216 protein-coding genes and 3 pseudogenes (1 of these 219 running past the window's edge) are annotated in these 225005 nt (G+C 62.4%); 106 read left to right on the top strand and 113 right to left on the bottom strand.

Annotation, left to right across the window (positions count from 1 at the left end; all coding sequences use genetic code 11):
- Nucleotides 1-1121, top strand: partial view of a class I adenylate-forming enzyme family protein gene (locus AC1Q6C_RS09360; protein ID WP_492666545.1) — the 3' portion only. It extends 385 nt beyond the left edge of the window; only the last 1121 of its 1506 coding nucleotides appear in the window; its start codon lies beyond the left edge, outside the window; the stop codon is at nucleotides 1119-1121.
- Between the two features lie 10 nt (nucleotides 1122-1131).
- Nucleotides 1132-2823 carry an acyl-CoA dehydrogenase family protein gene (locus tag AC1Q6C_RS09355; RefSeq protein WP_492666544.1) on the top strand — a complete coding sequence of 564 codons (1692 nt, stop codon included), beginning with the start codon at nucleotides 1132-1134 and terminating at the stop codon, nucleotides 2821-2823.
- Here AC1Q6C_RS09355 and AC1Q6C_RS09350 read toward each other — a convergent pair.
- Nucleotides 2820-3698, bottom strand: a complete 879-nt coding sequence (locus AC1Q6C_RS09350) for a LysR family transcriptional regulator (protein ID WP_492666543.1) — start codon at nucleotides 3696-3698, stop codon at nucleotides 2820-2822. The genes AC1Q6C_RS09355 and AC1Q6C_RS09350 overlap by 4 nt on opposite strands.
- Nucleotides 3699-3844: 146 nt before the next feature.
- On the opposite strand from AC1Q6C_RS09350, the gene AC1Q6C_RS09345 reads away from it, so the two are divergent.
- From AC1Q6C_RS09345 to AC1Q6C_RS09335, 3 genes are read left to right on the top strand one after another with little or no spacing between them, the layout of a single operon-like run.
- Nucleotides 3845-5221: an MFS transporter gene (locus AC1Q6C_RS09345; protein ID WP_492666542.1), complete on the top strand. Its 1377-nt coding sequence runs from the start codon at nucleotides 3845-3847 to the stop codon at nucleotides 5219-5221.
- Nucleotides 5221-6936 carry an acyl-CoA dehydrogenase family protein gene (locus AC1Q6C_RS09340; protein WP_073513543.1) on the top strand — a complete coding sequence of 572 codons (1716 nt, stop codon included), beginning with the start codon at nucleotides 5221-5223 and terminating at the stop codon, nucleotides 6934-6936. Before AC1Q6C_RS09345 ends, AC1Q6C_RS09340 begins: the two co-directional genes overlap by 1 nt.
- Nucleotides 6933-8162: a CaiB/BaiF CoA transferase family protein gene (locus AC1Q6C_RS09335; RefSeq protein WP_065351658.1), complete on the top strand. Its 1230-nt coding sequence runs from the start codon at nucleotides 6933-6935 to the stop codon at nucleotides 8160-8162. The genes AC1Q6C_RS09340 and AC1Q6C_RS09335 overlap by 4 nt, the downstream gene beginning before the upstream one ends.
- Here the strand turns inward: AC1Q6C_RS09335 and AC1Q6C_RS09330 are convergent.
- From AC1Q6C_RS09330 to AC1Q6C_RS09300, 7 genes are all read right to left on the bottom strand, one after another.
- Nucleotides 8084-8878 carry an LLM class F420-dependent oxidoreductase gene (locus tag AC1Q6C_RS09330; protein WP_030537640.1) on the bottom strand — a complete coding sequence of 265 codons (795 nt, stop codon included), beginning with the start codon at nucleotides 8876-8878 and terminating at the stop codon, nucleotides 8084-8086. The two genes, AC1Q6C_RS09335 and AC1Q6C_RS09330, sit on opposite strands and share 79 nt — an antisense overlap.
- Before the next feature lie 89 nt (nucleotides 8879-8967).
- Nucleotides 8968-9693 carry an ABC transporter ATP-binding protein gene (locus AC1Q6C_RS09325; protein ID WP_003946013.1) on the bottom strand — a complete coding sequence of 242 codons (726 nt, stop codon included), beginning with the start codon at nucleotides 9691-9693 and terminating at the stop codon, nucleotides 8968-8970.
- Nucleotides 9690-10544 carry an ABC transporter permease gene (locus AC1Q6C_RS09320; RefSeq protein WP_210377859.1) on the bottom strand — a complete coding sequence of 285 codons (855 nt, stop codon included), beginning with the start codon at nucleotides 10542-10544 and terminating at the stop codon, nucleotides 9690-9692. The genes AC1Q6C_RS09325 and AC1Q6C_RS09320 overlap by 4 nt, the downstream gene beginning before the upstream one ends.
- Nucleotides 10541-11542 (bottom strand): ABC transporter substrate-binding protein, encoded by a 1002-nt coding sequence (locus AC1Q6C_RS09315; protein ID WP_054831701.1) that lies wholly within the window; start codon nucleotides 11540-11542, stop codon nucleotides 10541-10543. Before AC1Q6C_RS09315 ends, AC1Q6C_RS09320 begins: the two co-directional genes overlap by 4 nt.
- Nucleotides 11539-11892 carry a 4Fe-4S dicluster domain-containing protein gene (locus AC1Q6C_RS09310; RefSeq protein ID WP_003946006.1) on the bottom strand — a complete coding sequence of 118 codons (354 nt, stop codon included), beginning with the start codon at nucleotides 11890-11892 and terminating at the stop codon, nucleotides 11539-11541. The genes AC1Q6C_RS09315 and AC1Q6C_RS09310 overlap by 4 nt, the downstream gene beginning before the upstream one ends.
- Nucleotides 11889-13565, bottom strand: coding sequence for an FAD-binding protein (locus tag AC1Q6C_RS09305; protein ID WP_210377858.1), 1677 nt, complete (start codon nucleotides 13563-13565; stop codon nucleotides 11889-11891). Before AC1Q6C_RS09305 ends, AC1Q6C_RS09310 begins: the two co-directional genes overlap by 4 nt.
- 56 nt (nucleotides 13566-13621) lie before the next feature.
- Nucleotides 13622-14323: a Clp protease N-terminal domain-containing protein gene (locus AC1Q6C_RS09300; RefSeq protein ID WP_003946017.1), complete on the bottom strand. Its 702-nt coding sequence runs from the start codon at nucleotides 14321-14323 to the stop codon at nucleotides 13622-13624.
- Between the two features lie 227 nt (nucleotides 14324-14550).
- Here AC1Q6C_RS09300 and AC1Q6C_RS09295 point away from each other — a divergent pair, with 227 nt between their 5' ends.
- Both AC1Q6C_RS09295 and AC1Q6C_RS09290 read left to right on the top strand, forming a co-directional pair.
- Nucleotides 14551-15159 carry a ClpP family protease gene (locus AC1Q6C_RS09295; RefSeq protein WP_058039333.1) on the top strand — a complete coding sequence of 203 codons (609 nt, stop codon included), beginning with the start codon at nucleotides 14551-14553 and terminating at the stop codon, nucleotides 15157-15159.
- A 4-nt stretch (nucleotides 15160-15163) separates the two neighbouring features.
- On the top strand, nucleotides 15164-15751 hold the full coding sequence (locus AC1Q6C_RS09290; protein WP_003945993.1) for an ATP-dependent Clp protease proteolytic subunit: 588 nt from the start codon (nucleotides 15164-15166) through the stop codon (nucleotides 15749-15751).
- Here AC1Q6C_RS09290 and AC1Q6C_RS09285 read toward each other — a convergent pair whose 3' ends face one another.
- The 3 genes from AC1Q6C_RS09285 to AC1Q6C_RS09275 are packed head-to-tail and all read right to left on the bottom strand — an operon-like array spanning nucleotide 15752 to nucleotide 17497.
- Nucleotides 15752-16120, bottom strand: a complete 369-nt coding sequence (locus tag AC1Q6C_RS09285) for a helix-turn-helix domain-containing protein (protein ID WP_118605725.1) — start codon at nucleotides 16118-16120, stop codon at nucleotides 15752-15754.
- A gap of 58 nt (nucleotides 16121-16178) precedes the next feature.
- Entirely contained in the window at nucleotides 16179-16676 is a 498-nt protein-coding gene (locus AC1Q6C_RS09280) for a TIGR04338 family metallohydrolase (RefSeq protein ID WP_118605728.1), read from the bottom strand.
- A complete protein-coding gene (locus AC1Q6C_RS09275; protein ID WP_030537724.1) occupies nucleotides 16673-17497 on the bottom strand; it encodes a DUF2786 domain-containing protein in 825 nt (274 codons plus the stop codon). The genes AC1Q6C_RS09280 and AC1Q6C_RS09275 overlap by 4 nt, the downstream gene beginning before the upstream one ends.
- Before the next feature lie 114 nt (nucleotides 17498-17611).
- Between AC1Q6C_RS09275 and AC1Q6C_RS09270 the strand changes: the two genes are divergently transcribed.
- The 6 genes from AC1Q6C_RS09270 to AC1Q6C_RS09245 all read left to right on the top strand — a co-directional run bounded on the left by AC1Q6C_RS09270 (nucleotide 17612) and on the right by AC1Q6C_RS09245 (nucleotide 24708).
- Complete coding sequence (locus AC1Q6C_RS09270) at nucleotides 17612-18685, top strand: ABC transporter ATP-binding protein (RefSeq protein ID WP_003946073.1); 1074 nt, start codon at nucleotides 17612-17614, stop codon at nucleotides 18683-18685.
- Nucleotides 18686-18855: 170 nt separating this feature from the next.
- On the top strand, nucleotides 18856-20145 hold the full coding sequence (locus AC1Q6C_RS09265; protein ID WP_007735225.1) for an ABC transporter substrate-binding protein: 1290 nt from the start codon (nucleotides 18856-18858) through the stop codon (nucleotides 20143-20145).
- A 20-nt stretch (nucleotides 20146-20165) separates the two neighbouring features.
- Complete coding sequence (locus tag AC1Q6C_RS09260) at nucleotides 20166-21341, top strand: carbohydrate ABC transporter permease (RefSeq protein ID WP_007735224.1); 1176 nt, start codon at nucleotides 20166-20168, stop codon at nucleotides 21339-21341.
- Complete coding sequence (locus AC1Q6C_RS09255) at nucleotides 21338-22174, top strand: carbohydrate ABC transporter permease (RefSeq protein WP_003946046.1); 837 nt, start codon at nucleotides 21338-21340, stop codon at nucleotides 22172-22174. Before AC1Q6C_RS09260 ends, AC1Q6C_RS09255 begins: the two co-directional genes overlap by 4 nt.
- 22 nt (nucleotides 22175-22196) lie before the next feature.
- Complete coding sequence (locus tag AC1Q6C_RS09250) at nucleotides 22197-22406, top strand: hypothetical protein (RefSeq protein ID WP_019746112.1); 210 nt, start codon at nucleotides 22197-22199, stop codon at nucleotides 22404-22406.
- A 112-nt stretch (nucleotides 22407-22518) separates the two neighbouring features.
- Complete coding sequence (locus tag AC1Q6C_RS09245) at nucleotides 22519-24708, top strand: transglycosylase domain-containing protein (protein ID WP_158171299.1); 2190 nt, start codon at nucleotides 22519-22521, stop codon at nucleotides 24706-24708.
- 24 nt (nucleotides 24709-24732) lie between these two features.
- Here the strand turns inward: AC1Q6C_RS09245 and AC1Q6C_RS09240 are convergent, their stop codons facing one another.
- On the bottom strand, nucleotides 24733-26031 hold the full coding sequence (locus AC1Q6C_RS09240) for a T3SS (YopN, CesT) and YbjN peptide-binding chaperone 1 (RefSeq protein WP_118605734.1): 1299 nt from the start codon (nucleotides 26029-26031) through the stop codon (nucleotides 24733-24735).
- 140 nt (nucleotides 26032-26171) lie between these two features.
- Nucleotides 26172-27230, bottom strand: coding sequence for an SDR family oxidoreductase (locus AC1Q6C_RS09235; RefSeq protein ID WP_492666541.1), 1059 nt, complete (start codon nucleotides 27228-27230; stop codon nucleotides 26172-26174).
- 91 nt (nucleotides 27231-27321) lie between these two features.
- Here AC1Q6C_RS09235 and AC1Q6C_RS09230 point away from each other — a divergent pair, with 91 nt between their 5' ends.
- Complete coding sequence (locus AC1Q6C_RS09230; protein ID WP_007735219.1) at nucleotides 27322-27633, top strand: ArsR/SmtB family transcription factor; 312 nt, start codon at nucleotides 27322-27324, stop codon at nucleotides 27631-27633.
- Nucleotides 27634-27783: 150 nt separating this feature from the next.
- Nucleotides 27784-29175 carry an amidase gene (locus tag AC1Q6C_RS09225; protein WP_492666540.1) on the top strand — a complete coding sequence of 464 codons (1392 nt, stop codon included), beginning with the start codon at nucleotides 27784-27786 and terminating at the stop codon, nucleotides 29173-29175.
- Here the strand turns inward: AC1Q6C_RS09225 and AC1Q6C_RS09220 are convergent.
- Nucleotides 29167-29898 (bottom strand): oxygen-binding di-iron domain-containing protein, encoded by a 732-nt coding sequence (locus AC1Q6C_RS09220; protein ID WP_064689030.1) that lies wholly within the window; start codon nucleotides 29896-29898, stop codon nucleotides 29167-29169. The two genes, AC1Q6C_RS09225 and AC1Q6C_RS09220, sit on opposite strands and share 9 nt — an antisense overlap.
- A 115-nt stretch (nucleotides 29899-30013) precedes the next feature.
- Here AC1Q6C_RS09220 and AC1Q6C_RS09215 point away from each other — a divergent pair, with 115 nt between their 5' ends.
- The gene (locus tag AC1Q6C_RS09215) at nucleotides 30014-30559 is read left to right on the top strand and encodes an ATP-binding protein (protein WP_492666539.1); all 546 of its coding nucleotides are present in this window, start codon (nucleotides 30014-30016) and stop codon (nucleotides 30557-30559) included.
- Here AC1Q6C_RS09215 and AC1Q6C_RS09210 read toward each other — a convergent pair.
- The 3 genes from AC1Q6C_RS09210 to AC1Q6C_RS09200 are packed head-to-tail and all read right to left on the bottom strand — an operon-like array spanning nucleotide 30527 to nucleotide 33073.
- Complete coding sequence (locus AC1Q6C_RS09210; RefSeq protein ID WP_219468321.1) at nucleotides 30527-31186, bottom strand: enoyl-CoA hydratase-related protein; 660 nt, start codon at nucleotides 31184-31186, stop codon at nucleotides 30527-30529. The genes AC1Q6C_RS09215 and AC1Q6C_RS09210 overlap by 33 nt on opposite strands.
- On the bottom strand, nucleotides 31183-31842 hold the full coding sequence (locus AC1Q6C_RS09205) for a TetR/AcrR family transcriptional regulator (RefSeq protein ID WP_003946066.1): 660 nt from the start codon (nucleotides 31840-31842) through the stop codon (nucleotides 31183-31185). The genes AC1Q6C_RS09210 and AC1Q6C_RS09205 overlap by 4 nt, the downstream gene beginning before the upstream one ends.
- 43 nt (nucleotides 31843-31885) lie before the next feature.
- The gene (locus tag AC1Q6C_RS09200) at nucleotides 31886-33073 is read right to left on the bottom strand and encodes a CaiB/BaiF CoA transferase family protein (protein ID WP_003946016.1); all 1188 of its coding nucleotides are present in this window, start codon (nucleotides 33071-33073) and stop codon (nucleotides 31886-31888) included.
- Nucleotides 33074-33355: 282 nt separating this feature from the next.
- Between AC1Q6C_RS09200 and AC1Q6C_RS09195 the strand changes: the two genes are divergently transcribed.
- The 3 genes from AC1Q6C_RS09195 to AC1Q6C_RS09185 all read left to right on the top strand — a co-directional run bounded on the left by AC1Q6C_RS09195 (nucleotide 33356) and on the right by AC1Q6C_RS09185 (nucleotide 37799).
- Nucleotides 33356-34471: an XdhC family protein gene (locus tag AC1Q6C_RS09195; RefSeq protein WP_054187262.1), complete on the top strand. Its 1116-nt coding sequence runs from the start codon at nucleotides 33356-33358 to the stop codon at nucleotides 34469-34471.
- A 102-nt stretch (nucleotides 34472-34573) separates the two neighbouring features.
- Nucleotides 34574-36217, top strand: coding sequence for a PucR family transcriptional regulator (locus tag AC1Q6C_RS09190; RefSeq protein ID WP_003945987.1), 1644 nt, complete (start codon nucleotides 34574-34576; stop codon nucleotides 36215-36217).
- A 148-nt stretch (nucleotides 36218-36365) separates the two neighbouring features.
- Nucleotides 36366-37799 (top strand): uracil-xanthine permease family protein, encoded by a 1434-nt coding sequence (locus tag AC1Q6C_RS09185; RefSeq protein WP_064075502.1) that lies wholly within the window; start codon nucleotides 36366-36368, stop codon nucleotides 37797-37799.
- 87 nt (nucleotides 37800-37886) lie between these two features.
- Here the strand turns inward: AC1Q6C_RS09185 and AC1Q6C_RS09180 are convergent, their stop codons facing one another.
- From AC1Q6C_RS09180 to upp, 4 genes are all read right to left on the bottom strand, one after another.
- The gene (locus AC1Q6C_RS09180) at nucleotides 37887-39398 is read right to left on the bottom strand and encodes a carboxyl transferase domain-containing protein (RefSeq protein ID WP_492666538.1); all 1512 of its coding nucleotides are present in this window, start codon (nucleotides 39396-39398) and stop codon (nucleotides 37887-37889) included.
- Nucleotides 39395-40621, bottom strand: coding sequence for a CaiB/BaiF CoA transferase family protein (locus AC1Q6C_RS09175; RefSeq protein WP_007735210.1), 1227 nt, complete (start codon nucleotides 40619-40621; stop codon nucleotides 39395-39397). The genes AC1Q6C_RS09180 and AC1Q6C_RS09175 overlap by 4 nt, the downstream gene beginning before the upstream one ends.
- Nucleotides 40622-40910: 289 nt before the next feature.
- On the bottom strand, nucleotides 40911-42608 hold the full coding sequence (locus AC1Q6C_RS09170) for a PucR family transcriptional regulator (RefSeq protein WP_003946020.1): 1698 nt from the start codon (nucleotides 42606-42608) through the stop codon (nucleotides 40911-40913).
- Between the two features lie 92 nt (nucleotides 42609-42700).
- Complete coding sequence (gene upp, locus AC1Q6C_RS09165; RefSeq protein ID WP_007735207.1) at nucleotides 42701-43324, bottom strand: uracil phosphoribosyltransferase; 624 nt, start codon at nucleotides 43322-43324, stop codon at nucleotides 42701-42703.
- Between the two features lie 223 nt (nucleotides 43325-43547).
- On the opposite strand from upp, the gene bar reads away from it, so the two are divergent.
- The 11 genes from bar to AC1Q6C_RS09110 all read left to right on the top strand — a co-directional run bounded on the left by bar (nucleotide 43548) and on the right by AC1Q6C_RS09110 (nucleotide 59252).
- Complete coding sequence (gene bar, locus AC1Q6C_RS09160) at nucleotides 43548-44657, top strand: barbiturase (protein ID WP_007735206.1); 1110 nt, start codon at nucleotides 43548-43550, stop codon at nucleotides 44655-44657.
- A gap of 125 nt (nucleotides 44658-44782) precedes the next feature.
- Nucleotides 44783-46261, top strand: coding sequence for an amidase (locus AC1Q6C_RS09155; protein ID WP_007735205.1), 1479 nt, complete (start codon nucleotides 44783-44785; stop codon nucleotides 46259-46261).
- A 40-nt stretch (nucleotides 46262-46301) separates the two neighbouring features.
- A complete protein-coding gene (locus tag AC1Q6C_RS09150) occupies nucleotides 46302-47525 on the top strand; it encodes an aminotransferase family protein (RefSeq protein ID WP_261256158.1) in 1224 nt (407 codons plus the stop codon).
- Nucleotides 47526-47817: 292 nt separating this feature from the next.
- The gene (locus AC1Q6C_RS09145; RefSeq protein WP_211921793.1) at nucleotides 47818-49257 is read left to right on the top strand and encodes a uracil-xanthine permease family protein; all 1440 of its coding nucleotides are present in this window, start codon (nucleotides 47818-47820) and stop codon (nucleotides 49255-49257) included.
- 89 nt (nucleotides 49258-49346) lie between these two features.
- Nucleotides 49347-50249: an FAD binding domain-containing protein gene (locus AC1Q6C_RS09140; RefSeq protein ID WP_042448023.1), complete on the top strand. Its 903-nt coding sequence runs from the start codon at nucleotides 49347-49349 to the stop codon at nucleotides 50247-50249.
- A gap of 2 nt (nucleotides 50250-50251) precedes the next feature.
- Nucleotides 50252-50896, top strand: coding sequence for a (2Fe-2S)-binding protein (locus AC1Q6C_RS09135; protein WP_003946048.1), 645 nt, complete (start codon nucleotides 50252-50254; stop codon nucleotides 50894-50896).
- Nucleotides 50893-53415 carry an aerobic carbon-monoxide dehydrogenase large subunit gene (gene cutA, locus AC1Q6C_RS09130; RefSeq protein ID WP_065456445.1) on the top strand — a complete coding sequence of 841 codons (2523 nt, stop codon included), beginning with the start codon at nucleotides 50893-50895 and terminating at the stop codon, nucleotides 53413-53415. The genes AC1Q6C_RS09135 and cutA overlap by 4 nt, the downstream gene beginning before the upstream one ends.
- On the top strand, nucleotides 53412-54083 hold the full coding sequence (locus AC1Q6C_RS09125; RefSeq protein ID WP_007735490.1) for an SRPBCC family protein: 672 nt from the start codon (nucleotides 53412-53414) through the stop codon (nucleotides 54081-54083). The genes cutA and AC1Q6C_RS09125 overlap by 4 nt, the downstream gene beginning before the upstream one ends.
- 281 nt (nucleotides 54084-54364) lie before the next feature.
- Nucleotides 54365-56464 (top strand): hydantoinase/oxoprolinase family protein, encoded by a 2100-nt coding sequence (locus AC1Q6C_RS09120; RefSeq protein ID WP_007735491.1) that lies wholly within the window; start codon nucleotides 54365-54367, stop codon nucleotides 56462-56464.
- Nucleotides 56464-58404, top strand: a complete 1941-nt coding sequence (locus tag AC1Q6C_RS09115; protein ID WP_065456446.1) for a hydantoinase B/oxoprolinase family protein — start codon at nucleotides 56464-56466, stop codon at nucleotides 58402-58404. The genes AC1Q6C_RS09120 and AC1Q6C_RS09115 overlap by 1 nt, the downstream gene beginning before the upstream one ends.
- Before the next feature lie 14 nt (nucleotides 58405-58418).
- Entirely contained in the window at nucleotides 58419-59252 is an 834-nt protein-coding gene (locus tag AC1Q6C_RS09110) for an NmrA family NAD(P)-binding protein (RefSeq protein WP_003945973.1), read from the top strand.
- Between the two features lie 6 nt (nucleotides 59253-59258).
- On the opposite strand, the gene AC1Q6C_RS09105 is transcribed toward AC1Q6C_RS09110, so the two are convergent.
- Genes AC1Q6C_RS09105 through AC1Q6C_RS09085 form a run of 5 tightly spaced genes read right to left on the bottom strand, consistent with a single transcriptional unit; the run spans nucleotide 59259 to nucleotide 63683 of the window.
- Nucleotides 59259-60269: a YdcF family protein gene (locus AC1Q6C_RS09105; protein WP_050656900.1), complete on the bottom strand. Its 1011-nt coding sequence runs from the start codon at nucleotides 60267-60269 to the stop codon at nucleotides 59259-59261.
- 22 nt (nucleotides 60270-60291) lie between these two features.
- On the bottom strand, nucleotides 60292-61101 hold the full coding sequence (locus AC1Q6C_RS09100) for an ABC transporter ATP-binding protein (RefSeq protein ID WP_054831935.1): 810 nt from the start codon (nucleotides 61099-61101) through the stop codon (nucleotides 60292-60294).
- Nucleotides 61101-61883: an ABC transporter permease gene (locus AC1Q6C_RS09095; protein WP_492666644.1), complete on the bottom strand. Its 783-nt coding sequence runs from the start codon at nucleotides 61881-61883 to the stop codon at nucleotides 61101-61103. Before AC1Q6C_RS09095 ends, AC1Q6C_RS09100 begins: the two co-directional genes overlap by 1 nt.
- Nucleotides 61884-61885: 2 nt before the next feature.
- A complete protein-coding gene (locus AC1Q6C_RS09090) occupies nucleotides 61886-62668 on the bottom strand; it encodes an ABC transporter permease (RefSeq protein ID WP_020971398.1) in 783 nt (260 codons plus the stop codon).
- Nucleotides 62669-62678: 10 nt separating this feature from the next.
- Nucleotides 62679-63683, bottom strand: a complete 1005-nt coding sequence (locus AC1Q6C_RS09085; protein WP_136471095.1) for an ABC transporter substrate-binding protein — start codon at nucleotides 63681-63683, stop codon at nucleotides 62679-62681.
- A gap of 195 nt (nucleotides 63684-63878) precedes the next feature.
- Here AC1Q6C_RS09085 and AC1Q6C_RS09080 point away from each other — a divergent pair, with 195 nt between their 5' ends.
- From AC1Q6C_RS09080 to AC1Q6C_RS09070, 3 genes are read left to right on the top strand one after another with little or no spacing between them, the layout of a single operon-like run.
- On the top strand, nucleotides 63879-64661 hold the full coding sequence (locus AC1Q6C_RS09080; RefSeq protein WP_003946023.1) for an IclR family transcriptional regulator: 783 nt from the start codon (nucleotides 63879-63881) through the stop codon (nucleotides 64659-64661).
- Entirely contained in the window at nucleotides 64658-65470 is an 813-nt protein-coding gene (locus AC1Q6C_RS09075) for an alpha/beta fold hydrolase (protein ID WP_050656903.1), read from the top strand. Before AC1Q6C_RS09080 ends, AC1Q6C_RS09075 begins: the two co-directional genes overlap by 4 nt.
- Nucleotides 65471-65512: 42 nt before the next feature.
- Nucleotides 65513-65899, top strand: coding sequence for a RidA family protein (locus AC1Q6C_RS09070; RefSeq protein WP_003946047.1), 387 nt, complete (start codon nucleotides 65513-65515; stop codon nucleotides 65897-65899).
- A 13-nt stretch (nucleotides 65900-65912) separates the two neighbouring features.
- Here the strand turns inward: AC1Q6C_RS09070 and AC1Q6C_RS09065 are convergent, their stop codons facing one another.
- The 9 genes from AC1Q6C_RS09065 to AC1Q6C_RS09025 all read right to left on the bottom strand — a co-directional run bounded on the left by AC1Q6C_RS09065 (nucleotide 65913) and on the right by AC1Q6C_RS09025 (nucleotide 75125).
- Nucleotides 65913-67163, bottom strand: a complete 1251-nt coding sequence (locus tag AC1Q6C_RS09065) for a reverse transcriptase family protein (protein WP_081377614.1) — start codon at nucleotides 67161-67163, stop codon at nucleotides 65913-65915.
- A 240-nt stretch (nucleotides 67164-67403) separates the two neighbouring features.
- The gene (locus tag AC1Q6C_RS09060) at nucleotides 67404-68345 is read right to left on the bottom strand and encodes an ABC transporter substrate-binding protein (RefSeq protein WP_003946000.1); all 942 of its coding nucleotides are present in this window, start codon (nucleotides 68343-68345) and stop codon (nucleotides 67404-67406) included.
- A gap of 41 nt (nucleotides 68346-68386) precedes the next feature.
- Nucleotides 68387-69094 (bottom strand): class II aldolase/adducin family protein, encoded by a 708-nt coding sequence (locus tag AC1Q6C_RS09055; protein ID WP_042448033.1) that lies wholly within the window; start codon nucleotides 69092-69094, stop codon nucleotides 68387-68389.
- Nucleotides 69091-70245, bottom strand: coding sequence for an LLM class flavin-dependent oxidoreductase (locus AC1Q6C_RS09050; RefSeq protein ID WP_050656906.1), 1155 nt, complete (start codon nucleotides 70243-70245; stop codon nucleotides 69091-69093). The genes AC1Q6C_RS09055 and AC1Q6C_RS09050 overlap by 4 nt, the downstream gene beginning before the upstream one ends.
- Nucleotides 70242-71351 carry an LLM class flavin-dependent oxidoreductase gene (locus AC1Q6C_RS09045; protein WP_118605752.1) on the bottom strand — a complete coding sequence of 370 codons (1110 nt, stop codon included), beginning with the start codon at nucleotides 71349-71351 and terminating at the stop codon, nucleotides 70242-70244. The genes AC1Q6C_RS09050 and AC1Q6C_RS09045 overlap by 4 nt, the downstream gene beginning before the upstream one ends.
- The gene (locus tag AC1Q6C_RS09040) at nucleotides 71348-72388 is read right to left on the bottom strand and encodes an ABC transporter substrate-binding protein (protein ID WP_118605755.1); all 1041 of its coding nucleotides are present in this window, start codon (nucleotides 72386-72388) and stop codon (nucleotides 71348-71350) included. Before AC1Q6C_RS09040 ends, AC1Q6C_RS09045 begins: the two co-directional genes overlap by 4 nt.
- Nucleotides 72372-73214: an ABC transporter ATP-binding protein gene (locus AC1Q6C_RS09035; RefSeq protein ID WP_118606044.1), complete on the bottom strand. Its 843-nt coding sequence runs from the start codon at nucleotides 73212-73214 to the stop codon at nucleotides 72372-72374. The genes AC1Q6C_RS09040 and AC1Q6C_RS09035 overlap by 17 nt, the downstream gene beginning before the upstream one ends.
- Entirely contained in the window at nucleotides 73211-74068 is an 858-nt protein-coding gene (locus AC1Q6C_RS09030; protein WP_003946011.1) for an ABC transporter permease, read from the bottom strand. Before AC1Q6C_RS09030 ends, AC1Q6C_RS09035 begins: the two co-directional genes overlap by 4 nt.
- Nucleotides 74069-74072: 4 nt before the next feature.
- Nucleotides 74073-75125, bottom strand: coding sequence for an NrtA/SsuA/CpmA family ABC transporter substrate-binding protein (locus AC1Q6C_RS09025; RefSeq protein WP_058039347.1), 1053 nt, complete (start codon nucleotides 75123-75125; stop codon nucleotides 74073-74075).
- Nucleotides 75126-75372: 247 nt separating this feature from the next.
- On the opposite strand from AC1Q6C_RS09025, the gene AC1Q6C_RS09020 reads away from it, so the two are divergent.
- The 4 genes from AC1Q6C_RS09020 (at nucleotide 75373) to AC1Q6C_RS09005 (ending at nucleotide 78820) form a co-directional block, all read left to right on the top strand.
- Nucleotides 75373-76122 (top strand): IclR family transcriptional regulator, encoded by a 750-nt coding sequence (locus AC1Q6C_RS09020; RefSeq protein WP_030537941.1) that lies wholly within the window; start codon nucleotides 75373-75375, stop codon nucleotides 76120-76122.
- 118 nt (nucleotides 76123-76240) lie between these two features.
- Nucleotides 76241-76711: an NfeD family protein gene (locus tag AC1Q6C_RS09015; protein ID WP_007735511.1), complete on the top strand. Its 471-nt coding sequence runs from the start codon at nucleotides 76241-76243 to the stop codon at nucleotides 76709-76711.
- A complete protein-coding gene (locus tag AC1Q6C_RS09010; protein WP_050656912.1) occupies nucleotides 76708-77523 on the top strand; it encodes a slipin family protein in 816 nt (271 codons plus the stop codon). Before AC1Q6C_RS09015 ends, AC1Q6C_RS09010 begins: the two co-directional genes overlap by 4 nt.
- 58 nt (nucleotides 77524-77581) lie before the next feature.
- Nucleotides 77582-78820 (top strand): HNH endonuclease signature motif containing protein, encoded by a 1239-nt coding sequence (locus AC1Q6C_RS09005; protein WP_118605758.1) that lies wholly within the window; start codon nucleotides 77582-77584, stop codon nucleotides 78818-78820.
- A 65-nt stretch (nucleotides 78821-78885) separates the two neighbouring features.
- On the opposite strand, the gene AC1Q6C_RS09000 is transcribed toward AC1Q6C_RS09005, so the two are convergent.
- A complete protein-coding gene (locus AC1Q6C_RS09000) occupies nucleotides 78886-79593 on the bottom strand; it encodes a pyridoxamine 5'-phosphate oxidase family protein (RefSeq protein ID WP_083058516.1) in 708 nt (235 codons plus the stop codon).
- A gap of 97 nt (nucleotides 79594-79690) precedes the next feature.
- Here AC1Q6C_RS09000 and pdxR point away from each other — a divergent pair, with 97 nt between their 5' ends.
- Nucleotides 79691-81076 carry a MocR-like pyridoxine biosynthesis transcription factor PdxR gene (pdxR, locus tag AC1Q6C_RS08995; RefSeq protein ID WP_118605761.1) on the top strand — a complete coding sequence of 462 codons (1386 nt, stop codon included), beginning with the start codon at nucleotides 79691-79693 and terminating at the stop codon, nucleotides 81074-81076.
- Nucleotides 81077-81135: 59 nt separating this feature from the next.
- A complete protein-coding gene (locus tag AC1Q6C_RS08990) occupies nucleotides 81136-83253 on the top strand; it encodes an oxidoreductase (RefSeq protein WP_064073501.1) in 2118 nt (705 codons plus the stop codon).
- Nucleotides 83254-83260: 7 nt separating this feature from the next.
- Here AC1Q6C_RS08990 and AC1Q6C_RS08985 read toward each other — a convergent pair whose 3' ends face one another.
- From AC1Q6C_RS08985 to AC1Q6C_RS08960, 6 genes are all read right to left on the bottom strand, one after another.
- Nucleotides 83261-84319: an isopenicillin N synthase family dioxygenase gene (locus tag AC1Q6C_RS08985; RefSeq protein ID WP_019746062.1), complete on the bottom strand. Its 1059-nt coding sequence runs from the start codon at nucleotides 84317-84319 to the stop codon at nucleotides 83261-83263.
- Between the two features lie 143 nt (nucleotides 84320-84462).
- Nucleotides 84463-85566: an inositol-3-phosphate synthase gene (locus AC1Q6C_RS08980; RefSeq protein ID WP_003945979.1), complete on the bottom strand. Its 1104-nt coding sequence runs from the start codon at nucleotides 85564-85566 to the stop codon at nucleotides 84463-84465.
- On the bottom strand, nucleotides 85559-86122 hold the full coding sequence (locus AC1Q6C_RS08975; RefSeq protein ID WP_003946014.1) for a PadR family transcriptional regulator: 564 nt from the start codon (nucleotides 86120-86122) through the stop codon (nucleotides 85559-85561). Before AC1Q6C_RS08975 ends, AC1Q6C_RS08980 begins: the two co-directional genes overlap by 8 nt.
- Before the next feature lie 116 nt (nucleotides 86123-86238).
- A complete protein-coding gene (locus AC1Q6C_RS08970; protein WP_492666537.1) occupies nucleotides 86239-87009 on the bottom strand; it encodes a DUF1707 SHOCT-like domain-containing protein in 771 nt (256 codons plus the stop codon).
- Between the two features lie 9 nt (nucleotides 87010-87018).
- On the bottom strand, nucleotides 87019-87840 hold the full coding sequence (locus AC1Q6C_RS08965; RefSeq protein ID WP_118605770.1) for a DUF1707 SHOCT-like domain-containing protein: 822 nt from the start codon (nucleotides 87838-87840) through the stop codon (nucleotides 87019-87021).
- A 9-nt stretch (nucleotides 87841-87849) separates the two neighbouring features.
- The gene (locus AC1Q6C_RS08960; protein ID WP_118605773.1) at nucleotides 87850-88689 is read right to left on the bottom strand and encodes a DUF1707 SHOCT-like domain-containing protein; all 840 of its coding nucleotides are present in this window, start codon (nucleotides 88687-88689) and stop codon (nucleotides 87850-87852) included.
- A 128-nt stretch (nucleotides 88690-88817) separates the two neighbouring features.
- Between AC1Q6C_RS08960 and AC1Q6C_RS08955 the strand changes: the two genes are divergently transcribed.
- The 3 genes from AC1Q6C_RS08955 (at nucleotide 88818) to AC1Q6C_RS08945 (ending at nucleotide 93564) form a co-directional block, all read left to right on the top strand.
- Nucleotides 88818-89237 (top strand): DUF5318 family protein, encoded by a 420-nt coding sequence (locus tag AC1Q6C_RS08955; protein ID WP_042448217.1) that lies wholly within the window; start codon nucleotides 88818-88820, stop codon nucleotides 89235-89237.
- Between the two features lie 562 nt (nucleotides 89238-89799).
- Nucleotides 89800-91947 carry a transglycosylase domain-containing protein gene (locus AC1Q6C_RS08950; protein ID WP_007735524.1) on the top strand — a complete coding sequence of 716 codons (2148 nt, stop codon included), beginning with the start codon at nucleotides 89800-89802 and terminating at the stop codon, nucleotides 91945-91947.
- Between the two features lie 39 nt (nucleotides 91948-91986).
- On the top strand, nucleotides 91987-93564 hold the full coding sequence (locus tag AC1Q6C_RS08945) for a glycosyltransferase family 87 protein (protein WP_492666536.1): 1578 nt from the start codon (nucleotides 91987-91989) through the stop codon (nucleotides 93562-93564).
- Between the two features lie 2 nt (nucleotides 93565-93566).
- On the opposite strand, the gene AC1Q6C_RS08940 is transcribed toward AC1Q6C_RS08945, so the two are convergent.
- The gene (locus AC1Q6C_RS08940) at nucleotides 93567-93866 is read right to left on the bottom strand and encodes a helix-turn-helix transcriptional regulator (RefSeq protein WP_003941253.1); all 300 of its coding nucleotides are present in this window, start codon (nucleotides 93864-93866) and stop codon (nucleotides 93567-93569) included.
- Nucleotides 93867-94052: 186 nt separating this feature from the next.
- Here AC1Q6C_RS08940 and AC1Q6C_RS08935 point away from each other — a divergent pair, with 186 nt between their 5' ends.
- Nucleotides 94053-97895 (top strand): nSTAND1 domain-containing NTPase, encoded by a 3843-nt coding sequence (locus AC1Q6C_RS08935; protein ID WP_492666535.1) that lies wholly within the window; start codon nucleotides 94053-94055, stop codon nucleotides 97893-97895.
- 6 nt (nucleotides 97896-97901) lie between these two features.
- Here the strand turns inward: AC1Q6C_RS08935 and AC1Q6C_RS08930 are convergent, their stop codons facing one another.
- Genes AC1Q6C_RS08930 through AC1Q6C_RS08920 form a run of 3 tightly spaced genes read right to left on the bottom strand, consistent with a single transcriptional unit; the run spans nucleotide 97902 to nucleotide 100666 of the window.
- Nucleotides 97902-98681, bottom strand: a complete 780-nt coding sequence (locus tag AC1Q6C_RS08930) for a DUF4190 domain-containing protein (protein ID WP_064689049.1) — start codon at nucleotides 98679-98681, stop codon at nucleotides 97902-97904.
- A gap of 45 nt (nucleotides 98682-98726) precedes the next feature.
- Entirely contained in the window at nucleotides 98727-99311 is a 585-nt protein-coding gene (locus AC1Q6C_RS08925; protein ID WP_030537128.1) for a GNAT family N-acetyltransferase, read from the bottom strand.
- Nucleotides 99311-100666, bottom strand: coding sequence for a glycosyltransferase family 87 protein (locus AC1Q6C_RS08920; RefSeq protein WP_007735530.1), 1356 nt, complete (start codon nucleotides 100664-100666; stop codon nucleotides 99311-99313). The genes AC1Q6C_RS08925 and AC1Q6C_RS08920 overlap by 1 nt, the downstream gene beginning before the upstream one ends.
- Nucleotides 100667-100876: 210 nt before the next feature.
- Between AC1Q6C_RS08920 and rpsF the strand changes: the two genes are divergently transcribed.
- From rpsF to dnaB, 5 genes are all read left to right on the top strand, one after another.
- The gene (rpsF, locus tag AC1Q6C_RS08915) at nucleotides 100877-101164 is read left to right on the top strand and encodes a 30S ribosomal protein S6 (RefSeq protein WP_003941237.1); all 288 of its coding nucleotides are present in this window, start codon (nucleotides 100877-100879) and stop codon (nucleotides 101162-101164) included.
- Nucleotides 101165-101228: 64 nt separating this feature from the next.
- On the top strand, nucleotides 101229-101753 hold the full coding sequence (locus AC1Q6C_RS08910) for a single-stranded DNA-binding protein (RefSeq protein WP_003941248.1): 525 nt from the start codon (nucleotides 101229-101231) through the stop codon (nucleotides 101751-101753).
- Between the two features lie 39 nt (nucleotides 101754-101792).
- The gene (rpsR, locus tag AC1Q6C_RS08905; RefSeq protein ID WP_003941245.1) at nucleotides 101793-102035 is read left to right on the top strand and encodes a 30S ribosomal protein S18; all 243 of its coding nucleotides are present in this window, start codon (nucleotides 101793-101795) and stop codon (nucleotides 102033-102035) included.
- Between the two features lie 18 nt (nucleotides 102036-102053).
- Nucleotides 102054-102509 (top strand): 50S ribosomal protein L9, encoded by a 456-nt coding sequence (rplI, locus tag AC1Q6C_RS08900; protein WP_007735531.1) that lies wholly within the window; start codon nucleotides 102054-102056, stop codon nucleotides 102507-102509.
- 508 nt (nucleotides 102510-103017) lie between these two features.
- The gene (dnaB, locus tag AC1Q6C_RS08895; RefSeq protein ID WP_019746049.1) at nucleotides 103018-104424 is read left to right on the top strand and encodes a replicative DNA helicase; all 1407 of its coding nucleotides are present in this window, start codon (nucleotides 103018-103020) and stop codon (nucleotides 104422-104424) included.
- A gap of 98 nt (nucleotides 104425-104522) precedes the next feature.
- On the opposite strand, the gene AC1Q6C_RS08890 is transcribed toward dnaB, so the two are convergent.
- The 14 genes from AC1Q6C_RS08890 to AC1Q6C_RS08825 form a co-directional block, all read right to left on the bottom strand.
- Entirely contained in the window at nucleotides 104523-104984 is a 462-nt protein-coding gene (locus AC1Q6C_RS08890; protein ID WP_007735542.1) for a hypothetical protein, read from the bottom strand.
- A 52-nt stretch (nucleotides 104985-105036) separates the two neighbouring features.
- Nucleotides 105037-105498 (bottom strand): Hsp20/alpha crystallin family protein, encoded by a 462-nt coding sequence (locus tag AC1Q6C_RS08885; RefSeq protein WP_042448063.1) that lies wholly within the window; start codon nucleotides 105496-105498, stop codon nucleotides 105037-105039.
- A gap of 1254 nt (nucleotides 105499-106752) precedes the next feature.
- Nucleotides 106753-107193 carry a DUF1931 family protein gene (locus AC1Q6C_RS08880; protein WP_024487875.1) on the bottom strand — a complete coding sequence of 147 codons (441 nt, stop codon included), beginning with the start codon at nucleotides 107191-107193 and terminating at the stop codon, nucleotides 106753-106755.
- A 13-nt stretch (nucleotides 107194-107206) separates the two neighbouring features.
- Entirely contained in the window at nucleotides 107207-108934 is a 1728-nt protein-coding gene (locus AC1Q6C_RS08875; RefSeq protein ID WP_492666534.1) for an FAD-dependent oxidoreductase, read from the bottom strand.
- Nucleotides 108912-109178 carry a UBP-type zinc finger domain-containing protein gene (locus AC1Q6C_RS08870; RefSeq protein ID WP_007735548.1) on the bottom strand — a complete coding sequence of 89 codons (267 nt, stop codon included), beginning with the start codon at nucleotides 109176-109178 and terminating at the stop codon, nucleotides 108912-108914. The genes AC1Q6C_RS08875 and AC1Q6C_RS08870 overlap by 23 nt, the downstream gene beginning before the upstream one ends.
- The gene (gene trxA, locus AC1Q6C_RS08865) at nucleotides 109175-109627 is read right to left on the bottom strand and encodes a thioredoxin (protein ID WP_007735549.1); all 453 of its coding nucleotides are present in this window, start codon (nucleotides 109625-109627) and stop codon (nucleotides 109175-109177) included. The genes AC1Q6C_RS08870 and trxA overlap by 4 nt, the downstream gene beginning before the upstream one ends.
- Before the next feature lie 16 nt (nucleotides 109628-109643).
- Complete coding sequence (clpB, locus tag AC1Q6C_RS08860) at nucleotides 109644-112277, bottom strand: ATP-dependent chaperone ClpB (RefSeq protein WP_020971359.1); 2634 nt, start codon at nucleotides 112275-112277, stop codon at nucleotides 109644-109646.
- Nucleotides 112259-112588, bottom strand: coding sequence for a chaperone modulator CbpM (locus AC1Q6C_RS08855; RefSeq protein ID WP_447000936.1), 330 nt, complete (start codon nucleotides 112586-112588; stop codon nucleotides 112259-112261). Before AC1Q6C_RS08855 ends, clpB begins: the two co-directional genes overlap by 19 nt.
- Nucleotides 112585-113490 carry a J domain-containing protein gene (locus AC1Q6C_RS08850; protein WP_269576630.1) on the bottom strand — a complete coding sequence of 302 codons (906 nt, stop codon included), beginning with the start codon at nucleotides 113488-113490 and terminating at the stop codon, nucleotides 112585-112587. The genes AC1Q6C_RS08855 and AC1Q6C_RS08850 overlap by 4 nt, the downstream gene beginning before the upstream one ends.
- A 6-nt stretch (nucleotides 113491-113496) precedes the next feature.
- A complete protein-coding gene (locus AC1Q6C_RS08845) occupies nucleotides 113497-114021 on the bottom strand; it encodes a nucleotide exchange factor GrpE (protein ID WP_007735553.1) in 525 nt (174 codons plus the stop codon).
- Between the two features lie 8 nt (nucleotides 114022-114029).
- Nucleotides 114030-115904, bottom strand: a complete 1875-nt coding sequence (gene dnaK, locus AC1Q6C_RS08840) for a molecular chaperone DnaK (protein WP_007735554.1) — start codon at nucleotides 115902-115904, stop codon at nucleotides 114030-114032.
- A gap of 1053 nt (nucleotides 115905-116957) precedes the next feature.
- A complete protein-coding gene (locus AC1Q6C_RS08835) occupies nucleotides 116958-117371 on the bottom strand; it encodes a GlcG/HbpS family heme-binding protein (RefSeq protein ID WP_042448083.1) in 414 nt (137 codons plus the stop codon).
- The gene (locus tag AC1Q6C_RS08830; RefSeq protein ID WP_372454409.1) at nucleotides 117368-117556 is read right to left on the bottom strand and encodes a type 1 glutamine amidotransferase family protein; all 189 of its coding nucleotides are present in this window, start codon (nucleotides 117554-117556) and stop codon (nucleotides 117368-117370) included. The genes AC1Q6C_RS08835 and AC1Q6C_RS08830 overlap by 4 nt, the downstream gene beginning before the upstream one ends.
- A 28-nt stretch (nucleotides 117557-117584) precedes the next feature.
- Nucleotides 117585-118724, bottom strand: a complete 1140-nt coding sequence (locus tag AC1Q6C_RS08825) for a glutathione-independent formaldehyde dehydrogenase (RefSeq protein WP_024487877.1) — start codon at nucleotides 118722-118724, stop codon at nucleotides 117585-117587.
- Between the two features lie 349 nt (nucleotides 118725-119073).
- On the opposite strand from AC1Q6C_RS08825, the gene AC1Q6C_RS08820 reads away from it, so the two are divergent.
- Nucleotides 119074-119370, top strand: coding sequence for a putative quinol monooxygenase (locus AC1Q6C_RS08820; protein ID WP_042448086.1), 297 nt, complete (start codon nucleotides 119074-119076; stop codon nucleotides 119368-119370).
- 1935 nt (nucleotides 119371-121305) lie between these two features.
- Here the strand turns inward: AC1Q6C_RS08820 and AC1Q6C_RS08815 are convergent.
- The 8 genes from AC1Q6C_RS08815 to AC1Q6C_RS08780 form a co-directional block, all read right to left on the bottom strand.
- Entirely contained in the window at nucleotides 121306-121833 is a 528-nt protein-coding gene (locus AC1Q6C_RS08815) for an AAA family ATPase (RefSeq protein ID WP_042922064.1), read from the bottom strand.
- Between the two features lie 365 nt (nucleotides 121834-122198).
- Entirely contained in the window at nucleotides 122199-122393 is a 195-nt protein-coding gene (locus AC1Q6C_RS08810; RefSeq protein WP_193594744.1) for a hypothetical protein, read from the bottom strand.
- Nucleotides 122394-122584: 191 nt separating this feature from the next.
- Nucleotides 122585-123013: a limonene-1,2-epoxide hydrolase family protein gene (locus tag AC1Q6C_RS08805; protein ID WP_241199075.1), complete on the bottom strand. Its 429-nt coding sequence runs from the start codon at nucleotides 123011-123013 to the stop codon at nucleotides 122585-122587.
- 8 nt (nucleotides 123014-123021) lie between these two features.
- Complete coding sequence (locus tag AC1Q6C_RS08800) at nucleotides 123022-124158, bottom strand: PDR/VanB family oxidoreductase (protein WP_125052408.1); 1137 nt, start codon at nucleotides 124156-124158, stop codon at nucleotides 123022-123024.
- Nucleotides 124155-125060: a metal-dependent hydrolase gene (locus tag AC1Q6C_RS08795; protein WP_228401502.1), complete on the bottom strand. Its 906-nt coding sequence runs from the start codon at nucleotides 125058-125060 to the stop codon at nucleotides 124155-124157. The genes AC1Q6C_RS08800 and AC1Q6C_RS08795 overlap by 4 nt, the downstream gene beginning before the upstream one ends.
- 78 nt (nucleotides 125061-125138) lie before the next feature.
- Nucleotides 125139-125792 (bottom strand): TetR/AcrR family transcriptional regulator, encoded by a 654-nt coding sequence (locus AC1Q6C_RS08790; protein WP_161120474.1) that lies wholly within the window; start codon nucleotides 125790-125792, stop codon nucleotides 125139-125141.
- Nucleotides 125793-125832: 40 nt separating this feature from the next.
- Nucleotides 125833-127023, bottom strand: a complete 1191-nt coding sequence (locus tag AC1Q6C_RS08785) for a CaiB/BaiF CoA transferase family protein (protein ID WP_064445147.1) — start codon at nucleotides 127021-127023, stop codon at nucleotides 125833-125835.
- A 2-nt stretch (nucleotides 127024-127025) separates the two neighbouring features.
- On the bottom strand, nucleotides 127026-128975 hold the full coding sequence (locus AC1Q6C_RS08780; protein WP_064445148.1) for a flavin-containing monooxygenase: 1950 nt from the start codon (nucleotides 128973-128975) through the stop codon (nucleotides 127026-127028).
- A 192-nt stretch (nucleotides 128976-129167) separates the two neighbouring features.
- On the opposite strand from AC1Q6C_RS08780, the gene AC1Q6C_RS08775 reads away from it, so the two are divergent.
- Complete coding sequence (locus tag AC1Q6C_RS08775; protein WP_039973508.1) at nucleotides 129168-130775, top strand: class I adenylate-forming enzyme family protein; 1608 nt, start codon at nucleotides 129168-129170, stop codon at nucleotides 130773-130775.
- Entirely contained in the window at nucleotides 130762-131442 is a 681-nt protein-coding gene (locus tag AC1Q6C_RS08770) for a TetR/AcrR family transcriptional regulator (protein ID WP_007735574.1), read from the top strand. Before AC1Q6C_RS08775 ends, AC1Q6C_RS08770 begins: the two co-directional genes overlap by 14 nt.
- 79 nt (nucleotides 131443-131521) lie before the next feature.
- Here the strand turns inward: AC1Q6C_RS08770 and AC1Q6C_RS08765 are convergent, their stop codons facing one another.
- Nucleotides 131522-132691 carry an iron-containing alcohol dehydrogenase gene (locus tag AC1Q6C_RS08765; protein ID WP_024487884.1) on the bottom strand — a complete coding sequence of 390 codons (1170 nt, stop codon included), beginning with the start codon at nucleotides 132689-132691 and terminating at the stop codon, nucleotides 131522-131524.
- A gap of 1249 nt (nucleotides 132692-133940) precedes the next feature.
- Nucleotides 133941-134570 carry a TetR/AcrR family transcriptional regulator gene (locus AC1Q6C_RS08760; RefSeq protein WP_193594748.1) on the bottom strand — a complete coding sequence of 210 codons (630 nt, stop codon included), beginning with the start codon at nucleotides 134568-134570 and terminating at the stop codon, nucleotides 133941-133943.
- Nucleotides 134571-134704: 134 nt separating this feature from the next.
- On the opposite strand from AC1Q6C_RS08760, the gene AC1Q6C_RS08755 reads away from it, so the two are divergent.
- Nucleotides 134705-135565 (top strand): haloalkane dehalogenase, encoded by an 861-nt coding sequence (locus AC1Q6C_RS08755; RefSeq protein WP_030537148.1) that lies wholly within the window; start codon nucleotides 134705-134707, stop codon nucleotides 135563-135565.
- A 142-nt stretch (nucleotides 135566-135707) separates the two neighbouring features.
- On the opposite strand, the gene AC1Q6C_RS08750 is transcribed toward AC1Q6C_RS08755, so the two are convergent.
- Nucleotides 135708-136346 carry a hypothetical protein gene (locus tag AC1Q6C_RS08750; protein WP_051720894.1) on the bottom strand — a complete coding sequence of 213 codons (639 nt, stop codon included), beginning with the start codon at nucleotides 136344-136346 and terminating at the stop codon, nucleotides 135708-135710.
- A 281-nt stretch (nucleotides 136347-136627) separates the two neighbouring features.
- Between AC1Q6C_RS08750 and AC1Q6C_RS08745 the strand changes: the two genes are divergently transcribed.
- Nucleotides 136628-136912 (top strand): hypothetical protein, encoded by a 285-nt coding sequence (locus tag AC1Q6C_RS08745; protein ID WP_030537150.1) that lies wholly within the window; start codon nucleotides 136628-136630, stop codon nucleotides 136910-136912.
- Nucleotides 136913-136996: 84 nt separating this feature from the next.
- Here the strand turns inward: AC1Q6C_RS08745 and AC1Q6C_RS08740 are convergent, their stop codons facing one another.
- The 6 genes from AC1Q6C_RS08740 to AC1Q6C_RS08715 form a co-directional block, all read right to left on the bottom strand.
- A complete protein-coding gene (locus AC1Q6C_RS08740; protein ID WP_492666533.1) occupies nucleotides 136997-137980 on the bottom strand; it encodes an NAD(P)H-dependent flavin oxidoreductase in 984 nt (327 codons plus the stop codon).
- An 80-nt stretch (nucleotides 137981-138060) separates the two neighbouring features.
- On the bottom strand, nucleotides 138061-139197 hold the full coding sequence (locus AC1Q6C_RS08735; protein ID WP_218747986.1) for a CaiB/BaiF CoA transferase family protein: 1137 nt from the start codon (nucleotides 139195-139197) through the stop codon (nucleotides 138061-138063).
- Nucleotides 139194-140291, bottom strand: coding sequence for a hypothetical protein (locus tag AC1Q6C_RS08730; RefSeq protein WP_218747985.1), 1098 nt, complete (start codon nucleotides 140289-140291; stop codon nucleotides 139194-139196). Before AC1Q6C_RS08730 ends, AC1Q6C_RS08735 begins: the two co-directional genes overlap by 4 nt.
- Before the next feature lie 52 nt (nucleotides 140292-140343).
- A complete protein-coding gene (locus tag AC1Q6C_RS08725) occupies nucleotides 140344-141300 on the bottom strand; it encodes an ABC transporter substrate-binding protein (RefSeq protein ID WP_210377844.1) in 957 nt (318 codons plus the stop codon).
- Nucleotides 141301-141390: 90 nt separating this feature from the next.
- Complete coding sequence (locus AC1Q6C_RS08720; RefSeq protein WP_256931619.1) at nucleotides 141391-142164, bottom strand: ABC transporter ATP-binding protein; 774 nt, start codon at nucleotides 142162-142164, stop codon at nucleotides 141391-141393.
- Between the two features lie 11 nt (nucleotides 142165-142175).
- The gene (locus tag AC1Q6C_RS08715) at nucleotides 142176-143048 is read right to left on the bottom strand and encodes an ABC transporter permease (RefSeq protein WP_007735586.1); all 873 of its coding nucleotides are present in this window, start codon (nucleotides 143046-143048) and stop codon (nucleotides 142176-142178) included.
- A gap of 233 nt (nucleotides 143049-143281) precedes the next feature.
- Here AC1Q6C_RS08715 and AC1Q6C_RS08710 point away from each other — a divergent pair, with 233 nt between their 5' ends.
- From AC1Q6C_RS08710 to AC1Q6C_RS08700, 3 genes are all read left to right on the top strand, one after another.
- Nucleotides 143282-144172 carry a LysR family transcriptional regulator gene (locus AC1Q6C_RS08710; protein WP_007735587.1) on the top strand — a complete coding sequence of 297 codons (891 nt, stop codon included), beginning with the start codon at nucleotides 143282-143284 and terminating at the stop codon, nucleotides 144170-144172.
- Nucleotides 144169-145095, top strand: a complete 927-nt coding sequence (locus AC1Q6C_RS08705; RefSeq protein ID WP_042922962.1) for a LysR family transcriptional regulator — start codon at nucleotides 144169-144171, stop codon at nucleotides 145093-145095. The genes AC1Q6C_RS08710 and AC1Q6C_RS08705 overlap by 4 nt, the downstream gene beginning before the upstream one ends.
- A gap of 186 nt (nucleotides 145096-145281) precedes the next feature.
- Nucleotides 145282-146142 carry an alpha/beta hydrolase family protein gene (locus AC1Q6C_RS08700; protein ID WP_007735589.1) on the top strand — a complete coding sequence of 287 codons (861 nt, stop codon included), beginning with the start codon at nucleotides 145282-145284 and terminating at the stop codon, nucleotides 146140-146142.
- Between the two features lie 63 nt (nucleotides 146143-146205).
- On the opposite strand, the gene AC1Q6C_RS08695 is transcribed toward AC1Q6C_RS08700, so the two are convergent.
- Complete coding sequence (locus tag AC1Q6C_RS08695) at nucleotides 146206-146694, bottom strand: hypothetical protein (protein WP_007735590.1); 489 nt, start codon at nucleotides 146692-146694, stop codon at nucleotides 146206-146208.
- Nucleotides 146695-146761: 67 nt separating this feature from the next.
- Nucleotides 146762-147661, bottom strand: coding sequence for a LysR family transcriptional regulator (locus AC1Q6C_RS08690; RefSeq protein WP_007735591.1), 900 nt, complete (start codon nucleotides 147659-147661; stop codon nucleotides 146762-146764).
- A gap of 119 nt (nucleotides 147662-147780) precedes the next feature.
- Here AC1Q6C_RS08690 and AC1Q6C_RS08685 point away from each other — a divergent pair, with 119 nt between their 5' ends.
- From AC1Q6C_RS08685 to AC1Q6C_RS08665, 5 genes are all read left to right on the top strand, one after another.
- The gene (locus tag AC1Q6C_RS08685) at nucleotides 147781-149007 is read left to right on the top strand and encodes an MFS transporter (RefSeq protein WP_492666532.1); all 1227 of its coding nucleotides are present in this window, start codon (nucleotides 147781-147783) and stop codon (nucleotides 149005-149007) included.
- Between the two features lie 39 nt (nucleotides 149008-149046).
- Nucleotides 149047-150507: an amidase gene (locus AC1Q6C_RS08680; RefSeq protein WP_492666531.1), complete on the top strand. Its 1461-nt coding sequence runs from the start codon at nucleotides 149047-149049 to the stop codon at nucleotides 150505-150507.
- 54 nt (nucleotides 150508-150561) lie between these two features.
- Nucleotides 150562-151080, top strand: a complete 519-nt coding sequence (locus tag AC1Q6C_RS08675) for a MarR family winged helix-turn-helix transcriptional regulator (protein ID WP_003943230.1) — start codon at nucleotides 150562-150564, stop codon at nucleotides 151078-151080.
- A gap of 109 nt (nucleotides 151081-151189) precedes the next feature.
- Entirely contained in the window at nucleotides 151190-151702 is a 513-nt protein-coding gene (locus AC1Q6C_RS08670) for a hypothetical protein (RefSeq protein ID WP_492666530.1), read from the top strand.
- 10 nt (nucleotides 151703-151712) lie between these two features.
- Entirely contained in the window at nucleotides 151713-152624 is a 912-nt protein-coding gene (locus AC1Q6C_RS08665) for an NmrA family NAD(P)-binding protein (protein WP_228232326.1), read from the top strand.
- Between the two features lie 42 nt (nucleotides 152625-152666).
- On the opposite strand, the gene AC1Q6C_RS08660 is transcribed toward AC1Q6C_RS08665, so the two are convergent.
- Nucleotides 152667-152912 (bottom strand): DUF3253 domain-containing protein, encoded by a 246-nt coding sequence (locus AC1Q6C_RS08660; protein ID WP_050654941.1) that lies wholly within the window; start codon nucleotides 152910-152912, stop codon nucleotides 152667-152669.
- Nucleotides 152913-153020: 108 nt separating this feature from the next.
- Between AC1Q6C_RS08660 and AC1Q6C_RS08655 the strand changes: the two are divergent.
- Both AC1Q6C_RS08655 and AC1Q6C_RS08650 read left to right on the top strand, forming a co-directional pair.
- A pseudogene (locus AC1Q6C_RS08655) lies at nucleotides 153021-153646 on the top strand (class I SAM-dependent methyltransferase).
- 128 nt (nucleotides 153647-153774) lie between these two features.
- Nucleotides 153775-154239 (top strand): hypothetical protein, encoded by a 465-nt coding sequence (locus AC1Q6C_RS08650; protein ID WP_042922950.1) that lies wholly within the window; start codon nucleotides 153775-153777, stop codon nucleotides 154237-154239.
- A gap of 21 nt (nucleotides 154240-154260) precedes the next feature.
- Here the strand turns inward: AC1Q6C_RS08650 and AC1Q6C_RS08645 are convergent, their stop codons facing one another.
- From AC1Q6C_RS08645 to AC1Q6C_RS08635, 3 genes are all read right to left on the bottom strand, one after another.
- Nucleotides 154261-154698: an SRPBCC family protein gene (locus AC1Q6C_RS08645; RefSeq protein ID WP_046379623.1), complete on the bottom strand. Its 438-nt coding sequence runs from the start codon at nucleotides 154696-154698 to the stop codon at nucleotides 154261-154263.
- A 96-nt stretch (nucleotides 154699-154794) separates the two neighbouring features.
- On the bottom strand, nucleotides 154795-155481 hold the full coding sequence (locus tag AC1Q6C_RS08640; RefSeq protein WP_054831539.1) for a hypothetical protein: 687 nt from the start codon (nucleotides 155479-155481) through the stop codon (nucleotides 154795-154797).
- Nucleotides 155478-156398, bottom strand: a complete 921-nt coding sequence (locus AC1Q6C_RS08635) for a LysR family transcriptional regulator (protein WP_492666529.1) — start codon at nucleotides 156396-156398, stop codon at nucleotides 155478-155480. The genes AC1Q6C_RS08640 and AC1Q6C_RS08635 overlap by 4 nt, the downstream gene beginning before the upstream one ends.
- A gap of 95 nt (nucleotides 156399-156493) precedes the next feature.
- Here AC1Q6C_RS08635 and AC1Q6C_RS08630 point away from each other — a divergent pair, with 95 nt between their 5' ends.
- The 3 genes from AC1Q6C_RS08630 to AC1Q6C_RS08620 are packed head-to-tail and all read left to right on the top strand — an operon-like array spanning nucleotide 156494 to nucleotide 159471.
- Nucleotides 156494-157696: a YbfB/YjiJ family MFS transporter gene (locus AC1Q6C_RS08630; RefSeq protein WP_287483277.1), complete on the top strand. Its 1203-nt coding sequence runs from the start codon at nucleotides 156494-156496 to the stop codon at nucleotides 157694-157696.
- A gap of 45 nt (nucleotides 157697-157741) precedes the next feature.
- Complete coding sequence (locus AC1Q6C_RS08625; protein ID WP_054188334.1) at nucleotides 157742-158770, top strand: NAD(P)H-dependent flavin oxidoreductase; 1029 nt, start codon at nucleotides 157742-157744, stop codon at nucleotides 158768-158770.
- Nucleotides 158767-159471: a hypothetical protein gene (locus tag AC1Q6C_RS08620; RefSeq protein WP_492666528.1), complete on the top strand. Its 705-nt coding sequence runs from the start codon at nucleotides 158767-158769 to the stop codon at nucleotides 159469-159471. The genes AC1Q6C_RS08625 and AC1Q6C_RS08620 overlap by 4 nt, the downstream gene beginning before the upstream one ends.
- Nucleotides 159472-159526: 55 nt before the next feature.
- On the opposite strand, the gene AC1Q6C_RS08615 is transcribed toward AC1Q6C_RS08620, so the two are convergent.
- Together AC1Q6C_RS08615 and AC1Q6C_RS08610 are read right to left on the bottom strand one after the other, a co-directional pair.
- The gene (locus tag AC1Q6C_RS08615) at nucleotides 159527-161362 is read right to left on the bottom strand and encodes an acyl-CoA dehydrogenase (protein WP_447000927.1); all 1836 of its coding nucleotides are present in this window, start codon (nucleotides 161360-161362) and stop codon (nucleotides 159527-159529) included.
- Between the two features lie 397 nt (nucleotides 161363-161759).
- Entirely contained in the window at nucleotides 161760-162782 is a 1023-nt protein-coding gene (locus tag AC1Q6C_RS08610) for a zinc-dependent alcohol dehydrogenase family protein (protein WP_030537173.1), read from the bottom strand.
- A gap of 134 nt (nucleotides 162783-162916) precedes the next feature.
- Between AC1Q6C_RS08610 and AC1Q6C_RS08605 the strand changes: the two genes are divergently transcribed.
- Nucleotides 162917-163813, top strand: coding sequence for a helix-turn-helix transcriptional regulator (locus AC1Q6C_RS08605; RefSeq protein ID WP_029256657.1), 897 nt, complete (start codon nucleotides 162917-162919; stop codon nucleotides 163811-163813).
- Nucleotides 163814-163840: 27 nt separating this feature from the next.
- Here AC1Q6C_RS08605 and AC1Q6C_RS08600 read toward each other — a convergent pair whose 3' ends face one another.
- The gene (locus tag AC1Q6C_RS08600) at nucleotides 163841-165049 is read right to left on the bottom strand and encodes an MFS transporter (protein WP_064443531.1); all 1209 of its coding nucleotides are present in this window, start codon (nucleotides 165047-165049) and stop codon (nucleotides 163841-163843) included.
- A 178-nt stretch (nucleotides 165050-165227) separates the two neighbouring features.
- Between AC1Q6C_RS08600 and AC1Q6C_RS08595 the strand changes: the two genes are divergently transcribed.
- Nucleotides 165228-166313, top strand: coding sequence for a PQQ-dependent sugar dehydrogenase (locus AC1Q6C_RS08595; RefSeq protein ID WP_492666527.1), 1086 nt, complete (start codon nucleotides 165228-165230; stop codon nucleotides 166311-166313).
- 109 nt (nucleotides 166314-166422) lie between these two features.
- Complete coding sequence (locus AC1Q6C_RS08590; protein ID WP_492666526.1) at nucleotides 166423-166827, top strand: DUF4259 domain-containing protein; 405 nt, start codon at nucleotides 166423-166425, stop codon at nucleotides 166825-166827.
- 25 nt (nucleotides 166828-166852) lie between these two features.
- On the opposite strand, the gene AC1Q6C_RS08585 is transcribed toward AC1Q6C_RS08590, so the two are convergent.
- Nucleotides 166853-167536: an SDR family oxidoreductase gene (locus tag AC1Q6C_RS08585; RefSeq protein ID WP_007735616.1), complete on the bottom strand. Its 684-nt coding sequence runs from the start codon at nucleotides 167534-167536 to the stop codon at nucleotides 166853-166855.
- 77 nt (nucleotides 167537-167613) lie between these two features.
- On the opposite strand from AC1Q6C_RS08585, the gene AC1Q6C_RS08580 reads away from it, so the two are divergent.
- On the top strand, nucleotides 167614-168222 hold the full coding sequence (locus AC1Q6C_RS08580; protein ID WP_211097547.1) for a TetR/AcrR family transcriptional regulator: 609 nt from the start codon (nucleotides 167614-167616) through the stop codon (nucleotides 168220-168222).
- A gap of 94 nt (nucleotides 168223-168316) precedes the next feature.
- Here AC1Q6C_RS08580 and AC1Q6C_RS08575 read toward each other — a convergent pair whose 3' ends face one another.
- The gene (locus AC1Q6C_RS08575) at nucleotides 168317-169282 is read right to left on the bottom strand and encodes a DUF8129 domain-containing protein (protein WP_492666525.1); all 966 of its coding nucleotides are present in this window, start codon (nucleotides 169280-169282) and stop codon (nucleotides 168317-168319) included.
- Nucleotides 169283-169565: 283 nt separating this feature from the next.
- Between AC1Q6C_RS08575 and AC1Q6C_RS08570 the strand changes: the two genes are divergently transcribed.
- Nucleotides 169566-170462, top strand: a complete 897-nt coding sequence (locus tag AC1Q6C_RS08570; RefSeq protein WP_007735622.1) for an SDR family oxidoreductase — start codon at nucleotides 169566-169568, stop codon at nucleotides 170460-170462.
- Between the two features lie 39 nt (nucleotides 170463-170501).
- Here the strand turns inward: AC1Q6C_RS08570 and AC1Q6C_RS08565 are convergent, their stop codons facing one another.
- On the bottom strand, nucleotides 170502-171128 hold the full coding sequence (locus tag AC1Q6C_RS08565; protein WP_030537447.1) for an FMN-binding negative transcriptional regulator: 627 nt from the start codon (nucleotides 171126-171128) through the stop codon (nucleotides 170502-170504).
- A gap of 79 nt (nucleotides 171129-171207) precedes the next feature.
- Between AC1Q6C_RS08565 and AC1Q6C_RS08560 the strand changes: the two genes are divergently transcribed.
- Nucleotides 171208-172542 carry an aminotransferase class I/II-fold pyridoxal phosphate-dependent enzyme gene (locus AC1Q6C_RS08560; protein ID WP_223257969.1) on the top strand — a complete coding sequence of 445 codons (1335 nt, stop codon included), beginning with the start codon at nucleotides 171208-171210 and terminating at the stop codon, nucleotides 172540-172542.
- 108 nt (nucleotides 172543-172650) lie between these two features.
- Nucleotides 172651-173355 (top strand): SDR family NAD(P)-dependent oxidoreductase, encoded by a 705-nt coding sequence (locus AC1Q6C_RS08555; RefSeq protein ID WP_042448150.1) that lies wholly within the window; start codon nucleotides 172651-172653, stop codon nucleotides 173353-173355.
- A 50-nt stretch (nucleotides 173356-173405) separates the two neighbouring features.
- On the opposite strand, the gene AC1Q6C_RS08550 is transcribed toward AC1Q6C_RS08555, so the two are convergent.
- Both AC1Q6C_RS08550 and AC1Q6C_RS08545 read right to left on the bottom strand, forming a co-directional pair.
- Nucleotides 173406-173774 (bottom strand): hypothetical protein, encoded by a 369-nt coding sequence (locus tag AC1Q6C_RS08550; RefSeq protein ID WP_007735659.1) that lies wholly within the window; start codon nucleotides 173772-173774, stop codon nucleotides 173406-173408.
- 25 nt (nucleotides 173775-173799) lie between these two features.
- Complete coding sequence (locus AC1Q6C_RS08545; RefSeq protein WP_042922927.1) at nucleotides 173800-175146, bottom strand: APC family permease; 1347 nt, start codon at nucleotides 175144-175146, stop codon at nucleotides 173800-173802.
- 146 nt (nucleotides 175147-175292) lie between these two features.
- Here AC1Q6C_RS08545 and AC1Q6C_RS08540 point away from each other — a divergent pair, with 146 nt between their 5' ends.
- Both AC1Q6C_RS08540 and AC1Q6C_RS08535 read left to right on the top strand, forming a co-directional pair.
- Nucleotides 175293-175964, top strand: coding sequence for a DNA alkylation repair protein (locus AC1Q6C_RS08540; protein ID WP_492666524.1), 672 nt, complete (start codon nucleotides 175293-175295; stop codon nucleotides 175962-175964).
- Between the two features lie 99 nt (nucleotides 175965-176063).
- Nucleotides 176064-177179, top strand: a complete 1116-nt coding sequence (locus tag AC1Q6C_RS08535) for an ABC transporter substrate-binding protein (RefSeq protein ID WP_492666523.1) — start codon at nucleotides 176064-176066, stop codon at nucleotides 177177-177179.
- Nucleotides 177180-177188: 9 nt separating this feature from the next.
- On the opposite strand, the gene AC1Q6C_RS08530 is transcribed toward AC1Q6C_RS08535, so the two are convergent.
- Nucleotides 177189-178133: a GlxA family transcriptional regulator gene (locus AC1Q6C_RS08530; protein WP_492666522.1), complete on the bottom strand. Its 945-nt coding sequence runs from the start codon at nucleotides 178131-178133 to the stop codon at nucleotides 177189-177191.
- 205 nt (nucleotides 178134-178338) lie between these two features.
- Here AC1Q6C_RS08530 and AC1Q6C_RS08525 point away from each other — a divergent pair, with 205 nt between their 5' ends.
- The 4 genes from AC1Q6C_RS08525 (at nucleotide 178339) to AC1Q6C_RS08510 (ending at nucleotide 181314) form a co-directional block, all read left to right on the top strand.
- Nucleotides 178339-179013: a DJ-1/PfpI family protein gene (locus tag AC1Q6C_RS08525; protein WP_007735669.1), complete on the top strand. Its 675-nt coding sequence runs from the start codon at nucleotides 178339-178341 to the stop codon at nucleotides 179011-179013.
- Nucleotides 179014-179047: 34 nt separating this feature from the next.
- Entirely contained in the window at nucleotides 179048-179518 is a 471-nt protein-coding gene (locus AC1Q6C_RS08520) for a DUF2269 family protein (protein ID WP_492666521.1), read from the top strand.
- Between the two features lie 82 nt (nucleotides 179519-179600).
- On the top strand, nucleotides 179601-180266 hold the full coding sequence (locus tag AC1Q6C_RS08515) for a HEAT repeat domain-containing protein (RefSeq protein ID WP_179090777.1): 666 nt from the start codon (nucleotides 179601-179603) through the stop codon (nucleotides 180264-180266).
- 13 nt (nucleotides 180267-180279) lie between these two features.
- A complete protein-coding gene (locus AC1Q6C_RS08510) occupies nucleotides 180280-181314 on the top strand; it encodes a HEAT repeat domain-containing protein (protein WP_042922925.1) in 1035 nt (344 codons plus the stop codon).
- Between the two features lie 44 nt (nucleotides 181315-181358).
- Here the strand turns inward: AC1Q6C_RS08510 and AC1Q6C_RS08505 are convergent, their stop codons facing one another.
- Nucleotides 181359-181730 carry an SdpI family protein gene (locus AC1Q6C_RS08505; protein WP_064443539.1) on the bottom strand — a complete coding sequence of 124 codons (372 nt, stop codon included), beginning with the start codon at nucleotides 181728-181730 and terminating at the stop codon, nucleotides 181359-181361.
- Between the two features lie 375 nt (nucleotides 181731-182105).
- Here AC1Q6C_RS08505 and AC1Q6C_RS08500 point away from each other — a divergent pair, with 375 nt between their 5' ends.
- Together AC1Q6C_RS08500 and AC1Q6C_RS08495 are read left to right on the top strand one after the other, a co-directional pair.
- A complete protein-coding gene (locus tag AC1Q6C_RS08500; RefSeq protein WP_081377509.1) occupies nucleotides 182106-182582 on the top strand; it encodes a hypothetical protein in 477 nt (158 codons plus the stop codon).
- Nucleotides 182583-182715: 133 nt separating this feature from the next.
- Entirely contained in the window at nucleotides 182716-183210 is a 495-nt protein-coding gene (locus AC1Q6C_RS08495; RefSeq protein ID WP_064113542.1) for a DinB family protein, read from the top strand.
- A 62-nt stretch (nucleotides 183211-183272) separates the two neighbouring features.
- Here the strand turns inward: AC1Q6C_RS08495 and AC1Q6C_RS08490 are convergent, their stop codons facing one another.
- From AC1Q6C_RS08490 to AC1Q6C_RS08470, 5 genes are all read right to left on the bottom strand, one after another.
- Nucleotides 183273-183734: a DUF6389 family protein gene (locus AC1Q6C_RS08490; protein ID WP_492666520.1), complete on the bottom strand. Its 462-nt coding sequence runs from the start codon at nucleotides 183732-183734 to the stop codon at nucleotides 183273-183275.
- 19 nt (nucleotides 183735-183753) lie between these two features.
- Nucleotides 183754-184470: an NUDIX domain-containing protein gene (locus AC1Q6C_RS08485; protein ID WP_315873406.1), complete on the bottom strand. Its 717-nt coding sequence runs from the start codon at nucleotides 184468-184470 to the stop codon at nucleotides 183754-183756.
- Between the two features lie 159 nt (nucleotides 184471-184629).
- Complete coding sequence (dmpG, locus tag AC1Q6C_RS08480) at nucleotides 184630-185658, bottom strand: 4-hydroxy-2-oxovalerate aldolase (protein ID WP_020909650.1); 1029 nt, start codon at nucleotides 185656-185658, stop codon at nucleotides 184630-184632.
- A complete protein-coding gene (locus AC1Q6C_RS08475) occupies nucleotides 185655-186599 on the bottom strand; it encodes an acetaldehyde dehydrogenase (acetylating) (protein ID WP_003943168.1) in 945 nt (314 codons plus the stop codon). The genes dmpG and AC1Q6C_RS08475 overlap by 4 nt, the downstream gene beginning before the upstream one ends.
- Nucleotides 186596-187423: a 2-keto-4-pentenoate hydratase gene (locus tag AC1Q6C_RS08470; protein ID WP_007735684.1), complete on the bottom strand. Its 828-nt coding sequence runs from the start codon at nucleotides 187421-187423 to the stop codon at nucleotides 186596-186598. Before AC1Q6C_RS08470 ends, AC1Q6C_RS08475 begins: the two co-directional genes overlap by 4 nt.
- 69 nt (nucleotides 187424-187492) lie before the next feature.
- Between AC1Q6C_RS08470 and AC1Q6C_RS08465 the strand changes: the two genes are divergently transcribed.
- The gene (locus AC1Q6C_RS08465; protein WP_003942865.1) at nucleotides 187493-188254 is read left to right on the top strand and encodes an IclR family transcriptional regulator; all 762 of its coding nucleotides are present in this window, start codon (nucleotides 187493-187495) and stop codon (nucleotides 188252-188254) included.
- Here AC1Q6C_RS08465 and helR read toward each other — a convergent pair.
- Nucleotides 188216-190438: an RNA polymerase recycling motor ATPase HelR gene (gene helR / locus AC1Q6C_RS08460; protein ID WP_492651203.1), complete on the bottom strand. Its 2223-nt coding sequence runs from the start codon at nucleotides 190436-190438 to the stop codon at nucleotides 188216-188218. The genes AC1Q6C_RS08465 and helR overlap by 39 nt on opposite strands.
- Before the next feature lie 282 nt (nucleotides 190439-190720).
- Between helR and AC1Q6C_RS08455 the strand changes: the two genes are divergently transcribed.
- From AC1Q6C_RS08455 to AC1Q6C_RS08440, 4 genes are all read left to right on the top strand, one after another.
- The gene (locus tag AC1Q6C_RS08455; protein ID WP_225320190.1) at nucleotides 190721-191185 is read left to right on the top strand and encodes a hypothetical protein; all 465 of its coding nucleotides are present in this window, start codon (nucleotides 190721-190723) and stop codon (nucleotides 191183-191185) included.
- A 302-nt stretch (nucleotides 191186-191487) separates the two neighbouring features.
- Nucleotides 191488-191724 carry a microaggregate-binding protein 1 gene (gene mbp1 / locus AC1Q6C_RS08450; RefSeq protein ID WP_003943084.1) on the top strand — a complete coding sequence of 79 codons (237 nt, stop codon included), beginning with the start codon at nucleotides 191488-191490 and terminating at the stop codon, nucleotides 191722-191724.
- Nucleotides 191725-191866: 142 nt separating this feature from the next.
- Nucleotides 191867-194035 (top strand): catalase, encoded by a 2169-nt coding sequence (locus tag AC1Q6C_RS08445; RefSeq protein WP_003943216.1) that lies wholly within the window; start codon nucleotides 191867-191869, stop codon nucleotides 194033-194035.
- A gap of 87 nt (nucleotides 194036-194122) precedes the next feature.
- Nucleotides 194123-194392, top strand: a complete 270-nt coding sequence (locus AC1Q6C_RS08440) for a DUF7218 family protein (RefSeq protein WP_003943161.1) — start codon at nucleotides 194123-194125, stop codon at nucleotides 194390-194392.
- Nucleotides 194393-194449: 57 nt separating this feature from the next.
- Here the strand turns inward: AC1Q6C_RS08440 and AC1Q6C_RS08435 are convergent, their stop codons facing one another.
- Complete coding sequence (locus AC1Q6C_RS08435; RefSeq protein WP_007735689.1) at nucleotides 194450-194755, bottom strand: hypothetical protein; 306 nt, start codon at nucleotides 194753-194755, stop codon at nucleotides 194450-194452.
- Nucleotides 194756-194914: 159 nt separating this feature from the next.
- Here AC1Q6C_RS08435 and AC1Q6C_RS08430 point away from each other — a divergent pair, with 159 nt between their 5' ends.
- Nucleotides 194915-196063, top strand: a complete 1149-nt coding sequence (locus tag AC1Q6C_RS08430; RefSeq protein ID WP_051649630.1) for a glutamate--cysteine ligase 2 — start codon at nucleotides 194915-194917, stop codon at nucleotides 196061-196063.
- A 77-nt stretch (nucleotides 196064-196140) separates the two neighbouring features.
- Nucleotides 196141-196668, top strand: coding sequence for a CinA family protein (locus AC1Q6C_RS08425; protein ID WP_158170736.1), 528 nt, complete (start codon nucleotides 196141-196143; stop codon nucleotides 196666-196668).
- Nucleotides 196669-196966: 298 nt separating this feature from the next.
- On the opposite strand, the gene AC1Q6C_RS08420 is transcribed toward AC1Q6C_RS08425, so the two are convergent.
- Both AC1Q6C_RS08420 and AC1Q6C_RS08415 read right to left on the bottom strand, forming a co-directional pair.
- Nucleotides 196967-197665 (bottom strand): PHP domain-containing protein, encoded by a 699-nt coding sequence (locus tag AC1Q6C_RS08420; RefSeq protein ID WP_252194662.1) that lies wholly within the window; start codon nucleotides 197663-197665, stop codon nucleotides 196967-196969.
- Nucleotides 197666-197725: 60 nt separating this feature from the next.
- Nucleotides 197726-198424, bottom strand: a complete 699-nt coding sequence (locus AC1Q6C_RS08415; RefSeq protein WP_225320187.1) for a TetR/AcrR family transcriptional regulator — start codon at nucleotides 198422-198424, stop codon at nucleotides 197726-197728.
- A 219-nt stretch (nucleotides 198425-198643) separates the two neighbouring features.
- Between AC1Q6C_RS08415 and AC1Q6C_RS08410 the strand changes: the two genes are divergently transcribed.
- Genes AC1Q6C_RS08410 through AC1Q6C_RS08400 form a run of 3 tightly spaced genes read left to right on the top strand, consistent with a single transcriptional unit; the run spans nucleotide 198644 to nucleotide 202145 of the window.
- Nucleotides 198644-200014 carry an MFS transporter gene (locus AC1Q6C_RS08410; protein ID WP_007735697.1) on the top strand — a complete coding sequence of 457 codons (1371 nt, stop codon included), beginning with the start codon at nucleotides 198644-198646 and terminating at the stop codon, nucleotides 200012-200014.
- A 14-nt stretch (nucleotides 200015-200028) separates the two neighbouring features.
- Entirely contained in the window at nucleotides 200029-200493 is a 465-nt protein-coding gene (locus AC1Q6C_RS08405; RefSeq protein ID WP_003943225.1) for a MaoC family dehydratase, read from the top strand.
- Between the two features lie 14 nt (nucleotides 200494-200507).
- On the top strand, nucleotides 200508-202145 hold the full coding sequence (locus AC1Q6C_RS08400) for an AMP-binding protein (RefSeq protein ID WP_492666643.1): 1638 nt from the start codon (nucleotides 200508-200510) through the stop codon (nucleotides 202143-202145).
- Nucleotides 202146-202152: 7 nt separating this feature from the next.
- Here AC1Q6C_RS08400 and AC1Q6C_RS08395 read toward each other — a convergent pair whose 3' ends face one another.
- The 3 genes from AC1Q6C_RS08395 to AC1Q6C_RS08385 form a co-directional block, all read right to left on the bottom strand.
- Nucleotides 202153-202515, bottom strand: a complete 363-nt coding sequence (locus tag AC1Q6C_RS08395; protein ID WP_225320185.1) for a hypothetical protein — start codon at nucleotides 202513-202515, stop codon at nucleotides 202153-202155.
- Between the two features lie 88 nt (nucleotides 202516-202603).
- Nucleotides 202604-203041: a hypothetical protein gene (locus AC1Q6C_RS08390; protein WP_030537423.1), complete on the bottom strand. Its 438-nt coding sequence runs from the start codon at nucleotides 203039-203041 to the stop codon at nucleotides 202604-202606.
- Nucleotides 203038-203763: a TetR/AcrR family transcriptional regulator gene (locus tag AC1Q6C_RS08385; protein ID WP_007735703.1), complete on the bottom strand. Its 726-nt coding sequence runs from the start codon at nucleotides 203761-203763 to the stop codon at nucleotides 203038-203040. Before AC1Q6C_RS08385 ends, AC1Q6C_RS08390 begins: the two co-directional genes overlap by 4 nt.
- A 100-nt stretch (nucleotides 203764-203863) precedes the next feature.
- Here AC1Q6C_RS08385 and AC1Q6C_RS08380 point away from each other — a divergent pair, with 100 nt between their 5' ends.
- The gene (locus AC1Q6C_RS08380; RefSeq protein WP_003943112.1) at nucleotides 203864-204241 is read left to right on the top strand and encodes a VOC family protein; all 378 of its coding nucleotides are present in this window, start codon (nucleotides 203864-203866) and stop codon (nucleotides 204239-204241) included.
- Here AC1Q6C_RS08380 and AC1Q6C_RS08375 read toward each other — a convergent pair.
- Nucleotides 204229-205845, bottom strand: a complete 1617-nt coding sequence (locus tag AC1Q6C_RS08375) for a helix-turn-helix domain-containing protein (RefSeq protein ID WP_492666519.1) — start codon at nucleotides 205843-205845, stop codon at nucleotides 204229-204231. The two genes, AC1Q6C_RS08380 and AC1Q6C_RS08375, sit on opposite strands and share 13 nt — an antisense overlap.
- 105 nt (nucleotides 205846-205950) lie before the next feature.
- Here AC1Q6C_RS08375 and fepB point away from each other — a divergent pair, with 105 nt between their 5' ends.
- From fepB to AC1Q6C_RS08350, 5 genes are read left to right on the top strand one after another with little or no spacing between them, the layout of a single operon-like run.
- On the top strand, nucleotides 205951-206964 hold the full coding sequence (fepB, locus tag AC1Q6C_RS08370; RefSeq protein ID WP_492666518.1) for a Fe2+-enterobactin ABC transporter substrate-binding protein: 1014 nt from the start codon (nucleotides 205951-205953) through the stop codon (nucleotides 206962-206964).
- A gap of 4 nt (nucleotides 206965-206968) precedes the next feature.
- Complete coding sequence (locus tag AC1Q6C_RS08365) at nucleotides 206969-208015, top strand: FecCD family ABC transporter permease (RefSeq protein WP_492666517.1); 1047 nt, start codon at nucleotides 206969-206971, stop codon at nucleotides 208013-208015.
- Nucleotides 208012-209067, top strand: coding sequence for a FecCD family ABC transporter permease (locus AC1Q6C_RS08360; protein WP_083471228.1), 1056 nt, complete (start codon nucleotides 208012-208014; stop codon nucleotides 209065-209067). Before AC1Q6C_RS08365 ends, AC1Q6C_RS08360 begins: the two co-directional genes overlap by 4 nt.
- A 25-nt stretch (nucleotides 209068-209092) precedes the next feature.
- Nucleotides 209093-209917, top strand: coding sequence for an ABC transporter ATP-binding protein (locus tag AC1Q6C_RS08355; RefSeq protein WP_208690085.1), 825 nt, complete (start codon nucleotides 209093-209095; stop codon nucleotides 209915-209917).
- A gap of 21 nt (nucleotides 209918-209938) precedes the next feature.
- Nucleotides 209939-210781 carry a siderophore-interacting protein gene (locus tag AC1Q6C_RS08350; protein WP_208690086.1) on the top strand — a complete coding sequence of 281 codons (843 nt, stop codon included), beginning with the start codon at nucleotides 209939-209941 and terminating at the stop codon, nucleotides 210779-210781.
- 5 nt (nucleotides 210782-210786) lie between these two features.
- Here AC1Q6C_RS08350 and AC1Q6C_RS08345 read toward each other — a convergent pair whose 3' ends face one another.
- Genes AC1Q6C_RS08345 through AC1Q6C_RS08335 form a run of 3 tightly spaced genes read right to left on the bottom strand, consistent with a single transcriptional unit; the run spans nucleotide 210787 to nucleotide 214042 of the window.
- A complete protein-coding gene (locus AC1Q6C_RS08345) occupies nucleotides 210787-211980 on the bottom strand; it encodes a winged helix DNA-binding domain-containing protein (protein ID WP_125052350.1) in 1194 nt (397 codons plus the stop codon).
- Complete coding sequence (locus tag AC1Q6C_RS08340; protein ID WP_058226800.1) at nucleotides 211980-212621, bottom strand: histidine phosphatase family protein; 642 nt, start codon at nucleotides 212619-212621, stop codon at nucleotides 211980-211982. Before AC1Q6C_RS08340 ends, AC1Q6C_RS08345 begins: the two co-directional genes overlap by 1 nt.
- A gap of 14 nt (nucleotides 212622-212635) precedes the next feature.
- Nucleotides 212636-214042 carry an FAD-binding oxidoreductase gene (locus tag AC1Q6C_RS08335; protein ID WP_030537410.1) on the bottom strand — a complete coding sequence of 469 codons (1407 nt, stop codon included), beginning with the start codon at nucleotides 214040-214042 and terminating at the stop codon, nucleotides 212636-212638.
- A 140-nt stretch (nucleotides 214043-214182) separates the two neighbouring features.
- Between AC1Q6C_RS08335 and AC1Q6C_RS08330 the strand changes: the two genes are divergently transcribed.
- A complete protein-coding gene (locus AC1Q6C_RS08330) occupies nucleotides 214183-215082 on the top strand; it encodes a LysR family transcriptional regulator (protein ID WP_058226801.1) in 900 nt (299 codons plus the stop codon).
- 22 nt (nucleotides 215083-215104) lie between these two features.
- Here the strand turns inward: AC1Q6C_RS08330 and AC1Q6C_RS08325 are convergent, their stop codons facing one another.
- Nucleotides 215105-216184, bottom strand: coding sequence for a helix-turn-helix domain-containing protein (locus AC1Q6C_RS08325; protein WP_223304474.1), 1080 nt, complete (start codon nucleotides 216182-216184; stop codon nucleotides 215105-215107).
- Between the two features lie 9 nt (nucleotides 216185-216193).
- Nucleotides 216194-217165, bottom strand: a complete 972-nt coding sequence (locus AC1Q6C_RS08320; RefSeq protein WP_030537407.1) for an alpha/beta hydrolase — start codon at nucleotides 217163-217165, stop codon at nucleotides 216194-216196.
- 93 nt (nucleotides 217166-217258) lie between these two features.
- On the opposite strand from AC1Q6C_RS08320, the gene AC1Q6C_RS08315 reads away from it, so the two are divergent.
- From AC1Q6C_RS08315 to AC1Q6C_RS08305, 3 genes are all read left to right on the top strand, one after another.
- Entirely contained in the window at nucleotides 217259-217852 is a 594-nt protein-coding gene (locus AC1Q6C_RS08315; RefSeq protein ID WP_161120498.1) for a hypothetical protein, read from the top strand.
- Nucleotides 217853-218013: 161 nt separating this feature from the next.
- Nucleotides 218014-218442 carry a YciI family protein gene (locus AC1Q6C_RS08310; RefSeq protein WP_007735729.1) on the top strand — a complete coding sequence of 143 codons (429 nt, stop codon included), beginning with the start codon at nucleotides 218014-218016 and terminating at the stop codon, nucleotides 218440-218442.
- 3 nt (nucleotides 218443-218445) lie between these two features.
- On the top strand, nucleotides 218446-219720 hold the full coding sequence (locus tag AC1Q6C_RS08305) for an RNA polymerase sigma factor (protein WP_283377112.1): 1275 nt from the start codon (nucleotides 218446-218448) through the stop codon (nucleotides 219718-219720).
- Nucleotides 219721-219750: 30 nt separating this feature from the next.
- Here the strand turns inward: AC1Q6C_RS08305 and AC1Q6C_RS08300 are convergent, their stop codons facing one another.
- Complete coding sequence (locus AC1Q6C_RS08300; protein WP_283377113.1) at nucleotides 219751-220164, bottom strand: hypothetical protein; 414 nt, start codon at nucleotides 220162-220164, stop codon at nucleotides 219751-219753.
- Between the two features lie 154 nt (nucleotides 220165-220318).
- Here AC1Q6C_RS08300 and AC1Q6C_RS08295 point away from each other — a divergent pair, with 154 nt between their 5' ends.
- From AC1Q6C_RS08295 to AC1Q6C_RS08280, 4 genes are all read left to right on the top strand, one after another.
- Complete coding sequence (locus tag AC1Q6C_RS08295) at nucleotides 220319-220489, top strand: hypothetical protein (RefSeq protein ID WP_007735738.1); 171 nt, start codon at nucleotides 220319-220321, stop codon at nucleotides 220487-220489.
- Nucleotides 220490-220547: 58 nt separating this feature from the next.
- The gene (locus AC1Q6C_RS08290; protein WP_007735740.1) at nucleotides 220548-221240 is read left to right on the top strand and encodes a TetR/AcrR family transcriptional regulator; all 693 of its coding nucleotides are present in this window, start codon (nucleotides 220548-220550) and stop codon (nucleotides 221238-221240) included.
- 145 nt (nucleotides 221241-221385) lie between these two features.
- Entirely contained in the window at nucleotides 221386-222819 is a 1434-nt protein-coding gene (locus tag AC1Q6C_RS08285) for a lipase family protein (RefSeq protein ID WP_283377115.1), read from the top strand.
- A gap of 139 nt (nucleotides 222820-222958) precedes the next feature.
- The gene (locus AC1Q6C_RS08280; RefSeq protein ID WP_492666516.1) at nucleotides 222959-223657 is read left to right on the top strand and encodes a type 1 glutamine amidotransferase domain-containing protein; all 699 of its coding nucleotides are present in this window, start codon (nucleotides 222959-222961) and stop codon (nucleotides 223655-223657) included.
- Nucleotides 223658-223738: 81 nt separating this feature from the next.
- On the opposite strand, the pseudogene AC1Q6C_RS08275 reads toward AC1Q6C_RS08280, so the two are convergent.
- A pseudogene (locus AC1Q6C_RS08275) lies at nucleotides 223739-224437 on the bottom strand (HNH endonuclease signature motif containing protein); the annotation flags it as partial.
- 133 nt (nucleotides 224438-224570) lie between these two features.
- On the opposite strand from AC1Q6C_RS08275, the pseudogene AC1Q6C_RS08270 reads away from it, so the two are divergent.
- Nucleotides 224571-225005: pseudogene (locus tag AC1Q6C_RS08270) on the top strand (IS21 family transposase); the annotation flags it as partial.

The following is a 225005-nucleotide window of genomic DNA, read 5'->3' as shown; positions in this document are numbered from 1 at the left end:
ACGGTTTCGACTTCTTCGACGACGCCATCACCCGCCAGGACGGCGTTGACGGTATCGACATCGACGAGAACGATCCGGCCGAAATCCTCTACACCTCGGGGACTACCGGCTCGCCCAAGGGCTGCGTCCACAGCCACCGCAACGTCGTCGGTGTTGCCGTCACCGCGGCCGTCGCCGTGTCGACGACTCGGGACGAGCGACTGCTCATGGCCGTCCCGATCTGGCACGCTTCCCCGCTCAACAACTGGTTCATGTCCACGCTCTACATGGGCGGAACCGTCGTGCTGCTGCGCGAGTACCATCCCGTCAAATTCCTGGAAACAGTTCAGGAACAACGCATTACCCTCTGCTTCGGCCCGCCGGTCATCTACACCACTGCACTCAACCTCGTGCCGAACTTTGCCGACTACAACCTCGGAAGCGTTCGTGCGTGGTTGTACGGCGGGGGACCGATCGGCGCGGATGTCGCTCGGCGACTGGTGGAGTCGTACGGCACCACCGAATTCCGGCAGGTCTACGGCATGACCGAGACCGGGCCAGTGGGCACCGTGCTGTACCCCGAAGAGCAGTTGAGCAAGGCGGGCTCGATCGGCCGCGTCGCGCTGGCCGGCGTCGACCTGCGCCTGGTTGCCGATGACGGCACCGACGCGGAGCCCGATCAGATCGGTGAGATCTGGCTGCGCGCCGACACCGTCATGCAGGGGTACCTCGACGACCCCGCTGCCACGAAGGCTGCATTTGCCGACGGCGGTTGGTATCGCACCGGCGATCTGGCGCGCAAGGATGCGGACGGCTACCTCTTCATCGTCGACCGCGCGAAGGACATGATCATCACGGGCGGCGAGAACGTCTACTCCAAGGAGGTCGAGGACGTGATCTCCGGCCACCCGGACGTCGTCGACGTCGCCGTTGTCGGAAAACCCAACGAAGAATGGGGCGAGACCGTCGTCGCGCACGTCGTCTGGCGTGAACCGGATGTCATCAGCGCCGACGACATCAAGGACTACCTCTCGGACAAGTTGGCGCGCTACAAGATTCCGCGTGAAGTGGTGTTCGCGACGATTCTTCCGCGTACACCGACCGGCAAGATCCAGAAGCACCTCATCCGCGCAGCGAGCTGAAAGGCCTGTCATGACTGATATTTCCGAGAAGACCGTCACCCACCCGGCTCCGCATCGCACCCATGCAGTGCTCAACCAGTCGGTACCGCGCACGGACGTCAACGAGTTCCTGCTCGATACGGTCCTGGCCGAAGGCGTCGCGCGTCACGACGCCGATTGGGCCACCAGTGAACTCACCGATATCGGTGAACTGGTCGGCAGTGCCGGGTTCCAGCACGACGCCGAGCTGGCCAACACGGTGATCCCCGAATTGAAGACCTTCGATCGCTGGGGAAACCGCATCGACGAGGTCGAATACCATCCGTCGTATCACCGGATCATCTCTGCCGCCGTTGCGCACGGTGCTCACACCTCTGCCTGGGCTGACCCCAAGCCGGGTGCCAACGTGGCTCGGGCCGCGGCATTCATGCTGTTCTCCCAGGTCGAACCGGGCCACGCGTGCCCGATCTCCATGACGCACGCTGTGATCCCCTCGCTCGAGCTGCAACCGGACGTGGCCGCTCTCTGGACGCCGCGAGCCCTTTCTCGCAGCTACACCCCCGAGTTGGACGCTCCCGGAAAGGCATCCGCGATCTTCGGAATGTCGATGACGGAGAAGCAGGGTGGCTCCGACGTGCGAGCCAACACGACCATCGCCAAGCCTGCCGGACGTGGCGGCCCGGGTGCGGACTACCTCCTCACCGGACACAAGTGGTTCTGCTCCGCGCCGATGTCCGACGCCTTCCTGGTTCTCGCTCAGGCCGATGGTGCTGCCGGCGAGGGACTTTCCTGCTTCCTTCTCCCCCGCATCCTGCCCGACGGCACACGCAACGTCTTCCGTATCCAGCGTCTGAAGAACAAGCTGGGCAACAAGTCCAACGCGTCGTCCGAGATCGAACTCGACGGCACCGTCGGCACCATGATCGGCGAACCGGGTCGTGGCGTGCGGACCATCATCGAAATGGTGTCCCAGACGCGACTCGACTGCATCCTCGGCAGCACGGCAGGTATGCGTCAGTCGGTGGCCGAAGCGGTGTGGCATGCACGGCACCGCAGCGCTTTCGGTGCCGTCCTGGCAGATCAGCCCGCAATGACGTCGGTGCTCGCCGATCTGGCTCTCGAATCCGAAGCCGCGACCATCACCGCACTGCGATTGGCTCGTGCGCAGGACGAGGACGCGAATGAGCAGGAAAAGGCGTTCCGCCGACTCGCGACGGCTGTTGCGAAGTACTGGATCTGCAAGCGCGGCCCGCACCACTCCTACGAAGCCCTCGAGTGCCTGGGCGGCAACGGTTACACCGAGGACTTCCCGCTTGCCCGTCGCTACCGTGAGCAGCCCGTCATGGCCGTGTGGGAGGGGTCGGGCAACGTCATCGCGCTCGACGTCCTGCGCGCGATGACCCGTGAACCCGACTCCGTTGCCGCCTTCGACCACGAGATCAACCTCGCCCGCGGCAACAACCCGGTCCTCGATCAGCACCTCGATCGGGTACGACGCCAACTCGGTGAGCTCGCCACGATGGCACCTGCCGACGCTCAACTCCGCGCTCGGACCGTCGTCGAGGCTATGGCGTTGGCACTGCAGGCTTCGCTCATGGTGCGCCACTCCCCGGCCGCCTCGTCCGATGCGTTCATTGCCGCTCGCCTCGGCGCCGACCGTGGTCACGAGTACGGAACTCTGCCTGTGGGAACAGATTTCGCCGGAATTCTCGCGAGAGCCTAAGGCTGTTCCCTCAGTACCCTGGTGACGGTGTGTACTGCCGGCGTCGGATTGTTCGGTCGCCATGCCATCGCGATTTTCAGCGTGGGCGTGGCCCCGGCGATCGGCAGGTACACGACCCCGTCCATGGACAGATGCGCCGTCGACTCCACGACGACGGCGATCCCGACCCCCGCTCCGACCATGGCCAACAGGCTGTACGGATCGGGGGCTTCGTGCGCGACGGTGGGCGTGAAACCTGCTGTGGCGCAAACGGACAACGTCGCATCGCGGACCACCGAGCCGTGCTCGGCGGGATACATCACGAATCGCTCGGTTGCCAGGTCTTCCGGTGACACCGAGTCCCGGGTACTGAGGTGATGCCTGGCAGGAACCGCGACCATCAAGGTTTCCTCCCGCACCGTGTGAGTCTCGAATCCGCGCGGAATGGGCAGGCCGACTATGCCCATGTCCAGTGCTCCGCGTCGGAGAGCGTCGAGCACCTCACCCGAGTACATCTGCGGCCGTAGTTCCAGTTCGATTCCCGGATGGGAGTCGGCCAAGGACCGTGTGAGGGCCGACAGGACGGTGTAGCCGCCTGTTCCGCCGAAACCCACTGTGACACGGCCCGTCTCGCCAGTCGACGCGGCCGATGCGATTTCTCTTACCACGGCGATCTGCGCTTCGATGATCCGTGCGGGCGTGACCAAGGCTTCGCCGGCGGCTGTCAGTTGCACTGATCTGGTGGTCCGGACGAACAGGTCGGTGCCCAGTTCACGCTCGAGAGCCCGAATGGTCTGGCTGAGCGGGGACTGCCCGATGTGGAGTCGCTCGGCGGCCCGGCCGAAATGAAGTTCGTCGGCGACTGCGAGAAACGCGCGCAGTTGACGCAGTTCCACGTCGCTCCTCCCGGGTTTCATTATGTGGTTCTCCCACATAAATAAGTCGAACTAAGTCTTGGACTCTACATGGATTTCGGACGATAGTGATTCACGCCTCACATTGCATCCCTTGGTGATGCCCGACGCGAGAATCAGGGAGAACCGTGGATCAACACCCAGGTCAAGACACCAATCCGCCTGAATGCAACACCAAACAGGCACGCAAGGCCGGAATCACGGCGTTTGTCGGAACGACTATCGAGTGGTTCGACTTCTACATCTACGGAACCGCATCCGCCTTGGTGCTCGGCCCGCTGTTCTTCCCTGATGCGTCGCCGGCGGTGGGAACACTCGCAGCCTTCGCGACTTTTGCCGTGGGATTCGTGGCGCGTCCGGTCGGCGGAGTGGTGTTCGGTCATTTCGGAGACAAGTTCGGTCGCAAGAACGCCGTGATCATCACCCTCGCGCTCATGGGGTTGGGAACCGTCGGTGTCGGCCTCCTCCCTACGTACTCCCAGATCGGGATCTGGGCACCGATACTGCTTGTGGCACTGCGTGTTCTCCAGGGCATTGCCATGGGCGGCGAATGGGGTGGCGCCGTATTGATCGCCACCGAGTTCGCTCCCCCGAAGAAAAAGGTGCTCTACGGCGCGTTTGCGCAGCAGGGTTCACCGGTCGGCAACCTGCTCGCGACGCTGGCCTTCCTCGGCCTGACGTTGATGTCGGATTCCGTGTTCGAGTCGTGGGGTTGGCGTCTGCCGTTCCTCGGATCCGCAGCTTTGGTGATCGTCGCTCTCTACATCCGGTTGCACATCTCCGAGACACCCGAGATGAAGAAGGCTGTTGCGGCACAGGAGCGTACACGGATGCCGCTGGTCGAAGTGTTGCGGTCGCATCCCGTCGAACTTGCTCTCGGCGTCGGCGCTGTGGTTGCCGGTGTTGCCATCACGTACGTCAAGACAACCTTTGCGCTCTCTTGGGCGACAACGGATCTCGGCTTCGAGCGTAGTGACTTCCTCCTCGTGATCACCGTGGCACTGGTAGCCCAGGCGCTCGTACAGCCTTTCGGTGCTGTGCTGGCCACGCGGATCGATCCGTCGAAAGCGGTCCGTTGGATGCTGCTTCCGGAGATCGTGCTCCTACCACTGATGTTCGTGCTGGTTCAGACGGGCTCCGTGCCCTTGGCGATTCTGGGGATGGTCCTCGCGACGGCGCCTCACGCAATGTATTACGCCGCGTTGGCCGGCATCCTGGCGCAGGTTTTCCCCACCAATGTTCGGTATACCGGCATCTCTCTGTCGTACCAATTGTCGACCGCCGTATTTGCCGGAACGGCCCCGATGGTCAGCCAGTATCTGCTGACGCGAACCAACTCGATCTGGCCGGTCGTAGCTCTAGGGCTCGTGTATGTCGTTCTCTCCCTTGTCTGTATGACTGCTTTGTTGCGCAGGAGTGCGCTGCATGCGCAAGCGCCCGGGCCGGAGTCGACGAGCTCCTCGAACATGACCGATGCTTCCACCCTGAAAGGCGTTGACCACTGATGAACTTTGCACACACCGACCCCGCTCTGACAGCGGTAGTGGACAGATGGACCGCCGGGGCGGACCGAGAGACGTTGAACGGATTGCTCGACCGACTGGGCCGAGATGCCGCCGGCCGTTTGTCCGAGCTTGCCGACATCGCAGACAAGAACCCGCCGGTGCTGCAGCAATTCGACAAGGCCGGTGACCGCGTCGACCGGATTTCCTATCACCCGGCCTACCTGGAACTGTGCCGGGCGGCGTACAACGAGTACGGCCTGTCCGCCATGTCGCACCGAAAAGGGTTGCACGGATGGGACTCCGTGCATCCGCCACTCGCGAAGTATCTCGCGTCGTACATCTTCGTGCAGGCAGAGTTCGGGCTGGCCTGCCCGGTGTCGATGACAGATGCTGCTGCGCGGACCCTGCGTATGTTCGGTGATCCGGCCGTGTTCTCGCCCTGGATCGACGCGTTGACGTCGACGGACCCCGGGCAGGCGAAGACGGGTGCGATGTTCATGACCGAGATTCAGGCAGGCACCGACATCGCCTGCACCGAAACACGCGCCGAGCGCGACGGTGACGGATGGGTTCTGACGGGCAAGAAGTGGTTCGCCTCCAACCCGGATGCCGATGTGATCATCACCCTCGCAAGATTCCCGGGCGGACAGGATGGTTCGACGCGTGGAGTCGGAATGTTCATGGTGCCCAAGACCTTGGGATCCGGCGAGCGCAACAACCTCACGATCGATCGTCTCAAGGACAAGCTGGGTACGCGTTCCATGCCGAGCGGCGAGGTGACGCTGAACCGCGCGCACGCACTCCAGGTCGGCGAACTCGATCGAGGATTCCGCCAGATGGCGGAGATGGTCAACACGTCTCGCCTGTCCAATGCGATGCGTTCGAGCGCTCTCATGCGCCGAGCAGTCCGCGAAGCCGTCGAACATTCGAAGAGTCGAGTCGTGTTCGGTAAGAAGCTCTTCGACCAGCCGCTGATGCGGGCGACGCTTCTTCCCCTTGCACTCGATGCCGAGGCTTCGCTGGCCCTGGTCGCGTACAGCGCACAGTGTCTTCAGGCAGCAGACGGCGGCGACGAACAGGCGCGCGCACTGATCAGGGTGCTGACACCGATCGCCAAACACTTTGTCTGCAAACGCGCGCGGGTGGTCACCGGCGAGGCCATGGAGGTGCGCGGAGGAAACGGCTACATCGAGGAATGGGCCAACGCGCGACTAGTGCGGGATGCCCACTTGGGCTCGATCTGGGAGGGCTCGAGCAATGTCATTGCGCTGGACGTACTTCGGTGCCTACGCAAGTTCAACTCGCACCGCACGGTCGCGGAAGCGATGACGGACATCTTGTCCACCGTCGGACCGGATTGCGAAGCCGGGGCCGGAGTTCTGTTGCGGCGCTGGGAGGAACTGGTAGAGGAAGGAGATCGTCTGATCTCCGGATCTGACGATGCCGCCCAGGCCGCCAGCGCAAAGTATGCCGACGAGCTCGCTCGTGCCGTCATGGCGACCCTGCTTTTCGATCTTGCGGATCACGGCATCCGACACGGTAATGGGTACCGGTCACTGCTGGTGGCGAATTCCTACCTGGCCGGTCTTGTGGGGAAGGTGCCGTCGGCTGCGCTCGGCAATCTCGACGTGATCACCGACGGCGGTGACGTCGAGGTGGATAATGCACGTGACGTCGTAGCCGAGTTCCTCTCTGTAGCAGGTGGTCATCGGTGAACTCTCCAACAGGCCCCACACCCCTCGCCGGTGTCCGTGTTCTGGATCTGTCGAAGATCCTTGCCGGGCCGTACGCAACCATGTCGCTTGCCGATCTCGGTGCCGACGTCACCAAGATCGAACACCCTGAAGGCGGCGACCCCACGCGTTCGTGGGGGCCTCCCTTCGTCGGGGTAGATGCCGCCTACTACCTCGCGATCAACCGCGGTAAGAAGTCGGTCACGATCGACCTCAAGTCCACCGAAGGGCAGGAGATCATCCACCGCATGCTCGAAGAGACCGATGTAGTCGTGGAGAACTTCAAGCCGGGGAGCGGATTACAGAAGATATTCGACTACCAGGCACTGTCCGAGCGATACCCGCATCTGATCACCCTGCACATCTCTGCCTTCGGTGAAGAAGGACCGCTGCGCGACGAACCGGGGTACGACATGATCGCGCAGGCCGCGGGTGGGCTCATGTCGCTCACCGGTGAACAGGGTGGTGCTCCGATGAAATCCGGGTTTGCGTTGGGAGACTTGGGCGCAGCGCTTTTCGGACTGGTCGGTGTCCTGGCCGCGTTGGTCGAACGAGGCCGGACCGGACGCGGACAGTACGTGACCACGTCGCTGTACGAGTGCCAACTCGCGATGCACGTGAACTGGGCGACCAGTTACTTCGCCACCGGTGAGCGCCCGACTGCGTTGGGCTCCGGTCATCCGAATCTTGCTCCGTATCAAGCATTTCCTGCCAGCGACGGGTACTTCGTCGTCGCTGTCGGCAACGACGCGATGTGGGCGTCGCTGTGCGAGGCCATCGGAAGGAGTGAACTGGTCACCGATCCGCGTTTTGCCCACAACCGCGACAGGGTGGAGAACCGCGAGAGTCTGGAACGAGAACTCACCAGCGCCTTCGCATCGGAGACCGTCGAACACTGGTGCGCTCTTCTCGCCGAACGCGCCGTACCGGTCTCACCGATCCGGCATCTCGACGAGATCTACTCCGATCCCCACACCGCCGCGCTCGGCATGGTCGGAACCGTCGACCATCCGACGCTCGGACCGTTGAAGCAAGTGGCCTTTCCGGTCAACTTCTCCGGCCAGAGGCCACGTCTGACGTCGGCGCCGCCCGTTCTCGGCGCCGACAACGACGAAGTCCTTGGTACCGCTCAGGCCAGCCCGCTCAACGCAGGCGGCGTGTTGTCGTCGCGCCAACCGATGGCCTCGGCAAGCGTCGTGAGGTCGTAGTCCGGTCCGCTGACGCCGACGGTGAAGAGTGAGACACCGTCGGCGACCAGGTCGGCTGCATTTTCGAGCCCAGGCCACGGAACCGAGTGCTCTACTTCCAGCGGGTTCCGGCCCACGTCGGCGCAGTGGTCGGAGAGGATGTCTGACTTGCGCAGGTGTGTCTCACGGTCGCCGAAGCTGTGCCAGACGTCGGCGTACTCGGCGACCAAGCGCAGGGTCTTCTTCTCGCCGCCACCGCCGATGAGGACCGGGATGTTGCGCGTCGGCGGCGGGTTGCCCTTCGCCAGGCGGCCCGTGATGCGGGGGAGGTATTCGCCAAGCAGTTTCAGCCGTGAACCGGGAGTGCCGAAGTCGTATCCGAACTGGTCGTAGTCCTTCTCGAACCAGCCGGCACCGATACCGAGGATCAGGCGCCCACCGCTGATGTGGTCGACGGTTCGCGCCATGTCGGCGAGTAGATCCGGATTGCGGTAGCCACCACCGGTGACCAGGGCGCCGATTTCGACGCGTTCGGTCTGCTCGGCCCAGGCGCCGAGCATGGTCCAGCATTCGAAGTGGGCGCCGTCGGGATCGCCGGTCAACGGGTAGAAGTGGTCCCAGTTGAAGACGATGTCCACCCCGGCGTCCTCGGACCGCAAGACGGCGTCGCGTATCAACCCGTAATCGGGTGCGTGCTGGGGTTGGAGTTGAACACCGATGCGTACCGGACGAGTCATGCCACGCTCCTGACGAGAGGAATGGTTGTCTTCTCCCATCATGGCCGGGTGTGCGCGGTACCGCTACCGCCGCAGGGTCGGCGAAACGATCACGCGCCGACAGCTTCGTGTACTCCCAACTCTTCGAGGAGTCGAGTGCGCAGCGCGGCGTATCCCGGCTGTGAGGGACTGCGCGGCTTCACGAACGACACGGTCTCGAGAATGCTGACCCGGCCGTCTCGCAGCACCGCAATACGATCGGCCAACAGGATTGCCTCGTCGATGTCGTGAGTCACCAGAAGGACCGCGGGGCGATGTTTGCGGCACAGCTCCGCAACCAATGCCTGCATGCGGAGACGCGTAAGCGCATCGAGTGCAGCAAAAGGTTCGTCCAGCAGAAGAAGCCGCGGGTTACGTACCAGTGCTCGTGCCAGGGCCACGCGCTGGGCTTCACCACCGGACAGGGTCGTGGGCCAAGCACGTTCACGCCCGGCGAGCGACACTTCTGCCAGCGCGGCCGCGGCCGCTTCGCGGTTCTTCCGGGTGGAGCGTTGTCCGAGGATGACGTTGTCCTGGACTCGCTTCGACGCAATCAAACGAGGCTCTTGGAAGACGACGGTCCGGGCTTCCGGTGCACGGACCTCACCGGCATCGAAATCCTCGAGTCCTGCAAGGATCCGCAGAAAGGTCGTCTTGCCGCTACCACTGGCTCCGAGAAGTGCCACGAACTCCCCCGGTCTCACGTCGAGTGAGAAACCGTCCAGAATTGTCCGATCGCCGAAGGTCTTCACGACGTCGACAGCATGGACACCCGAATCCGTATGTTGGACGGTCATGCGCTCTTCCCCCACTGCTTGTAGGGCATCAGGATTCGCTCGATACCCCGAACGAGGAGGTCGACCGACAACCCCCAGATTGCGTAGATGATGACGACGACCACGAGGACGTCGGTCTGGAAGTATTGCTGCGCAGAAGTCATGAGAAATCCCAGACCCTTTGGTGCATTACTTAATTCGGCGACGATGAGTGCGAGAAGTGACACCGACAACGAGACCCTCAATCCGACGAGCACCGAAGGAATCATTTCCGGCAGAATCACCTGACGAATCAGTCCGAGACCCCGTAGTCCGAACACACGTCCGGCCTCGATGACCTTGCGGTCTACATTGCGGACTCCACTGTGAGTGTTGATGTACAGCGGAAACAGTGCTGCGGCCGCGATGATGATGATTTTGGGACGCTCGTCTATGCCGAACCACAGAATCAACAGCGGTGTGATCGCAAGAAACGGGATCGTGCGGAGCATCTGGAGCGTGGGGTCCACAAGCTTGTCGGCGAGAGCGAACAATCCTGACGCAATACCGAGCGAGAGTCCGAGGGCACCGCCGATGGTAAACCCGATGGCTACCCGCGCAAGTGAGACCGAAAGGTTCTCCCACAGAACACCAGTCGTCACGAGTTCGACAAACGCCGACCACACGGACCAGGGAGACGGGAAGACCTTTTCGTCGATTCGGCCCGTCGCTGATCCGAGTGCCCACACGGTGACTAATGCGACCGGAACACTCGCGCGAAGCGCAGTATCGGAGAGCCGGCTTCGTCGACGCTTGGCAGTGCGAGGCGCGATTCTGTCTGCATCCGAGCCTGCCGCTGCCGCTGCAGGTAACTGGGGTGCCTCGACGCTCACGAGACAGCCCAGGTCGTGACGTCGAATGCGTTGGGGGCCTTTCCGGACTTGACCAAGAAGTCGAGAGTCGAACGGACGGTGTTCAATCCGTCAGGGTCGACAGGCTCACTCTGAAAGTTCCAAAGCGTTGCTTCCTTGACAACGTCCACCGGTGATCCCGTTGCGTCGAAAACGAACTGTGCGTAGGCGTCGTGATCGGCATCGATCGCCTTGTCGCCTGCTTGAATGACTTCCCAAACAGCCTTGCCCAGATCGGGATTCGAGTTCAGCGTATCCCGCGACGTCAGCGCCACGCTGGTCGCGAGGAGATCCGGGTCGTCGACGCTGGCCTTGGACAGGACAGGAAAGTCGATTTGTTTCCTCCAGATGCCGGCTGTCGTGGCCGGAAGGGGCACGGCGTCGATGTCACCACGTTGCAGAGCGGGGAGTGCATCGGCAAAGAGCAGATTGACCAACTCCACCTTGTCCGCGACACCGGCTCGTTCGAGGACCGCCCGGCCGTACTTGTCGAAGTTCGACCCGAACTGCAGTCCTACCTTCTTGCCTGCCAAGTCTTCGATCTTGGATACTCCGCCCTCACGGCCGAGGAACCAGATATCCGACGACGGTTTGTCGATCACGAGGGCCGGCACGTCGATTCCGCTGGCCTTGGCCTGAACCGCGGGGGTATCCCCGATCAATCCCACCTGCACGTCACCGGTCTGCAGCGCCTGCACCACCGGAGGGCCGTTGTTGAAGCCCACGAAGGCTTTGTACTCGAAGCCGTACTTCTCGAGGATGGGTTGCGCCAGGCCTTCGTGCACGGCGTACCCGAACGAGGTGGTGTCGGTAGGACTCTTGCCTGCAGCCCCGTTCCAGGGCGCCCCGACCGTCAGTGGGACAAGGTCTTTCGAACTGCTGTCGGAAGCCGCGGAGGTGGACGAGCATGCCGCTGTCGTCGCGAAAAGCGCAATTGTGAGTAGGGCTGTCAAGCCTTTGGCGCGAGATCGGGTTTTCATGGTGTTCTCCTGGCGTTCTGGGCGAGCTGGTGATAGTCGGCTGTGGATTGGGTCGGACGAGGGGACGATTTGCGCCATCCGACCCGTTCGCGGTACATCCCGAGCAGGTTCTGCCCGATCAGATGCTCCTCGTCGCGTAGTTCGGAGTCCTGAGGCTCAGGAGTACGCGACGGTGAGACGAAGATGGCGTCGGCGGGGCAGTACGCCTCACACTGGAAACATGTCTGACAGTCCGAATGCCGCGCGATCGCGGGTGGTGAATCCGCTACGGCTTCGAAGACGTTCATCGGACAGATGCGGACGCAGATGTCACACGTCGTGCACCGGTCGATGCTGATCAACTCGATCATGATGCACTTCCCTGCTGAGCCAATGCACTGCCGACGCGGGGCAACTCGGTATCGGGGGCAACCCAGATGTCGTTCAAGCCGCCACTGAGCAAGCGATGGGTTTGGTCCACGTCGGTGGCGGGAAAGTCGATGCGAGTATGCATGCCGCGAGTTTCGGTCCGTACCAAGGCCGAACGAACCGCCCAGCGGCTCATCGCGAGCATCCCGGCCGCTTCGCGTTGCGCGATAGCCTCTGTTCCGGCGGTTGTGTGGTCGAGGTCGCGAGATGCGCTCTCCCAGAGACGATCAAGTCGAGTAGCCGAATCGATCAACCCGCCGTTGCTTCGGAACACGGACTTGTCGATCGGGAGCATCTCGGACTGAATGGCGCGAACAGAGCCGCGTACGTCGTCGAAACCTCGATCTCTCACACCGAGCGTTCCTGACGATCGAGTGTCGGATAGGTCTGTCGCTCTTCGGCTATCGGAGAAGGACGCGGCTGCTCGTCCCGCCCAGGTGCCGGTCGCAATGGCCCACGACAGGTTGGGGCCACCCGCTCCGGTGGCTGCGCCGACGATGCGATCCCGTGCGGCGATGTCTCCAGCGGCGTAGAGTCCGGAAACTCCGGTGGACGCGTCATGGTCGAGGATATGTATCCCACCGGTGCCTCGGACCGTTCCTTCTTGAACCCAGTCCATCGGGAAGCGTTCGTTGAACGGATCGACCCCCAACTTGTCCGTGACCATGAAGAAATTGGGCATGGCGGCTCGCAATGCCGGTTGCACTTCCTCGCCGAACTGTGTGAACTGTGCGGTGATCGTGCCCCTCAGCGATGCGCCGAGAAGCTCTGCGCGGCTTTGATGTAAATCGTGATAGTGAATCGGTTCACCGAGATGATCCCAGTACGAGGCAGTGACGAAGAATCCATTCTTGTCCATGCTGGTTCCGAACGGCACCATTCCGTAGAAATTGGAGAACTCCATGCTCGAGAGGTGCGCGCCCACCTCCGCGGCCATCAGATGCCCGTCTCCGGTATTGACGTCTCCGCCGAGGGAATGGCTCTTCCACGTCGTTCCGCCGGTTGCCAGGATCACCGCACCGGCATCGACACGCCACGGCCGTTTCACTTGGCGCTGGTAACCCGTTGCACCGGACACCGTCCCACCGGCATCTACGAGAAGTTCCAGTGCCGGACTGTGATCGAGTACGAGTACACCGGACTTCTTCACCTTCCCCCGAAGGAATCGAAGGTAGTCCGGAGCTGCACCGGAGAACGATCGCTCACCGGGGCGGGCGCCGAAAAGTGTTCCGGAACCGCGCGGCTTCGTACTGGGTTTGTAACCCCATTCGGGAATGAGAGCGGTTCGCGCCCAAGCCTCGTCGAGTACCGCTTCAGTCCAGATGCGATCGGTGATGTATCCACCTGAGCGTTCACGCTTCGAAATCTCCTCGTCGCGGCGCTCGGCCACCGGCGGCACGAGCCAATGGCCGACTCCTGCAGTGGCGGCGACTCCGCTGGCACCGACATAGCCTTTGTCCACCAACGTGACGGCCGCGCCGGATTCGGCGGCGGCGACGGCCGCCCACGTAGCGGCCGGACCCCCGCCGACGACGAGGACGTCAGTCGACACGAGAAGGTTTTCGACGTCGTCAGTGGCCACGTGCCCGCGAAAACGTGGGAGTGAGCGCGCCATGACAGCGCACCTCCGATCTGGAATGCGTTGGGAGAGAGAAGTACGAGATGTTCGCTCTAGCTACACGACGGTGAGAGGGAGGCCTCGAGGCGTTCGAGTCGGTCGGTGATCTTTGCCAATTCCGTGAGGATTCCGGCTTGCCCGGCCGGTGCGTACCGATTGGCGTGTGCAACGCCGACCTCGATCAACCCCAAGGCTTGATGGGTGGTTACTTGGAAGAAACCGAGCTGATCCAAGACTTCCGCCGCGTATCCCGTTGTCGCGTTGGCCAACGCCCACACAAGATTTGCTCCGTTGACGATGGAATTGCCGACGAGTTGCGCGTCGGTCACAGCCGCTTCGAGGATGGCTCTCGCCTCGGGGCCGAACGTCACGTCGTTGTCGTCGAGTGGGGTACCGTCGGGCACCACAAGGTCGAGAGTCTTCTGGATCGACGTCCGTGTCAGGCCGAGGTGGTCGAGGCCTCGCAATATCAGGTTCTCTTCCTCGTCTAGCAGCGCCTGCAACAAGTGTTCGGAATCGACTGTCCGTGAGCCTTTTCCAGCAGCTGCCGCGGGTGCCAGAGAAATTACCGACGCAAGATGTGGGCTGAAGGGTAGATCGGTGTCGATATGCTCGGTGATACGCACGGCAGAATCAGGAATTTCGCGATCGAGTGTTCCGCGGAGTGCCATCTGGCAGATTGCCGAGACAGGCAGTCCGCGTGCGCGTACAGCAGCAGCGAGGTCATCCGGGAGATAGATGTTGACCTTCGGCATCGATTCTTCCTCTTCTACCTGATCTCGACCGCTTGACCTGCACTGATGTGCATAACCCCATATAACCCCCACGGATGGTGTCGGGCAATCGTCGGTGCCGTTGTTCCGGCAGGAAAGCCCAGTTCAGGGGTTTGGTTCAGGCTGGTCCGAATCTGGTCGCGTGCGCACGGTCTGCCCACAGCAGACAAGCGGGGCCGCGGCACTGCCGCGCCGGTAGGAATGGATTCATGACTACTGAAGCTCCCACCGATACCGGCTACCGTGACCTGTTGACAGACAGGCTCTTCCGACAGCGAACCATTCTGCTCACCGGCGAGGTCAACGACGCCATGGCCGAACGTGTGTGTTCGGAACTGGTGCTCCTCGCCACCACCGACCCCAAGCGCGACGTCGTGCTCTACATCAATTCACCTGGCGGATCGGTGTTTGCCGGCCTGGCCATCTACGACACGATGAAGCTCATCCCCAATGACGTCGTGACGGTCGCGATGGGCTTCGCGGCCAGCATGGGCCAGGTGCTCCTCTGCTCCGGCACCCACGGCAAGCGAATCAGCCTGGCGCACAGCCGCATCATGATGCACCAACCTTCGGCAGGTATCGGTGGCACTGCGGTGGACATTGCGATCCAGGCCGAGAGCCTCGAGCTGATGAAGCGTCAATCGCAGGAAATCCTCGCCGTCGAAACGGGCCGGACCGTCGAAGAGATCGAGACCGACAGCGATCGGGATCGCTGGTTCACCGCCGAGCAGGCGCGCGAGTACGGAATCGTCGACCGCGTCGTTACGTCCTTCGCCGAGATCGCACCGCAAGCCACCTTCCCCAAGATCGGATTGTGACGTCATGTCCCAGTACACGATTCCCAGCGTCATCGAGCGAACACCAACGGGTGAGCGATCTTTCGACATCTTCAGCAGGCTGCTCAACGAACGCATCGTCTTTCTCGGCACAGAGATCGACGACGGCGTTGCCAACGTCGTGATGGCTCAGATGCTGCATCTGCAAGCCGACAACCCGGATCGCGAAATCGGTTTGTACATAAACTCTCCCGGCGGTTCCACCACGGCGATGCTCGCGATCTACGACACCATGCAGTTCTTGAAGCCGACGATTTCGACGTACTGCATGGGTCAAGCGGCTTCGGCTGCTGCGGTGCTTCTCGCCGCCGGCACTCCGGGCCATCGGCATGTTCTCGCCCATTCGCGGGTGCTGCTGCATCAACCGTCGACGCAAGGTAGCGGCACCATCTCGGACCTCGCACTTCAAGCAGCCGAGATCCTGAGAATCCGGGAGCAGACCGAGGCGATTCTGAGTAAGCACACCGGTCAGAGCGTCGAGCGATTGCGTAAGGACACCGATCGCGACAGGATCTTCACTGCCGACGACGCAATTTCCTACGGGCTGGCCGACACCCTCATCGAAGGGAACTGACTAGGCCGCCATCAGGACGGGACCCGAGATCGGTGAGGGAGAGTGCCCGAAGGTGAGGGAGTTGAGTGCAACGATCCTGTTGCCCGCTCGGAACAGTAGATGCTCGAGCGGCATCCCGAGCGCTTCGCAGATTGCGCGCAGAATTTCCGACGACGGTTCCTTCTTGCCCCGTTCGATCTCGGAGAGGTATTGCTTCGACATCCCGACCTTTGCGGCTACGTCGTCGAGAGTTCGGTCCTGATCGCATCGAACCTCCCGCAGCACTCGTCCGTAGGCTTCACGAATCAGCGGGGGTTTGCGCACGGCAACAGTCGGATCGGGGAGTTCCGACTCACCCTTGACCAGGACCAGTCTGCGCGGCGCATCCATAGGCCGAGTATTCCAGCCGACCGGTACGGACACCACCGGGTTCGCCGAGGGCTGACATCTAGTCCGTTCGAACACCACCGGCAAGGAACATCGCTCGAAGAACGAAGGCCGCCTCGGGCCCGATGATCTCGCCGACAAGGCTCGTGTAGCGGTCGACGAACTTGGGCCCGTGGGAAGCCTCGTCGGAGGCGGGGTCGCCGAGGTGGTGCGCAAGTTCGTGCAAGACAACGAATTCGCGTAGCGCCCACCGGCCGTCACGGTCGTCCGGGACGGCGATGACGTCGTTCGAGTAGTGAGCGGCGGCATTGCCGCCGCGGGAGCGTACGGACACCGGAATGGTTGCGCGAGTCCAGGTCTCCCGTACCCAATTCAGCCCGAGTAGCTGATCGCAGTACGCCTGGACCGACTCCACGGAACCGAATTTGCGCTCGACCGGCAAGGTGATGGTGGAACCCATGACCTCGACGCTCCGAAGTCCGCGCTGGTCGGCGCGATCGAACATGGTGCGCACCAACGTCTCTGCCTCGTAGACGGCGCTCCGCTGCGTATCCCTCACGAGTCGAGCTGCCCGCGCACCCCGCCGATCTCCGGAAGGTTCCCCAGACGTGCGGAGCGCGCAGCCCGATCACCCGCTCGTCGAGCATGCGAGGAATGCCCGGCGCTTGCGCGGCCGCCGCCCCGCCACGTCCCACGCGCTTTGGAGTTGGACGAGTAGTAGTCCTTCAGCTCGATTTCCTTGTTACGCAGCACGAGTGCGGTTTCGGAAGACGACGTGGCAGATTCTGCGATCGCGGTCTTCTCCGTCTCCTGCTTCGTCTCGGCCAACCGAGCGCCGATGCGGGACGCGTACGCCATCTGGAAGTTCAGGCGCGCCGTCACTCCGGCGACCGGCTTGCGGACCTGCGTGCTGACGCGTCGTCGTCCACGAGTTTCGACGACGGTCCGCACGGACGTTTCGCCGCGGTACGCCCCGGAACGCACGTACGCGTCGGAGTCACGCACCATCTGGAAGAGCAGGCTCGAATACAGGGCCTCGCACACGTCGATGTCGCCGGCGAAGCCGTAGGCGTAGATGACGGCCGACGTCTGCGCGATGTCGCATTGCACGTCGTTGGCAGCGGCGATGGCGATGAACAACTGGGCGTACGTTCGCAGTCCGCGCTTGCCCGGTTCGCCGATGGTGATGAGCCGTTGAGTGGGCGTCGCACGCTTTTCCGAAGACGCGGTGTGCGCACGCGCGACCGCCAGGTCGATCGCGGAACTGGTGGCCAACCGCTGAGCGGCAGCCATGAAGGCTTCACCTTCGTGTGGATTGTCGGTGGACTCCGCTTGGCGAAGCAGCGCACCGATGCGGGTCAGCATCTTCTCCGAACTCACCGTGAAAGACTACGCTCGCGCGCCGACACGGACGTTTATGCTGCTAGCGCACACGCTCACCCTCGACTTGGATCGTCCGGCACGTTCCTGCCGGTAGAAGGGATCAACCCCGTCATGGCTTCAGTGACTTTCGAGAGCACCACCTGCCTGTTCCCCGGATCGAACACTCCGGCAGTGGACAAGCTCGACCTCGAGATCGAGGACGGCGAGTTCCTCGTCCTCGTCGGACCCTCCGGCTGCGGAAAGTCGACCACCCTGCGCATGCTCGCCGGGCTCGAAGACGTCCACAGCGGACGCATCCTCATCGGCGACCGCGACGTCACCGGTCAGGAGCCGAAAGAGCGCGACATCGCGATGGTCTTCCAGAACTACGCGCTGTACCCGCACATGTCGGTGGCCGAGAACATGGGTTTTGCGCTCAAGCTCGCCGGAACCAACAAGACGGAGATCCGCGCCCGCGTCGAAGAGGTCGCGAAGATGCTCGATCTCGAGCCGTACCTCGATCGCAAGCCCAAAGCGCTGTCCGGTGGCCAGCGTCAGCGAGTGGCGATGGGCCGCGCCATCGTCCGCCAGCCGCAGGTCTTCCTGATGGACGAGCCGCTCTCGAACCTCGACGCAAAACTCCGTGTGCAGACACGTACGCAGATCGCTCAGCTGCAACGACGCCTCGCGACGACGATGGTTTACGTGACCCACGACCAGGTCGAGGCCATGACGATGGGTGACCGCGTCGCCGTCCTCGAAAAGGGAATCCTGCAGCAGTGCGCCTCGCCGCGCGAGCTGTACAACAAGCCGAAGAACGTCTTCGTCGCCGGCTTCATGGGTTCACCCGCGATGAACCTCTTCACCCTCCCCGTCGTCGACGGCGGCGTCGCATTCGGTGACGGGATCGTTCCGGTTCCGCGCGAGACGATGAACGGCGTCGTCGAAACCGAGGTTGTTCTGGGTATTCGCCCCGAGCACCTCGAGATCGCCGCCGAAGGCCTGCCGATGGAGGTCGACGTCGTCGAGGAACTGGGCTCGGACGCCTACGTCTACGGCCGGACCACGATCGGCGGACGGTTGCAGCAGATCGTCTCGCGTGGTGACTGGCGCAATCCGCCGCAGAAGGGCGAGCGCGTCAACCTGCGCGTCGACCCCGAGAAGGTGCACATTTTTGCCACCACCGACGGGCGTCGCCTGGGTTAGGTGGACCTGTCAAACGACACATGACCGATTCAGGTTCGGCGTAATACCCACAAGTAGGGGTGTCTCGTGCCACAGTAGGGGCCGATGCCGGGAGCCGGCACTCATGGCGCATGCCGTGAGCAGGCTCTCGGTGACCGTCTATTTGTCATACACATACGGGGAGCGAATCCATGGTTCTGAACTCGAAGGCGATGCGCCGCGCTGCAATTGCAGCCACGGCAGCGTCCATGCTGGTACTGGCAGGCTGTTCGTCCGATTCGGACAAGGACAGCGGAACCAGCACCACGGCCGCATCCGGGGGATCGTCCTCGAGCGAAGGCCGCGGACCCATCACGATCGTCGAGGGGCAGGATGCCCTGAACGAGGCGCTCGAAAACATCATCTCCGACTGGAATGCCGAGCATCCGGACGAGAAGGTCACGCTCAAGCCGCTGGCGAAGGAAGCCAACGCGCAGGTCGACGACATCACCCAGCGCATGCAGGCCAAGAGCGACGAGTACGACCTCATCGGCGTCGACGTCGTCAACACCGCCCAGTTCGCCGCAAACGGTTGGCTGCTGCCGCTCGAGGGTGACCTCGCGATCGACGAGTCCGGCCTCCTGCCGTCGACCGTCGCTTCGGGCACCTACAACGGCAAGCTCTACGCAGCGCCGAAGAACACCAACGCAGCGTTCCTGTACTACCGCAAGGACCTCGTCGAGAAGGCCCCCACCACGTGGGCCGAGCTCAAGGAAAACTGCCCGAAGGCTGTCGAAGCCGGCATCTCCTGCTACATCGGTCAGTTCAAGAACTACGAGGGCCTGACGGTCAACACCACCGAGATCACCAACGCCTTCGACGGACCGTGGGTCGGCCCGGACGGACTCACCCCGGCCATCGACGACAAGACGAAGGCAGGCGTTCAGTCGATCGTCGACAACTTCGCCGACAACACGATCCCGCAGGAAGCGCTGACCTACTCCGAGGGCGAGTCGCAGACCGCGTTCGGCGACGGCAAGGCACTCTTCATGCGTACGTGGTCCGGCTTCTCGGTCGACGGTGAGAAGACCTCGGTTGCCGGCAAGTACGGCTACACCGTTCTTCCGGGTGTCGACGGACCGGGCGCTTCGACCGTCGGCGGCTACAACGTCGGCATCAGCGCGTACTCGGACGCACCCGCCACGGCTCGTGACTTCCTCGAGTTCATGCAGACCAAGAAGTCGCAGACGTACTTCACCGAGGTCGGCGGCGCACCCGTCCTCTCGGCTGTCTACGACGATCCGGCAGTGCTCGCTCAGTTCCCGTACTTCGCGACCCTGAAGGAAGCACTCGCCACCGCTCAGCCGCGCCCCGTCACGCCGTACTACACGCAGGTGTCGAAGTCGATCTCCGACAACACCTACGCTGCTATTCGCGGCGAGAAGACCGTCGAGCAGGCTTTGGCGGACACCAAGGCCGGCATCGAAACCGCCGGTAACTGATCTACCAGGAGCAATAAGCAATGGCAGAACCGCAGGATCCTTCCGCGGCTGTGCCTACCAACCCCACGGTCGGGGCCGGTTCAACCGGTCCCGACCGTTCGGGCGTTGGTGGGAGACACCGTGCACCGGAACCGCTAGAAGAGCCGTCGGCATCCGAGGCAGCAGGGACATCCCTGACCAAGGTTCTGCCTGACCTTGCAGCTACTCCACCCCCGCCGACCTCGCCCCCGCCTGCGTCGGCGGACAAGCCGAAGAAGCGTCGACGAGTTCCGGTGTGGGCGTTCGTCGCACCGTCGCTGATCGTTCTCGCCGTCATCATTCTGTATCCGCTCGGACGAGCGATCTGGATGTCGATGCACAGCGACGGCAAGAAGCTCGATCCCGAGACCGGCATGTTCGTCACCGGTCAGTTCACGTGGTTCGACAACTACAAGAACTGGATCACCCAGTCCTGCAACACCGCCAACGGCTCGATTCCCTGCCCGCCCGGCACACTCGGATCGCAGTTCTGGCAGTCGATCGGAAATACGTTCGGCTTCACCGTCGTCACCGTCCTGCTCGAGACGGTGATCGGTCTGTCGATGGCGTTGATCATGGCCAAGACGTTCCGCGGACGCGGTTTGCTCCGCGCTTCCGTGCTGATTCCCTGGGCCATCCCCACCGCCGTCACCGCGAAGCTCTGGTTCTTCATCTTCGCCAACGACGGCATTGCCAACAAGATCCTCGGCACCAACATCCTGTGGACGGCGGACCCCTGGCCGGCGCGATTCGCGATCGTCGTCGCCGACGTCTGGAAGACCGCGCCGTTCATGGCGTTGCTGATCCTCGCGGGTCTTCAGATGATTCCCGCCGACGTCTACGAGGCCGCCAAGGTCGACGGTGCGACGGCGTGGCAGCGGTTCCGCATGATCACGCTTCCGCTGGTCAAGCCCGCACTCATGGTGGCGGTGCTCTTCCGCACGATGGACGCGCTGCGCATGTACGACCTGCCCGCGATCATGATGGGATCCAATCCCGCCACCTCCACCATCTCGGTTCTGGTGGTCGATCAGATGCGCGTCGGCGCCAATTCGGCGTCGGCACTGTCCACCATCACGTTCCTCATCATCTTCGCTGTGGCCTTCATCCTGGTCCGATTCCTCGGAGCCAATGCGGTCAGCACGCAGGAAAAGCAGCGGAAGGGGGAGCCGGTATGAACAAGGCACTACGCGGCAAGATCGGCACCTACATCGGCGTCGTACTGATCATCGTGTGGGGACTCGCTCCCTGCTACTGGATGATCGTGACGGCGCTGCGCGACCCCGCGGACACGTTCTCGACGTCGCTGTGGCCCACCAATCTCACGCTGTCCAACTTCACCGCGGCGCTCGATCCCGATGCCAAGGTGAACTTCACCCGTGCACTGATGAACAGCCTCATCATCGCGGGCGCGACCACGCTGATCGCCTTGGTCATCGGCGTGTTCACGGCGTACGCGCTCTCGCGTTTCGATTTCCGTGGCAAATACTTCGTCACCGGAATCATCCTCGGCGCGTCCATGTTTCCGGTCGTCGCCCTCGTGACCCCGCTGTTCCAGTTGTTCACCGACATCGGCTGGATCGGCAGCTACAAAGCGCTGATCATCCCGAACATCTCGTTCGTGCTGCCGCTGACGGTCTACACGCTGACGTCGTTCTTCTCCGAACTTCCGTGGGAGCTCGAGGAGGCGGCGCGTATCGACGGCGCCACCCGTGGCCAGGCCTTCCGTCTGATCATGCTTCCGCTCGCCGCGCCGGCACTGTTCACCACCGCGATCCTCGCCTTCATCGCAACGGTCAACGAGTACCTGCTCTCGCTCCAACTCTCGAGTGACAAGACCGCACCCGTCACCGTGGCGATGGCCAAGTTCTCCGGAACGGACCCATTCGTCACGCCGTACACCTCGATCATGGCCGGCGGAACCCTCGTGATGGTCCCGCTGGTCATCATGGTTCTCATCTTCCAGCGACGCATCATCGCCGGTCTGACCGCAGGCGGCGTCAAGTCGTGATGCGCGCTTGCGCACGGTTTCGATGAGGCGGGCTTCGCGCGCCCAGCGTATGGAGCTGATTGCCGGCTTCATCTCGGTCTTCGCCCTCATGGCGTTGATCGGCGCTGTGGTCGCGATCGTCAAGGGAGACCCCGGCGTGATGCCGTCTTTGGTGCTGCTCGGTTGCGTCGTCGCTCTCGGGCTGGCGTTCCGCGGATATCGGAACGCGGTCCGAGCAGAACGTCGCGAGTAGCCAGCCCGGTAGGGTGACATTTCGGTATCGCAGTTGCCGGGAGTTATCTGATCGAGATATCACCCTGGTGGAATGGTGCCGGTAAGTCCGGATCCACGACCGGGAGTGTTGAGTGAGTCCATCGAACAGATCGAGTGCGACGGGTGGCGATCAGTCGTCGGCGCGATCGGGCAAGTCGGCTAATTCGCCCCGGTCGAACAAGTCGGCCAAGCCCGCGAAAAAGCAGCGCTCGAAGTGGCGGTTCGTCCGGCGGACCATCTACGTGCTCGTGCTCCTGATGGTCATCGTGCCCGCGTCGGTTTTTGCTGTCGCGTACAGCCGGACCGACGTCCCGCGCCCCTCTGACATGCAGACCAATCAGGTGTCCACCATCTACATGGCCGACGGCACGACCGTGCTCGGCAAGGTAGTGCCGGCGGAGGGAAACCGCACCGAGGTCGCGTTGTCGGCCATCCCGATTCACGTCCGCGATTCGGTGCTCTCGGCGGAGGATCGTAACTTCTACACCAACCCCGGGTTCTCGATCTCCGGATTTGCTCGCGCTGCCCGCGACAACGTGATGGGCAAGGAAAGCGCCGGCGGTGGCTCGACGATCACTCAGCAATACGTGAAGAACGTCTTGGTCGGTGACAAGCGCAGTATCGACAGGAAGCTGCGTGAGCTCGTCATCTCCGCCAAGATGGCGCGCGAATGGTCCAAGGACGACATTCTTGCCGCGTATCTCAACACCATCTACTTCGGTCGCGGTGCGTACGGCATCGCCGCCGCGTCGAACGCGTACTTCGACAAGCCGGTCAGTGAGCTGAGTGTCGAGGAAGGCGCAGTTCTCGCGTCCGTCATCCAGAGCCCGTCGTTCCTGGACCCCGAGACCAATCTGTCCGCGCTGCAAGCGCGCTGGGACTACGTTCTCAACGGCATGGTGGAACTGGGCAGCCTGACCAAGACGGATCGCGACGCGATGCAGTTCCCGGTCGTCGCCCCCGCCAATCGGCCGACCGATCTGAACCAGGCGCCAGGACCCGAAGGCCACATCAAGACCCAGGTACTCAAGGAACTGGCCGAGGCCGGTATCAGCGATCAGACGCTGAACACCGCTGGTCTGCAGATCACGACGACCATCGACCCGGTTGCGCAGGAAGCTGCGCTGAACGCCGTCAGGCGGAATCTCGAGGGCGAGCCGGAAGACCTGCGGACCGCAGTAGTGTCCATCGACCCCAAGACCGGTGGCGTCGACGCCTATTACGGCGGTGACGACGGAGCCGGCTTCGACTACGCCCAGGCGCCGCTGCAGACCGGTTCAGCGTTCAAGGTCTTCGGTCTGGTCGCAGCATTGATGGAAGACATTCCGCTGTCCGCACGGTTCGACAGTTCACCGCTCACGATCAACGGCGTGACCATCGGAAACGTCGGCGGCGAATCCTGTGGTCGATGCACCATCGCCGAGGCACTCAAGCGTTCGCTGAACACCAGCTTCTACCGGTTGATGCTCTCGATGGAGAACGGTCCCCAGAAGATCGCCGACGCCGCCCACCTGGCCGGCATCCCCGAGCACATTCCCGGACTCGACTACCCGACGCTCACACAGGAGGGTGGTCCGCCGGAGAACGGAATCGTGCTCGGCCAGTATCAGTCTCGCGTTATCGACATGGCGTCCGCTTACGCGACGCTCGCCAATTCCGGTGTGTACCAGCAGCCGCACTTCATCCAGAAGGTCGTGACGGCCGAAGGTGAAGTCCTGCTCGATCGCCCGGTCTCTCCCGGTGAGCGTCGTCTCGATGCTGCCGTTGCCGACAACGTCACGCAGGCAATGCTCCCGATCGCGTCGTACTCGAACGGTCACGCGCTTGCCGGTGGACGCCCGTCTGCAGCCAAGACCGGTACCGCGCAGTTGGGTGACACGGGCCAGAACAAGGATGCGTGGATGGTCGGTTACACGCCGTCGCTGTCCACCGCGGTGTGGATCGGAACTTCCGACGCTCAGGCCATCACCAACTCCTACGGTGGTTTGATCTACGGCTCCGGAGTGCCTGCGGACATCTGGAAGAGCACGATGGACGGCGCGCTGAAGGGATCCGACTGGGAGAGCTTCCCGTGGCCGGACCCCATCGGCGGGCAGGCCGGCGTTCCCGCGAACTCCGGTGTGACCTCGGGGGACGGGACGGGCACGCCCACGACGGGCGCGGTCGCTCCCCCGGCGCCCATCGAGGTGCCCGGCCTACCGCCGATCGAAGTGCCGCCGCTCCCCCAGTTGCCGCGTCAGATCGAGATCCTGCCGGGCATCGTCATCCCACTACCGGGCTGACAAGCAGCGCTCGATTTCCGGTTCTCAGGCCTGATCGTCGAAGAGACCGAGTTGGGTGGGCGCTGCATCTTTGGCGGGCAGTACGACGACGCGCAGTCCGCGCCTGAGGTTGCGGATCGCGTGCGTCCACGCGCGCTTCTCGCCCGCACACAGGTCGGTGTCGTCGTCCTTGCGGCGGATGGACTCGGTCAACGCCTCGTGCCAGGCAGTCTCCTGCTCCTGGCTGATCCGCAGGTAGTCGAGAATGGTGTCGCGGTCGTGCTCACAGATCACGGCAACCTCTTCGGCGCTGAGCTCGCCCGTTCCGTCTGCGTCGAGTTCGAGGAGCGCCATGAGAGCCGGCGGAAATTCGTGGCACTCGTGTGACTCGTATTCGGCACCGGGATCTTCGTGCTCGGAGGCCATGCCGTCGTTGAAGGCGGTGTCTCCGGTTGCGCGGATGGGTTGCCCGCCCAGTTCTTCGGCGAGTTCGTCGGATGCTTCGGCCAGTTCGGCGAACGAGCGCAGAGCCCGCAGCAGGTGCTCGGCGACGAAGGGTGCGCCGTCCACGCGGACCACGCCCAGCACACTCTGCTCGACGAGAATGAGCTTGATGGTCGGCCATTGCCGATTGAGCTGAGCAAGAATTACAGCAGCGTTCTCGAGGTTCTCCACCGAATGCACGACCCGCGAGAACACCTCTACGTACTCGTCGTCCTCGAGGACACGAACATAGGTGACCTGCTCACCGCGGACCAGCGGGATATCGCCGTCGTCGTCACGCTTGGGCGGATGACCGAGAAGGCGCTCGACGGCCCCGTCGACCAGGATCCGCAGCATGTCGCCCGAACCCGAGGGAGCGTGAGACGGCGTCGTGGCGAACGCCGGCGTCGACTCGCGCCCACTGGTGCTGGCACGCAGGAACGACGGGTGCGCAATGCTCCACATTTCACGGAAGACGCGCAACACCTTTGTCACCAGTTCCTCGGGACGAGCGCGGTCGACGTCGATGTAGAAGGACATGGACCCATTGCCCTCGGGTACGTGCTCGCACAGATCGGGAGCGTTGAACCCCATGTCGAGCAGCGCTGAATGGTCTTCCGGTTCGAGCATCCGCAGTGGATGCAGAAACCTGTTGGAAGGAACTTCACAGCGCACGGAGGTCTGGTTCCATGCGAAGAACTGGATGCACGCGGGTGCGTCGGCCAGTTCGTCCATGCTGTCGTAATGCGACTCCACCACGAGGGTGTCGTCGTCCTCCATCACGGAGATGTAGCGAGCGAGATGAGTCTCGAAAGTAGTCCAGGCACTCAGGATTTCCAGATCGAAAGTATTGTCCGACATCGTCGCTCCTCTGGTCCGGGGGGCGCATGGGGCCCTACCGACGACTCGCCGAAACCCCTGCTTTTCAAACCCCGCCTACGACGTTAGTCGTGGGGTCCGACAGTGACAGTGTTCGTAGGATCCGAGTGACCGTGTTTCAGTCAGGGGATTATCTTCCGAGCCTGCAGATTGGCGAAGATGTCGAGGAACATCGCTTCGGTGTCGACGTGGCGGTGAAATCCGAACCGCCGAGCTTTCGATCCGTCAGCGAAAAAGTCGTAGTCCCATCCGAATACGAAGTCACCGAACCCCCAGGACGAGACATCGGAATACGGGGTCCGAGCAAGTTGGTGTTCCTCGACGAGTTCATCGCACACCGACTCCTTGTCCGCCATTGCGACATCGAGGGACATCGGGAGCGGAGGTGCGACGTCCATGTCGAAGAAGGCTGCGATCTTCGGCCACATCTCCTGCCAGCGGAACAGGTCGCCGTTGTTGATGTTGAACGCCTGATTTGCGCACTCGGGGTTGGTCGCGGCCCAGACCGTCGCTTCGGCCAGGAGTCCGGCGTCGGTCATCTCGATCAAGCTGGTGTACGCGCCGGGTTTGCCGGGGAATCGGAGTGGGACACCCAGTTTCTTCGAGATGGTCGCGTAGACGGCGATGACCATCGCGAGGTTCATCGGGTTACCCAGTGCGAATCCGGAGACGACCGAGGGTCTGATCGCCGACCATGTCCACGACTTGCCGAGCTGCCTGCGTTCGAGGAACTGCTGTTGGTCGACGTTGAACTCGGGTGGCATGTGCGGTGGATCGCTCTCGCGGGCCGGAGTTTTGAACGGTCCGAGGTGTGCCCCGTAAACCTTGTAGCCCTGCATCAGGCTGACGTGCTCGAGTCCGCCCGCAACGGGCTCGATGGCGTCGAGAGTGTTGACCAGCATCGCCAAGTTGGGCGGAACCAGCTCGGCCCATGTCGGGCGGTCTTGATAGGCGGCGTAGAAGACGTGAGTGACGTCGCCCAGTCCGCTCAGTGCCGCTGCAGTCCGGTAAGGATCGAGCAGGTCGACTGCGATGTGTTCGACCCGGTCGGTGTCCGTACCGCCTCGCCGCGAGAGTCCGATGATCTTCCATTCTCCGGTCGACTCGAGGTGATCGATCAAGTTCCCACCGATCACGCCTCGGGCTCCGACCACGAGTGCCACTTTGTCGTGCTGCACCATTTCAGCCTCCCATTGGTATATCGCGATGTTGCGATATAGGGAGTGAACCACACATATCGGCATTTCGCGATCTAGCGGTATGCTCACGAACATGGAAGACGCAACAACCGAGTGGGAAACGGCGTTCAAGGCGCTGGCCAACCCGATGCGTGTGCAAATCCTGCAGTGGTTGAAAGACCCCGGGAGCTTTCCCCCTCAGCTCGAGCCTGCCGAGGAGGTCGGAGTGTGCCTCAAGCACATTCAAGCGAGGGCGAAGGTGTCGCAATCGACGGCGTCTCAGTACATGGCCGCACTCCAGGCCGCGGATTTGGTGACCACCACACGAATTGGCCAGTGGAGGCACTACAAACGAAACGAGCAACAGATCGAGAAGCTTGCAGCATTCATCAGGCAGGGTTTGTAGATACCAGCACCTGACCGATCCCTCGGGAGCTGCCAACGTTGTGGCAAAACCTCACATCGCCGGAGCCGTCGGTATGTGCATTGTGGTCGTTTCTCGGTTCACTCGCTGTCCTTAGGCTCGGCAGAGGGTACTGGCAAGGAGAGGCGTGCGATGAGTCGTGAGAGCTGGGTGGGCCGTGATGCCCGATCCATCGCCGAAGCCGTGCGGTCGGGTCAGGCGTCGGCGCGGACCGTCGTCGAAGACCACCTTGCACGGGTCGACGAATGCAATGACGAACTCAACGCACTGGTCACCGTGTGCGCCGAGGAGGCTCGCACGGCCGCGGATGCCCTGGACGAGCGACGCCTTCTCGGTGAGACACTCGGCCCCCTTGCCGGGGTTCCGTTCACGGTCAAGGACCTGATCGCCACTGCCGGCGTGCGCACCACTGCCGGTTCTCGCACTCTGGCGGACAACGTCCCGGCCGTCGACGCCCCGGCCGTCGCGGCATTCAAGGCTGCCGGTGCGATTCTGATCGGCAAGACCAACACCCCGGAATTCGGCGCGTGCGGCCTGACTCGAAACGAACTGTTCGGAACCACGGCCAGTCCGGTGCGACCGGACGGCGTCGTCCGGTCCCCCGGCGGGTCGAGTGGCGGTGAGTCCGCGTCGGTTGCTGCCGGGATGAGCGTGCTCGGACTCGGTACGGATTTTGGTGGCTCGGTGCGTTGGCCCGCCCACTGCACCGGCCTCACTTCGGTTCGCCCGACGCTCGGACGTGTCGATCCGGAAGGTCAGTATCCAGGCGTGCTTTCGGATGGACGGGTACTCGCCAACCCTGCGACGATGCACGGCACGATCCAGACCATCGGCCCACTGGCCCGCAACCTCGGTGATGCGGCGCTTGCGTTGCGCGTCCTGTCGATGCCGCATTTCTCGTGGAGCGAGCCTGATTCGGTCGACGTCGACGACCTCGACATCCGCTGGGCCACCGGCGAGGGAACGATTCCCGTCGACGAAGAAATCCGGTCAGCGGTTCGGACGGTGGCGATCAGCCTGGACGCGAGCGAGTACGACGGTCTGGCCCTGTCGCGGGCCAACGCGCTTTTCGGTGCGTTGCGATCGGTCGAGACCCACGCGGACATCTACTCTCTCGCAGCAGGTTCAGCGCACGCTTTCGACGCGGACATCACCGCCATGCTTGCGGCAGGCCGTGATCGCAGTTCCGCCGAGGTGGAAGCGCTGTGGGCGGATCGCGCGGTGTTGATCAGCGAATTCCTCGGCGAGATGGGAGACGCACTGATCCTGCCGGTTGCGTCGGTGCTCGCTCCGCCGCTCGGTGTGGAGAGCTTCGAGGTGGACGGTCGCAAACTCACATGGATGGATGCGCTCGCGAGTTGCCGGGCGATCAGTGTGCTCGGCCTTCCGTCGGTCGTGGTTCCGGTAGGACTCTCCCGCAACGGTTTACCGATCGGGGTGCAGGTGGTGGCGAGACCGTTCCGCGAGCACGTTGCGCTGTCCGTGGCGGCGCGAATCACGTCGAAGGCGCAAGCTCTAGTCTGACTTCCATTTTTCGGTTTCGGCTGCGAAACGTGATGCGTACGAGTCGGCAAGGTCGTGAAGAGTGGTGACGCAATCGCCGTAGTACGTCGGTGCATGCATGGTCGCCAGAATCCGCGGCTCGAGGTCGGCCAGGGCGCGGATCGTGGGTTCGAGATCCGGGGTGAGGCAGGTGGCGTGGCCCAAGTCCTCGGCTTCCAAAGCGGGACCGACGATTTCGTGCTCGGTGGTCGCGGGGTGGTGCCCGAACGCAGTGAAGAGATCTCCGCAGAACAGCGTCGACGTCGTCTCCTCGAACATCAGACCCGCGTCCCAACCGTGTGGGACGTGTGGGGTGTCGATGTGCCGGACTCGGCGGCTGCCGGTTTCGAGTACGTCGCCGTCCTGCAAGGGAAGTGGCGCCCGATCGGCCAGATCGTTGACCTGGACGAAGCACCCCATCGCACCGTGTGCAACTTGCGCTTCGGGGGCCGCCGCAAGCCAGGAGTTCATGGACCCGCATTCGTCGGCCTCGACGTGACCGAACGTGATCCATTTCAGACGGTCGATGTCGATCAGCGTGGAGAGTGCGTCGGAAGCCGAGGTGAACAACGCTCGCTGCCCGGTGTGGAAGAGCAAGGGTTCCTCGCCGTCGACGAGAAACTGGTTCATCGTGAGGTTCGCTTCGTCCACGAAGGTCGACAGTCGGTAGATGTCCGGCGCGATTTCGGTGATCGTGGTGGTCATCGCTGTGCTCCGATCAGGCCTGTTGTACACGTCAATCTGTCTTCTCCAGCCTTCTCGCCGCCCCGCGCCTGCACAAGGTTCTGGACGTGCTTACGGCTCTGCCATAGTGGAGGACGTGTTCGTACTGCTGCTGACAGGCCCGCCGGGCGCGGGGAAGAGTTCCGTGCTGGCCGCGCTTCACGATCGACTCGGCGAGGCCGGGGTGAGCAACGCGATGATCGAGGTGGACGAACTCGAGCGATGCTACCCGCCGCTGGGAACCGAGCGGGCAATCGCACACGTCGGGATGTTGTGCGCGTCGTACCGGGAAGCGGGGTACGAACTCCTGTTCCTCACGGCGACCGTCGAAGACGACGACTACGGGCGCGCCCTGCTGGCCGCGACCGGCGCCGAGGGGCACCTGCTGGCGCGCCTCGAGGCCGATCCGGATACATTGCGTACCAGAATCATCGAGCGTGAACCGACCGGCTGGGCCGGGTTGGACGAGTTGGTGGAGGCGTCACAACTGCTGGCCGGTTCGATGCCGACGCTCAGTGGAGTCGACGTGGTTCTGAGCACCGAAGGCCGCGATCCCGAAAGTGTTGCCGACGATCTGGAAGCGGCTCTGCGAGAACACAGTCCGTCGCTTCTAGCCGTCGGTGTTCAGAGCGGTGACCACTGAAGCGAACATCGTCGACTTGATTGCCCCCAGTGTGCCCGCATTCTTCGGGCCGATCGGTGCAACCATTTCGATGGCCTTGGCGGTCAAAGCGTCGACGGATGCGGTGAAGTCCACCAAACCGGCTGCGAATGCGTCACTTCCGCCGTATCGCCGCCCCGTGGTCATGGCGACGATTGCCGACGCCGGGCTGAGCTTGGCCTGGATGAGAGCTGCCATTCCTTCGGTGAAGGGGATGTTGATGTCCACCTCCGGGAAGCAGTAGTAGCCGCGATCATCGCGCATGACGCGGTAATCGTGCGCGATGCCGAGCATGGCGCCGGCTCCGAAGGCGTGGCCGTTGATCGCCGCGACGGTGGGCATCGGGAACGTCAGCATCCGAGCGAACAGCGACTGCACCTGCTGCACATACCACTTCGCCTTGTCGCCGTTCGCGCCCAGCCAGCCGAGGTCGAGTCCGTTGGAGTAGAACTTGCCCGTCGCCGTGGTGACCAGGGCATGTGCGCTTTCGCTCAAAGCCTGGTCGAGTAGCTTGTCGACGGAATCGAGCCACTCCGGCGAGAATCGATTCTCGTCCTCGCCGAGATCGAGAACGGCGATCTTGTCTTCGAAGCGCAGAGTTGCGGTCATGATTGGCCTTTCCTGTTGCGTGGCTTGGGCAGTGGTGGGTCGAGATGCAGAACCGCTCGAACGGCGGCATCCAACCGCGCGCGTGCTGCGGCGTCGGGGACTCGCCAACCGTCGGCGCGTTTGGCGGGATGAATGAGTAATCCGGTAGGCAGGCCGACAACACAGGCCTCGATTGCCTCGACGGCTCGGCCGTCCTTGCGGCCCCAGAGCGCGGTCGACAACCGGATGAACAACTCGACCAGAGACCGGTCGAGTTGTGTGAGTTGCTCGGCGATGTCGGCAGGGACGTCGGTGCCGAGCAGTTCGTCGCGCTGGATCGTCAACAGCAGCAACGCGGATTGTGGGTAGTCGAGCGCGAAGACAGCCGGAACTTCGGCGGCCGCGACGACGGCGGAAACCGCCGAAGTCGGCGACGGGTCCGCGAGAGCGTCGTCCACTCTCGATTGTTGAAGCGCGAGAAATCGTCGCGCAGCACGCAGCCACGCGCTACCGACCAGTCCACTGCGAGAGCCGAATGCGTGATAGATCGCCCCGTTGGATACACCGGTGGCGTCGGAGACTGCCCGGACCGTGACAGCGCTCGGTCCGGCAGTGGCGGCAAGTTTTTCGGCAGCGTCGAGCAGGGTGTCGAGGTCGTGGACGCGTGGCCGAGGCATGAACGCACAGTAACAGAGCGTCTGCTCTGTTACTAGGCTGCGGTCAGATCACCGAATTTGCGCGAAGATCCTCGATCTCCTCCGGACGCAGGCCGAAGTCGGTGAGTACGTCGTCGGCGTCACCGCCGAGAGTCATGGGTGGCGCATTCCTGACGGGAAGAGTCTTGCCGTCCACCCAGAACGGTCCGCGGACAACGGGAATCGACGTTCCGTCGGCGCTCTGGGTCTGCTCGACCATCTGCAATGCCTCGACCTGCGGGTCGGAGAACACCTGATCGATCGAATGGATCGGGCCGCAGGGGATTCCGGCACCGCGGATCTCGGAGATCCATTGCGCCGCGCCCTTCGTGGTCAGTAGGTCCTCGAGTTCTTTGGTCAGTTGGTCTCGGTGCGCCAAACGTTCTTTACCCGTGGCATATTCGGTACGGAAGGCGAGCTCGGGGTCACCGAGTACCGAGCACAGTGCGATCCAGTGCTTGTCCGAGCCGGTGGCAATGTTGATCGGGAAGTCGGCAGTGTCGAAAGCGCCGTACGGCGTGATCGTCGGGTGCGTATTGCCGTTCGGCGTCGAAACCCGCCCGGTGCTCAGGTAGTCCTGCGCCTGGAAGGTCATGATCGAGATCGCGGATTCCAGCAACGAGGTCTGCACGCGGTGCCCACGACCGTCGCGTCCGCGCGAAGCCAGTGCCGCCGTGATTCCCAGTGCCGCGTAGATGCCCGAGACCGTGTCGATGATGGGGATACCGACCCGCATCGGGGTCTGTTCCCCGGCACCGGTGACCGACATCAGCCCGGACATGCCCTGGGCCACCTGATCGAGTCCGGGCGCGAACTGGTCAGGGCCCACCGGGCCGAAACCACTGATGCTCATCACGACGAGCCCGGGATTCTCCTGCTCGAGCGAGTCGGGATCGAGCCCCATGTCGGCCAGTACTCCCGGACGGAAGTTCTCGACCAGCACATCCGCGTCGAGGGCCAGGCTGCGAAGCAGTTTCCGCCCGCGGTCACTGCGCATGTCGATGGCGATCGACCGTTTGCCGCGGTTCACGGAAGCGAAGTAGAGGCTTCGATCGCCGTCGAACGGCGGCCACTGACGCGAACTGTCGCCGGAGCCACGGGTTTCGACCTTGACCACGTCGGCGCCGAAATCCGAGAGTAGTGACGTGCACAGAGGCCCCGCGAGAGCACGGGTGAGGTCGAGAACTTTGATACCGCTGAGCAATTGGTCCATGGGGGAAACCTCGGTTCTGTGGTGTGCAACGTCGCCCACTCGATCCGTCGCACCATCTGCGTGAATTGCCGCTGCAGTGATCGTCGGAGAGGGGAAGAATGAAGGTCAGGCCTGCTTTCGGCTGGGCTCGGTGACAACACTGGTCGAGAGCGCAAGGTGATGCGACGGCGACATTGCACAACTGCAGGGCCCGGATTTAGGCGCATTGTGTGACAGGCAGGATTGCGGTGGGCCGATACCGTGAACTCTCTACGGACGGCGATGCAAGCGAGAGGCGAGGCGATGCGCGACATTTCCACTCAGCTGGCGCAGTGGCACGCCCGCGGCGAGGATTTTGCACTGGCGACGGTTGTCCGTACCTGGCGATCCTCACCGCGCATGCCCGGTGCTTCGATGGCCGTCTCACGCTCCGGCGAGGTGGTCGGCAGCGTCTCGGGTGGGTGTATCGAGAGTGCACTGTACGAGATCGCCCAGGAGGTTCTCGCCGACGGCACCAGTCGCGTCGAGGTCTTCAGCGTCTCCGACGACGACGCCATCGGAGTAGGGCTGACCTGCGGCGGAACCATCGAAGTGTTCGTCCAGGCCGTCGGAGCCGATTTCGTCGAGTTCGGTCAGGTTTGTGAACGGATCGAGGCCGATACGCCCGTCGTCGTGGTCACCGAAGTGCGTCCGGGAGCACCGGCACGGCACCTCGTCGTCGAGCACGGCCGACGCAGCGGAGATCTGGATGCCACGGAGGACGAGGTGTCCATCCTGCTGCGCACGATGGACACCGGTGAGTCCGTCGCTTTTGTCGCGCCGGCGGGAACTCTCATCGATTCGCAGCACGACCTGCTGGTCGAGATCTTCGCGCCACTACCGCGGATGTACGTGTTCGGGGCCATCGACTTCGCGGCCTCGATGTGTACGTTGGGCGCCTTTGCGGGTTATCGCGTGACCGTCGTGGACGCACGGCCGGTCTTCGCGACACGGGCGCGCTTCCCCGACGCCCACGATCTGGTCGTCATGTGGCCACACAAGTTCCTCGAAACCGCACCGATCGACAACAAAACCGTCCTGGCCGTGCTCACGCACGACGAGAAGTTCGACATCCCCCTGCTCGAGATCGCGCTGCGTTCGCCGGCTGCGTACGTCGGCGCGATGGGAAGTCGTGCGACGCATGAGCGTCGGGTGGCGCTGTTGAAGGAGCGAGGCGTCACCGACGTCGAGTTGGGGCGTCTGCACTCACCGATCGGGTTGGATCTCGGCGCGAGGACACCGGAGGAGACTGCAGTGTCGATCCTCGCCGAGATGACCAAGACCCTGCGCAATGCCTCCGGTTTGGAACTGCGGGATCTGCAGGGGCCGATCCACCCGCCACCTCAGGAGAATCCGACCGCCCTGCATCGAACGGCCTGAGTCGACTGCGCTGAATTCGGACATCTTGTGTTCGGTGGGGATAGGATCGTTTCTTTCGTGAACCATCTTCCGTGATCCGAATGAAATCGAGGTGCCTGCCAAGTGGCAAACCCGGCCGTACCGGCATCCGAGGTGAATGCTGTTCTCTCCGAACTTCTTCGAACCCCGCTCCTTCCTGGTGTTCGAAAGGTCGCCGGCGGCTGCGAAGACCCGACGGTAGCCCGGGTGGGATTCATGGCGGTTCCGGACATCGGACCGTGGCTGCGGCACGGACAGTTGCTGATCACCACGCCGGAAACCCTCGCCAGGGTCACCGAAACCTTCAAAGCATTTGTCGGACGGTTGTCGACGCGAGGTGTTGCGGCACTTGCCGTCCAATTCGGCGCAGACGGGGACACTCTCGCGCCGGAGCTGGTCGACGCGGCCGAAAGCGCCGGCTTCCCGCTCCTGGTTTTTCACGGTGCGTGCGATCACCCCGCGGCGAGAGACCGTGAGCAGACGGAGTCGGCCCAGATCGACGCCATGTTCGGGGCCGAGCGCTTGCGACGGCTGCTGGTCGACGTCGTGATGGGCGGCGGCGGCCTCCCACAATTGACCGAGGTCATCGCACGGGAGATGAAGGGCGCCGCCCTGATCACCACCTCGGACGGACGCGAGATCTGCCGCGCCGGGGATGCCGCGGAGCGCAAGCATCTGTCTGCCTGTCCCGCCGTCGATTCCACCGGTCGTCTGCGGACCGACACCGTCGAGGGCGGGTTGGGTCTGCACGAGTTCGACGGTCAATTCATCGCGGTGTCCGCGATTTCCGCCAATCACATCGACCATGGGCGTCTCGCGTTGTTCACCGGTGAGCGCGTGATGACGAGTTACGACCAGTACCTGGTCGAGCGAGCGGCGTCGGTGTGCGCGTTGGTCATCACCCGTGAGCAGGCCGTTGCGTCGGTGGAAGAACGCCATCGCGCCAACTTCGTTCACGACCTGCTCCTCGGCCGGGCCGGGGACCACGATCACGTTGTCTCCCACGCCAAGACGTTCGGTTGGGACTTCGATCGCCCGCTGGTGATCGTCTCGATCGAGCCGGACCCGATCGACGAACCGGCCTCTGCGGCGCCCGCTCGGCTGCCCGTCGTCGATCGCCAGGCGATGGCGTTCTCCGGGGCGATCGCCCACCGCGATCCCGGTGCGGCGGTGACCGCGCTGACGGGCGAGACGGTGATCGTCATGGGCGTCGGCACCGACACGATGGCATTGGTGCGGGACCTCGTCACGGTCGTTCGCGGTGAAGGTGGCGGCGGGAGAAGGCCGTTCAGTGTCGGGGTGTCCCGGCCGACAGCGGCGATCGACGCCGTCCCCGCGCTCTACAGTCAGGCGCGCACCGCACTGACCGTCGGACGCCGGATCTCCGGTCCGTGGACGGTGACTCAGTTCGACGATCTCGGTGTGTACAGACTGCTCAGTCTGGTCGAGGACGAAAACGAGCTGGAGACGTTCGCGCGGGAGACACTGCGGGAACTGACGGAGGAAACTGCCGAAGCGCAGGACATGCGCAAGACATTGGAAGTCTTGCTCGCGACCAACATCAACATCGCCGAGACAGCGCGCAAGCTCCACTTCCATTACAACACACTGCGTTACAGGGTCGTTAAGCTGGAGAAAATGCTGGGACCCTTCACGGCGCAACCCGAGCTACGGCTGGATCTGTCTCTAGCACTGAAGATAACCGCGATGCGCGGCATCAATCACTAATATTGCCAATCCGGGTCCGTGGGTTCTGGCAGATTGTCATCACGTCGATACCCCTGCGCTGTAATAGCGTTTCACTCCAGTCACGGTGTTTTGTGAGCTGGAGCACACTCAGCGTTCGGACACCTTCCTCTGCACGAAAGGTCCCATCATGCCGATTTGGACGTTGCACGGAGATGGAAAGAACATCAGACCGGGTGAAGTGGTCGCTCCCGGCGAGCGGCTCAGCTGGGGAAGAACCATCGGGCTGGGCAGCCAGCACGTGGTGTCGATGTTCGGCGCGACGTTCGTCTTCCCGATCATCATGGGGCTCAATCCTCAACTTGCCGTGATGATGTCGGGCTTTTGTACGCTCTTCTTCCTGCTGGTGGTCAAGGGACGCATTCCCAGCTACCTCGGTACGTCGGCGGCCTTTGTCGGCGGTATCGCCGCCATTCGTGCCCAAGGCGGAACATCCGCAGAGGTGACCGGCGCGATCCTGGTGTCCGGACTGGTCCTGGCAGCCATCGGTATCGCGATCCACTTCCTCGGTGGCCGGGTCGTATTCAAGGTTCTTCCCCCGGTGGTGACCGGCGCAGTGGTGATGCTGATCGGATTCAACCTGGCACCCGTCGTCGCGGGGCTGTACTGGCCGCAGGACCAGTGGGTGGCCCTGATCGTCATGGTGGCCCTGATCGTCATGAGTATCGCGCTACGCGGCTTCATGGCGCGCATCGCCATCTTCCTGGCGCTGATCTTCGGCTACGTCCTCTCCTGGATCCTCGACCGGGTCTCGGGCACGATCACCTCGTACGACGCAGGCACCGGTCAGATCACCGAGCACTTCCGCGTCAACTGGGATTCGGTGCAGTCGGCGTCGTGGTTCGGGCTTCCTCCGTTCTCGGACGAGGCCAACGGAATCGTCGGCATCCACGCTCCGTCGTTCAGCCTCACGTTCATCATCCTGGTCCTTCCGGGTGTCATCGCGTTGATCGCGGAGAACGCGGGCCACGTCAAGGCCGTGGCCGAGATGACCGGGGACGACCTCGACCCGTACATGGGACGTGCGCTCGCCGGTGACGGTTTCGCCACCGCTATCGCCAGCAGCGTCGGCGGTTCGCCCACCACGACATACGCCGAGAACATCGGTGTCATGGCAGCGACCCGTGTGTACTCCACCGCCGCCTACGCGGTTGCCGGCATCGTCGCCATGATGCTCGGCTTCTCCCCCAAGTTCGGTGCCGTCATCTCGGCGACGCCCGGCGGTGTTCTCGGCGGAATCACCGTGGTGCTCTACGGCATGATCGGCCTTCTCGGCGCCAAGATCTGGAAGGAGAACGGCGTCGACTTCGGCAATCCGCTCAACCTCATGCCGATCGCGGCCGGTCTGATCATCGGTATCGGCGACACGGCCCTGAAGTTCAGTGACACGTTCTCGCTCAGCGGTATCGCGCTCGGCACCATCGTCGTGATCGGGATGTACCACCTGTGCCAGTTCATCGGTTCGAAGAACCCGGAGCTGAATGCGAAGAATCCGGAACCGAACAAGCCGGATTCGAAGACTCCCGGCGGCGATCGGGAGGAACCCGCCAAGCAACTCACGTGACGCTTGGCTGAGTGTGCTCGATCGACGAAGGCCGGACATCCTCCGCGGAGGATGTCCGGCCTTTCCGGTGTTCTGGGTACTGATCGATCAGACGGAGGTACTGGCTTCGACCAGGCCGATACGGTCGATGCGTTCGGTGCGGGTGTTGAGCCGTTCAGTCGCATCGGTAGCACTGAGCACGCTCAGCTCGTAGTGCAGTACCGCTCCGACGCGAGTGCAGAAGGCGGCGGATTCGTCCGCGGCATCGGGAAATTCGGGGATGACCCGATCGACGATGCCGCCCGCGAGCAGATCGAAGGACCTGATCCCTTGACTGGCTGCCATGTCCGGCGCGTGCGTGACGTCGTGGAACATGATCGCGCTCGCACCTTCGGGAGGTAAGGGCGAGAGCCAACCGTGGCGGGCCGCCAGCACTCGATCGGCCGGAATCAGTGCCAGGGCGCCGCCGCCCGTGCCCTGCCCGAGCAGGAGGGAAATGGTGGGGACCTCGAGTGAAATCATGTCGGCTATGCACCGAGCGATCTCGCCCGCCAGTCCGCCTTCTTCGGCCTCCTTCGACAGTGCCGCGCCCGCTGTGTCGATGATCGTCACCAACGGCAGGTCGAGTTCTGCGGCCAGCCGCATACCTCGCCGAGCCTCCCGCAGAGCGCCGGGGCCGAGTGGGGAGTGAGCAGTCTGTCCGCGCCGGTCCTGTCCGAGAAGGACGCAGGGCATGTCGCCGAAGCGGACGAGTGCGAGCATGATGCCGGGATCGTTCTCGCCTTGGCCGGTTCCGTTGAGCGGGAGCATGTCCGAAGCGGAATTGAGCAGCACTTCACGAATCCCAGGTCGGTCTTCGCGTCGGGATGCGACGACGGATTCCCAGGCTGACGTATCGGGTGGGCAATCGTACGAGCACGGGTCACTGGGCAGTAGGTGCCCACGATGCGCCCCGGTGATGATGCGCAATGCGCGTTCGACGATTTCGGCGAGCTGGTCTGGCGGCCTCACTGCATCGATGAGTCCGTGCTCGTGAAGGTTCTCCGCTGTCTGGACACCGGCGGGGAAAGGTGAGTTGTACAAGGCCTCGAACACTCGGGGGCCGAGGAATCCGACGAGGGCCCCCGGTTCCGCGATCGTCACGTGACCGAGTGATCCCCAGGACGCGAATACGCCTCCGGTGGTGGGGTTTCGGAGATAGACGATGTAGGGCAGGTGCGCTTCTTTGTGCTTGATGAGCGCCGCGGTGATCTTGACCATCTGCAAAAACGCCGTCGTCCCCTCCTGCATGCGCGTTCCCCCGGACGTGGGAAGCGCAAGAAGGGGCAGGTGCTCTTGGGTGGCTCGACGGATGGCGACGACGAGGCGTTCTCCCGCCGCCACGCCGATCGATCCGCCGAGAAAACCGAACTCGCAGACGATGATTGCCACACGGCGGCCTCGGACGGAGGCGCTTCCGGTCAGGACGGACTCGTCGAGCCCGGTCTTCTCCTGGGCCCGCAGAAGTGCTTCGGCGTAGTCGGAGTCGGTCGCGACGGGAATCGGAGGGGTATCCCACGACTCCCAGGTGCCGGCATCGATTACCAGGTCGAGCAAGTCGCGAGCCGTCAGGCGGTTCATCGGGTGAATCCTTGTAGCCATGACATGATTTCGTCAGTGTCTTCACCGAGAACCGGAGGTGCAGTGTGGCGGGTCTCCGTCACCTCGGTTCCGTCCGGATCGAAAAATCGTAGCGGTGGACCGGGCAGTGTGATGTTTCCGAGCGTGCTGTGGTCGACGTCGACGAGCAATCCCTGTGATCGGGTCTGCTCCCATTCGTACACTTCGGAGATCGTCCGAACCCGTCCTGCCGGTACTCCGATGCGGTCGAGTTCGGTCAGAAGCTCGTCACGCGAGTACGGCTTGAAGGTACGTTCGATCAATTCGACGACCTGGAAATGATTTTCGACGCGTTCGGCGTTTGTTGCCATACCCGGGGCGTCAGGGTCGAGGTCGAATCCTTCGCAGAATCTTCTCCACAGGCTTTCGCTGCCGACCGAGATCTGCACTGCGCCATCGCCGGTACGAAAGAGCCCGTACGGTGCGATGGAGGGATGGTGGTTGCCCTGCGCTGTGCCTACCTCACCGGCGACGGTCCACTTCGTTCCTTGAAACGCGTGAACACCGACCACGCTGGCCAAGAGCGACGTTCGGACAACGCGGCCTTTCCCCGTCTGTTCGCGTTCCTTCAAAGCCGCGACGACACCGAACGCCCCGTACATTCCGGCGAGAAGATCGGCGATCGGAACTCCGACTCGTTGAACGTCGTCCGGACTCGAGCCGGTCAGCGACATGAGTCCGGCTTCCCCCTGGGCGATCTGGTCGTAGCCGGCGCGACCGCCTTCCGGGCCGTCGTGGCCGAAACCGCTGATGGACAGAACGATCAGTCGAGGATTGAGTTCGGCCAGCCGCTCGGTCGAGAATCCGAGTCGATCGAGAACTCCGGTGCGGAAGTTCTCCATGAGAACATCGGCGCGGCAGACGAGATCTTCGAGGGTCGCGCGCCCACTGTCGGATTTCAGATCGAGCGTGATCGACTTCTTGTTCCGGTTCGTGGACAGAAAATACGTCGATTCCCGTTGTGTGTTCGGTGGTTCCAACGTGGGCTCCACAAAAGGCGGCCCCCACCCACGGGTGTCGTCGCCGCCGTGAGGTGATTCGACCTTGATCACGTCGGCACCCAGATCGCCGAGCATCATTGCCGCGTGAGGACCCGCGAGTGCGCGCGTGAGGTCGACGACTATCACGTCGTGTAACGGACCACTACGAGCACTTGTGTTGTGAGGCTTCGAAGTCGAGTTCATGTCGCACCGCCGTGTTCTGGTGTAATTGGCTGAGCCAGTTGGTGGTTGAGGCCTCCGTAGTTCGGTCGACTCCGGTCCGCTGGACCGAGAAACCGGCCAGGGCCACTGAAGGAGGTATGTGCGGCCCGTCTTTCGAACCGTAAGCGGGCACCGGTGAACGGCACATGGGTAACCTTGCCGACGACGGGTGTCAGTGGTGGGTAAGAAGTGACGAACGCTCACCGGGCGGCGCGATTGCGGTTGTATCGAACCGTTATCGGGACGTTCTGTCAGCTCATATCGTGCGAAGTCATGACATTTCGTGCATCTTCATGACCTGCAGGGCGAGTGAGACGTTCAATCGAAGGACGGGGTCGTCGGTGAACGATCCGACGACGCTCTCCAGCTTTCCGATTCTGTAACGCAAAGTGTTGTAGTGCATGTGCAGCGCCCGGGAGGCCTCGGCGACATTGCAATTGCAGTCGAGCAGGGTCTGGAGTGTCAGACGCAGGTCAGCGGCTTCGGCGTTGTCCGCCGACAAGGACTTCAGAACGTCATCGGTGAACGAACGCAGTTCGCTCTTGTCCGTCTGGAGCGAGAGGAGTCGGTGTACACCGAGTTCGTCGAAGTGTGCGATCTGCCCCGGCCCGTTGATACGTCGGCCGACGACCACGGCTGTACAGGCTTGGTCGTAGGCCGCGGGTAGATCGGCCAGGGAGTAGATCACCCGGCTCACTCCCGTGCTGAAGGATCGGCGGCCGCTGGTGCGATCGCCGGCAACCTTGCGCACCAACCCTTCGATGTCCCGAACCGCACGGTCGGTGCTGGTCGGGAAAAGCGTGACCACCTCGTGTCGAAACCCGACGGACGGCGCCGTCCGCTCGTGTGTTCGTACCACTTGTTGCCAGCCGTCGCTGAGTCGATCTTGGTCCGTGCGAGTGGAATTCGCGTGCTGGGATTCCGGGTGATCGACGTCGAGTTCTGCAACCACAACGGCAAGTGGACGAGTGACATCCCACCCCAACTGGGTGAAGTGCGCGCTCACTTCCGCAGGCGAGCCGGCTTCGCCTATCAGTGCGTCGCGGAGGAAGTCGCCGCGGAACTTGGATTCCACTGCCGCAACTGCCAGCTGTTTGGTGACGGCCAGCGCGGCAACGGTGGCCGCTCGCTCCAGCGCTTGAACGACAACTGCGCCGAGTTCGTGGGTGCCTGCGTACGCCACCATCCGGCCGTGGTCGGTGCCGCCGGCCACCACTCGGGTGAGCGCCAACTGGCCGGGAAATCCCTTGGGCGCGTTCTGTAAACCGACGGCGACCCGCTCGGTCAGGAACCGACCGGTGCTTTCGAACAACGGAAGCGCATTCAGCGCGGCTGAATCCCCGGCCTCGGTCAATACCCTTCCGTCCGGCGAGCAGATCAGAACGCTGACGTCGAAAAGCGCGGCGAATTCTGCGGCAATCTGAGGTAGATCGCCACCTTCCAAGACGATCGACGTCAACGAGCGGTGAAGTCGATCGGCAATATCGAGTGCCGCGGACTGCTTCGCCACCAACTTGGTGAAGACCTCCGAGATCACCTCGTCGAATCCCGCGGTGACGGGAAGAACCAACAGCGGAAGCCCTCGCTGCTCTGCCATGTGCAGCATCGCCTCGGGCAGCTCGTCGAGATAACGGCCCGTTTTCACGGCAAGTGCCGCGACTCCTCGACGTGCAAGACCGTCGACGAGGTCACTGAGATCTGTGTCGTCGAGAAGCTCGCCGGTTCGCCCGTAGCGCAGCGGGAACCCGGTTGTCACCAACAACTCGTTCGGCTTCACCCAAGCGAGGATGTCCGGTACTTCCATCACGTTCACCGATTGAACGAGGTGGCGCAAGCCCCCGTGCCCGGCAAGGACTTCGGCTCCACGCAGACTGGGCAGCTCGAGGACATCCCGAACTGTGAGTCTGTAGTCGCCACCTTCTGGCAAATGTTGAAGCTCTTCGCTCGAATATTTGGCAGATCTATCCATGTCGCGAGACTACGCTCGATCACGCGACGAACATTGTCAACAGTTGACGAAAATAGCCTCTCGGAATGAGCGGTTCTCCGTATGTCTGCCAACTACCGCGGCCCGAATTGGCGATCGCCCGCGTCTCCGAGTCCAGGTATCAGGAAAGCATTTTCGTTCAGGCCGTCGTCGATGCTCGCTGTGAGGAGCCGGACCGGATGTCCGGAGTTCTTCAGTGCTTCGATCCCTTCCGGAGCCACGACGACACATATTGCAGTCACATCGGTGGCTCCGCGTGCAATGAGCAGATCGATTGTGCGGACGATGGATCCACCGGTCGCCAACATCGGATCGAGGACGTAGACGGGGGTGCTCGACAGATCAGCAGGCAGGGACTCCAGATACGGAACCGGCTGGTGTGTCTTCTCGTCTCGTGCCATTCCCACGAAACCGACGCCTGCCTGCGGAATGAGGGCACTCGCCTGTTCGACCATCCCGAGGCCCGCTCGCAAGACCGGGACCAGGAGCGGTGGATTCGCCAACCGCACCCCCAGCGTCGGAGCAACTGGCGTCTCGATGTCGAACTGTTCCAGTTCTGCGCCGCGCATGGCCTCGTAGACCAACATATGGGTCAGTCTGCGCAAGGCGGACCGGAACGTTGCGTTGTCGCTGCGAGCGTCGCGCATGGTCGTGAGCAGCGATGCCGCCAGCGGATGGTCGACAACAGTGGTGTCCATGGTCGAATCGTAAGTGAGAACCGATGGGGCGGCGCGCAACCGGTGATTCGGAGTCGAAATAACCAATCGCGGTTTTCGTTTGGGCAAGTATTGACGATGCCGATGGGTTCGAGTCGTCATAGCGTGGTCGACACGGCAGTTCCGAACCGCTCGGCTGGACTGGGCGCCCGGAGCTGTCAAGGCCCAATTTTGCCTCCACGATTCCCTATACAAGGAGATGCCAATGCCCGAAGCAATCGAGGTCCGTAAGGTTCCGCTACACAGCGTCTCCGACGCCAGTGAGCTCGCCAAGCTGATCGACGACGGTGTCCTCGAGGCCGACCGCGTCATTGCAGTCATCGGCAAAACCGAGGGTAACGGCGGCGTCAACGACTACACGCGCATCATCGCGGACCGAGCGTTCCGAGAGGTTCTCTCCGCCAAGGGTAATCGCAGCCCCGAAGAAGTGGCGGAGGTGCCGATCGTCTGGTCCGGCGGCACGGACGGCGTGATCAGCCCGCACGCGACGATCTTCGCGACCGTGCCGGCAGACAAGGTCACCAAGACCGACGAGCCGCGACTGACCGTGGGTGTCGCCATGAGTGAGCAACTGCTGCCCGAGGACATCGGCCGTACGGCCATGATCACCAAAGTTGCTGCGGCAGTGAAAGACGCGATGGCCAATGCCGGCATCACCGATCCCGCCGACGTGCACTACGTACAGACCAAGACTCCGTTGCTGACAATTCACACCATCCGTGACGCCAAGAGCCGCGGCAAGACTGTGTGGACCGAACAGACTCATGAGTCGATGGACCTGTCCAACGGCGGAACGGCTCTGGGGATCGCGGTTGCGCTCGGCGAAATCGACATGCCGACCGACGAGGATGTCATGCACAGCCGCGAACTCTTCTCCTCTGTCGCATCCTGCTCGTCCGGCGTCGAGTTGGACCGCGCGCAGATCGTCGTCGTCGGTAACGCACGCGGCGTCGGCGGACGCTACCGGATCGGCCACAGCGTGATGAAGGATCCGCTCGACCAGGACGGCATCTGGGCGGCGATCCGTGACGCCGGACTCGAACTTCCGGAGCGGCCGCACTCGAGCGACCTGGACGGTCAACTCGTCAACGTGTTCTTGAAGTGCGAGGCCAGTCAGGACGGAACGGTCCGTGGCCGTCGTAATGCGATGCTCGACGACTCCGACGTGCACTGGCACCGCCAGATCAAGTCGTGTGTCGGCGGAGTCACGGCAGCTGTCACCGGCGATCCGGCAGTGTTCGTCTCGGTATCGGCAGCGCACCAGGGTCCCGAGGGCGGCGGCCCAGTCGCTGCCATCGTCGATCTCGGTCAGTAGTAGGCAAGAACCTCGCTGGAAACCTCGACAGTCGCGCCGCCACCGGCAATTCGTCCTCGAATCAGTTGCCGGTGTCGGCGAGTCCGCCGCGGCGTACCCCACTTCACTGCTTGAAAGGATTCACGATGGTTCATGCTGCTGACCCTGTCGACGAGAGCGTTTCCGGTGCGCCCGAGAATCGCGAACTCGTCATGGCCGATGCGGTCACGCTCAGTGGTCTGATACGCAGGCGTGAAGTGTCGTGTGTCGAGGTGATGGACAGCTTCCTCGATCAGATCGAATTACATAACCCGGCGGTGAACGCGATCGTCGCATTGCGGGATCGGGAAGCGTTGACGGCGGAGGCGCGCGAGCGTGATTCGCAGTTGGCGAGTGGGGAGTATCTCGGTTGGATGCACGGGTTTCCGCATGCGGTGAAGGATCTTTCGGCAGCCAAGGGTCTGCCGTTCACGTCCGGGTCGCCGATGTTCGCGGATCGAATCGCCGAAGATGACGAACTGTTCGTCAAGCGGATCAGGTCTGCCGGTGCCATTGTGATCGGCAAGACGAACACACCGGAGTTCGGACTCGGATCCCAGACGTACAACCCGGTGTGGGGTACGACGGTGTCGCCGTACGACAATTCGCGCACTGCCGGCGGTAGCAGCGGTGGCGCCGCAGCGTCGTTGGCGCTTCGCATGCTGCCGGTGGCTGATGGAAGCGATTACATGGGTTCGCTCCGAAACCCGTCGGCGTTCAACAACGTTGTTGGGTTTCGACCTTCCTGGGGTCGGATACCGGAGACGGGATTCATCGCTCAGGGCGCTGTTGTGGGTCCGATGGGCCGAACCGTCACCGACGTGGCTCACCTGCTTTCCACGATGGCGGGGCCGGATGCTTATGCACCGTTGGGGATTCGTGAGGATCCCGCGGTATTCACCGAAAGCCTCGCACGTGATCTGAAGGGCTCTCGGATCGCATGGGTCGGTGACTGGAACGGTTACCTGGCAACCGAACCTGGAGTTCTCGAGTTGTGCGAATCCTCGTTCGAGGTCTTCGAACAGTTGGGGTGCCGCGTCGAGGCGGCGCTTCCCGACTTCAAACCCGAGGACATCTGGCAACTGTTCTTGCGGTGGCGTTGGTGGGCACAGCTCGGCTTGATCGATCAGTACAACGATCCGAGCTTGCGCGAGTTGATGAAGCCCGAACTGTTGTGGGAACTCGAGCACGCGGTCACACTGTCGGCTCTCGACGTGACCAAGGCCGCGGAGGCCCGCAACGGCTGGCTGTCGGCCATTACCAAGATGTTCGAAACCTACGACTACATTCTCGCGCCGAGTGCCCAGGTGTTTCCTTTCGACAAGAACACTCACTGGCCCGAGACCGTCGACGGCCGATCGATGGACACGTATCACCGGTGGATGGAGACGGTTGTTCCCTGGACGATGGCCGGGGTTCCGGTTGCGGGGATGCCGGTCGGCTTCGACGATCGTTCGCTTCCCATGGGTATCCAGATCATCGGTCGGCACGGAGCCGACTTGGACGTACTCCAACTCGCCTACGCATTCGAGCAGGCAACGCAGTGGGTCGAGCGGGTTCTTCCGCCCGCACTCCGCGTGAACTGACCGATCTATTTCGAACGTATCCAGTTGGGAGAGAAAGACGATGGCTTCGGCATTGTGGCACGGGTTCGCGGACATGGGCGCTGTGGAGAAGAACGGCGCGTTTGTCGTCTCTCGCGGTGAGGGCGCGTACATCTGGGACCGCGAGGGCACGCGGTATCTGGATGCGACGGCGGGCCTGTGGTTCACCAATGTCGGGCACGGGCGCACCGAGATCGCGGATGCGGTGGCGGCTCAGTTGTCGAAGATCGCTCATTTTTCGAATTTCGGTGATTTTGTTCCCGAGACCACGCAGGTGTTGGCGGAGCGTCTGGCGGCCATCGCGCCGGTTGCCGGGAGCAAGATCTTCTTCACCTCGGGTGGTTCGGATTCGGTGGACACTGCGGCGAAGCTGGCTCGCCGGTACTGGCACGAGGTGGGGCAGCCGGAGAAGACGATCATCGTCGGTCGTCAGAAGGCGTATCACGGAATGCACGTTGCGGGAACAGCTCTCGCTGGTATTCCGGTGAACCGTGAGGGGTACGGCGAGCTGATGGCGGATGCGGCGACCGTCGGCTGGGATGATGCGAAGAGTCTGCTCGAGTTGATCGAGCGGGTCGGTGCGAACAAGATCGCTGCGTTCTTCGCGGAGCCGATCATCGGTGCGGGTGGGGTGTATCTGCCGCCGGAGGGGTATCTGGCCGAGGTGCGTGACATCTGCCGTGAGCACGACATCCTCTTTGTCGTCGACGAGGTCGTGACCGGTTTCGGCCGGATCGGTGGTGAGTGGTTCGCGTCCACCCGTTTCGATTTGCAGCCCGACATGATGACCACGGCAAAGGGTTTGACGTCGGGTTACGTTCCGATGGGTGCGGTGTTCATCGCGCCGCGGGTGGCGGAGCCGTTCTATGCGGGTTCGTGGTGGCGCCATGGGTACACCTACGGCGGGCATGCCGGTGCTGCTGCGGCGGCGATGGCGAACCTCGACATTCTCGAGCGTGAGAATTTGCTCGCGGAGTCGAAGCGTTTGGAGGCGTCGTTGCATACGCATCTGCAGCCGTTGGCGGAGCATCCGCGGGTGGCGGAGGTTCGTAGTGGGCTCGGTGCGGTTGCTGCGGTGCAGTTGGCTGATCCGGCGGAGGCGTTGCCGTTTGTGAAGACGCTTCGTGAGCACGGTATTTCGGGTCGCGCGGCGGGTCAGGGTGCGATGCAGATTTCGCCGACGTTCGTCATGACCGATGATCAGGTCGCGGAGATGGCAGCGGGAATCCTCGCAGCCCTCGGCTAGGTACCTCGTTTTCCGTTGACAGACATCGTGTTACGGAATCATTAAGCCGAAGAAAATGTTTGGGCCCTTTGTGGCGTGGTCCTCATCTCGGTCGAAACTGCCTCCAGCACTGACGATGACCCCTGCCCGCATCATCTGCCACCATTGTTGCCAATCTCGGTGAGTGGGTTCTGGCAGATTGTCATCACGTCCAAATCTCGGTCCTGCATTAGCGTTTCACTCCAGACACGGTGTTTGTGAGCTGGGGCACAAAGCATTTCGAACACCTTCCTCCTTTGCGAAAGGTCTCGTCATGCCGATCTGGACGTTGCACGGAGACGGAAAGAACATCGGAGCCGGTGAAGTGGTCGCTCCCGGCGAGCGACTCAGTTGGGCGAGAACCATCGGGTTGGGCGGCCAGCATGTCGTGTCGATGTTCGGCGCGACGTTCGTCTTCCCGATCATCATGGGCCTCAATCCTCAACTTGCCGTGATGATGTCGGGCTTTTGTACGCTCTTCTTCCTGCTGGTGGTCAAGGGGCACGTCCCCAGCTACCTCGGAACATCCGCAGCTTTTGTCGGTGGCGTTGCCGCCATTCGTGCCCAAGGTGGAACGACGGCCGAAGTGACCGGTGCGATTCTGGTGTCGGGGTTGGTTCTGGGATTCGTCGGCATCGCCATCCACTTTCTCGGCGGTGGCGTCATCAGTAAAGCGCTACCGCCGGTGGTGACCGGCGCTGTGGTGATGTTGATCGGCTTCAACCTGGCGCCTGTGGTCGCGGGGTTGTACTGGCCGCAGGATCAGTGGGTGGCACTGATCGTGATGGTTGCACTGATCGTGATGAGCGTTGCGCTACGCGGCTTCCTGGGACGTATCGCCATTCTCGTCGCGCTGGTTTTCGGCTACATCTTCTCGTGGGTCCTCGACCGGCTCTCCGGTCCGATCACGTCCGCCAGTGGTAGTGGCGCACCCACCGAGCACTTTCGTGTCAACTGGGATTTGGTGCACTCGGCGTCCTGGTTCGGGTTGCCGCCGTTCTCGGACGAAGCCAACGGGATCGTCGGTATTCATGCTCCCTCGTTCAGCCTCACGTTCATCGTTCTGGTGCTTCCCGGTGTCATCGCACTGGTCGCGGAAAACGCCGGACACGTCAAGGCGGTCGCCGAAATCACGGGCGACGACCTCGACCCGTACATCGGACGCGCCATTGCCGGTGACGGTTTTGCCACCGCCATCGCCAGCGCAGTAGGCGGCTCCCCTACGACGACTCATGCCGAGAACATCGGTGTCATGGCTGCCACGCGGGTGTACTCGACCGCCGCGTACGTGATTGCGGGTTTCATCGCGATCCTGCTCGGCTTCTCGCCCAAGTTCGGAGCAGTCATGGCGGCGACGCCCGGCGGCGTCCTGGGCGGAATTCTTGTGGTTCTGTTCGGCATGATCGGTCTGCTCGGCGCCAAGATCTGGAAAGAGAACGGCGTCGACTTCGGGAACCCGCTGAATCTGATGCCGATTGCCGCCGGTCTGATCATCGGTATCGGCGACACGGCGCTGAAGTTCAGTGACACGTTCTCGCTCGGAGGTATCGCGCTCGGCACCATCGTCTTGATCGCGATGTACCACCTCTGCCGGCTCGTGGGGTCCTGGAACCCTGAACTGAACAGGCCGAAGTCCGGGAGGCGGCCGGGCGCAACGCCGGGGGCGAATGCGTCAGATGACGAACTTGAAGAGCCCGTGGCGCAGCTCACGTGATGCCAAGTTGAATGTATGCCAGGTATGACCCGTGACCGTTGTCACATCTGCACAAAACGTGAAGTGACTCATAGAGGCAGGATTGAGTAATGAAACCGTCGCCGCTGACTTATCACCGACCGTCCTCGGTCGAGGACGCGTGCCGAATCCTCTCCGAGGTCTCTCACGAGGGGAAGGTGCTCGCCGGTGGGCAATCGCTTGTGCCGCTGCTGTCCATGCGCCTCGCCGCGCCCGCCCACATCGTCGACATCGGATCGATCCCGAACCTCGCTTCGGTGACCTCGTCCGAAGACGAAGGAGTGCGGTTCCAGGCCCTGGCCACGCACTCGGTGCTGGCGGCCGACGAAGGTGCTCGTCGAGTCCAGCCTCTGCTGAACCGTGCTCTGCAGTTGGTAGCGCACCCCACGATCCGTAACCGCGGGACGAGCGTCGGCTCCATCGTCCATGCCGATCCGTCGGCGGAGATGCCGGCAGTCCTGACGCTGCTCGGGGGCAGCGTGACCGTCCAGTCGGTGCGTGGCACCCGCGAGATCGCGTCGACGGATCTCTTCGCCGGCCCTCTCGAGTCGAGCCTGGAATCAGACGAGATCGCGGTGTCGGTGTCGGTGCCCGCCGCCGAACCCGGCGTGGGAACCGCCATCGACGAGATCGCGCGCCGTCACGGTGACTACGCACTGGTCGGTGTCGTCGCACGGATTCGCGTGGTCGACGGTCTGGTGGCCGAAGCGCACATGACGTACGTGTCCGCCGGAGAGCTGGGACAGGTCGTGGACTACACGGACGTATTGGCGGGGGCGTCGGCGACGGATCAGCGGGATCCGCGGTGGCGCACTCTCGGAGAATGCGCCCGCGCGCAGATAGATACCGAGGCAGACATTCACGGGACGGCGGCGTACCGCTCGCAGTTGGTGTCCGCGCTCACCGCGCGGGTCGGCTTCGCAGCGGCAACGGATGCTCTCAGTGAGAACGCAGTACTGGCAGGAAAGTGGTGACAATGTCCAAAAACGATCGCTCCATCGATGATCAACTTGCCGAGCTGGCAGCAGACACCGGTGAGCACCATGTAGCTGTCACGTTCACGCTCAACGAGGTGACGAACACCGTCGTTCTTCCCTCCCGCACTCTGGCTTCGGATGCCATTCGTCACCACCTCCGTAAGACGGGCACGCACGTGGGTTGTGAACACGGCGTGTGTGGTGCGTGCACCGTGCTGCTCGACGGAAAGCCTGTTCGATCCTGTCTCGTCCTCGCGGCCAGCCTCGAAGGTCGATCGATCACCACCGTCGAAGGCCTCGTCGAGCCGGACGGCACTTTGCATCCGGTTCAGCAGGCGTTCAAGGATTGTCACGGTCTGCAGTGCGGATTCTGCACTCCGGGATTCGTGACGACCATCGCGGCATTTCTCGAGGAGAACCCCAACCCCACGCGGGAGGAAGCTACCGACGCGATAGCGGGAAACCTCTGCCGTTGTACGGGGTACCAGAACATCAGGGCGTCGGTTTTGCGCGCAGCCGAGATCAAGCGTGAACGGGCCGGGCAGTTCCCGCTCGGAATCGACGACGCGTCCACTCGGGAGGCGTTGGATCGCAAGGTGCGGGGAACAACGAATCCTGTCGGAGGACGGGCGGGTAAGGCATGAGTACTCCGGTCAAACCAGCAAAGCGCAACGGGGCGAAGCACCCCGCTTCCGATCATTCGACGGCCGATCATTCGGTTGCCGACGACGGCAAGTTCTTCGGTAAACCGATTCCGCGCGAGGAAGATACGCGTCTGCTCAGCGGTCAGGGGCGATACCTCGACGATCTGGGCCACAACGCGCTGATCGCGGCATTCGTCAGGTCGCCGCACGCTCATGCGCGAATCATCGACATCGACATCGACCAGGCGCTGGAAGTGCCTGGTGTACATGCCATCTACACCTACGAAGATCTCCTGGCCGACACGCCGGAAATGGCGGAGAACCTGCCACTGCTCATTCCGCATCCGGGAATCATCGCTCCGCGCAACGGGTATCCCCTCGCGAAGGACGAGGTGAAGCATGTCGGAGAAGCCATCGCCATGGTGGTCGCGGACAACCGGTACATCGCCGAGGACGCTTGCGCGAAGATCGACGTCACCTACGAGGCGCTGAAGCCTGTAGTGGGGATCGACGTCGCTCGCACCGCCGCGAACGCCGTCCACGCAGACGTTCCGGACAACGTCGCCGCTCACCTGCAGCACGGGTTCGGAGATCTGGATGACGAACTGGCCGCCGCGCCGCACCGACTGACGCTGGATCTCGAAATCGAGCGTTCGGCTTCCATGCCGATGGAGGGCAAGGGCGTCTACGCACGTTGGGACGGTGACGAGAACACCCTCACGTTCTGGACCTCCACCCAGACGTCCACGTCCGCCCGCGCCGCAATCGCCGCGCGATTGGGGATGGCGCTGAACAAGGTTCACTGCATCGCTCCTGACGTCGGCGGCGGATTCGGCGTCAAGATCGTTCACCCGTGGCCCGAAGAAGTCATGATCACGTGGGCCGCTCGACGCCTCGGCCAGGCCGGTATCTCCTGCGAGGTGAAGTGGGTCGAGGATCGCCGTGAGCACTTCATCTCGAGCGCACACGAGCGCGGGCAGATCCAGAAGGTCGACATCGGATTCGACGACGAGGGTCGTCTGTTGGCGTTCGACTTCACGTTCTGGCACGACAACGGTGCCTACCTGCCGTACGGGATCATCGTCATGATCAACACCGCGACGCAGGTTCTCGGGCCGTACAAGCCGAAGTCGTTCCGGGTCAACGCCTATTCGCTGTACACCAACACCGTGATCGTGACCCCGTACCGCGGCGCCGGACGTCCGCAGGCCGTGTTCGCGATGGAGCGATCCATGGACGCCATCGCCAAGTACCTGAACAAGGACAAGATCGCGGTGCGGGAGGCGAACTTCATTCGCCCCGAGGACATGCCGTACGACTTCGGCCTGATGTTCCAGGACGGACGCCCGTTGATCTACGACACGGGCGACTACCAGGCGGGCATCGACAAGCTCAAGAAGCTCATCGACTGGGACGGATTTCCCGAGTACCAGAGGAAGGCTCGTGCCGAAGGTCGGTCGGTCGGCATCGGTATCGGCGCGTACGTCGAGGGAACCGGACCCGGACCCTACGAGGGTGCGCACGTCGTGGTCGAGACGTCCGGAAAGGTCAAGGCCGCAACAGGCCTGACGACGCAGGGTCAGGGCCACCAGACCGCGTTCGCCCAGATCGTTGCGGACGACCTCGGAGTCAAGGTCTCCGACGTCGAGATCGTCACGGGTGATACCCGCCGGTTCGGTTATGCCGTCGGCACTTTCGCCTCGCGTGGTGCGGTCATGTCAGGTTCGGCCTTCCACGTCGCAGCGCAGATGGTCGCGGAGAAGGCGAAGAAGATCGCGTCCGGAATCCTGGATCTGCCGGAAACCGAACTGGAACTCCGGGAAGGGCACGTGTGCAAGATCGGCACCGAAGCCGGAGTGGAGGGTACGTCCGTACCGCTGAGTGTTGTTGCCGTGCTGTCGAACCCGCTACGATATGCGTTCGACCGTGAGTCGAAGCTGGCCACCGGTTTCGCCAAGACCGACACGGACATGTCGAAGCCGCCGATTCCCGAGGGTGAGCAGCCCGGTCTGGAAGCAACCGGCTACTACTCGCCGCCCAGTTCCACCTTCGCTTCGGGAGTGCACGCGGCGATCGTCGAAACCGATCCCGTGACAGCCGAGATCACGGTCCGTCGTTACGTTGTCATCCACGACTGCGGAAACGTGATCAACCCCCGCATCGTCGAAGGTCAGGTCATGGGCGCCGTCGCGCAAGGTATCGGCGGCGCACTCTACGAGCGGATCGTCTACGACGAGCACGGGCAGATGCTCAACGCGTCGTACATGGACTTCTTGATGCCGTTCGTCACCGAGATGCCGGATTCGCTCGAGATGGATCACACCGTCACGCCGTCGGGACTCAACCCACTCGGAATGAAGGGTGCCGGTGAGGCGGGTGTGATCCCCACTAGCGCCGTCATCGCGGCTGCCATCGAGGACGCCGAAGGAATCTCGATCACGTCCATGCCCATTTCACCGTCCGAACTGTTCGAACTTCGACTCGCACACGCGGGTTCGTCATCAGAGGAGAATGCATGAGAATCGCCGGCACCGCGCAGCTGACGGCACCTCGCGAAGAGGTCTACGACAAGCTCCAGGACGGTCGTGTACTGGCCGCGACCATTCCCGGTGTGCAGTCGCTCGAGCAGCTCACGGACAATCACTACAAGCTCTCCATCATGGCGGGAGTTGCGTCGATCAAGGGCGTCTACGACGGCGAGGTTGTTCTGTCGCAACAGAATCGGCCCAATTCGTTTGTCATGACGGCTTCGGGGGCGGGTGCTCCCGGCACGGTGAAGGCGGACGTCACGGTCACCTTGACGGAGAACGAGGGTGGCACGCTGCTTTCGTATGACGCCGACGCCGTGGTCGGCGGGATGGTCGGCGGCGTCGGGCAGCGCATGATCACCGGTGTAGCCAAGAAGATGGCCGGGGTGTTCTTCAAGAGCATCGACGGCGTCATTGCCAACGGCATTCCCGAGAAAGTCACTGCCGCCGTGGCGGCGGCGGTACCGGCAGTGGCGGTCGAAGGCGCGCCGGTAGTTTCCGGAGCTGTCGCGGCACCGGCGGTTCTTCCGGCCGCTGCACCGACAGCGGGCGGCACAGATGCTCGCACGGTGATGGTCAGCGCCGTCGTCGGCGCAGCCATTGCTTTGTCAGGTGTTGCTATAGGCGGATTCCTGGCGCGTTCTGGTTGTCGCGAGTAGTTCGCGTAGGTGTCAACAGCTGATTCACGATGAGGGAAACGCCCCGAACCGACCAGGTTCGGGGCGTTTTTCACGTCCGCGTAACCCACGGGGGCGCCGGCGAAGATCCGCTCGTGATCGTGCGCCGAACCTTGGTCCCCCGATTCGGCGAATTGTGACAAAGAATCCGCTCTTCCGAACCTGTGGAATAGCTCTACACGTCAGGTACGAGCCACTTACCGGCTAGGCCGCAACCGTCGATCGGTACCAGACGAGACGAGCCAAAGATCTCAGGAGGAAGCGTGGAACCCAGGAAGATTCGGGTCGGTATCGATACCGGCGGAACGTTCACCGACATCGTGGCAGTGGACGACGAAACCGGCGCCATCGTCACCACCAAGACCCCGTCCACCCCGGCGGACCCCGCCGAGGGCTTTCTCGCCGGTATCGAGAAGGTACTCGCCAAGCTCGGTGAGAGTGGCGACTCCATCGGTGCGGTCAGCCACGGCACGACCGTAGCGACGAACAAGCTGCTCGAAGGCAAGGTCGAGAACCTCGGCTTCATCACCACCGAGGGCTACGAGCACGTTCTCGAAATCGCTCGTCAGTCGGTGCCGGACGGTTACGGCAACTCGTACTTCTGGGTCAAGCCCGAACGCATCGTCCCCGCCGATCGTGTACGCACCGTCGGTGGACGCCTTTCCTTCGACGGCAGCGAGATTCGTCCGCTCGACGAAGAGAGCGTTCGCAGCGCAGCGCAGTTCTTCAAGGACCGCGGGATCCGGACCATCGGCGTCTGCCTCATGCACTCGTACGCCGATCCGACGCACGAGGAGCGCGTACGCGACATCCTCTTCGAAGTTTTCCCCGATGCGACGGTGAGCATCTCGAGCCAGGTGCTGCGTGAGTACCGCGAATACGAGCGGTCCATCACCACACTCGTGGACGCCGCGGTCAAGCCGAACATCCGCAACTACGTGAACAACATCGCCAATCGTCTGCGTGAGTTCTCGACCACCGACGGTGAACCCCGCGACATCCCGTTCTACGTCATGAAGTCCAACGGCGGTGTCCTGTCGGCCAAAGAGGTTGTTCACCAGCCTATTACGACAGTCCTGTCGGGACCGGCCGCCGGAGCCCTCGGTGCTGCGCTGATCGCCGACGCCGCCGGCGTCGAGCAGGTGTTGACCTGTGACGGCGGCGGAACGTCGACGGATGTCACCGTCGTGGTTCGCGGCGAGCCCGCGCTGACCACCGAAGGGCGAGTGGGCAACTACCCGTCGAAGATCCCGATGATCGACGTCGTGACCGTCGGCGCCGGTGGTGGGTCGATCGCGTGGATGACGCCGGAACACACCCTCCGAGTCGGCCCTCAGTCGGCCGGCGCCGATCCCGGACCGTTGTGCTACGGCAAGGGCGGCAGCGAACCGACCATCACCGACGCGCACGTCCTGCTCGGTCGCATCCCACCCCACCTGCTCGGTGGCGAGATTCCTCTCGACACGGAATTGGCACGCAAGGGCCTCGAAGAGCTTGCAACACAGCTCAGTCTGGGCTTCGAAGAGTGCGCGGTCGGCGTCCTCGAGGTCTCGGCATGGAACCAGGCCAACGCCCTGCGTCAGATCACCGTCAAGCGTGGCCTCGACGTTCGCGACTTCACCCTCGTGACGTTCGGCGGTTCCGGCTCCCTGCTCGCCTGCCGTCTCGTCGACATCCTGGGTCTGAAAGACGTTCTCGTCCCGCTCAATCCGGGTAACGTCTCCGCGTTCGGTCTGCTGACGGTCGATGTCCGCAACGACTACGTCCAGACGCACGTCAGTCGTCACGACCGGTTGAAGGCTGAAGACCTGCAGAGCCAGTTCGACGCGCTGGCCGGCGAAGCCGAGATCGCGCTTGCCGAAGAGGGTTTCGACGAGACGCAGCGCAAGTACTCTCGCACTGCGGATCTGCGTTACCTCGGTCAGGCCTTCGAGGTACGCGTCCCGGTGGCGGAAGGTACCGTCACGACGCAGATCATGGACGACGCGGCCGAGGCGTTCCACCAGGCGCACCGCGAGCTGTACGGCTACGACTTCCGGGGAGACCCGTCGCAGCACGTGGAATGGGTCAACCTGCGCGTGAGTGGCATCGGCCCGATCAAGCGTCCGACGCTCAAGGAGATCCCGGCCGGCACCGGCGCCGACACCGCTCGAACCGGTTCGCGTCAATCGTATTTCGACAGCTGGGTCGAAACGGCCACCTACGATCGCACACTGCTCGGTGCGGGTGACGTCATCGAAGGACCAGCCGTGATCGAGGAGTTCAGCTCGACTGTCCCGATCCATCCCGGATTCTCGGCACGTATCGACACCTTCGGGAACATTCGTATCTCGAAGTCTTCCGACTCGAACGGAGTGAAGTGATGACCGCCATTCTCGATGCTGCTGCTGCCACCGCGGCCAAGCCGTACCGACTCACCGCTACCGACGGCGCGTCACCTGATCCGATTCTGGTCGAGATCGTCGCCGGTTACCTCGCCAGCGTGGAAATGGAAGTCGAGACCTCCATTTCGCGCACCTCGCGTTCGCCGATGATCCGTGACGCTCACGACTTCCGCGCGGGTATTCACGACCGGAACCTCCGCAAGCTCACGGGCCGTTCGTATTCCGCACTGGTTCATCCGATCGCCCGGGACTTCCCACTCGAGACGATGAAGCCGGGAGACGTGTACTTCCACAACGACGTCTACCTGTCCGAAGGTGGCATCGGCCATCTCCCCGACCTCTGCGTCACGGTGCCTGTCTTCGCCCGCGTCACTCCCGATGCCGAGCCGAAGGTTGTTGCGTTCGTTCAGGCATTCGGTCACCACGACGACATCGGCGGTTGCTGCCCCGGCTCCATGCCGTCCGGCGCCACCACGGTGTACGAAGAGGGACTGATGGTTCCGCCGATCAAACTGTGGGACCAGGGAGTTCCCAACGAGGCGGCACTGCGCATCATGACGCGTAACTCCCGTATGCCGGATGCGTTGGCAGCTGACCTCGACGCCGAGTGCTCGGCGTGCCTGATGGGTGCGCGTCGACTCACCGAATTGTTCGAGCGCTACGGCGTCGACACCGTCGAGTCGTGCTTCGACGCGATGATGGACGCGACCACCGAGACGTACCGTCGCGAGATCCTCAGCAAGATCCCGGTCGGTGAGTACACGTGGGAGGACTACGCCGAGCACGACGGCGTCGACGAACCGATGCTCCACATCCAGCGGATCACGCTCACGAAGACGCGGCCGGAGGACGAGGGCGGCGAGCGACTCATCCTGGACTTCAACGGAACCGGACCGCAGGCAAAGGGTCCGATCAACCACTGCGGTGACTACGCGGACGGAAACTTCCTCATCAAGTGGTTGGCCCCGATTCTGCGTAACCTCGCGGACACCCCGGAGCGCATGGCCGAACTGGATGTCAACGAGGGCGTCGTACCGCTGATCGAGATGAAGTTCCCCGAGAAGGGAACACTGATCACCCCGATCTTCCCCGCTCCCACCAACGCGCGCACGTTTGTCATCCTCCGTCTGCTCGGAGTGCTGGCCGGCGTCGTGGCCAAGGCTGTGGACGGCAACATGCCCGCCGATCAGGAGACCATCAGGTACACCGGTGTTTACGGTGAGGACTTCGAGGGTCACTCGTACCTCATGCGTGAGGTGCTCGGCGGAGGTTCCGGCGGACGCTACTACGCCGACGGCGAGGACACGATTCACGTCGTTCCCGATTCACGGAACCTGCCGACCGAATTCACCGAGAGCCGTTTCCCCTTCATCGTCGAAAAGCTCGGTCTGGCCATGGATTCGGGCGGAGCCGGACGCTACCGCGGCGGTCTGGGATACGAGAAGCACATCCGCATGCTCAAGGATGCTCACTTCATGTCCATCGCGGACCGTTCGATTCTCGCCTGCTGGGGAGTCAAGGGTGGCAAGGCCGGTCGGCCGTTCTCCGTCGTCCTGGATCCGGGTGGACCGAACGAGCGTGAGTTCGACGCGCTGACCGATGCCGAGCCGATCAAGGCCGGTGAGGTCGTACGGATTCGCACCACCGGTGGTGGTGGTTGGGGAGATCCCCTGGAGCGCCCGACTGAAGAGGTCTTGCGAGACATTCAGTGGCGCAAGGTTTCCGTCGAGGGCGCACGCGACGACTACGGCGTTGTCGTGATCGAGGGTGACGAGCCGTCCGTCGACGAGGCTGCTACCACGGAGTTGCGGGATCAGTTGCGCTCGGAACGCGGTGAGAACGAGCCCTTCTTCGATCGGGGTCCGGGCTACGCGCAGCTTTCGGGTGGCGCCACCTCAGCGGTCTACGACTACGTCTAGGACGGAAAACTCTCATGGAGAACGGAATTGCTCGCGGCGCCGACATCGCGGTGATCGGCGCCGCGGGTAAGACCGGTGAGGCCGTCGTCGCCGCACTGCCGCCGAGCGTGACAGTTCGGCGACTGGTGCGAAAGGCGCGTGTCGACGGGGACTTCGAGGTAGAACTGGAAACCGGAAGCGGACTGCGCAAGGCGCTCGCCGGGTGCCGAGGCGTGTACTTCATTGCCCCGAACGTCCATCCCGACGAGCCCGCACTGCTTCGCAATGCGCTGACGGCAGCGGCATCGGCGGGAGTGGAGCACTTTGTCTATCACTCCGTCGCGTGGCCGTTCAGCCCGTCCATGCCGCATCACCTGGACAAAGCCAGGTGTGAGGACGAGCTGCATCGTTCACCCTTGAAATGGACTGTGCTGCAACCGTGTGCGTACGCGCAGAATTTCGAGGCGGTACTCACGGGCCGATCTGACACCATCGTCCTGCCGTACAGCGCGGAAACGAAGTTCTCGTTCGTGAGTTTGGCGGACGTGGCGGCTGTTGCCGCGGTCGTACTGAGCGAGGGCTCGGGTGAACATCACGGAGCGACGTACGAGGTGGGCGGCCCGCAAGCTCTGAGCGTCATGGAGGTGGCACAGATGGTGGAAAAGCAGACGTCACGCACCGTCGCGATAGATCAGATCAGCGTGGATCAATGGCGCGAACAGATCGGCAGCAGCCTTGACGTCAACGCCAGCTCGCGTCTGGCGGCGATGTTCGAGTTCTACAACCACCACGATTTTCTTGCCGGCAGCGCGGCCGTCGAACTGCTTCTGGGTCGCCGACCGATGGCCGTCGAGAGCCTGATTCGCTGAATCCGGCTACGAAATGCCTCCTGCCGCCCAGACCACCAGTGGGGGCAGGGCGGCCAGGATCAGGCAGACCGTTCCGTTGAGCCACTTGTGCTCCACCGTGACGGCGGCGAACTCGCGCAGAATGGCGCTCGGCAGGTAGTACCGGGCGGTGTGGGAACCGATGACTTCCGCATCCAGATCGAGGCTTCGGGCAAACGTCGCAGTTCGGAGGATGTGGAAGTTGCTGGTGACCAGCACCATTCGAGGCTTCGTGGTGTTGGCACGGAGAAGGTCCCTGGTGTACTCGAGGTTCTCGAGCGTGGTGGTCGAGCGGTCCTCGAGAATCACGCTCTCGCGCGGTATCCCGTGATCGACGAGGTAGACGCACATTGCCTCCGCCTCGCTGACCACCTCGTCCGAACCCTTCCCACCGCTCACGACCAACAGTGGTGAACGTCCTTCGCGGACCTCGGCGCGAAAGACGTCGGCCGCCTTGTCCAGACGGCTGGCAAGCAGGGGTGTCACGTCGGCGCCCGAAAGCCCGGCGCCGTGAACCACTATCGCGTCCATCCCGGGCTGGTACTTCTGGCGTCCGTAGACGTAGGAGTAGAGCAGAAAGCTCGTGAACAGAAACCCCAGGTACGACGCGACCAGGCTGAACGAACCGAGAACGACTGCGAGCCAATATCTCTGCGTCAGCAGCGCTGATGCGAGCAACACGTAGGGAACGAGCAGGCCGAGTCCGGCGACGAGTGAGAGCAGATTCGCGACGCTGAATCCCTCGCGCCGCAGCATCGTGACTCCGTTGACGATCAGGAATCCTGCAAGCATGAGCACCAGCAACGGCGAGAGCAGAGCGATCGTCGCGATGACGAACGACGGGACCTCGGTTCCCGGCGCACCCGACTGCAACATCCACAGACCGGTGAAGATCAGTCCGAGAAGTAGGTAGACGCCGTTGCTCAGCCTCCGTCGATCCTGCCTGAACCGGTAGCCGCAGAATCCGAGCAGCGCGAGGCCGATGAGGAGAAGGATCACGGAGCCAGCCTAGGCGAGGCGCTTACGACACGGGCGCCACCACCTTCGACTGCTGGATCGCGGACAGGACCCTGGTACGGCACTCGATGAACAGTGGGTCTGCCTTGGTGGTCAGTTGATCTCGAGCTCCGGTCAACGGGACGTCGACGATGTCCTGCGTCAATGCCGGAGTTCCGCCGAGGACGACCACTCGATCGGACAGGTACACCGATTCGTCGACGTCGTGGGTGACGAGGAGGACGGTGATGCCAAGATCACGCTGAAGCGTCAGCAGCAGGTCTTCGAGTTCCGCGCGGGTCTGCGCATCGACCGACGCGAAGGGTTCGTCCATGAGGAGTACCTGCGGCCGATAGGCGAGAGCGCGAGCTATCGCCACTCTCTGCTGCATTCCGCCGGACAACTGCCAGGGGTAGGAACGCGCAGCACCGCCTAGACCGACAACGGCAAGTGCATCGCTAACCCTCTCGTTCTGAACCTTCCGCGCCAGACCGTTGCCCCGTAGCGGCAGGCGAACGTTCTCGCCCACTCGAAGCCACGGCATCAGTGTGCGTCCGTAGTCCTGTGACACGAGAGCCAGCGTGGCCGGCGGTGCATCGATCGCGATCCCGGCGATGCGGACCTCACCGGTGGTCGGCTTCTGCAGACCGGCGATGCAACGAATCAGCGTGCTCTTGCCGATGCCGGAATGGCCGACGATGCAGACGATTTCTCCGGGTGCAACGGACAGATCGATGCCGCGGAGCACTTCGCGGCCGGTGGGACCGCCGTAGGTCACCCCGAGGCCGCTCAGTTCGACTGCGGGTATCGATGCCGCAGATTCTGTGGATGACATCAGTTTCCTTTCACTGCGAGAGCGTCGTGGGTCCGCGGCTGCCATCTGAGCAACCATCGTTCGATCACGCCGTATCCGAGGTTGAGCACGTATCCGATGATTCCCAGCAGGAGAATTCCGGACCACATGTCGGCGATCGCGAAGGTCTGTTGCGCGACGATCACGAAGTGACCGATTCCTGCAGTGGAGACGTACATTTCGCTTCCGACCATGATGACGACACCGATCGCGAGACTGGTGCGGATACCGACTGTTATCTGCGGCATCGCTCCGGGGAGGAGTACCTGCGTCACCAGGAGGGGTGTACGGATCCGGTAGCTGCGCGCCACCAATCGGATACTCGGGTCGATGGAGCGAATGCCGTCGAGGGTGTTGAGGAGTATCGGCCAGACCGCGCCGAAGGCGATGGCGGCAACGTTACCCGTCGAACCGGTTCCGAAAACGATGAAAAGAGCGGGTAATACGGCCAGCGCCGGAATAGCGCGGAAGAACTGGAGAAACGGATCGGCAATGTCGGCAGCCAGCGGGAACAGTGCCAGCAGGAGACCGGCGCCGACGCCGACCACCAGTGCCACGGCGAGACCGAAGGCAAGGTTGGTCAAGCTCGGTACGACATCGTGGGCGAATCCCGGACCGAACCAGTTGTCCACAAACGCTTTCCAGATACGCGACAGCGGCGGGAAGTAAGGCGACTTGCTCGACTCCGAACCGAAGTACCATACGACGACGATCAAGATCGGCAGCCACAACTCCCACACGAGGAGTCGAAGTCCTGACATCATCTTCACGTCGTCATCCTCCTCGGGATGTAATGCCAGGCAAGTAAACGATTCTCGATCGCCATCACGGCGAAGGCGAGCAGCATTCCGAGTAGTCCGGCGACGATGATCAGTGCGAACATTCGATCGGGGACGGATTGGCTCAGCAGGATCTCCTTACCGAGTCCCGGCACGCCGGCGATCAATTCTGCACCGATGGTCAGCAGCAAGCTCAGTGTTGCCGAGATGCGAATCCCGGTGAAGATGTAGGGCATCGATGCCGGTGCGACGACGAGAGCGAGCCTGCGCCACAGTGGAAGTCGGAAGGATCGTGCGGTGGCCAGCAGTTCCGGGTCGACGTTGCGCACACCGTGAATCGTCTGGAGCAGAATCGGCCACACACTTACTGCCACGATCAGTGCCACCGCCATCCGTTGCGTCGGGCCCATGATCAGCAGAAAGAGCGGAATGATTGCGAGCGGCGGAACGGTTCGGCAGAAGTCGATGACGAAACGGGAGGAGACCGTCAGGAACGGGTGCGCGGCGAGCAGCAGTCCTGCCGGGATTCCGATCACCAGGCACAGCGCCAAACCGATCGCTGTGGTGGTCACCGTTTGTCCCAGTGATGTCCACAACGAGGATGTGCCGAGTTCGTTCACAAGGGCCACTGCCACGTCGCTGAACTTCGGAATACCTTTGACGTCCTCGTCGCCGAGCATTCCGAAGATCTGCCAGGCGGCTGCCAATGCGAAGAGCGTCAGCAGCCGACCGAGCAGAACCTGCCTGCGGCGAGTCTGCAGGGTTGTCAAGGCGGACAACTCAGTTGGCCGGGGTCAGCAGGGATTCGGCCTCGACCGAATCCGTCAGTACCCCGTACTTGACCAGCAGTTCGATCTCCGTGCCGAGAGCACCCGGTTCCACTACTGCGACGAACTGAGGATTCTTGCTGTTGGCCAGCATTTCGAGCGGAATCTTGGCTTGTGTCGAGAGTGCAGCCTTGACCGCGCCCGGATTCTGATTGGCGTAGTCAACTGATTTGGCAAGCGCGGTACGGAATTTCGCGAGTGAGTCAGGGTTCGCATTGACAAACGATTCCGAAGCGACCAGCGAGGTCCCCGGTACACCGGGTGCGGCCAAGGGGAAGGGGCGGCCGAGGATCTTCAGCCCCGAGTCGGTTGCTTTACTCAGGAACGGATCGATGAGGAATGCCGCGTCGGCCCCGCCGGTGGAAACCAGGTCGCCGAGGTTGGGCATGGGCGCCTGAATGAACGAGATCTTGTCCGCTGCGCCACCGGACTTCTCCACCGCGGCAGAGATGACTGCTTCGCTGACGGACTTCAAACCGCTGATCGCGACGGTCTTGCCTTCGAGGTCACGGAAGCCGCTGATGGAACTGTCCTTGGCGACCACGAGACCGGACTGGTCGACGCTGTCATTTGCGGCAAAATTCGTGAGCCCGCCGACAATGGTGACGGGCATGTTCTGGCTCCGTGCCTGAATTGCGGCAGCGGCAGTCGTGGCTGCCATATCTGCATTTCCGCTGAGCAACAACGGAATTTGAGCCGAGGAACTAGCGCCGCCCTCCACGAGTTGGATGTCGAGTCCCTCATCGGTGAAGTACCCCTGCTCCATGCCGAGCCAAATCGGTGCGAAGTCCGCGATCGGCTGAGGTGCGATTCGAATCGTGGTGGTCTGGGTGCCCCCGTCGTCGGAGGCCGTGGCGTCGCTCGAACAGCCTGTCAGTGCCAATGCCGCGGTCGCGACTGCGGCCAGGGCAACAACTCTGAACCGTGGTGTCGACCGAAGGGTAAGTCCAACCGTCATGTCCGAAAACCTCTCGCTGGGAAAGATATGACTTCCTTGCCGGTAATCCGGTGGGAAGGTGAAGACGCTCAAAGAATTCCGTACGCCGGAACGATTGTTGTGACTATAGTAATTTCCTAGGCGAATGCCAAGGGTTTTCCAAGAACACGAGATTTCGGATCGCCGGGTACATCCACGGCACCGGGAGGGGATCGGATGACGAAGGGTTCTGCGTCCGCCGTCGACAAAGCGCTGGATCTACTCGAGGCCATCGCGCGCTCGACCACGCCGATGAAGCTCAGCGAACTGGCAGAAGAAGTCGGGATGCTCCGCCCGACTGCGCACCGAGTGCTCGGAGAACTCGCGAACCGTGGTTGGGTCTTCCGCTACGACGGTCGCTATCTCCCCGGCCCGGCTGCACTGCAGGTTTCCCACGAAGCGGCAGCGCATTCGTTGGCGGCCTTGTGCGATCCGACCATGCGGGTGCTGTCCGAGAGCACGGACATGATGGTGAATCTGCAGGTTCTCGAGAGCGGCGGGACGCGGATCATCGCGGCGCTGCGTCCCGAGCGACTCAAGATGATCACTCGTATGCTCGGGGATCTGCTTCCGCCGCACCGGTTCGCGGGTCCGCTCGCGTTGGTGGCGGCACTCGAGGACAACACCCGGGCGCCCTACCTGGCGATGGTGGAGAAGAGTGGCTATCCACTGGAAGGACCCACCGGCTTTCTCGCCGACATCGCCGAGACGCAGAAAACCGGATTCGCCGTTGTCCACAAACGATCTCAGGACATCATCGGTTCGGTCTCGCGTGCAGTGTCTTCCCGCAAGGGGTCTCCGCTCTGTGCGTTGACGGTGATCGGTTTCGATACCGACTTCGATGCGAAAACGACGCGAATGGTCGAAGAACACCTGCTGCGGGCCACCGATGAAGTGCAGCAACTCCTCACTGACCACACTTCGGGCAAGCGCCCGTCCGACACAGGAGAACAAGGATGATTTCACGGACCGAGGGCTTCATCACCGTCGCAGACGGCGAACGGGTCTGGTACGAGACTGCCGGCGAGGGCCCGGATCTGATTCTCACGCACGGTCTCGGCGGAAATGCGGCCGTCTGGTACCAGCAGGTGCCCTACTTCGCTCAGCACTATCGGGTGATCAGCTGGGATCAGCGAGGATTCGGCCGCTCTACCAACGAGAACGGCAACCACGGCCCGGTAGCGGCAGTCTCTGATCTGATCGAAATCATGGACCTGTTGGCGGTTGATCGAGCGCACGTGGTCGGCCAGTCGATGGGCGGTTGGGCCGCATTGGGGACCGCGATCGCTGTTCCGGACCGGGTGGAGTCGGTAGTCCTGGCCTGCACGACCGGCGGCATTCCCGTCGGATTCGGTCCGGACAGCGCACCTCCCCTCACCGCAGCACCCGTCACCGCGCGGCCCCTGGGGGAGCATCCCGCTGTGGGCGGACGGTTGCCGAGCTTGGACATGGCGAGGGCATACCTGTACCAAGCTCTCGGCACCTTCGGTCATCGCCCACCTGACACCGAGTTCTTCCGAATTCTCAAGGCCCACAACTACTCGCCGAGCGATCTTGCCGCGGTGACGGCGCCGGTTCTGCTGATCGCGGGTGAGCTGGACGATTTGATGACACCCGAGCGGATTCGCAGCGCCGCCGAGTTCCTGCCCCACGCCGAAGTGGTCGAACTTGCCGACCGCGGCCACTCCCCCTATTTCGAGGACCCACACGCGTGGAACGAGTTGGTGGCGCACTTCCTGGCCGATGTTCGTGCGCGCCCAGTGCGCTGAAACGCCAACTCGTCACGCATATTCCAACTCCGAGGAGATCTAATGGATTCATCTCAGACCGTCGAGTTCATCCCACCCGCTTTCGATACGCCGTTCTCCACCGGAGTGCGCGTCGGAGACGTTCTGTATCTGTCGGGTCAGATCGGCATGCTCCCGGACGGGACTTTGGCCGACGGCTTCGAAGCGCAGGCTCGTCAGACCATGGAGAACATCGTGGCTTCGCTGATCGCTTACGGTTCCGGTGTCGAAGCGATCTTCAAATGCACTGTCATGCTTGACGACATGTCACGTTGGCAGGAGTTCAACAAGGTCTACCTCGAGTACTTCCCGGCGTCGAGACTGCCGGCCCGCAGTGCGTTCGGAACAGACGGACTGGCGCTGGGTGCGCACATGGAAGTCGAATGCATGGCCTACACCCCGCGGGTCTGACTGCTCGCGGGCACTAACCGTCCCAATCCACACGTTCAGCCAGGCGCAGCAATGTGCGTCGGCGTGTAGTGCTGGTTTCGCCGATGTGCGCGATCCGGCCGTAGATGTGGGCGCGGAAGTTCTCCACGCCATCCCGATTCTGTTCCTGCGCAGAAGTACTGGCGGCGTTGTGCAGCAGGGCACGCAAGCGATCGTAGTCGTCGCGCGGATACGAGGGTTGGTCGTTGATCACCAACCCGGTGAGGTGTTGGCGTCGATGAGGGCGCATTACCTTGGTCTTTCGTGGATGGATGGCAAACCCTTCGTCCCCGGCGATCTGCTCGACCGTCCAGAGGAGGGTGCCGACGTCGGCTACTTCGATTCCGGAGAACGCGAGGTCGTCGGCGTATCGGGTGTAGGTGAGCCAGTTCGCTTGTGCGAGTCCACTCAAGCGGATGTCGAGTTTGCGTGCGACGAGATTCGCCAGTGCAGGAGAAGTGGGTGCGCCTTGCGGAAGATGCGCGGTGCGTAGCTGTGATGCCTGTGCATACGGTAGGCCGCGCAGGGTATCGGCAGGTGTTGCAACAGTGCACAATCCGGTGAGAACGCCTGCCACTGCGGGTGGATAGCCGAGGGCGGCGAAGACGGCATGAACGCGGCTGCCGCTGATCGAAGGGAAGAACTGCGCGAGGTCCGCGCCGATCACGATTTCCGACTGTGCGTGCGGCGCTGCAAAAGTCAGAGGGCTTCGACCACGGACAAATCCGTGTGCCGCGTCGTGCGGGGGCACCAGGTCGAGGATGCGGCGCAGGATCTTCCGTTGAATTTCGCGCAATCGGGGTTTCGGTACCTCGAGGAGGCGAGCGCCGGCCTTCTTGCTGATCTGCATCGGCCGGTAGTGGCGTAGCGGTCGGGGTTTCGTGCGGAGCCATTCCCCTCGGTCGGCGAACCACTCGAGTTCGGAGATCGTCAGATCCAGTGAACGAGCCAGGTCCACACTGGTGTTGTAGCGGGGAACGTCGAACCGCCACACCGAGGTTTCATTGGTGTCCAGTGAGAGAGGAACAGGCCGCAGGCGAGGTAGTTCGCGAAGCAATCGATACAGAGTCTGCGGTTCGAACGGTGGAGCGGGCATGAGGTCGAGAACGCGCACGGCCAGGAGCGTCGGGGAAACGCCGAAGACGGTTCCGAATGCCTCCTCGAGGCCGCTGAGGGTCCACGGAGCGTCAGCGGCCGCAACGGCCAGACGACGCGCCAACTCGGGATCGAGCTCGAAGTCACGCATGATACGACTCCGGGATGCGACGGGGCGGGGTGACCAAATCCTTTGTCCGGTGCGGCGGCAAGCACGCGGAGCGTGCCGAACGCCGGTGGACGCAGTATCCAATTCTTCTGGCCGACCCAGGGGTTACCCCTGAGACTGGTCGCGTGGACCAACTCTCACCCACGCGCCGCCGCATTCCTTCACAATGGCAGACCGTTCGGTATCTGTCACGTGTGAAGCGGATCTGTCAGGAGTGGGTCCTCAGATCGACGAACGATCCGAACCGACGAACTCGCTGATCCACGGCACGACTGCTTCGCGGACGGTGACCGCCTTCGGCAGTAGTCCGTTGCTCAGCAGGAGATCGGCCGCGCGCTGCTGCTCGTCCAGGAACTCGTCGGTGACAGGGTTGACACCGAAAGGACGTCCGCGCAGTGCAGCTTCCCAGGCATCGAGGCTCGCGGACCCGCCACGCTTCTCGACGTCGTCGACGAAGACCTGGGCGGCTTCGCGGGGGTTGGCTTCGATCCAGGCGTCGGATTCCTGCAGGGCCTCGATGATCGCCTGGAGGGCCTCCGGGTTGGTATCCGCGAAATCGCGCCGGGTGAACCACAGTGAGGGGTGGCTGAAGAGTCCGTCGGTGGCGATCAGCGTTCGCAGTTCGTGGTTCGCTTCGATGTCCGTCAGCCCCGGGTACGCGCCAACCCAGGCATCGATGGTGCCGTCGACGAGGTCCGCTCCACCACCGCGTACGTCGGTGTCGACGGGGACGATGTCGGACCAGGTCAGCCCCGCCTGATCCAAGGCGAACAACAAAAGTGTGGTCTGCCACGATCCGTGCGCGATGCCGACGCGCTTGCCGCGCAGGTCCTCAACCGTGTTGATCTCGGACTCTGCCTTGACTACCAGGCGCCCGTTCTCCACGCGGGGGCCGGAGATTCCGATGTAGACGAGATCGCGGCCCTGGGCCAATCCGGTGACGGGCGGCGTGAATCCGGTTCCGATCACGTCGTATCCGCCCTCCTCGAACAGCCAGTCCGAGTGCAGGGTCGGCAAGGCGTTTTCCGGGTTCACTGCAGGCTTGGCGGGAAGCTCACGCAGGTCCACCCACTCGACATCGGGGAGACGGCGTTCGAGGATGCCGGTGTGGCGCAGTACGAACAGCGAATTGTTGTGTGGGAAGTATCCGACGCGAACGGTCATGAGATCTACGGTTTCCTGTTCTGAATCAGTGATGGGGGTGGCTAGATGAGGCCGCGTCGACGCGCCTCGTCGGCGAGTCCGCTACGGCCCCACTGCACGGCGAGGTTGGACGGATCGAATTCGACCGAACCGCCGAGGGATTCGGCGATCGCCTGGAACTGGGCGCCTTCCTCGAGGAGGACGACGAACTTCGCGAGGTCGAGCAACCCGCTGCGGCCGATGACGTTGACCCCGCCGTTGGCTTCGAAGATCGCCACCAGATCGGGATCATGTTCGAGACGCTCGAGAATGAACTCGCCTGCAGAACGAGACCGATCGACGTGCGGCGGAATCTCTCGGGAGAGCGTCAGCCTCTGCGAAGCCGCATAGCGGATGGGTAGCGTCCGATGTGTCTGTGCCCAACCGCCGAGCCACGGTGTGTGGATGTGGACAACGCTGGTGATTTCCGGATGCTGACGGAAGACTGACGCGTAGCCGGTGACAAAACCGGCCGATCCGTTGCCGGACAGCACCTCTCCATCGAAGGTGGCGACAACCGGTGACACCGATGGGTCATCCGCCCACGGTCCCGGATCGTTCAGTGCAACTGCGATTTCGGTGCCGGGCACGCGTTCGACGAAGTTGACGGTCCCGTTGGCTGCAACCGTTCCGGTCTTGCGGAAGACGTCGAATGCCTTGTCTGCTGCTTTACGCGCCTCTTCGACGAATGCTGTGGTATCGGCGTCGAGTCGAGTTTCGGTGGTGGTCATCGAGTCTCCAGTCCAGAAGGTGTGATCGGGGTGCGCTGCAGGAGGGGAAGAACTTCTTCGCCGACGCGGTATGCCTCTTCGAGATGCGGGTTACCGGCGAGGATGAAGGCGTCGACACCCAGTTCGCGCAACTCGTCGAGTCTTTCGGCGACCTGCTCGTAACTGCCGACCAGTCCGAACGCCGGTCCGCCGCGGATGAGGCTGAAGCCGCACCACACGTTGGGTTGCACTTCCAGATCTCGGTAGCCGGTGATGTGTTCGGGTACCCAGCCTTTGATGCGGGCGGCGCCCACCGAATCACCCTGGGCTGCACGGTCGGCGGCCCCCTTGTCGACGAAGGCCCAGCCTTTCTCGATCTCGGCCCACGCGGCTTCTTCGGTGTGCCGGGCAACGACGTCGATGCGTACGGCGAACTTCGGGGTGCGTCCCAGCTTGGCCGAGTTCTCCCGCACACCGTCGATCTTGGCTCTCAGATCGGCGTACGGTTCCAGCCAGGAAAGGTAGTAATCGGAGTGCAGTCCGGCGGCGGCGACGGCTGCGGCCGAAGACCCGGAGAAGTACACCTCGGGAAACGGTTGGCCGGCAAGCCCGGGTGGCAATGCAGCGCCGTGGGTTTGGAAGAAGCGACCGTCGAAGTCGAAAGGTTCACCGGCCCACACACCCTTGAGCACATCGAGGAACTCGGACGTCCTGGTGTAGCGATCGTCGTGGTCGACCTTGTCGCCCCACCACAGCTGAGGCGCTCCACCGCCACCACTGATGATGTTGTAAACCAGACGTCCGCCGGTTGCTCGCTGCAGACTGGCCGACATCCGCGCTGCCTGTACCGGGTGCAGGAACCCTGGTTGGAACGCAACCATGAAACGGTAGGTGGTGGTCTCGGCGGCCAACGCTGCTGCGGTCGCCCACGGATCCTCGGTCATCGGGAAAGACGGCAGCAGTCCACCGAGGAACCCTGCGGACTCGGAAGCCTTTGCCACCGCGGCCATGTGGTCGATGTAGCTGTATCCGTCCAATTCGCCGCCGCGGATCGCGGGAGCAATGTTGCCCGGCCCGTATCCACCGGCATCGCCGCGGTTGTAGCGACGCGGAGTACGCAGCGACGCGTGGTCGCCTTCCATCCCGATCCGCCAGTAGAAATCGATGCTCATGCGGTGGCCTTCTCTTCGGTGGTGGCCTTCTCTTCCTTGCGGATCCGACCCTCGGGATCGACCAGGTGCAGGAGATGCTCGCCCGCCCGGTGCAGCTCTTCGATGTGTGGCCGACCGGACAGGACGAAACCGTCCACGCCGATATCGCGATACGACGACAATCGCTGCGCCACCTCCTCGTAGCTTCCGACGAGGCCGATACTGTGCTCGTAGCCGATGCGGTCGAATCCGGACCACAGGATGCCGCCCCGATCGATCTCGAGTGCAGCGGAATCGGCTTCTCTCAGTTGCCGTTCGACGCGAGCCCAGGCTTCGTCCGCTGTTTCCCTCGCGATGATCGGGATGCGCAGGACCTTCTCGACGGTCCTGCCGAGTTCGGATGCTCGGTCGTCGAGGGTGGTGATCCGTGTCGACAACTCGCCGCCGGCAAGGGTGAACTGATGGACATCGGCATGGTGGGCCGAGAGTTCCAGAGCTTCCGGCGAGTCCCCGGTCAGATGCACTCGGGGAAAGCGGAGTCCCGACAAGATGCCTCGGAATCCGCCGCCGAGTACGTCGTAGTACTCGCCGTCGAAGTCGTAACCCGTGCCGCCGAATCCGCCAGGGAGAATCTGCTCCTCGTTCCATACGCCACGGGCCACGGTCAGGAACTCCGCGGCGCGCGCGTAGCGGTCGGCTCCTCGAACCACGTCGCCGCGAGCTATGGCATCTTCAGCGTCAGTATCGACCTTCACTCGCCATTCGAGACGACCTGCTGACAGGCGCTGAAGTGTCGCCGACATTTTGGCGGCGTAGACGGGGGTGCCGAAAGTGGGGTGAAACTCCACGACCACTCGCGAATGACGCGTCTGACGTAGGGCGGCGGCAGCAACGATCCAGGATTCTTCGCCATTCGGATCGTACGGTGCGACAACGCCGTCGACGCCCGACAGTTCGGCGGCGAGAACGATCTGTGCCAATTCGTCGAAGGGCCCGAAGTTTCCGGGACGAACATCGGTCGCGACGGTAGTCGGTCGCTGCGGCCCGAAGCCGCCGCGACTGTTCAGTGCGGCCACCGCGCGGCGTCCGTCACCGCGAGACGGTAGCTCCCAGTAGACGTCCGTCATTCTGCTGTGCCCTTCTGCGCAACGAGGTTGCGTGCCTGTTCCAGTGGTTCGTGCGCCACCCAGGACTGCAGGTCGAAGTCGGCGGCAAGGAAGCCGTGCGCATACAGGAATTGTTTCTGCACGCCGAGCAGGTCCACACGCTCGTCAGACAGGCTCAAATGCAGTCCGGTGTGGAAGTTCTCGCCGTACGCTGCCACCACACCTTCGGGCCCCGACTGTGTTTCGGTCTGCAGAACGGCTCGGACCTCGTCGATGTTGGCTGCGGCCCAGTCCGCCGCTCTCAGGCTCTCGGCGAGGAAACCCACGACGATGTCCGGGCGTTGTTCGAGTAAGTCGGCGTGAACTGTGATCGGTCGTGGGGTGCCGTTGTTGACGCGATCACGTAGCGATGCAGTGGAATCGAGATCGACGGCAACGGCGAGGCCATGTTCGCGGGCAACTTCCTGGGCGCGGGCACCCTTGACGTAGATGGCGTCGACGTCGCCGCGTAGCAGGGATTCGACGCCCCACGTCGTGTTGCGGGTGGACGAGGCGGTGCGGACCTCGGGGGCTGCCGTCGTCGCAACCTCGACGAGAGTGACGTCGGCAAAACTCAACTCGCCGAGTCGAAGTGCGGAGGCGAAGCCGTGCAGGGCCATGGCACGGGGAAAGCTCCTGGCCTGATCTGCCGCCCAGGCCGGGATGCCGATCCGAGCGCCTGCCAGAAGACCGGCTTCTCGGATGTCGGAGTCTCCGCGCACCAGGATTGCCTGGGCCTCGTCGATCCAGGTGAGCCCGATGAGCCTCGTCGGAGAACCACCGGCACGCGCGGCCAGTGCGGGGACGTTGCCGCCTTCACGAATGAGTCCGGAGAGGTGGTGATCGAAATGGCGCACTGCCAATTCCGGTCCGGCATCTTGCAGTACGCCGAAACGCACTCCGGATTCGTTTGCCGTCCGGTCGAGCCAACCGAGACTGTTGGCGAGGCCGCTGGCGGTGGGAACGGGGCAGCGGGTGTACCAGAGTGTGTCGATTGCGGAATCAGCGATCAATGTCATGACTGTCCTGTCCGTCGGGGAAGGTGCGACCGACGCCGAGTTCCTTCAGGAAACTCGCTCGGTAGCGCAGAGATTCGGGATCGTTCCGATCGCGGGGGCGTGGCAGGTCGATGTCGACATCCACGGCAAACCCGCCCTTGTCGAGGATGAGCACACGGTCGGCAAGTCGTACGGCTTCGTCGACGTCGTGCGTGACGAGTAGTACAGCCGGACGGTGGCGGGCGACCAGATCGCCTACCAAGTCTTGCATTTGGAGCCTGGTCAAAGCGTCGAGGGCTGCGAACGGTTCGTCGAGCAGTAATAGTTCAGGTTCGCGAACAAGAGCGCGCGCCAATGCGACGCGTTGGGCCTCACCGCCGGAGAGCGTGGCCGGCCAGGCGCGGTGCTTGTCCGCGAGGTTGACCTCGGAGAGTGCGTTGCGTGCGTTGTCGGCCACCTGGCGCGATCGCTTTTGTCCCACCGTGACATTAGCCAGAACTCGCTTCGACGGTATCAATCGCGGTTCCTGGTAGACGACCGTGCGGTCGCGCGGGACCAGCACCTCACCGCTGTCCGGTGCTTCCAAACCAGAGAGCACTCGCAGCAGGGTCGTCTTGCCGGTTCCGCTGGGGCCGAGCAGAACGACGAACTCGCCGCGCGTGATCTCGAGGTCGATACCACCTAGAACAGTCTTGTCGCCGAATGACTTACGCACTCCGGTGAGTGAGACTGCTACCGGTGATCCGGCACGTCGCTCGGCCGCAGTGGTGCCGGTCCGCTCACGGGCTGCCAACGGCGGCAGAGGTGCTTCGGTGGATGGCAGCGAGCCGATGGTTGTATTCGTCATCGCGCCACCGACAATCTCCGCCACGGCATGGAGTACCGCTCGATCAGTCTGACGATTGCGTCGAAGATGAGTCCCAGTGCCGCGTACATGACGATGCACAGAACCATGTAGTCGGTGCGGTTGTATTCCTGCGCCAGGGTGACCAGATACCCGATGCCCTCACGTGTGCCGACCTGCTCGGCGGCGATCAATCCGGTGATGCTGAGCGACAGGCAGATTCGAAGCCCCATCAGAACACCGGGGAGGGCGGTCGGAAGAATCGCTCCGAACACCAGTCGCCAACCCGTCAGGCCGAAACCTTGTGCCGCTTCCACCATCTTGCGATCGACTCCGCGCACTCCCAGGTAGGTGTACGCGTACATGGGGGCGACGGTCGCGACGGCGATCAGGACTACCTTGAAGGTTTCGTCGATACCGAACCAGGCGATGAACAGCGGAACGAGCGCGAGGAACGGAACCGCGCGATTGATCTGCATGGTCGAGTCGATCAGTTCTTCACCGAGCGAGGAGAGACCGGACAGAACCCCGAGCACCAATCCGACGATCACACCGACCGAAACACCGAGTGCAGCACGTTGAAGCGACGCGAGACCGAAGTCGACCAACTGACCCGACTGGTACAGCTCGGCGAATGCCGTCCACACCGCCGGAGGTCCGGCCAGGATCTCTTCTCGGATCAGTCCGGTAGCGGATCCGATCCACCATCCGGCAACCAGCAGCGCGGGCACGAGGAAGCGGAGTGGGATCGAGACCCACTTGGGCCTGCTGCGATTGCGGCGGTAGCGGGGCGTTTCGAGTTGTGGATGCTCCACTGACGGCGACGCAGTTCGTGCGGGCCGGGTCAGCGTCACCATCGGGTCACTTCCCCTCGGTGGTGGGTGCTGCCGCTGCCGAACCTGCCACAGCACCCTGGAGGTCGAAGATCACGTCACTGCCCTTGATCGGCTGCTGGATCACCTTGTTGTCGGCGAACAGCGTGGAGATGGATTCGAGGTCGGTAGCATCCGCTGCAGTCGGGTAGCGGAAGTTGGTGATCTGGCCGCCGAGGGTGATCGCGTCGTCGAGTCGCTGTCCGGAGAGTGCACGCGGACCGGTCTGTTCGAAGACGTTCTCGAAGGCTGCTGGGTCGGCCTGCTGCTTCGCGGTGAGTTCCTGGGTGACCTCGAGGAACTTCTGGACCACCTCGGGATGCGCTTCGAGTACTGCGGTGCGGCCGGCGATGATGGTGCTGTCCACGGAGTCGATGCTCGCCTCGGTTGCGATCTCGACCGCGCCCTTGGCCTTGGCCTCCTGATACGGAATCAGGAACGATGCCCACGCGTCGACCTGCCCGGTGGAGAACGCCGACGCCGCGTCAGCCTGTTGCAGCGGAACACGTTCGACGGAATCGATCGGCACTCCGGCCTGCGTCAGAGCCTTGAGCGTGATGTACTCGCCCTTGCCTGCAGGGTTGACGGCAATGCGCTTGCCGGCCAGATCTGCGACGGTCTTGATGCCGGACTCCGGAGTGGCGATGATGCCGGCCTGGTCCTTGTTGTACGGGTCGGACGTGGCGAAGATGCGGACACCCACGTCCTTGGACAGTGCGCCGACGACGGGACTGTATGCGCCGGTTTGGATGTCGAGTTCACCGCTGTTGAAGAGTTTGAGGTTGGAGCTGAATCCCGGTGTGGTCTTGACCCATTCGATCTTTGCGCCCAGCGGTGCCAGCGCCTCGTCGTAGGTTCCGTCACGCTTGCCGACGGCGATGGCACCGGAGTTTCCGGGATCGAAAACTTTGAGCGTGAAGTCGGCGCTGGAATTGCCTGCGGCGCTGTTGGAATCGGAAGACCCACACGCCACCGCCAACCCGGCCAGCGGGATCATGGCGAGCGCAGCGGCAGCTCGTGGCAGTCGGCGGAAGCGGGACATGTATGTGGCTCCTTCAGGCGTTGAATCGTCAGAACTGACGACGATGACGCTATTGGGTGCTTGTCCGTTTTACCCCCGTTTGTTTTCTGGAGATTGGAAATCTTGACAACATCGGAAGTCTGTTCATCTGGGCTTTTGTAGGTCCACGTTCGGTTCCTTTCCATCTGATGGAAAGGATGGCCGGACTGCTGGGTCCGTGTTAGCGTCCGATTCTCAGGTCGATCAGGCCACAGCGAAAGGATCGTTCGTGACGGACGCACGCGGCGCGGGAGTTCAGACGGTAACCCGTGCCCTGACCATGCTCACATGTTTTCGCAGTGGCGAAGAACTGGGAGTCTCGGAAGTTGCGCGGCGACAAGAGCTTGCGGTCAGCACCACGCATCGATTGCTGCAGTCGCTCGTCGACGCGGGATTTCTCGAGAAGGACGACGCAACCAGTCGGTATCGCATCGGCGCGGCGCTGGCGGCTTACGGACAGGTCTCCTACCGGCAGCATCGGATCTATCTGTCCGAGCCCTATTTGGAGCAATTGGCCGCGACGACAGGAGCATCCGCCTCCCTGGCAGTGCGAAGCGGAAGTGAGGTGGTGTTGCTCGGATTCAGTCGGTGGCGCGAGGCCGACGGGCACGTGCTCCAGGGTGTCCGCCTTCCCTTGCATGCGAGCGCACTGGGGAAAGCCTTTCTGGCCTGGTCCGATGTCGACGACTCCGAACTTGCTGCTCTGCCACGTGAAGCGACCACTCAGCGTGCGATTACCGATGTCGCCGGTATCCGCCGGGAACTGGAACTGACTCGTGAGCGAGGATACGGATTCAACGACGAGGAGTTGACCCCGGATTTTCGAACGATCGGAATTCCGATCATCGATGGATCCGGCACTGTGCGTTACGCTCTCGGGCTTCGTGGTCCGGTCGAGCTGATGATCGACGAACGGATTCCGTTTCTCGCCGACCTTGCCAAGGTGACTGCACGACAGATCGGTGAGGTCCTTCTCTGACGTGATGTGAAAGCGCTTGTGGCAGATCCGGCCGAACGTGATTACCGTTGAAGTCGAGGGCGCGATCGCACAATGGCTACGCGACGTGACCGCGTCCTCGCGAGCGTGGAGACGAGTGATGACGACGATCGGTGTCGTTGCCCTGTTGCTGGGCGTCCTGTTGATCGTGGTCGAGGCGCATGCCCCAACCGCGGGGGTGCTCGGTGCGCTTGGAGCACTCATGATCGGTGCCGGCGTGTGGATGCTCTTCACGTCCGACGGTATCGGGCAATTGATTGCGATTCCGGTGACGGCGGGGGTCGCGGTAGTCGGCCTGGGCGTGGTGGCGGTAGCGAGTCGAAAAGCGCTTACCGCGCGCCGCGCTCCCGTGCGTACGGGGACGGAATCTCTTGTCGGCTCGGACGCGACCGTTCGCAGTTGGACCGGTGCGCAGGGTCAGGTCGAGCTCGACGGCGGATTATGGCGTGCTCGAATGGAATTCGGGTACGACGATTCTGTGCCCGCCGTGGGCGAATCTGTCGTCGTAGAGCAGGTTCGAGGCCTGACTCTGAAAGTGCGCCGTCGTGAACCGTGGGAGCTGCCGCTATGACCACCGTGCTTGTCGTGTTGTCCGTGTTTGTCGTGCTGATTGCAGTCCTTGTGGGCATGTCGGTGAGAGTTCTGCGCGAGTACGAGCGCGCGGTGGTGTTCCGCCTCGGTCGACTGATCACCTTGAAGGGTCCTGGTCTGGTGATTCTGGTGCCGGCGATCGATCGCATGGAGCGGGTCAGTCTGCGAACCGTCACGCTGAAGATACCGGTCCAAGAAGTGATCACTCGCGACAACGTCCCCGTGAAGGTCACCGCCGTCACGTACTTTCGGGTCGTCGACGCTGACCGTTCGATAGTCGAGGTCGAGGATTTTCTGGCCGCCACCTCACAGATCGCCCAGACCACACTGCGCTCCATTCTCGGTAAAGCTGAGTTGGACTCGCTGCTCTCCGAACGTGAACGGCTCAACGAGGACTTGCAGAAGGTAATCGATCAGCAGACCGAGCCGTGGGGAGTCAAGGTCACGACCGTCGAGATCAAGGACGTCGAGATTCCGGCCAACATGCAGCGCGCCATCGCCAGGCAAGCAGAGGCCGAACGAGAGCGGCGAGCCAAGATCATCAACGCCGACGCCGAGTTTCAGGCTTCGGCCAAGCTCGCCGAGGCGGCCGAGGTGATCAGCCGCAATCCGACCACCCTGCAGTTGCGTTATCTACAGACGCTTCACGAGATCGGTAGTGAGAACAACTCCACCGTTGTCTTCCCCTTGCCGCTGGATCTTGTCCGGCCCTTTATCGGTGGCGGAGTTGCGGCAACTCCCGCGACCCAAGAACCTGCCCGTTTCGTCTGGAATGCGAAAGTTGTTGATTAGCATCTAGTTTCGGTTACCATCCCTTGTGTTCGAAACTTTGTTCGATTAAACTTTGAGCATGGACAGTCGGGATGCGTGGCAACTGGATGGCGAGGACCTCAAGGGGGAGGTTCTGGATCTGGTGCGTGTCCGGCACGAGTTGCAGTCGCGGATGGTGTTGCTGATCGTGGAGATGTTTTCCCGTGAGGTTCTCGGTGGGAAGGGTTTTCGGGCGATCGCGCAGTGGTTGCATGGTTCGACGAATCTGGAGATCGGTGAGTGCAGTCTGCTGGTCGGGTTGGCGCGGTTGTTGATGCTCGAACCCGTTGTGGGCGATGCGTTTCATCGTGGTGACGTGGATGCGTTGAAAGCCCGTCAGGTGGCGTCGTTCTGTCAGCATCCGCCGAAGAACATGACCCTGGCGGATGTGGACAAGGCTCGCGGGATTCTGTTGGGGTTGGCGTCGCAGAACATTGCCGATTGTGATGCGGTGCGGGCGGCGATTCGGCGGATCGAGAAGCAGTACGGCAAGCGTGAGGACGGCGTTCCGGTCGGGGAAGATTCGGAGCGTAACGAGTTCTACGCCTCGAAAGGCCTGTACGGCAGAGTAACTGTGAAGGGTGATCTGGATGCGGTGAACGGGGCGCGTCTGATCACGTTGCTGTCGAGTCTGTCGGCTCCGACGCCGGAGAAGGGCGGTGCCAAGGACACCCGTACGCCGGCGCTGCGGCGGGCGGACGGGTTCTGCGAATTACTGCGGCGGTACGAGCGGGCGGGGTTGGGTCCGATCGAGGGCGGGGTGAAACCGCACATCACGGTGACCGCGTCGGCAAAAGACATGACGGACCTTAAAGTTCTGAAAGACCTCCTGCCGTCCACCGAAGAACTGGGTTTCGCGTGGACGGATTGGGTGGGCCCGATCAGTATCGATACCGCCCGGATGTTGGCGTGCGACTGCACCGTGACGCGAATTTTGTTGGATGAGAATGGTGTTCCGCTCGACTGCGGTAAGGAAACGAGAACGGCGACCGTTCCGCAGCGGCGGGCTCTTGCGGTTCGGGATGGCGGGTGTGCGTTTCCGGGGTGCGGAACACCATCCGGGTGGTGCGATGCCCACCATATTGTTCACTGGAACGATGGCGGCCCAACAGATCTCGACAACCTGATCTTGTTGTGCGGTCACCATCATCGGACACTGCACCACACCGAATGGCGGGTCGAGATCGGCCCCGATCGAAAAACGGTGTTCTACCCACCGATGTCGATCGATCCGTATCAGCATCCGATCGGCGGGAACAGCCCACCTACAGCAGCCTGAACGGGCGCAACTGAATACGTACACACCGGGGCATAGCCATGCCCCGGTGTGTACGGCGTGTGCGGTCAGAGCATCGTCGAGATATGGTCCGGCAGCGCGACACCGGAGTCGAGATCCTCGGACGGGATCGGTTCACCGAAGTGCGTAGCTGCGGGAACTACTCCAGCCCAAACGGTTTCGATACCGATGTCGGCGGCATCGTCACCGGGGCCGCCGGTGCGGGCCTTGACGGAAGCCTCGTACAACGGCAGTGCAAGAACGATGGTTGCCGCCATTTCCTTGCGCGTGTGATCCCGAAGGTGTTGGGAACGTCCGGGAACCACCTGGTCGACGATCAGATTCAAAGCCTTCACGCGCTCGTCGCCGTCGGTCACGACTCGAGGTGATCCGATGATGACGCCGCTGCGGTAGTTCATCGAGTGGTGGAAGCCCGACCGAGCCAACACGAGCCCGTCGAGGATCGTGATGGTGATGCAGATTTCGCTGTCGGGAGCCAAGCTCCGTGAAGCGACTGAACCGTGAACATAAATAGATCCGCCGCGGTCGGGGCCGTCGAGGTCGAACCCGTAGGCGGTGGGAAACACCATGGGAACTCCGCCGACGGTCACACCCATGTGGCACAGCTTCGCGGACTGCAAGACGTCGACGAGTGCCGCGCGTTCTGCGACGCCGTGGTGGCGGGCGCGCTTGTGCGTCGTACGTGCTGTCGGGGACAGCGGAATAGGTGCAGTGGGGGCAGGAGCAGGGGCAGCAAAGACAACGGAATCTGTCATGCAGACAATGCTGGTGGCAAAGTGGCTTCAAGTCATGGTCCAATCAGTGGAGACTTCGATAGGCCACTTCGATTTGCCACTTCCGGGAGGGTTCTGAATGTTTCTGCCTTCGGCGGTAGCCGTCGTCCTCGACCGGACAGATCGGCGGGCGCTCCCGGTCCAGATTGCCGACCACCTCAGAGCTGATATCCGCAGTGGTAAGGCGGCAGTGGGTCTGAGGTTACCCAGTTCCCGGAAGCTGGCGGCGGAGCTCGAGGTGGCGCGGGGCGTCGTGGAACGGGCGTATGAGCAGTTGATCGCCGAGGGTTGGCTTGTCGCTGTGCACGGCTCAGGCACCTTCGTTGCCGAGGCGCCCTCCCCCATGGTCACTCCCACGACTACACCGAAGAAGGCCGCCGACAAGATGTCACCCAGGGTGCAGCTCCGGCCGGGCGTGCCGTGGACGCCACCGCGTGCATCGGCAGCGTGGCGGCGGGCGTGGCGTGACGTCGGGTCCAAACCGCCACCTTTCGAGGATCCCGATCCTGCGGGTGACTACGAATTGCGTTCGGCACTATCGGAATTGCTGGCAAGAGCCCGCGGAATGTCGGTTGAACCCGAGAGAATCCTGATCACCTCAGGTGCCACGCATGGTCTCGGCCTCGCCCTGTCGGCTCTGCGTACCCGTGGTGCTGTTCTGGCGATGGAAGATCCCGGATACCGGTATGCGTCCTCGGCCGCAACAGCCTGTGGATGGTCGCTGCTCGACGTGCCCGTCGACGCTCATGGTCTCTGTGTCGACCAACTCGAAACGGCGTCGGAGAGCGTCCGCGGTGTGTATGTGACACCGTCCCATCAGTATCCGACAGGAGGGCTGCTTCCGGTAGGTCGGCGCAACCAGTTGATCGAGTTCGCACGCGCCCGCGACGTCGTCCTGTTCGAGGACGACTACGACTCCGAATTCCGTTACGACGTAGCGCCTTTGCCTGCGCTTGCCCAGTTGGCTCCTGATCGGGTGGTGTATCTCGGAACAGTTGCCAAGACGCTCGGCGCCGGAATTCGATTGGGCTGGTTGGTGGCTCCCCTCGACCTGGTCGACCGCATAGCAGTACACCGCAAGCGAATCGGCGACTTCCCGTCGGTTCCGCTGCAGCAAGCACTCCTGTCCCTGCTCCGTGACGGCGAATGGGATCGAGCGGTGCGTACCGCCCGGCGCAGGTACCGGGAGCGTGATCGGGCGGTCGAGGAAGCGCTGTCATCGTTCGGTGAACTGCGGGGTCTCGGCGCCGGCATGCACACGACGCTCATGCTCGACGCGGATCTGGCAGCCACCGTCGCTCGCGAGGCACTTGAATACGGCGTCGAAGTGCCCACCCTGGTCGAGTCCACCCGAACGCACGGAGACCCCGGCGGATTGGTCATCGGCTACGGACGGGTGGAATCCGCGGACCTCGAATATGCGCTCGAGGTGATAGCCGAGTGCCTCGAACGTCACAGCGCGTGAAGTCTCGTTGATCGGGAGTGCCGCAACGGATGGGCGTGGTCCAGTTCTAGCGTCTGCTCGTGACGATCCGAAGCCAGACCTTTCCGCACCTGCTCGCACCAGGCACCATCGGCCCGATGACCGTGCCCAATCGCGTGGTTCTCCCTGCGATGGACATGAACCTGTGTGAAGACGGGGAAATCGAAAAGGGCGACATCGACCACTTCGTGGCGCGTGCAGCTGGTGGAACGGGTCTGATCATCACCGGTTGCTGCGCTGTTGCGTATCCGCTGGGCTGCACCAGCCGCAAGGAACCGGGGCTTTCGGAAGACCGGTTCATCCCCGGTCTCAAGGCGTTGGCCGACGCAGTCCACGACGCAGGCAGCAAGCTCTGTGTGCAGATGACACACCACGGCAAGGTGGCGCGCATCGATACCCTCGACGGCCGACCGCAGTTGGTCCCGTCCACGCCGAAGCCGCCGGGTGACATGAGCGCGATGGCCGATTGCACGCCAGAAGAACTGGGCAAGATGGCTGCCATCAACGAGGGCAAGAGGGCTACGTACCACGAGGCAACCAAGGAAGATCTTGATTGGCTGGTTCGCATGTTCGCCGAGGCTGCCGGACGGGTGAAGGCGGCGGGCGGCGACGCCGTCGAGATTCACTGTGCCCACAACTACGTCCTCGGAGCGTTCCTGAGTCGGTACACGAATCAGCGCGGCGACGAGTACGGAGGTTCCATGGAGAACCGTGCTCGCCTCGCTTGTGAGGTCATTCGGGCGGTCAAGGAGGAGGTCGGTGGTGCGCTTGCCGTCATCGTGCGTCTGGCCGGTCAAGAGTACGGCGAAACCGACGGGCTGACGGTCGACGAGGCTGCTGCGGCCGCGAAGATGTTCGAAGAGGCCGGAGCTGACGCCATTCATGTCACCGGTACCGCGCTGAATGCTTTTGCCAACTTCACCGACGGACCACTGCCCGACAAGGTCGGCTACTACACCGACAATGCAACGCGAATCAAGCAGGCGATATCGATCCCCGTGATCACCGTCGGACGTATGCTCCCCGAGGTCGGCGAGAAGATGATCGCGGAAGGTCGCACGGACTTCGCCGCAATGGGCCGTCAGCTCCTGGCCGATCCACAGCTGGTGAACAAACTCAAAGACGGTGTACCCGAGCGGGTTCGGCCTTGCATCAATTGCTACGTCTGCGTGCAGGAGAACTTCTGGGACGAGACCCCGCTGTGCGCGGTGAACCCTGCCCTGGGCAACGAAGCGCTGCTCCCCTTCGTTCGGACCAGCACTCCGAAACACGTTGTTGTGGTCGGAGCGGGCCCCGGTGGTCTCGAAACGGCTCGCGTGGCCGCTGAACGTGGGCACCGAGTCACGGTGTTGGACAAATCCGATCGCCTCGGCGGCACCCTGTGGTTCTCGAGCCTCACTACCCCGGACAACGGGCGTCTGCTCAGCTGGTTGAAAGTGGAAATCGAGCGTCTCGGTGTCGATGTTCGACTGAAGACCGAAGCCTCGGTTGCTTCGATCCGGGCACTGAACCCCGACGCCGTAGTCGTGGCCACCGGTGCGGTTCGTGAGCGGCCTAGCGTTCCGGGCGGTGATCTCCCGCACGTGCACACCGGTGATTCGTTGCGCGCGTTGATGACCGGAGCGGGAGACGTCTCACAGGTACCGCCGTTCCTGCGGACGATGGCCAAGTTGGGCAAGCTGTCCGGTATCACCAAGAGCCCCGCGGCGATCCGAGCTGTGACCCGCAAGTTCCTGCCCATGGGTAAGGACGTTGTCGTGATCGGTGGTTCGCTTGTCGGACTCGAGCTTGCGGAGTTCCTGGCCGAGCGAGGTCGCACTGTGACGCTGATCGAAGAAGGCCAGCAGTTGGGCATTCCGATGGCGATGCCGCGCCGCTGGACGGCGGTGCGCCACGCCAAGCATGTCGGTGTGAACATTCACCGCAATTCAACGGTGCAGCGCATCACCAAGGAGCACGTCGAATTCCGTTCCGGTGACAAGACACTGACCGCTCCGGCCGACATGGTTGTCGTCGCCTCGGGAGTGTCGGCGCAGGCGCCACTGGCCGATTCTCTGATCGGCGTCGTCTCCGACGTGCACGTGGTCGGTGACGCGGTGAACGTCGACTACATCGAGGGCGCGATGCACACGGCGTGGAAAGTCGCGATGGATCTGTAGTTCAGCGTCAGGTAGCGCTTTGTGCCGCAACGATGTCCGGCCACCAGCGGGCCGCGACATCGGGGTGCGCACGTAGTCGACTCTTGAGGGCATTCGCCCCGTAGGAATCGTGGATCGGGTTGTTCGCGTCCACGGTGACGCCGGTGGCGCGCGCCGCCAGCTCGGGAGGTAGGTCGAACTCCGGGATCTGCGCTGCGTAGTTCGGGTTGAAGAAGAACGGCACCGAGATACGTTCACCGTCGCCCTCGGGTGAAACTACCCGGTGCACAGTCGCTTTCAAGTAGCCGCCGGTAGCGACCTCGAGCAGTTCGCCGATGTTGACCACCAGCGCCCCGTCGATCGGCGGCGCGTCGATCCAGTCGCCGTCGTGCTCGACCTGCAGACCGCCTTTGCCCGGTTCGACATAGAGCAGAGTCAGCACACCCGCGTCCTTGTGTCCGCCGACGCCCTGGGAGCCGGCACCTTTCGGGCGGCCCGGGTAACGCACCACCTTGATGAGGATCGACGGATCGTGAGCGAACGCGTCGTCGAAGATGTTCGCATCCTGGCCCAGGGCTACCGCCCATTCGCGTAAGAGGCTCAATGCGATCGAGGTGAGTGTGTCGTTCCACTCGGTGATGACGTCGCGAAGTTCGGGAAGGGCGTCTGGCCACTGGTTGGGGCCCTGCAGAATCTCCCAGGCCGGTGAGGTGTCGGTGCGCTCGGCCGCGGGCTGTTCGGCGCCGATGTCGATCTGCTCGCGCCAGTCCTGCTTGCCTTCGGTCAGTTCGCCGCCGAGCCGGGTGTACCCACGGAAGTGCGGGCTGCGGACGTTCTCGATCGCGAGCTTCTCGGCAGTCGGCAGCGCGAAGAACTCGCGGGCGACGGCGAGGAGGCGGCGCTGCAGTTCGTCGGGAATTCCGTGGCCGACCAGGTAGAAGAATCCGACCTCGTGGGTGGCCTCGCGGAGCTGAGTGCGGAACTGCTCGGCGGTGTCGGGGTTCTGCGCAAGCGACAGATCGAGCACTGGCAGCGACGTAATCGACATGGGGTCCTCGATCCGTGTGATGGTTCTGATGTCCATCATTCCACGCTGAGCGGCACCCGGACCCGCACGGCAATTCGGCAGCCGCAGGCGTGATTACCCGCGCGGATGCGGAAACACCCTGCGGATAACAGAATCGGGGCCTTGCGCCGTTGGCGCAAGACCCCGAATCAGTGTGAGTCGAATTAAGCTTCGTCTGCGCCGATGATGAACGCTTCGAGCTCGATGCGAGCCTTGTCGTCGGCCATCTGGACCGGCGGGGACTTCATCAGGTAAGCGGAAGCCGGGTAAACCGGTCCACCGATGCCGCGGTCCTTGGCGATCTTGGCTGCGCGGACGGCGTCGATGATGATGCCGGCAGAGTTGGGCGAATCCCAGACCTCGAGCTTGTACTCCAGGTTCAGGGGAGCGTCACCGAAGGCGCGGCCTTCGAGGCGGACGTATGCCCACTTGCGGTCGTCGAGCCACTCCACGTAGTCCGAGGGACCGATGTGGACGTTGCGGTCGTGAACCTTGCCGGCAAGTGCGCCGGTCAGGTTGGACGTCACGGCCTGGGTCTTGGAAACCTTCTTGGACTCCAGGCGATCACGCTCGAGCATGTTCTTGAAGTCCATGTTTCCACCGACGTTGAGCTGGTAGGTGCGGTCCAGCACGACGCCGCGGTCTTCGAACAGCTTCGCCATCACGCGGTGGGTGATGGTGGCGCCGACCTGGCTCTTGATGTCGTCACCGACGATCGGGACGCCGGCGTCCTTGAACTTGGCAGCCCACTCCGGGTCGGAAGCGATGAAGACGGGCAGAGCGTTGACGAATGCCACGCCTGCGTCGATCGCGCACTGTGCGTAGAACTTGTCAGCGTCGTCGGAACCGACGGGCAGGTAGGAGACGAGGACGTCGACCTGAGCGTCCTTGAGTGCCTTGACGACGTCGACGGGCTCGGCGTCGGACAGCTCGATGGTCTCGGCGTAGTACTTGCCGATGCCGTCGAGGGTCGGGCCACGCTGAACGGGAACGTCCAGGGGCGGGACGTCGGCGATCTTGATGGTGTTGTTCTCGCTCGCGAGGATCGCCTCGGAGAGGTCGAAGCCGACCTTCTTGGCGTCGACGTCGAACGCAGCGACGAACTGCACGTCGCGGACGTGGTACTTGCCGAACTTGACGTGCATGAGGCCGGGGACCGTCTGGGTCTCGTCGGCATCCTTGTAGTAGTGGACGCCCTGAACCAGGGACGAGGCGCAGTTACCCACGCCCACAATGGCTACGCGCACCGCGGTGCTGTTCTCACCCATGGTCGGGTTCTCCTTCTTTCCGGGATGTTCCTGTTGTCGATTGCTCGGCTGCGATCAATTCGTTGAGCCAACGCACTTCGCGTTCACTCGATTCGAGTCCGAGCTGATGGAGCTGACGGGTATAGCGGTCCAGCGATCCGCTGGCCCGACCGACGGCCTCGCGGAGCCCCTCACGGCGCTCCTCGACCTGGCGTCGCCTGCCTTCGAGGATCCGCATCCGCGCTTCTGCGGGGGTGCGGCTGAAGAAGGCGAGGTGAACGCCGAAACCGTCGTCGGTGTAGTTCTGCGGCCCGGTGTCGGCGACCAGTTCGGTGAACCGTTGCCGACCTTCCGGAGTGAGCTGGTAGACGCGACGCGCCCGACGCTTGAGCGTGCCGGTGGCAGTGTCGACGTCTTCCGAGATCAATCCGTCGGCTTGCATGCGCCGCAGTGCCGGGTACAGCGATCCGTACGAGAACGCGCGGAATGCGCCGAGCAGACCAGTGAGCCGCTTACGCAGCTCGTATCCGTGCATCGGTGACTCGAGGAGCAGCCCGAGGATTGCGAGTTCGAGCAACTGACAAACCTCCCGAGTCGTTGAACCTAACCGCTTGATGCGATAACCAACTATATCGCGCCGATATATAAAACCACACTGCGGCCCGATACGTGTACCAAGGTGTCACGGCTAGATCAGGGGGTGAACGGGTAGATCGACATGATTTCGCCATCGAGGGCAGCGGTCAGGTACCCGCTCTCGTCGAGGTCGTTGCCGACGTGAATCTGGATGGTCGGAACATTTTCGGTGCTGTCGACAGAGACGTACCGAGTGGCCGGATTCTGCACGGAGGTGGTGGTTCCGGCGCCGTCGAGCAGGGCGATCACGATGCGAGGATCGAGCTGTCTGACGTCGATCTGTGTCACGTCGGGTTCGCGTGATCCTCCTGAAGTCGTGTCCTCGAGGTCGCCTCGGTAGTAGCTGTCCAGGCTCTTGCGCGGCGCGGCAGGATCGGCGCGCGTTACGCGTGCATAAGTGGGATAGATGGTCATCTCGTCGACCAGTCCGCTGCCGTACTCCGTTTCGATGGCATGGAACATCGCCCCCAGGCCGTCGACGGTGTGTAACTGTGGCTCGGGGCTCGAGAAGATCGTGACGTCGGACGCGGCGTATTTGATTCCGAAACCGACAGCCGAGACCAGTGACAGCGCGATGATCACAACAGCAATCCAACGCGTGTCGAGCGAAGGTTCTTTCCGAAGAATGGGTAGGGACGCCTCAGTCTGCAGATCGAACGTCAAATCTTCGAGATCGCCGAGAGTGACTGCCACCGCGGCGAGTTCGGTCAATTCGTCGTGCTCGGTCGCCGTGAGTTGTCCGTCGGCGAAGGCGGAGTCCAGCACTGCGCAGGTAGCCTCGCGATCGGCATTGCGAGCGCGGGTGGTCCTGGTCAGATCGTTCGGCATGTCCGGGGCCTATCGAGGAGTGAAGGGAGACAAGCGGATCGGGCGTCCGTCAGGCGTCAGATCCATCCACCCGCTCGCGCCGAGGTTGTTGCTGGCGTAGATGGAGACGCGTGGATCGTCGCTCGACGAACTCATGCTGATGTGTGTGATCTCGGCGTCGGGGACGTTGAGATTTGCGGACACTCCTGCCAGATATCCGGCGAGTTTGTCGATGTCGACGGCAGCGAGGTCGAAGGTGACGGTGCTGGCTGCTCGAGTCGACGTGCTGTCGCGTGGTGTGAAACCGCCTCGAAAGTCGATGTCTTCCTCCAGGTTCGGTGAGACAGCGGCGGCGCGAGTGACGCTTGCATAGCCGTCGTAGAAGTTGGCGGAATCGATTATCGTCGTGCCGTACTTGGCCATGTATCTGGTGATGAATTCCCCGATCCCGCTAGCGGTGACCGTGTTCAGCGTCGAACTCACAATGGGGGCAAGCGGTCCGACCGGTTCGGCTGCAGCCGGTGGAGGCGGTGGGGGTGAAGGGTCGGCGGACAAGGTGAGGTACCCGATCAGGCCGGCGAAGACAGTCGATGCGGCTGCGAGGTACCAGATCTTGTCGATACGGCGAACTTTGGCGACGGCGTTGCGCAGCGTTGCTTTCTGCAGATCGCGGACCAGCAGATCGAGCTGTCCGAGCGTGGTCGCGGTCATGGCCGCAGCCGTCCGGTTCGCGTGCTCGTCGACCGTGATCTGGCCGTCGGACAGAGCCGTATCGAGAACGGCGCAGGTATCGGAACGGTCGACGTCGCGCGCACGGGTGCGCGTAGAGGTAGTAGTCGGGGACCCACTCACCGGCTCACCCTAGCTCCCGTACGGGTAGGAACGAGAGATCTCGCCCCACGGGGTGACCTCGATGCGTCCATCCTCGCCGCGGATGTTCTCCGCGTAGATCGCGATCTCCGGGACACCGTAGTTCGCGTCGAGGATCACGGCGGTGATCGTCGCGTCCGGCACTTTGATGAATTCGCCGATGTTTTCCATGAACGGCGTGAGTTTGTCGATCTCGATGGAGCCGAGGTCGAACGTCGGCTGATCGCTTCTGCGAGGGGTGTTGTTCGGCTCGATCTGGAATCCACCCCAGAAGCTGATGCGCTGGGTCTGAGCCGGTGCACCGGGTGCTGCGCGTTGGACCGAAGAATGCTTCTCGTGGAAGCTCGCGCTGTCGACGAACATGTCGCCGTACTCGTCTCGATACCTCTCGATGAATGCGCCGATTCCTTCCGGGGTCAACGTGTCGATGTGTGCGATCAGGATCGGTTCGACGGTCGGCTCCGGCACCGGGGTGGTGGTCGGCAACGGCGGAGCGAGGGAAGTAGTGCTGGCATAACTGGCAGTGATGTCTTCCGAGGGCGTCAACGGTGACCGACTCCACGCCACTGCTGCGATCGCTCCGACGACGATCAGAGCAGCAGCACCGACGAACACGGCCTTTCGTGCCGTCGACGTCCGAGGCACCGTTTTGGTCTCGATCTTCGGCACCTGCAGATCGTTGACCAGGCGTGCGAGTGCGAGCAGGGTCTTCGCGGACTTCGCCTTCTCGGTCCGGTCGAAGTAGTCCTCCGCGCTCAACTGCCCTTCGGCGTACGCGGCGTCCAACACATTGCACGTTTCGACGCGATCAAGATCACGAGCACGCGTCATCGGAGAACGAGAAGACTTCACAGGAAGTGATCGTAATGGCTGGTCGCCATGCCCCCAGCCCCCGAAATGTGTTCATCGTGACCCTCCCGAACCGTCCGTCGCGGCACGGACGCACGTACGCTGGTCAGGTGCGGATACAGCGGCAAGTTGTGGACTACGCGCTCGCGCGTCGGTCTGTGCTGGCCGAAGTGTCTGCGGGTCGGACCGACGTCAAGCAGGTGTGTGACGCCGATCCGTACCTACTCAGAGCCGCGAAGTTCCACGGCCGGGGCAGCGACGTCGTCTGCCCCATTTGCCGCAAGGAACAGTTGACGCTCGTGTCCTGGGTGTTCGGCGACAAGCTCGGTCAGGTTTCGGGATCGGCCCGAACCTCGGACGAGCTCGCTCGGCTTGCGGAAACAGCAGAGGAGTTCACGGTGCACGTTGTAGAGGTGTGCCGTACCTGCAGTTGGAACCACTTGGTGCAGTCCTATGTGCTCGGCGCAGTACCTGCGCCGCCGCGACCGCGGCGAGCACGCCCACCAAGCCGGCGCACCGCCAGCGAGTAACGCCACACCCGAAGAAGGGCCCGATCGAAGTCTGCACGTGATCGGTCCGTGACCACTGGAGATTTGATTCGTGAGTTCCCCCAGCAACAACAACCCGGGCGGCAACAACCCGGGTGGCCGTCCCGTCGGTCCCAACCGTCCCGCCGGACCTCCTCAGGGTCGTCCGCCGCAGGGACGTCCCATGGGCCCACCACCGCAGGGACGCCCTCCGATGGGTCCGCCCCCTCAGGGTCGTCCGCCGCAAGGTCGTCCGATGGGACCCCCGCCCCAGGGTCGTCCGCCGCAAGCCCGACCTTCGGGCCCGCCTCCTCAGGGCCGCCCCGCCGGTCCCCCTCCTCAGGGTCGTCCGCCGCAAGGCCGACCTGCCGGCCCGCCGCCTCGAGATCGCGCCGTAGGCGCTCAGGCGAACGAACCGACCCAGCGCGTCGCGGCAGCAGCAGCGACCACCCGTAGCAACGCGGGCACCCGCCCGCCGGTCGGACCTCCGCCGACGAAGCCGCCGACAGGTGGCTCCGGTGGCGGTGGCAACGACGGACAACCCCCGAAGGGAAGAAAGAGCACCGTGAAGAAGAAGTCCAAGTGGCGCACAGTTCGCCGCTCGGCCTACGTCTTGGTGGCGCTCGGTCTTGTTCTGCCCGTCCTTGCCTTCATGGCCGCGTACATCGTGCAGGACGTCCCCAAACCCGGTGACCTCAAGACCAATCAGGTGGCGACGGTCTTTGCCGCCGACGGCACCACGGTGATCAGCACTGTCGTCCCGCCAGATGGCAACCGCGTCGAGGTCTCGCTCGATCAGGTACCGCCGCACGTTCGCAACGCTGTTCTGGCCGCAGAGGACCGCGATTTCTACTCGAACCCGGGCTTCTCGATCTCCGGTTTCGCACGCGCGGCCCGAGACAACGTCCTCGGTCGCGACAGCGCCGGTGGTGGCTCGACCATCACGCAGCAGTACGTCAAGAAGGCGCTTGTCGGCTCGGAGCGTTCGCTGACGCGAAAGATGAAGGAACTCGTCATCTCCTCGAAGATGGCCAACGAGTGGTCCAAGGACGACATCCTCGCCGCGTATCTGAACACCATTTACTTCGGTCGCGGCGCATACGGCATCGGCGCAGCATCCAAGGCTTACTTCGGTAAGCCCGTCGACCAGCTGTCCATCGAAGAAGGCGCCGTCCTGGCGTCGTCGATCCAGCTTCCGTCGCTCCTCGATCCCGAGACCAACCCGACCGGCGCGAAGTCCCGTTGGGATTACGTGCTCGACGGCATGGTGTCTGCAGGCACGCTGGATCAGGCCGCGCGCACGCCGATGCAGTACCCCGCCTACATCCCGCTCGCCCAGGTCGACAACAGCAGCCAGGGCTCGACCGGACCCGAAGGCCTGATCAAGCGTCAGGTGCTCAAGGAGATCGGCGACGCTGGAATCAGCGAGCAGTTGCTCAACACCGAGGGCTTGCAGATCACCACGACCATCGACCCGCAGGCTCAGGCCGCAGCGGTCGAGGCAGCCCGTTCCAACATGGAGGGTGAGCCGGAGAACCTGCGTACCGCAGTTGTCTCGGTCGATCCGAAGACCGGAGCCGTCAAGGCGTACTACGGCGGTGAGGACGGCGCGGGATACGACTTCGCGAATGCCGGACTTCAGACCGGTTCCTCGTTCAAGGTGTTCGGCCTCGCAGCCGCCCTGGATCAGGGAATCCCGCTCTCGCAGATGTACGACAGCTCACCGCTGACCGTCAACGGCATCTCCATCGGCAACGTCGAAGGTGAAAGCTGCGGCACCTGCACCATCGCAGAGGCGCTCAAGCGTTCGCTGAACACCAGCTTCTACCGTCAGATGCTCAGCCTCGACGGCAACGGCCCGCAGGAAATCGCGGACATCGCTCACAAGGCAGGCATCCCGAAGGACATCCCGGGCGTCGGCCCGTCGCTCACCGAGGCCGACGGTTCCGGCCCCAACAACGGCATCGTGCTCGGCCAGTACCAGGCCCGCGTGCTCGACATGGCGTCGTCGTACGCGACACTCGCCGCGTCCGGTACGTATCACGCACCGCACTTCGTGCAGAAGGTCGTCGCGGCCGACGGCACCGTGCTGCTGGACCGCGGCGCGCCCGCCGGTGAAGACCGCATCGACGCTGCCGTGGCGGACAACGTGACGGCTGCGATGCAGCCGATCGCGGCGTACTCGCGCGGTCACAACCTGGCCGGCGGACGTCTGTCGGCGTCGAAGACAGGTACCGCGCAGCTCGGTGACACCGGAGCCAACAAGGACGCGTGGATGGTCGGCTACACGCCGTCGCTTTCGACCGCGGTCTGGGTCGGAACTCCCGACGGTGAAGCGATCACCAATTCCGGTGGCGCGATGATCTACGGCTCGGGTCTGCCTTCGGACATCTGGAAGGACACGATGGACGGCGCCCTCGAGGGCACCGACAACGAGAAGTTCCCGACGCCGGGCAAGATCAACGGTCAAGCCGGTGGTGTTCCGGAGTACACGGCTCCCGCACCGCCCAAGACGTCGGCGCCGCCGACCACCGCACCGACGACGACGGAAACCACTCCGCCGCCCGTGGTGACAACGACGCAGGTCGAGGTTCTGCCGGGCATCACGATCCCGATTCCGGGCATCTCCCGGCCGACGACAACCACGCCACAGGTACCAGGGGCAGGCGAGACCACCGAGGAAGAACCGGCAGGTGTGAGCCCCGGCCAGTAGTTGGAGGGTGGTCGGTTCGAAAGACGGTAACCTCGCGGAGTGGCCGCGAATGCTGATGATGCCGAACCGACCTCCCCCGCTCCGCTGGCCGAAGATCTTCGTTCGGCGGATTGGCGGGACGTTCCCAGTCGCAACGACGCGATGGTGTCTGCGCTGTCGGGAACCGTCGGCGGTCCGGTAGGTCGTCACGCACTGATCGGGCGCACTCGCTTCTTCACACCGATGCGAGTGATCCTTCTGCTCGCCGTGGTGTTCTTGGCTTTCGGCTGGTTCGCCAAGGCGGGCTGTATTCAGCAGGCGCCGGTCGGCGAGAGCGGGCAGGTCGGCCTCGACTGGAGTGGCAGCCGTCAGTACGTGGCGATGTGTTACTCCGATACCGTTCCGCTGTACGGAGCCGAGCGCCTCGATCAGGGAGCATTCCCGTACAAGACGTCGTGGGAAGAAGTACGCGGCGACGGTTCGATCCAGATGCGGTACATGGAGTATCCGGTCATCTCGGGGCTCTACCAGTACGGCGCAATGAAAGTCGCGAAGGCGTGGGATTCGATCACCTGGCTGCCGGGCGCGATTCAGGTGGCGCTCTATTTCAACGTCGTGGCGTTCGGGTTGGCGTTGGCGTGGCTGGTCACCGTGTGGGCGAGCACCCTGCTGGCCGGACGACGAGTGTGGGACGGCGCTCTGATCGCGTGCTCCCCTTTGGTGATCGTGCACGTGTTCACGAACTTCGATCCTCTGGCGACGGCGTTCGCGGCGGGTGGGTTGTTGGCGTGGGCACGCAAGCGGCCCGTGCTCGCGGGAATCCTGCTCGGCCTGGGCGGCGCCGCAAAGCTCTACCCGCTGCTCCTACTGGGACCGCTCTTGGTCCTGTGTCTGCGCGCGGGCAAGACGAGGGACTGGCTGGTGACCGCTCTCAGCGCGGTCGCGGCATGGCTTGCGGTGAACCTGCCCATTGCCGCGCTGTACCCCCATGGTTGGTACGAGTTCTTCCGGCTCAACTCCGAACGCGGGGCCGATCCGGATTCGCTCTACAACGTGATCGCGTCGTTCACGTCGTGGAAGGGCCTCGACGGTCCTCTCGCACAGGGTGAGTCGCCGTCGAATCTCAACGCCGTCTCTCTGCTTTTGTTCGTGGCCGTCTGCATCGGTGTCGGATACGTCGCCCTGACGGCGCAGCGTCGTCCGCGAGTTGCGCAGCTGTGCTTCCTGTTGGTGGCGGGCTTCCTGCTCACGAACAAGGTGTGGAGCCCGCAGTATTCTCTGTGGCTGGTGCCGCTGGCCGTGTTGGCCTTGCCGCACCGCAGACTCCTGCTCGCGTGGATGACCATCGACGCCCTGGTCTGGGTTCCACGAATGATGTATTACCTCGGAGTGTCCAACAAGGGGCTGCCCGAGCAGTGGTTCACCGGAACCATCGTGATCCGGGACATCGCGGTACTCGTTCTGTGCGCGCTGGTGCTCCGGCAGATCTACCGGCCGTCGGAGGATCTCGTGCGGTACGGGTTCATCGACGATCCGGCGGGCGGTGTTCTCGATCAAGCACCGGACAAACAACCCGCCTGGCTACCCGGTTGGTTGAAGCCGTCCAAGGCGAAGGAACCGGAACCCGTCGCGGTCTGAGGTCACCACTCGTCGAGGGTGGTGTACCCGTCCTGAACCGCGCGGGCGAACAACGCTGCCTTCGTGGGAGCCGGCCGCCCGACGTCGCTGTACTTCGTGCGGATCCGAGTGATGTGTGTGTTGACGGTGCAGACGCGTAGGCCGAGTGTCTCGGCGACCTCGGACTTGGAATCCGAACGTAGCCAGGCAAGAAGTACTTCGATCTCACGGACGCTCAGCTTCGGCTTGTGCTTGCCGTGCTTGGGGTTGCCGACTCGGGACACGTTTGCCTCGATCTTCGGAGAAATGCCGATTGAAGACATGCGAGTAGCGCCTTTCGACGGAGGGGATGGGCGTCGACTGCCGTATTTGCAGAAGGGCTGCTGGCTCAGGGTGCGACTGAGACGAGTATTTCGATCGAGGTGTCTCAGTGGAACGGGTGCAACTCTCTCGATACAGAGTCCATACAACGGACAAATCCCCTACCTGCTCCGATAGAGTGCGTCGCTATGAACTCGAAGGCGGAAGCCGGTACGCACAATCAGGTCGATCCCGCCCGGATCGAGTCGCGTGGGCAGTTTGCTGAGACGCTCACTGCACTGCGGAACGCAGCCGGACTGACGGTCCGCGAAGCCGTCGAGCGTTCGGGTGGTTTGCACGGAACCGTCAGCGGATGGTTTGCCGGCCAACACCTGCCGACGCCGGCGAGTACCCCGATGTTTTTCGCGCTCCTCGAGGCCTGCGGCGTCGATTCCGAGGATGAGCGGCAGCGCTGGATCAGTGCGGTGCAACGAGTGAGACAGCTGACGGCCAGACGACGCGGCGACGCCACCGTTCCGTATCGAGGTCTCGAGTCGTTCCGGCAAGAGGACGCCGAGTGGTTCTTCGGTCGAGACGAACTCACTGCCAACTTGGTTGAGCGGGTGGCGTCGGCGATACGAGGTGTCGGTCGCCGTCAGTTCATGGTGATCGGTGCCTCCGGATCGGGTAAGTCGTCGTTGCTGCGGGCCGGGCTCGCCCCCAAGATCGCCGGGGACGATCCACGGTTCGACGGTTGGCGGGTGGAAACCCTGCAGCCGGGTACGGGAGGAATTCCGTCGTCGATCTCCGACGAACCAACCGTCTTGATCCTCGACCAGTTCGAGGAACTGTGGACGCAGTGCGACGGTGATCGGCGCGAGGAAATACTGCGGACCCTCGCGGAACTCGGTGAGAACACCATCGCAGTCATCGGAATGCGCGCCGACTTCTACGGGCTCGCGGCGGAGGAACCGCTTTTGGTACCGCTGCTCGACGATTCGCCGATGGTGGTCGGGCCGCTGACCGACGAACAATTGCGCGAGGTGATCGTCGAGCCGGCGATCAAGGCCGGGATGACCGTGCAGAGCGAATTGGTTCAGGTTCTGGTCTCCGAGCTGACACCACGCGGCTCGCGTACGGCGAGCGACCCCGGAGCTTTGCCCTTGCTGTCACACGCACTGTTGGGGACCTGGCAACGGTCGACGCGTAAAACTCTGACCGTCTCGGATTACTACGCCACCGACGGGATTGCCGGGGCCGTCCAGCAAAGCGCGGAGGAAGTGTACGGCGAGCTCACAGAGCGGCAGCAGCAGTTGGCGCGCAGGATCTTCCTCCGGTTGGTCAACGTCGACGAAGTGACGCAGACGCGTCGGCGGGCACCGCGCACCGAACTCTTCCTCGGTGACGACGTCGACGACGTGAATACCGTCATCGACCGGTTCGCCTTACGCCGCCTTCTCACCGTCGACGAGGAGACCGTCGAGGTTTCGCACGAGGTCTTGCTGTCCGCGTGGAGTCGGCTTCGCGATTGGATCGACTCGGACCGCGCCGGTCTGGCGGTGCATCGCCGGTTCACCTACGCGGCGCAGGTGTGGGAAGACAGTGGACGCGACCCCGGCGCGCTGCTCGGACCCGCACGTCTTCATCTGACGGAAGAATGGCTGCGTTCGGGCGAACTCGGGCTCCCACTGGAACCGAGTCGGACCCGCGCCGCCGACCTCAATGCCACCGAGCGGGAGTACCTCGCCGCGAGCATCGAGCATCGTGATCAGCAGGAATTTGCCGATCGCCGACGTACACGCGTGCTACGACGGCTCGTGACTGCGCTGGCAGCCGCGTCGGTGATCGCTCTGGTGTTGGCGGTGGTTGCCACCGTCGCCGGTATCGGAGCCAATCGTCAACGTGTCCAAGCAGATACTGCGCGCGACGAGGCGATGTCGCGTCAGGTGGCCACCGAGTCGATCAGGATGCGTGAGCGGGATCCGTCGCTGGCGTCGCAGCTTGCTCTGGCGGCATTTGCGGTCAACGAAACGACCGAAGCCCGCTCGGCATTGCTGGATGCGTCGGGCGTTCATTCGGCTACTCGCATCATCGGGCCGCCCGGCGCGATGAAGGCCCGGATCAACCCAGCCGGAACTGTTGTGGCGGTGGGTGGTTCGGACGGGAAGGTCAGGCTTTATCCGATGGTGGACGGTGTTGCCTCAGCCGTTCCGCAGGCGGAGTTCCTCGGAGTCTCGGAGGGCACGGCCCTCTTTGCCGTCGCCTACAGCCCGGACGGACGGCTCCTTGCGACCGGTGGTGCCGGCGGCGCTGCACTCTGGGATGTGTCGGACCCGAAGAATCCGGTCCGTGGAACACTTCCCGTCGACGGTGAACGCGTAGTGCAGGACATGGAGTTCAGCCCAGACGGAACCAAGCTGGTCGCCGGTACCTCGACGCCCGACGTCCTGCGATGGAACATCGACACCTCCACGAATGCCGTTGCTTTGCCTGCTCTTCCGCATCCAGCTGACGGCATTGTCACCGCGACGTTCAGTCCTGACGGACGTTTCCTCGTGGCGGGCGGGCGTCAAGCGACTCTGCGCGTGTGGGACGTCGCAAAGTGGGGTGAGGAATCGGCGCCGATCTTCGCGACCGAGCCGAACGGCACCACCGTCCACTACCTCGGCGTCGCCTTCAGTCCGGACGGACGCGAGCTTGCGGCGGGAACCACTGGCAGGGAGGTGGTTCGGTGGGACATGAGCGATCCGGCGCGCCCCACTCCCCTGCAGGCACTGACGGGATTTTCCAGCTACGTCAACGAACTGAACTACGGCAAAGACGGAACACGTCTTGCCGCAGGAAGTTCCGACAACTCCGTGCGCGTGTGGGACCCCCGAACCGGGGCATTGATCGAAACACTTCCGGACAGTGGGGCGGTGACCACAGTCGACTACAGCGATGACGGCCGCAATCTGGTCACCGGGGGACTCAACGGTGTGACTCGCGTGTGGGCTCTTCCGGGTCCGGTCTGGGCGGGAGCTCGGGACACGATCTTCACCAGTCCCTTTGCCGCGGACGGCTCGCGTCTGGTGGCCGGCGTCGGTGCCAGGGGTGGCGCGATGTTGGCGTGGAACACCGAGGATCTCGATCGCCCCGCGGTGATGCCGGAGTTGAAACCGCAAGGGGACGACTCTTTCAGCGGTGCGTCGGCGGTGTCGGCAGACGGGAACCTGGCTGTGAGCGGCACCGGCGGCGGCGGTGCATATCTTTGGGACCTGAGTGATCCGGCGTCGCCACGTATCTACGGCGAGCCTGCGGTATATGTGAAGGGCATCGTGGCGGTTGTCGCGCTGAATCCCGCCGGAGATCTGCTGGCGGTGTCCTCGCAGGACGACAACAGTATTGCGTTGGTCGACGTTTCCGACCCGTCGGCTCCGAAACTGTTGTCGTTGACCGATGTCGGCTCCTACCCGCAGATGATGGCCTTTCAGCCAGGTACCGACATCTTGGCGATCGCGAACGCCAAGAACGAAGTGGATCTGTGGGACGTGTCGAACGCAGCGTCGCCCCGGGTGGCGGCGACGGTGGGTGGATTCGAAAGCTACGCATTAGCAGTGTCTTTCAGCGCCGACGGAACGCTGTTGGCCGCCGGAAGTGCGGATCACGGTGTCGCCGTGTGGGACGTACGCACACCGTCGGCACCCGAGGAACTCGCTCGTCTCGTCGGCCCCGAGGGCGCAATCTATTCGATCTCGTTCAACCGCGCCGGTGATCGGCTCGCTGCCGGTGTCGGCGACGGAACCGTCTGGCTCTGGGACATCGAGACTCCCTCGCGGTCAACACGATTTGCGACGCTGTCCGCCTACCCGGGTCGCGTCAACGACGCTCAGTTCGCCGGCGAGAGTGACATGATCGCGGGCAGTGGGTCGGACAAGACCGTTCGCTTGTGGGGAATCGACCCCGACGGCGTCGTTGATCGATTGTGCCGCACCGCAGGATCTCCCATCACGGAAGCCGAATGGGAGCGGTACCTGCCCGGTGTTCCCTACCAGGATCCGTGTGCCGGCTGACGCGCTTCAGTTCATCCAGAACTCGAGCGCCGCTTCCCGACCCAGCTCGCCTCCGCTGCCGGTGATCACCAGTCCGGCGGAGGTGAGCTTGTACGTCACGTCCTTGTTGGTGACGGTGAATCCGTTGCCCGTGGGCGTCGGATCGTCGAGTTCGATGGTGGCGCCGTCGCTCAGCCGTTGACCCTTGTAGTAGTAACGCCCGACTCCGGTTTCGCAGATGACGATTCGTGATCCGGTCGTGACGGCGATGGCGACGGCGGGATTGGTGGAGTTGCAACTGGGGCCGCCGGAGATGAAGCCCTGACGGTTGGTGCCCGAGACGGTCGGCGCTGGTCCGATCGAGGTTGTGACGCGTGGGGGCGTCGTCGTTTTCGGCGCTGTGGTGGGTGCACTCGGCGCCCGAGTCGTGGTCGTGGAGTACGAGTACGGCGTCGTATAGGTGAGACTCCGCGAACTCGCTTCATTGGCGGCGTTGCCGAAAGCGGCGGCGAGCAGCCCGAAGAACGCGATCCACACGATCACGGCCAGGATGCCGAGTGCGGTGAAGATGTAGCCGATGATCAGTCCGGCAAGGGCGAGTCCGTCGCCTTCTTCGCCGGTCCGTTTGATCTGGCCGCGAGCGATGTGCCCGAAGACGATCCCCAACGGCGCGATGAGGAACGCGAAGACGAGGGCGAGTACCGCGAGTGTGTTCGTCGGCCGCCTGCCGTACGGATCGGGCTGCCCGTACGGAGCCGGTTGCCAATTCTGATTGCCCTGGTACCCGTACCCACCCTGATCGCTCATGAGGTGAATCTTGGCATGGACTTCGTCGAAGAGTGCAGGTGATGGCTAGTTTCGGGTACGTGTCTCGAGCTGAGGTGCGATGGTCGGCCAATCGTCGTCGGTCATCGCGAACAGCGCTGTTGTACGCCAACTGCCGTCGACACGGCGTCGGTGCTTGCGCAGCAGGCCCTCGAACTGAGCGCCGAGCTTTGCGATCGCGGCCCTGGATTGATCGTTGAACTCGTCCGTGTGCCACTCGACGCGTACGGCTTCGAGCTGGTCGAAGGCGTGACGAAGCAGGAGCAGCTTCGATTCGGGATTGATCCCGGTTCCCTGAACCGATCGCGACAACCACGTGTATCCGATTGCAAGACTGCGGTTTACCGGGTCGATCTGGTACATGGACGTGGTGCCGACCACGGCGTTCGTCACGATGTTCACCTGCGCAAAGGCGATCCGATTAGGGTCGTCGGTTGCTGCAGCGATGTACTTCTGTGCCTGTTCCCGATCGGTGATGGGCGATGCGGTCCAACGAAAGATCGCCGGGTCGTCGGCAGCAGCGAGCAGAGCGTCGGTGTGCGCGACGCCCAGGGGTTCGAGTCGGACACGATCACCGGTCAGCGTCGGTGATTCGAACCATGATGCAGTCATCAGGCGTGCTCCCGTGAGTGAGTCGGAAGGTTGTTGTCGGAGTTGGCAATCTGATCGGTCCCACCGGCAAGCGGATACCGCAACGGGACTCGCAGGAACAGGAAGAAGAACACGGCGAGCAGGATGACGTGGCCCCACACGCTCGCCTGGACGACGGCCTCGTACTTGCTCGGATCGAGATTCATGTCCAGTTGGTAGAAGTACCGGAAGATGCCGATACCCAACGCTGCGTCGGCGATCAGATAGGCGACGATCCAGAACCACCGGATCTTGAACAGTACGAGGAAAGGCAGGATCCACAGTGTGTACTGCGGTGAATTGACCTTGTGTAGCAACACGAATCCGCACAGCATCGCGGCACTGACTGCAATCCACGGAAAGTAGCCGTCGCGGACGTAGCGGCGCCAACCCAGATACATCGCGAGCGCGAACGACAACAGGATCATCACCGGAGACAGGATGCTCACCAGTGCGTCGTAGTCGGCGTTGAGCTCGCGAACTCCGAAACCGTAGAAGGGGCGCAAACCCCAGAACCACACCGAATTGGTGGTGATGTCGGCGCTTCGCTTCTCCTGGAAGCTGAACGACGCGCGCCAGCCTTCGTACGAGATGAGGGCGAACGGCAGGTTGACGAGGACGACGGTGACGATCGCCGCGCCTGCCGTCATCAGCGCTCCACGAACGTCGTAGCGCTTGCCTTCGGTGCCGCGTAGAAGCACGTAGGCCATGAGCGGCAGCACGAACATTCCCGGGTACAGCTTCAAACAGAAACCGATCGCCAGGATGACGGCCGCCAGAACCGCGCGAGTTCGCAGCGGGATCCGCTCGAACGTCATCAGGAAGATCGCGCCGACGCTGGTGGCCACCACCGGGAGCTCCCAGTTGTGGAATGCGTACAGAACCAGGGGCGGAGTCGCCGACCACACGAGCGCGTACGCGCCGCTCATCTTGCCGAGCATCCACGCCGTGAGCAGTCCGAAAGGAGCCAGGATCAGGGCCGAGTGCAGAAGGAAATCGGTGTCGGTGTGTGAGCCGATACCGCCCAGCCACATCAGAATTCCGCTGAGCACCGGGTATTCGACGGTTCCGCCGGTCAGGAATCCTTCGGGCGTTATCCCTCCGGTGACGAAGGGGAACAGATGCTGATCGATTCCTCGTCCGAGCCAGAGCAACTGGATATCGGAGTAGCAGACGTCGATGTTCTTGTTGACGTCGAAGTTCAGGCTTCGGCCGTCGGGCGCGAACGGTGCACCGCCGCATCTGGCCTTGTTGAAATAGCCCAGCGCCATCGTCAGCCCGCACAATCCGACGACCAACGCCAGGATCGACGCCGGGGTCTTGCGGTCTGTTCGCATGATTCTCACCCTAGGGGGCGCAGTGGCTCGCGGGGTGATGCGTCTGCGCCACGCGTCGCGCATCGACCTGGCGGTCTCCCCGGAGGGCTGGGACGATTTCCCTGGTCAAGGCCCCTCGTGTAACCTACGAGGGTTGCTGACGCAACGACCCTCCTGCCACGGATAGTCCGTGGCCGTTTTCACTTAGTCCACAGGAGGTGATGAGGTCTTATGCGTCATTACGAATTGATGGTCATCCTTGACCCCAGCCTGGACGAGCGCACTGTCGCTCCTTCACTGGATACGTTCCTCAATGTTGTGCGCCAGCACGGCGGCACGATCGACAAGGTCGATGTCTGGGGTAAGCGTCGTCTCGCCTACGAGATCCTGAAGCATGCTGAAGGTATCTACGCGGTGATCGACATCAACGCCACTCCCGCCACCGTCGCTGAGCTCGACCGTCAGCTCGGTCTGAACGAGTCGGTTCTGCGCACGAAGGTTCTGCGCCACAACAAGTAATTACTGTCGGTAGCGAGCTCTACTCTCGCGCCCAACGGTCTTACATCAATGCAGGAGGAACCACATGGCTGGCGACACCATCATCACCGTCATCGGAAACCTGACGGCTGATCCTGAACTTCGTTTCACCCCGGCGGGTGCCGCGGTTGCAAACTTCACGGTTGCTTCCACGCCCCGCACCTTCGACCGTAATTCCAATGAATGGAAAGACGGCGATGCGCTGTTCATGCGTTGCAACATCTGGCGCGAAGCAGCCGAGAACGTCGCGGAGAGCTTGACCCGTGGTTCACGAGTAATCGTGAGCGGCCGGCTCAAGCAGCGTTCGTACGAAACTCGCGAGGGCGAAAAGCGAACTGTCGTCGAGCTCGAAGTCGATGAAATCGGTCCTTCACTGAAGTACGCCACGGCAAAGGTCAACAAGGCCAACCGTGGTGGCGGCGGTGGAGGCGGCAACTTCGGCGGTTCCTCCGGCGGATCGGGTGGCGGACGTCCGAGCGCTGCACCTTCGGGTGGAGACGATCCTTGGGGCAGTGCGCCTCAGGCTTCGGGCTCCTTCGGTGGTGCGGGCAGCGACGAACCGCCCTTCTGATCCGTACCTGATCAGGAACATCCAGAAAAGAGCAAAGACATGCCGAAGCCGCCCTTGCGCGACAAGGTTATGAAGAAGAAGGTCTGCACCTTCTGCAAAGAGAAGAACACGCAGATCAACTACAAGGACACGACGTTGCTTCGTAAGTACGTCAGCGATCGCGGAAAGATCCGTGCTCGCCGTGTCACCGGCAATTGCGTCCAGCACCAGCGCGACGTTGCCATTGCCGTCAAGAACTCACGTGAGGTAGCACTGCTGCCTTACGCCACCGTGGCTCGCTAAGGAAAGGGAGGAAAGAACATGAAGCTCATCCTCACCGCTGACGTGGACAACCTCGGTGCGCCTGGCGACACCGTGGAGGTCAAGGACGGCTACGGCCGTAACTACCTGCTCCCCCGCGGACTGGCAATCGTCGCCACTCGTGGCGCCGAGAAGCAGGTCGAGGGCATCCGTCGTGCACAGGAAGCGCGCGCTGTGCGCGGCCTGGATCACGCCAAGGAGCTCAAGGCAGCTATCGAGGGCCTCGAGTCCGTAACGCTGACGGTCAAGACCGCCGGTGGCTCGGGCAAGCTCTTCGGTTCGGTTACCGTCGCTGACGTCGCTGCTGCGATCAAGGCTGCCGGTGGACCGGTTGTCGACAAGCGCTCCATCGTGTTGCCGAAGGCTCACATCAAGAACACGGGCAAGCACGCCGTGGTCGTGAACCTGCACCCCGATGTGGTTGCCAAGTTCAACCTGAACGTCGTCGGCGCATAGTCGACTGTTCGTCTCGCCGGGCCCCGCACACTTCGGTGTGCGGGGCCCGACGTTTTGTTTCGGGGTGCGGTGTGCCGCCTGACAGCGTCCCGAATCGGACCTGGGGATAACTCTCACACTGTGATGTTCGACTTGGTGATCAGTGACGAATCGGGCGAGGCAACACGCCCGACACGCCGACGCGCCGACTGTGGAAAAACTATTTTCATCAACAGGCCTGTGAAATTGTGGATAGTCATCTACCTGGTCTTTTGTGGTTGCTAGGCAAAGTAGTCCCCAAATGCTCCACAGGCGGTGCACACCGTGGGGCGGGAGTTTCCACAAAGCATCCACAGGTTTATCCACAGTCCGGTTTGTATGCGGACCTACTAGTCCCTAACGTCATCTCGGCGTCTATCTACAGCCCGGCCGAATGCGGCTAGGGGATGTCGGTGGGGGCAGGTACAAATGATGAGGGCGCTGCGGTTTCTGGCAGTGTCGTCGAGTGTTTTACGGGAAGGTCTCGCTTGTGGCTGTTGTAGATGATCGAGGACCTTCCGACTTCTCAGGGCCGGACTACCCGGGCCCTCCCGAGGCCGAGCCCGACCAGGAGTTCGGACGCCAGCCACCTCAGGACATGACTGCCGAGCAGTCGGTGCTCGGCGGCATGCTGCTGAGCAAGGACGCCATCGCTGACGTCCTCGAGGTACTGCGTCCGGGTGACTTCTACCGGCCCGCCCACCAGTCCGTCTACGACGTGATCCTGGACCTCTACAGCCGTGGCGAGCCCGCCGACCCGGTGACGGTCTCCGCCGAGCTCGACCGTCGAGGTGAGCTCCGCCGTATCGGTGGTGCTGCCTACCTGGTGACGCTGACCCAGACAGTGCCCACAGCCGCCAACGCCGCCTTCTATGCCGAGATCGTGGCCGAGAAGTCCGTGCTGCGTCGTCTGGTCGACGCCGGTACTCGCATCGTCCAGTACGGCTACGCCGGCACCGAGGGTCAGGACGTGGCCGAGGTTGTCGACCGCGCGCAGGCCGAGATCTTCGAGGTCACCGAGCGTCGAACCACCGAGGACTTCGTACCCCTCACCGAGCTCCTCCAGCCCACGATGGACGAGATCGACTCCATCGCCAGCCGCGGCGGAATTTCCCTCGGTGTGCCCACCGGATTCAAGGATCTCGACGAGATCACCAACGGTCTTCACGCTGGTCAGATGATTATCGTCGCGGCTAGACCTGGTGTGGGCAAATCGACGCTTGGAATGGATTTTTTGCGTTCCTGCTCCATCACGCACGGCATGGCCAGCGTCATGTTCTCGTTGGAAATGAGCAAAACCGAGATCGTCATGCGTCTGCTGTCCGCAGAGGCAAAGATCAAGCTCGGCGACATGCGCTCCGGAAAGATGACCGACGACGACTGGACCAAGCTCGCGCGTCGCATGAGTGAGATCAGTGAGGCGCCGCTATTCATCGACGACTCCCCCAACCTCACCATGATGGAAATTCGCGCAAAAGCGCGGCGGCTCAAGCAGAAACACGACATTCGCCTGATCGTGATCGACTACCTCCAGCTGATGAGCTCGGGTAAAAAGGTCGAGTCCCGTCAGCAGGAAGTCTCCGAATTCTCCCGTAGCCTAAAGCTTTTGGCGAAGGAGCTCGAAGTTCCGGTTGTCGCGATCTGTCAGCTCAACCGTGGTCCCGAGCAGCGAACCGACAAGCGTCCCCAGGTCGCCGACCTTCGTGAGTCCGGTTCACTCGAGCAGGACGCCGACATGGTGATTCTGCTGTACCGCCCCGACGCGACCGAGCGAGACGATCCCCGTGGCGGTGAAGCCGACCTGATTCTGGGTAAGCACCGTAACGGCCCGACCGCGACAATCACTGTGGCGCACCAGCTTCACCTGTCCAAGTTTGTGGACATGGCCCGGGGATAGTGGCTGCCGCCATCGCCTGAAGGTGGGACGGATTTCAGATCTTGTGAGATCTTGCTACAAGCACCAATTCGATTCCACTAGTGCAAAATTCGGTTTTTCTACAGGTGGGGTAGTGCTGCAGTGAGGAAGACGGCGCCGAAGGCGATTCCGGCGATGCCGGTGAGGATCCCGACCACGCCGGCGGTGTTGTCGCCCAGATCGCGTCCGGGGGTGTCGGGTCGGCGCGCTGCCAGGGCGGTTCCGATGGCGGCGGCACCGAGGAGGATGCCGAGGCCGAACATCCAGAACGTCAGTATCGAGAGTGCACCGAGCATCAACGCCATGTCGCTGTATTCATCGCTGGTGATAGGACGATGGTGATCCCACCAATCGGGTGGAGTGTGCGCGCGGGATTCGGTGTTGTCGGTGTTGTCGGATTGCTCGTGCGGGGGGATGGTGGATGCAGTCATGGCAGCTAAAGGGTTCTCGCGCTGATTCTTTCGTGTGGTGGATGTACCGGTGTGCGCCACGGGTGTGCAGTGGGAGATCGAAGCGATGGTGGGTGAGGCCCGAGAACCCATCGCGTGTCCTCGGGAGTCACCCCACCATCAAGCGGTGTTCGGGCCAGGCGGATCAGGCTTCGATCTGCACCTGTGTTGTCGATCCGGCGTTATCGGTTCGGGAGGGTGGTCCGGAGGAGACCTCGATCCTCCGCGGTTTCGCCTTCTCTGCGATCGGCAACGTCACCGTCAACACGCCGTTGTCGTACGAGGCCTCGATCTGTTCGGCGTCGATGTCGTCGCTGATGGACAGCTGCCGTTTGTATGTTCCAGCGAAACGCTCACTCGCCAGCCAGCTCACACCCTCTTCGGAGAGGGCGGTGCGGTGCGCGGTCAACGTCAGGGTCGAGCCGTCGATGCGGACGTCCACTGATCCTGGGTCGACGCCGGGAAGATCGGCGTGCAGGACGTACTGGTCCTCGACCTTGTAGAGGTCCATCGGCATGAACCGTGGACTGCGTCCGTTGCCGGTTCCCGCGGCGAGTACGGACTTGGTGATCGCGTCGATGTCGGTGAAAGGATCGAAACGAAGCACAGCAACACACCTCCCATGTCGTGAAAAGAAAGGTCACCGCCACTGTGGCGGTTGACCGAACTTACTGTGCGAGAACATGATAACCACACGAATTAGCACTCTGCAACCGAGAGTGCCAGAAGCTTTGGGGAAGTGTTCCGGTCCCTGAAGATCGCTGCTTTGCCTGGTCCCGACAAAAGCGGTGGCCGCCTTCGGCCTCGATTCGAAGCGGGCGGCGCGGTACGGCACTTCGTCAGTAGCGGCGGTGCGGCAACGGATCCGCCGGAGCCCCGACTCTGCGTGTGCGAGTCGGGGCGTATGACCGACGTCGGCATTGAGCACACAACACCGATGACCCACTATCCGTGCGAAGTCGACGTTCATGTCGTCCGCACATCTTCAACCATAAACAGTGCGATCGGTATAAATCATGTTCAGTCGCCTTCGATGCCAAGAAGTGACATGGCCGTTTGCATGGCAAGGTGAACATCTTGGTCGTCACGCTAGCGGCGCAGTAGCCGCGGTGCCTGGAAAGGTGGCCCGTGCCTGGTATTTGGTTTGCAGACGTCTGTTCCGAATGCTTTTGCAAAATAGGTCTTTTCCCGATGTTTGCGGGTGGATCGGGCATCGAACATCGCGGGTGCTCGTTCGTCGGAGTCGCTGCGAACGATGTCGGTGTTCGTGCACACACCGAACCGGCTGTAAGGGAGAACACTTCGGCTACCGTCAAAGCTTGCTCATCACAATGGAACTGGGACTTTCGACCCTGTCGTCTACAAGCAGTGCGCAATAACCTTCGTCGGGTCGGGGGCACCCGTTCCGTTCGAGGGGGCAAACAATCGGGCGGGTGTTCGTCAAGGCAAGGCCATACCACCCTCACTGGTCTCCTTGCCGGGCCTTGAGCTGTGCGCGCCCAGAAGTGCTCAGGGCCCGCCCGATGCGGGGATCGAGAAAGTGAAGACGAAAGGTTCTCAGATGAGCCGAAGGAGTGATCGGCGATCGACAAGTTCTGCTCGCCGCCTGGCCACGCGGACTACCGGTGTCAGAGGTTCGGCGTGTAAGCCGAACTCGCTCACGGCAGAAGATCTGAGGGCTGTAATCGAGTCCCTCACTGGAGTTCTCGCTGCTCGAGAATCGAGCGCGGAAACCGCACCTCTCGCCGGAAATCCTCCGTCGTCGACGCCAACTGACAGGCAGTTCTGAATCGCACCGGTATTTTCGCAGCCGGACAGCATATTCGAACTCAGACGCGCTGTCAGCCGGGACGGGTGGTAATCACAGAAGTAGGTGGAAGATGTCGAAGGCGACTGTCCATTGGGCTGTGCCGGGGTTCTTGCGGTCCGGTTCGACCGTGGCGAAGGTTTGCGCCAGCGCTACGCTCAACCCTCCTGCGATCAGCGGCAGTCGTTGCTCTGTCTCCTCTGAGAGGGCCACGTCCAAGGGCGGGCGGGCCGTGAGCTGATCGAGCAGCGGTTGAAGTTCGATCTCCTCGTCGAGTTTTTCGAACCGGTGGATGCTCTCCTGTAATCCCTTGGTGATCGGCAGGTCCCACGGTTCGATCACGTCGCGCAAGTTTGCTTTCGCGGAGGCTTTCCCGATCAGGATCACGTCGTAGATCTTGTCGTCGATGAAATCGGTATAGCGCTTGAGATCGTTCCGGTCGACCTGCAGTCCGGCCGCTGCCCTGAAGAACCGCTGGAATTTCACGGTGCCCATTACTGGCATGTCGTCAGCTCCTTTCGAAGTATTCATGGATTTGGCGTACGGCCATCGCTCCTTCACCGACGGCGGATGCGACTCGTTTCACCGAACCGCGGCGGATGTCGCCCGCCGCAAACAGGCCGGGCAGGCTGGTTTCGAGCGTCCTGGACAGGCCGCCGTTGATTGGCAGGCTGCCGTCCGCTCGTGCGTGGATCGCGTCCACACCGGTGAGGACGAAGCCGTGGTCGTCGAGTGCGATCGCGTCGGCAAGCCACCCTGTGTGCGGTACTGCCCCGATGAAGACGAACAGGGCGCGCACCCGAATCGTGTCCTGGTCGCCGGAGCGATTGTCCTCGACCGCAATTGCTTCGAGGTATTTCTCGCCGTGGACCGCACGAATCTCGGTGTGCCGGTGCACGGTGACCCGCGGATGGTGTTCGATCTGGTCGACCAGGTATCGGGACATGCTCTTCCCGAGGTCATCGCCGCGGATGAGCAGGTGCACCTGTGAGACGTGCTCGGCGAGGAAGACGGCGGCCTGGCCGGCGGAGTTGCCGCCACCGACGATGGCTATCGGGTCGGTGCCGCATATCCGTGCTTCCTGATGCGTTGCGGCGTAGTACACGCTTGTTCCTTCCAGCGCCTCGATCCCCTGAACGGCCAACTTGCGGTACCGCGCCCCGGCGGCGAGCACAACGGCCCGGGCGTGCACCGACCCGCCGTCTGCCAGTCGGAGCACATGGTTCCCGGCCTCGGATCCCAAACCGGTCACTTCTGCCGACACCAGGATTCGGGCGCCGAACTTCCCGGCCTGGAGCACGGCTCGCTCGGCCAATTCGGAGCCGGAGACCCCGGCGGGGAATCCCAGATAATTCTCGATCCGGGATGAGGTACTGGCTTGGCCGCCCGCAGCGATCCGCTCCAACGTCACCGTGTTCAACCCGTCCGAGGCGCCGTACACCGATGCGGCCAGGCCGGCCGGTCCGGCACCCACGACGACGAGGTTGTAGACGTCCTTGGCTGCGTCCGCGACGGGTGCCGGGACAGGAAGCCCGACGACGCGTGCGAGTTCCGCATTCGTCGGATTGCGCAGCACCTTCTCGCCGTGCCAGATCACGACGGGTGTGTCCTCGGGTGCGACGTTCAGGCTGCGTAGCAGCTGCTCCACTCGTTCGTCCTGTTCCAAGTCGAACCACTTGTGGGGCAGACGGTTTCGCATCGCGAACTCACGAAGTCGCAACGTATCCGGGGAGAAGCAGGAGCCGATTATCCGGAATCCGGAGCCGAGCCCGATCAGCAAGTGCCGACGCACAAGGTAGGCGCGCAGGATCAAATCGCTGAGCACGGGATCGTGGGCAATCAGCTCGCGTACCTGCTCGGCCGGGACGACGAGTATCTCGCCGTCCTCGATCGCTTCGGCGGTGAAGAACGCCACCTGACCTTCCAGGAGTCCGAGCTCGCCCAGGAAACGCCCAGGACCGTGCACGCGCAGTATCCGGCGCTCGCCGTCCGCGTCGCCTTCGTCGACGACTACGATCTTTCCGGAAAGGACGACGACGAAATCGTTGTCAGGCGCGCCTTCTCGGATCAGCACCTCGCCGGCGTGAACCGGTCGACGCGAGCCACCGACCTCGAGCTTTGCGACCTGGTCGTCCGTCAGCCGCGGGAAGGCGCCCTCCTCGTCCGGGGTCTCGTCGTCGACCGGCGGGCTGTACCCGATGGGTGAGGCGCCCTCAGACGAAGTTCTGGTCGACATAACACCACCGCCAATCCTCGCCGGGCTCCATCGACTGGACGATCGGATGCCCGATGGCGTGAGCGTGAGCACTCGCGTGCCTGCCCGGCGAAGAGTCGCAGCAACCGACGTGTCCGCACGTCAGGCACAGCCTCAGATGCACCCACGGGGTGCCGAGGCGAAGACATTCCTCGCAGCCCTGCGGGGTACGGGGCACCACGGCCCGGATCGCGGTTACATGTGGGTCCGCATGGACAGGACTCATGACTTCGCCTCCTCGCCGGCATTTTCCGAGAGCGCCTGATCGAGCCACGTGCGCAGCTGGGGGACCGGAGCTGCGCCCGACTGGCGAGCGAGAACCTCACCCCGGTCCATCACCAGCAGAGTCGGCACGGCGCGGACGGTGAATCGTTCAGCCGTCCGGGGTGCAGCATCGACGTCGACCTTGACCAGCTTGATCTGGCCGGCGTGTTCTCTGGCGAGCTGCTCGAGCGCGGGGCTGACCATGCGACACGGGCCGCACCACGTCGCCCACAGATCCACGAGCACAGGCACCGAGGATTTTTCGACGATCTCCGCGAAGTCACCGTCTCCCGCCGCGGCGATCCAGGGCAGCGGCTCGTGGCAGTTGCCGCAGCGAGGTTTTCCTTCCCCTGCTGCCGGGATGTTGTTGGTCTTGCCGCAGTTCGGGCACTTCACCTTTTCGGATCCCATGACCAGTTACCTCTTCTCAGGCCGCCGCGAAGGCGGGTTCGGCATACGCGACGGCAAGCTCGCCGCCGTCCACCGTGACGCTGATGGTGCCGTCCGGTTTGATCTCGCCGCGCAACAGTGCACGGCCGATCTTGGTTTCGACCTCGTGTGCGATGTATCGGCGCAGCGGCCGCGCACCGTAGACAGGGTCGAACCCGTGTTCGGCGATCAGTCGGCGTGCCTCCGGCGTGATTTCCAGGTGTATCTGTCTCTCCGACAACCTGTTTCGAAGGTCGGTGAGTTGCAGTTCCACTATGTACTCGATCTGGGGCAGGGTGAGTGGGGAGAACAGCACGATGTCGTCGACCCGGTTGAGGAATTCGGGGCGGAAATGCCCGCGCAGTTCTGCCATCACCCGTTCCCTGGCGTCCGGCTTGATTTCGCCGTCGGCTGTGACCCCGTCGAGGAGATGCTGGGATCCGATGTTGGAGGTCATGATGATCACCGTGTTCCGGAAATCGACTTGCCTCCCTTGAGAATCGGTGATCCGGCCGTCGTCGAGCACCTGCAGCAGGGTATTGAAGACGTCGGCGTGGGCCTTCTCGATCTCGTCGAAGAGCACCACGGAGTACGGCTTACGCCGCACCGCCTCGGTGAGCTGGCCACCTTCGTCGTACCCGACGTATCCGGGAGGTGCACCGATGAGCCGACTCACCGTGTGCCGTTCCTGGTACTCGCTCATATCGAGGCGCACCATGTTGTCTTCACTGTCGAATAGGGCGCTGGCCAATGTCTTTGCAAGCTCGGTCTTTCCGACGCCCGTCGGGCCCAGGAAAATGAACGAACCGATCGGTCGACGAGGATCACGGATACCGGACCTCGCCCGGATCACAGCGTCCGCGACCAGTTGCACCGCCTCGTCCTGACCGACGACCCGCTCGTGCAGGATCTCGTCGAGCTTCAACAACTTCTCCCGCTCACCTTCTTGCAGCCGGGCGACCGGGATACCCGTCCATGCGGCCACGATCTCTGCGATCTCGTCTTCGGTGACCACTTCACGCAGCAACGGATTTCGGCCTTGTCTGGTGGCCAGTTGCTCCTCCGCCGCCTCGAGCCGGCGTTCGAGCTCGGTGATCTCGCCGTATCGCAACTCGGCTGCCCGATTGAGGTCGTAGTTGCGTTCGGCGGCCTCGGCCTCGACGCGCAACCGTTCCAAATCTCCTCGCAGTTCTTGCACCCGCCGGATCGCCTGCCGCTCCGCCTCCCATTGAGCGTGCCGGGCGTCTGCCTCGGCCCGCAGGTCGGCCAGCTCCTTGCGCAATTCTTCGAGGCGCGCTTTGCTGGCCGCGTCCGTTTCCTTGGACAGTGCGGCCTCTTCGATCTCCAGACGGGTCACCTTCCGGGTGAGCTCGTCGAGTTCGGCAGGCATCGAATCGATTTCGGTGCGGAGCCGAGCGCATGCCTCGTCTACGAGATCGATCGCCTTGTCCGGAAGGAAGCGGTCGGTGATGTACCGGTGCGAGAGGGTCACGGCGGCCACCAATGCACCGTCTTGAATTTTCACGCCATGGAACACCTCGAGGCGTTCTCGAAGTCCGCGCAGAATCGAGATCGCATCCTCGGCACTGGGCTCGTCGACGAGAACGGTCTGGAATCGACGCTCCAGTGCCGCATCGGATTCGATGTGCTTGCGATACTCGTCGAGAGTGGTGGCACCGATCATGTGCAGTTCGCCGCGTGCGAGCATCGGTTTGAGCATGTTGCCGGCATCGAGAGACCCCTCGCCGCCGACCGAGCCCGCTCCGACCACGGTATGCAACTCGTCGACGAACAACAGGATGCGCCCCTCGGCAGCCTTCACCTCGGACAGCACGGCCTGCAGTCGCTCCTCGAACTCGCCGCGGTACTTCGCACCGGCCACCAGAGAACCCATGTCGAGCGAGAAGATCGTCTTGTCGCGTAGGCCCTCGGGCACGTCGCCGCGGACGATCCGCTGGGCGAGACCCTCGACAATCGCAGTCTTACCAACACCGGGGTCGCCGATCAGCACCGGGTTGTTCTTCGTTTTCCGGCTCAAGATCTGAGTTACCCTGCGTATCTCGGCATCCCGGCCGATGACCGGATCGAGTTTGCCTGCCCGCCCCTCGGAGACGAGGTCGCGCCCGTACTTCTCCAATGCCTCGTACGCCCCCTCCGGGGTTGCCGACGTGACACGCTGATTGCCGCGCACCTTCGTCAGCGCTGTGAGGAAGGCGTCCCGTGTGACCCCGTGACTGGCGAGGACCCGCCCGGCCGCGCTGGCCGATCCTTCCTCGGAAAGGGCCATCACAAGATGCTCCACCGACACGTAGGAATCCTTGAGTCTCTTCGCCTCCCGCTCTGCGGCATCGAGCAGCTTGGCCAGACGCTGGGTGATCATCACCTGACCGGGGGTCACGCCGGGGCCGCTGACCTTCGGCCTACGCGACAGTTCACGATCCAGATCGGATCGAAGTGCTTCGACATTCGCGCCGGCCTGTTCGAGCAGTCGGGGCACCAGCCCATCCTGCTGATCGACCAATGCGAGCAGCAGGTGCTCTCCGTCGACTTCGGTGTGGCCCATTCTGGTCGCAACATTCTGGGCTTCCTGCAAGGCTTCTCGTGACTTTTCGGTCAAGCTGCCGGTGTCCATGAGGATGTCCTCCTTCTGCGGGCCGCTGTTTCGAGCCTTTCGATTCGATCCAGCAGATCGAGCACGAGCCCGATTGCCGAGTAGTTGAGACCCAGACCCGTCCGCAGTCGTTGGATGCGTGCGGCGTGGGTCACTTCGGATGGGTCGAACGACATCTCTCCGCCGGCGTAGCGGTGGGCGTCGAGCAGTCCGAGAGCCACGAGTTTTCGTGCCAGATCCGGGTGCAGGCCAGTACATTCGGCGAAGGCGTCCGGCGACAATCCGGTACGGCGAACCAATACGTACTGAGTGATCGGCGTTGAGGTGCTCATGTCTCTTTCCTCGGATTGAAGTTCGATTCGGCGCCCAACTGCTCGAACAGTTCGCGTTCACGTGTTGTCGGTTTCGACGGAACCATCACCTTGATTTCGGCGTAGAGGTTGCCGTTGGCACCGCGCGGATTCGGCATTCCCTCTCCGCGCAAGCGCAGCTTCCTACCAGTCGAAGAGCCAGGCACCACTTTGACTTTCGCCTCTCCGCCCGGTGTGGGAACGACGACTGTCGACCCGAGAACCGCCTCCCATGGCGATACGGGCAGATCGACGTAGATGTCCCGACCCTGCACGCGGAACCGTGAATGCGGTTTGATCCGCACCACGAGGTACAGATCCCCAGGCGGCGCGTCACCGTTGCCTCGGCCTCCTTGCCCGGCCAACCGGATTCGCTGGCCGTCCAGGACGCCGGCTGGAATGTCGACGTCATACTGCCGTCCGTCCAGTCTGAGAGTGCGTTTTCCGCCCTGATAGGCCTCTTCCAGAGCCAGTTCCAGTTCGGCCTCCTGATCGGCGCCGGGAATCGGTCCGAACCCACCGCCTCCGCCGAACATCTGCCCGAAGAGGTCTTCGAAGTCGACGGCACCCTCACCACCGACACCGTGGCCGAAGTGCACCCGTCTCCCGCCACCGCCGTACCCGGCGGCGTTTGCCCGCACCCGTTCGTCGTAATCCTCGGGTACATGCCGGAAGTCGTCACCGAATCGGTCATAGCGTTTCCGGGTGTCCGGGTCGGACAACACCTGATAGGCCTCGTTGACCTCCTTGAACCTGTCCTCCGCAGTGGGATCCTTGTTCACATCGGGGTGGTACTTGCGGGCCAGCTTGCGGTACGCCTGCTGAATTTCGTCGGTGCCGGCGCCCTTCGGTACGCCGAGTACTTCGTAGTAGTCACGGGCCATCGGTGCTCACCCCTCTGGGCGGCTGACGACCACCGCGGCGGGCCGCAACTGTCGCCCGTCCTCTCCATAACCCGGGCGCAAGACCTCGACCACGGTCCCGGATGGAAGGTCGGGTCGGGTTACCACACTGACCACTTCGTGGAGTTCCGGGGAGAACGGCACACCGGCCTCGTCGTGGCGCTCGAAGCCGAGTCGTGAGAGCACCTGTACCGCCTGGTCCCGGATCGCCTTCACACCTTCGACGACGGCCTGCGGATCGCTGCCTGCGTGTGCAAGCGCAAGCTCCAAGTTGTCCAGTATCGGCAGCCACGCCGCCGAAACCTTCGCTACTTCCGCGGCGCGTTCACGGTCCAGATCTTTGGCGTATCGCTTGCGCAGGTTGTCCAGATCTGCGACGGCCCTGCGCCAACGGTCCTCGAGTTGAGACAGCTCGTCTGCCGTCTCGGCGCGATCGGACTCGGTCTTGCTTTGATCCGTGTCGGCGCTGTTGGTAGTCGGCTCAGTCGTCGAATGATCTGCAGACATTTCCATCGTGCGCCTCAGCTTCGATCGAATTCGGCGTCGATCACGTCGCCGTCATCCGACGACGCAGCATCAGCGCCGCCTGCTTGGCCGTCGTCCGACTGGTCCGGCACAAGTCCGTAGAGCAGCTGTTGCAGCTCCGAGGTGAGTGGCTGAACCTCCGCGGGTGAAGCGCCGTCCTGCACGGCCTTTCGGGCGTCGGCAACCAGCATCTCGGCCCGCGCCTTCTCATGCGGCGGGGCACTGTCACCGAGTTCGGCGAGTCGCCGCTCCACTTGATACGCAACCGAATCGAGCCCGTTGCGCGCGTCGACCGCCTTGCGCAGCGCCTCGTCCTCACCCCGGTTCCGTTCGGCCTCCGCCAACATGCGCTCGACCTCACCCTGATCCAGGTTGCCCTGTTCACTGATCGTGATGCTCTGTTCCTTGCCGGTATCCTTGTCGCGAGCGGTGACGTTCAGGATGCCGTTGGCGTCGATGTCGAAAATGACTTCCACCTGGGCCTCGCCACGTGGCGCGGGGCGGATGTCTTCCAGCCGGAACCGGCCCAGCACCCGGTTGTCGGCCGCACGTTCGCGTTCGCCCTGCAACACCACGACGTCCACGGCGGACTGATTGTCTTCCGCCGTGGAGAACACTTCGCTGCGCCGTGCCGGGATCGTCGTGTTCCGCTCGATGATCTTCGTCATCACCCCGCCCTGCGTCTCGACGCCGAGGGACAGTGGGGTGACATCGAGTAACAACACATCGGAAACCTCGCCTTTGAGCACGCCTGCCTGGACTGCGGCTCCGAGGGCAACGACCTCGTCCGGGTTGACGCCCATGTGGGGGTCCTTGCCGCCGGTCAGCCGGCGAACCAGCGCCTGTACAGCCGGGATACGTGTCGAACCGCCGACCAGTATCACTTCGTCGATGTCGTTGGCGGCGACCTTGGCGTCACTCATGGCCTGCTTCACCGGGCCGAGGCACCGTTCCACCAGATCGGCAGTCAAATCATCGAACTTCGATCGCATGATCGTAGTGGTGAGATGTTTGGGACCATTCGCGTCAGCGGTAACGAAAGGCAGGTTTACCTGGGCCTGGGTCACCGAGGACAGCTCAACCTTTGCCTTCTCCGCGGCTTCGAACAGTCGTTGCAACGCCTGCGCATCCTTACGCAGATCGATGTTCTCCGCGCGCTGGAATTCGTCGGCGAGGTAGTCCACCACGCGTCGATCGAAGTCGTCGCCGCCCAAGTGGGAGTCGCCGGCCGTGGAACGAACCTCGACTACCCCCTCTCCGACGTCCAGCAGGCTCACATCGAAGGTTCCGCCGCCGAGGTCGAAGACCAGTACGGTTTCGTGGGTCTGTTTGTCCATGCCGTACGCGAGTGCCGCAGCGGTCGGTTCGTTGATAATCCGCAAAACCTCGAGGCCTGCGATACGGCCGGCGTCCTTGGTGGCGTTTCGTTGCGCGTCGTTGAAGTAGGCAGGAACGGTGATGACCGCTTCCTTCACCTTCTCACCGAGGAACTTGCTCGCGTCGTCGACGAGCTTGCGCAGCACGAGAGCGCTGATCTCCTCTGGTGCGTATTTCTTGCCGCGCACGTCGAAGCGGGCCTCACCGTTGTCACCCGCTACGACGTCGAAGCTGACCGCTTTGGCTTCCTCGGAGATCTCGTCGTAGTGGCGTCCGATGAAGCGTTTCGCCGAGTAGATCGTGCCCTTCGGATTCAAGATCGCCTGCCGTCGGGCAAGCTGGCCCACCAGACGCTCACCGTTCTCGGTGAACGCCACCACCGAAGGCGTCGTCCGTGCTCCCTCCACATTGGAGATCACCACCGGCTCGCCGCCTTGCCAGCTTGCGATGACCGAGTTGGTTGTGCCCAAGTCGATGCCTACAGCAGTTGTCATGACTCAATTCCTTTCGATCGGCCCGGCCGTTGAGCAAGTGCGATTCCGCCCGCAACTTCGCTCGATGTCGGCAAGGACTTCGTAGTTCCCTGGTTTTGGCGAGTGGATTGGGTGAAGTCACGGAGACCGAGCAGGGCGCCGATAACGGCGCCCGACACCAATCCGTGAATGGCGGGCGTGAGGCTCGAGAGCGGCCGAGGGTAAGGGTTTCCGCCACTGTGCTTTGACATCACGCCCCTCAGCGTTGATGTTGTGGGGTTCGCCGGGCCTGTGTGTACTGACAGGGCCCGACCGCCGGTCAACCGGTTGAGCTCACGAACCACCCAGCCATGATGAGTCTTTTCGTCCACCTAAAGGGCGTCAACAACATTCGCCTGATGGGCGGGGCGCAACGGGGCAGTGGCGACCACACCTGCCCTTGATCGAAGATGCCCGCCGGAACCCGATCGAAGCGGCCATCGCATGAAACTCCGAGTATCGGCTTCGACACGAAAACTCGAGTGTCGGCCGCTACTGCGGTACGTCCACACTACCGCGGCGCATGCATAAGGAGAACACCTTTGCGAAAGAACTTCCCAGTCGGCGAACAGCAGCTCCGTTGAACCCGGACGAGATTCACTGTAATTCTATCGAATCTCCTTGTAACAGAAAGGCAATGGGTCACTACTGGTCGGTTCCAATTGGTTGCGAGTAGGCGGCGTGCACCCGCGTGCTGCGCAGTTCAACGTCCCGTTCTGAGGCTGGTCAACAGACCGCTCAGGCGGAATTTATTGCAAATCAACATTTTTCGGACACCGATATCGCTGGACTTGCGTAATTATCGTCTATTCCTTGCGGCATCATTCGGCCGAGGGCTCGGTTTGCCCCTGACACGGCGCGCGGATGTGCACGTCCGCTCGTCGTTATGTTTGTCTCGGTCCTGGCCGCGTCAAGGATGCGGGACGACTTCGGTCCAGTCACAGTCGCGGGGCCGCGACTAGCTTTAAAGCAACGTCGGAATGTTCGACGTTGCCCTGTCGATGCGTTCTCTGACCTGACGACGCAGTCCACCGCTCACAGCGCCGCCACGGCCGCCTCGGCGACGGTCTTGTCCTGCTCCCCGGTGCCGCCGCTGACGCCGACAGCGCCCACGACCTGGCCGTTGTGCCGCAGAGGCACACCGCCGGTGAAGATCATGATGCGCCCGCCGTTGGAGGCGTGTATCCCGTAGAACTGCTCGCCCGGGCCCGCGTTGGCCGCGAGGTCCTCGGTCGAGACGTCCAATGCCCGCGCGGTAAACGCCTTGTTGATCGAGATGTCGATGCTGGCGATCCAGGCACCGTCCATCCGCACGTGAGCCACGAGGTTGCCGCCGGCATCGACCACCGCAATGTTCGACGGCGACTCGATCTCGGTGGCTTTGGCCTGTCCTGCGGCGATGACCCGCTGCGCATCGTCAAGGGATACCGAGGTCTGGTTCACGGTCATGACGCACCTGCCCCGAGCTTCGCGAACTGCTCGACGATGGCCGGACAGAACGCAGGAAGCTCGTCGGGCGAGTGGCTCGAGATCAGGTTCTCGTCGATCGCGACCTGTTCGTCTACGACTTTTACTCCTCCGGCCCCGTCGGCAGTCGATATCGCTATCTGCTTGCCCTGCAGTGGCATTGGCATCGTTGTGCTCCTCTCGGTTCTGGCCGTGTCAGGGATGCAGGACGACTTTGGTCCAGCCGTCGTCGCGAGCGTCGAAGTGCTGGTAGCCGGATTCGGCTTCGGCGAGCGGGAGTTCGTGGGAGATGATCCAGGAGGGCTTTGCCCGGTCCTCGTGGATGAGGTCGCGCAGTTGCCGGTTGTAGTGTTTGACGTTCGCTTGTCCGGTGCCGATCTTCTGGCCCTTGAACCAGAATTTGCCCATGTCGAAGGCGATCTTGCCGTTGCGCTCGAGTTCGTCGGGGCCGTTCTGGTCCTGGGGAAGGAAGATGCCGACCACCCCGATGTGGCCGGTGAAGCGCACCGAATCCACGAGCCGGTTCATCGTCATGGCGGCGTCCTCGTGGCCTTGCGGGTCGTGTGCCTGATAGCCGACGCACTCGCACCCCTTGTCTGCGCCTTTCCCGTTGGTTTGCTCGAGGACCTGCTCGACGGGGTCGCCCTTCGAGTCGTCGATGGGGACGACGCCGATCTCTTCGGCCAGGCGTAGTCGGTCGGGGTGGCGGTCGACGATCATCACCTTGCTCGCTCCCTGGATCATCGCCGAATACGCGGCCATCAAACCGACTGGGCCAGCGCCGTAGACCACCATCGAATCGCCGGGTTGCATGTCGGCCAGGCGGGTGCAATGCCATCCGGTGGGAAAGATGTCCGACAGCATCACGTAGTCGGTTTCCTTGTCCTGGGCATCCTCGGGCAGTCGCAGGCAGTTGAAGTCGCCGAACGGCACTCGCAGATATTCCGCCTGTCCGCCCCAGAACGGGCCCATCCCCGCGAAACCGAATGCAGCGCCGGCCATCTTCGGATCGGGGTGCACCGTCAGGCAGAATGCGGTCAACCCTTCCTCGCAGTTTCGGCAGAAGCCGCAGCCGATGTTGAACGGCAAGCACACTCGATCCCCTGGCGATACTTTGACCACTGCATTGCCGACTTCGGCGACGATGCCCAAGTTTTCGTGACCGAGGACCATTCCGGGCTCCAGATCGGTGCGGCCTTCGTACATGTGTAGATCCGACCCGCAGATGTTGGTGCTCGTGATCTTCACCAGCACATCTGTCGGATTCTCGATCCGCGCATCGGGCACGTCCTTGACGTGGACCTCTCGAGGCCCGTCGTATACAAGCGCTTTCATCGCGGCACTCCCTTGTCTTGTAGCTGCGGCTTTCCGGTTGATCTCGCCGGCCGCAGGCGTCCACGCGTGAGCGACCGACCGAATGAATCGTGCTGTTCGGGGAAGGTCACGGCGCGCGGAAGTGAAGACCGCACCAAAATGTCGGCGCACCAACATTTTTCCTGCCATCGACGCAACTGCGGCTGCATCCAGGCATCGCATTCCCTCACCATGGAGTCTCCTCCTTCGGCTCCACGATCGCTAGGGGGTTGGGATCGGTTTCCTCGAACGGCGGGCTTGGGTACCTTCCATTAACCGATGGATGGTGTGATGCTTGACAGTGTTCACCACCTCGAAGAGGAGATCCGATATGGCCACCAAGGCGCTGCTGGTCCGACTTGAAGCGAAGCCCGGCAAGGAAGGAGCGGTCGAGGAATTCCTCCGATCGGCACTGCCGCTCGTTGAGCAGGAGCCCGGCACGAAACCCTGGTTCGCGGTGCGGTTCGGGCCCTCGTCGTTCGGCATCATCGACGCATTCCCGGACCAAGCTGCCCGCGAGACACATCTCAATGGTCCGGTCGGCAAGGCCCTCGGCGAACGCGCCGACGAACTCTTCGCTGCGCCGCCCGAAATCAGCTACCTCGACGTTCTCGCTGAAAAAGTCTGAACAACCGACTGGAAAATGTCTTGTCGATGGCGGTCACATTCGGTTGTGAATACAGTTGTGCCACAGCCATACCCGAATCACGGTAGCTTTGCCGGCGTGCGCGGCTGTGGCGTACTGTCCGTCGCTCGCTTCCGCCCAGGTATCGGTAGATCACGAGCAGGGCACTCAGTCGAGCCAACTCGCTACCCGTGTAGGAAGAGCATTTCAAACTCGTTTCATTGCAAAGTGTTTCGAGTTTGAGGTGACCTGCCTGGAGTGAAGTAGGACTCCTTGTTCTTGGAGGAGGGCTTAGTGGAACACCACGGATCATCGAGCAAGGACGATTGGTGCTAGTCCTGTTGGAAAGATGGTCATAGACGATGGCAAAGGTGAGGTCGGATGGATTCACCATCACCGTGCGCCGGTCACCGACCTGGGGTAGCACGTTACCTTTGGGTGCCTCGCAGTCAGCGTCGAACGTGTCCAAACCCGGGCCGCTGATACGGACGGTCAGTTCGGCGGTGTCTTGGCCCTCGTTGAGGTCCCGGATGCGGTTGACGGCGAAAATTTCTGCAGTCGCTGCAATACCGACGGCCCGGAATCGCTTTCCTCCCAGCGCCATCCATAGGTACTGACTGCAAGCCCGATTCCGATCGGGAGGGTGAAGACTCCCCACTACACGGCCGGTCGATCGAGTACGTCATCATCCCGGCGGCGAAACCGATGAGTTCGACCTGCCGCGGTTTGTCCGTGTTCTTGTTGGACAAACCGACACCCTAAGTGAGGGGGTGGTTTTCGGGTGGCTGTTTCAGGATTGAAAAGCGGTGATGCCGCGTCCCCGTGTGGTTGGCGTCGGAGCGGTGTGAGCCCGGATTGCCGTGGACTGAATATTGTTGCAGTCGTTAGCTGTTCGCCGTTTGATGCGATCTTGTTGTGTGCGGTTTTGTTGGTTGCCGACCATATCATGTTGCCGTTGTTGCAAAGCGCCAGTAGGTGTTTGTTGGCATCAACGACGGCTGAGGTTGGAAACGACATGGACGATCTCCGCTGGCAAATTATGTAAGGGGTGGTGGGTGCCCCTTGGAGCGCTCGGAATGCTCGTGGGAAGTCGCGGCCACACCTGTTGCCACAGAACCATGGCGATAGGTCACCTGTCGGGTCGGTGCCTGGTGCTGGAAAGGTTCGAACCTAGTCAACAGTTTCCGTCGGCAGTCACTCCCGGTCGTCGACACACTGGTGAATCCTGACGCCCCGTGCCTCGTTCGTAGCTCCGTTGCTAACGGTTTCATCCCGTCGAGTCCAGGGAGAGGGGCAGTGTTGACCGACTGCTGGTGGATTGTTCTCAGCTGTCGAAAAGGCCATCTTTGCCCGGAATTTCAGCGCCAACTGTCGCGTAGTTTTTCGAAAGTCGCAGGTTGATCTGACAAATAGATCGGAATCTACAGCCGCCATCGCCTGAAGGTTGGACAAGAATCGGTCATGGTGGGATTCGGGGCGAGCACCAGCGATTATGTCGATGTTGGGCGGCTGCCGAGCGGTTACGGTGTTTGTCGAATCAGTCTCGGAGCCCGACGAACATCCGGCCACGACAAGTGCGACCGTAGCGAGAATCGCAACAGAAAGGATGGGTACGCGGCGACTGTCACGCTGGACTCCGTTTCCTCGGTTTCGCGAAACTTACCAGGACAACCGGCTCTCGGAATTCACTCTGAGCCACGAGATGCCTGTTTTCGATACCTTCCGCCAGAGAGTGAGCCCGGGAACGCGCGTTGGTGAGCAGCGCACTGCGGGGCGGCAAACTGAAGGGGCGTCAGCACCAGCTCACCCGAGAAGACGTACATCCCTTGCGATTTTAGAGACCGGCCAGCCATAAACCGAAGTTTCATCAGGTCGATCATCACGAGTAACACTCAGTGCCAGCATCTTTCGAACGCACCCAGCTCGACGATTCCGGTGTCACTGCAAAGCCGAGAGAACCGTGTCGACCCGCCCACGGAGTGGGCCGTCAAGCTCGACAACTACCAGGGAGTCACACACCTGCATCGGATCGGCGTACACCAAATCCAGCAACGCGTCGTTCACCGCGCGCTGCAGCTCCGGCATCCCCACCGCAGGCAACTTCTGCACTGTTTCGACGGTAATCGGCACCACAACCAGCACGTCGAGAGTACGTAGCGCGGACCTCACAATCGCCGCCTCGACTTCTGCCTCCGGATCGACACCACACGCCGACAAGTACGCCAGGAAGTCGAGCGGCGTGCGATCGAATACAACACCAGAAGAAGGTGTAGTCAGCAATCGCAGTGAACGACGAAGCTGCGCACGGTAATCATCAGCCGAGGGTGGAAACTCGAACTCGCGCCCCTCCTCTTCGAGCACGAAATACGGTTCATCGACCCGAATGTGCCCCGCGAGGCGGCCACACAACTCGTCGACCAGCGTGCTCTTGCCGGTCCCGTGCGGGCCGGATACTCCAATACGCATTAGTGGGACCCTCTCGAAGAAAGTTACGGAACTACCCGTCAGTTGAGCACCCGTCGACCGCCGGCTCGACACCGACCCCTGGATGCCCCGACCCGTCGACAATTCTCGTTGCACCTCGGTCGAGTCGTACTGAGGGTATCGAGGTGAGATCGGATCACCGTGGTGATCTGCTCGGAGTCGGTGGGCATCTTCGACGACTGCCTGCCCTCGGTAGTGGGATCTGCTGAACTTATCGTGCATCCCGAGAGCAGCAGTGCTGCAAGGGCTCCGCCGAAGAGGATCGATTCCACCGATCGCCGGCGGTAGTGGTTTATGGGTGGATTCACCGAAACTCCATTATTCGTGAACATGTTGCGCCCGGAAGGTCATCCAGCCGTCGGCCAGAAGACAAACGCGGCGGACAGCAGAGCAAGGCTGAGGACCGCGGTGGCATTGGCGGCGCGAACAAAGACGTACTGCTCCGCATCCTCGGCGCCGAGACACAGCGGGGTCAGCTGCAAGGCCAGCGACAACATCCCGGTACCGAGCGCGCCGAGGGCGAACAATTGTCGAGAATCCATCAGCGGTATCCAATCCCGTTGCAGTCCAAAGGAACAACGAGCTGGTCACATGCGCGAACGTAGACTCGGCGAGAGTTCTCCGCACCAGCGGCCGAACTCCTGAACCGAGGATGCAGTCGAGAAGCTGCAGGGGGAGATTTCAGCATCTGGTGAGGACTCCCCGGCAAAATGCGACACAAAACGTCGCTACTTCAGGTGGTTGGGCCGAATCGCAATCCGCGGAGCAGTCGGCGGTAGGAGAAGCGGTCGTCCCAAATGCGAAGCAGGCCGTTTGCGAATGTGTAGTGGCCGTCTACGTCGAGGTGCATGGCAAACCATCCGATGCGGATGATCTCTCTTCGCCGGGAGGACACGGTGTTGTGGTCGGTGGTCATCGTGAGCACTTCCACGACCTCGTACCTGGTGATCAGGCGAGAGACGATCGTGAGCGCCCGTTCGACGCGTTCGCTTCCACGCACGCTGGGCAGGCCGGTGTTGCGCCATTCGATGTCGGGATCGACGAGTGCGCGCACGGCATCGGCGTCCATTTCCTCCAGTGCGATCAGCAGGTCCACCATTCGCGATGTCAGTTGATCGTCGTTCAACAGGTACTCCGGTCGTCTGGAATTGTGTTTTCTCATCGGTGGATTCATGTGGTGACCGTCAGGCAGGGACTGTTGCTCCGCGAAACGCACAGGAGCATCTTGCCGGCGGCGCGCTCGGCTGGGCTCAACGAATTGTCACGATGATCGACGTCGCCGTCGCTGACGTGGACCATGCAGGTGCCGCAGAAGCCCTGACGACATGAATAGGGGGCTTTCGGGTTCACACGCAGGACCGCGTCCAGTGCGGTCTGGTCGGCGGCGACATCGATGACCTGACCGGTGCGAGCCAGTTGGATGCGGAAGGGTCGTCCATCGACGACCGGTGCGGCGGAGAAGCGTTCGGCGTGCACTTCCACACCGGGCTCGTTGCGCACACTAGCTGTGATCAGGTCCATCATCGGGACCGGACCGCAACAGTAGATCGCGTCGCCGCTGCGGACATTCGGCGGGAGAAGATCGTTCGCTGCGGGTAGGCCGTATTCGTCGTCGGTGCGGATGGTGACCCGATCACCAAACGGCGACAATTCCTCGAGGAACGGTAGTGTGCGGCGCTCGCGACCGACGTACATCAGCGACCAATCCAGGCCCATGCGCTCCGCCTCGCGGACCATCGGCAGTATCGGTGTGATGCCGATGCCACCCGCCACGAAGTGAACGCGCTTCGCGCGCTCGATTCGCCCGGGTTCGACGAACCCGAACGCGTTGCGTGGACCGCGAACGCCGACGACGGTACCGACTGGCAACTCGTCGTGCACCTCGTTCGATCCGCCGCCACCATCAGGAATCCGGCGTACCGCGATCCGGTAGCAGCGTCGATCGGCGGGATCGCCGCACAGCGAGTACTGACGTATCCGTCCCGAGGGCAGGTACAGGTCGAGGTGTGCCCCGGGATACCACCGTTCGAGGTCGCTGCCGTCAGGTGCTCGCAGTTCGAGACTGACCACGTCGTTGTCGGTGGCCACCGTCGTGCGCTCCGACACCGTGAGCGTTGTCTTGTACTCGTCGATCCGGTTTTCCGGTGGCTCGTCGCGATGAATCAAGACCGCCAACTTGACCTGCGTGGAGACCAGGACATCCAGAATGCGCAGAATCGAGTCGCGGCGCTTGCCGCGACGTAGGTCGACCGGGATCTCGCGGGGGGCCGGCCACCGCTGTGTGAGTTCGGGCGCGTTGGGTGTCATGTGTTGACCCGCTTGGCCGCTGGCGATTGCGCGATGTAGGCGAGGGCCTGGGCGGTGGACCCCACACTGTCGGGGTGAAATCCCGGCACGAACGTCGACACACCGCTCCAGAACCATTTCGATACACCAGGCACCAGTCCGCGGCGTCCGGTGCGGACGAATTCCAGTAGCAATCGTGGATAACCGATGTTCGGCGTGTTGGGGTCGTTGCGGCTCAGATACATCGCAGCACGGAGCAACCACCCCAAAAAGATTGGCCACGTGATGATCATGGAGATACAGCGGCGAAAGTAGCCGACTCCGAAGTACGTGGCGACCTCGTGTGCCACGGCACGATGCTCGACCTCTTCGGCCCCATGCCACCGATAGAGGTCAAGCATCTGCGGATCCGCGCCGAATTTCTCCAAGTCCGCGTTCAACGCCCAGTCGCCCACGAACGCGAACATATGCTCCGAAGACGCGCAAATCCCGAGACGCTCGATCAGGCGCTGCCGGACGGCCTGCGGATCGGAGTCGTCACCGATGCCCAAAGTTCTACGGAAGAAATACTGCATCTGGCGGTTGAACGGGGCCGGGTCGATCCCGTGCCGTGTGAACACCTGATTCATGACCTCGTCATGCGCCTCTGCGTGCAGCAGTTCTTGACCCATGAAACCGAGCATGTCCTCGCGAAGCTTCTCGTCGTGCACGTCCGGGAGGGCCTGCTCGAAGGCCTGGATCATCATCCGTTCGCCCTCCGGGATGACGAGGTTCATCGAGCTGAGGAGGTATGAGGCGATCGGCTCGTTCGGCAACCACACCAAAGGCGCTTTCTCCCAGTCGAAATCGACTCGCCGCGGACGGATCGCTACCCGGCCGGGCGGTGCGATCGGACTCTGTGTCAGTCCACTCGTAATTCGCATGACCACTCCTCATTCATAAGTACGCAGCAGTACTTTTGAATGAGCATGGCGATCTACCCTTGGCTTGTCAACACCGGACTACGAAGGGTTGGACGAGAGATCCAGTACCCGTTCAAGGAAGGACATGATCGGCGCATGAAGATTCATGTACGAATTCGACCCGTCAACCACCTGGCGGTAGAACAACTCGTTGCAACCGCCGATCGCCGCGAGAAACACTTCACGCCCCGGGGCTTCTGAAGACTTGGACGAGTAGCCGACGAGCAATGCATCGGCGAGCAGTTCCACGTACTCGTTGCGCTTCGCCACCCCGGCCGGGCCGGCCACAGGTAGGTCCACCACCCAAGCTCGCACGAACTCCGGTTCGGACGAACACGTCTCGAGATACTTCTCGATGACAGCCGAAAGCTGTTCGTGTAGAGATAAATTGGCGGTCGAGCTTTGTGTCGAGGTGATGTTGGCGACGATCACCTCGATGCCGGCGTCGATCGCCGCGATCAAGCACGCTTCTTTGCTCTCGAACTGCTTGTAGAAAGCTTGGCGAGACACCCTGGCACGCCCGACGACATCGGCGATCGTGGTCGAGGCGATCCCCTTCTCCGCCGTCGACGAGATCACCGCACGCAGAATGCGATCGCGTTGCGCGTCTTGGACCTCGTCCACAGCCAGTCGGCCGCGGCCACGCGGCAACCCGGGGAGGTCACGATCGAACGATCCAGCCAGCCTGCGCATACCGAAATCGTAGCCCGCCTGGCGCCATCGGTTCTCTCGCTCACCACGTCTGTGGACCAACAGCCATGCGAGTGGACCGATGTCGAGTGGAATTGCCCCCGTGGTGCTCTGAGGCAATCTCCCATCGCGACACGGTTGCGTCCAGTTCGTCGTTTCTCCGTGGTGGGGCTGCTCCCTGTGACGAGTCCAGCCGTGGTGCGGCGGAGGGCATCGAAAAGCCTCCTGCATCGACGAAGGCCGTCCGCTGTATTGCATGGTCGTGGAGTGTTGCCTCGTGGAGTGTGAGCACGGGTGTGACACAAGCGTTCAGGCCGTCGAAGACCTCGACCCAGGCGTCGCGATCGTGTGTGGCGAAGGTTCTGCCGAAGCGTTCGGACAAGTCGTCCCAGTTCGATTGGTCCCAGCGATTCGGCAACGAGGCGGGATCCAATCCGAGTCCGAACACGAAGCGGTCGTAGTACACGTCTTCGAGGGCCCCTACCGCCATGTACCTGTGGTCTGCGCACTCGTACGCGCGGTAGAACGGGGCAGATCCGTCGAGGAGGTTGGTTCCACGACGGGCTGACCAGCGGCCGGCATGCTGCCACGATCGGACGAGCGCAGTCAACGAACTGGCGCCGTCGACCATCGCTGTATCCACCACCTGGCCTCGGCCAGTGCGTTCTCTTTCGTGCAGCGCGGCAAGTACTCCTACGAGCAGGAACATCGATCCGCCGCCGAAGTTCCCGACGTAGTTCAGCGGCGGTGACGGCGGCCCGGAAGCCGGTCCGAGCTGTTCGAGCGCGCCCGAAAGCGCAAGGTAGTTCAGGTCGTGCCCGGCTTCTCGGGCCATCGGTCCCTTCTGGCCCCAGCCACTCATTCGGCCGTAGATCAGCCCCGGATTGTCCTGCAGGCAGATCTCGGAGCCCAGGCCGAGCTTCTCCATCGTGCCGGGCCGAGAGCCCTCCATCAGGACGTCCGCTCGGCCGATCAGCCTGCGCACCTTGGCGAGATCTTCGGTCTTGGTCAGATCTGCAGTGAGTTCGGTCCGCCCTCGGAGCATCCCCGCATTCGCATCGTCGATTCCGTCATCTGCTCCCATCGAGATGGGGCGCACGATGCGCACGACATCGGCGCCAAGATCTGCCAACATCAGACCGGCGTGCAGTAGCGGCCCTATGGCCTCCATTTCAATGACCCGGATACCCGACAGCGGCCCGCCGTGCACTCCGCCGGTGGCTTCTTCCTGCATGATCACCCTCGCGCGGTCGGAGTCGGGACCGACTCGGAGCGTGCCGGCTCGGTACGAAAATCTGCCGGGTCGACTCGGTAGGTCATGGCCCAGTAGTCGTTGATCCGCCACGGAAGGACCGACACGACGCGACCGTCCGGGTTTCGGTACCAGTTCTCCATTGCCGGATGGGTCCAGACCATCTGTGCGTGCTGTCGGTCGACGGCCTCGTTGTATCGATCGTTGACCTCGGCCCGGCACTCCATCGCGCCGAGGTTTTCCGATTGCATCAACTTCAAGGCATCCATGATGTAGCGGACCTGACATTCCAGGATCGTGATGAAGCTCCCCCCATGTCCCAGGCCGGTGTTCGGTCCGGTCATGACGAAGAAATTGGGGAAGTCAGGAACTGTGATTCCCAGGTAGGCGCGCGCGTCGTGCTCGCCCCAGATTTCTCCGGTGGACCGGCCGGATCGACCGACGATGTCCATCGGGTAAAGAACGCGCACACTGTGGAAACCCGTCGCCATGACAATGACGTCCAGCTGGTGCTCGACGCCGTTCGTGTCGACGAGTCCAGAAGGTGTCAGGGCGTCGACTCCGTGGGGCACCAGTGTGACGTCGGGCTTACGAAGCATCGTGAACCAGCCATTGTCCAGCAGCATTCGCTTACCAAAGGGTGGATAGTCCGGAAGAGATGCCTCGATCAGATCTGTTCGATCACCCAGCTGATCGCGGAGATAGCGTTCGTAGAACTTGCGATGACCATGGTTGGTCGCATTGATCGAGGCGCTCGGCTCTGGCCAGTCGGGGTCGACCTGGAGGGACGAGTACACCTTGTCGTTGAAGATCCACGACAGACGCGCCCGGTACCACTCGCGATAGCCGGGGATGTTGTCCATCAGCCAGTGGACGCCGTCGTCGATGGTCGTGAAGTAGTCGTCGTTCGGTGCGATCCACTGTGGTGAGCGCTGGAAGATCGTCAGCGATCCGACACGATCCGCGATGGCCGGGCCGATCTGCATAGCACTGGCTCCGGTACCGACGATGCCCACTCGCTTTCCGCGGAGCGACTCGGGATCGTCGAGCTCGTTCGGCCACTCGGCGGAGTGGAAGAGGCGACCACGGAAGGTCTCGATTCCCGGTAGATGCGGGATCTTGGGACGATTGAGCAGACCGACCGCGCTGATCAGGATGGGAGCCTCGAGGGTCTCCGGCGCCTCACCTGGTCGCTGGACGGACACACGCCAACTCTGTTTCGACTCCTCGAACTCGGCGCGCGTCACCTCATGGCGGAAGCGGACATTGCGCCGGATGTCGTTGGCCTCCGCAAAGTCCTCGAGATATCCCTGAACCTCGTCGCGCTTGCCGAAGTGGGTCGACCAGTTACGAGGGAACGACGAGATCGAGTAAAGGTGGCTCGGTGTATCAACTCCGGCGCCCGGATAGCGGTTCTCCCACCATGATCCGCCGACGTCGTCGTTCTTCTCCAGGATCACGTGAGGGATTCCAGCGCGGGTGAGCTCGACGGAGGCCAGCATCCCCGCGATGCCGGCTCCGATCACGATGGCGTGGAGTCGCTCGTCGCACTCGGCGGTGGCAGGCTTGATCTGCGGACCATTGACTATCTCCGCCATCATCGGCGCGAAGTCCGGCGGCACGGTCTCGCTGCAGGTGAAGTTGAGGATTCGCTCGACTTCCGAGCTGTCCAGCGTCCGCCGGGACGGCTCGTCCAGCGTCCACCAGCGTTCCACTGCGTCGATCAACGCGCTCCGGATTTCGGACTGAACTTCCTCCGGAAGTCCTCCCGTGGAGTTGTCATCCATGCCCCGACTGCGCGTGGGTTGATAGCGGGGTGCCACCCACCGCTCATCGGCGGTCAGCTCCAGCAACACGGCGAGCATGGTCGGAACGTTGCCCCGTAACACCGCCGAACGCAGGTGGTCACGGTCCAGGTCAGTGACGATAGTCATGTCATGCAGGCTAACAGCAGTTAGCGACACAACCAAGTGTGATTTCGATATTCCCATTGTTGCTTGGAAACTCTGCTTGACCCGCGTGGATGCCGATGACAGTATGAGCCACATCATACTAACCGCGGTAAGCATTCAGGAAGTTGAGGAACCATGGATCTGTCGACAAGTGTCGAATCGGATGCCACTGATATGCGACGGAGTTCAGGTCCGCTTGTCCGATCCCTCACAGCGACCCAGTCGTCACCGCTAGGGCGAGCGACGTTGGGCGACCAGCTTCGCCGCCACTCGCAGAGTCGACACTCGAAGCCGGCGATCGTGTCGTATGCCCCAGGTGGTCGACGCACCGTGACCACCTACGGTGCGCTCAATCAGGATGCCAACCGGGCATCCCACATGTTCCTCGGACTCGGTGTTTCCCGCGGTGACCGGGTCGCCGTGATGGCCCGCAATCGCGTGGAGTCGGTAGTCGCCTACTACGGTGCTCTCAAAATAGGGGCGGTGTACTCCGGCATCAATGTCCTTTTCGGGCCGAACGAAGTGGCTCAACAGATCGGGCACCTCGAGCCCGCGGTTGTGGTCGTGGCCGCGGAATTCCTGCCGGTACTGGAAGAAGCGCTGGCGGGACTCGGTACCCGCCCCGAAATCGTTGTTCTCGACAGCACGGACGAGTTCGGCGGCCACTGCTTCGATCAACTCCTCGAGTCCTCGTCGCCGACAGAGCCGGATTGCGATGTCGACGAGCACGATCTCGCAATGATCGTGTACACCAGTGGAACCGAGGCGGCTCCGAAGGGCGTCATGCTGCCGCATCGCAACTACCTGGTCTCCACTGCACCTGCGTACACATGGGGACTGCGATGCCTGGACGATGACGTCTGGCTCTACGTCATGCCATTCCACACTATTGCCGGAATCGGCTCCCTGACCTCGCTCCTGCTGTTGGGAGCGACGCTCGTGCTCCCAGCCAGCCTCGCGCCTGCCGACGCTTTGCACATGATCAAAGCGGAGCAGATCACCGTCCTGGCTCAAACCCCGACGTTCTTCATCTCGCTCGCAGATCATCCTGACTTCGGTCCTGAGACTGTCGGGACCATCCAGCGCTGCCTGACCTATGGAGGTCAGGTCTCGCCGCGAACGGTGGACGCATGGCACCACGCGGCGCCCGCATCGGTGTGGGGCACCTACTGGGGTCAGTCCGAGTTGACGCAGTTGGGCTCCGTCGGCTGGTTCAAGCGACTCGAGGACATTCCCGATCAGGATCCGACCTGGATCGGCAAGCCTGTAGGCCATCTCGAGGTCAAGGTGGTCGATGCCGACGGAAATGAAGCAGAGCGAGGTGAACTCCTCTGTCGCACGCCGTCGGTGATGCTGGGTTACTACAAGGATCCCGAGAAGACCGCCGCTGTCCTCGACGGTGGTTGGGTCCACACCGGCGACATCGTACGTCGCGATTCGGAGGGCAACATGTTCTTCCTCGATCGCAGCAAGGACATGATCAAGACGGGCGGCTACAACGTGTCCTCGCAGGAGGTCGAGCGCGTACTACAAGCCCACCCCGAGGTGTCGCGCGCCGCCGTCGTGGGACTTCCGGACGAATACTGGTCCGAGGCGGTCACAGGCTTCGTCATCGTCATAGACGGCAGCGACCTCACCGGCCAGGAGTTGCGAGACCACTGCAAGACCGTGCTCGCAGGCTATAAGGTTCCAAAGGCGATCAAGATTGTGGATGAGCTGCCCACGGACCCTCAGGGGAAGCTGCTCAAGAGAGAACTACGCCGCCTGTATGCAAAGGACTGAAACGCTGAACATCGATCCTGCCAGCAGCGCGACACCCGGATCCGGTCGACCACGGCTTGAAGGGCTTCCAAGCAGACGTGACGACATACTGGCCGCGGCGGCCGAATACTTCGCTGATCAGGGCTACCACTCGGCAGGCATGCGTGGCATCGCAGATTCGGTGGGAATCAAGGGCGCGAGCCTCTACAACCACTTCACCTCGAAAGAGGAGATCCTCTACGCGATCGCGCTCAAGATGACCCGGGACCCGGTCGAGGAGCATCTACTTGTCCTCGACGAGACTGGAACTCCGGTCGAGCGACTCACCTCGCTGATCGATGTTCATCTGCGGTATTTGGCGATGAACAGGGTCGAGCATCTGGTAAGCCTACGAGAGATCTCGGCGCTTACCGACGAACACCGTATGAGGGTGCTCGAGTACCGCAAGTACTACCAGAGGCGTGTGCGCGATGTGATTGCTGCCGGGGTCCGCGCCGGAGAGTTCGAGATCGCCGACCCACAGCGTGCGGCTGTTGCGGTGCTCGACCTCATGAATGGCGTGAGCTGGTGGCTTCGAGACGACCACGATATCGAGGCGCTGGTGGCAACCTACGTGGATTACATCGTCGTCGGAATTCTCCGTCACCGTCCCGGAACGCAGAGTGGTAACGGCGGTACGCCCAGCTGACGGTTACGCCCGTTCAGCCCGAAAACAAGTGATCCCCCTCCACCCGACGTGGAGGGGGATCACTTGTTTTCGAGCTCGATCAGAGTGCCCGCCGCAACAAAGGAACCAAAGCATCCGGATTCGCGATGGGGTTCGGATTGGTCCCGCACCAGATGTCCTTGAACGTGTACGTAGCCAGACTGGGGAGGTCGTTTTCGGTCAGCCCGACTTCTCCCAGCGATCTCGGCATGCCGAGCCGCCGGATGAGCGAGTCCGCCAACTCGTGTGCGGGCGTTTGCGGCGCACCCAAGGACGCACTGATCAGCGCCTGGCGATGCTCGTTGACTTCGCGGTTGTACTCGAGCGCGAAGGGCGCCATGACGCAGGAGGTGTACCCGTGTGGGACGTTGAACGAACCGCCGAGTGCATGCCCGACGGCATGGCTGACGCCCATGTCGAGGCCTGCGACGATCGCGACCATTGACGACCACGCACCGACCTGGCACATCAGCCGCGCATCCACGTCGTCGGTGTTCTCCTTCACTCGGACGAGTCCTTCGGAGAGCAGTCGTATGGCATTCATCGCCATCCCGTCGTAGTACCCGTTCGATTCGAGTGAGCCCAGGGTCTCGAAGGCGTGGTCCAGTGCGCGAACCCCGGTCGACAGCCACAGCCACTCCGGAGTGTGCAGCGTGAGTGCAGGATCGAGGATGACAGCCTTCGGGGTCATCGCCGGATGCAAGTAACCCTCTTTGACGTTGCTCGTCTCATCCGTCGACCCGGCCAACGCGTTGAACTCACCTCCCGCCAGGGTCGTGGGCGCCACCACTACCGGGATCTTCGGGGCGGAGAAGGTGGGGGCGGTCACCGATGTGTCGGGATTGACCTGCAGGTGGTAGGCGTCCATTTGCGATGCCTCGCGAACTCCGTGCTCCAGAGTGATTGCAAGGATCTTCGCCAGGTCCGTCGCCGATCCGCCGCCCACGCACAACAGCATGTCCGGATCGGCGTCGGCAGCAACTCGGGTGGCAGCAATGACGTCTTCGCGCGGTACATGAGGTCGAACCGCATCGAACAGTCCCACGAATCGATCACCCAATGCCTCGATCACCCGAGCGATCTCGTCGGTCTGCGAGTTGAGCGTCCCGCTACATACGACGAAGACTCGGTTCGCCCCGAGCAACTCTGCTTCCTGGGCCGCGGCCTCCGCGACCGGAGCGCCAATGCGGACTCTCTCCATGGACGGCAGAGAGACAAGTGATGACTGCACGGCAATACCATCTTTCTTTCTTGATCCTCAATCCACCACGACGTCGTCAAGAGCGCTCAGCTCTCGCTCGGTCTGTTCAGGAGTGGGATAGAGCGTGGATCCGGCGCTGGGAAATGTCTCGCACCCCGTCGCAGGCTAACAGTGGTTACCCTATAGGAGATTTGTGGCGCACGCCACAATCATTTGTCTTTTGGCCAGCGGAACCAGAGGGCGAGGTTAGTCCGTGGGCGTCAATACTGACTTGATCTGCAGTTTTTCAGAAATCTTCATGGCTCTCGGCGGCGCGCCGTTGCATCTCCAGTGGAGGGCGAGAATCGGTTACGGTGGATTCGATCCGCAAATTATCGAACTACCTAACCATTGGTTGTCTGTTTCTGGAACCAATTGTGTGATGGCGCGAGGGTTGAGTACTGGGATGATGTAGCCATCACTGACACTCTGGTGACGGACGCCGAATCCAGTGCGGCACCCTTCCCGACACTCAGGTGCATGGTGTCGACGGCGCGGCATGCATCGACTTCGCCGTGGAGAAACGCCTCGAACTCGCCTTGGTCGGAACAGTGGCACCGAGGTGAACAATTATCGCGAGGTATGCCGCGGGTTGATCCAGCTGGTTCGTGGTGGCAGCAGATTGACCGTTGCTTGGTCGACGTGCCGCGCGCCAAACAGGCGAACTATCTTCTGGTGCTGCTGAGTTCGCTCGCGGTGTGGTTGATTGTGCTGCGAGGCAGATCTCGGTTTGCGGCATTTCACCAGACGCCTCGCCGTCGGGTCACGAAACATGACTACCGTGCCGACACGGTGTTCAGGTGGGCACAGAACCTGCACCAGAGAACCGGTCTCAGTCGGATGCCGACGCGATTCGTGGCCATACGACGAACACATTTCAACCCACCAACCAGTAGTGACAAGGGCTGTGAGGACCGTGGGATACCAAGTGCTCCCGGGCTTCCAATCTGAAGGCCGGGACCTCACCGCATCCACTACGCCTGTTCAGTTGCTGAAAACACCATCATCGCCAGGAAATTCGGTGGTGAATGGCGCGGAGGTTGTCGAAAAGTACAGGCCGATCGGGCAAAGTAGATCCGGAACCTACGGCCTTCTGTCGTTGACGTAATCCTGCGAGAGGAAGCACGACTACACGGTCATAGGTCTTGGCACCGGCATTGTGCGAATTCGGCTCCATTAGTCCTGGTAGGCATTGGTCCGTGGCGGAAAATCGACGACGGGTCGGTCTAAGGCGCCTCGGTTACGTCGATCGGGTCGCACGAATCTCCGGCGGGAAGGCTATGCCTCGCAAATAGGCGGCGAGGATGGATTCAGGGGATGTGTTCTCTTGGATGATCGTTCGGTGAAAGACCAGCGCATCCGTGAGGGTGATCAACTCGTCGACTCGTTCGTCGGAACTCGGCAGACCTGCTCTGTCGAAAAGTATCGCTGTCACTTCTCGGCTTATGGCGTGAACCTCGGACTGTGTTGTCAGCTTTCTTCGAAGCAGTGGTTCGTCACCGAGTTCGAGAACAAGGGCGTAGCGCGCCTTCATGTCGTCGCGGCGGTCCGAAAGTGTCTCGACAAGTTCGGTGATCACGCCTGCCAGATCAGAAATGCTCAGTTGGTGCTCACCTTGTGCCGTTGCATTGAGAAAGGCTGCAGCTTGTTTGGCGTCAGCTATCGCGCGTTCGGCAAGGGTGTTGACGATGAGTTCGAGGAGCGCGAGTCGAGTTCTTGCATGGTGCGAGGTCGCGCCCTGGGGGATTCCGGCTTCTATATCGACCACTCGGTGAGTGAGCGCGCGAACTCCATCACGGGCAATGACACGAATGGCGCTGTTGGCGATCAGCTCTCGACGGTCATGGCTGCCAGCCGCTTGTGTAGACACGATTCGATGCTACAGGTGTAGCGTAGCAAACATGCTGCTGCTACAGGTGTAGCGAGAATGTCGTGCGTGATATTCGAATACGCGCTGGGTCTATTGCGCGACATGGGGAGATAGGTCGGACAAGGAGGCGCCACGTGATGATCGATTTCGTTCCAGACAAGACTGTGTACCCGTTCGAGTCGCGCTGGTTCGACTCGTCTGCCGGTCGAGTTCACTACATCGACGAGGGGACGGGTCCGCCGATTGTGTTCTGCCACGGCTCCCCTACATGGAGTTTCCTCTATCGGAAAGTCGTGGCGGGGCTGCGCGACCGGTACCGGTGCATTGCGGTGGACTACCTGGGTTTCGGGTTGTCCGAGCGGCCGCACAATTTCGGATACAGAATTTCACAGCACACGACGATTTTAGGTGAACTGATCGACCATCTTCAATTGGACGGCTTTGTCTTGATGGGGCAGGACTGGGGTGGACCTATCGGGCTGGGCACGGCAACTGAGCGGGCAGATCGAGTCAGAGGGATCGTGCTTGGCAACACGGTGTTCTGGCCGATCGAGCCACTGGCCAATCAAGCATTCAGCGTGATCATGAGTAGCCGACCCATGCAACGCCGGATACTCGAGCAGAATCTCCTTGTGGAGCGTTTCTTGCTCGGGGAACTTGGCCGCACGTTAACCGAGGAGGAGGCTGACCACTATCGCAATGTGCAACCTACAGAGGAATCGCGGCGTGGACTCGCGGTCATGCCCAAGGAAATCCGTGCCGCACGAACACAGTTGGCCCAACTCGCCCAGGACGTGCCCGCGCTGCTGGGGGACAAACCGGCTCTTGCAGTGTGGGGGATGCGGGATAGGGTGTTCCGTCCGAAAGCGTGTATCCCGCGGATACGCGAGACGTTCACCGACCTTGACGTCGTCGAACTACCTCATGCACGGCATTTCATCCAGGAGCACGCGCCCGATGAAATCATCGTGGCCATTGCGAATCGATTTCCGTGATTGTCGGGTCATCCACGGCTGCTGTTGAACTCAGAGTTCAGCTCGTGGTCAGCGAACCAAAGACCCTACGCCGGCCACGATCGGGCTGCACGCGAGTGAGGGGACCGCTTCGGTCGACGGCATGAGCGGGGTCAGGTAAGTGTCAGGCCCACCCCGGTTTGACATCGCGACGCCTGGGGAGGCCGTCCCATTCGACGAGCGGAGCGGATTGCCACCACCAATCGGGATCGGAGTGAACGCCGTCGATGGAGAATCGGCCGGCGATGGCCAGCAGTAACTCGGGCGCCCTGCCCAAAGTCAGATCGATCCAGGGAAAAACCCGCGACACTGTTCTCGCACAAACATTTTCGGGAAGAATCAGCCCGACACCCACGGCACGTGCTGCGTCGGTGCCGTGAACCAGTATTTCGGTGACAGCCATGCCAGCCCACCCTGGCGCGTCAGCTGCTCCGCTGGGGTGGAACGCACGTTCCTCCGCGAGGTCGCGGAGCAGAGCGGCGAGTACATGTGCGGACGAAAGGACGTTGTCGAGATGCTCGGATACGGGGGCATCGCGACCGTCGCGCAGGACCTGTAGTTTGGCGTCGGCCCGTCTCGCTACCTGTCCGCTGTAGAAGAGCAGCGCGTCGCTGATGTGCTCGATCGTGTGCGTCGCAGTCCATTGAGTCGGTTCTGCCGTGTTCGACCACCGCGGTGAGTGGTCCGGTATCGCGGTGAGCGCGTGCAGCGCTTTTGCGGCCGACACCACGTCGTCAGGTGTCGGTTCGGCCGATGCGGTCATGGTGTTCGGATCTGTGGTCGTGTCGGGTTAGGGGCAGCGTAGCGCGTCGACGAGCATTCCGTCATCCGGGCCCGACTGGTGCGATTCGCATGGGTTCCACGGCTCTGCTTCCCTGAAGTAGCCGAGAACCGTTGTCCGCCTTCATCTGATACCCAACTCGGGCCTTCGATGACGACGAATAGCTGCACAGTCGTGTGGATGCCTACCTATCAAGGTGTTTGGCCATGCACCACGCGACATGAGTCTTAGCTCTCCATCGTCCGTCGACCGTGGGTCCGGGAATGGAGGTACTACGTTATTTGCATGCGCAAGGTGTCATCGAGGAGCAGATCACGGTGATGCTGTTCGACGCTCCCTGCCACCGTCCTCGAGAACCGACTGGATACCGCATGGTCCTCAAGGACGGTGGCGCGATTGTCAGTCTCGTGGCTCCTTCCGATGCGTTCCTCGTCCCGACGTCAATGATCGTCTGGATGCACCCGAAACGATCGAGTGGCGATAAGAAGCCGCGAGGCGATCCGGAAGGGCTTGTCGTCACCGCACGACGCATCGAGGACGAGGTGTAGGCGGCATGCGGGTCGACGAGCGCAACGGCAGGGGTCATGCGCGAAGGACTGGCCGACTGTAGCGCTCAGCGGGTTCGGACGTAGTCAGGCGCTGACCGGGTCCAGGAGGCCGGTAAGCCGTCCGGCAATCAGTGCTTCGGACTCTGCGACAATACGTTCCACCAATTCACCCACAGTGGGGACGTCGCGAATCAATCCTTGCACAGTCCCAGCCGTCCAGATGCCAGCCTCCTGGTCGCCGCTGTCGAACACCGCTCTGCCCCGCGCACCGGCCACAAGATGTCGAACGTCTTCGAATTTGCCACCACTGGAGAGAATTTCGACAACTTCTTGGCTGATGCTGTTGCGTGCTACCCGTGCGGTATTGCGTAGTGACCTGAAAATCAGTTCCGTGTCGACCTCCGAGGCAGCGACTATCGCCTCTTTGATGTTGCGGTGAATCGGAGACTCCTCGGTGCACATGAACCGGGTACCCATGTTGATGCCGTCGGCGCCGAGCGCGAGGGCCGCCACTAATCCTCGCCCATCGGCAAATCCACCGGACGCGATCATGGGAATGCTGATCCGCTCTGCTGCTGCAGCGATGAGGACGAGACCCGGTACGTCGTCTTCCCCTGGATGCCCGGCACATTCGAACCCGTCGATGCTGATGCCGTCGACGCCGAGGACTTGGGCTTTGACCGCGTGGCGGACGCTGGTGCACTTGTGGAGAACCTTGATGCCTGCGCCGTGAAAGTGTGGCAGATGGGGTGCTGGAGACGAGCCGGCCGTCTCGACGACTTCCACTCCGCAGTCGATGATCACGTTGCGATACTCATCGTAGGGCGGAGGTGTGATCGTCGGGAGGATTGTGAGGTTGACCCCGAAAGGTTGATCGGTGAGCTCGCGCGTTCGGGATATTTCTCGGGCAAGATCGTCAGGTGTCGGCTGTGTCAGGGCAGTGAGCATGCCGAGCGCGCCGGCGTTTGCAACTGCCGCTACGAGTTCTGCTCTCCCCACCCATTGCATGCCGCCCTGCACGATTGGGTGGCGAACTCCGAATGTCTCGGTAAATGCGGTGGTCAGCACTGGACATCTCCTCGATGGTGCATGGCAATCTGTTTGTCAGTTACGTTGGTGCAAAGTCAATTTCGACCCGAACGGCGCATTCAGCGCGTCGATGTTGTCCACTCGTTCAAGGCCGGAACCTGTGAAAGTTCAGTTCGTGCCATCGGAGGTTCGGCGCGATAGGGCATGGCAGGCGTCAAATACTGTTCGCCATGTTCGTTGGTGCCGGGGATGAAGGTACGGTTCGCAATCACATCGTCGGCGCAAATTACCTGGTCGTAGTCACGCACAACTGCGGCAACCACTCCGGCCGCAGTGAGATGCTCTACCGCTTCCGCGGCGCTACGGTGGCACAGCTGCTTCTCGATCGTGGCGACGAGGTCAACACGGTTTTCCACGCGCAGAGCGTTGGTGGTGAACCGCGGGTCGTCGGCCAACTCCGGTAGGTCGATCGCCTTGCACAGTTCGATCCATGCGCGCGGTTGGTATCCGCTGATCACCAGCTCGCCGTCGGCGGCGCGAAAGACGTCTGCCGCCGGTGCGACGCTTGGTTGTCCGTTCCCTTTGCGACTCATGGGCTTTCCGGATACCTGCCACTCGATCCAGTTGGCGGTCTGCAAGTGGATTGCGACGTCCAGCAGGGAAACTCGGACGGACGATCCTTTGCCGGTGCGTTCGCGCCGCAGTAGCGCTGCCAGTACCGCTTGAGCGACAACGTAGCTCGTTGCATGATCTATGACCGGTGCGCCCACACGTTGTGGCGGGCTATCCGCCTCACCCGTCACCGACATCAGTCCGCTCTCTGCTTGCGCAGCGATGTCGAGCCCCGCGCGGGTGGCGGACGGGCCTTCCGCCCCGTACCCGCTCACCGAGACGGCGATGATTTCCGGTCGCAGGCGTTGGAGTTCGGCAGAGGAGAATCCCAATCGATCGAGGGTTCCCGGGCGAAGATTGTGCAGCAAGATGTCGCTCGACGCGATCAGATCCCGAGCTCGCTGCAGATCGGCGGAGTCTTTGAGGTCGAGGCAGATTGAACGCTTTCCACGGTTGTACCCGTAGAAGATGCCGCGCGCGTAGTCGGCGTCGATTTGTCGGGCCGGTTCACCACCTGGAGGCTCGAGCTTGATGACCTCGGCGCCGAGATCGGACAACTGCTGCCCGGCGCTGGGTATTGCGATCAGTTGACCGATCTCCACTACTCGGACACCTGCCAACGGCAGGTCTACTTCGTCGGTCATCGAATGATCTCCACATGAGGCGAAGTGACATCCTCAGCGGGCTCCAGGCAGCGCGCCAACAAGATGCCTTCGGTGTGGTTGCAGGGGTTCAATCGATTTCTGTCACCTTCTACTCCCCCGATTCGGATTGTCACGGTTCCATCGTCATTGCGCTCGAAGTGCGCGTCGTTGAGATTGACGGTGTGGTCGCGGTACTCGAAGGACTCGAACCAGTGGTTGTACAGCATCACTCCGAAGTAGGTGCAGTCCGGGAGAGTGAATGTAATATCGACAGCAGTAGCGTCTTTCAGTGACCACCAGCCGGCAACGTATTGGTTGGAGCTGGTGCCGTAGAAGTCTCCCCACCCTCGCTGCTCCGAGGTCACGCGAATCTCGTTGGGAGACTGACTGAGTGTTTCGATGAGCTGAAGACTGCGTCGAAGGCTCACGTCCATGCCACGAGCAAGTTTCGTGAGGCGCTGGGTCAGCCACGCCGTGTCGAGATCGGGGCGTGCACCAGGCGGCGGACCGAGGCGCTCGATGTGGAGAACGGGATCGATCTCCGCGTTACGCGTCTTGTGATACACACGCACTACAACGTCGAAGCAGCGCTCATCCAGCCGAATGCCGCTGCGCCCCTCCAGCTCTTGTGCGACGAAGATCTCGAAGTTGCCGTCCGCGTCACACACCTTGTCGTCGATGACGATGTTGTCGGCGACCCGGTCGGTCCCAGACGCGCCGACACGATTGGCGAGAACGGCGACGTACGGCACTGTGCCACGGTTACCGTGAATACGGTATGTCTCGTTGGGGTCGATCATCGCAGTCCAGTAGTCGACGTCGATGCCGTCTCCCCAGAACTTTCGCATCGGTGACATCAGGGTGAAGAGTTCAGGCCGGAGTACGTCTTGGCGCTCGATGTTCATCTCGGCGAGGTATCCGAACAGACGAAGTGCGTGCCGTACACCTTCGGCGCTGTCCAGCGGCGATCCGGTAGCGGCAGCGGTCGAACCGAATGTCGCAAGGCTGTCGGTGACTGCAGACCAAGCCTCGGTGAGCTGCCGGCGATCGTGCTGGGATTCGGATTGTGTTGACTGGTCAGCGAGTTGTGTCATCTTTTCTTCTCTCTCGTGGTAGACGAACTGGATTGTGTATGGGAGGCGTTGGTCAGCAGAGGGGGTCGAAAGGGACGTCTGCGTCGGACTTGCCCGAGGTCTGGTTGTTCACCCATGCGACGTTCTGGGTCCATCGGTCGGCTGAAATCTCGACCGGCCAGAGGGTCTTCTGCGAAGCCCACACCTGGTTGGCTTTGTCAGCAGGAACATTCATTCGCTCGGTGAGAAGTTGAGCTCCTGCTTGCTCGTTCGCGGGATCGGCTATCCACCCTGCTGCGGCCTCGAGCGCAGCACACACGGGGGCAGCAGCATCGGATTCAGCGAATGTGGCTGTCGTGACGAGCACCGTGCCCAGGCCGTATGAACTCACGCCGTCAGAGCCCACCGGGTCTACTTCTGTAATCGCCGTCATCGGAATTCCTTGAGCATCGAATACGGCCTGGCTGGCAGCGGTGAGAACGGCGGCATCTATGTCGCCCTTTCGTGCGAGTGGTATCTGACTCGCGGTGGGTGCCGCTGCGATGAATTGCACCGTGGAGGCGTCGATGTTTCTCTCTGCGAGAAGCTGATTGACGAATTGCTCGGCCGCGCCGCCACGTGACGGTATGGCGATCCGCTTGCCGGGCAAATCCTCGATGGTGGTGATGCCGCTGTCTTTCGTCACGGCGATGGCAAGATCGATCGACCCGTAGGGGGACAGTGGCCGCAGACTCTGCCCTTGCTCTATGGCCGGCACGACGGTTCCGGGTGCACCGACCGCGAGATCGGTTGTACCGCCGATGAGACCGCTGATGAGTTCGGGCCCGTTCTTTCCGTCGATGAGCTCGACGTGGAGGCCTTCCTTGTCGAACATTCCTTGTTGGACAGCGACGTAGACAGGCAGGGACAAAGCACTCGCAGGGTAGACCCCGATGGCGACGCTACCGTCGTTCGGCCGCCCTCCCTCTCCACACGCGGAAAGCAGTAGGGCCGCTGCAATGACTGTGCCGACAAAAGGTCGAAGTTTCATGGGATTCCTGTTCCTTGATGGCTGGGCGCATCAGAAATCAAGCTGAGTTGGCTGGGCGCATCAGTAATCAAGCTGAGTTGGCTGGGCACATCAGTGGTCGAGCTGACCACGTAGCCGGTTGAAGATTTCGATGTATCGAGGTTCGGCGGTGAGGGTTTCGAGTTCGCGGGGGCGTTCGATGTCAATGCTGACGTCGTCGATCACTCGGCCGGCCCCGAGCAGCAGAACGCGGTCGGAGAGACAGATGGCTTCACCGAGGTCGTGGGTTACGAAGATGACCGTCCGGCCGACCTCGGACTGCCAAAGCTCGAGGAATTCGCGCTGTACTTCGACGCGGGTTTGCGCATCGAGGGCGGCAAACGGCTCGTCCATCAACAAGATGTCCGGATCCAGAGCCCACGTCCGGGCCAACGCGACACGCTGGCGCATCCCTTGGGACAGCTGCCAAGTCCACAGCTGTGACGCCTCGGACATTTGAACGGCCGCAAGCCAGCGCGCGGATTGAGTTCGTCTCTCCGCCTTGGGTACTCCCCTCAATTCGAGACCGTACTCCACGTTCTTCTGCGCTGTTCGCCACGGGAACAGCGCATCTCGGGCCATCATGAAGCCCATCCGAGAACGAGCGTCGAATGGTGTTGTGCCGAGGACCTCGGTTTTGCCTTCCGTCGCGTCCACCAATCCAGCGAGCGCGTTGAGCAGAGTGGTCTTTCCGCAACCGCTCCTGCCGACCAAGCTCACGAACTGTCCGCGAGGGATGGTGAGGTCGAGATTGTCGACCACAGTTTTCGTCGACCCGTCGGGTGAGGGGAAGGATATCGTCAGTCCGTCGAGTTGTACGGCGGGTGTAATCACGTTGGTATCCATGATGATTCCTGTCATCGTCGAGCCGGCGGCTGCCACCGAAGGAGGTAGCGCTCGGCGAAGTTCATTACCTGGTTGAGGACGACTGCGACGATTGCGAGAAGTATGAGGATCGCGTAGACCGCTTCCATCCGGAACTGGGCCGAGTAGATCGACACAAGCTGGCCCAGCCCGTCCCGTGACGAGATCAGTTCCGAACCGACAACGCCAAGTAGCGAATAGATCAGCCCCAACCGAAGACCGGCAAAAATGCCAGGTGTTGCGACGGGGAGGAGGATGTGCCAGAACACCTGTGTCTTACTGGCATTCAGGACAGTGGAAAGTCGGAGCCATTCGTCGTCCACCGACTTCACACCGGCTCGTGCACTCGAGCAGACGATGAAGAAGACGAGTGTGAACGCGAGAGCGACCTTCGCCGTCATCGTGATCCCGAAGATGACGATAAGCAGAGGCGCCAGCGCAAGACGTGGCATGGCATTCGCCGCATCCAGGAACGGACTCATGATGCGTTCGAGGGTCGGAAGCAGTCCGAGAGAGAGTCCGACCGCCACCCCGACTGCGCTAGCGAGGATCCACGCGATCACGACGGCAGTCATCGTGGCACGCAAGTTCGACGAAATCTCGCCCGACTGCACCGCTGCGGTGAAGTAGGCCCAGGCCTCGCCTGGCGTTTTGGCCAGAACTGGCTCGATCCAACCTTGCGATGCGACGAGCTGCCACGCTCCGAGTAGGACCAGAAGCAGCGCGACCTGGGCCAGTCGTACCCCGATGGTGAGTCGCGTACCGGATCGACGCTGTCGAGCGGGCTTCGGCTCAGAGCGCGCCCGCCTCACGGAACGGAGCGACGTAGCACCGGATGGCGAACTTGCGGTGATGGTTTCGGTCATTTCGGCGCCTCCTCCGTTGTGCTCGCAGGCGGCGATTGGTGCTCGACAAAAGCAGACGGGTGCCTCTGGTCGAAGCTCCCCGGGTTGTTGCTCACTGCGTTCATATGTGAAGCAGATCACGGGATTCTTCTTCCCGTCTACGCCACATTCGAGAGGTATGCCATAGGGTTTCCCTATGCCTGACGGGCGCAAAATCGGGCGCGCGCGATGACTTCCACGAGAAGGGAACCCCAATGGACCGGCGTCATCTGGAATACTTTCTTGCCCTTGCTGATCGGGGCAGCATTTCCGCTGCTGCTCGCGGACTGGGGGTCAGCCAGCCGACAATCTCGGAGGCTCTGGCCAGGATGGAGAAAGAGTGCGGCCTGACGCTCGTCCGCCGTGGATCGCGGGGAGTCACCCTGACCGACGCTGGACGCGATCTCACAGGTCCGGCGGCCCAAGTACTTCGGGCATACCGGGATTTGGATCACGCTTTGCATCCATTGAACGTCGTGCAGCGGGGTCGGCTGACGGTCGTGTGTCCGCGAACATTGGCGCGTGATCCAGCGGCCACGGCCCTGGGTGCGTTCAAAAGAAAGTTTCCGAACGTTGCGGTGACGATGCTCAGCAACGACACCGACGGAATCGGAACGGTGGTCGCCTCGGGTCAGGCTGATATTGGGCTCGGGGTGGACGAGGTGTTCGACGAGGGCGTTGAACGTATCCTTCTCGGCCGGCAACAAATCGTTGCGCTGGTGCCGGCCGCACGAAGTGAAGGCGAGGGGGCAGCGGCGTTGACGGATCTGTTGCGAATCGGATTGATCACCAGCCCGCGTGACGATGTCACTCGGCGACTGTTGGCGGAACGCCTGGGCGAAGGCACTGTGGACGAGGCGGTGGTTGCGGAGACTATCTCTGTGGCTTCGATGATCCCACTTGTACGCGCGGGAGTCGGCGTCGCTTTCCTTCCCGAATCTGTCGCCGATACAGTCGGAGAAGGTGTGGTGTTGTGTCGTACTCGGCCCCCGCTCACTCGTGATATCTGGATGTTCCACGGTTCGACGCCATCGCCTGCGGCACAAGCGTTTATCGAGACGACCAGTCGATTACGTGACGAAGGTGGAATGGGGAACGCCGGATGAGCAAGTTCGGAGAGTCCGCAACCCCGCGAATCGATCCGCGGCAGCTACAAGACTTCCTTGCCGTCGTCGAACACGGCAGTATCACGGCGGCAGCGGCAAATCAGTTCACGGGAACATCGAGCGTCTCTCAATCAATTGCGCGGCTCGAAAGACGCGTCGGAGGACGGCTTTTCAATCGAGGCCGGACCGGCGCGACGCTGACTGCGCGCGGACGGAATCTCATCGATCCAGCACGCGAAGCGCTGGCCGCGCTCGACCGATTAGTGGTCGAGCGCGAGTTCTTACTGTCAGCAGTCCCCCACCTCAGTGTTGCCACGACAGCGAGCCTTGCGGACGATCCCGCAGCGGTACTGCTCGGAGCGCTGCGCACGGAGGTGCCGAACCTGAGGATCACCATCTCGGATCCGCCTGGGTCGTCCGTGGCCGATGCGATTCACCCGGTCATGGCAGGCACCGCTGACGTGGCAATAATGGAGTCGCTGCCCACCGGTGTTCCCGGGACGCGCACGGTGCGCCTTCCGGACCACAAGTTGCGGCTCGTCTGCCCGCCCGGTACCCCGCCACCGGTGGACGGGGTATTCATCGGCGAAGATCTCATGCGCATCGGCTTGGTTGTCGCACCACGGTTCGAAACTTCCGATGTCTATCGCCATCTGCGGTCGATCGAACCGCGAATCGACCACGCATTCGTGATGAGGTCACAGCACCGCGATGCCTTCGCGGATTTCGCGTACGAAGGGATCGGTGCTGTCATCCTCGAACTCTCCAGTGCCGAGCGAGCATCCGAACGCGGGTGCACTGTGGGCGAGATATTCGAACTGCCCCCACGGAAGATCGCAGCCGTGGCAAGGGACGGCCCGAACACGCAGATCGTCGAACATTTCCTACGGCTGTGTGCCGAGCAATCCGCGCGGAAGCCGTAGGCCGAGGCGATCTCGACCTTGCGCTCTGGGTATTCGCGTCGGCCGGGCGTCCACCGAGAACGATGATTTTGTCCACAGACACAACACTTCTGGGATAGTCCGTTTCCTGAAACAAAGCCGACGGGTTGCCTTCCCGTGAATATGTAATACACGTCACTCCGGATCAACTTCGAAAGGTTGACTTTCATGCGAAAGTCTCTGAAACATTTCGTGAATGCTGCAGCGGCGGTTGCGTTGTGCGCGACGCTAGGACTCACGGGCGCAACCGGAACAGCGGCTGCCGATGCGCCCGGCATCCCGAGCGTCGGGCACGATTGGGCGAGTGCAGGGCCGTACACGCCGAACGTCTCGATCGGGCTGGTGCACACTCTGTACTACCCGCGCCAGCTCGGCGCGCGCGGCGAGAAGCACCCTGTTGTGATCTGGGGGAACGGGACCGGTGTGCTCCCCGGTGCGTACACCTCTTTGCTGCGCCACTACGCCAGCCACGGATTCATCGTGGTCGCCGCCAATACCCCGGCAAGCAATTTCGCCATCACCATGCGGTCGGGAATCGACCTCATCGCGGACAAAGCGGCCAGCCCGTCGAGCGTCTTCTTCGGCAAAGTCGACCTGGAACATATTGGTGCGGTGGGGCACTCGCAGGGCGGGTCTGCGGCGATCAACGCGGCGATCGACGACCGCGTCGACACCGCCGTCGCGATCCAACCAGGCCCGCTCAATGATGTCGATCTCATCGACGAGCCCGTTCTCTATCTGGCCGGCCAGGCCGACGCAATCGTTTGGCCGGCGATCGTGCGGGCGATGTACGAGGACGCAGACCACGTGCCTGCCGAGTATCTGGAACTGCGCGGCGCCACGCACTTCGGTACGGCGATCAACGGCGGCGATATGCGCGGGCCGAGCACGGCGTGGCTGCGGTACTGGCTACTTGACGATCCGAACGCTCGCACCGAGTTCTTCGGAGCGAGCTGTGGATACTGCACTGACACCCAGCAGTTCTCCGATTTCGACCGCAACGATCTGGCCATGCAGATCCCGGGGTGACGGTCAGATCCGGAGTTGTCGAAGACGAACAGCCTTCCAATCAGGTCGGCGGAGTTGCGAAGCTCAGATGACGACGTAGCCGTACATCCGTTCGCCCTGAGCCACAGCTCTGGTCGCTAGTTCGGCGAAGGCGGTCAGGAACGGCACTGAGTCCTCCGACGGTTCACTCGTCTCGTCGATTGCCCAGGCCGCCGCAGCGGCGGCGACACCGTCAGCGTTCAATTCCGCTAGTGCATCGCGTAATTCGTCGGTAACCGTGAGCACGAGGGTGTCGCCGTCGTCGCTCATCGCGACGAGTTTCCCGCAGCGTGGACCTTTTGCAACTTCGTCGTAGGGGCGAGCGGTGAGGGCTGCTTCCAGTCGGCCGAGCGCGACAACTGGATCGACGCCTTTCGCCTGCAGAACTGGAGTCCCACTCGCAGCCAACTGGACCCGCGGGCGAGAAGCTGCGTTCGCCTCCATCACCTCTGGTTCCAAGTCGACGAGTCCCGCGAGGGCAGAGGTGGCATGCTCATCCGTGCGCGCGGTGAAGTAGTCGGTGATCGCAGACATGGCGCGATCATCTCACACACGATGCATCTCAATGCCCCGGACTCCTTCCGCGACTTACTGATCGACGTCAGGAGGGACAGGTGTGCGCTTCCTCGATCGCTTTCGCGAAAGCGCGAAGTCGTGGGCTTTCGAGATCGGTACGCCACACGAGACCCAAAGCAGATTCGGGTAATCCGTTGATCGGTACGAATGTGATGTCCGAGCGCTGGCTGTATGCAGCGGTCGCAGCGCAGAGGATGAGGCCGACCTGACTGAATGCGACCTGCGACAGGCCTTCCTGAACGGTGCTCGCCCCACCCTGCGTGGGAATCGTGGCTCCGCCCGGCGTTGTGCTCGGGGAATTCACACGCTGCCAATAGTCGGGGGCGGGGCCGGTGATGGGTACCAGGCAGATCTGCGCCAACTGCTCGGCGTCGATCACGCCCAGTTCGCTGAACGGGTGATGGACTGAGACGGCGAGGGTCTGGGGCTGTCGAGAAAAGACGAGCCCGGTTGTCAGTTCCGGCTCATCTACGGGGAGAAGGGCCACTGCCGCATCGATTCGCCCGGCGAGTACATCACTGAACGGATCACCCAGGGGTAATTCTTTGATGGTCACGCATGTTTGCGGATGTTGTATTTCGAAACGAGAGACAGCAGCCGCGATCGAATCGTAAATTGCTCCTTGGAAACCCACCCGAAGCGGCGCCGGCATGTTCCGTGCTCTTGACTGAGCGTCCTCGATTACTCCGACAAGCGCACGATGCGCGGGAGCCAACGACGCAAGAAAATCGGCACCGAATTCAGTCAGGTGCACGCGGCGACTGGTGCGCGCCACCAGGCTGGTGCCGATACGACGCTCCAACGCGCTGATCAGCTGACTCACTCGGCTCTGGGAGATGAACAGCCGCTCGCCGGTGCGACCGAAGTGCAGTTCTTCAGCGAGAACGAGGAAGCACTCGATCTCACGCATCGGGGGCTCCGACATTTTCACTCCGACCCTGGACTCATTCGACCACTCCATCATGGCTCATCGATGAATTGAGCTAATGGTTGGATGAGCGATTCGCCGTTGATCCATCGGCGTGCAGGAGCTTCTCTGGTTACATGCCCCACTCCGCATCTGCACAGAACAGCCCTGCGTCCACGTCCTCAACCCACGCACACACCATTGAGAACCACTGGGCTGCGGTCGCGCTGATCGCAGCGTCCACCTTCATCGTTGTCGCGGCAGAGATGATGCCGGTCGGGCTACTCACCCCGATCGGTGCTGCTCTGGTGGAAAGTGAAGGGACCATCGGGCTCTCACTGGCCATTACCGGATTGGTGGCAGCGGCCACTGCCCCGTTTGTGCCCATCGTGACCCGGCGCTTCGATCGTCGGTCGACGCTTATCGTTCTGATGCTTGTAGTCGCCGCGGCGAACGCCCTCACGGCCCTTGCTCCGAGCTTCGTTTTCCTCGCTGTGGCTCGCGTCCTTCTAGGCGTGAGCATGGGTGGAGTCTGGGCACTCGCCGCTAGTCTGGCACCCAAATTGGTGGGTTCCAGTTCCGTCGGGTTGGCGACCACGATCATCTTCAGCGGAATCGCGGTCGCCTCAGTTCTCGGTGTCCCCGCGGGGACGTATATCGGAGCAGCGGCCGGGTGGAGCGTGGCATTCTGGACTCTCAGCTGCGCCGCGACGCTGATCGCGCTCGCCATGTTCGCTGTCCTACCCGTGATGCCAGCTGATCAAGCTTTGTCGCTCGGCAGTCTCGTGGTGGCTTTTCGGAACCCGGGAGTCCGGGTCGGATTCGCGATTACCGCGCTCATCGTCACCGCTCATTTCGCGGCGTACACCTATGTGCGTCCGGGGCTGGAGTTCTTCGCAGGGTTGAGCCCTGCACAGATCGGCACGATGCTCTTGATCTACGGGGTTCTGGGCGTCGTCGGCAACTTCATCGCCGGGCCATCTGCAGCCAAGTCTCCGCAGACTGTGGTCGTCATCCTCAGTGCGGGAGTAGCGGTCACACTCGCCCTGTTTCCGATCTCGGCTACCACCTTGATCACAGCTGCTCTGCTCATGGCGGCTTGGGGCCTCTTCTACGGTGGTGTATCGGTGAGTACTCAAACATGGATCGCACAAGCCGCTCCCGTTCACCGAGAGGCCGCTGCGGCTCTGTGGGTTGCAGTCTTCAATGCAAGCATCGCCCTCGGCGCGTTCGCGGGTGGACGCATTCATGACCACTCCGGTTCCGAAACGGTCTTCTGGACAGCCGCGGGAATCGCCACTCTCGCAATGCTGCTCACCACATTCCGCAATCCCGTCGTGGCAAAGCATGAACTGACAACCTAGCCGCCTACACAAAACCTTCATAGAGGCAGGACAACAGATATGCGCCAGACACCCGTTTCAACCTTCATGGATGTGACCGAGATGCTCGAACGCTACCGGGATAAATCGCTGTCTCCGGTGGAGGTACTCGAGTCCACCATCGAACGTATCGAGGCGCTCAACCCGACCTTGAATGCAGTGGGACACACTTTCTTCGATGCGGCACGGGCGCAAGCGAAGTCAGCGGAACGCCACTACGCCCGCGGCTCGGATGTCAGCCTTCCGCTCGCCGGTGTTCCCGTTGTGGTGAAAGAGGATGAACCGGTGCAAGGACAACCTTGGACTCAAGGGTCCAAGGTCTATGAGGATGTGATCGCCACTCACACTTCGACTTTCGTGCAGAGAATCATCGACGCCGGTGCCATCGTCCACGCGCGATCGACGGCGCCCGAATTCTCCTCGGCCGCGTTCACACAGTCCGAGTTGTGGGGCGTCACTCGCAATCCGTGGAACACGAAATACTCCTCCGGCGGGTCTTCCGGTGGATCGGCAGTCGCACTTGCCACGGGGATGACGCACTTGGCTACCGGTTCCGATGTTGCAGGATCGATCCGAACTCCGTCGTCGTTCAACGGAATTGTCGGGTTCAAGCCACCACACGGCCGTGTCCCGGTCGATCCTCCCTTCAATCTCGATCGCTACTGCCACTGCGGTCCGATGGCGCGCACCGTAAGTGATTGCCTCACACTGCAGTCGGTCATCGCGGGACCGAGCTCCACTGACATTGCCTCGCATGTGCCGGCATCGCCGCTGCCCGGCCTCGCAACGCATTCGTTGACAGGAATGCGTATCGCCGTGATCCCCGCGTTGGGTGACTGGCCGGTTGATCCGGACGTTGCCGCCAACACCGCCAAGTTGGTGGACACCCTCACTGCGCTGGGCGCACGCGCGGAGATCATCGAAGTCGACTTGTCACGCGCTGCAATCATGCGTGCGGCCGCCATTCACTACGATCACGTGTTCGGTGCATCGATCTCCGCCGAAGCGTCCGCGCACCCCGACAAAGTCACGGAGTACGCGAAGGAATTCGCGCGATGGGCACGCCGCACCCGTGGTGACGCGACTTTCCTCGACGGACTCGCGATCGAAGCCGAACTGTATTCGTCGATCGGATCCCTGTTCGACACCTATGACGCGTTGATCACTCCGGCAGTGGCGACGGAGGGCTTTCTTGCCGGCGACGACTACGTGGGGCACGGAATCAATGTGGCTGGAACAGAATTGGAGTTCTACCTCGAGGCTGTACCGGCCATCACCTTCAACATCCTGAGTAGCTGCCCGGTGCTGACAATCCCCACAGGTTTCGCTCGGAACGGAATCCCCACGGGCACACAGATAGTTACGCGACCGTACGACGACCAGACGGCCTTTGCGATTGGGCTCGCCCTCGAGAAGGTCCTGCCGTATCCCGGCAATCGCCCGGACTGCCATGCGGCCCCGCAGGTATTGTTCGGCGTTTGAAGCTAGCTCTGGTGGAGGGTTGACCAAAATGTAGTTAGGTGCCATATTAGTTGCATGGCAGTGGACGGAACCGATCACGACTCACCCACGTTGGATCAGGCGCGGCGGCAGTTGGAGCACTACGGCCTCGGGTCCGATCCGCAGGCGGTGCTGGTTGCGGTGCGGCTGATCTCGGCGGGCGCGCGACTCGGTCGAGCGACTGAGGTTCACTTCGCGAGGTATGGACTGTCGACCGGCCGTTACCGACTGCTTGCGGATCTGGAAGACCACGACGGGGAGAAATCTCCCTCGCGACTGGCCGCTGATCTCGGCGTCTCGCGAGCCACGGTCACCGGCTTGGTCGATGGGCTCGAGCAGGAGGGTTTGGTCGCTCGACGTCCGTCCGCGGAGGACGGGCGTGGTGCGGTGGTCGTCCTGACTGCTCGTGGCGCTCAGCGGTTACGTGACATGGCGCCCGAACACTTTGCTCGTCTCGAGGAAATGGTCGACGAGCTCACTGTCGACGAGCGTGCGGTTTTTTTGGATCTGCTCTCGCGGGTCGTTCGCGGTATCGGTGCGCTGACTGCGGAGTAGTCGGCTGGGATTCCAGGCATTCGTGTAGCGATTCGAATCGTCGTCAATTCTCGACAAAGGCTTCTCTCTTCATGCCCAAATAGTTAGCCACCTAATTATAATCGGAAAGTTGGTCTCCTTCATGTCCGGACTCACCCCGCCGATCCGTCGCGAAAACAAAAGGGAGATAACCGATTCCAATCGACGCGTCCCGGTTGCCGATCGTCGCGCCGCACGACCTTTCACCCTGTGGAGAGAGGTGCTGGTCGCCTACCTTGCCCCCGCGCTGATGGCGGGTGCGGGCGGAGTCGCATCCGGCCAATCGGGCCTCACGACGGCGGCATTTACGTCCATTGCGGGCACGTCGGCAGTGGTGGCGTTGCTGATCGGCTCCTGGTTGCAGCGCCGCGCAGGGTCACGACCGTGGACCACGACACTGCCTCGCGTCATGGTGGCGGCAATTCTTGCCGTCGGAGCCGCTGTGATTGCTGGTCTCGTCGGGTGGTTCGCCTCCCGTTGGCTACCAGCACACACGAGCATCGTCGATGCCGCTTGGCTTGCTCGCCTGCAACTCGATCTGCCGATATCTGCCGCGGTCGCTGCCGTCATCGTGAGCTGGCGATGGCGCCGTCAGAATCCCTGACCGACAACACATGTCAAAGATCCCCGGCTTCCCGGGGAAGACCGAAAGGAACACGATGATCGTCATCATGGGAGCGTCCGGAACCACAGGCGGCGCGTTGCTACGCAGTCTCGCATCCTCGGGTGTGCCGAGCCGAGCGCTGTCCCGCGACCCGGACAGGCTGCGCGCCCACCTCGGCGACTTGGCCGACGGTTTGGTCGAAGTAGTGTCGGCCGATGCCGCAGACTCAACTTCGCTACGCACGGCTTTCGAAGGGGCTGAACAACTTTTCCTTGCCATGGCCAACGGACTCGAACAGGTCGAGCTCGAAACGCGTGTGATCGACATCGCCGCCGAGAGCGGCGTCGAACACATCGTCAAGATCTCCGATCCCGCCGCCGCGACCGACTCCCCCATCGCTCTCTCCCGTGGCCACCATGCCGTCGGCGAACACCTGCGCGCATCCGGGATCCGCCACACTCTGCTCCGCCCCTATGCGTTCATGCAGAATCTGTTGCTCCTGGCTCCGGCGGTGGCTGCGCAAGGGGTGATTCTGGGCGCGATGCGGGACGCGCCGTGCAACTGGATCGACTGCCGAGATATCGGTGACGTCGCCGCGGCCGTGCTCACACGCGCCGACCTCGCCGGCGGTACCTACGTCCTGACGGGTAGCGAGGCAGTCGGCTACGGCGGCATCGCCGATTCTCTGACCCGCATGCTCGATCGCCCCGTCCAATATATCGACCTGCCACCGCACGAACTGCGGCAAAACCTCGTCGATCATGCCCACATGCCTCCGTGGCTGGCCGAGCACATTCTGGAGATCCAGCAACTTGCCGTCTCGCGCCCGGAGTCACCCACCGACACGGTGGCACGTGTCCTGGGGCGTGAGCCACGAAGCCTGGATGCGTTCCTGCGTGAGCATCTGGACCGTTTCCGCTGATTCACGCTGCGAGAGCAGCGCCGCCAGAAGTCACGCGGTTGATCAACGAGCCCACCGAATCCTGATCGGACCTCGTACGGATTCCGGGTCGACGACTTCGCCGCCCTGGGTGATCTGCACTTCGCCGTCGGCCACCATGTGGCGGGCAGCCTCTCGGACGGATTCCATCAGCGGACGCCAATTGTCGGGTGCCGCTGCGCGGGCCACGTCGGAGGGGCAGATGCTCGACTCGGCCGATCGGGCACTGAGTAGTTCGCGGATCTTCGCCGCCAGTTCTTTCTCTTCCACCGTATGACCTCAGTTTCCGGTCGTGACCGTAGGCCTTCAACAGAGTATGAACCTTCGGTTCGGCGAGTTGCGGCGAAGGAATGGTGCACATCGATAATTATTGACGGCGTGGAGAATTCGAGTGCAACGCGCCGCGACGTAGTCCGAAAGTCGTATTCGGCCAGATCCCAGGAGTACACGGACCTCTTCGGCTCGATGGATTCGACGCACGTATCTGATCGGGCACTGGTGACCAGCTGGGCCGCCACTTTGACCGGCCCCGTACTCGACGCCGGGTGCGGGCCGGGGCAGTGGACAGACTTCCTGGCCAGAGCGGGCTGGCTGTGAGCGGGATCGATCTAGTGCCCGAGTTCGTCGAACGAGCCCGCACCCGATACCCCGATCTCTCGTTCGAGGTCGGGGGCTTCGAGGCATTGGACGCGAAAACGAATTCACTGGGCGGCGTGCTGTCCTGGTACTCGCTCATTCACCATCACCCGCAAGATATCGAGGCACCGCTCGCTGAATTCGCGCGCGTGATCCGCCCAGGTGGTGGGTTGCTGGTGGGCTTCTTCGAAGGCACAACGGTAGAGCCTTTTGATCATGCCGCGACGACTGGTTATCGATGGCCGGTGACCGAACTTGCCGAGGTGCTGGTCACAGCGGGCTTCGACGTGATCGAGACCCATACCCGGACGGGGAGCGGCTACAGGCCGCACGGCGCAATCACTGCCAACCGGCGCGGCGTCGAATAGCGGATCGAGACAGCGGATCGAGACAGGGCGAGCAATTCTCTTTCATTCATTTCGTGTGAGTGGTGTGCTGGATGAGTCACTCCCCGGCTTTTTCAGCACCGGATCATCCACAGTTGAAAGAAGGCGCCATGACCACGATTCATCTTCACAAGACGACCACTGCGACGCCCGAACAGGTCCTTGCCGGCCTGACCGACTTCGGTCCGGGCCGTGAGGAAATCTTCGGCCGCAGTGCGGACAGCTACCTGAAAGTGCACAAACAAGGACCCCACGATGCTGATGTCACCGAGGGCTCCAGTGGTATCTGGGAGCGTCTGCACTACGACTGGACCGACCCGCACCGCGTCGTGATGACAACCACCGACTCCAACCTGTGGGGCGGGGCGTCGAGCCATACCTACACGCTGACCCGGCAGCCGACGGGCCTGACCGATGTCGATGCCGTCGTGGTCCGGGACGGCAAGAACCTCAAGGGAAAGCTCCTGGCGTCGGTACTCGGACTCGTCGGCACCCAAGTGCTGGGAAAGTCGTTCACGAAGTCCATCGACGCCATCGAAGCTCGCAACGGTGGCGCGAGCGGCGGCAACCCATAGTGACAGGAACCTGACGGACGGTCAGAGCGCTTCGAGGGCTTCCGTCATCTTCTTCACCGTCTCCGGTGCCACTTTGGCTTCGAATCCCGCCTTCAGGAGAGGCGACGCAATCTTGGCGGCACCGTTGAACTCGACGTTCGCGTGATATTCGATCTCGGTCGAGTTCGGACTCACTGAAGTCAAGGTGATGTCGTCGGTACTGGTGGCAGTCTTGTTCTTTCCTTCGAGAACAACGTGATTCAGCTCGTCGGTCACCAGCGTGTACGTCAGTTCCGTGGTGACGCCGAACAGCTTCGACACGTTGTGCCATTGGGTTCCGACGCCGACAGGACCGTCGGAGATCTGCGTGCAACTCTCGGTGCCCGGATCCCACGTCGGCGCATTGGCGAAGTCGCGGAGAAACGCCGCAGCCTTCTCGATCGGTACCTCGGCGGTGAATTTGCGGGTGACGTCAACCATGCGGTGGGCCTTTCGGTTCATTTTTCGGCGGTAGTGCCGAGGCGAGACTTCGTTCCGACGCCCGGGCTACCCAAACTCGACGAACGGTAACCGCCTTCAGAAGACTGCGCGGTCCAGTGGACGTGGAAGCGGATCGAGTGCGCCGGTCTCGCGCAGGCGCTCGTACGCCCGAACGACCCCATCGACGGCCCCGATCTGTAGCAACACGCCGCCCGGTAACGCGGCAACGCCTACGGCCAGGTCATCCGGGATCGCGTCAGCGCGAGCGGACGAGAGGTAGCCGACGCGGCCGATCACGGGATCTCCGACGCGATAGTCGGACTCGTCTTCGAGAGCGTCGAGGATGTTGTCGTCGGTGACGTCCCCGAAGTCCGGTTCCCACACCGCGGCGAGCATCCGAAGTAGTTCTGTCTCAGGAACTTCGGCGGCGTCCGGCGCGCTGACGGCAATAATCATCGACTGAAGGACGATTTCAGGTTCGCCGCCCGCCAACCCGGATAGCTCGAACCCCCATTCGGGCCCTCCACTGGATGCGAGCCTCAATCCGATTCCCAGACGATCCGACCAGTCTTCGGCGGCCTGCGCGTTCTCGAGGACCTGCGCCAACTGGTCGACGGTCACGGCAGTAGCAGGTCCAGCGGAATGGATCTGTTGCCACGACCCGCCGACCACCTCGGGCAACAGGAATTCGACTTGCTCCAACGTCCGACGCCACCGGGAGGCCACGGCCGGCACCGATTCCGGCCGTCGTCCCCAGAAAACTCGAATAGCGCGCCGTGTCATCGAGTCCTCCGGTAAGGATCGTCCATGGGTAGCCATATCCCGTCTTCGTGGATTCCGAGATCAGTGGCACCGCCGGTGAGAGCGTCGACGGCCGCGAGAACGGCAGGGCGCGTTTCGTTCTCACGACACAGGAGTGACCACGTCCAGATTGCCGCCGGGTCGATCATCGGGCGTGCCGTGAGATCGCTCGGCAGCGTGATGGTCTGCCCTTTGGGCGAGTTGACGACCGGACGGCCGACGGCACGGACGTGATCGAAGAATGCCGGACCGGTGATACCACCGTCGTTGATGCGCAGGATCTGTGCGCCGGTATCGCGAGCGAATTCTTCGGCGTAGACGTTCCACGAATACCAGGAGGTGGTGTCGTCGTCGACGAGTACGACGACGTCGCGTGCCCGCACCGGTGTGGTGTCCTCTCCGGTGGAGACGGCGTAGAGCCGATCCGCACCGAGCAGTCTGGCGTTCAAACCGTTTTGGGCGACATCGTATTTACGTACCCAGGCGATCGCCAGATCGAGGCTGCCGTCTGCCACCCGCGCGGCCTGTGCGTGTGATGGCACCACCCAGGCGTCGACGTGCAGTTGCGCGACCCCTGAAGTGCGCGCGATCAGATCCGTGGGGAGCCAATTGACGTAGCCGATCCGGACGGGCTCCGCTCCGGACAGACGCTCCGCGCGGCGCCGCAGATTCTCGGCATTCTCGAGTAGCGCACGGACATCGGGGAGCAGCGCCGCGCCGGCTGGCGTCAGAGCGACGGAACGGCGGTCGCGGACGAACAGCTTGACGCCGAGATCGCGCTCGAGTGCCATGATCTGCTGCGACAATGACGGCCCGGCTATCAGTAGTCGTGCCGCGGCTCGGCCGAAGTGCAGTTCCTCGGCGACGACCTCGAAGTATCTCAGCTGACGCAGCTCCACGATCCTTCATGCTACGTGCGGTGGGAGGTTGCGCCTATCAGTCAGGAGCAAAGCGGTCGTGGCGGTCCGGCGCGGCCGGGGCACACGATAAGACCATGACCACAATCCAAAACGGCGTCTCCTCGCGAGCGCACGCTGTCCAAGCTGCCGCTGCGCTGGCGGCGAGCATGGGAATCGGTCGATTCGTCTACACACCGATTCTGCCGTTGATGCACACGCAGGCCGGTCTGTCGGCCTCGCTCGGCGCCACCCTGGCGACGGCCAACTACGTCGGGTACCTCATCGGCGCGCTCGCGGGAATCCTCATTCCCGGCGCGGTGCGCTCGGCAGCGGTGATGCGCACGTCGTTGGTGGTCCTCATCGCGACTTTGGCGCTCATGCCCACTACCCACGACGGATCCATCTGGTTCGCCCTGCGGCTCATCGCAGGCATTGCCAGTGCCCTCGTCTTCATGATCGCCGTCAGCGCTTTGCACGCGCACCTTCGGGGGCAGTCCCAATTCCTGGCCGGATGGGGATTCGGCGGAGTTGGGCTGGGTATCGCCCTGTCCGGGGTCCTCGTGTTCGTCGTCCGCTTCATCGGTTCCTGGGGTACTGCCTGGCTGGCATCTGCGGCCCTTGCAGTGGTGTGTGCGGTCGCAGCCTGGGGATTGACGCCGGAACCGCGTCCGGTCATCACACCGGACGCGCCGGGAACTCCCAGTTCCCAACGCGGGTTCACTGCCTTGTTCATCAGTTATTTCCTGGAAGGCATCGGCTACATCATCGCGGGCACGTTCCTTGTTGCCGCAATCGATCTCGCCGCTCCAGAATGGGTCGGCAGCGGCGCTTGGATAGTGGTCGGTCTGGCCGCATTTCCCTCGTGCGCCCTGTGGGCTTGGCTCAGCCTGCGTTGGTCGAGGCCGACTCTGCTTCTCGTTGCCCTGTTGATTCAGGCGGTGGGCATAGCGCTTCCTGCTGTGATCGGAGGCGTCGGCCCCGCACTGATTTCAGCTTTCCTGTTCGGTGTCACCTTCCTTGGTATCGGGTCAATTGTGTTGGCAATCGGCGCGCACCTGCAGTTCACACGCGCCGTGGCGTTGCTGACCGCTGGATACAGCGTCGGTCAGATTCTCGGCCCACTCGTTGTCACTCCGTTGCTGCGAGACGGGTATCGCGACGCTCTGCTGTTGGGTGCGGCCGTCGTCCTGGGCGCGGCAGTGGCCGCCGCGGTTTTGCGGTTCCGATTCCCTTCCGATCTCGATGCGGACCCTCGGACGGCCACCTCGACTGAGGAGGTAGTTTTTGATGTCAGATGACGAAACCGCCGGAGCACTACCCGACGTAGGACTGGAGATGTTCGAATGAGCGCACTCACAACCGATCTCGACCTGAAGGTCCCTGTCATCGCAGCCCCCATGGCCGGCGGCGCTTCCACACCGGCACTTGTTGCTGCTGCCTCTCGCGCAGGCGGTCTCGGCTTCCTCGCCGCCGGGTACAAGACGCCTCAGGCTCTGTCCGACCAGATCGACGCCGTGCGCGCCGAGGGAGTGTCCTTCGGTGTCAACGTCTTTGCGCCCAACCCGGTGCCTGTCGATGTCGATGCCTACCGTGCCTATGCCAGGGCGATCCAGGTCGAGGCGGATCGCTACGGCATCACACTGGCTGACGGTGAGCCGGTCGAAGACGACGACTACTTCGAGGACAAGATCGATCTGCTCCTGGCCAGCCCGGTTCCGGTGGTCAGCTTCACCTTCGGCTTTCCCGCACCCGGCGTCATCAAGGCGCTGCGCGCTGCCGGTTCACTTGTCGTCCTCACAGTGACTTCGGAGGCAGAGGCGCTCCTTGCCGTCGACGCCGGTGCCGATCTGCTTGTCGTGCAATCGTCGGCTGCCGGCGGCCACTCCGGAACGCTCACTCCCCTGCAGGTTCCGGCAGAAACACCGATCACCGAACTGATCGCACAAATCCGTCATCGCACCTCGGTTCCGCTATTGGCGGCCGGTGGACTGGCGACCTCCGCCGACGTCGCTGCAGCCTTACGTGCCGGAGCGGACGCGGCAGTGGTCGGTACCGTACTGCTGCGCACCGAGGAGAGTGGTGCCTCGGCTCCGCACAAGGCGGCTCTGGCCGACACGTCACGCGGGAACACGGTCGTCACAAGAGCTTTCACGGGACGTCCTGCACGAGCACTTCGGAACGAGTTCATCGATCGCTACGACGCACAAGCGCCCATCGGGTACCCGGCCATCCATCACCTGACCAACCCGATGCGCAAAGCCGCTGTTGCGCAGGCAGATCCCGAGCGCATGCACCTATGGGCCGGCACCGGCTATCGCCACGCGACGGAGGAACCAGCCGGGGTAGTGCTTTCGCGATTGGCTAACCTGTGACGGCGCGGACACCGGAAGCCGCATTGCCCGAGGTAGTGACATACGACGGGTTGCCCGGGTCCGCCGGTGGTGCACACTCGCTTCGAGTCAAGCGTCCCGATGTTGCATTTCAGCGGCTGCAGACATTCCTGGAATCCTGCACCGAACCAGTGTCGTTGCCGTCGTGGACGTTCGAGATCTACCAGAGGGGGCCATCCGAGCCGACCGCGCAGTTGTCATCGTTCGCTACCGAGCTCTTCGGTGGGCCCCGCTACAAAGCGCAAACCCATACCGAATGGAACGTCCCACCTGGTTCTGTCAACGAAGCGCTCGATGCCCTCGTTGGTTGCGATGCGGTCACAACCCACGGACGTTCTGTGGCGGCGCTGACCTGCAGCGCGCCCGTACGCCTGATCGACCCCAACACCCGCGCGCCGTACCCCGACATCACCCCCGACGCGTTCGGCCGTTTTGCCGTGGATGGATACGGCCGGACTCTGGGTGACTCAGGCATACGCGCAACCCTTGGCAACGCGGCATCCTCACTGTCCCTGTGGCTCAACCTGCCTGCAGACGAACGGTTGTCGTCCGGTGCTCGTCACCTACAAGACCATCTCCCGTTCCGGTTGTCCGCGAAACACTGGCGTCTCTGGCGGCCGAACCGGAGCGCAGACTCTTATCGTTCCAACAAGATTCCGTCGCCGGTTCACGACCGCGTTTGAATCACGCAGCAAGCATTCCGAGTTGCGCACCACCCATACCGCGCGTGGCACGTTGTCAGAATGCGTCTTCCTCGAGTTCCATGATCTCGTTGTCGAGGGAACCCAGGATTTCTTTGGTCGACGCCAGGACGGGCAGGATGTTCTTGGCGAAGTATGACGCGATGACCACCTTGCCCCGATAGAACGACCGGTCCTTTGCCGACGCGTCACGGTCCAAGGCTGCCAACGCGACTTCCGCTTGCACCAACAGGCGCCATCCGATGAGCAGGTCGCCTACCGCGTACAGAAAGCGCACCGAGCCGAGGCCTATCTTGTACAACTCGGAGGGTTGGTCCTGGGAAGCCATCAGATACCCGGTGAGCGTCCCGGCCATCTCCTGCACGTCGGTCAAGGCGATCTCGAGTAGGACTCGCTCGGCCTTGAGTCGACCGTTCCCGGCCTCACTGTCGATGAACTCTCGTATGCGACCGGCTACGTGAGCGAGTGCAACGCCGCGGTCGCGTGCGATCTTCCGAAAGAAGAAGTCCTGCGCCTGGATTGCCGTGGTGCCCTCGTACAGGGTGTCGATCTTGGCATCGCGGATGTACTGCTCGATGGGGTAGTCCTGAAGATAACCGGAGCCGCCCAGGGTCTGCAGGCTCTCGGTGAGCAGTTCGTAGGCCTTTTCGGAACCGACGCCCTTGACGATCGGCAGCAGCAGATCGTTGACCCGCGCCGCCAGTTCGGCATCCGCCCCCGAAACCAACTCGGCGACATCGGCATTCTGGTGTGCAGCGGTGTAGAGGTAGACCGCTCGGAGGCCTTCGGCGTAGGCCTTCTGCATCGCCAGGCTGCGTCGGACGTCGGGGTGGTGCGTAATGGCCACGCGGGGCGCGGTTTTGTTTGTCAGCTCGGTAAGGTCTGCACCTTGAATTCGTTCTTTCGCATACTCGAGGGCGTTGAGATAGCCGGTGGACAGTGTTCCGGTAGCCTTGGTGCCCACCATCATTCGAGCGTTCTCGATGACCTGGAACATCTGGGCGATACCGTTGTGGACGTCACCCACGAGCCAGCCGACGGCAGGAACGTCCGTCGCTCCGAAGGTGAGCTCGCAAGTTGGGGAAGACTTGAGGCCCATCTTGTGCTCGACGCCGGTGACGTAGACACCGTTGCGCTCTCCCAGTTCAAGTGTGTCCGAGTTGAAGTGGGACTTCGGAACGTAGAACAGGCTCAAACCTTTGGTTCCTGGACCGGCGCCCTCGGGCCGGGCAAGCACCAAGTGGAAGAGGTTCTCGGCCGTGTCTCCGACGTCGCCGCCGGAGATGAACCGCTTGACGCCCTCGATGTGCCAGGTACCGTCGTCCTGCGCGATTGCCTTTGTTCGGCCTGCGCCTACATCGGATCCGGCGTCTGGTTCGGTGAGCACCATCGTTCCGGCCCATCCGCGCTCGAATCCTTCTTTGGCCCAGTGTTTTTGCTGTTCGTTTCCGATGGTGTAGAGCACGCTCGCCATCAGTGGACCCATGTTGAAAAAGCTTGCGGATCCGTTTGCCGCGACCAACATTTCGCCGATCGCCCAGACCAACGGTGCAGGAGCAGGAACACCACCCATGCCTTCTGGTAGGCCGAGTCGCGACCAACCGGCCTCGTTCACCGCCTCGACCGTCTTGCGCAGAGGTTCCGGGACCACAACTGCGTGATTGGGTGCGTCGAATTCGACAGGGTTCCGATCCGCGTCGGCGAAGGACGCGGCGACCGGGCCTTCTGCCAGTCTCGCTACTTCCGCAAGAATGTTGCGCACAGTGTCGGTGTCGAGGTCCCCGTAAGCGCCGGCATCCAACAGTTCGCCGATCCCGAGCACCTCGAACAGATTGAACTCGATATCACGCACGTTGCTTTTGTAGTGACCCATTGTTCTCCGACCTTGGTTCGTCAGCAATACGGTTCGTCAGCAGATACGGCTCGTCAGCAGTACACAAGAAAGCCTGCCCCACAAGGAATTCAGTACGCAACCGTAGGTAGAGACGAGTTTCGTTGCTGCAAAGTAGCGCCGAGTCGCTCTCATTGAAACATTCACTCGTACAATCGGTTTCCGCCGGTGGGGGTGCATATCAGTCGCGTAGCATCCTCTGGGATCGAAGCGACTGCGCACCAATAGAAGTACCCGTCCTCACCTTCGGCGTCATACGCATTCGCTGTGATCAGTGAACATGCTGCTCGGTAAACCAAGAGCGCCTCTCGTTGGTAGCCGAGACGTTTCTCGATCGGCGTGTAGAGCCCAGTTCTGTCTCGTGAGCCTTTGGTATCGGTCAGAGGGTGAGTAGCACTTTGGTGGCGCGCCGCTCGTCCATCGCCCGGTAGCCTGCGGCGGCGTCCTCTAACGGGAGAGTGAGGTCGAAGACGATGCCTGGGTCGATCTGGTCGGTCATGATGAGCTCGATCAGTTCGGGTAGGAATCGCCTGACCGGCGCGGGACCGCCGAGCAGGCTCACCGTCGCGAAGAACAGGTTCATGCCGTCGAGTTCGACGCCGTGGGATACCCCGACGTAGCCGACATGTCCGCCGGGGCGGGTAGCTCCGATAGCCTGCATCATCGATTCTTGGGTACCTACGGCTTCGACGGTCGAGTGGGCGCCGTAGCCGCCGGTGAGTTCCTTGATCTTCGCGATGCCCGCGTCGCCCCGCTCTTCGACGATGTCGGTGGCGCCGAATTGTGTGGCGAGTGCCTGCCGGTCGGCGTGACGTGACATGGCAATGATCCGCTCGGCGCCGAGTTGTCTGGCAGCGAGGATCGCCAAAAGTCCGACTGCGCCGTCGCCGACGACGGCGACCGTTTTGCCAGGTCCGGCTTCCGCAGCTACGGCGGCGAACCAACCGGTGCCGAGTACGTCGGAGGCTGCAAGGAGGCTGCGGGCCTGCCGCTCGGTCGGCTCTCCGTGGACAGGGACGAGGGTGCCGTCCGCGAGCGGGATGCGAGCGTATTCGGATTGGGTGCCGACCGAGCCCATCATGACCTGGTGTATACAGCGAGACTGAAAGCCGGCCTCGCAGATTTCGCAGGTGTTGTCCGACGCGACGAACGAGCCCACGACGAAGTCCCCAACTTCGATGTCGTTGACGTCGGGGCCGACCTGTTCGACGACGCCCACGTATTCGTGTCCCATCGGCGTCGGGCCATTCAGCTCTTCGATGCCGCGGTACGGCCAGAGGTCGGAACCGCAGACGCAGGTGGCTGTAACGCGAATGATCGCGTCGGTCGGTTCGACGATCACCGGCGCTTCGATCTCTTCGACCCGGACGTCGCCGGGGGCATGCATGACGACAGCGCGCATGACGTGGCTCCTCACCATCGGTTTTCTCGTGTCACTTCAACCTGATCACGATTCGGCGGCGTGCGGGAGTCCCGCGCGATAGTGGTACTGCGAGGGACTCCCTCGCTACCGGTCACTGACTTAGGCTCGATGGCATGGACGATCGAGCGCAAGTACGCGAATTCCTGACCTCGCGGCGCGCCCGAGTCACGCCCGAACAAGTTGGACTTCCGGCCGGATCGAACCGCCGCGTGGACGGTCTACGTCGAAGTGAAGTGGCAACCCTCGCCGGCGTGAGCGTCGAGTACTACACGAGGCTCGAGCGCGGAGCGATCAGCGGCGCATCGCCGGGTGTACTCGACAGTATCGCGAAGGCCTTACGACTCGACGACGCCGAGCGCGCCCACCTTTTTGATCTCGCGCACGCGGCAAGCCCGGTAGCCAGGCCCCCGCGTCGGCGAAATGCGAAGGGCTGGAAGCCCCATCAGAGCCTGCAGTGGGCGCTTGATGCAGTCACCGCGGGACCCGCTTTCGTGCGGAACGGTCGCATGGATCTTCTTGCTGTCAACCCACTCGCGCGTGCGTTTTACAAGGACCTGTACGACATGCCGGGGCAGCCCCCGAACATCGCGCGCTTCACGTTCCTCGACGAAAGGGCTTTCGAGTTTTATCCGGACTGGAACGCGTTTGCCGAGGTGACCGTCTCGATTCTGCGAACCGAGGCTGGGCGAGATCCTCACAACAAGGAATTGCACGATCTGATCGGTGAACTCAGCACTCGGAGTGAGGAATTCCGGCGTCGGTGGGGCGCGCACGACGTCCGCCATCACGGCACCGGATTCAAGACTTTTCACCACTCCGCCGTGGGGGAGCTGACGCTTGCCTTCGAAGGTTTGGAGATGGCCGCCGAGCCGGGGTTGACGCTCACGATCTACACCGCAGAGCCGGGATCGCCGTCCGCGGAACGGATGCAGCTACTCGCCTCGTTGGCAGCCAGTGAGAATGCGGACTCTGCTCCTCACGTGTCGGAGCGGTCGCTGACGGACGGCTGACGAACTGCGCGACGGTTGATCGGGTCGTCAGTTGACGACTTCGACGGTGGTGCGCTTCGTGCGTTCCTTGCGCAACAGGATCATCAGCGGCAGAAAGTAGAGAGCGGCAACGCCGGTGCCTACCAACACCGGCCCAGTGGCACCGAGACTCGAGGCGAACGCAAACCCGGCGATCCAGGAGCCGACCGCCGTGCCCAGATTGAACGACGAGGTGCTGAGAGCAGAAGCCATCGTCGGCGCCTGATCGGCATAACGCACAGCCATCCCGATCAGGATGGGATTGGTCGACATGCCGAACAGTCCCAGCATGACTACGAGAATCACCGTCACGATCACGTTGTGCGAGAAGAGGCAGAGCGCCCCGAGTACGAGAAACGTCATCGCTGCCGAGACGAACAAGACCCCGTACTGATGCTTCGCACCGAGTCGACCGCCGAGATTGGAGCCGACGAACGCACCGAGTCCGTAGCCGACAAGCACTAGCGGCACTGCCGACGCAGCAAGTCCCGTGTTCTCGGTCAACAGCGGAGAGATGAAGCTGTACGCCGCCAGCGACGACCCGCACACGACGGCGCAACCGGACAGAACGAGCCAGATGCGTCCGTCCCGTAGGCTCGCGATCTCCGCTCGCCAGGACGGCACCGCACCGGAGTCGGTGTCGGCGGGTACCAATCGGTGGACGACGGCCGCGGCAACGAGTGCGAGGGCGGCGAGGGCCCAGAAAGGACCACGCCACCCGATGCTCTGACCGGCCAGAGCGCCGAGCGGAACACCGATGACGTTCGCGAGCATGCCTCCACCCAAGACGATGCCGAGCGCGCGCGAGGAAGACGCCGGGCCGGCCGCTTTTGCTCCGACCACTGCAGCGACTGCCCAGAATGCGCCCGTCGCCACGGCTGTGAGGAAGCGGGCGCCGAGAATGAGTCCGAAGTTGGACGAGAGCGCAACGATGACGTGTCCGATCGCGAAAACAACCAGCGCCGAGCTCAAGGTCACGCGTCGAGGAACCCTGAGTGTCAAGATCGCCATCGCCGGCGTGCCGACAATCATTCCGATCGCGAAGACGGTGATCATCAGGCCGACGTTCGCGATCGACGTACCGAGGTCACCCGCGATCTCGGGAAGAATGCCGGCGACGACGAATTCGGTTGTACCCATCAAGAAAACTCCGACGGCCAGCACGTAGATCACGAGCGGCAGGCGGCCGGTTTCTTCGACGGTCGGGGCGGAAATCATGAGGTGGTCAGTTCTCTTTCTGTTGACGACGCGCATGTCGTGGCGCACCCGTCCAGGGCATCACGCCCGTCGCCTGCGAGGGAGTCCCGGTCGTTGGGGGTACTCGAAGGGACTCCCGGTGTGACCGATTGCGCGCTACCGTCGGCGCAAAGACTGCCTGAACCCGGGAGGCGCGCCCATGACACGACGACAGATCCGGGGGCTCGGCGCCGCCGTGCTTGTCTCGGCCTTGATGACTGCTTGCAGTACCGAGGACGCTGAGGGGCCCGGTCCACAGGCAAGCACGACAACACGATCGGCGCCCGCCGCGGCCTTCGGTGAACCCGAGACCGTCGCCGACGGCTTGGACGCGCCCTGGTCGATCGCATTCCACGGCGATACACCACTAGTCAGTGAGCGCGACAGCGCGCGAATCCTCGAACTCGACGCCGGCGGAAACAGCCGCGAGGTGGGAGTGGTCGACGGCGTCAGCCCAAGAGGTGAGGGCGGTTTACTAGGGATCGCAGTACGTGAAAACCGCCTGTACGCGTACTTCACCGCGAACGGGGAGAACCGGATCGAACGCTTCGACATCATCGGTGCTCCGGGGGAATTCGCGCTCGGGCCGGCCGAGACGATGCTCGACGGGCTCGCTTCGGCCAACTACCACAACGGTGGTCGCATCGCGTTCGGCCCGGACGGGATGCTGTACGTGACCGTCGGTGATGCCGGTAGTCGAGACAGAGCTCAGGACCTCGACTCGATGTCCGGGAAAATTCTGCGCATGACTCCGGATGGTGATGTGCCGCAAGATAATCCGTTTCCGAACTCGTTTGTCTACAGCTACGGCCACCGCAACTCCCAGGGCATTGCCTGGACCGAGGACGGCACGATGTACGCCAGCGAGTTCGGGCAGGACACCTGGGACGAACTCAACCGGATCGAAGCCGGTGGCAACTACGGGTGGCCCGAGGTCGAAGGGATTACGGGTGAAGACGGATTCATCGACCCGCTCCAACAATGGTCACCGGATGATGCCAGCCCCAGCGGAATCGCCATCCACGACGGCTCGATCTACATTGCCAACCTTCGTGGTGAGCGACTCCGCATTGTGCCGTTGGCTGACCCCGCGACCGCCGATGAGCAGTTCGTCGACGTATACGGGCGCCTCCGTGACGTTGTAGTCGCACCGGACGGGTCGCTGTGGATACTGACGAACAACACCGACGGTCGTGGCGACCCCAACCCCGGTGATGACCGCATCCTTCGCGTGCCGTTGCGCTGATGTCGATTTCCGGCGAACGCAGTACTTCCAGCCCGAGGGTCCTGGCCGAAGCCTGTGATTCACTAATATCTTTACGACAGATGCGCCGGGTACGGATCGGAGAGACAGCATGGGGACTTGGGGTTCAGGACCTTTCGACAACGACGTAGCGGGCGACCTGCTCAGCGCAGTACAGGCGGGTGACTACGACATCGACGATTACGCTAGCCACCCCGATGGCGGTTATCTCGATGCCGATGATGCTCAAACAGCAATCGCCGTCGCCGAGATTCTTGCGGTTGCGCACGGCGTTGCGCCGAAGCCTGTGCAGCTGGATGGAATTGGCGCCGCCGGGTACGTCAGCACCTTGAGCCCGGAGCAGAAGAGTTGGGTCCTCGCCGCACTCGAGCGTGCAGTTTCCGACAGCGACACTTCGGAGTTGTACGAGTTGTGGGAAGAGAACGGTCCGGAAGACCTCGCAGCTTGGCGGGCACCGATCCTGAGCAGATTGGCCAGCCTCAAAACGGTGGGGTAAGCGTCACTAGTCTGCAGTCCCTTGCTTACTCGGAGTTCGACGAGGACAGACTCCCCTTGACGTACCGGGTGGTGTCGTCAGCGAGGATCTCGGCGAGCCCGCTTTCGATACCGTCCAGTGCTTGCGCGGCGACATCGGCAGGATCGATCTTCTGTTCGGCGGGTACGCCAGCGGCCATGTCGGTATCCATGTATGCGACATGCAGTGCCGATACGGAGATTTTGCGCGGCGCAAGTTCTTCTCGAACGGCGTCGGTCATCGCCCAGGCCGCTGCTTTCGACGACGCGTAAGACCCGAGCGCGGCTGGATGGAACCAGGACAGCACCGACAGAACATTGAGTATTGTTCCGCCGTCGTTGTTTTCGATGACAGGAGCAAACGCCCGGGTCACGGCGAGCGGGCCGTAGAAGTTGACGTCCATCTCTCGTCGAATGTCATCGATGTCGCCCCCGATCAAGGGCGCCGAGGTAGAGATACCTGCGTTGTTGACCAGCAAGGTCACATCCGATGCGATTTGCGCGGCGGCGGTTATCGATTCGGCGTCCGTCACGTCCAACCTCAGGGGGATGACGCCGGGTAGATCGACAGTTTCCGGATTGCGCGCAGCCGCGTACACCTTTGCGCCGCGCTCGACGAGTCCCGCAGCCAGATGGCGTCCGAGCCCGCGATTGGCTCCTGTGACGACCGCAACCGTCTTGTTCAGGTCCATGATTCTCCCAGTGTTGTGATTGCTCGTGACGTTTAGATTATGAATCAAATCTAAGTGTCGGCTAGGATAGATGTCAAGTGAAATCCAAACTGGAAGGCGTTGTGATGGGCCGCGTATCGCAGCAACAAGCGGAAGAGAACCGTCGGCGCGTCGTGGAAACCGCAGCCCGACTGTTCCGAGAGAAGGGCACTCACCTCAGCGTCGCCGACCTGATGAAGGCGTCGGGGCTGACCCACGGTGGCTTCTACAAGCAGTTCGCGTCCAAGGACGCTCTCATCGACGAAGCGACCACCCACGCCTTCAAGGAACTGGCTCAGCTGCATTCTGCGGAACTCGAAGAGCATGCAGGGCAACGTGACTCCGCCCGAAAAGCTTTGATCGATACCTATCTCTCGGTGGCGCATCGCGACAACCCGGCAGACGGATGCCCCGCTGCTGCGCTCGCCGCCGACATGGCGCGCGAGCCTGCAGACAGCGAGGCCCGTCGGGTTTACACGGAGGGAGTGGGGGATTTTGCCGCAGCTCTTGCCGACGACGAAGCTGTCGGTCTCCTCCGGCTCTCCACCATGCTCGGTGCACTGGTTCTTTCGCGAGCTACCAAGGGTTCCCCGCTCTCCGAGGAAATTCTCGATTCCGCGCGCGTCGAACTGATCAGAGGGCTTCGAGAGCCGCTGTCATCTTCTTGACGGTCTCGGGTGCCCCTGGCCGCGAATCCCGCTTTCACGAGGTCCAGTGCTCGCGGTTCCGAGAGTCGGACTCTCGATATGTCGATTGAACGCTCTAGTTGATTCCGACGACTTCCTGGGCGATCGTTGCGAGTCTTGCCTGGGCAGCGGATACGACGCCGTGTCGGTTCTTGTGCGCTTCCTCGTACGCAACGATGTCCCGCACCTGTGCGGCGTCGGTCAGTTCCTTCACGGCGGAGACGGCTTGGGTGACGTTGAGTTCGTCGAAGTCTTCGATGGGAAGTTCAGTGGGGTCGAGTAGCCCACTCGACTTCCGTACCGAACGGAAAACGTCGGCGGCACCGTCAGCACCTTCTCGGCGAGTGACCTTCTCAGCCGTGGCGATGGCCGCATCCCTACTGGCCGAGAGTGTTTTCACAGTCACGTCACCGGCATATGCGCCCCAGCTGATCAGCTCACCCAGTACCGGCGGTGAGGTGCGAACAGCGTCGATGGCACGGTCGAGACTGCGGGTGGACCAGGAGACCGGAACGTTGACCAGCCGTATCGCCGCGCCGGTGGCAGCTTGCATCGGTGTGCGGCGCAAAGCTGCCGGTCCACCGAGTGCCTCTTCGGCCAAGACAGTCGTGAGCCAGTCCACGGTCGCGGAGTGTGCAGCGATGAGGCGGTCGGCCAACGCCGCGACGGTCTGATCGCCGCCGGCAGTGGCCAGGGCCTTGAGGTAGCGGGAGCGGTCGAGGAGTTGATGTTCGAGCGCAAGGTCTCCCAATACCGCTTCGTCGAAGGGCTGAGCCTGTTCGACCATCGCTTTCACTCCGGCTGTCGCGCGTCCGATGAACGGACCGACCAATTCCGGCACGCCCCCCAGATCGCGAACAGTGGACTCTATGGAACTCGCCCTTTCACGGCCGTTCTCTGCGTTTTCCGTCAATTCGCGTCGAACAGCCTCGGTTCTGGCCTGTGCGACGCGCGTTTCGGCGACCTGGATCTCGGTGTGCGTCAGACCGAGGAGGATGCGTAACTGGGTGATCAAGGCGGACGTGGTTTCGGAGTTGCTCATATCGGGGTCGTCCCTTCGTCGGTGCGTGCTTTACGTGATGTTCAGCTTCTGCTCGACGAGTGCTCCGCGGGTCGCGGAGCCACCGCCGCTACGCGGGCTACCCCGACCTACCGCGTAGTAACCACAACGAACAAGTGGGGTCGACGCACCGAGATCGTCGGCGCCAGGACGAGTGAGATCCCGGCCACCCCGAGGTTTCGATTTCTATTCGGCGGGAAGGAGGCATGTGCAGTGCATCCATCCAGAAGCCCACGAGAAACTGCGTCACCTGAGGAGTATCGATATGCCGGACCAGTACGCAATGCAGGACCCGACCACGCGGTTCCCCGCTCCTGTGCGTGAGCGGCAGGCGGAGATCGCACATCCCGGTCTCACCGCAGACATGATTTCTCCTCCCGACCACGGTGAAAACACCTATCGAGGAAGCGGTCGACTCGAAGGAAGGCGTGCGATTGTCACCGGAGCGGATTCGGGCATCGGACGTGCGGTCGCGATTGCATTTGCCAGAGAAGGCGCGGACGTTGTCCTGAGTTATCTCGACGAGGAAGAACAGGACGCTCGGGAAACCGCTCGCTGGGTCGAGGAGGCAGGTCGCAAAGCCGTCTCGGTGCCGGGAGATCTCCGAAGCGAGGAACACTGTTCTGCTTTGGTCGAAACCGCGGTGCGTGAACTCGGCGGACTCGACATCTTGGTGAACAACGCCGCGTTTCAGATGGTGCAGATGGGCGGCATCGCCGATATCACCACCGAACAATTCGACCGTGTGATGAAAACCAACCTCTACGCACTATTTTGGCTCTCCAAAGCAGCGATCGCGCAGATGGAGCCCGGATCGACGATCGTGAATACCTCGTCCATCCAAGGTGCGTCCCCGTCGCCCGAGCTGCTCGATTACGCCACGACAAAGGCGGGCATCATCGACTTCACCAAGGGACTGGCCGCCGATGTCGCACGAAAGGGAATCAGGGTCAATGCCGTTGCACCTGGACCGATTTGGACGCCACTGATTCCGGCTACGATGCCCAAGGAGAAGTTCGAGACGTTCGGGGACGACGTTCCGCTCGGGCGGGCAGGTCAGCCGGCCGAGCTTGCTCCCGCCTATGTATTTCTCGCCTCTGGCGAATCCAGTTACACCACTGGGGAAGTCATCGGCGTGACGGGTGGAAAACCGCTCACCTGAATGTGCGACTAGACAAGGCGTACGACGACGGCGTAACGGTCAACCGTTGTCGAGGCCCGCGGCGACCATCGCTGCGGCGGTCTCTCGTTCGGAGAATGAGCCCTTCTCCAGACCCCGGATGACGCCGGAGCGATCAGCGGGGGAACGGTTTTGATTCAACTTCGCTTTTCCGTAGACACGGGCCACGTGCAGTTCGATCCCCACAATCCCTCGCAGCTGCGCATCGACGAACTGCGGCGGCGCGTCGGTGACCTTCCATTCGTTCTCACGGCCGGATTCATGTCGAGCTGTCAGTGCGGTGACGTGCGCACGCAGCCACTGCTCGTCGTCGTGCGCAACCAGTTGGCCGTAGACGTAGAGAACTTCGTAGTTCCACGTCGGGACGACCTTCCCGTGGACGCTCTTGCTCGGGTAGAACTCGGGGCTCACGTAGGCGTCGGCGCCGGGGAGGATCACCAGAGACTCCGATGTCCCGGTGTATCGCCAATGCGGATTCGTCCGGGCGAGATGCCCCTCCAACACGTTTCCTTCGGCGTTGTACAGCAGTGGCATCGACGTGACTTCGAGGGTCTCGGGGCCCGGTGTGACCAGGTGTCCGAATCCACCGGCGTGGAGAGAGTCGGCGACCGCGTCGTCGGAGAGGCGGAATTGTCCGGGCAGAATCATGTGTCTCCTCACAGATTTTTTGTCATGTGACAATGTGTCACAGCGTGGAGGTTTTGTCATGTGCTAATAGAGTGAGCCTGTGACCAGCACTGTGGCGGACCAGGTGAGGCTCTATGTCGTCCGCGGGACAGCGGGCGAGATTTCCGAGGGCATCCGCAATCTCATCAGTGCTGGGGTACTGGCTCCAGGGGATGCGTTGCCGCCCATACGGGCCTTGGCCGACGATCTCGAGGTTCACCGGAACACAGTTGCCGGAGCCTATCGCTTGCTCGTGGCGGCGGGAGTTGTGGAGACACAGGGCCGGCGCGGCAGCTTCGTGCGAGCCATACCGTTCCTGGAAGGAGAAGGCGGTATCGCTCTTCCTGGCAGCGTGGATCTCGCCAGCGGAAATCCTGATCCGGCATTGCTGCCTGATCTCAGAGCCTCGTTGGACCGGACCACTTACACGCCCCGGTTGTACGGCGCCGCAGCCACCGAGCCTCTACTCGATTCCTGGGCACGTTCCTCGATCGAGGACGAGGTTCCAAGGCCGTGCTCGATCACCATCACCAACGGTGCCGTTGACGCGGTCGAGCGACTGTTGACCGCTCATTTGACCCGAGGTGACGCCGTCGCGATCGAGGATCCGTGCTTCCTGGCGAGCATCGGAACGCTCAAAGCCAACAGCTTCCGAGCGGTACCGATGGACATCGACACTTCGGGTATTACCCCGCAAGGGCTGCTGCGTGCTCTCGAAAGTGGTGTGCGCGCGATTATTTGCACCCCTCGTGCGCACAACCCCACCGGGGTCAGCATGAGCGCCGACCGAGCGGCGATTCTCGGAAGCATCCTGGCCGAGTTCCCTCACGTTCTGGTAATCGAGGACGATCACTTCTCTGCCGTGTCCAGCAATCGGTACTGTCGGCTCGCTCCGATGAGCACGACGCGGTGGGCGCTTGTTCGTTCCGTGTCGAAATTTCTCGGGCCCGACCTGCGCGTGGCAGTGGTCGCCTCGGACCTCGACACCGGCATTCGGCTGAGCACTCATCTCCGGTCGGGCGCCAACTGGGTCAGTCACCTGCAGCAGCGCTTGAGTGCTGAACTGCTGAGTGATCCGACGGTGATCGACGGCCTCGCCAATGCTCGCGCTGTCTACGAGCGCCGTCGAACCCTTCTGAAATCTGCACTGTCAGAACATGATATCGAGGTTCCTGACACTTTCGACGGACTCAATGTCTGGGTTCCGCTGGATCGGGATTCCGAACCGATTGTCGAGCGACTCGCCGAGTCTGGCTGGCTCGTGCGGGACGGAAGTCAGTTCTCGGCGACGCCGGGTCAGTGCCACCGGGCACTTCGTGTGACCGCCTCCACCATCACCTCTGACCAAGCACGCGAGTTCGCCAGTGCCCTGGCTGAAATATTGGCGAGCCCGTAGTTGTCCAGCTGCACTACGGTGCGAATCTGAGTCTCTCGCTTCTCGACGAAACTACCGGCGACGGCTGGATCGATAGGATCGGTTCGAGCGACGACGAAGGGTGTAATTGTGGCGAGGGCGGTTGTTGTCGGTGCGAGCCGAGGTCTCGGTCGTGCTTTGATCGAGGGTCTGAGGAGCGATGGCGACGAAGTTCTCGGCATATCGCGTCGGCGTCCTGACGGGTTCGACGTCTCCGAGTGGATCGAAGCCGACCTGACCGATCCTGTTACGGCAGCGAATTCGATCGATCAGGAGCTTGTCGGTGGTGTAGATACCCTGATCTGCAACGTCGGAATTTGGGAAGGGGATGCCTTCACTTCCGATTATGCGTTCACAGATCAATCCGATGTCGAAATGCTCGAAATGATCAACGCCAACATCACGGCCACAATTCTCCTGCTCAAGCGCCTGATCCCGAGAATGATCGGCCGTCCTCGACCTCGGATCATCTTGACCGGGTCCACCTCGGGACTCCCGCGAAGCGGTAGGCCGGAGGTTGCGTTCGGTGCATCGAAGTTCGCGATCAACGGCATTGCCGACGCGTTGAGAGAGGGCTACCGGAAGGACAGACTCGCAGTGACTGTCCTTCATCTCGGATATCTCAATACAGAAGACGGACTCGACGTGCCCCGAGACGTCGCTGCCGCCAGGGGAGAGGGATCTCTGGTCCCGGTACATGACGTTGTGGATACGGTGCGCTCGATCTCGAGTTTGTCGTCTTCGACGTCAGTGCGGGAAGTAGTCCTCACTGCGATCGACGATCCGCGATTCTGATTTGCGGCTGTCGACTCAATCTGGTTGCTGAACAGACGTATTCAGAGAATCTAGACCCCGATCAAGAAGTAAGCTCCGGTCAGATACGTCAGGGTGAGGCCCGCCAAGGCCCACGCCATGTACGGCCGGATGTAGAGGCGCCGCAGGCGGTGCAATCGCAGGGAGGCTCGCAAGAACGCGCCCACGGTCCCGAGCAGCAACATCAGGCTCGGGACGAAGACCGCCAGTCGGCGATCCTTCTGTGAGCACAGCAAGGTGTCGGTACCGAAGCATTCGCCCCGCCGGGAGCCCAACCACACGATCGCGATAACCAAAACCGCGGTAGCCAGAACGACTGACACGCCGTACGTCAGGGTTCGCCTGTTGATCTTTCGCTCTCGACGCTGAATTACATCTGACGCGTCAGAACTGTCGGTCATCACACCGGCTCCTGTACATCGCACCTCACTTCGTGGATCGGCGGTGGGAGAGGGCGTACAGCACTACTCCGACGGCCAAGAGTAATGATGCGCGTAACCACGTCGCAGCGCTCTGCTGGGTGAGCAACGCAACGCACGTACCGAGAGCGAGGATCGGGAAGATGATCGGCGTTCGGAAGTGTTTGTGTTGCACTGCGTCACGGCGCAGAACCAGGACGGCGATGTTGGTGCTGATGAATACGAAAAGCAGCAGGAGTACCACCGTCTCCGCCAGGGCTGACAGCGATCCGGTGACGCAGAGAGCCATGGCAACTGCTGTGGTCGCGATAATCGCCACCCAGGGGGTCCGTCGCTGCGGCAGTACCCGAGCGAAGACGCTCGGGAGCAAGCCTTCCGATGCCATCCCGTATGTCAGCCTGCTCGCCATGATCATTGTCAGCAGTGCGCCGTTGGCGACGGCGACCAACGCGATCAGGCTGAACAGGCGAGGCGGAACGCCGACGTCGGCAGCTGACACAACTTCCAGCAGTGGCCCGGAGGATGCGGCAAGTTCGTCGGCGGGCAGGACCACCGAGACAGCCAGGCCGACAAGGACATAGGCGGCGCCGGCTGTCAGTAATGCTCCGAACAGTGCGCGTGGGTAGACCTTGCTCACGTTCTTCACTTCTTCGGCGACGTTCGCGGACGTTTCGAAGCCGACAAAAGAGTAGTACGCGAGGAGTGCCGCAGCCAGCACCGCGAGTGCAGGCGATCGGCTGTCGTCGAACTCCACGACGCGGCTCAGGGTTCCGTCGCCGCGCCCGAGAACTATGCAAGCGAGGACGACAACGAGGACGAGCCCGGTGACCTCCACGACTGTCATGACGACGTTGGCGCGCATCGACTCCTTGATGCCTCTGGCATTGAGAAGTCCCACCAGGAGCAGGAAGACGAGCGCCGCTGGAACGGTTGGGACGTCGATGAAGGCTTTGAGATAGTCGCCCGAGAATGCGAGGGCGAGTCCCGCCGCACTGGTTACGCCGGCCGCCAGCATCGAGAAGCCGACAAGGAACGAGATCAGTGGTTTCCGATACGCCCGTTGGGCGAAGACGGCTGCGCCGCCCGCTCGCGGATATTTGGTGACCAGTTCGGCATACGACGTTGCTGTCAGCAATGCCATGACGAGCGCTACGAGCAGTGGTACCCAGACGGCTCCACCAACTTCACCGGCGATGACGCCCACCAACGCGTAGATGCCGGCACCCAGAACGTCTCCGAGGATGAACACGAAAAGGAGTGGGCCGGTTATAGCCCGAGTGAGAATGTTCTTACCGCCGTCTTCATCTCCGCCTGCGGTTTCGTCCACGTTCTCAGCACCCGCGGCGCGTCGCATATGCAAGGTTCGTCCTGTCTTCATGGTGGCGTGCCGCCACCTCAGGAGCAGTCATGTACCCATTGGCCGAGGTTTCAAACGTAGGTCGCCCGCCTTCCCGTGCTTTGCTTGTAGGGGAATCGCAGAAGTAGTGACTGGAGGACGAAGTGGCCGAAACGACGGTTGCCGCGGTGATGGACGAGTTGGCTGCTCTCGAAGATCCGAAGGCGCGTGCGGTGAACGAGAAGCACGGTGACGATCACGGTGTGAACCTCACAAAACTGCGCGCTGTTGCGAAGCGATTGAAGACTCAGCAGGAACTCGCACAACAGCTTTGGGCGACGGGCGATACCGCGGCGCGATTGTTGGCCCTTTTGATCTGCCGCCCGAAGGTGTTCGAGCGTGACGAGTTGGATGTCATGTTGCGAGAGGCCCGCACTCCGAAGGTGCAGGACTGGCTCGTCAATTACGTGGTGAAGAAGAACCCGCATGCCGAGGAGTTGCGGGTGGCCTGGACCGCTGACCCTGATCCTGTGGTCGCTAGCGCCGGGTGGGCTCTGACCACCGAACGTGTCGCGAAGAAGCCCGAGGGACTTGACCTTTCAGGGCTACTCGACGTCATCGAGGCGGAGATGAAGGATGCTCCTGACCGCCTGCAATGGGCGATGAATCACTGCCTGGCTCAGATCGGGATCGAACATGCTGAGTACCGCGCCCGGGCAATCGAGATCGGTGAGCGACTGCGGGTGCTCGAGGATTACCCGACTCCACCGAACTGCACCTCGCCGTTTGCGCCCATCTGGATCGCGGAGATGGTGCGACGACAGAGGGCAAAGTAGAGCGCACGACAACTAAGGATAGGGTTACCTTCGTGCTACGTTAGGCGCCGTCACCCGCTCGGGGTGTCTGAGCAGGTCGATCGACCGGGAGGTCCTGGCGTGGCGAGAATTTTGGGACGAGGGCTGTCAGAGCGACGAAGTGGTGGCAGCCGTGTCCGCCGGATGGTAGCCGTCGTGGCGGCGTGCGGGCTGGCGGCCGGAATGGCGGCCTGCAGCAGCAACGGCGACAAAGACAGCACCGACGACAAAGACAGCACCCGGACTTCATCCGCAGTCGACGCCGCGTTCCCGGTGACGATCACGTCGGCTCTCGGCACGGCCGAGATCAAGGACGAGCCCAAGCGGGTTGCTACCTGGGGTTGGTCCAACCAGGATGCCCTTCTGGCGCTCGGGGTCGTCCCGGTCGCGATGCCCACGTTTTCCGGACCTCAGTACGGGGCCGACGCGCAGGGCATTCTGAAGTGGGACGCCGAGGCACTCGACAAGCTCCGTGGCGAGCAGCCCACCTTGTTGTCGGGTGACGGAACGGGCGAAGCACCTGTCGAGCAGTTCGCCAAGGCTGAACCAGATCTCATCTTCGCCCCGTACTCCGGGCTCACTCAGCAGGAATTCGACGCACTGTCGAAGATCGCGCCGGTGGTTTCCTTCCCGGACGAGCCGTGGACCGCGTCGTGGCAGGACCAGGTGACCATCGCCGGTCAGGCGCTGGGTAAACAGGCCGAGGCCGGCACGCTCATCGACAAGACCAACGCCGCGATCAGCGCGACGGCTGCGAAGAACCCTGCGTTGCAAGGTAAGACCGTCACCATCGCACTCCCGAACAGCCCGAGCACGTTCGCGGTGAGTAAGAACGCCGACGTGCGTGTCGAGTTCCTCGAGCAGCTGGGTCTGAAGAACGAGCCGACGATCCAGCAGGCCGATCCCGCCAAGGATCCGGAGGCCGTGTACTTCGAGCTGAGCACCGAGCAGGCGCCGCTGATTGCGTCTGACGTGCTGTTCGTGGTGGCCTACGACAAGGACTCTCTGAACGCGTTCCTCGCCGAGCCACTGGTGGCAGCTCAGCCGGTGATCGTCGATGGGCGTACGGCATCCACCAAGGACTTCAGCGTCGACAAGAACTTCGCGTTCGGCGGACTGACGGTCCTGACCATCCCGTACATCCTCGACGACGTCGCCACAGTTCTGAACACCGCTGCCGGCAACGTCAAGGGCTGACCCGGCCCGCTAGCGGGAAGTTCGAAACTGCGTCCGGTATCGCTGTGGACTGGTACCGACCAGGTCTCGGAAGCGTTCGCGGAATGTCGTGACGGCATTGAATCCGACTTGTCCCGCAACACGTTCGATCGAGTGGTCGGTAGTCTCGAGCAGAAATTGCGCTTGGCGGAGCCGCGCGTGATGGAGCCACTGCAACGGCGTCGTACCGATTTGTTCCTGGAATCGGCGGTTGAGCGTGCGAGTGCTCATCGTTGCCTTGGCCGCGATTGTCGTGATGTCGAGTTGCTCCCCGAGGTTCTCTTCCATCCAGTTCAGTAGCGGCCTGAGGGTTGTCCCGCTGGGTACGGGAGGCTCGTGAACGATGAATTGTGCTTGCCCTCCGGCACGTTCGAGCGGCATCACACTCAGCCGCGCCGTGTCGGCGGCGACCGCGGACCCGTAGTCCTGACGGACCATGTACAGACACAGGTCGAGTGCGGCCGCGGCGCCGGCGGAAGTCAGGACGTGCCCGTTGTCTACGTAGAGAACGGCGGCGTCGACGTCGACAGCCGGGTGCCGACGCGCCAACTCTGCGGCGGCCGCCCAGTGCGTCGTCGCGCGAAGTCCGTCGAGCAAGCCGGTGTCGGCGAGCGTGAATGCGCCGACGCACAGTGATGCGATGCGTGTGCCGCGATCCGCGGCTGATCTGAGGGCGTCGATGATCTCGGCGTCGACCGGCACATCGAGATCGGCGGTGCCCGGGATGATGATCGTGCTGGCCTGGGCGAGACGTGACAGTCCGTGCGGTACGCGCATCGTGAACGTTCCGGTCTCCACCTCCTCGGTGAGCGCGCACACGGCGGTCCGGTAGGCCGGTGCGCCTGAGGGAAGCCTGCATCGTCCGAAGACTTCGAGGGGTGCTGCCAGGTCCATCGGCACCACTCCGGGCAACGCGAGAACTGCAACGTCATGCATGTCTGAAACGTAGCGTATGTGGCGCGAGATTCTGTGATCTCGTGTCGTGAAATATCCTCTCAACTGGTATTTCACAGAATATGTGAGGTTGGCTGAAAGCCGTCGAAGGTTGGCTTTCAGCCGTCGCCGCAGGGGTCAACTTCCTCCTACTGTCGTAGGAACAGCGAAGCGCACAGGAGCGCGTCGCACAAAATCGGAGGTTGCAGTGCACGCGCAGATCGTGTTGTTCGACGGATTCGATCCCATGGATGTCGTGGGTCCGTACGAGGTGCTCTACGCCGGGGGTCTCGCCAGCGGTGGGGCGTTGAGTGTCGAACTCGTCAGCGCGGAGGGGCCTCGGACCGTCCTGAGTGGAAGTGGTGAACTCGCTATGACCGCCACTGCAACCCTCGATGTCGAACACGCGGATCTGATTATCGTTCCCGGAGCATCGGGTCTCTTCGAACCCGATGCGGACCAGCCGGGCACCAGTTTGCCGGAAAGACTCGCGGCCACAACGGAAACCGAACTGCCTGTCATGATGCGGCGTGCACTCGACGATCCTGGTGTTCTTGTTGCGACCGTCTGTGGAGGATCTTTGGCGCTGGCGATGGCGGGGCTTCTCGAAGGGCGCCGCGCCGTGACACACCATCTTGCCGTGGACGCACTGGCGGCCGGCGGCGTTATTCCGATCCAGGCGCGAATCGTCGACGACGGTGACCTGATCACCGCCGGCGGTGTGACATCCGGTCTCGACCTTGGCCTGTACCTGTTGGAACGATGCCTCGGGCCCCGGATAAGTCTCGAGGTCGAAGCGCTCTTCGACTACGAGCGTCGTGGAACGGTGTGGTCGGCCAAGGGCGCCGAGCCTGTAATCACCTTCGCCCCGGACGCTGCGTGAATACGCTTGTGCGTACCGAAACGCGAGAAATCCCATGACCGGAATCCTGCTGTCCCTCCACGTGATTGCGGCCATTCTTGCCATCGGCCCCGTCGCTGTGGCGGCGAGTATGTTCCCGGTGGCGAGCCGCGCCGCGCTCGCCGATCCGGACAGCGCCAGTGTTGCGACGACGGGCATGCTGCATCGCATCGTTCGGGTGTATGCCACGATCGGCGTTGTCGTTCCGATGCTCGGTGTCGCCACCGCCGTCAATCTCGGAGTGCTCGGTGACCTGTGGATCCTCACCTCGATCGCACTCACCGTCGTTGCCGCCGTGATACTCACCGCGGTCGTGCTTTCCGCCCAACGGCTGACAATGGCGGCGATCGAAGGAACCGGGTCCGTTGTGGATGTCGCAACGCGGCTCACCCGTCGACTGGGCACAGCGACGGGGATCTTCAATCTGCTCTGGGTCGTTGTCGTCGTGCTGATGATCTTTCGGCCAGGATCGACAACCGGCGTGTGATCCGAGGCGATATTTCCCGTGTCGGAGACAGCGACGCTTGACCTTGACACAGTGACAAGGACTCCAATGGTCGACGAAGGAGGTGGTTGTCGTGAACACAACCAACCATGGTGGGCAGAATGCTCACCTCGTCGACGCATTGGCCGCGGCTGATCCCTCGGTTCGGCTGCGCGCCGCGCTCGCTGTCGGCACGCGCCCGGACCCTGAGCTGACGGATGCCCTGATCGATCGGTGCGCCGTCGAGCCGGACTTCTTCGTCCGCGACATGCTGACCTGGGCATTGTGCCGCTTGCCGGCCGAAATTACGGTGCCGAGGCTGATCCGTGAGCTCGGGTCCGATGGTTCGCAAGCCCGCAGTCAGGCGCTCCACACCTTGTCCAAGATCGGCGATCCGATCGCGTGGCCCGAGGTCTCTGCGCTGGTGCACGACCAGGACGACGAGGTCGCGCGCAGTGCGTGGCGCGCCGCAGTGGCACTCGTGCCGGCAGGAGTCGAGGGTGCACTCGCAGCGGATCTGGCGACCGAACTCGGGCGGGGCGAACTGCAGATGCAGCTCAGTCTGAGCCGTGCTCTGACCGGGCTCGGCGAGGCTGTACTCCCGGTGCTCGACGCGGCCGGAATGAACCCGAATCCGCGTGTCCGGGCGCATGCTGATGCTACAAAGCAACTCTGGCACGACCCCGACGGTGGGTTCGCACTCTCACACGAGTTGGCGAAGCGCGTCGCGGCAATCGGCCCGGACGCGTAGGAAGGGGAGACGGATGTTGATCGGCGAGGTCTCGCGGCGTTGTGGTGTCAGCACACGGATGCTGCGTCACTACGACACCTTGGGACTGGTGAAGCCGACGGGCCGCACGTCCGGCGGTTACCGGGAGTACTCCGCCGACGACATCCGTCGACTCTTCCACGTCGAGAGCTTGAGGACGTTGGGGCTCTCGTTGAACGAGGCCAAGCGTGCACTGGACGAACCCGACTTCGCGCCGGCCGATTTGGTGGGTGAACTCATGCAACACACTCGGCAACGGATCGCGGCGGAGGAGGAATTGCTGACCAAACTCGAAAGGGTCGACGCATCCGCCCCTTCGGAGTGGGATGACGTCCTGCGCATGGTCTCGCTGTTGCGTGCACTCGAATCCGAGTTCGCTGCCCACCGTCAGCAAGCGATCCTGTCGCAGGAGCTGAATGCGGCGTTGCCCGTCGACGCACTCGTCGAGGCCATCCTGTCGGAGAAGGATGCCAACGTGGCCGGAGCGTTGCAGTGGGCGTTGGCGAGGACCGAAGGTGCGGGCCTTGCAGGTCTCACGAAGGGCCTCGAATCGGAGGACGTCGAGGTTCGACGCCGCGCGACGTCGGCCATCTCCGGGATCCACACCGAGGAAGCAACTCGGGCGCTGAAGCGAGCTCTCGATGATTCGGACGCGATAGTCCGCGCTGATGCCGCTCTCACCCTCGGATCTCGCGGAGAGGCCGTCTCGATGCCCGCTCTCCTCGAGATGGTCGCCGACGGGCGACGCGACGTCGAGGCCGGAGAGGTGCTCGGTCTTCTCGCGGAGCACTCACCGACAAGCGGTGAGGTCGTCGATGCCGTGCAGGCAGGGCTCGACGGCACTGACGACGCCCCGACGAGGTTGCGAATCACGCAGGCACTCGCTGAGATTCCCGGCGCGGCGGCCCGGGAAGCGCTCGCCCGGCTGACACGCGACGACGACAAGACGGTCGCGTCCACGGCAGCCGCGATCCTCGAGATGCGGGACCGTGGACCACGCCGGCGCGAACGACCGCGTATCGGGAACTGAAATCGGAGAACTAGGGCACCTCTGACAAATGCGGGCCCGGGTGGTCAGCGCCGTAACGATTTTGCCGCGGCGTTGCCCTTCAACGCTGCACAGAGCAGGACAAGGAGCACCGCTAGAAACACGACTGTTGAGGCGACAGCCGACACCACAGATCCGAAACCTGTCACGACACCGATGGCGACCTGCATGCACAGTCCCACTACGGCTGTCCACACCGTCCGGCGTAGAAGGGGCCACGCAATCCGATGGGCCAATTGCCACGCCTCGGGGCTCGAGATCGTCGCCTTCGTGCGTATGCCGACAACGGGATTCGGTTCATCACCGACGAGTCGCGGCATGAGCCCAGCAACGAACGCGAGGATAAGCGTCGACGACGTCAGTGAGACCGTCAGACCCAGTAAGTCAGGCGATTCCATCCGTCCAGCCCCCAATCGGCAGATGTTGACGCAGCGGACATTCCAGTCTGGGGTGCCGCTGGGACACATCCGACTGTATGCGAACGAATGTATGTACTGCTGATCGGGTGACGCACTTTCAGGCTTTGTCGGATGAGCAGTGGACTCGATCTCGGACTAGTTTTCAGACAAGCCCTAGTGTGGATTGCCTAGGCAGAAAAGGTTTCCCGCCGGATCCGCCAACACGTGCCGGATGATCCGCCCGAATCAAGTCGAGGTGAACCGTATTCCTTTGGCTGCGAGCCTGATCGATCTCAGGCAAAGCCTCGAAGCTGCTGCGCACCCGCTGCGCGGTGATCAACGGATATGGTTTCTCACGTGGTGGATCAACGGCGAATGAGTTTGCGACGCAGGTACCTGAGCCTCGGTCTTGGCGAACTGGCCGCCGCGGGAGTGTTTGCCGCCGTGGCTGTCAGTGTCGTGATGCCTCGGCTCGAAGGTCCGCACGACTCCGCGGCGCTGTGGTCGGCGCTGGCCCCACTGCTCGTGGTTCTCGTACAAGCGGGTGTCTATTGGCTGCTTGCCCGAGGCTGGGTCGAGCAGGCGCCGATGCCGGCCCGCCTCGCAGCGCTCTACCGCGTGTTTCGGGTCCTCGATGTTCTCTTGTTGGCGATAGCTCTTCTCGGCGTTGTCATCTGGCTACCAGATCACTCCGGCGCGGCCGTGGGCGTGGTGGCGGTGTGGGCTTTCGGCGTCGCCGAGTACGCCAACTACTTCGTGGCTCGTCTCGCCTACCCGCTGCAGCGGTGGCCTTTCGAGGTCGGCAAGTTGCGGAGGCCCCAACTTGTGCACGACCTGCATTCGGCGCGGTGATACCGGCGATGAAGCCTGCCTTTGCCGCAACGGCAAAATTTGATGCGGGATCGGAGTGAATTCGGAAGGATCGGTTCTGCCCACCCAGGAATGAAGCCTCTATGTCGTTCTTCACCGAGTAAGGAGAACCACCATGGCAGCGTCGCGTCGCAGCCGCCGTGATGCCCCACCACCCCGGTCCGGAAATAGCGAGGTCGATACGCTACGCGCGTTTCTCGACTACTTGCGTGATTCGATCGCTGCCAAGGTCGAGGGTGCTCCGGAACCTCAGGTGCGCACCACAATTGTTCCGTCGGGGACAACCTTGCTCGGGCTGGTCACTCACTTGACCTTTGTCGAACGATCGATGTTTCTCGCAGAAAACGTGGCGGATTGGAAAGCGACGTTTCAGCCGTCATCGGAAGACAGCGTGGACGGTGTCGTCAGTCGCTATCGCGAGACGGTCGAGCGTGCCAACGCAGTTCTCGACGGATGCACAGATCTTGCCGCGCCCATCCCGCGACCGGGGGCGAAACGACCCGCTCCCAGTGTCCGCTGGGCGCTCGTGCACATGATCGAAGAGACCGGGCGCCATGCCGGGCACGCTGACATCCTCCGCGAACTTATCGACGGTTCGACCGGTCGGTGACATCGCAACATCGATCACAACAGTGGTTCGAAGTCGTCCGTCTCGCCGACAGCTTCCGCGCTTCATTGAGGCGAATGTCCGCTACCGAAATCGGGGCCCACAGGTATCGGGTCGGTCGCTCCGTCGGGAGTTGTTACTTCCCAGTGCAGTTCGGATGCAGTCGGGGGAACGAGCGCGCCGATCCACTCGGCAACGACACCGACGATAACTTTCTCGAGTTCCGTGCGTGACCACTCTCGCGGACGAGGGGGAACCGGTGGCTCCCAGCCTTCCTCACCCCAGATCACGCCGAATAGCTCTCTCTCGTCACCGATTTGCTGATTCAGGCTGAATGCGTCAGGACCCTCGAATCGTGCCCATACGCCGAATGTTCCCTCGCCGTCCTGATCGACCGAGACATCGATGACGATCCCTTCGGTGCGCGGGGTTGCCGCGTGGTGAATCGCAGCCAGTCGATCGCTCACTACCGCCGACACGGTATCGAGGACAGACCTCAGCGCGTCGCTGTACTCAGCAGGTTCCATCGGCACAGGATATAGAAATTCAGGCAATCGACTTCGAAGTCAGCGCCCCCGACATGGCCGCCCATTGAAGAAGAATAACCGTCTTACCGTCGACGATTTCTCCGCCGGAGATCATGTCGAGTGCCGTGTCGAACGGCAACTCCAGGACTTCGATGTCCTCGCCTTCGTCTGGCACCCCGCCACCACTGCCGGTTCTGTCCGCCGGGCTGTATCGGCCGGCGTAGAAATGCACTCTCTCGGTGACGGATCCGGGGCTCATGTACAGATCGAAAAGATGCTGCACCTCGCCGATCGCGACGCCGAGCTCTTCGCTCGTCTCTCGCCGAATGGCTACTTCCGGCGTGTCGGCATCGAGCAAACCGGCTGCGGTCTCGATCAGCATTCCGTCGGGGTGTGCGTTGACGTAAGCGGGAAAGCGGAATTGCTTCGTCAACAGGACGGTGCGCCGTTCGGGGTCGTACAGCAAGATCGTCGCGCCGTTCCCACGGTCGTAGGTTTCTCGTTGCTGTGTCTCGACAGTGCCGTCCCGTCGCCGGTACGTGAAGGTGCTGCGACGCAACACATGCCAACCGTCTGAGGTGACCTCGACTCGTTCGACCTCGACGTTCGGATTACCGTGCAGCCCGAGACCTGTTCGGTCGAGGCCGGTGCGACCCCGGCTGTCCGGAACGTCGACGCCGGCACAACCCGCCGTTGCAGTCGGGTGTATCAGCTTGTCGCTGTCAGGTTCGGTCATGTCATCCACCGTAGCGAAGATCGGCACCTCGCCGTTATTGGGCAACAACAGCTTCAGCGTTGAGCGGCGTCGCGGCGGAAACTCTCAGTCCAACTGAGAAGTCCCGCCCCCGTCCGGAGACGAGAGCGGGACTCGGGTGTCAGCGAACTCGGCAGCGCGTCAGACTGCTTCCTTTGTCGCCTGCGCTGCGAGGGTGAGCGCGATGTCGACGATCATGTCCTCCTGACCACCCACCAGACGGCGGCGTCCAGCTTCGAGCAGCAGTGTGCGAACGTCGATTCCGTAGCGCTCCGACGCAGCCTCCGCGTGGCGCAGGAAGCTCGAGTACACGCCGGCGTAGCCAAGTGTGAGGGTCTCTCGATCGACGCGGACCGGCCGGTCCTGCAGCGGACGGACGATGTCGTCGGCGGCATCCTGCAGGGCGAACAGGTCGCAGCCGTGCTCCCACTCCTCGATGTTGGCGACGGCGATGAAGGCCTCGAGGGGGCAGTTGCCGGCACCGGCGCCGTGACCGGCAAGCGAAGCATCGACGCGGGTGACGCCGTTCTGCACGGCCACAACAGAATTGGCAACCGAGAGTGAGAGATTCTCATGGGCGTGGATACCGATTTCGGTGCCCTCGTCGAGGATGTCGCGGTATGCACGAACACGATCCGCGACGTCGTTCATCACCAGACGTCCACCCGAGTCAGTGACGTAGACGCAGTGCGCGCCATACGATTCCATCAACTTGGCCTGCTTCGCCAGTTCCTCGGCAGGCGCCATGTGGCTCATCATCAGGAAGCCCGAGACGTCCATGCCGATCTCGCGGGCGGTTTCGATGTGCTGCGCGGAGACGTCGGCCTCGGTGCAGTGCGTGGCAACGCGAACCGAGCGCACACCGAGGTCGTAGGCATGCTTGAGTTCACTGATCGTGCCGACACCCGGAAGTAGCAGCGTGGTGAGACGAGCGTGCTCGAGTACCTCGGCCGCTGCTTCGATCCATTCCCAGTCGGTGTTCGAGCCGGGGCCGTAGTTGAGCGAGCCGCCGGCGAGGCCGTCACCGTGTGCTACTTCGATCGCGTCGACGCCGGCAGCGTCGAGAGCTGTGACGATCCGCTTGACGTCGGTGGGCGAAATGCGGTGGCGGACAGCGTGCATGCCGTCGCGAAGGGTGACGTCCTGGACGAAGATCTTGCGGTTGCTCACTTGGTTGCTTCCTTTTGCTGGGCGATGCGCTCCGCGATCTGCATTCCGGCGGACGTCATGATGTCGAGATTGCCGGCGTACGCAGGCAGGTAGTGTGCAGCACCCTCGACCTCGAGGAACACCGACACCTGATGGGTGGGGCGATTGCCGTCGACGAGCAACGTCTCGACGGGCTGGTCGGCCGGGATCTCGGTGATCTGGACTTCCTGCTTGAGCCGGTAGCCGGGGACATACGCGGACACGTCGCCGACCATCTTCTCGATCGACTGACGGATCTCGTCGTGAACAGCCGGGTCCGGTGCGTCGACGAGGCAGAAGACCGTGTCGCGCATGATGAGCGGCGGCTCAGCGGGGTTGAGGATGATGATGGCCTTGCCGCGACGAGCGCCGCCGACTGCCACGATCGCCTCGGACGTGGTCTCGGTGAACTCGTCGATGTTGGCGCGCGTTCCGGGACCGGCCGACTTGGAGGCGATGGACGCGACGATCTCCGCATACGCCACCGGGACGACCCGAGAAACAGCGGCAACCATCGGGATGGTGGCCTGGCCGCCACACGTCACCATGTTGACGTTGGGTGCGTCCAAGTGCTCGTCCGCGTTGACAGCCGGTACGACGTACGGTCCGATCGCGGCAGGCGTCAGGTCGATCATGCGCTTGCCGAGGGGAGCCAGCCGCGCGTTGTTGGCCACGTGAGCCTTTGCCGAGGTGGCGTCGAAGACGATCTCGATCTCGTCGAAGTTCGGCAGACCGACAAGGCCTTCGACGCCTTCTGCCGTGATCGGCACGTTCAGACGCGCGGCGCGAGCGAGGCCGTCGGACGCGGGGTCGATACCGACCATCGCGCCCATCTCCAGGTAGTCGGAGTTGCGCAGCACCTTGATCATCAGATCCGTGCCGATGTTGCCCGATCCGATGATCGCGACCTTGACCTTGCTCATGCGTTGTCCTCTTCGCTGGAGAAACTGGTGGTGACGGAACCGAGCCCGGAGACGGTCACGGTGACTACGTTGCCTGCGGTGACCGGTGCCATGGGGCCGAGAGCGCCGGACAGGATCACCTGCCCTGCGGTCAGCGGCTGCCCCAACTCACGTGCAGTGCGGGCGAGCCAGACGACGGCTTCGATCGGATCGCCCAGGCAGGCGGTTCCGACGCCGGTGGACACCTCGGTGCCGTCGACGGACATCGACATGACGACGCCGGCGGGTTCCACCTCGTCGAGGGTGCGTCGTTCGGTTCCCAGGACGTACACGCCCGAGGACGCATTGTCGGCGACGGTGTCACCGAACTTGATGTCCCACGACTCGATGCGGCTGTCGCAGATCTCGATCGCGGCGACGGCGTAGTCGATCGCACCGCGCACCTGCGCACTGTCCAGCGGTCCGTCCACGAGGTCGGCACCGAGCACGAAGGCAACTTCCGCTTCGACCTTGGGCTGGATCAAACGGCTCATGGGGATGGCGCCGCCGGCGGGGAACTCCATGTCGGCGTACAGCACGCCGAGGTCGGGCTGGTCGACACCGAGCTGCTGCTGGACTGCCACCGAGGTCAGGCCGATCTTGCGGCCTACGACCACGGCCCCCGCCTGCCGACGGATTTCGTCGACGCGGCGCTGGACGGCATAGGCGGCGACGAGGTCGTCGGCGCCGATCAGATCGCGCACGGGCGCGCAGGGAGTGCCGCTCGCGATGGCGGCTGCGAGGCGGTCCGCAGCAGCTGCGATGTCGGTCTCGCTAGCTGTACTGGTATTCGTGGGCTGGCTCATGGCCACTACTTTCGCCGCGGCACCGAGATTGCGCCAGGGAACTGTCTCACTCAGCGATACGCTGGGGAGGTGACTGGCAGCGCAAACCTCGACACCGTGCTCGGCAAGGCGGTGACGATCCTGCGCGCCTTCCGGGCCGACGACCACGTGTTGCCTCTGGCCACCCTGGTCCAGCGGACGGGCCTGCACAAGGCGACGGTGCACCGCCTGGCCAACGAACTGGTCGCGAACCGGCTACTCGACCGTATCGACGGTGGCTACCGGCTCAGCGGCGGCCTCTTCGAACTCGGCATGCTCGCCTCTCTCGAACGTAGCCTCCTGGAGATGGCGATGCCGTTCCTCCAGGACCTGTACGAGCGGACCCACGAGACAGTCCACCTGGGGGTCCGTGACGGCCACGACGTCGTATACGTCGCGAAGATCGGCGGACACCGGCAAGCCAACTCGCCGTCCCGGACCGGTGGCCGGATACCGCTGTATTGCACCGCAATCGGCAAGGCGCTCCTGGCATTCTCCGACAACGAGTTTCGCCGCGAGGTGCTGTCGGAGCCGATGACGCGCCGGACCCCGCACACAATTGTTGCGCCCGGCATTCTCAACACCCAACTGAACCGAGTGGTCGAGACCGGTATTGCGTTCGAGCGCGAGGAATCAGCGCCGGGTCTCGCATGCGTTGCGGCGCCGGTATTCGGAACCAATGACAAACCCGTCGCGGCCATCAGTGTCACCGGTCCCACCAGTCGCTTCGTCCCCGAGAGCCAGGTGTCCTACGTGCGCGCTGCTGCCGAAGGCCTACACAGCACGATCGCTCGCCGCGAACGATTGCGGTGATCTGGCCGTCCCGACCCGGACGAGCCCGGTCAATGCGTGCGGCAATGGCCCCTCGTGTAGGACGCCGAGACGTTGGGTCGCGCGGGTGAGGGCGACATAGAGTTCAGACGCACCGCGTGGGCCGTCGGCGATGATTCGCTCCGGTTCCACGACGAGCACGGCATCGAACTCGAGGCCCTTCGTTTCCGAAACCGGCACAGCGCCGGGCACACTCGCAGGTCCGATGACGACGCTCGTACCCTCGCGTCCGGCCTCGTCCTGATTGAATTCGTCGATGGCGGAGGCTAGTTCGTCGGCGGAGATTCGCTTGGACCACGGTTGGACCCCGCAGGCGCGGACGGACTCGGGTGGCTGGACGTCTGGCGCGAACTCGGCGAGCAAGGCGGCGGCGACGCTCATGATCTCGGCGGGGGTGCGATAGTTCACCGACAGGGATCGGTAGATCCAGCGGCCGGGGACGTACGGCTCCATCATCGTCGCCCACGAGCGAGCACCTGCGGGTGAACGTCGTTGCGCGAGATCACCTACCACCGTGAAAGACCGGTCCGGGCAGCGGCGCATCAGGACTCGCCAGTCCATCTCGGACAGCTCTTGTGCCTCGTCGACCACGATATGCCTGTACGTCCAGTCTCGGTCAGCAGCAGCGCGTTCGGCGAGCTCCCGGGTATCGCGTTCGACGAAACGATCCGCCAGGTCCTCGGCGTACAGCATGTCCTGGGCGAGGAGATGATCCTCGTCGTCCATCAAGTCTTCACGACTGATCATCATGTCCAGCACGCCCGCTGCATACGCAGCCTCGTCGCGGCGTTCACGTTCGGCACTCTGGTCGACGGGCTTGTCCCGGCCGAGCATGTCCACCAATTCGTCGAGAAGCGGAACGTCGGACACCGTCCAGGCATCGCCCTCTCGGCGCAACAGTGTCTCGTCTGCGCCTGCCTTGCGTAGGCGTTCCGGCGAAGTAAACAGCTGTGTCAGTAGCTCTTTCGGTGTCAGGATCGGCCAGAGTGCGTCGAGTGCGGCGGCGAACGCGTCATTCTCCGCCAACTCTGCGGTCAGATCTGCGCGCACTTGTTCCCAGGCTTCACGGTCACTGCGTGTCAACCATCCCTTGCCGATCCGCGCTATCGCCCGCTCGGTCAGTGCCCAGGTGACGATTTCGGTGAACACAGTGCGAGCGTCGTTGTGGGGGAGTCCGCTCGAACGAGCTTCTTCTCGGGCCCACTCCGCCGTTTCGGCGTCGATTCGCACTGTGACGTCCGCCAATTCGATCAACAACGGGTTCTCGGGCAATCGCTGATGATCGGCAATCGCTGCGCCGAGAACGTCCAGGATCTTCAGCGAGCCTTTGAGCCCAGCGGCCTCAGGAGCGTCCTCGGCGGTGACGCGTAAACCCGGAACGAGATCACCGGTGGTCATGAACACCACGTCGGACTCGCCCAGCGAGGGCAGTACGCGGCCGATGTGGTTCAGGAACGCCGGGTTCGGCCCGACCACGAGAACGCCGTGACGTTCCATTCGCTCTCGCTGCGTGTAGAGCAGGTAGGCGACGCGGTGCAAGGCGACGACGGTTTTCCCGGTACCGGGGCCACCTTCGATCACCAGAACCCCGGGGTGTTCGAGTCGGACGATGTCGTCCTGCTCGGCCTGGATCGTGGCCACGATGTCGCGCATGCCCTCACCTCGCGGTGCGTTAACCGCAGCGAGCAAGGCGGAATCGCTGTGGGTGTCGTGTTCTGCGCCGTCAGGGCGCCCGAGTACCTCGTCGGTGAATTCGACCACGTGTCGACTGCGTGTGTGGAACTGACGGCGTCGACGCATGTTCTCCGGGTTTGCAGCGGTGGCAACGTAGAACGGGCGAGATGCCGGCGCCCGCCAATCGAGCAGCACCGGTTCGTAGTCGTTGTCCGCATCGAGAAGGCCGATTCGGCCGATGTACGAAGTCTCACCCGACAGCGAGTCCAACCGGCCGAAGCACAGGCCGTTGTCGGCTACGTCCAGCCTCTTCACCTCTTTGGCGAGCGCGCGCACCTCGGCGTCGCGTTCCATGAGTGCTTCGCCGTTTCCGCGCAGAGCGGTGTTGTACCTGCCCTTGACTCGGGCGCGCTCCGCATCGAGGCGAGCGTAGAGCCCCTCCACATAGTTCCGCTCGGACCGCAGTTCTTCTTCGTATCCCTGGGTTGGCACGTGCCCTCACTTCCGCTGGCTGTTCCGATCCCGTAGTGGGTCGTGCGGGATCGGAAGAGCCATTTTGCGGCACTACCCGGGCCTTGCCGCAAGGCCCCCGGTGCGATATACATTGGTAGTGGAAGGGAGTGTCGATCCTCCCCCGGCTTTTTCCCACAGATCCTCTCGCGACCCCCCCAGCCTGATGCACGGCTCCCAGCCTGGTCGATGTTTGGACCCCGAGTGTCACGGGTACAAATCCAGTGACCGGTGTTCCAAAATCGGTTCCCCTCATGAACTTACGTGGATCGAGGGATTGTGAAGGCGATACTGGCAACGGCCGCGAGCATCCTTCTGGTGGTTGCCCTGGCCGTCGCCGTCTTGCTTCTCCTTTCCGGATCACCGCGCGAAGGTACTTCGCACGAGCTCGCCGATACGGTTCACACGATCGGTGGGAAGCCGACAACCTGCACCGAGTTGTTCGGTGAAACATGCAGCTTTGCTTTGCAGTCGGACTACAACCAGTGGGGACAAAACCTCGAGGGTTTTGTCAATGCCGGGACCCTCGGACCTTTCGCCCGCAGTATCGGCTTCGTGGCGGAGGCGAAACTGAGCTTGCAGGCATGCGAGGTCAGCGCAACCGCCGGGCGGACGATTCTCGATTTCTACACTCTCGCCGAGATCGACCACCCCACGGCCACCACCACCGACCTCTTCCCCTTCTGGAACGAGTCCCGCCAATTCCTGTGCCCGGTAAACAGTTTCTGAGAATGCTGTTTGCTATTTGAGATGTTCGAGACGCATCGCTCGCTCGGAGCCAGGTTGGGCGCAAGCGCGCGAATCGTGGACAGCGTTCCGCCCACGGGGGGATCGGTCTGTAACTGGCTCATGAGCACTGAATAACACACGAGAGTGAACGGCACTCCCCTCGGTGGCCGCTTCTTGTACGCGTTGCGGCGTGTCGGTGCACGGATGTTTATGCGAATTTCGACGGGGTAGGGCCTTCTGTGGGGGATTCCTACCTGTGTGGGATCCCGGAGCAACAATCCGAAACGTATTGGAGGGTCAACGTGCCAGATGACAAGAGCGGTCCCAGCGAGGGAATCAAAGGCGTCGTAGAGGACGTCAAGGGTAAGGCCAAGGAAGCCGTGGGTGCGGTTTCCGGAAACGACAGTTTGACCCGAGAGGGCCGCGCCCAGCAGGACAAGGCCGAAAGCCAGCGAGAAGTCGCGAAGAAAGAGGCAGAAGCCGAGAAGGCTCGCGCAGAAGCGGCCGCGGACGAAGCGCGACAGAAGTCCGAGCAATAGCCCTGACGCACTCGTCACCCTCGGCCTGGGATTGATCCCAGCCGGGGGTGAGTCGTGGCTCCGCGTTCAGTTTGAAATCTCTACTTACATAAGGCGTAACAAGATTCTTGCGCCCAGCATGACGATCAAGAGGAGCTGTTCGATGCCTTCATCTCAGTCCGTCCCAGGTGCACCGGCCCCGAAAGCGCCGGACCTGAAAGAGCCGGTCAAGCCTCGACAGCCGTTGCCGCCCAAGGATGACCAGCGGCAGCCGGAGGTGCGTACCGTCGCGGGTGCCGAGGAGAAGGTGAAGGGAAATGGTCGCGGCCAGCGGGGGGAGTACCTCACCACCGCAACCGGTACACGTCTCTACGAGACCGACCACTCACTCACTGCCGGCGAGCGTGGCCCGACTCTTCTTCAAGACCACCACCTGCGTGAGAAGATCACACACTTCGATCACGAGCGAATTCCGGAGCGCGTCGTCCACGCCCGCGGGGCGGCCGCACACGGAACGTTCCTGGCGAATGGCGCGGCCGAAAACATCTGTAAAGCATCGGTGTTCGCTTCCGGTGCTCGAACCCCGGTGTTCGTGCGGTTCTCGACGGTGCTGGGTTCACGAGGTTCGGCGGACACCGTACGCGACACACGCGGTTTCGCCACCAAGTTCTACACCGACGAAGGTGTCTTCGACCTGGTGGGCAACAACATCCCGGTGTTCTTCATCCAGGACGGCATCAAATTCCCGGACATCATCCATGCCGCGAAGCCCCACCCGGACCGCGAGATCCCGCAGGCGCAGAGCGCGCACGACACATTCTGGGATTTCGTGTCGCTGCACACCGAGGCCACGGCGCACACATTGTGGAACATGTCCGATCGCGGCATCCCGCGCTCCTATCGCATGATGGAGGGCTTCGGTATTCACACGTTCAGGCTCGTGAATGCCGACGGCGAGACGAATCTGGTGAAATTCCACTGGAAGCCGGCCGCCGGAGTGCATTCACTCGTGTGGGAGGAAGCGCAGATCGCCGGCGGTGTGGATCCGGATTTCCATCGACGCGATCTTGCCGACGCCATCGAGGCGGGCGCATATCCGTCCTGGGATCTGGGCGTGCAGGTGTTCCCTGATACCGAAGACGAAATGTTCGAAGGCATAGATCTATTGGATCCCACCAAGATCGTGCCCGAAGAACTCGCGCCGGTTCAGGTCATCGGAACGATGACACTCGACGCCAATCCGACGAACTTCTTCGCCGAGACCGAGCAGGTTGCATTCCATCCGGGTCACTTGGTTCCGGGTGTCGACATCACCAACGATCGTCTCCTGCAGGCACGTTTGTTCTCGTACCTCGACACCCAGATCACGCGACTCGGTGGCCCCAATTTCGATCAGATCCCGATCAACCGGCCTCACGCGCCTGTCAACGACATGCTTCGCGACGGCTTTCATCAGGACGGTGTACATACCGGAGTTGCGCCGTACCATCCCAATTCGTTGGACGGTGGGTGCCCGTTCTTGGCCTCGGCGGAGAGTGCGGCCTATATCGAGGTGCCCGAAGAAGTTTCAGGGCGAAAGGTGAGGCAGGCGCCGGCATCGTTCGACGATCACTTCTCGCAAGCTCGACTCTTCTATCGCAGTCTCTCCCCTGTCGAGCAGGAGCACGTCGCGCAGGCGTATACCTTCGAATTGGGTAAGTGCTACGAGGAGAACATCAAGACCCGGAATCTGGGCATCTTGGCGAATATCGACGCGGGTCTCGTGTCGATCGTCGCAGGGGGGCTTGGCCTTCCGGTTCCCGAACCGACCGAGCCGTTGAGTGATCCGGAGCTCAGCCCTGCACTGTCCCAGGTTGGTGCGGAATGGCCGGTAGACGGAAGGATCATCGCACTACTGGTCGATGAGAACTCCGATCTCGAAACGGTTGTCGCCGTTCGAGACAAGATCTTCGACGCCGGCATGGTGCCGCTGATCCTCGGACCGCACGGCGGAACCATCGGGGACGGTGACGACGCGGTGACGGTGCAGCGAACGTACCTCACAGCTCGTTCGATCGAATTCGATGCAATCCTGCTGAGCGGCGACGTTTCTCGGATCGGCGAGGGCAAGTTGGATCCACGGGTGGAGACTCTGCTGAACGAAATGTATCGTCACAGCAAGGCAATTGGTGGTTGGGGAGAGAGCATGAGTGCGCTGGCTGCGGCCGGTATCGACGAGTCTGCATTGGGAGTCGTCGTCGATGCAGACGCGGAAGGAGCGCTCGCCTCGCTGGCTCAGCTTCTGAAGACGCACCGCGTGTGGGGGCGTTTCGAGGTGCCGCCTACATCCTGAGTGCCGACGTACGTTCGAACCTGCGGTGTGGCCGAATTGCCAGTTCGGCCACACCGTTGGAGTGAAGACGAGTGAAGGGACGAAACAGTGGCTCGCAAGGACTCACAACCTCAACTCAAGGATCAAGAACTCTACGAAGAGCTACGCGAGAAGGGCGATTCCAAGGAGAAGGCGGCCCGAATCTCCAATGCGGCCGCCAATCGAGGGCGGTCGAATGTCGCCAAGTCCGGCGGACAATCCTCGCCGTACGAGGAGTGGACAGTCGACGAGCTGAAGAAACGTGCCAAGGAACTCGATCTGCACGGCTATTCGAAGCTGAACAAGGGTGAGCTGATCGAGCAACTCCGCACTCACTGAGCTGTGTTCTGCTCGAGTCGTATTCTGCTTGTGCAGAATACGACTCGAGCGGTCGGTTCAGTGCCCTTCTTGATCGAAGAGTTCCTGACCTTCCAGTCGTTTGACCCGTCGGTGTTCCATCAAGATGGCCAGTGTTCCGACGATGAAGGACACCACGCACACGACGCCGGCAATGACTGCCCAACCACGAAATCCGTAACCTGCTGCCACCAAGGTCAATCCGAGTGTTGCCAGACCCAGCCCGATCAGCAGGTATCCGGGATAGTTGCGACCGTCGCTGATTGCCTCCCCTACGTGCGATCGATTTGTGTGTTCGTCATCTACCGGTGAACTTTCGCTCGCGTTTGTCACGGCACACTCCATCCTGAGCTCATGAAGACTTGCGATTCTTCGCTCGTCGCGGTCCACAGGGCAACTACCCGATCGGTGACTGGATGAAACGGTTGGAGTAGTGCCGAAAGGGGTAGAAGGTCGTACGCTCGAAGTATCGGAAGTGGATGAAAACCGGTGCGAGGAAGGCCTATGAACGCGAAGCCGACTCCCGACATATTCTCGGTAGGTACACCGACTCTCGGTGTCGAAGAGGAGTTCTTGCTCTGCGATCCGCAGACTGGACATCCCGCTCTGCGCAACTCCGAGGTTGCTGCCGCCGGGCGGGAACTCGGTATCTCGCTGCAACTCGAACTCACGCGCTGTCAGGTGGAGACGTCCACGTCGATCGGAAACCATATTCGTGATCTTCGTGATCAACTCTGTGAGTCGCGTGCCGTCACCGCCGACGCCGCTGCCCGTGTGGGTTGTCAACTCATCGCAGTCGGGACGCCGTTCTACGATCCGCCGGTAGACGAGATCACTCAAACGTCGCGATACCAGCGAATGGCCGGTCAATTCGGAGCGATCACCGAAGGTGTGATGTGTGGTTGCCACATTCATGTCGGTGTGGAAGATCGAGAACGATCGGTCCAGATCATCAACCATCTGCGCCCATGGTTACCGACCTTGTTGGCACTGACGGCGAACTCTCCGATCAGCGCCGGTCGCGATACCGGTTATGCGAGTTGGCGTTACGTTCTGTTCGGCCGATGGCCCAGTTCGGGTCCGCCGCCCTACTTCGAGTCCGTGGCGCACTACGAAGATGCTGTTGCAGCAATGCTGGAGACAGGGGTCATTCTCGATCCACACATGGTCTATTGGGATGTGCGCATGTCGGATCACCTTCCCACCGTGGAGATTCGGATCAGCGACGTGCCCGCCACCGTGGAGGAGACGATGACTCTGGCCACACTGGTGCAGGCACTCGTCGGTACCGCATCCGCCGCGATCACGAAAGGTGAAGCAGCGCCTGCTGTCGATCACGAGCTACTCCGCGCGGCTTGCTGGCGGGCGGCGCGTGACGGACTCGACGGGAGGTCGCTGGACGTGGAATCCGTGCGCTTGCTGACTGCACACCAGGCGGTTCGGCAATTGGTGGATCACGTCGAACCTGCGTTGACTGCATTCGGAGAATTCGAGCAGGTCACGGCCTCCTTGGACAAGGTGTTCAGCAACGGAAACGGGGCGATCGTGCAGCGCCGTCAACTCACGCGTCGGTCACGTGTAGCTGATGTGATCGACGAGTGCGCTCGACGCACTTTCGAAGGGTGCAGTTCGCAAGGGGGCAGTGAGCTGTAAGGCACGGTTGGAATGGGCATTCGAGAACTTTCAATGTCTTGTCGAAGTCACCGATCGGACTGCAGGAGGAGGAACATATGAATGGCGATCCACGACCCGAGCTTCCGTCGGACAAGGATCTCGACGATATGTGCAGGCAATTGGCTGCGGCAGTAGAGGAAAACGGTCTGTCGGTGGCGACGGCGGAATCGTTGACTGCCGGGAACATCGCCGCACATCTGGGAAAGGCGCCGGACGCCGGATCGTGGTTTTGTGGTGGGATCGTCGCGTACACCCGCGAGGTGAAACATTCCGTACTTCATGTTCCGGACGGGCCAGTGGTCTGCGAAGAGGCAGCCAGGGTCATGGCGCACAGCACCGCCACACTGATGGGTGCGTCGCTAACGCTGGCCGTCACCGGTGAAGCCGGTCCTGATACCCAGGAGAACGTTCGACCCGGAACTGTGTGGTTCGGAGTCGTCGACCATGGGACCGCCGAAACGGAGAAGCAGGTTTTCTCGGGCGACCCCGAAGCTGTCCTCGGTGCAACTGTCGAGCACGCGATCCAACTACTTCTGCGTCACGCATCCGGTCGCCACACACCGAGTTCGAGAGTTGTGAACTAGTCGAGTTTTCAACTCTTCGAACGGTTCTTCTTGTGACGACCTGTGTGTTTCGCAGGCGCCTGCGCGGTTGGAACCAGATGACCGTCGGCCGTGTATTTTTCGACTACGAGGTTCTTGCTGACTCCTCGGTTCGCATCCACTGCGCAAGTGATTGCTTCCTTGTCGGAATTGAAAGGTTCCTCGGTCGAAGAGCCGTCGGGCATCGTGATTTTGTACCGATCCATACATCGACTATTGCGGGTTGATCCGTCTCCGACAACCCGAGCTCACGGAAATATCGGTCTGGGAATCAGGCGGATCAGCGGGTCCAATACTCTTCGGGACGTTGACCCGGACGGAATCCGTAGTGCGCGAGCATCGCGGTCGCTTCCGGAAAATTGGCTGCCAGAGCTTCGGGCACATGTGCATCGCTGCCGAATGTCACCGCTTTACCTCCCTCTTCGCTCCACCATTGGGTTATCCAGGGCCACAGCCGACGGGTGTTCATCTCGAGGATCCGGTCGCTGTCGGCGATGGCGCGCATCGCATTTCGGAATCCCTCTTCGAATCGACGGGGATCGAAAGGTCCGGCACTTTCGATCGGCCATGCACGCACCGCGTAGTCGATATGGGTGAACACCTCGAAGGTCCGAGAGCCAGCCACCATACGCGGGATCTCATCGAGGTATGCCCACATGACTTCGTCGGCACTCCACTTTCGAAACAGAGTGTTCGGTTCACTCCGATCGTCGCCGACCTCGAGCGTGTGCAAGGAACCCAATACCCGGTCGATGACACCGAGATCAAGGAGGTGCGACGCCTGCGCTTCGTGCAGGTGCGGTTGTCCGAACTCGACGCCGGTGAGTATCCGCAATTCAGGAAAACGGTGTCGGCATCGTTCGATGCTGTCGAGATAGCCGCCGACGTCGAGGATCGGTGCGCGCGCAAGTCTGTTGCATTCGTCCGGATGCGTGCGACAGCGGTCCGCCGGTGTCCCACGACCACTCGCTGTGAACATGACTGTCCGCGGGTAGTTGCATGTTCAGTTCGTACCAGAGCCGGGAGTTTCGAGGGGCGGTTAAAGCTCGGACTGTCGCGCGAATTCGCTCTGTGCAGTGGTTCCCCAGATCTCGGAGGACTGAGTCTCGGGCTCGCTGTCCAGCTTTCGGACGTCGTGAATGAACTCCACACCGTGCAGTTCGTCGGACGGAACCGACAGAAGCTTGCACGTGGTGCTGACGAAGAATCGCTGGACATCTTCCAACTCGAGACGCCCACCGGGCCGGTACCAATGCGCGACCCCGGTACACATCTCGAGTATCGCGAGTCGGCTCAATGCCAGATCTTCGATGTCGAAGGCGCCCACGCGTTGTCCGCGTTCGAGGATCTGTCCGAAAAGTTGCTCGTACTCGTCGCGCAGGGTCTGCAACTCGATGCGGTTGTCTCCGGTCAACCCGCGCATCTCGTACTCGGCGACGCGGGCAGTCAGTTGGTTGACGGCGGTAATGCCGACGTGTGACGACACCAGGCCGGCGAGCTGGACTACGGGATCGGCGCTTCGGCGCATTGCCCGCTCTCCCGACTGCGTCAGCTCGTCGAGGCAGGACCGAATGATCGAGGCCAACAGTGACTCTTTGCTGCCGACGTAGTGGTAGAGCGTTGCCGAGTTGATGCCGGCTTCGGCTCCGAGCTCACGAATGCCGGTGGCGGCGAATCCTTTCGTCGCGAACAGCGTGACTGCCGCCCGTTGAACGCGCCCCAGGTCCATGATCCTCATTTCGGTTGGTTGCCCAATCATGCTAGCATCGCCGCCGAAATCGACCGGCTGTCAATCAGTCGATTGATAGCTGTTTGTGTACTGGCAAATTGCATATCAACTAATCAATCGATCGATTGAAATACGCTTGACTGTGCCCTGGGTCACTGCATAGTCTCCTTGTCGAGCCTCCCTCTCGGTGCGAGAGCTAACAGGGCACTCCATACAAGGAGCAATGACATGAACGACGCGAATCCCCCATCTCCCGCAACTGTCGACAGGCCTGCCCTGCGGCGTGTGGCCGGATCGGTTCTGGTCGGCACCACGATCGAGTGGTACGACTTTCAGATCTACGGCGCCTCCGCCGCGTTGGTCTTTGCGCCGCTGTTCTTTTCGGGCGCAGACCCCGCGCTGGCGACAATTCTTTCCTTCGCCACCTTCGCTGTCGGCTTCCTGGCGCGGCCACTCGGCGGTGTTGTGATGGGCCACTTCGGCGACCGCATCGGACGCAAGAAGGTCTTGGTGCTCGCACTTCTCTTGATGGGAGCAGCGACCTTCCTGGTCGGCGTCCTTCCGACCTCCGCCCAGATCGGTGTGTGGGCCCCGATTCTTCTCGTATTGCTGAGACTGATTCAGGGCTTCGGCGTCGGGGGTGAGTGGGGCGGTGCAGTTCTGACTGCTGTGGAATACGCACCCAAGAACCGCCGCGGTTTCTACGGCAGTATGCCGCAGGTCGGTGTGCCTGCTGGCCTTCTGCTGGCGACGGCCGTCATGTTCGGCACCAAGGCGCTCACCGGGGACCAATTCCTGGTGTGGGGGTGGAGAATTCCCTTCCTGCTGAGTATCGCGTTGGTCGCCGTCGGGCTTTACATTCGCACCGCGTTGGAAGAGACTCCCGCATTCGCTCGCGTGAAGCAGCAGAACACTGCGGTCAAGATTCCGATGGTCGACGCGTTCAAGAACTACCCTCGTCAAATCATTCTTGCCGCAGGTTCGATGATCAGCACGGGCGCTTACTTCTACATCCTCAACACCTACAGCCTGACCTACGCCGATCAGTTCGATCTGCTGTCCGGAAACCTCATGCTCGGAGCGGTCATGGTGTCCGCGCTCGTTGCAGTCATCTTCATTCCGATCTTCGGTCAACTGTCCGAAAAATTCGGCCGACGCCGGATCCTGATGGTCGGCATCACCGGCATGGGAGTGTGGGTCTTCGTTGCATTCGCCGCGATAGATACCGGCAACTTCTGGATCACCACCGGCGCATTGGCAGTCGGCGCATTCATGCTCAGCATCTCGTACGGGCCGCAGGCGACGTTCATCGCGGAACTGTTCGACGCACGGGTGCGGTACAGCGCAGCGTCCATCGCTTTTCAGATCGGGGTGCTCTTGGGTGGTGCAATCGCGCCGATGGTTGCCGCCATGTTGGTTCGCGCAACCGGTGGATCGCTTGCGGTCGCTGTGTATATCGCTGCCCTGTCTGTTATTTCGCTGATCAGCGTCTACTTCGTCCGTGACACCGACCTCGACGAAGGAAGTCGCGACATGTACATCGATGACAACGGGGCGTATCTGCCGCCGGTCGATCAACGCTCCACGGTTGTCAACTAATAGAGGAAACTTCAATGATCACAAAGAGTTTCGAAGAGATCTCTGTCGGAGACATTGCGGTGACGGACCCGCGGGTCGTCACCGAAGACTATGTGCGAAGTTTCGCCGACCTCACCTGGGACCGCCATCCCCTTCACCTCGACCCCGACTACGCGCAGCAGACGCGCTTCGGTCGCCAGATCGCCCACGGTGCCCTCATGTTGTCCACCTTGCTCGGTCTGGTGGAGTTGGACCCCCGTTACCTGCAGTGCTTCTACGGGCTCGATCAGGTCAGATTCCACCGGCCGACTTACCTCGGCGACTCGGTGCATGCGGTGTCGGAAGTGCTGTCGGTGCGCCCTCGCTCGGACGGTGAGACCGCGATCGTGACGTCGAAAGGCTCACTCGTCAACCAAGACGGAGACCTTGTCTTCTCCGGCGAATTCTCATTCCTGGTAGGCGAGACCCATTCCCTCGACCTCGAAGTGGGTGCTCGGTGAGTTCTCGGCGGCATATGTCATGGTGGCAGGACCTCGAAGCAGAACACTTCGAATGGGCTGTGCCAGAGCACTTCAACATTGCGCACGCATGTGTCGATGTACAGAATCCCGATGATCTGGCCCTCGTCGTAGACACCGGTGGGCACTGGGCGCGGTACACATTCGGTGAAGTCGCCACGATGAGCCGAAAGTTCGCGACCGTGCTCGCGGATCTCGGCCTGGTCTCAGGCGATCGCGTCGGTGTGATGGTCCCACAGGGAATCGAGGTTCTGGCGACACATCTGGGCGCCTTCCGATCCGGAATGGTCACCGTTCCACTTTCGGTCAAGTTCGGATCGGATGCGTTAGTACATCGGATGCGTGACTCCGGCGCGAAAGTTCTTGTGGTCGAGAAGGACTGCTATGAAAGAGTTGCCGACGGAATCGGTGAGATGCCGGGTCTCGAAGCCGTAATCGTGGTCGGAAGGCTCGATCGGCTCTCCGATTCGACGCCCGTGCAAATCCTCGATTTCCACAGCCTCGTCGACGATGCCGCAGAAAGTAGTGAACTGGTAGCCACGGGCCCCGATTCACATGCCATCATCATCTACACCTCAGGGACGACCGGGAATCCGAAAGGCGCGCTCCACGGGCACCGAATTCTCCTGGCGCACATGCCCGGTATGCGGACGGCGTTCGACAATGCTCCGCAGCTGGGAGACGTCTTCTGGACGCCGGCAGACTGGGCCTGGATCGGTGGTTTGTTCGACGTACTGTTCCCCGCACTTGCGTTGGGGTGCCCCGTAGTTGCGACGCCCGACAAATTCACGCCTTCGCGTGCGGTCGAGATTCTGAGCCGTCACAAGGTGACGGGCGCCTTCATTCCTCCCACTGCCCTCAAGCAGATGCGAAGCATCGGCGTCGACAAGACTGCTGCGCGTGGTATTCAGTTGCGGGCATTGGGAACCGGTGGTGAGGCACTCGGTGACGCGCTGCAAGCCTGGGTTGCGAGCACTCTCGGCGTAGCTGTCAACGAGTTCTACGGGCAGACGGAAATGAATCTGACCATCGGCACGTCGCGGTCGAAGTGGAGTCCCGCCAGCGGTTCGATGGGCCGCGCCTTCCCCGGCTTCGAAGTCACCCTCCTCGATCCACTCGGCGAGCCGGTCGAGATTGGTGAGGTAGGCGAGATCTGTGTGAAGGCAGGCAACCCCGGACAGTTCCTCGGATATTGGAACCAGCCGTCGAAGACCGATGAAAAGGTGTACGACGGTTGGATTCACACCGGTGATCTGGGTCGGACTGATGACGCCGGGAACTTCTGGTACCAGGGACGTGCCGATGACGTCATTTCGTCCGCGGGGTACCGAATCGGCCCCGGAGAGATCGAAGAGTGCCTGCTCTCGCACGACGAGGTAGCCATGGCAGGTGTCATCGGTGTTCCGGATCCGTTGCGCGGCGCAGCGGTTCACGCTTTTGTCGTACTGTCCGAGGGGTCGAACTCCTCGGAGGACCTCCGTCAGGAGTTGCAGACCCACGTGAAAAGTCGCCTTGCTTTCTACCAGTACCCGAGGGAGATCACGTTCATCGACAGCTTGCCGCTCACCACTACCGGCAAGATCCTCCGACGTGAACTCCGAGCGCTGGCCACCTCCGCGAACGGACTCGGCTAGCAGAGGGCTACATGTTGGGTAGGACCACCACGAAGAACCAGCCGCTCAGTGCCAGACCGATGAATCCGGTGAAGAGGCCGACTATTGCATCCCATGGCAGCTGGCGGGCATTCGAGAGCAGATGCCCGCCAGACTTCTTCGGGTGACGTCGGAGCGCGAAGATTCCTGTTGTGATCGCGCCGACGCCCAGCAGGATGCCGAAGCCGAAAGCCCAGAACAGGAGTACCGACAGCGCGCCGAGCATCTCAGACCGCTCACTCCAGCGTGCGATGCGCTGTGTTTCGGTGGGCGGAGGCCACTTGTGTGAAGGCGAGAGAGCTGCTCCGAAACGGCGGGTGTGGTGACGAATTGACTGGTCGCTGAGAAACATTGTCCACCACGCCTGGAGTTGAGTCGATGTGCCGCTGGTATCTACTCGTCTACCCCGTCTTCGCGGATATATGCCGCCGATTTCGAGGCTAGGTGCTTGCCGCTTCTTCCCAGGAGTTTCCGTTCCACACGATGGAGATGGGGTATTCGTTGTTGACCCCGTTTTCCCAGTAGTCGATGACGCCGTGGCGCTCCGATTCGAGTTCGATCCAGCCGATGCTGAATCCCCCTCGAAGTACGCATTGAGCCCGGCGGTCGATCTTGTCCAGGGAACTGCAGAGTCCTCGCACGCGGGAGTCGATCCAGCCCGCAGAGGCATCAAGAACGGTGATCTCGACGATGCTTGCGTCGCTCAGCGGAATCTCGATGAGAAGCTCGCCGGAATCTCGTACCTCTCGGGTCGATCGATTCTCGTAGGCGTGCAACAGCTCTCGCGGTTCGAACACCGAAGGGTCGCCGTCGGACCGTCGAGACCAACCGAAACGCTGCACGGACACATTGTCTCCCACGAATTGCAGGAATGTCATTCGATGTGAATGAGGCCGTCCAGGGCGTCCAGTACCCGGTCCAGCCCGAACTCCCAGGCCGCCTCGGGGCTGTACGGGGAGTTCTTAGCCTCGCCGGCCGCCCCTCCGACTCGCTGCGCCAGCGGGAAGTCGTCGCCGAGATAGGCAGCCAGACGCTGGTTCCAGGACGACCACACCTCGGCCATGTCGGCTGCTCGGGGGTCAGGGCGCCGCGCTTGCGCCGAGGATCGGGCGAAGTCGGCGACAAATGTCAGGGCGGAGTCCCGGTCGATGTCGCTCAGTCCCGTGCCGTCGAAGGCGTGAAGTTCGTGGTCGTACTTCGCGATAGTTCCCGGACCCAACGCGGAGCGCTGATCGGAGATGTCCAGGAGCCACCAATGCTCCGTATAGAGGGCAAGTTCTTCCTCGGCGACCCGACGCACACGTTGGCGCCAGGTCATGTTCCCGTACGGCAGGAGTGGGCTGTGTCCGTGTACGGCGTCGACCATGAGCACCAGCAGATCGTCGCGGGATCCGACGTGGGTGTACACCGCCATGCCCGAGATTCCGAGTTCGGCGGCCAATCGGCGGACCGTCACGGCGTCGAGGCCGTCGGTATTCGCGACGGAGATCGCGACGTCGACCGCCTGTGAGGTGGTGACCTTCGCTCGCGGGCCGCGGGTGCCACCCTTCGGCGCGAGGGGGTGATCGCGCCAGAGCAGGTCGATCAGTTCGCGGGCCATCAGTCGTCTCCAGAAATCGGGAATACCTCAACGGTGGTATACCTTATACGGTGCATACTGTATGCACTGCATAAGGTTTATCGATCATGGGAGGCCCACGATGAAAATCACCAGCACTGCTCTGTCCTTGAACGTCGCCGACACCGACGCATCGGCAGACTTCGCGAAAACCCATTTCGGTTTCACCGAGGCCATGGCCGATGACGGCTTCGTTTCCCTGAATCATCCGGATGCCGGGGTCAACGTGGTCTTCCTGCGCACCGGGCTCGGGACGTTCAAGCCCGACTTCGTCGCAGGTCCGGCCGGTCAAGGCTTGCTCATTGCATTCGTGGTCGACGATGTCGACGCCGAGTTCGCCCGCATCGCTGCTGAAGGTGCCTCCGTCGTCACCGAACCGGAGACGGAACCGTGGGGTGAGCGTTACTGCCAGTTCGTCGACCCCAACGGAATCGTGTGGCAACTCGTTCAGTGGGTGTGAAGAACCCGAGCGCTCGGCTCCGCGGCGCGCGGCACAGAACGTAACCAGAGGGCGCGTTCGACGGACTGGGCTTGGAAGCGCTGCGGTGAGATCCCGTGCGCAGTGCGAAACGCTCGGCTGAATGCGGGCAGGTGCGCGTAACCCAGGTTCCTCGACACCGTGCCGGGTGCAACCCCGAGTTGGAGTTGGGTGCGTGCCTGGGTCATCCGTGAAAGCGATCGCCACTGCGGATACGTGGTGCCGGTTTCGATACGGAACTCCCGGCGCAGCCTGGCCGCGTCAGTACCGAACTCTTGCGCCCACTCGCCCAGAGTGCGAGGGTCGGCCGGCCGGGCGGCGATCGTCGCTGCCAGTCGTGTGGCAATCGAATCGGCGGGCGAGGTGTTCGAAACCGGTTGTGCAAGAGGGCCGGTGGCGATGATGTCGAATGCTGCGGAACTGTCGTGGCCGTGCGGGCGCAAGGGCGTGTATGCGGCGACGAAAGTGTGCAGCAATGCCAACTCGTCAGCGGGGGAGAACTGCACGGTCTCGAGGGCGTCGGCAGATACGGTCGACCCGTTCGAGGAACGGAAGCCGAGCGGCAGAAGCAGTGAACCAGTCGGAACCGTGACGGTATTGAGGACGCCTGCAGGAAGAATCATGGCCTTTCCGGTGCGCAGTTCCCAACTGCGGTCCGCGACGTCCACCCGGGCTTGGCCTCGGTAGACCCACACGGCGACGTGGGCGCCGTTGACGCGCGGCCACGTCGCATTGGCCGGTATCGGCGGCGTTGTTTCCCCGGGCTGCCTGGGCTCTGCGAGCATGCGGACCAATGCTTGATCGTTGTCGGTGTCCACGCTGCGATCGGTTGGACCGGAGAGGGCCCGGCGGCGATAGTCGCTCGGGCTCTCTCCCATCTGGGACCGGAACGCACGCGTGAATCCGCTGCCCGTTTCGAAGCCGACTTCGTTTGCAATCCAACCGATCTCGCGGTCCTGCTTCAGGTACTCCAACGACGCGGCGATCCGAGCTCGAAGCCGCCAGCGCGTGAAGGTGAGGCCGGTTTCTTCCACGAAGTATCGCTGGAGCGTTCGAATGCTGATCCCGGCACGCTTCGCGAATTGTGCCTCGGTGTCGTCGGTGCCAGGTGTTCGCAACAGGGCGTGCGCGATCTCGAACGCTTCCCGTGATTGCGGCAATTGCGGCAGCGAGGTGGCCCCGTCGTCGGCCCGGGTAATCATTTCGAACAAGGACGACGAGTGTGCAGCGTCGCCGCGCAGATAGCCCAGGTTGTGAACGAACTCGTGGATCAGTCTGTCTTCCCATCCGGGCGGAACGCGCAGACGCGTCACGGTAGCCGGCCCGGCGCTGACGCCGTTCGAGGGCGGAAGCAGGATGGGAAACGCGACGGATTCCGAGTCCGTCTCCATCGAATATCGCACGCCCGCCGGGATCCACAGCAACTCGCCTGCCGGCACCTCGTAGACGGTCGATCCGGTCCTGACGCGTCCACTGCCTGCGAGAACCCAGAACAACAGGGGTGAGCGGCCGATGCTTGGCTCGGTGCGGCAGGCGCGGATCGGCCCCAAGTCGATTGCGTCCGACCTTCCCGATAGTGGTAACACGTTGGCGCTCCTGGACAACCCTTGCGACTTAAGTATGGCTAACTTTACCTCTGCCGACTGCGTTCGCAGCGGCGCACTCTCGTATCTTCAGAAAGCCACATACTCATGCGCAGATCTCTACGCCCGACGGCGGCAGTACTCGCCGCGGTCGTCGCCCTCGCTCTTGCCGGCTGCTCGAATTCGTCAGGTAGTGACACCGGAACCGAGGGCACCCAGGAAACCTCCGGGGCCACCGAGGGCTGGCCGCGCACCGTCGATCACGGCGGCCGCAGTACCGAGATCACTGCAAAGCCGACTCGGATCGTGTCCACCTCGCCGTCGTTGACCGGCACGCTGCTTGCGATCGGAGCGCCGGTGGTCGCGAGTGCGGCGACAACGCCGTCGGGAATGACCGATGACCAGGGGTTTTTCTCCCAGTGGTCGGGCGTGGCGGCTGATCGTGGCGTCGCGGTGCTCTACCGAAATCTCGAGCTGGACCTCGACGCGATCGAGACCTTCGAGCCCGATCTGATCATCGGCTCCGCTAACGGCGGCGACTCGACACTCGATGCCTACTCACAGCTGAGCGACATCGCACCCACTGTTCTTCTCGACTACGGCGCCAGCTCCTGGGAGGAGCTCGCTGATCAGCTCGGGGCTGTCACCGGACTCGAGAGCGAGGCCGCCAAAACCGTCGACGAATACGACAGCTGGGTCACCACCCAAGCCGCGAAGATCAAACTTCCCGAGCAGCCGGTGACGGCACTGGTCTACATGGGTGCCGACGGTGTCTGGACGTTCCGAGCGGACAGCCCGCAGGGCAATCTGCTGGCCTCGCTCGGCTTCACCTATGCCGAGCCCGCCGAGCAGTTTGTCGCTCCGGACAAGCGGGGTGCCTCCGGCGTCGCGATCGTCAGCTCCGAAAACATGTCTGCCGCACTAGACGGGGCGCAGACGCTGTTTGCCGTCTCGATGGGGCCCAAGGACGTGGAGAAGCAACTCGCGGCCGACCCGCTCCTTGCGAATCAACCTGCGGTCAAGGGTGATCGGGTATACGCGATGGGAACGGCAGCCTTCCGTCTCGACTACTTCAGTGCAAAGCAGACGGTCGAGTCGCTGGTGTCCACGTTCGGTGGATGACCGCGTGGGTGTTTCTGTGCAGTCCCGGACCGAAGCGCCACTGCGGTCCGGGACGGCCGCGCGTGCGGGGTTGTTGGTCCTCGTCTCCATCGTTGTAATCGTGCTGGCATCCGTCGGCGGACTCGTCATCGGCTCACGCAACATCCCCGTCTCCACTGTCCTCGATGCAGTTCTTTCCTACGACGCCGGTAACAACGAGCACCTGATTGTGATCGAATCACGTTTGCCTCGAACAATTCTCGGGCTTGTGGTCGGGGCCGCGCTCGGTCTTGCCGGCGCGCTGATGCAGTCGATCACCCGCAACCCTCTGGCCGATCCGGGACTACTCGGTGTGAACGCCGGAGCATCAGCAGCAGTCGTGATTGCGATTGCCTATCTGGGGGTGACTTCGGTCGGCGGCTATCTGTGGTTCGCGCTTGTCGGGGCGGCCGTTGCCTCGGTAGGTGTGTACATGTTGGGGTCGGCGCATCGCAGCGCCGCGACCCCAGCGCGCATGGCGCTTGCCGGTGCGGCTGTTGCGACGGCGATCACGGCTCTTACCAGCATGGTTCTCATCAGCAACGAGGCCGCATTCAATCAGTTCCGATTTTGGGCAGTGGGTTCGTTGCAAGGCCGCGGCGGAGACGTGATCGTCACTGTTCTGCCCTTCGTCATCGTCGGTATCGTGTTGTCGTTGTTGCTGATTCGTCCACTCAACGCAATCGCGCTCGGCGAGGATGTCGCCAAAGGGCTCGGTGCCAGCACCGGACCCGCACGGGTCGGATCCGCTGTCGCAGTCATTCTGCTGGCAGGGGCCGCAACTGCGGCGGCTGGACCGCTCGGATTCGTGGGCCTGGCTGCGCCGCACATCGTGCGCGGCGTCGTCGGGCCGGATCTGCGATTTCTTCTGCCGTGCGTGCTCGTTGTCGCCCCGGCATTTCTGCTCTTGGCCGACGTTCTCGGTCGCGTTGCCACCGCGCCGGGAGATCTGCAGACGGGGATCTCCGTGGCGGTGCTCGGTGGACCCTTGTTTGTTGCGCTCGTTCGCTCGCGTCGGGTGGCGTCGCTGTGAACGCGATTGCGGCGCAGCCGGTTCCACCGCTGTTCCGCGGCTGGGTGGTTCGACTCGGGCCGTACTCGTGGCGGATAGTTCCGCGAGTGCTGTTCGTAGCCGTGACAATCAGTGCGGCATTGGCGGCGCTCTCGTTTGCCACGCTGATGTACGGAACCTTGGATCTGTCCTTGGGGGATGTGTGGCGTGCCCTGCACGGCGAAGGCACCCCAGCGGCGGTTCGGTCCGTCCAGAATCGCCGACTGCCTCGACTGATCACGGCGATCGGTGTGGGCGGAAGCCTCGGTGTGGCCGGCGCGGTTTTCCAGACGCTTTCGCGCAATGTTCTCGGCTCGCCGGACATCATCGGTTTCACCACCGGCGCTGCGACTGCAGCCGTGGTTCAGATCGTCTTCTTCGGAGGCGGGGTACTGCAGACCGCGGGCGCCGCTGTTCTCGGCGGCATGCTGACGGCGCTTCTGGTGTACGCGCTGGCACGCAAAGACGGAGTCAGCGGCGGTCTTCGACTCGTCCTGGTCGGTATCGGCGTGGGCGCGATGCTGAGCGCCGTGATGTCGTTCCTGGTGGTGCGTGCGGATATCGACGACGCCACCGTTGTGCAGCAGTGGACGGCCGGCTCGCTGACCGGGCGCGGTTGGCCACACGCGGTCAGTGTTGCCATCGCCGTCGGTGTTCTCGTTCCTGCTCTCGTCGTGGTGTCCCGGCGCGTCACCATGATGGAGATGGGCGACGACGCAGCGTCCTCGCTCGGGATCTCCGCGGAGCGATACCGATTTGCCGGCATTCTGCTTGCGGTCGCGCTCACCGGCGCGGCGACCGCGGCCACCGGCCCCATCGCATTTGTGGCGCTCGCCGCTCCCCAGATCGCACGACGGTTGGCACGGCGCAGCGGTGTTCTTGTCGCGACTTCCTTCCTGCTAGGCGCAGTTCTGCTGGCGGGCGCCGACTTGATCGCGCAAGCGGTCGAGGTCGGTCTCCGCACTCCTGTCGGTCTTGTCACCAGTCTGCTCGGTGGTGCCTATCTGATCTGGCTGCTCGCTCGTCAGGCCTGAAAAAAACTCGCTACGAAAGAGATTCATGACTACTGCCACCCCAACATCGCGGCTGCGCGCCGAGAAGATCGAACTACGGTACGCCGATCGAACCATCGTGGACGAGTTGAGTCTCGAGATCCCCGAGGGAGGGTTCACCGTCGTCGTCGGACCGAACGGGTGCGGCAAGTCGACATTGTTGCGTGCGCTCGGCAGAATGCTGACACCTCGATCGGGTCGTGTTGTGCTCGACGGTAACGATATTCGGTCCTATCGAACCAAAGAAGTCGCCCGGCGAATCGCCCTGTTGCCACAGTCCCCGCTCTCGCCTGGAGCGATCAGTGTCGCAGACCTCGTATCCCGCGGCCGATATCCGTATCAGAGCATGCTGCGACAGTGGTCACCCGAAGACGAGCATGTTGTCTCCGAGGCCCTGAATGAAGTCGGAATGCGATATGCAGCAGACCAATTGGTGGACGAGCTGAGTGGGGGACAACGTCAGCGGGTATGGATCGCCATGACGCTTGCGCAGCGCACCCCGGTGTTGTTGCTCGACGAACCGACCACCTTTCTCGACATCGCCCACCAGATCGAGGTTCTCGACCTCTGTTCCCAACTCCACCAGTCCGGTCGAACATTGGTCGCGGTCCTGCACGACCTGAACCTCGCGGCCAGATATGCCACGCACGTAGTTGCCATGCGGTCCGGAAAAATTGTCATGCAAGGCAGTGCCTCGGACGTCTTCACCCCTGAGTTACTGCGCGAAGTCTTCGACCTCGAGGCGCTGGTTCTCGAAGACCCGGAAACCGGACGGCCACTTGTTGTTCCGCGTGATCGAAGACCTGTCAGTCAGCTACCCGTCCACAACTGAACCACCGATCAGGAGATATCAATGACTACCGCATCTCGACCTGAAGAAACTGAAACGTCTGCGTCGGCAAAGGCGCCACGCGGAGAAGACCACGACCGCGGTCTCAACGACGTGGTTGCCGTCGTCGAACGCGTCGAACGGCCGACCGAGAGCATCTTGCGCATCGCCGTCCAGTTGACTTCGTCGGCGGACGACCCGAATTGGTTGCGGCCCAACGTCGCATTTCGCATCCAGCTCGGTCCGCAGTACGGCGACGTCTCTCGCGTCTACACGGTGCGCACCTGCAACGCGCCGAGCAGTTCGATGACCTTCGACGTAGTGCTGCACGGCCACACCAGCCCGATGATGAGGTGGGCCGCCGACCTGCGTGTGGGTGACACGTTCTCACTCACCGGTCCTCGCCCGCACTTCCTCGTTCCCGAGATCGCCGGGCGCCGCGTCGCACTGTTCGCCGACGACACCGCGATACCTGCCCTCTATTCGATTCTGCTTCAGTGGCCCGAGGGACTGACCGGCGTCGGCTGGGTCGCCACCGGTGACGCCGAGGCTTTCGCGGAACTACCCGTGATCCCCGGCCTCGAGCTGCACCATGTCGAAGATGGCCTCGCCGGGTACGCCGTCGAACTCGAAAACCCAGGAGACTACGCGGTGTGGGGTGCCGGGGAACGGGACGAGATGCGAGCCATTCGAGCGCATTTCCGCAAGACAGTCGGCCTGGCGAAGGACGATGTAGTTGTCTTCGGGTACTGGAAGCGAGGGGTCAGCACTACCGAGATAGATCAGAACCGACTTCGGAACTACACGAGCATCCTCGAAAACGGCGGCACGCTCGCAGACATCGACGATCTGGCAATCGGTATCTGACGCTATCACCGGGCACTAGTGCCGGCGGGAGGTTCGGGAACGTCGTGCCTCATCGCCTGTGAGACGTACCCCGTGCCGATTCTGACGCCGCCCAGCCACTCGGTGAGGCGCGCCGCCTCGGCATCGAGAGAACGTCGCGCAGACGCTGACACGGTCTCGAGCAATCGAACGTGCACCACACCGGTTTCGTCTTGGATCCAGCACCCAACGACGCGACCGTCGACCCAAGCGGTGGTGCCGGCATTACCGCGGGTGTCGAAGAGTTGGTTGCGGTGCGGGCCGAGGTAGAAGTCACGGTTCTTCCACCCCATGATCGTCGGGTCGAGCACCGGTAGGAGTGCCACCCAAGGACCTGGATCAGGCACCGTGGCGACGTCATCGGGTAGCAACCAGCCGGTGTCGCCTCCGTCGAGTGAGACTGCAACGGCGTCGAGTTCGGCGAGGGCGGCCCGGACGACCGTCTTCGTCGAGCCCAGCCACCAGACGATGTCGTCTACCGTGCCCGGTCCGAAGGTGTAGAGCCAACGGCGGACTATTTCTCGATAGCCGTCTGCAGATTCGAGATCGACGGGGGCGTCGTCGAGCCAGTGTCGAGTGAGAGTCCACAGTGGGCGTGAGACGGGGAAGCGTGCGGTGTTGGTGCCGCGCATGATGTCTGCGGTCGCCCCGAGATGCGTGAGAACCCTGGGTGCCGACCAGATTTCACCTGCCGAACCCTCGACCTTGACGTCTATCATCGGCACGGCCTGACGAATCTCTACCGCTGAAAGCCCTTCAGGCCTATCGGTGAGCAACTTCAGCACTTCCGTCCGTGCGCGATCGAGCCAGTCGTTGCCGTCGACGGCGAGTCCGGCCTTGACGACATCCTTGGCCATTCGTGCCCGCTCGGTGTTCGCGACGCGGGCGGACGCACTCGACCACGCGGCCGGCAGCAAGTCGCAGGGAAAGGTGAAGAGTGTGCGGCGCATTGCCAATTGCTTCACGAGACTGCGTTGGTCGTACAGGGCGCGGTCGACGTCGGCGGCGTCCACGGACCGAACCCTCGCCCAGCAAGACAGATAGACCGTCGCTGACTCGGTGGCGTGCAGTACCGTCATCGCCCGCGTGGCAGCTTCCGGCGAATCGACGTGAAACATTGGCTCCAGCGCATGACGTACTCCTATGCGAGCACGGCGTTCGTCGTCGGAGACATGGCGCATCAGGCCATCGTGCCACAGTCCAGGTGCGTCGTATCAGCTAGTTGCGCGAGGGTTCGGTTGCGCCAGTAGTCGTCGTGTCGGAGATGTGTGATTGCACCCGGGGCGGTCGCGAAGGTCGCAAATCCTGCGGCGTCGACGGGAATCTGTAGCCAGGCGGAGACGACGAATGTGTGTGCAAAGCCGTGGGTTACGACGATGTGATCGTGATCGAGATCGTCCATCAGTTCGCGCATGCATTCGTGAACCCTTGCTGCGATGTCGCGGCGGGTCTCGGCACCGGCAACGGGGCCACGGTGATCGAGGCGGTTGTTGTCAGGGGCCGGGACCTGGCGCTGGGCCAGCCACGAGTTCGGGCGTCCTTCGGCTTCTCCGAAGCTGATTTCGCGCAATCGAGTGTCTGTTGTCGCCGGAGCATCGAGTGTCCGGGCGATGATCGTGGATGTCTCGGTGCACCGTTCGAGGTCGGACGAGGTGATGCGGACCGCGCGCGAAGTTCCGGTGCGTCGTCGTTTCAGTGCTTCGGCGATCAAACCTGCATCGCGTCGACCAGCGGGGGTGAGAACCGAATTGTGCCAACCGCCGACTACGTCCTGCGCTGTGTGTTCGGCATGAGGATGAGTGACGACGTAAAGATCCTGCATGAGACCCCTCTTGCTTACCCGACTTTTTCCGGCAACAGTATTCCAGGGTTGAGGATTCCACGGGGATCCCAGGAGGATTTGATCAACTGCATTGCGGCGATGTCGGTTTCAGTGCGCCCCAGCGATATCCACGGCGACTTCGCGCGGCCTATCCCGTGCTCGGCGCTGATGCTTCCATGGTGGGCGGCGACGAGTCGGAACACCATATCGGTCAGTTCGTGTGCGACCCTCGGCTCGGCGTCCAGAAGGTTCACATGAATGTTTCCGTCGGCGAAGTGCCCGAACAGGATTGGCCGCACGAGGGGGAATCGTTGTGCCAGGCTTTCTCGGAGGTTGTCGATGAACATTCCCATCACGGACAAGGGGACGGAGATGTCGAGTTTGACTACCGGCGTCGTCGACGACGCGCTGATGCTTTCGGTATGGCTTTCCCGCAGAGTCCACAGTTTTCGAGCCGGCCCAGGCTCGACCGTCGCGTCCTCGATGAGGTCGGCAGAGTCGGAGAGTACTTCGAGGAGCGACTCTTCCGTTTCACGCGGTGATGACACCTCGATGAGTGTGTACATCGGTGAAGGGGTTCCGAACGGGCGACGGGCATCGGTGTGTGCGCAGACGAGGGAGATGCCGTCGTCGGTCATGATCTCGGCGGCTTCGACGGTCAATCCGCTCTGACGCACGCGATTACACAAATGAAGCGCTTGATCGACGTCGCGTACACCCGCGAGCACGACCTGGGTGTCGGTCGCCGGGGTGACCAGCTTCATCAGGACCTTGGTGATGACTGCGAGCGTTCCCTCACTGCCGGCGAGAAGTCCTGGAATGTCGTATCCGACATTGTCTTTGACGAGTGGAGTCCATCTACTCAGTACCGAACCGTCCGCGAGCACGGCTTCGATACCGAGTATCTGTGCGCGTGTATTTCCGTATCGGACCATGCGCGTCCCACCGGCGTTGGTTGCGACGATGCCGCCGAGTGTTGCGGATTCCTTTGATGCCAAATCGATTCCGAAGCGGAGACCGTGTGCCGATGCGGCCAGGTCGGCGCGAGCAACGGTCACGCCGGCGCCGGCTGCGATTGTCCGACCGATCGGGTCGACGGCTTCGATCGTCTCCAGACGTCTGGTACTCAGCACCACGGACCCAGTCGAGGCGATTCCACCACCGACCAGTCCGGTGTTGCCGCCTTGCGGTGTGACGGGAACCCCCGCGTCGAAGCATGCTCGAAGAACCGCAGACACTTCGGAAGTGTTGCCGGGGCGGATGACCGCGATCGCGTCGCCGATCCAACGTCCCGTCCAGTCACGTGTGTAGCCCTCGATCAGTTCGGGATCGGTAAGGACATGCGTGTGGCCGACGATCTCAGCTAGGGCGTCGAGAAGCCTCGCGTCTGTTGCAGGTTCAGTGAGTGTTCGGGGGTTCATGTGCAACCTTGTGATCGTTCGGGTGACAATTTTCGGGAGACAGACGGTGGATCAACGTGAACTCGATCCTCCGACCTCAGGTGATGCCGTGTCCAAGACCAAGTAGTGACACCACCATCTGTTTTTCTTATAATCGCCGTATGAACCTGCAGCGTGCCCGTTATCTGATCGCTCTGTCGGATCATGGGAGCTTCACTCGAGCCGCTGCGAACGTCCACGTCGCGCAATCGGCCCTCAGTCAGCAGATCAAGGTTCTCGAGCGCGAACTCGGAGTTCCGCTGGTGGATCGTCGGGGTCCGCAGTTCACCTTCACGGAAGCCGGCAAGGTGGCGGTACGAGAGGCGCGCTTTTTGATCGGGTGTGCGGACCGGGCGGTCGAACGAATTCGGTTGGCCGCGCGCGGTGTGGACGGAGAACTGCGCATCGCGTACACCCGTTCGTGGGCGGGCGGCGCAGTCGCGGATCTGGTCAGCACCTATCGAAGGCTCTACCCGGGCGTCGAAGTTGTCGTTCATCGTGGCACTTCGGCGCAGACTGTCGACCTCGTCCGAACCGGAGCCGTCGACATCGCGGTTGTTCGCCCGCCGCTCGATGAAGACGATCGAGAACTTCCCCTGATCGTCCTCGATACCGAACCTATCCTGGTCGCTGTTCCCGTGGATCATCCGTTCGGTGGTCGAGCGACGCTCGAACTCGGAGATCTGGTGGATGTCCCCGTTGTGTTCTGGCCGGAGGCCAACGCCCCGGGGATGTATTTGCGTACGCTCGAACAACTTTGGCCAAACGGGGCGCCCAGCATCGTTCGATTCGAGGCCGACGACGAGCAGGTGCTGCATGCCGTCTCGGACGGGGTGGGTATTGCGCCGATCCCCCAGGGCAGAGCGCGGATGCTCCGCATCCCGGGTGTCCATCTATGTGAGATCGCCGGTGAGCAACCAACTCTCGACGTGGCAGTGACCTACCGGCCGGATAATCCGAATCCGGCGCTTGCGCCGTTTGTTGCGCTCGCTGAACGCGAAAGATCGTCAACCACTGTGTAGTACCTGTGATGCGCGGTGGGTCCTATCCGCCATCGAGGACCAGCATCATGGCCGTTGCGCGTGCTCGGTTCTCGATGGAATCGACGTGGAATCCGACGTGCTGGGACAGTTTCGCCAATCGGTGCGCGACGCTGCTGTGGTGAAGATGCATGGAATCTGCTGCGGCCCTCAAGGTTCCGGACTGCAGGTATGACCTCAAGGTTTCGAGTAGTTCTAACCCCTGTTTGGTATCGCCGATCTCTTCGGCACGAACCAGATCCGGTATTCGCGAGTGATCGATGTGTGGTCCCGGCGCCAAGAGGTTGAGGGCGCCGAGATCGTCGGCGTTCACGATCGGTGTTGTTGCCGACGCCTGTGTACGAGCGAATCGTGCAGTGCTCAGTATTGTGCTCACTTCGGAAGCGGGAGCAGTCAAAGATATTCCGGCGCGAATGAATGACGACAGCGCGGCCTCGGACAGCTCGGGTGTCGCCGCGAACGAACCCGTCACGAGATTCAGATACTCGCCGTCAGCGTCTATCCCAGTGGCTTTGCCAGGTTTGTAATCTGGCGAAATGACAAGGTGTGCAGCACCTTCGGCCGTGCCTGAGACTGCCTTGGTTGCCATTACACGGACTGGGGTATGGGGTTCGATACCGAGACCGGCGCAGGAGGTGAGCACCGCGAGTTCATCCATCGGGAACAACAGATTTCGAGTGTGCTCGGCTTCGGTAGGCAGGCGTCGCGGTTGCAGAATTATCGCTGCGGTCAGGGCCATCCGGTCGACGAGCATTTCGTCGAGTGGCAAGCTGGCCCCGGGTCGTTCGATCCATACCGTTCCGAGAACCTCGTCGTCTACGGCAATGTTTCTGGTCATGCTCGGTGGGAGCTGAGGATCGGGTGACCATCGGCCGCGCGGATCGCAACGGCGCAAATTCTTCTTGCTTCTGCCGCGCTCGACGATCTCGATACCCACGACGCAGTCCGCCAACTGCGCGCTCGCACGAAGCAAAGACGCGGTGTCGGAGCCGTGCCGCACGAGGGCGTCGAAGTAATCGATGACACGTACCAGGCCTGCCGAGTCTGCATCGAGCTCGGCAAGCCGGTACATCAGTCCTTGCATCTCGCAACGCTACGAGACCGGCGAGAGCGAACGCAACCCTCTCCTGAGCGCAGTGAGGGCTTCGGCGGCACCTCTTTCGCTGACCGCGGCGGTCGCGACCAGTGCCGACCCGTGAAAGGTTCCGGGGAAGGAATGCAATTCGACGCTGACTCCCGCTTGCAGCAGCCGAAGGGCGTATTCGATTCCTTCGTCGCGGAGCGGGTCGAGTTCCATGGTGGACAGGTAGGTCGGCGGCAGACCGGTGAGGTCGGTAGCCCGGGACGGCGCAGCGTAAATGGACACGTCAGGATCTTCGGGACCGGAATACGACCCGCCGAGATAGTACTTCCACGACAGGATGGCGTTAGGGCGGTGCCACAAGGGGGTGTCGACGAAGTTCGTCATCGAGACCGTCGCCAGGCGGTCGTCGAGTTCAGGGATTTCGAGGAATTGGAAGGCCACGGGCACAACGCCCTCGTCACGGGCTTTGAGGACAGTGCCTGCGGCCAGTCCACCGCCTGCGCTCTGCCCTCCCACTGCGATGCGGCGTGGATCGACCCCCAGCTCCTCGGCATGGGCGTGGATGTAGAGGAGTGCGGCGTAGCAGTCGTCGACGGGGCCGGGGAAGGGGGTTTCGGGGGCGAGGCGGTACTCCACGTTCGCAACGGCGAATCCGAGTTCCCGCGCCACCTCGACGCAAAATGGATCGCTGGATTCTGCGGTGCCGATTGCGAATCCGCCGCCATGGATCCAGAGCAGAACGGGGACAGGGCCGGCAGTGTTGTCCGGGGTGAAGAAACGAATCGTGACCTCCGGATCGCCGTCCAGGCCGGGTGCCGACAGTTCACGAAGCGTGACTCCGTCGAATGACAGGTCGGCCAACATGGTGCCGACCAGAGCGTCGTAGGTGGCCCGTGCGTTGGGGAGGTCAGCGAAGTCCACCTTCGGGAGCATGGTGAGTGCCGCGGCGAGTTCGGGGTCGAGAGTCGGGAATGTTGTCATGCACCCATCATCGAGCCTGATTGTGGCCTACGTCACCAGCGGATTGTAGGAAATCGGAGAGTCTCCCTCCGACATCCGTCGGATCTCCCTAGGATGACGCCGGTGGACAGGGTGCATCTCGGGGTGGGTTCGAGCGATTCGAATAGTGGGGCACGGATTGGTGGACGACCTCCGCAGGTTTTCGCTGGTCAGGCGATTCTGCGGTCGCACGAGTACCTTCTGACGCTCGAGGCACACACGGCGCCGTGGCTCGGCGTGCGAGAGCTTTCGATCTTCATCCGTCGAGGTTTCTCCATCGGCGACGACGACCTCGAATACCCGGACATCGGGGTTAGGGCAGTCCTGCACCCCTCGTCGTCACGAAGTGCGGAATCGGCGGGCAGCCATGCGGGCCTTGGCAGCGCGGCGTTGATCAGGATTCCCTCGGACGACGAGGTGATGCCGTTGGTGTTGATAGCTCCGCAACCGGTGCTCATTCAGAACGAACCGTCCTACGCCGATGCCGTCGAGGCAGATGGACACAGCTTCCTGTTCCAGATCAACGAAGAGGGGTGGCCGGTGGTTGCTGAGTCCCACCCCGATTTCGTAGAGGAGTACCTATTCGGTTACGGGTCGGTGTATTTCTACGGGAGCTCTGACGCGACCGGGCTCGTTCGCGAAGTTGTGCCGGGATTTCTCGACTTCTGACCGGCCCGACGGCCCGTCCGCCGATACCGTGGGCAGCGTATCGCGACCGGCGGTTATGTCCTCGGAAAAATTGTTTCGGAAGTTTGTCGATCGGTGAGTGCGCCGTTCGACGTGTAAGCAGAGGGACCGAACAGAGCGGTCCACGAACGAAGGAGATTCTCATGAAGTACATGCTGATCATGCGTTCCACCGATGAGGCTATCGAAGCATCCAAGGACATGGACTTCGACGAGATCATCGCGGCGATGGGGCAGTACAACGAGTCCCTGATCAAGGCAGGTGTCTTGCTGGCCGGTGAGGGACTGGCGATGGAGGAGGGATTCATCGTCGATTTCGAGTCCGATCCTCCGCTGGTCTCCGACGGCCCGTACGGGGAGACGAAGGAGTTGTTCTCGGGATTCTGGATCATTCAGACGTCGACCAAAGACGAAGCCTTGGAATGGGCGAAGCGCTGCCCGCTCGGGCCGGGAAGCAAGCTCGAGGTACGCCGCGTGAGCGAGATGTCGGACTTCGATCAGGACAACGAGTACATCCAGAAAGAGGCCGGCTGGCGTGAAGAGCTCGGTACCGATCGTCCGGTCGCAGGCTGAACCATGACCGACGAGGCGGTGCGAGAAGAAACGAGAAAGGCTGTCGACGCGGTCTGGCGTATCGAATCCGCGAAGATTGTCGCCACGTTGACTCGCACCGTCGGAGATCTTGATCTCGCCGAGGATCTGGCCGCGCAGGCTCTGCTCGAAGCCGTCGAGCAGTGGCCCGCGACGGGGGTTCCGAGAAACCCCGCTGCCTGGCTGACATCTGTGGCGACACGACGAGCAATCGACGGGTGGCGACGACGTGAGAGGTTGGACGAGCGCTACGCCCACTTTGCGCGTGAACTCGAGAACGACGCTTCACATTTCGACGACGTCAGCTGGGATCCGGACCGCATCGACGACGATGTCCTTCGCCTGATGTTCATCGCCTGCCATCCCGTGTTGAATCGAAAAGCGCAGGTGGCGTTGACGCTTCGAGTGGTGGGCGGTTTGACCACGGAAGAGATTGCGAAAGCGTTCCTCACGCCGACGGCGACGGTGCAGCAGCGGATAGTCCGCGCGAAGAAGGCGCTGACCGCCTCGAAAGCGGTTTTCGAAGTTCCAGGGCGAGAAGAGTTTTCGAGCAGATTGAGCGCCGTCCTCGGAGTGCTGTACCTGGTGTTCAACGAAGGCTATGCAGCCAGTTCCGGGGACGAGTGGATGCGGGCGGAGCTCAGTGCTGAGGCTCTGCGGCTCGCGCGAATACTCGCCGAATTGGTCCCCAGGGAGTCCGAGGTACACGGCCTTGTCGCTTTGATGGAGCTGACAGCCTCGAGATTCGGCGCTCGGACAACCTCGACCGGTGAACCCATCCTGCTGGCTGACCAGGATCGGACGAGGTGGGATCGCCTACAGATCTCGCGTGGGCTTGCCGCGCTGGAACGAGCTGACGCCGTCGGGCGTGGACGAGGCCCGTACGGCCTGCAGGCGGCGATTGCCGAATGTCATGCGCGAGCAGCAACTTTCGAAGACACCGATTGGAAGAAAATAGTCATCCTCTACGAGGCTCTGGCGCAACTGGCGCCATCGCCCGTGGTCGACCTCAATCATGCGGCGGCGGTATCCATGGCATACGGTCCTGGCCCTGCGCTCGAATTCGTCGACAAGCTTGTCGCTTCAGGTGAACTGGCCGACTACCACCTGCTTCCCAGCGTTCGGGGGGAGTTGCTCAGTCAGCTCGGCCGATCCGAGGAGGCTAGAACCGAACTCCTCGAAGCGGCTCGGCTGACCGGGAACGAGCGTGAGCGCGCTGTGCTGGTCGCGAAAGCAGATGCGCTGCTGCCGGATCGGTAGTGACGCGATTGTTAGTCGTGCGATTGATAGTCAGGGCTGAGTCGGATCATCATTGGGCACCATGGGCGGCATCCCGACTCCGTAGGGATCGAGCATGTCCGATACACGTCGACCCCACCGTTCATGCGCGGACTGACGGGTCATTCCCGCTGCGCGGCCGATGGTTGACCATGTTGCGCCGAATCTACGCAGGCTCATGACGCTTGCCGTCGAATCGATACCCGCGGCGAGCTGAATCCGGAAACAGGCCAACTGCCACGCCATCTGACGCTGCGCCGGGATGTCGGTGTCCTGTTCTGTCTCCCACTCAGGGCTGCCAGGTAAAGGATCTGTTCCGACAATCTTGTCTGCCTGAGTGCCGGCCTCGGTGATCGCGGCGTTGACCGTGGTGATCGCGGCGGTCTCGATCTTCGCAGTCAGGGCGCGTTCGATCAGGTCTTCCATGAGAAGTTCTCCTTTCGTCAGGACTAGCCTGACAGGCGCTGTTGAATTCTGTCAAGATTCCCCTGACGGACTTTGAGTTTAATTAATGCACGATTTATTTGTGTACTATCTAAATGGTCTCCGGTTCTGTTGACCGTCGTCGAAGGGGTTGCTGGTGAAAATCGTGGTTTTGTCGTTCCTGGTGGCGTTGACTTTGATGACGGTCGGGATCATCGCCGCGCGCAACCGCAGCACTCGACCTGCCGTGACCGGGGCAGTTACTGCGGCGTCAACGGTTCTCGCTGCCGCCTGGACACTTTTTGCCGTGGCCTTCGTATTGGCCTGATCGTGCTGCAGTGCCGGTGCGCCGGTAGTGGTGGTGAAGGAACTTTGCAGCAGGTCAGATGCGTTTTGTGTGCGGCGCGATGCCGCATACTCTGGCAGACGTGGCAATTGCTGAAACAGACAGAAACTACGGCGGAAGGTCGGTCGCGGCTCGCAAGGCCGAACGCCGTTCTCTCTTTTTGAATGCTGCTCTCAGCGTGTTTGCAGACCAGGGGTATGCCGGAAGTTCGGTGGCGGATATCTGCGCGTCCGCGAGTCTGGCCAGAAGGCAGTTCTACGACGAGTTCGGTAGTCGCGAGGATCTACTCCTCGCGCTGTATGACCAGATCCAACTCGACGCCAGAATTGCAATGGTCGACGCACTCGATGCAGAGCCTTCGGTCAATCTCCGTGACAAGGCAGCGACGGCCATGGCCGCCTTCGTCGAGTCGGTCGGAAGTGACCCACGACGCGCACACGTTGCCTTCATCGACGTCGTAGGTGTCAGTCCCCGGGTGGAAAAGCATCGTGTGGACCAACGTTCGGTCTGGGCAACATTTTTCGAGTCGATCATCAAAGGGATCGTGGGCGAAGATTACGAACCGCCAGGTGGTTACCGGTGGGCGTCCACCGCCTTCATCGGCGCGCTTACCGCGCTGGTGCACCAGTGGAGCACTGCGGAGCCTCGTCCTCCCGTGTCGGTACTGGTCGATCTGATGACGGTGCTCTTGAATGCGTTGATCGACGACGCGCCCCTTCACGCCGACGAATAGGTCACGAACACCAGGGGATTGTAATCCAGCCCACAACGCTCTACTCTCGTCCTCAATGTGTTAGACACTCGCATCTAACTTGTGTGCTAGTGATGAGAACTGCGGCAACACAAGGCAATCTGTGCTTTTCCGGGGAGGAATTGGTATGGGACGACGCTGGACAACTGACCGACAATGCGGGGGCCTCGCAATTGCCGTGATTGCAGTAATCGGGCAGATCGGACTTTCGGCACCTGCCTCAGCGGCACCGGACGAAGGTGTTCCCGCCCAAATTCAGGTCCAGCCTGCCCTGCCGCCTGCGGTTGCACCGCCTTTGCCTGAACTGGACCAGGCCTTCTATGAACCGCCTGTCGAGGTCGTCGAATCCAGGGAACCGGGTGAGATCATCGCCGCTCGTGCGGTGAATCTCGGTACTCTCAACCTGATTCCGACCAACGTGGATGCGTGGCAGATCTCGTATCGATCCAATAATGCTGCGGGCGAGGCAATTCCTGCTGTCACCACAGTGATCAAGCCGCGTGGCGACACTCGCGATGGAGGCCCGCGCCCGCTGCTGTCCTTTCAGATGGCAGAGGATTCACTCGGAAACTACTGCGCACCTTCGTATGTCATGCAGCAAGGCGCGTTGCCGTGGCTGGTGACGGGCGCTGCGACCGGTGGGGCTCAATTCCTCGAAGTGCAGGCGGCACTGGCGCAGGGTTGGGCATTGTCGGTGCCCGATCATCAGGGACCCAATTCTTCCTTCGCCTCCGGCCCCGTCGCGGCCCGGATCACGCTCGACGGTATTCGTGCTGCTGAGAACTTCGAACCCATGGAGCTGCAAGGGCGGTCAACTCGCGTAGGGCTGCTCGGCTACTCGGGTGGATCGATTCCTACCGGTCACGCAGCTGAAATACGGCAGGCGTACGCGCCGGAACTGAATATCGTCGGAGTCGCCGAAGGTGGTGTTGCCCCGGATCTCGGCGCTTTGCTCGACAATGCCAACAACGCTCTCGGGGCCGGGATCGTCGCTGCCGGTGTAATCGGAGTGAGCCGAGAAGATCCTGAACTTGCAGGTTTCATCGATCAGCACATAAACCCTGCCGGCCGAGCGCTTTTCGCTGCCAAGGACAACCTGTGCATGCTCTGGACGTCGGCTGCAGTGCCCTTCCTCAACATCAAGGGCTTCCTCGATGTCCCGGGAGATCCGGTCCAACACCCCACGGTGAGAGCTGCGCTCTCCCGAGCTGCCATGGGTAAGTCTGTTCCTGACGTGCCGATGTACATCTATCAGTCGAATCCCGACTGGTTGGTGCCTGTTGGCCCGGTGAACAAACTTGTCGATACCTATTGCCAAGATCCTTCTGCGAGTGTCGTTTACACCAGAGACCACTTCAGTGAGCATGTCAGCATGGAAGTCGTCGCTTTGCCGAGTGCTCTACTGTGGCTTCGCGATCGGTTCGCTGGTGTGCCTGCTCGGCAGGGATGCAGCACCTTCGACGCTGGATCCATGGCGCTTGATCAGAGGACCTGGCCAGTCTGGGTGGATGCGGTCGGTGAACTCGTCGCAGGCCTGTTCGGCAAGCCGATCGGGACCTGACGGGTGACGTGATTCTGCGGTGGTGAGGAATTCTCACAAGGGCAGCGTGTTGCACTGACTGGACGTTATTTCATTGATCGGGCCTTGAAGATGGTGTCTTGTCACCAATGGGTTCCTTTTACCGACGAAAGGTTGCGCGATGACAAAGCTGTTGTTTGCGGTGACTTCTGCAGATCACTGGACGCTGAAGGACGGAACACCCCACCCGACCGGGTACTGGGCGGAAGAACTGGTCGAGGCGCATCGCGTTTTCGTCGACGCCGGCTACGAGATCGTGATCGCGACGCCTGGCGGTAAAGCTCCCGTTGTGGACGAGGGAAGCCTGGCGCCCGAGGTGAACGGCGGGCAAGAAGGCGCCGACCGTATGTGCAAGTACATCGCCGATCTGCAGCCGGTGCTCGATTCGCCGGAGATTTTGGAGAACGCCGATGCTGCCGATTACGACGTGGTCTTTGTACCGGGTGGACATGGACCGATGGAGGATCTTGCGGTGTCGGCATCCTTCGGTGAGCTTCTCGTGAACTTCTTGGACGCGGACAAGGTGGTCTCGGCGGTCTGTCACGCGCCGGCGGCACTCCTGCCGGCCCAGAGACCCGATGGAAGCTGGCTGTTCGACGGCTATCAGCTGACCGCGTTCACCAACGAAGAGGAGACGCAGGCTGGTCTGGCGGACAAGGCTCCGTGGCTGCTCGAAACTCGCCTACGCGAATTGGGCGGCAAATTCTCGAAGGCTGAGGCGTGGTCGCCTTATGTCGTGGTGGACCGCAAGCTCTACACCGGTCAGAATCCGGCGTCGTCACGGCCTCTCGCCGAGCGGATTGTCGCCGACTTGGGCTGAGCATGTCTTTTGGCGCCGCATCGAGGTCTCCTCGATGCGGCGCTGGTCCGTGTTCTGTTGTCGCCAAAGAGGTTTGACCTCTCAGGTTTTGAAGGTGGTGTTCGCCGGTCGCGGGTGCTGCTGCGGGTCGATCGAGGGTGGCGGGATGAACCAGGGTTTGTTGTCGACTCCGATCCGAATCGCCCACTTCCCGACGAACCCGGATTTGCGGTGCATCAGCCGGTGATGTGAACGGCACAGCAGGACCAGGTTGTTCATCACCGTCGGGCCACCGTTCGCCCAGTGCCGGATATGGTGCGCATCGGTCCACGCCGGTACACATGTGCAACCCGGGAACGCACAGCCTCTGTCTCGGGCAATCAACGCCACTCGCTGTTCGGCGGTGACCAACCTCTTCCCTGGTTTCGCATCGAGCGGCGCGCCGTGATCGTCGAGCAGGACGGTGGAGAGGAAACAATCACACCCGAGAAGCCTGGTCTGCGACACCGACAGCGGTCCCAGCCAGGGCATGTGCCCGACATCAAGATCGGACAGCTCCAGTGAGCCGTCATCACCCGAATCCGAAGACTGTGCGGCACAATCCCGATGCTCAGCCAAATCACGAGCATTGATGTGCACGTTCACATGCGGACGCTGACCACCATCGGTACCGGTCTTGGCGCAGTCCAGATAACGCCGGATCAGTTCGGTGAACCCGTCCGCAGTCCGCTTCGCCGCCGACCGAGAATCCGGCGTCCCGTCCGGTGCCGGGGTCAGCTTCGTCAGATTCGACAACGCCGATGTCGACGGCCATCGTAAGCTCCCCACTGGCGGCCATTTATGGCGCATTTTGTGGCCATGGTTTCTCCCCGCGTACGGCCAGATAGTTCCCCACCTGCTGTGAGTCAGATTCGGTCCCGGCAACGCTGGGTGGATGAAATCGAGCAGGGAGATCATGGAAATTTTGGAGGCGTACGACCTCACGGGTAGTTATCGGGCGGCGGCGGAGCTGGCTGGGTGTGATCACCACACGGTGGCCCGGTATGTGCAGATGCGCGCTGCGGGGCAGCCGCCGGACCGCCGGCGGCATCGAGCGCGGGCGATCGACGACTTTCTGCCGAAGATCGAGGAGTTGGTGGTCCGCTCGCAGGGCAAGGTCCGCGCGGATGTCATCCACGAACGGATCGTCGCGCTGGGGTTCACCGGCGGTGAGCGGACCACGCGCCGGACGGTCGCGGAGGCGAAGGCCCAGTTTCGGGCTGGTCGGCGGCGAGTGTATCGGCCGTGGGTAACCGAACCTGGGCTGTGGTTACAGTACGACTTCGGTGACGGGCCAACGATTTCCGGCCGGAAGACGACGTTGTTCTGC

This window comes from Rhodococcus sp. MT28, assembly GCF_058792695.1.
The sequence above is the reverse complement of the archived record's forward strand: the minus strand, read 5'-3'. Positions and strand labels throughout refer to the sequence as shown.

What these genes read in the sequence shown, in the direction of transcription:
- AC1Q6C_RS09355 (WP_492666544.1), top strand. Translation starts at nt 1,132, where the DNA reads ATGACTGATATTTCCGAGAAGACCGTCACCCACCCGGCTCCGCATCGC.
- AC1Q6C_RS09340 (WP_073513543.1), top strand. Translation starts at nt 5,221, where the DNA reads ATGAACTTTGCACACACCGACCCCGCTCTGACAGCGGTAGTGGACAGA.
- AC1Q6C_RS09330 (WP_030537640.1), bottom strand. Translation starts at nt 8,878, where the DNA reads ATGACTCGTCCGGTACGCATCGGTGTTCAACTCCAACCCCAGCACGCA.
- AC1Q6C_RS09325 (WP_003946013.1), bottom strand. Translation starts at nt 9,693, where the DNA reads ATGACCGTCCAACATACGGATTCGGGTGTCCATGCTGTCGACGTCGTG.
- AC1Q6C_RS09315 (WP_054831701.1), bottom strand. Translation starts at nt 11,542, where the DNA reads ATGAAAACCCGATCTCGCGCCAAAGGCTTGACAGCCCTACTCACAATT.
- AC1Q6C_RS09310 (WP_003946006.1), bottom strand. Translation starts at nt 11,892, where the DNA reads ATGATCGAGTTGATCAGCATCGACCGGTGCACGACGTGTGACATCTGC.
- AC1Q6C_RS09305 (WP_210377858.1), bottom strand. Translation starts at nt 13,565, where the DNA reads ATGGCGCGCTCACTCCCACGTTTTCGCGGGCACGTGGCCACTGACGAC.
- AC1Q6C_RS09300 (WP_003946017.1), bottom strand. Translation starts at nt 14,323, where the DNA reads ATGCCGAAGGTCAACATCTATCTCCCGGATGACCTCGCTGCTGCTGTA.
- AC1Q6C_RS09295 (WP_058039333.1), top strand. Translation starts at nt 14,551, where the DNA reads ATGACTACTGAAGCTCCCACCGATACCGGCTACCGTGACCTGTTGACA.
- AC1Q6C_RS09290 (WP_003945993.1), top strand. Translation starts at nt 15,164, where the DNA reads ATGTCCCAGTACACGATTCCCAGCGTCATCGAGCGAACACCAACGGGT.
- AC1Q6C_RS09285 (WP_118605725.1), bottom strand. Translation starts at nt 16,120, where the DNA reads ATGGATGCGCCGCGCAGACTGGTCCTGGTCAAGGGTGAGTCGGAACTC.
- AC1Q6C_RS09270 (WP_003946073.1), top strand. Translation starts at nt 17,612, where the DNA reads ATGGCTTCAGTGACTTTCGAGAGCACCACCTGCCTGTTCCCCGGATCG.
- AC1Q6C_RS09265 (WP_007735225.1), top strand. Translation starts at nt 18,856, where the DNA reads ATGGTTCTGAACTCGAAGGCGATGCGCCGCGCTGCAATTGCAGCCACG.
- AC1Q6C_RS09260 (WP_007735224.1), top strand. Translation starts at nt 20,166, where the DNA reads ATGGCAGAACCGCAGGATCCTTCCGCGGCTGTGCCTACCAACCCCACG.
- AC1Q6C_RS09255 (WP_003946046.1), top strand. Translation starts at nt 21,338, where the DNA reads ATGAACAAGGCACTACGCGGCAAGATCGGCACCTACATCGGCGTCGTA.
- AC1Q6C_RS09250 (WP_019746112.1), top strand. Translation starts at nt 22,197, where the DNA reads ATGAGGCGGGCTTCGCGCGCCCAGCGTATGGAGCTGATTGCCGGCTTC.
- AC1Q6C_RS09240 (WP_118605734.1), bottom strand. Translation starts at nt 26,031, where the DNA reads ATGTCGGACAATACTTTCGATCTGGAAATCCTGAGTGCCTGGACTACT.
- AC1Q6C_RS09235 (WP_492666541.1), bottom strand. Translation starts at nt 27,230, where the DNA reads ATGGTGCAGCACGACAAAGTGGCACTCGTGGTCGGAGCCCGAGGCGTG.
- AC1Q6C_RS09230 (WP_007735219.1), top strand. Translation starts at nt 27,322, where the DNA reads ATGGAAGACGCAACAACCGAGTGGGAAACGGCGTTCAAGGCGCTGGCC.
- AC1Q6C_RS09225 (WP_492666540.1), top strand. Translation starts at nt 27,784, where the DNA reads ATGAGTCGTGAGAGCTGGGTGGGCCGTGATGCCCGATCCATCGCCGAA.
- AC1Q6C_RS09220 (WP_064689030.1), bottom strand. Translation starts at nt 29,898, where the DNA reads ATGACCACCACGATCACCGAAATCGCGCCGGACATCTACCGACTGTCG.
- AC1Q6C_RS09210 (WP_219468321.1), bottom strand. Translation starts at nt 31,186, where the DNA reads ATGACCGCAACTCTGCGCTTCGAAGACAAGATCGCCGTTCTCGATCTC.
- AC1Q6C_RS09205 (WP_003946066.1), bottom strand. Translation starts at nt 31,842, where the DNA reads ATGCCTCGGCCACGCGTCCACGACCTCGACACCCTGCTCGACGCTGCC.
- AC1Q6C_RS09200 (WP_003946016.1), bottom strand. Translation starts at nt 33,073, where the DNA reads ATGGACCAATTGCTCAGCGGTATCAAAGTTCTCGACCTCACCCGTGCT.
- AC1Q6C_RS09195 (WP_054187262.1), top strand. Translation starts at nt 33,356, where the DNA reads ATGCGCGACATTTCCACTCAGCTGGCGCAGTGGCACGCCCGCGGCGAG.
- AC1Q6C_RS09185 (WP_064075502.1), top strand. Translation starts at nt 36,366, where the DNA reads ATGCCGATTTGGACGTTGCACGGAGATGGAAAGAACATCAGACCGGGT.
- AC1Q6C_RS09180 (WP_492666538.1), bottom strand. Translation starts at nt 39,398, where the DNA reads ATGAACCGCCTGACGGCTCGCGACTTGCTCGACCTGGTAATCGATGCC.
- AC1Q6C_RS09175 (WP_007735210.1), bottom strand. Translation starts at nt 40,621, where the DNA reads ATGAACTCGACTTCGAAGCCTCACAACACAAGTGCTCGTAGTGGTCCG.
- AC1Q6C_RS09170 (WP_003946020.1), bottom strand. Translation starts at nt 42,608, where the DNA reads ATGGATAGATCTGCCAAATATTCGAGCGAAGAGCTTCAACATTTGCCA.
- upp (WP_007735207.1), bottom strand. Translation starts at nt 43,324, where the DNA reads ATGGACACCACTGTTGTCGACCATCCGCTGGCGGCATCGCTGCTCACG.
- bar (WP_007735206.1), top strand. Translation starts at nt 43,548, where the DNA reads ATGCCCGAAGCAATCGAGGTCCGTAAGGTTCCGCTACACAGCGTCTCC.
- AC1Q6C_RS09155 (WP_007735205.1), top strand. Translation starts at nt 44,783, where the DNA reads ATGGTTCATGCTGCTGACCCTGTCGACGAGAGCGTTTCCGGTGCGCCC.
- AC1Q6C_RS09150 (WP_261256158.1), top strand. Translation starts at nt 46,302, where the DNA reads ATGGCTTCGGCATTGTGGCACGGGTTCGCGGACATGGGCGCTGTGGAG.
- AC1Q6C_RS09145 (WP_211921793.1), top strand. Translation starts at nt 47,818, where the DNA reads ATGCCGATCTGGACGTTGCACGGAGACGGAAAGAACATCGGAGCCGGT.
- AC1Q6C_RS09140 (WP_042448023.1), top strand. Translation starts at nt 49,347, where the DNA reads ATGAAACCGTCGCCGCTGACTTATCACCGACCGTCCTCGGTCGAGGAC.
- AC1Q6C_RS09135 (WP_003946048.1), top strand. Translation starts at nt 50,252, where the DNA reads ATGTCCAAAAACGATCGCTCCATCGATGATCAACTTGCCGAGCTGGCA.
- cutA (WP_065456445.1), top strand. Translation starts at nt 50,893, where the DNA reads ATGAGTACTCCGGTCAAACCAGCAAAGCGCAACGGGGCGAAGCACCCC.
- AC1Q6C_RS09125 (WP_007735490.1), top strand. Translation starts at nt 53,412, where the DNA reads ATGAGAATCGCCGGCACCGCGCAGCTGACGGCACCTCGCGAAGAGGTC.
- AC1Q6C_RS09115 (WP_065456446.1), top strand. Translation starts at nt 56,464, where the DNA reads ATGACCGCCATTCTCGATGCTGCTGCTGCCACCGCGGCCAAGCCGTAC.
- AC1Q6C_RS09110 (WP_003945973.1), top strand. Translation starts at nt 58,419, where the DNA reads ATGGAGAACGGAATTGCTCGCGGCGCCGACATCGCGGTGATCGGCGCC.
- AC1Q6C_RS09100 (WP_054831935.1), bottom strand. Translation starts at nt 61,101, where the DNA reads ATGTCATCCACAGAATCTGCGGCATCGATACCCGCAGTCGAACTGAGC.
- AC1Q6C_RS09095 (WP_492666644.1), bottom strand. Translation starts at nt 61,883, where the DNA reads ATGATGTCAGGACTTCGACTCCTCGTGTGGGAGTTGTGGCTGCCGATC.
- AC1Q6C_RS09085 (WP_136471095.1), bottom strand. Translation starts at nt 63,683, where the DNA reads ATGACGGTTGGACTTACCCTTCGGTCGACACCACGGTTCAGAGTTGTT.
- AC1Q6C_RS09080 (WP_003946023.1), top strand. Translation starts at nt 63,879, where the DNA reads ATGACGAAGGGTTCTGCGTCCGCCGTCGACAAAGCGCTGGATCTACTC.
- AC1Q6C_RS09075 (WP_050656903.1), top strand. Translation starts at nt 64,658, where the DNA reads ATGATTTCACGGACCGAGGGCTTCATCACCGTCGCAGACGGCGAACGG.
- AC1Q6C_RS09070 (WP_003946047.1), top strand. Translation starts at nt 65,513, where the DNA reads ATGGATTCATCTCAGACCGTCGAGTTCATCCCACCCGCTTTCGATACG.
- AC1Q6C_RS09065 (WP_081377614.1), bottom strand. Translation starts at nt 67,163, where the DNA reads ATGCGTGACTTCGAGCTCGATCCCGAGTTGGCGCGTCGTCTGGCCGTT.
- AC1Q6C_RS09060 (WP_003946000.1), bottom strand. Translation starts at nt 68,345, where the DNA reads ATGACCGTTCGCGTCGGATACTTCCCACACAACAATTCGCTGTTCGTA.
- AC1Q6C_RS09055 (WP_042448033.1), bottom strand. Translation starts at nt 69,094, where the DNA reads ATGACCACCACCGAAACTCGACTCGACGCCGATACCACAGCATTCGTC.
- AC1Q6C_RS09050 (WP_050656906.1), bottom strand. Translation starts at nt 70,245, where the DNA reads ATGAGCATCGATTTCTACTGGCGGATCGGGATGGAAGGCGACCACGCG.
- AC1Q6C_RS09045 (WP_118605752.1), bottom strand. Translation starts at nt 71,351, where the DNA reads ATGACGGACGTCTACTGGGAGCTACCGTCTCGCGGTGACGGACGCCGC.
- AC1Q6C_RS09040 (WP_118605755.1), bottom strand. Translation starts at nt 72,388, where the DNA reads ATGACATTGATCGCTGATTCCGCAATCGACACACTCTGGTACACCCGC.
- AC1Q6C_RS09035 (WP_118606044.1), bottom strand. Translation starts at nt 73,214, where the DNA reads ATGACGAATACAACCATCGGCTCGCTGCCATCCACCGAAGCACCTCTG.
- AC1Q6C_RS09030 (WP_003946011.1), bottom strand. Translation starts at nt 74,068, where the DNA reads ATGGTGACGCTGACCCGGCCCGCACGAACTGCGTCGCCGTCAGTGGAG.
- AC1Q6C_RS09025 (WP_058039347.1), bottom strand. Translation starts at nt 75,125, where the DNA reads ATGTCCCGCTTCCGCCGACTGCCACGAGCTGCCGCTGCGCTCGCCATG.
- AC1Q6C_RS09015 (WP_007735511.1), top strand. Translation starts at nt 76,241, where the DNA reads ATGACGACGATCGGTGTCGTTGCCCTGTTGCTGGGCGTCCTGTTGATC.
- AC1Q6C_RS09010 (WP_050656912.1), top strand. Translation starts at nt 76,708, where the DNA reads ATGACCACCGTGCTTGTCGTGTTGTCCGTGTTTGTCGTGCTGATTGCA.
- AC1Q6C_RS09005 (WP_118605758.1), top strand. Translation starts at nt 77,582, where the DNA reads ATGGACAGTCGGGATGCGTGGCAACTGGATGGCGAGGACCTCAAGGGG.
- AC1Q6C_RS09000 (WP_083058516.1), bottom strand. Translation starts at nt 79,593, where the DNA reads ATGACAGATTCCGTTGTCTTTGCTGCCCCTGCTCCTGCCCCCACTGCA.
- pdxR (WP_118605761.1), top strand. Translation starts at nt 79,691, where the DNA reads ATGTTTCTGCCTTCGGCGGTAGCCGTCGTCCTCGACCGGACAGATCGG.
- AC1Q6C_RS08985 (WP_019746062.1), bottom strand. Translation starts at nt 84,319, where the DNA reads ATGATGGACATCAGAACCATCACACGGATCGAGGACCCCATGTCGATT.
- AC1Q6C_RS08980 (WP_003945979.1), bottom strand. Translation starts at nt 85,566, where the DNA reads ATGGGTGAGAACAGCACCGCGGTGCGCGTAGCCATTGTGGGCGTGGGT.
- AC1Q6C_RS08970 (WP_492666537.1), bottom strand. Translation starts at nt 87,009, where the DNA reads ATGCCGAACGATCTGACCAGGACCACCCGCGCTCGCAATGCCGATCGC.
- AC1Q6C_RS08960 (WP_118605773.1), bottom strand. Translation starts at nt 88,689, where the DNA reads ATGACGCGTGCTCGTGATCTTGATCGCGTCGAAACGTGCAATGTGTTG.
- AC1Q6C_RS08940 (WP_003941253.1), bottom strand. Translation starts at nt 93,866, where the DNA reads ATGTCTTCAATCGGCATTTCTCCGAAGATCGAGGCAAACGTGTCCCGA.
- AC1Q6C_RS08935 (WP_492666535.1), top strand. Translation starts at nt 94,053, where the DNA reads ATGAACTCGAAGGCGGAAGCCGGTACGCACAATCAGGTCGATCCCGCC.
- AC1Q6C_RS08930 (WP_064689049.1), bottom strand. Translation starts at nt 98,681, where the DNA reads ATGAGCGATCAGGGTGGGTACGGGTACCAGGGCAATCAGAATTGGCAA.
- AC1Q6C_RS08925 (WP_030537128.1), bottom strand. Translation starts at nt 99,311, where the DNA reads ATGACTGCATCATGGTTCGAATCACCGACGCTGACCGGTGATCGTGTC.
- AC1Q6C_RS08920 (WP_007735530.1), bottom strand. Translation starts at nt 100,666, where the DNA reads ATGCGAACAGACCGCAAGACCCCGGCGTCGATCCTGGCGTTGGTCGTC.
- rpsF (WP_003941237.1), top strand. Translation starts at nt 100,877, where the DNA reads ATGCGTCATTACGAATTGATGGTCATCCTTGACCCCAGCCTGGACGAG.
- AC1Q6C_RS08910 (WP_003941248.1), top strand. Translation starts at nt 101,229, where the DNA reads ATGGCTGGCGACACCATCATCACCGTCATCGGAAACCTGACGGCTGAT.
- rpsR (WP_003941245.1), top strand. Translation starts at nt 101,793, where the DNA reads ATGCCGAAGCCGCCCTTGCGCGACAAGGTTATGAAGAAGAAGGTCTGC.
- rplI (WP_007735531.1), top strand. Translation starts at nt 102,054, where the DNA reads ATGAAGCTCATCCTCACCGCTGACGTGGACAACCTCGGTGCGCCTGGC.
- AC1Q6C_RS08890 (WP_007735542.1), bottom strand. Translation starts at nt 104,984, where the DNA reads ATGGGTTCTCGGGCCTCACCCACCATCGCTTCGATCTCCCACTGCACA.
- AC1Q6C_RS08880 (WP_024487875.1), bottom strand. Translation starts at nt 107,193, where the DNA reads ATGGGCACCGTGAAATTCCAGCGGTTCTTCAGGGCAGCGGCCGGACTG.
- AC1Q6C_RS08875 (WP_492666534.1), bottom strand. Translation starts at nt 108,934, where the DNA reads ATGTCGACCAGAACTTCGTCTGAGGGCGCCTCACCCATCGGGTACAGC.
- AC1Q6C_RS08870 (WP_007735548.1), bottom strand. Translation starts at nt 109,178, where the DNA reads ATGAGTCCTGTCCATGCGGACCCACATGTAACCGCGATCCGGGCCGTG.
- trxA (WP_007735549.1), bottom strand. Translation starts at nt 109,627, where the DNA reads ATGGGATCCGAAAAGGTGAAGTGCCCGAACTGCGGCAAGACCAACAAC.
- clpB (WP_020971359.1), bottom strand. Translation starts at nt 112,277, where the DNA reads ATGGACACCGGCAGCTTGACCGAAAAGTCACGAGAAGCCTTGCAGGAA.
- AC1Q6C_RS08855 (WP_447000936.1), bottom strand. Translation starts at nt 112,588, where the DNA reads ATGAGCACCTCAACGCCGATCACTCAGTACGTATTGGTTCGCCGTACC.
- AC1Q6C_RS08850 (WP_269576630.1), bottom strand. Translation starts at nt 113,490, where the DNA reads ATGGCCCGTGACTACTACGAAGTACTCGGCGTACCGAAGGGCGCCGGC.
- AC1Q6C_RS08845 (WP_007735553.1), bottom strand. Translation starts at nt 114,021, where the DNA reads ATGGAAATGTCTGCAGATCATTCGACGACTGAGCCGACTACCAACAGC.
- dnaK (WP_007735554.1), bottom strand. Translation starts at nt 115,904, where the DNA reads ATGACAACTGCTGTAGGCATCGACTTGGGCACAACCAACTCGGTCATC.
- AC1Q6C_RS08835 (WP_042448083.1), bottom strand. Translation starts at nt 117,371, where the DNA reads ATGACCGTGAACCAGACCTCGGTATCCCTTGACGATGCGCAGCGGGTC.
- AC1Q6C_RS08830 (WP_372454409.1), bottom strand. Translation starts at nt 117,556, where the DNA reads ATGCCAATGCCACTGCAGGGCAAGCAGATAGCGATATCGACTGCCGAC.
- AC1Q6C_RS08825 (WP_024487877.1), bottom strand. Translation starts at nt 118,724, where the DNA reads ATGAAAGCGCTTGTATACGACGGGCCTCGAGAGGTCCACGTCAAGGAC.
- AC1Q6C_RS08820 (WP_042448086.1), top strand. Translation starts at nt 119,074, where the DNA reads ATGGCCACCAAGGCGCTGCTGGTCCGACTTGAAGCGAAGCCCGGCAAG.
- AC1Q6C_RS08815 (WP_042922064.1), bottom strand. Translation starts at nt 121,833, where the DNA reads ATGCGTATTGGAGTATCCGGCCCGCACGGGACCGGCAAGAGCACGCTG.
- AC1Q6C_RS08810 (WP_193594744.1), bottom strand. Translation starts at nt 122,393, where the DNA reads ATGGATTCTCGACAATTGTTCGCCCTCGGCGCGCTCGGTACCGGGATG.
- AC1Q6C_RS08805 (WP_241199075.1), bottom strand. Translation starts at nt 123,013, where the DNA reads ATGAGAAAACACAATTCCAGACGACCGGAGTACCTGTTGAACGACGAT.
- AC1Q6C_RS08800 (WP_125052408.1), bottom strand. Translation starts at nt 124,158, where the DNA reads ATGACACCCAACGCGCCCGAACTCACACAGCGGTGGCCGGCCCCCCGC.
- AC1Q6C_RS08795 (WP_228401502.1), bottom strand. Translation starts at nt 125,060, where the DNA reads ATGCGAATTACGAGTGGACTGACACAGAGTCCGATCGCACCGCCCGGC.
- AC1Q6C_RS08790 (WP_161120474.1), bottom strand. Translation starts at nt 125,792, where the DNA reads ATGCGCAGGCTGGCTGGATCGTTCGATCGTGACCTCCCCGGGTTGCCG.
- AC1Q6C_RS08785 (WP_064445147.1), bottom strand. Translation starts at nt 127,023, where the DNA reads ATGCAGGAAGAAGCCACCGGCGGAGTGCACGGCGGGCCGCTGTCGGGT.
- AC1Q6C_RS08780 (WP_064445148.1), bottom strand. Translation starts at nt 128,975, where the DNA reads ATGACTATCGTCACTGACCTGGACCGTGACCACCTGCGTTCGGCGGTG.
- AC1Q6C_RS08775 (WP_039973508.1), top strand. Translation starts at nt 129,168, where the DNA reads ATGCGACGGAGTTCAGGTCCGCTTGTCCGATCCCTCACAGCGACCCAG.
- AC1Q6C_RS08770 (WP_007735574.1), top strand. Translation starts at nt 130,762, where the DNA reads ATGCAAAGGACTGAAACGCTGAACATCGATCCTGCCAGCAGCGCGACA.
- AC1Q6C_RS08750 (WP_051720894.1), bottom strand. Translation starts at nt 136,346, where the DNA reads ATGACCGCATCGGCCGAACCGACACCTGACGACGTGGTGTCGGCCGCA.
- AC1Q6C_RS08745 (WP_030537150.1), top strand. Translation starts at nt 136,628, where the DNA reads ATGGAGGTACTACGTTATTTGCATGCGCAAGGTGTCATCGAGGAGCAG.
- AC1Q6C_RS08735 (WP_218747986.1), bottom strand. Translation starts at nt 139,197, where the DNA reads ATGACCGACGAAGTAGACCTGCCGTTGGCAGGTGTCCGAGTAGTGGAG.
- AC1Q6C_RS08730 (WP_218747985.1), bottom strand. Translation starts at nt 140,291, where the DNA reads ATGACACAACTCGCTGACCAGTCAACACAATCCGAATCCCAGCACGAT.
- AC1Q6C_RS08725 (WP_210377844.1), bottom strand. Translation starts at nt 141,300, where the DNA reads ATGAAACTTCGACCTTTTGTCGGCACAGTCATTGCAGCGGCCCTACTG.
- AC1Q6C_RS08720 (WP_256931619.1), bottom strand. Translation starts at nt 142,164, where the DNA reads ATGGATACCAACGTGATTACACCCGCCGTACAACTCGACGGACTGACG.
- AC1Q6C_RS08715 (WP_007735586.1), bottom strand. Translation starts at nt 143,048, where the DNA reads ATGACCGAAACCATCACCGCAAGTTCGCCATCCGGTGCTACGTCGCTC.
- AC1Q6C_RS08710 (WP_007735587.1), top strand. Translation starts at nt 143,282, where the DNA reads ATGGACCGGCGTCATCTGGAATACTTTCTTGCCCTTGCTGATCGGGGC.
- AC1Q6C_RS08705 (WP_042922962.1), top strand. Translation starts at nt 144,169, where the DNA reads ATGAGCAAGTTCGGAGAGTCCGCAACCCCGCGAATCGATCCGCGGCAG.
- AC1Q6C_RS08700 (WP_007735589.1), top strand. Translation starts at nt 145,282, where the DNA reads ATGCGAAAGTCTCTGAAACATTTCGTGAATGCTGCAGCGGCGGTTGCG.
- AC1Q6C_RS08695 (WP_007735590.1), bottom strand. Translation starts at nt 146,694, where the DNA reads ATGTCTGCGATCACCGACTACTTCACCGCGCGCACGGATGAGCATGCC.
- AC1Q6C_RS08690 (WP_007735591.1), bottom strand. Translation starts at nt 147,661, where the DNA reads ATGTCGGAGCCCCCGATGCGTGAGATCGAGTGCTTCCTCGTTCTCGCT.
- AC1Q6C_RS08685 (WP_492666532.1), top strand. Translation starts at nt 147,781, where the DNA reads ATGCCCCACTCCGCATCTGCACAGAACAGCCCTGCGTCCACGTCCTCA.
- AC1Q6C_RS08680 (WP_492666531.1), top strand. Translation starts at nt 149,047, where the DNA reads ATGCGCCAGACACCCGTTTCAACCTTCATGGATGTGACCGAGATGCTC.
- AC1Q6C_RS08675 (WP_003943230.1), top strand. Translation starts at nt 150,562, where the DNA reads ATGGCAGTGGACGGAACCGATCACGACTCACCCACGTTGGATCAGGCG.
- AC1Q6C_RS08665 (WP_228232326.1), top strand. Translation starts at nt 151,713, where the DNA reads ATGTCAAAGATCCCCGGCTTCCCGGGGAAGACCGAAAGGAACACGATG.
- AC1Q6C_RS08650 (WP_042922950.1), top strand. Translation starts at nt 153,775, where the DNA reads ATGACCACGATTCATCTTCACAAGACGACCACTGCGACGCCCGAACAG.
- AC1Q6C_RS08645 (WP_046379623.1), bottom strand. Translation starts at nt 154,698, where the DNA reads ATGGTTGACGTCACCCGCAAATTCACCGCCGAGGTACCGATCGAGAAG.
- AC1Q6C_RS08640 (WP_054831539.1), bottom strand. Translation starts at nt 155,481, where the DNA reads ATGACACGGCGCGCTATTCGAGTTTTCTGGGGACGACGGCCGGAATCG.
- AC1Q6C_RS08630 (WP_287483277.1), top strand. Translation starts at nt 156,494, where the DNA reads ATGACCACAATCCAAAACGGCGTCTCCTCGCGAGCGCACGCTGTCCAA.
- AC1Q6C_RS08625 (WP_054188334.1), top strand. Translation starts at nt 157,742, where the DNA reads ATGAGCGCACTCACAACCGATCTCGACCTGAAGGTCCCTGTCATCGCA.
- AC1Q6C_RS08615 (WP_447000927.1), bottom strand. Translation starts at nt 161,362, where the DNA reads ATGGGTCACTACAAAAGCAACGTGCGTGATATCGAGTTCAATCTGTTC.
- AC1Q6C_RS08610 (WP_030537173.1), bottom strand. Translation starts at nt 162,782, where the DNA reads ATGCGCGCTGTCGTCATGCATGCCCCCGGCGACGTCCGGGTCGAAGAG.
- AC1Q6C_RS08605 (WP_029256657.1), top strand. Translation starts at nt 162,917, where the DNA reads ATGGACGATCGAGCGCAAGTACGCGAATTCCTGACCTCGCGGCGCGCC.
- AC1Q6C_RS08600 (WP_064443531.1), bottom strand. Translation starts at nt 165,049, where the DNA reads ATGATTTCCGCCCCGACCGTCGAAGAAACCGGCCGCCTGCCGCTCGTG.
- AC1Q6C_RS08595 (WP_492666527.1), top strand. Translation starts at nt 165,228, where the DNA reads ATGACACGACGACAGATCCGGGGGCTCGGCGCCGCCGTGCTTGTCTCG.
- AC1Q6C_RS08590 (WP_492666526.1), top strand. Translation starts at nt 166,423, where the DNA reads ATGGGGACTTGGGGTTCAGGACCTTTCGACAACGACGTAGCGGGCGAC.
- AC1Q6C_RS08585 (WP_007735616.1), bottom strand. Translation starts at nt 167,536, where the DNA reads ATGGACCTGAACAAGACGGTTGCGGTCGTCACAGGAGCCAATCGCGGG.
- AC1Q6C_RS08575 (WP_492666525.1), bottom strand. Translation starts at nt 169,282, where the DNA reads ATGAGCAACTCCGAAACCACGTCCGCCTTGATCACCCAGTTACGCATC.
- AC1Q6C_RS08570 (WP_007735622.1), top strand. Translation starts at nt 169,566, where the DNA reads ATGCCGGACCAGTACGCAATGCAGGACCCGACCACGCGGTTCCCCGCT.
- AC1Q6C_RS08565 (WP_030537447.1), bottom strand. Translation starts at nt 171,128, where the DNA reads ATGATTCTGCCCGGACAATTCCGCCTCTCCGACGACGCGGTCGCCGAC.
- AC1Q6C_RS08550 (WP_007735659.1), bottom strand. Translation starts at nt 173,774, where the DNA reads ATGACCGACAGTTCTGACGCGTCAGATGTAATTCAGCGTCGAGAGCGA.
- AC1Q6C_RS08545 (WP_042922927.1), bottom strand. Translation starts at nt 175,146, where the DNA reads ATGCGACGCGCCGCGGGTGCTGAGAACGTGGACGAAACCGCAGGCGGA.
- AC1Q6C_RS08530 (WP_492666522.1), bottom strand. Translation starts at nt 178,133, where the DNA reads ATGCATGACGTTGCAGTTCTCGCGTTGCCCGGAGTGGTGCCGATGGAC.
- AC1Q6C_RS08520 (WP_492666521.1), top strand. Translation starts at nt 179,048, where the DNA reads ATGACCGGAATCCTGCTGTCCCTCCACGTGATTGCGGCCATTCTTGCC.
- AC1Q6C_RS08510 (WP_042922925.1), top strand. Translation starts at nt 180,280, where the DNA reads ATGTTGATCGGCGAGGTCTCGCGGCGTTGTGGTGTCAGCACACGGATG.
- AC1Q6C_RS08505 (WP_064443539.1), bottom strand. Translation starts at nt 181,730, where the DNA reads ATGGAATCGCCTGACTTACTGGGTCTGACGGTCTCACTGACGTCGTCG.
- AC1Q6C_RS08500 (WP_081377509.1), top strand. Translation starts at nt 182,106, where the DNA reads ATGAGTTTGCGACGCAGGTACCTGAGCCTCGGTCTTGGCGAACTGGCC.
- AC1Q6C_RS08495 (WP_064113542.1), top strand. Translation starts at nt 182,716, where the DNA reads ATGGCAGCGTCGCGTCGCAGCCGCCGTGATGCCCCACCACCCCGGTCC.
- AC1Q6C_RS08490 (WP_492666520.1), bottom strand. Translation starts at nt 183,734, where the DNA reads ATGGAACCTGCTGAGTACAGCGACGCGCTGAGGTCTGTCCTCGATACC.
- AC1Q6C_RS08485 (WP_315873406.1), bottom strand. Translation starts at nt 184,470, where the DNA reads ATGACCGAACCTGACAGCGACAAGCTGATACACCCGACTGCAACGGCG.
- AC1Q6C_RS08475 (WP_003943168.1), bottom strand. Translation starts at nt 186,599, where the DNA reads ATGAGCAAGGTCAAGGTCGCGATCATCGGATCGGGCAACATCGGCACG.
- AC1Q6C_RS08470 (WP_007735684.1), bottom strand. Translation starts at nt 187,423, where the DNA reads ATGAGCCAGCCCACGAATACCAGTACAGCTAGCGAGACCGACATCGCA.
- AC1Q6C_RS08445 (WP_003943216.1), top strand. Translation starts at nt 191,867, where the DNA reads ATGCCTTCATCTCAGTCCGTCCCAGGTGCACCGGCCCCGAAAGCGCCG.
- AC1Q6C_RS08435 (WP_007735689.1), bottom strand. Translation starts at nt 194,755, where the DNA reads ATGGAGTGTGCCGTGACAAACGCGAGCGAAAGTTCACCGGTAGATGAC.
- AC1Q6C_RS08430 (WP_051649630.1), top strand. Translation starts at nt 194,915, where the DNA reads ATGAACGCGAAGCCGACTCCCGACATATTCTCGGTAGGTACACCGACT.
- AC1Q6C_RS08425 (WP_158170736.1), top strand. Translation starts at nt 196,141, where the DNA reads ATGAATGGCGATCCACGACCCGAGCTTCCGTCGGACAAGGATCTCGAC.
- AC1Q6C_RS08420 (WP_252194662.1), bottom strand. Translation starts at nt 197,665, where the DNA reads ATGTTCACAGCGAGTGGTCGTGGGACACCGGCGGACCGCTGTCGCACG.
- AC1Q6C_RS08415 (WP_225320187.1), bottom strand. Translation starts at nt 198,424, where the DNA reads ATGAGGATCATGGACCTGGGGCGCGTTCAACGGGCGGCAGTCACGCTG.
- AC1Q6C_RS08410 (WP_007735697.1), top strand. Translation starts at nt 198,644, where the DNA reads ATGAACGACGCGAATCCCCCATCTCCCGCAACTGTCGACAGGCCTGCC.
- AC1Q6C_RS08405 (WP_003943225.1), top strand. Translation starts at nt 200,029, where the DNA reads ATGATCACAAAGAGTTTCGAAGAGATCTCTGTCGGAGACATTGCGGTG.
- AC1Q6C_RS08400 (WP_492666643.1), top strand. Translation starts at nt 200,508, where the DNA reads ATGTCATGGTGGCAGGACCTCGAAGCAGAACACTTCGAATGGGCTGTG.
- AC1Q6C_RS08395 (WP_225320185.1), bottom strand. Translation starts at nt 202,515, where the DNA reads ATGTTTCTCAGCGACCAGTCAATTCGTCACCACACCCGCCGTTTCGGA.
- AC1Q6C_RS08390 (WP_030537423.1), bottom strand. Translation starts at nt 203,041, where the DNA reads ATGACATTCCTGCAATTCGTGGGAGACAATGTGTCCGTGCAGCGTTTC.
- AC1Q6C_RS08385 (WP_007735703.1), bottom strand. Translation starts at nt 203,763, where the DNA reads ATGGCCCGCGAACTGATCGACCTGCTCTGGCGCGATCACCCCCTCGCG.
- AC1Q6C_RS08380 (WP_003943112.1), top strand. Translation starts at nt 203,864, where the DNA reads ATGAAAATCACCAGCACTGCTCTGTCCTTGAACGTCGCCGACACCGAC.
- fepB (WP_492666518.1), top strand. Translation starts at nt 205,951, where the DNA reads ATGCGCAGATCTCTACGCCCGACGGCGGCAGTACTCGCCGCGGTCGTC.
- AC1Q6C_RS08355 (WP_208690085.1), top strand. Translation starts at nt 209,093, where the DNA reads ATGACTACTGCCACCCCAACATCGCGGCTGCGCGCCGAGAAGATCGAA.
- AC1Q6C_RS08350 (WP_208690086.1), top strand. Translation starts at nt 209,939, where the DNA reads ATGACTACCGCATCTCGACCTGAAGAAACTGAAACGTCTGCGTCGGCA.
- AC1Q6C_RS08345 (WP_125052350.1), bottom strand. Translation starts at nt 211,980, where the DNA reads ATGCGCCATGTCTCCGACGACGAACGCCGTGCTCGCATAGGAGTACGT.
- AC1Q6C_RS08340 (WP_058226800.1), bottom strand. Translation starts at nt 212,621, where the DNA reads ATGCAGGATCTTTACGTCGTCACTCATCCTCATGCCGAACACACAGCG.
- AC1Q6C_RS08335 (WP_030537410.1), bottom strand. Translation starts at nt 214,042, where the DNA reads ATGAACCCCCGAACACTCACTGAACCTGCAACAGACGCGAGGCTTCTC.
- AC1Q6C_RS08330 (WP_058226801.1), top strand. Translation starts at nt 214,183, where the DNA reads ATGAACCTGCAGCGTGCCCGTTATCTGATCGCTCTGTCGGATCATGGG.
- AC1Q6C_RS08325 (WP_223304474.1), bottom strand. Translation starts at nt 216,184, where the DNA reads ATGCAAGGACTGATGTACCGGCTTGCCGAGCTCGATGCAGACTCGGCA.
- AC1Q6C_RS08320 (WP_030537407.1), bottom strand. Translation starts at nt 217,165, where the DNA reads ATGACAACATTCCCGACTCTCGACCCCGAACTCGCCGCGGCACTCACC.
- AC1Q6C_RS08315 (WP_161120498.1), top strand. Translation starts at nt 217,259, where the DNA reads ATGACGCCGGTGGACAGGGTGCATCTCGGGGTGGGTTCGAGCGATTCG.
- AC1Q6C_RS08310 (WP_007735729.1), top strand. Translation starts at nt 218,014, where the DNA reads ATGAAGTACATGCTGATCATGCGTTCCACCGATGAGGCTATCGAAGCA.
- AC1Q6C_RS08305 (WP_283377112.1), top strand. Translation starts at nt 218,446, where the DNA reads ATGACCGACGAGGCGGTGCGAGAAGAAACGAGAAAGGCTGTCGACGCG.
- AC1Q6C_RS08300 (WP_283377113.1), bottom strand. Translation starts at nt 220,164, where the DNA reads ATGGAAGACCTGATCGAACGCGCCCTGACTGCGAAGATCGAGACCGCC.
- AC1Q6C_RS08290 (WP_007735740.1), top strand. Translation starts at nt 220,548, where the DNA reads ATGCGTTTTGTGTGCGGCGCGATGCCGCATACTCTGGCAGACGTGGCA.
- AC1Q6C_RS08285 (WP_283377115.1), top strand. Translation starts at nt 221,386, where the DNA reads ATGGGACGACGCTGGACAACTGACCGACAATGCGGGGGCCTCGCAATT.
- AC1Q6C_RS08280 (WP_492666516.1), top strand. Translation starts at nt 222,959, where the DNA reads ATGACAAAGCTGTTGTTTGCGGTGACTTCTGCAGATCACTGGACGCTG.